This is a genomic window from Streptococcus mitis, assembly GCF_002005545.1.
Lineage (GTDB): Bacteria > Bacillota > Bacilli > Lactobacillales > Streptococcaceae > Streptococcus > Streptococcus mitis_I.
In genome coordinates this window covers 233,265-463,950 of sequence record NZ_LBMT01000001.1, presented here as the reverse complement: position 1 = coordinate 463,950, position 230,686 = coordinate 233,265, and the positions used below count along the sequence as shown (strand labels likewise).

General features: G+C 39.9%; 221 protein-coding genes, 4 tRNA genes, 1 rRNA gene, 3 pseudogenes and 2 riboswitches (2 of these 231 only partly in view). Of the genes and pseudogenes, 170 read left to right on the top strand and 59 right to left on the bottom strand.

Annotation, left to right across the window (positions count from 1 at the left end; translation table 11 throughout):
- The 18 genes from QS39_RS02240 to htrA form a co-directional block, all read right to left on the bottom strand.
- Window positions 1-977: ribosomal RNA gene (locus tag QS39_RS02240) — 16S ribosomal RNA — on the bottom strand; it reaches 569 nt to the left of the window's first position.
- A 242-nt stretch (window positions 978-1,219) separates the two neighbouring features.
- A tRNA-Glu gene (locus QS39_RS02235) sits at window positions 1,220-1,291 on the bottom strand.
- Between the two features lie 93 nt (window positions 1,292-1,384).
- A complete protein-coding gene (locus QS39_RS02230) occupies window positions 1,385-1,864 on the bottom strand; it encodes a sigma-70 RNA polymerase sigma factor region 4 domain-containing protein (protein WP_077804514.1) in 480 nt (159 codons plus the stop codon).
- A gap of 121 nt (window positions 1,865-1,985) precedes the next feature.
- On the bottom strand, window positions 1,986-3,944 hold the full coding sequence (gene ftsH / locus QS39_RS02225; RefSeq protein WP_077804513.1) for an ATP-dependent zinc metalloprotease FtsH: 1,959 nt from the start codon (window positions 3,942-3,944) through the stop codon (window positions 1,986-1,988).
- Window positions 3,945-3,959: 15 nt separating this feature from the next.
- Window positions 3,960-4,502, bottom strand: a complete 543-nt coding sequence (gene hpt / locus QS39_RS02220; protein WP_000892176.1) for a hypoxanthine phosphoribosyltransferase — start codon at window positions 4,500-4,502, stop codon at window positions 3,960-3,962.
- A gap of 4 nt (window positions 4,503-4,506) precedes the next feature.
- The gene (tilS, locus tag QS39_RS02215; RefSeq protein ID WP_077804512.1) at window positions 4,507-5,784 is read right to left on the bottom strand and encodes a tRNA lysidine(34) synthetase TilS; all 1,278 of its coding nucleotides are present in this window, start codon (window positions 5,782-5,784) and stop codon (window positions 4,507-4,509) included.
- Window positions 5,781-7,049 carry a serine hydrolase gene (locus tag QS39_RS02210; RefSeq protein ID WP_077804511.1) on the bottom strand — a complete coding sequence of 423 codons (1,269 nt, stop codon included), beginning with the start codon at window positions 7,047-7,049 and terminating at the stop codon, window positions 5,781-5,783. Before QS39_RS02210 ends, tilS begins: the two co-directional genes overlap by 4 nt.
- The gene (locus tag QS39_RS11235; RefSeq protein ID WP_000429334.1) at window positions 7,042-7,164 is read right to left on the bottom strand and encodes an SP_0009 family protein; all 123 of its coding nucleotides are present in this window, start codon (window positions 7,162-7,164) and stop codon (window positions 7,042-7,044) included. The genes QS39_RS02210 and QS39_RS11235 overlap by 8 nt, the downstream gene beginning before the upstream one ends.
- A 4-nt stretch (window positions 7,165-7,168) precedes the next feature.
- The gene (locus QS39_RS02205) at window positions 7,169-7,537 is read right to left on the bottom strand and encodes a septum formation initiator family protein (RefSeq protein ID WP_000041912.1); all 369 of its coding nucleotides are present in this window, start codon (window positions 7,535-7,537) and stop codon (window positions 7,169-7,171) included.
- Window positions 7,530-7,796, bottom strand: a complete 267-nt coding sequence (locus tag QS39_RS02200) for an RNA-binding S4 domain-containing protein (RefSeq protein WP_001234978.1) — start codon at window positions 7,794-7,796, stop codon at window positions 7,530-7,532. Before QS39_RS02200 ends, QS39_RS02205 begins: the two co-directional genes overlap by 8 nt.
- 57 nt (window positions 7,797-7,853) lie before the next feature.
- Window positions 7,854-11,363, bottom strand: a complete 3,510-nt coding sequence (gene mfd / locus QS39_RS02195) for a transcription-repair coupling factor (protein WP_077804510.1) — start codon at window positions 11,361-11,363, stop codon at window positions 7,854-7,856.
- A complete protein-coding gene (gene pth, locus QS39_RS02190) occupies window positions 11,364-11,933 on the bottom strand; it encodes an aminoacyl-tRNA hydrolase (protein WP_077804509.1) in 570 nt (189 codons plus the stop codon). It lies immediately after the preceding gene.
- A gap of 71 nt (window positions 11,934-12,004) precedes the next feature.
- Window positions 12,005-13,120: a redox-regulated ATPase YchF gene (gene ychF / locus QS39_RS02185; RefSeq protein ID WP_023944970.1), complete on the bottom strand. Its 1,116-nt coding sequence runs from the start codon at window positions 13,118-13,120 to the stop codon at window positions 12,005-12,007.
- A gap of 84 nt (window positions 13,121-13,204) precedes the next feature.
- Window positions 13,205-13,399 (bottom strand): DUF951 domain-containing protein, encoded by a 195-nt coding sequence (locus QS39_RS02180; RefSeq protein ID WP_000285186.1) that lies wholly within the window; start codon window positions 13,397-13,399, stop codon window positions 13,205-13,207.
- A gap of 64 nt (window positions 13,400-13,463) precedes the next feature.
- Window positions 13,464-14,600 (bottom strand): DNA polymerase III subunit beta, encoded by a 1,137-nt coding sequence (dnaN, locus tag QS39_RS02175; RefSeq protein ID WP_077804508.1) that lies wholly within the window; start codon window positions 14,598-14,600, stop codon window positions 13,464-13,466.
- Window positions 14,601-14,758: 158 nt separating this feature from the next.
- Window positions 14,759-16,120 (bottom strand): chromosomal replication initiator protein DnaA, encoded by a 1,362-nt coding sequence (dnaA, locus tag QS39_RS02170; RefSeq protein ID WP_077804507.1) that lies wholly within the window; start codon window positions 16,118-16,120, stop codon window positions 14,759-14,761.
- A gap of 212 nt (window positions 16,121-16,332) precedes the next feature.
- Window positions 16,333-17,091, bottom strand: a complete 759-nt coding sequence (locus QS39_RS02165) for a ParB/RepB/Spo0J family partition protein (RefSeq protein WP_000410368.1) — start codon at window positions 17,089-17,091, stop codon at window positions 16,333-16,335.
- Between the two features lie 57 nt (window positions 17,092-17,148).
- Window positions 17,149-18,330: a serine protease HtrA gene (gene htrA, locus QS39_RS02160; protein ID WP_077804506.1), complete on the bottom strand. Its 1,182-nt coding sequence runs from the start codon at window positions 18,328-18,330 to the stop codon at window positions 17,149-17,151.
- Window positions 18,331-18,513: 183 nt separating this feature from the next.
- On the opposite strand from htrA, the gene rlmH reads away from it, so the two are divergent.
- From rlmH to QS39_RS02125, 7 genes are all read left to right on the top strand, one after another.
- A complete protein-coding gene (gene rlmH, locus QS39_RS02155; RefSeq protein WP_077804505.1) occupies window positions 18,514-18,993 on the top strand; it encodes a 23S rRNA (pseudouridine(1915)-N(3))-methyltransferase RlmH in 480 nt (159 codons plus the stop codon).
- A gap of 43 nt (window positions 18,994-19,036) precedes the next feature.
- Window positions 19,037-19,110: transfer RNA gene (locus QS39_RS02150), tRNA-Arg, on the top strand.
- Between the two features lie 164 nt (window positions 19,111-19,274).
- The gene (comC, locus tag QS39_RS02145) at window positions 19,275-19,400 is read left to right on the top strand and encodes a competence-stimulating peptide ComC (RefSeq protein ID WP_000799683.1); all 126 of its coding nucleotides are present in this window, start codon (window positions 19,275-19,277) and stop codon (window positions 19,398-19,400) included.
- 20 nt (window positions 19,401-19,420) lie between these two features.
- Entirely contained in the window at window positions 19,421-20,746 is a 1,326-nt protein-coding gene (gene comD, locus QS39_RS02140; protein WP_077804504.1) for a competence system sensor histidine kinase ComD, read from the top strand.
- Window positions 20,743-21,495, top strand: coding sequence for a competence system response regulator transcription factor ComE (gene comE / locus QS39_RS02135; RefSeq protein ID WP_000866069.1), 753 nt, complete (start codon window positions 20,743-20,745; stop codon window positions 21,493-21,495). The genes comD and comE overlap by 4 nt, the downstream gene beginning before the upstream one ends.
- A gap of 51 nt (window positions 21,496-21,546) precedes the next feature.
- A tRNA-Glu gene (locus QS39_RS02130) sits at window positions 21,547-21,618 on the top strand.
- A 5-nt stretch (window positions 21,619-21,623) separates the two neighbouring features.
- Window positions 21,624-21,697: transfer RNA gene (locus QS39_RS02125), tRNA-Asn, on the top strand.
- Between the two features lie 40 nt (window positions 21,698-21,737).
- On the opposite strand, the gene QS39_RS02120 is transcribed toward QS39_RS02125, so the two are convergent.
- On the bottom strand, window positions 21,738-22,280 hold the full coding sequence (locus tag QS39_RS02120) for a TetR/AcrR family transcriptional regulator (protein WP_077804503.1): 543 nt from the start codon (window positions 22,278-22,280) through the stop codon (window positions 21,738-21,740).
- A 127-nt stretch (window positions 22,281-22,407) separates the two neighbouring features.
- Between QS39_RS02120 and QS39_RS02115 the strand changes: the two genes are divergently transcribed.
- On the top strand, window positions 22,408-25,050 hold the full coding sequence (locus QS39_RS02115; RefSeq protein WP_077804502.1) for a YhgE/Pip domain-containing protein: 2,643 nt from the start codon (window positions 22,408-22,410) through the stop codon (window positions 25,048-25,050).
- A gap of 26 nt (window positions 25,051-25,076) precedes the next feature.
- Here QS39_RS02115 and QS39_RS02110 read toward each other — a convergent pair whose 3' ends face one another.
- Both QS39_RS02110 and QS39_RS02105 read right to left on the bottom strand, forming a co-directional pair.
- On the bottom strand, window positions 25,077-27,620 hold the full coding sequence (locus tag QS39_RS02110; RefSeq protein WP_077804501.1) for a YfhO family protein: 2,544 nt from the start codon (window positions 27,618-27,620) through the stop codon (window positions 25,077-25,079).
- 59 nt (window positions 27,621-27,679) lie between these two features.
- Entirely contained in the window at window positions 27,680-29,302 is a 1,623-nt protein-coding gene (locus QS39_RS02105; protein ID WP_000958772.1) for an ATP-binding cassette domain-containing protein, read from the bottom strand.
- 205 nt (window positions 29,303-29,507) lie between these two features.
- On the opposite strand from QS39_RS02105, the gene trpS reads away from it, so the two are divergent.
- On the top strand, window positions 29,508-30,533 hold the full coding sequence (trpS, locus tag QS39_RS02100) for a tryptophan--tRNA ligase (RefSeq protein ID WP_077804500.1): 1,026 nt from the start codon (window positions 29,508-29,510) through the stop codon (window positions 30,531-30,533).
- A gap of 151 nt (window positions 30,534-30,684) precedes the next feature.
- Complete coding sequence (gene guaB / locus QS39_RS02095) at window positions 30,685-32,163, top strand: IMP dehydrogenase (RefSeq protein ID WP_000073420.1); 1,479 nt, start codon at window positions 30,685-30,687, stop codon at window positions 32,161-32,163.
- 50 nt (window positions 32,164-32,213) lie between these two features.
- Here the strand turns inward: guaB and recF are convergent, their stop codons facing one another.
- Window positions 32,214-33,311: a DNA replication/repair protein RecF gene (recF, locus tag QS39_RS02090; RefSeq protein ID WP_077804499.1), complete on the bottom strand. Its 1,098-nt coding sequence runs from the start codon at window positions 33,309-33,311 to the stop codon at window positions 32,214-32,216.
- Window positions 33,312-33,313: 2 nt separating this feature from the next.
- On the bottom strand, window positions 33,314-33,682 hold the full coding sequence (gene yaaA, locus QS39_RS02085) for a S4 domain-containing protein YaaA (protein WP_077804498.1): 369 nt from the start codon (window positions 33,680-33,682) through the stop codon (window positions 33,314-33,316).
- Between the two features lie 158 nt (window positions 33,683-33,840).
- On the opposite strand from yaaA, the gene yfmF reads away from it, so the two are divergent.
- The 12 genes from yfmF to tsf all read left to right on the top strand — a co-directional run bounded on the left by yfmF (window position 33,841) and on the right by tsf (window position 45,019).
- Window positions 33,841-35,091, top strand: coding sequence for an EF-P 5-aminopentanol modification-associated protein YfmF (gene yfmF, locus QS39_RS02080; protein WP_077804497.1), 1,251 nt, complete (start codon window positions 33,841-33,843; stop codon window positions 35,089-35,091).
- Complete coding sequence (gene yfmH, locus QS39_RS02075; RefSeq protein WP_077804496.1) at window positions 35,088-36,371, top strand: EF-P 5-aminopentanol modification-associated protein YfmH; 1,284 nt, start codon at window positions 35,088-35,090, stop codon at window positions 36,369-36,371. Before yfmF ends, yfmH begins: the two co-directional genes overlap by 4 nt.
- 41 nt (window positions 36,372-36,412) lie before the next feature.
- Window positions 36,413-37,255 carry a cytoskeleton protein RodZ gene (gene rodZ, locus QS39_RS02070; protein ID WP_180374983.1) on the top strand — a complete coding sequence of 281 codons (843 nt, stop codon included), beginning with the start codon at window positions 36,413-36,415 and terminating at the stop codon, window positions 37,253-37,255.
- Between the two features lie 10 nt (window positions 37,256-37,265).
- Window positions 37,266-37,811 carry a CDP-diacylglycerol--glycerol-3-phosphate 3-phosphatidyltransferase gene (gene pgsA, locus QS39_RS02065; protein ID WP_077804494.1) on the top strand — a complete coding sequence of 182 codons (546 nt, stop codon included), beginning with the start codon at window positions 37,266-37,268 and terminating at the stop codon, window positions 37,809-37,811.
- Entirely contained in the window at window positions 37,808-38,635 is an 828-nt protein-coding gene (locus tag QS39_RS02060; RefSeq protein ID WP_033685654.1) for an energy-coupling factor ABC transporter ATP-binding protein, read from the top strand. Before pgsA ends, QS39_RS02060 begins: the two co-directional genes overlap by 4 nt.
- Window positions 38,620-39,459 carry an energy-coupling factor transporter ATPase gene (locus QS39_RS02055; RefSeq protein WP_077804493.1) on the top strand — a complete coding sequence of 280 codons (840 nt, stop codon included), beginning with the start codon at window positions 38,620-38,622 and terminating at the stop codon, window positions 39,457-39,459. Before QS39_RS02060 ends, QS39_RS02055 begins: the two co-directional genes overlap by 16 nt.
- A complete protein-coding gene (locus tag QS39_RS02050) occupies window positions 39,452-40,246 on the top strand; it encodes an energy-coupling factor transporter transmembrane component T family protein (protein ID WP_050242842.1) in 795 nt (264 codons plus the stop codon). The genes QS39_RS02055 and QS39_RS02050 overlap by 8 nt, the downstream gene beginning before the upstream one ends.
- 58 nt (window positions 40,247-40,304) lie before the next feature.
- Complete coding sequence (mreC, locus tag QS39_RS02045; protein WP_033678775.1) at window positions 40,305-41,123, top strand: rod shape-determining protein MreC; 819 nt, start codon at window positions 40,305-40,307, stop codon at window positions 41,121-41,123.
- Window positions 41,123-41,617 (top strand): rod shape-determining protein MreD, encoded by a 495-nt coding sequence (mreD, locus tag QS39_RS02040; protein WP_077805503.1) that lies wholly within the window; start codon window positions 41,123-41,125, stop codon window positions 41,615-41,617. The genes mreC and mreD overlap by 1 nt, the downstream gene beginning before the upstream one ends.
- 93 nt (window positions 41,618-41,710) lie before the next feature.
- Window positions 41,711-42,898, top strand: coding sequence for a peptidoglycan hydrolase PcsB (pcsB, locus tag QS39_RS02035; protein WP_000727020.1), 1,188 nt, complete (start codon window positions 41,711-41,713; stop codon window positions 42,896-42,898).
- Window positions 42,899-43,120: 222 nt separating this feature from the next.
- Window positions 43,121-43,900: a 30S ribosomal protein S2 gene (gene rpsB, locus QS39_RS02030; RefSeq protein WP_000268459.1), complete on the top strand. Its 780-nt coding sequence runs from the start codon at window positions 43,121-43,123 to the stop codon at window positions 43,898-43,900.
- Between the two features lie 78 nt (window positions 43,901-43,978).
- Entirely contained in the window at window positions 43,979-45,019 is a 1,041-nt protein-coding gene (tsf, locus tag QS39_RS02025) for a translation elongation factor Ts (RefSeq protein WP_077804492.1), read from the top strand.
- Window positions 45,020-45,139: 120 nt separating this feature from the next.
- Here tsf and cysK read toward each other — a convergent pair whose 3' ends face one another.
- The 3 genes and pseudogenes from cysK to QS39_RS02015 form a co-directional block, all read right to left on the bottom strand.
- Window positions 45,140-46,066, bottom strand: a complete 927-nt coding sequence (gene cysK, locus QS39_RS02020; protein ID WP_077804491.1) for a cysteine synthase A — start codon at window positions 46,064-46,066, stop codon at window positions 45,140-45,142.
- A gap of 96 nt (window positions 46,067-46,162) precedes the next feature.
- A pseudogene (locus tag QS39_RS11230) lies at window positions 46,163-46,258 on the bottom strand (PH domain-containing protein); the annotation flags it as partial.
- Window positions 46,259-46,351: 93 nt separating this feature from the next.
- Entirely contained in the window at window positions 46,352-46,987 is a 636-nt protein-coding gene (locus tag QS39_RS02015) for a YigZ family protein (protein WP_077804490.1), read from the bottom strand.
- A gap of 56 nt (window positions 46,988-47,043) precedes the next feature.
- Here QS39_RS02015 and QS39_RS02010 point away from each other — a divergent pair, with 56 nt between their 5' ends.
- From QS39_RS02010 to QS39_RS01945, 14 genes are all read left to right on the top strand, one after another.
- A complete protein-coding gene (locus tag QS39_RS02010) occupies window positions 47,044-48,342 on the top strand; it encodes an ATP-dependent helicase ComFA (RefSeq protein WP_077804489.1) in 1,299 nt (432 codons plus the stop codon).
- Entirely contained in the window at window positions 48,339-49,001 is a 663-nt protein-coding gene (locus tag QS39_RS02005) for a ComF family protein (RefSeq protein ID WP_033678763.1), read from the top strand. Before QS39_RS02010 ends, QS39_RS02005 begins: the two co-directional genes overlap by 4 nt.
- Before the next feature lie 79 nt (window positions 49,002-49,080).
- Window positions 49,081-49,629 carry a ribosome hibernation-promoting factor, HPF/YfiA family gene (hpf, locus tag QS39_RS02000; RefSeq protein WP_000599100.1) on the top strand — a complete coding sequence of 183 codons (549 nt, stop codon included), beginning with the start codon at window positions 49,081-49,083 and terminating at the stop codon, window positions 49,627-49,629.
- A gap of 135 nt (window positions 49,630-49,764) precedes the next feature.
- Complete coding sequence (locus QS39_RS01995) at window positions 49,765-51,738, top strand: DHH family phosphoesterase (protein ID WP_033678760.1); 1,974 nt, start codon at window positions 49,765-49,767, stop codon at window positions 51,736-51,738.
- A complete protein-coding gene (rplI, locus tag QS39_RS01990) occupies window positions 51,735-52,187 on the top strand; it encodes a 50S ribosomal protein L9 (protein WP_000864214.1) in 453 nt (150 codons plus the stop codon). Before QS39_RS01995 ends, rplI begins: the two co-directional genes overlap by 4 nt.
- A gap of 43 nt (window positions 52,188-52,230) precedes the next feature.
- Window positions 52,231-53,589 (top strand): replicative DNA helicase, encoded by a 1,359-nt coding sequence (gene dnaB, locus QS39_RS01985; protein ID WP_077804488.1) that lies wholly within the window; start codon window positions 52,231-52,233, stop codon window positions 53,587-53,589.
- Window positions 53,586-53,852 carry a Veg family protein gene (locus QS39_RS01980; protein ID WP_000128619.1) on the top strand — a complete coding sequence of 89 codons (267 nt, stop codon included), beginning with the start codon at window positions 53,586-53,588 and terminating at the stop codon, window positions 53,850-53,852. The genes dnaB and QS39_RS01980 overlap by 4 nt, the downstream gene beginning before the upstream one ends.
- Before the next feature lie 88 nt (window positions 53,853-53,940).
- Window positions 53,941-55,056 carry a choline binding-anchored murein hydrolase CbpD gene (gene cbpD / locus QS39_RS01975; RefSeq protein WP_077804487.1) on the top strand — a complete coding sequence of 372 codons (1,116 nt, stop codon included), beginning with the start codon at window positions 53,941-53,943 and terminating at the stop codon, window positions 55,054-55,056.
- A gap of 82 nt (window positions 55,057-55,138) precedes the next feature.
- A riboswitch (TPP riboswitch) is annotated at window positions 55,139-55,241 on the top strand.
- Window positions 55,242-55,309: 68 nt separating this feature from the next.
- Window positions 55,310-55,600 (top strand): thiamine-binding protein, encoded by a 291-nt coding sequence (locus QS39_RS01970; RefSeq protein WP_077804486.1) that lies wholly within the window; start codon window positions 55,310-55,312, stop codon window positions 55,598-55,600.
- Window positions 55,563-56,321 (top strand): ABC transporter permease, encoded by a 759-nt coding sequence (locus tag QS39_RS01965; protein WP_180374982.1) that lies wholly within the window; start codon window positions 55,563-55,565, stop codon window positions 56,319-56,321. Before QS39_RS01970 ends, QS39_RS01965 begins: the two co-directional genes overlap by 38 nt.
- Before the next feature lie 37 nt (window positions 56,322-56,358).
- The gene (locus tag QS39_RS01960; RefSeq protein ID WP_061864811.1) at window positions 56,359-57,366 is read left to right on the top strand and encodes an ABC transporter substrate-binding protein; all 1,008 of its coding nucleotides are present in this window, start codon (window positions 56,359-56,361) and stop codon (window positions 57,364-57,366) included.
- On the top strand, window positions 57,366-58,091 hold the full coding sequence (locus QS39_RS01955) for an ABC transporter ATP-binding protein (RefSeq protein WP_077804484.1): 726 nt from the start codon (window positions 57,366-57,368) through the stop codon (window positions 58,089-58,091). The genes QS39_RS01960 and QS39_RS01955 overlap by 1 nt, the downstream gene beginning before the upstream one ends.
- Window positions 58,092-58,213: 122 nt before the next feature.
- Entirely contained in the window at window positions 58,214-58,672 is a 459-nt protein-coding gene (locus QS39_RS01950; protein WP_077804483.1) for a CtsR family transcriptional regulator, read from the top strand.
- Window position 58,673: 1 nt separating this feature from the next.
- Entirely contained in the window at window positions 58,674-61,106 is a 2,433-nt protein-coding gene (locus QS39_RS01945; protein WP_077804482.1) for an ATP-dependent Clp protease ATP-binding subunit, read from the top strand.
- Window positions 61,107-61,177: 71 nt separating this feature from the next.
- Here QS39_RS01945 and QS39_RS01940 read toward each other — a convergent pair whose 3' ends face one another.
- Window positions 61,178-61,408: a hypothetical protein gene (locus tag QS39_RS01940; protein WP_077804481.1), complete on the bottom strand. Its 231-nt coding sequence runs from the start codon at window positions 61,406-61,408 to the stop codon at window positions 61,178-61,180.
- A gap of 277 nt (window positions 61,409-61,685) precedes the next feature.
- On the opposite strand from QS39_RS01940, the gene QS39_RS01935 reads away from it, so the two are divergent.
- Complete coding sequence (locus QS39_RS01935) at window positions 61,686-62,366, top strand: hypothetical protein (RefSeq protein WP_077804480.1); 681 nt, start codon at window positions 61,686-61,688, stop codon at window positions 62,364-62,366.
- A gap of 71 nt (window positions 62,367-62,437) precedes the next feature.
- Here QS39_RS01935 and QS39_RS01930 read toward each other — a convergent pair whose 3' ends face one another.
- Genes QS39_RS01930 through hslO form a run of 3 tightly spaced genes read right to left on the bottom strand, consistent with a single transcriptional unit; the run spans window position 62,438 to window position 64,830 of the window.
- Window positions 62,438-62,989, bottom strand: a complete 552-nt coding sequence (locus QS39_RS01930) for a cysteine hydrolase family protein (protein WP_077804479.1) — start codon at window positions 62,987-62,989, stop codon at window positions 62,438-62,440.
- Window position 62,990: 1 nt separating this feature from the next.
- A complete protein-coding gene (gene dusB / locus QS39_RS01925; RefSeq protein ID WP_180374981.1) occupies window positions 62,991-63,971 on the bottom strand; it encodes a tRNA dihydrouridine synthase DusB in 981 nt (326 codons plus the stop codon).
- The gene (gene hslO, locus QS39_RS01920) at window positions 63,958-64,830 is read right to left on the bottom strand and encodes an Hsp33 family molecular chaperone HslO (RefSeq protein WP_077804477.1); all 873 of its coding nucleotides are present in this window, start codon (window positions 64,828-64,830) and stop codon (window positions 63,958-63,960) included. Before hslO ends, dusB begins: the two co-directional genes overlap by 14 nt.
- Before the next feature lie 164 nt (window positions 64,831-64,994).
- Between hslO and QS39_RS01915 the strand changes: the two genes are divergently transcribed.
- From QS39_RS01915 to adcA, 16 genes are all read left to right on the top strand, one after another.
- Complete coding sequence (locus QS39_RS01915) at window positions 64,995-66,422, top strand: AcpB/EbpR/MafR family transcriptional regulator (protein WP_077804476.1); 1,428 nt, start codon at window positions 64,995-64,997, stop codon at window positions 66,420-66,422.
- A 159-nt stretch (window positions 66,423-66,581) separates the two neighbouring features.
- Window positions 66,582-68,090, top strand: coding sequence for a glycerol kinase GlpK (gene glpK, locus QS39_RS01910; protein ID WP_000076788.1), 1,509 nt, complete (start codon window positions 66,582-66,584; stop codon window positions 68,088-68,090).
- Window positions 68,091-68,131: 41 nt separating this feature from the next.
- Complete coding sequence (gene glpO / locus QS39_RS01905) at window positions 68,132-69,958, top strand: type 1 glycerol-3-phosphate oxidase (protein WP_077804475.1); 1,827 nt, start codon at window positions 68,132-68,134, stop codon at window positions 69,956-69,958.
- Between the two features lie 69 nt (window positions 69,959-70,027).
- The gene (locus QS39_RS01900) at window positions 70,028-70,732 is read left to right on the top strand and encodes an MIP/aquaporin family protein (protein ID WP_077804474.1); all 705 of its coding nucleotides are present in this window, start codon (window positions 70,028-70,030) and stop codon (window positions 70,730-70,732) included.
- 360 nt (window positions 70,733-71,092) lie between these two features.
- A complete protein-coding gene (locus QS39_RS01895) occupies window positions 71,093-71,956 on the top strand; it encodes a helix-turn-helix domain-containing protein (protein WP_077804473.1) in 864 nt (287 codons plus the stop codon).
- A 357-nt stretch (window positions 71,957-72,313) separates the two neighbouring features.
- Window positions 72,314-73,891, top strand: coding sequence for an ATP-binding cassette domain-containing protein (locus QS39_RS01890; RefSeq protein WP_077804472.1), 1,578 nt, complete (start codon window positions 72,314-72,316; stop codon window positions 73,889-73,891).
- 211 nt (window positions 73,892-74,102) lie between these two features.
- Complete coding sequence (locus tag QS39_RS01885) at window positions 74,103-75,281, top strand: ryptide export MFS transporter (RefSeq protein WP_077804471.1); 1,179 nt, start codon at window positions 74,103-74,105, stop codon at window positions 75,279-75,281.
- A 313-nt stretch (window positions 75,282-75,594) separates the two neighbouring features.
- On the top strand, window positions 75,595-75,726 hold the full coding sequence (locus QS39_RS01880) for a teichoic acid D-Ala incorporation-associated protein DltX (RefSeq protein WP_000813667.1): 132 nt from the start codon (window positions 75,595-75,597) through the stop codon (window positions 75,724-75,726).
- Window positions 75,727-75,746: 20 nt separating this feature from the next.
- Complete coding sequence (dltA, locus tag QS39_RS01875) at window positions 75,747-77,297, top strand: D-alanine--poly(phosphoribitol) ligase subunit DltA (protein ID WP_077804470.1); 1,551 nt, start codon at window positions 75,747-75,749, stop codon at window positions 77,295-77,297.
- Window positions 77,294-78,538 (top strand): D-alanyl-lipoteichoic acid biosynthesis protein DltB, encoded by a 1,245-nt coding sequence (gene dltB, locus QS39_RS01870; RefSeq protein ID WP_077804469.1) that lies wholly within the window; start codon window positions 77,294-77,296, stop codon window positions 78,536-78,538. Before dltA ends, dltB begins: the two co-directional genes overlap by 4 nt.
- A gap of 13 nt (window positions 78,539-78,551) precedes the next feature.
- Window positions 78,552-78,791, top strand: a complete 240-nt coding sequence (dltC, locus tag QS39_RS01865; protein ID WP_000351967.1) for a D-alanine--poly(phosphoribitol) ligase subunit DltC — start codon at window positions 78,552-78,554, stop codon at window positions 78,789-78,791.
- On the top strand, window positions 78,784-80,052 hold the full coding sequence (gene dltD / locus QS39_RS01860; RefSeq protein WP_077804468.1) for a D-alanyl-lipoteichoic acid biosynthesis protein DltD: 1,269 nt from the start codon (window positions 78,784-78,786) through the stop codon (window positions 80,050-80,052). The genes dltC and dltD overlap by 8 nt, the downstream gene beginning before the upstream one ends.
- Before the next feature lie 149 nt (window positions 80,053-80,201).
- Window positions 80,202-80,642 carry a zinc-dependent transcriptional regulator AdcR gene (adcR, locus tag QS39_RS01855; RefSeq protein WP_001249314.1) on the top strand — a complete coding sequence of 147 codons (441 nt, stop codon included), beginning with the start codon at window positions 80,202-80,204 and terminating at the stop codon, window positions 80,640-80,642.
- On the top strand, window positions 80,642-81,346 hold the full coding sequence (locus tag QS39_RS01850) for a metal ABC transporter ATP-binding protein (protein ID WP_001269496.1): 705 nt from the start codon (window positions 80,642-80,644) through the stop codon (window positions 81,344-81,346). The genes adcR and QS39_RS01850 overlap by 1 nt, the downstream gene beginning before the upstream one ends.
- Window positions 81,339-82,145, top strand: coding sequence for a metal ABC transporter permease (locus QS39_RS01845; RefSeq protein ID WP_000950030.1), 807 nt, complete (start codon window positions 81,339-81,341; stop codon window positions 82,143-82,145). Before QS39_RS01850 ends, QS39_RS01845 begins: the two co-directional genes overlap by 8 nt.
- Before the next feature lie 9 nt (window positions 82,146-82,154).
- Window positions 82,155-83,660 carry a zinc ABC transporter substrate-binding lipoprotein AdcA gene (gene adcA, locus QS39_RS01840; protein ID WP_077804467.1) on the top strand — a complete coding sequence of 502 codons (1,506 nt, stop codon included), beginning with the start codon at window positions 82,155-82,157 and terminating at the stop codon, window positions 83,658-83,660.
- A gap of 640 nt (window positions 83,661-84,300) precedes the next feature.
- Here the strand turns inward: adcA and QS39_RS01835 are convergent.
- A complete protein-coding gene (locus QS39_RS01835) occupies window positions 84,301-85,158 on the bottom strand; it encodes a 5'-nucleotidase, lipoprotein e(P4) family (RefSeq protein WP_142761231.1) in 858 nt (285 codons plus the stop codon).
- A 258-nt stretch (window positions 85,159-85,416) separates the two neighbouring features.
- Between QS39_RS01835 and QS39_RS01830 the strand changes: the two genes are divergently transcribed.
- The 7 genes and pseudogenes from QS39_RS01830 to QS39_RS01790 all read left to right on the top strand — a co-directional run bounded on the left by QS39_RS01830 (window position 85,417) and on the right by QS39_RS01790 (window position 108,996).
- Window positions 85,417-86,301: an SPFH domain-containing protein gene (locus QS39_RS01830; protein ID WP_004235732.1), complete on the top strand. Its 885-nt coding sequence runs from the start codon at window positions 85,417-85,419 to the stop codon at window positions 86,299-86,301.
- 308 nt (window positions 86,302-86,609) lie between these two features.
- A complete protein-coding gene (locus QS39_RS01820; RefSeq protein WP_077804466.1) occupies window positions 86,610-91,331 on the top strand; it encodes a ZmpA/ZmpB/ZmpC family metallo-endopeptidase in 4,722 nt (1,573 codons plus the stop codon).
- A gap of 236 nt (window positions 91,332-91,567) precedes the next feature.
- Window positions 91,568-95,356, top strand: coding sequence for a glycoside hydrolase family 2 TIM barrel-domain containing protein (locus tag QS39_RS01815; RefSeq protein WP_077804465.1), 3,789 nt, complete (start codon window positions 91,568-91,570; stop codon window positions 95,354-95,356).
- A 1-nt stretch (window position 95,357) separates the two neighbouring features.
- Entirely contained in the window at window positions 95,358-97,046 is a 1,689-nt protein-coding gene (locus tag QS39_RS01810; RefSeq protein ID WP_077804464.1) for an alpha-L-fucosidase, read from the top strand.
- Window positions 97,047-97,146: 100 nt separating this feature from the next.
- Complete coding sequence (locus QS39_RS01805) at window positions 97,147-98,094, top strand: Rpn family recombination-promoting nuclease/putative transposase (RefSeq protein ID WP_077804463.1); 948 nt, start codon at window positions 97,147-97,149, stop codon at window positions 98,092-98,094.
- Window positions 98,095-98,101: 7 nt separating this feature from the next.
- Window positions 98,102-98,518, top strand: a pseudogene (locus QS39_RS01795) (RpnC/YadD family protein); the annotation flags it as partial.
- 416 nt (window positions 98,519-98,934) lie between these two features.
- Window positions 98,935-108,996 (top strand): DUF1542 domain-containing protein, encoded by a 10,062-nt coding sequence (locus QS39_RS01790; protein ID WP_077804461.1) that lies wholly within the window; start codon window positions 98,935-98,937, stop codon window positions 108,994-108,996.
- A 113-nt stretch (window positions 108,997-109,109) separates the two neighbouring features.
- On the opposite strand, the gene QS39_RS01785 is transcribed toward QS39_RS01790, so the two are convergent.
- Window positions 109,110-111,206, bottom strand: coding sequence for a GH92 family glycosyl hydrolase (locus QS39_RS01785; RefSeq protein ID WP_077804460.1), 2,097 nt, complete (start codon window positions 111,204-111,206; stop codon window positions 109,110-109,112).
- A 170-nt stretch (window positions 111,207-111,376) separates the two neighbouring features.
- Here QS39_RS01785 and QS39_RS01780 point away from each other — a divergent pair, with 170 nt between their 5' ends.
- The 11 genes from QS39_RS01780 to QS39_RS01730 all read left to right on the top strand — a co-directional run bounded on the left by QS39_RS01780 (window position 111,377) and on the right by QS39_RS01730 (window position 125,282).
- The gene (locus tag QS39_RS01780) at window positions 111,377-112,657 is read left to right on the top strand and encodes a glycoside hydrolase family 125 protein (protein ID WP_077804459.1); all 1,281 of its coding nucleotides are present in this window, start codon (window positions 111,377-111,379) and stop codon (window positions 112,655-112,657) included.
- Between the two features lie 98 nt (window positions 112,658-112,755).
- Window positions 112,756-115,401 carry an alpha-mannosidase gene (locus tag QS39_RS01775; RefSeq protein WP_077804458.1) on the top strand — a complete coding sequence of 882 codons (2,646 nt, stop codon included), beginning with the start codon at window positions 112,756-112,758 and terminating at the stop codon, window positions 115,399-115,401.
- A gap of 83 nt (window positions 115,402-115,484) precedes the next feature.
- Window positions 115,485-116,354 (top strand): ROK family protein, encoded by an 870-nt coding sequence (locus QS39_RS01770; RefSeq protein WP_180374980.1) that lies wholly within the window; start codon window positions 115,485-115,487, stop codon window positions 116,352-116,354.
- Window positions 116,348-118,228 carry a beta-N-acetylhexosaminidase gene (locus QS39_RS01765; RefSeq protein ID WP_077804456.1) on the top strand — a complete coding sequence of 627 codons (1,881 nt, stop codon included), beginning with the start codon at window positions 116,348-116,350 and terminating at the stop codon, window positions 118,226-118,228. The genes QS39_RS01770 and QS39_RS01765 overlap by 7 nt, the downstream gene beginning before the upstream one ends.
- Window positions 118,229-118,436: 208 nt before the next feature.
- Window positions 118,437-119,366, top strand: a complete 930-nt coding sequence (locus QS39_RS01760; RefSeq protein WP_001032150.1) for an ABC transporter permease — start codon at window positions 118,437-118,439, stop codon at window positions 119,364-119,366.
- A 13-nt stretch (window positions 119,367-119,379) separates the two neighbouring features.
- Window positions 119,380-120,303, top strand: a complete 924-nt coding sequence (locus QS39_RS01755; RefSeq protein WP_023945674.1) for a carbohydrate ABC transporter permease — start codon at window positions 119,380-119,382, stop codon at window positions 120,301-120,303.
- Between the two features lie 103 nt (window positions 120,304-120,406).
- Window positions 120,407-121,888 (top strand): ABC transporter substrate-binding protein, encoded by a 1,482-nt coding sequence (locus QS39_RS01750; RefSeq protein ID WP_077804455.1) that lies wholly within the window; start codon window positions 120,407-120,409, stop codon window positions 121,886-121,888.
- 238 nt (window positions 121,889-122,126) lie between these two features.
- Entirely contained in the window at window positions 122,127-122,816 is a 690-nt protein-coding gene (locus QS39_RS01745) for a CPBP family intramembrane glutamic endopeptidase (protein ID WP_077804454.1), read from the top strand.
- 69 nt (window positions 122,817-122,885) lie between these two features.
- Window positions 122,886-123,182, top strand: a complete 297-nt coding sequence (locus tag QS39_RS01740) for a bacteriocin immunity protein (protein WP_180375045.1) — start codon at window positions 122,886-122,888, stop codon at window positions 123,180-123,182.
- Window positions 123,183-123,313: 131 nt separating this feature from the next.
- On the top strand, window positions 123,314-124,300 hold the full coding sequence (gene trhO / locus QS39_RS01735) for an oxygen-dependent tRNA uridine(34) hydroxylase TrhO (protein ID WP_077804453.1): 987 nt from the start codon (window positions 123,314-123,316) through the stop codon (window positions 124,298-124,300).
- A 121-nt stretch (window positions 124,301-124,421) separates the two neighbouring features.
- Window positions 124,422-125,282 carry a DUF4299 family protein gene (locus QS39_RS01730; RefSeq protein WP_077804452.1) on the top strand — a complete coding sequence of 287 codons (861 nt, stop codon included), beginning with the start codon at window positions 124,422-124,424 and terminating at the stop codon, window positions 125,280-125,282.
- A 212-nt stretch (window positions 125,283-125,494) separates the two neighbouring features.
- Here QS39_RS01730 and QS39_RS01720 read toward each other — a convergent pair whose 3' ends face one another.
- From QS39_RS01720 to QS39_RS01700, 5 genes are all read right to left on the bottom strand, one after another.
- Window positions 125,495-126,559, bottom strand: coding sequence for a DUF6574 domain-containing protein (locus tag QS39_RS01720; protein ID WP_077804451.1), 1,065 nt, complete (start codon window positions 126,557-126,559; stop codon window positions 125,495-125,497).
- Window positions 126,560-126,616: 57 nt separating this feature from the next.
- Window positions 126,617-127,528: a DUF4097 family beta strand repeat-containing protein gene (locus tag QS39_RS01715; RefSeq protein WP_077804450.1), complete on the bottom strand. Its 912-nt coding sequence runs from the start codon at window positions 127,526-127,528 to the stop codon at window positions 126,617-126,619.
- A complete protein-coding gene (locus QS39_RS01710; RefSeq protein ID WP_077804449.1) occupies window positions 127,521-128,114 on the bottom strand; it encodes a DUF1700 domain-containing protein in 594 nt (197 codons plus the stop codon). The genes QS39_RS01715 and QS39_RS01710 overlap by 8 nt, the downstream gene beginning before the upstream one ends.
- On the bottom strand, window positions 128,101-128,427 hold the full coding sequence (locus QS39_RS01705) for a PadR family transcriptional regulator (RefSeq protein ID WP_000273858.1): 327 nt from the start codon (window positions 128,425-128,427) through the stop codon (window positions 128,101-128,103). The genes QS39_RS01710 and QS39_RS01705 overlap by 14 nt, the downstream gene beginning before the upstream one ends.
- Before the next feature lie 138 nt (window positions 128,428-128,565).
- Window positions 128,566-129,732, bottom strand: a complete 1,167-nt coding sequence (locus tag QS39_RS01700) for a CynX/NimT family MFS transporter (protein ID WP_077804448.1) — start codon at window positions 129,730-129,732, stop codon at window positions 128,566-128,568.
- A gap of 154 nt (window positions 129,733-129,886) precedes the next feature.
- On the opposite strand from QS39_RS01700, the gene QS39_RS01695 reads away from it, so the two are divergent.
- Both QS39_RS01695 and QS39_RS01690 read left to right on the top strand, forming a co-directional pair.
- Entirely contained in the window at window positions 129,887-130,717 is an 831-nt protein-coding gene (locus tag QS39_RS01695) for a glycosyltransferase (protein ID WP_077804447.1), read from the top strand.
- Window positions 130,718-130,802: 85 nt separating this feature from the next.
- Window positions 130,803-132,653 (top strand): polysaccharide biosynthesis protein, encoded by a 1,851-nt coding sequence (locus QS39_RS01690; RefSeq protein ID WP_077804446.1) that lies wholly within the window; start codon window positions 130,803-130,805, stop codon window positions 132,651-132,653.
- Window positions 132,654-132,762: 109 nt separating this feature from the next.
- Here QS39_RS01690 and QS39_RS01685 read toward each other — a convergent pair whose 3' ends face one another.
- The 3 genes from QS39_RS01685 to sdaAB are packed head-to-tail and all read right to left on the bottom strand — an operon-like array spanning window position 132,763 to window position 134,969.
- The gene (locus QS39_RS01685) at window positions 132,763-133,395 is read right to left on the bottom strand and encodes an HAD family hydrolase (protein ID WP_077804445.1); all 633 of its coding nucleotides are present in this window, start codon (window positions 133,393-133,395) and stop codon (window positions 132,763-132,765) included.
- A gap of 21 nt (window positions 133,396-133,416) precedes the next feature.
- The gene (gene sdaAA / locus QS39_RS01680) at window positions 133,417-134,289 is read right to left on the bottom strand and encodes an L-serine ammonia-lyase, iron-sulfur-dependent, subunit alpha (RefSeq protein WP_000500043.1); all 873 of its coding nucleotides are present in this window, start codon (window positions 134,287-134,289) and stop codon (window positions 133,417-133,419) included.
- 8 nt (window positions 134,290-134,297) lie between these two features.
- Entirely contained in the window at window positions 134,298-134,969 is a 672-nt protein-coding gene (sdaAB, locus tag QS39_RS01675; protein ID WP_000838912.1) for an L-serine ammonia-lyase, iron-sulfur-dependent subunit beta, read from the bottom strand.
- A 241-nt stretch (window positions 134,970-135,210) separates the two neighbouring features.
- Between sdaAB and apf the strand changes: the two genes are divergently transcribed.
- Complete coding sequence (gene apf / locus QS39_RS01670; protein WP_077804444.1) at window positions 135,211-135,831, top strand: aggregation-promoting factor; 621 nt, start codon at window positions 135,211-135,213, stop codon at window positions 135,829-135,831.
- A gap of 50 nt (window positions 135,832-135,881) precedes the next feature.
- On the opposite strand, the gene QS39_RS01665 is transcribed toward apf, so the two are convergent.
- Complete coding sequence (locus tag QS39_RS01665; protein ID WP_077804443.1) at window positions 135,882-136,745, bottom strand: helix-turn-helix domain-containing protein; 864 nt, start codon at window positions 136,743-136,745, stop codon at window positions 135,882-135,884.
- Between the two features lie 322 nt (window positions 136,746-137,067).
- Here QS39_RS01665 and QS39_RS01660 point away from each other — a divergent pair, with 322 nt between their 5' ends.
- The 7 genes from QS39_RS01660 to argH all read left to right on the top strand — a co-directional run bounded on the left by QS39_RS01660 (window position 137,068) and on the right by argH (window position 144,333).
- Window positions 137,068-137,655, top strand: a complete 588-nt coding sequence (locus tag QS39_RS01660; protein ID WP_077804442.1) for a hypothetical protein — start codon at window positions 137,068-137,070, stop codon at window positions 137,653-137,655.
- An 80-nt stretch (window positions 137,656-137,735) separates the two neighbouring features.
- Complete coding sequence (locus QS39_RS10975; RefSeq protein WP_180374979.1) at window positions 137,736-137,891, top strand: hypothetical protein; 156 nt, start codon at window positions 137,736-137,738, stop codon at window positions 137,889-137,891.
- 49 nt (window positions 137,892-137,940) lie between these two features.
- Complete coding sequence (locus QS39_RS01655; protein ID WP_077804441.1) at window positions 137,941-140,049, top strand: amino acid ABC transporter permease; 2,109 nt, start codon at window positions 137,941-137,943, stop codon at window positions 140,047-140,049.
- On the top strand, window positions 140,046-140,687 hold the full coding sequence (locus tag QS39_RS01650) for an ABC transporter ATP-binding protein (RefSeq protein WP_077804440.1): 642 nt from the start codon (window positions 140,046-140,048) through the stop codon (window positions 140,685-140,687). Before QS39_RS01655 ends, QS39_RS01650 begins: the two co-directional genes overlap by 4 nt.
- Before the next feature lie 206 nt (window positions 140,688-140,893).
- Complete coding sequence (locus QS39_RS01645; protein WP_077804439.1) at window positions 140,894-141,700, top strand: ABC transporter substrate-binding protein; 807 nt, start codon at window positions 140,894-140,896, stop codon at window positions 141,698-141,700.
- A gap of 16 nt (window positions 141,701-141,716) precedes the next feature.
- Entirely contained in the window at window positions 141,717-142,913 is a 1,197-nt protein-coding gene (locus tag QS39_RS01640) for an argininosuccinate synthase (protein ID WP_077805501.1), read from the top strand.
- 28 nt (window positions 142,914-142,941) lie between these two features.
- Window positions 142,942-144,333, top strand: coding sequence for an argininosuccinate lyase (gene argH, locus QS39_RS01635; protein WP_077804438.1), 1,392 nt, complete (start codon window positions 142,942-142,944; stop codon window positions 144,331-144,333).
- 291 nt (window positions 144,334-144,624) lie between these two features.
- Here the strand turns inward: argH and QS39_RS01630 are convergent, their stop codons facing one another.
- Entirely contained in the window at window positions 144,625-145,488 is an 864-nt protein-coding gene (locus QS39_RS01630; protein ID WP_077804437.1) for a helix-turn-helix domain-containing protein, read from the bottom strand.
- Window positions 145,489-145,644: 156 nt separating this feature from the next.
- Here QS39_RS01630 and QS39_RS01625 point away from each other — a divergent pair, with 156 nt between their 5' ends.
- The 6 genes from QS39_RS01625 (at window position 145,645) to mnmG (ending at window position 150,804) form a co-directional block, all read left to right on the top strand.
- Window positions 145,645-146,376, top strand: coding sequence for a hypothetical protein (locus QS39_RS01625; protein ID WP_077804436.1), 732 nt, complete (start codon window positions 145,645-145,647; stop codon window positions 146,374-146,376).
- A 153-nt stretch (window positions 146,377-146,529) separates the two neighbouring features.
- Complete coding sequence (locus tag QS39_RS11225) at window positions 146,530-146,742, top strand: hypothetical protein (protein ID WP_000989848.1); 213 nt, start codon at window positions 146,530-146,532, stop codon at window positions 146,740-146,742.
- Between the two features lie 48 nt (window positions 146,743-146,790).
- Window positions 146,791-147,006, top strand: coding sequence for a hypothetical protein (locus QS39_RS11220; protein WP_050264282.1), 216 nt, complete (start codon window positions 146,791-146,793; stop codon window positions 147,004-147,006).
- 157 nt (window positions 147,007-147,163) lie between these two features.
- Window positions 147,164-148,285, top strand: a complete 1,122-nt coding sequence (gene mnmA / locus QS39_RS01610) for a tRNA 2-thiouridine(34) synthase MnmA (RefSeq protein ID WP_077804435.1) — start codon at window positions 147,164-147,166, stop codon at window positions 148,283-148,285.
- A gap of 140 nt (window positions 148,286-148,425) precedes the next feature.
- The gene (locus tag QS39_RS01605; RefSeq protein WP_180374978.1) at window positions 148,426-148,881 is read left to right on the top strand and encodes an NUDIX hydrolase; all 456 of its coding nucleotides are present in this window, start codon (window positions 148,426-148,428) and stop codon (window positions 148,879-148,881) included.
- Between the two features lie 9 nt (window positions 148,882-148,890).
- Window positions 148,891-150,804 (top strand): tRNA uridine-5-carboxymethylaminomethyl(34) synthesis enzyme MnmG, encoded by a 1,914-nt coding sequence (mnmG, locus tag QS39_RS01600; RefSeq protein ID WP_077804433.1) that lies wholly within the window; start codon window positions 148,891-148,893, stop codon window positions 150,802-150,804.
- Between the two features lie 200 nt (window positions 150,805-151,004).
- On the opposite strand, the gene rnjA is transcribed toward mnmG, so the two are convergent.
- Together rnjA and QS39_RS01590 are read right to left on the bottom strand one after the other, a co-directional pair.
- Complete coding sequence (gene rnjA / locus QS39_RS01595; RefSeq protein WP_000331986.1) at window positions 151,005-152,684, bottom strand: ribonuclease J1; 1,680 nt, start codon at window positions 152,682-152,684, stop codon at window positions 151,005-151,007.
- Window position 152,685: 1 nt separating this feature from the next.
- Window positions 152,686-152,919, bottom strand: a complete 234-nt coding sequence (locus QS39_RS01590) for a DNA-dependent RNA polymerase subunit epsilon (RefSeq protein WP_000639575.1) — start codon at window positions 152,917-152,919, stop codon at window positions 152,686-152,688.
- Window positions 152,920-153,198: 279 nt separating this feature from the next.
- Between QS39_RS01590 and QS39_RS01585 the strand changes: the two genes are divergently transcribed.
- The 13 genes from QS39_RS01585 to QS39_RS01525 all read left to right on the top strand — a co-directional run bounded on the left by QS39_RS01585 (window position 153,199) and on the right by QS39_RS01525 (window position 163,655).
- Window positions 153,199-153,414: a hypothetical protein gene (locus QS39_RS01585; RefSeq protein ID WP_000282494.1), complete on the top strand. Its 216-nt coding sequence runs from the start codon at window positions 153,199-153,201 to the stop codon at window positions 153,412-153,414.
- Between the two features lie 103 nt (window positions 153,415-153,517).
- The gene (tsaB, locus tag QS39_RS01580; protein WP_077804432.1) at window positions 153,518-154,201 is read left to right on the top strand and encodes a tRNA (adenosine(37)-N6)-threonylcarbamoyltransferase complex dimerization subunit type 1 TsaB; all 684 of its coding nucleotides are present in this window, start codon (window positions 153,518-153,520) and stop codon (window positions 154,199-154,201) included.
- The gene (gene rimI, locus QS39_RS01575; protein WP_023945167.1) at window positions 154,198-154,635 is read left to right on the top strand and encodes a ribosomal protein S18-alanine N-acetyltransferase; all 438 of its coding nucleotides are present in this window, start codon (window positions 154,198-154,200) and stop codon (window positions 154,633-154,635) included. Before tsaB ends, rimI begins: the two co-directional genes overlap by 4 nt.
- Window positions 154,625-155,635 (top strand): tRNA (adenosine(37)-N6)-threonylcarbamoyltransferase complex transferase subunit TsaD, encoded by a 1,011-nt coding sequence (gene tsaD / locus QS39_RS01570; protein ID WP_077804431.1) that lies wholly within the window; start codon window positions 154,625-154,627, stop codon window positions 155,633-155,635. Before rimI ends, tsaD begins: the two co-directional genes overlap by 11 nt.
- Window positions 155,636-155,754: 119 nt before the next feature.
- Window positions 155,755-156,450 (top strand): AzlC family ABC transporter permease, encoded by a 696-nt coding sequence (locus QS39_RS01565; RefSeq protein ID WP_077804430.1) that lies wholly within the window; start codon window positions 155,755-155,757, stop codon window positions 156,448-156,450.
- Complete coding sequence (locus QS39_RS01560) at window positions 156,440-156,763, top strand: AzlD domain-containing protein (RefSeq protein WP_000253936.1); 324 nt, start codon at window positions 156,440-156,442, stop codon at window positions 156,761-156,763. Before QS39_RS01565 ends, QS39_RS01560 begins: the two co-directional genes overlap by 11 nt.
- A gap of 103 nt (window positions 156,764-156,866) precedes the next feature.
- On the top strand, window positions 156,867-157,697 hold the full coding sequence (locus tag QS39_RS01555) for an amino acid ABC transporter substrate-binding protein (RefSeq protein ID WP_077804429.1): 831 nt from the start codon (window positions 156,867-156,869) through the stop codon (window positions 157,695-157,697).
- 90 nt (window positions 157,698-157,787) lie between these two features.
- Window positions 157,788-158,825, top strand: coding sequence for an IS1595-like element ISSag10 family transposase (locus QS39_RS01550; protein ID WP_002837184.1), 1,038 nt, complete (start codon window positions 157,788-157,790; stop codon window positions 158,823-158,825).
- A gap of 23 nt (window positions 158,826-158,848) precedes the next feature.
- Window positions 158,849-159,343 carry a lincosamide nucleotidyltransferase Lnu(C) gene (lnu(C), locus tag QS39_RS01545; RefSeq protein ID WP_019543803.1) on the top strand — a complete coding sequence of 165 codons (495 nt, stop codon included), beginning with the start codon at window positions 158,849-158,851 and terminating at the stop codon, window positions 159,341-159,343.
- Window positions 159,344-159,582: 239 nt separating this feature from the next.
- Window positions 159,583-160,437, top strand: coding sequence for a MetQ/NlpA family ABC transporter substrate-binding protein (locus tag QS39_RS01540; protein ID WP_077804428.1), 855 nt, complete (start codon window positions 159,583-159,585; stop codon window positions 160,435-160,437).
- Between the two features lie 96 nt (window positions 160,438-160,533).
- Window positions 160,534-161,907, top strand: coding sequence for a M20 family metallopeptidase (locus QS39_RS01535; protein WP_077804427.1), 1,374 nt, complete (start codon window positions 160,534-160,536; stop codon window positions 161,905-161,907).
- A complete protein-coding gene (locus tag QS39_RS01530) occupies window positions 161,900-162,961 on the top strand; it encodes a methionine ABC transporter ATP-binding protein (protein WP_000085667.1) in 1,062 nt (353 codons plus the stop codon). The genes QS39_RS01535 and QS39_RS01530 overlap by 8 nt, the downstream gene beginning before the upstream one ends.
- 1 nt (window position 162,962) lies before the next feature.
- Entirely contained in the window at window positions 162,963-163,655 is a 693-nt protein-coding gene (locus QS39_RS01525; protein WP_000444647.1) for a methionine ABC transporter permease, read from the top strand.
- An 89-nt stretch (window positions 163,656-163,744) separates the two neighbouring features.
- Here QS39_RS01525 and QS39_RS01520 read toward each other — a convergent pair whose 3' ends face one another.
- Entirely contained in the window at window positions 163,745-164,314 is a 570-nt protein-coding gene (locus QS39_RS01520) for an MptD family putative ECF transporter S component (RefSeq protein WP_077804426.1), read from the bottom strand.
- Between the two features lie 134 nt (window positions 164,315-164,448).
- Here QS39_RS01520 and QS39_RS01515 point away from each other — a divergent pair, with 134 nt between their 5' ends.
- The 5 genes from QS39_RS01515 to nrdI all read left to right on the top strand — a co-directional run bounded on the left by QS39_RS01515 (window position 164,449) and on the right by nrdI (window position 169,145).
- Window positions 164,449-165,063 carry a YesL family protein gene (locus QS39_RS01515; RefSeq protein ID WP_077804425.1) on the top strand — a complete coding sequence of 205 codons (615 nt, stop codon included), beginning with the start codon at window positions 164,449-164,451 and terminating at the stop codon, window positions 165,061-165,063.
- Entirely contained in the window at window positions 165,041-166,711 is a 1,671-nt protein-coding gene (locus tag QS39_RS01510; RefSeq protein WP_307877692.1) for a sensor histidine kinase, read from the top strand. Before QS39_RS01515 ends, QS39_RS01510 begins: the two co-directional genes overlap by 23 nt.
- Before the next feature lie 11 nt (window positions 166,712-166,722).
- A complete protein-coding gene (locus tag QS39_RS01505; protein WP_077804423.1) occupies window positions 166,723-168,009 on the top strand; it encodes a response regulator transcription factor in 1,287 nt (428 codons plus the stop codon).
- Window positions 168,010-168,069: 60 nt separating this feature from the next.
- A complete protein-coding gene (locus QS39_RS01500) occupies window positions 168,070-168,603 on the top strand; it encodes an ABC transporter permease (RefSeq protein WP_077804422.1) in 534 nt (177 codons plus the stop codon).
- 77 nt (window positions 168,604-168,680) lie between these two features.
- Window positions 168,681-169,145, top strand: a complete 465-nt coding sequence (nrdI, locus tag QS39_RS01495; RefSeq protein ID WP_077804421.1) for a class Ib ribonucleoside-diphosphate reductase assembly flavoprotein NrdI — start codon at window positions 168,681-168,683, stop codon at window positions 169,143-169,145.
- 47 nt (window positions 169,146-169,192) lie between these two features.
- On the opposite strand, the gene QS39_RS01490 is transcribed toward nrdI, so the two are convergent.
- Together QS39_RS01490 and QS39_RS01485 are read right to left on the bottom strand one after the other, a co-directional pair.
- Window positions 169,193-169,651 (bottom strand): DUF3021 domain-containing protein, encoded by a 459-nt coding sequence (locus QS39_RS01490; protein ID WP_077804420.1) that lies wholly within the window; start codon window positions 169,649-169,651, stop codon window positions 169,193-169,195.
- Window positions 169,648-170,088: a LytTR family DNA-binding domain-containing protein gene (locus QS39_RS01485; protein WP_077804419.1), complete on the bottom strand. Its 441-nt coding sequence runs from the start codon at window positions 170,086-170,088 to the stop codon at window positions 169,648-169,650. The genes QS39_RS01490 and QS39_RS01485 overlap by 4 nt, the downstream gene beginning before the upstream one ends.
- A 206-nt stretch (window positions 170,089-170,294) precedes the next feature.
- On the opposite strand from QS39_RS01485, the gene mutL reads away from it, so the two are divergent.
- The 3 genes from mutL to QS39_RS01465 are packed head-to-tail and all read left to right on the top strand — an operon-like array spanning window position 170,295 to window position 173,426.
- A complete protein-coding gene (mutL, locus tag QS39_RS01475) occupies window positions 170,295-172,244 on the top strand; it encodes a DNA mismatch repair endonuclease MutL (protein ID WP_077804418.1) in 1,950 nt (649 codons plus the stop codon).
- A gap of 15 nt (window positions 172,245-172,259) precedes the next feature.
- On the top strand, window positions 172,260-172,853 hold the full coding sequence (gene ruvA, locus QS39_RS01470) for a Holliday junction branch migration protein RuvA (RefSeq protein WP_000273417.1): 594 nt from the start codon (window positions 172,260-172,262) through the stop codon (window positions 172,851-172,853).
- A 9-nt stretch (window positions 172,854-172,862) separates the two neighbouring features.
- Window positions 172,863-173,426: a DNA-3-methyladenine glycosylase I gene (locus QS39_RS01465; RefSeq protein ID WP_077804417.1), complete on the top strand. Its 564-nt coding sequence runs from the start codon at window positions 172,863-172,865 to the stop codon at window positions 173,424-173,426.
- A gap of 84 nt (window positions 173,427-173,510) precedes the next feature.
- On the opposite strand, the gene QS39_RS01460 is transcribed toward QS39_RS01465, so the two are convergent.
- From QS39_RS01460 to QS39_RS01425, 8 genes are all read right to left on the bottom strand, one after another.
- Window positions 173,511-173,774: a SemiSWEET family transporter gene (locus QS39_RS01460; RefSeq protein ID WP_000166114.1), complete on the bottom strand. Its 264-nt coding sequence runs from the start codon at window positions 173,772-173,774 to the stop codon at window positions 173,511-173,513.
- 105 nt (window positions 173,775-173,879) lie between these two features.
- The gene (locus tag QS39_RS01455; RefSeq protein ID WP_077804416.1) at window positions 173,880-174,914 is read right to left on the bottom strand and encodes a S66 family peptidase; all 1,035 of its coding nucleotides are present in this window, start codon (window positions 174,912-174,914) and stop codon (window positions 173,880-173,882) included.
- 161 nt (window positions 174,915-175,075) lie between these two features.
- Complete coding sequence (locus QS39_RS01450; RefSeq protein ID WP_000331824.1) at window positions 175,076-175,423, bottom strand: hypothetical protein; 348 nt, start codon at window positions 175,421-175,423, stop codon at window positions 175,076-175,078.
- 15 nt (window positions 175,424-175,438) lie between these two features.
- Window positions 175,439-176,116: a DUF1129 domain-containing protein gene (locus QS39_RS01445; RefSeq protein WP_077804415.1), complete on the bottom strand. Its 678-nt coding sequence runs from the start codon at window positions 176,114-176,116 to the stop codon at window positions 175,439-175,441.
- A gap of 11 nt (window positions 176,117-176,127) precedes the next feature.
- Complete coding sequence (locus QS39_RS01440; protein ID WP_000815623.1) at window positions 176,128-177,072, bottom strand: magnesium transporter CorA family protein; 945 nt, start codon at window positions 177,070-177,072, stop codon at window positions 176,128-176,130.
- Window positions 177,073-177,232: 160 nt separating this feature from the next.
- Window positions 177,233-178,399 (bottom strand): tyrosine-type recombinase/integrase, encoded by a 1,167-nt coding sequence (locus QS39_RS01435; RefSeq protein ID WP_077804414.1) that lies wholly within the window; start codon window positions 178,397-178,399, stop codon window positions 177,233-177,235.
- A gap of 186 nt (window positions 178,400-178,585) precedes the next feature.
- A complete protein-coding gene (locus QS39_RS01430; RefSeq protein ID WP_077804413.1) occupies window positions 178,586-179,581 on the bottom strand; it encodes a virulence RhuM family protein in 996 nt (331 codons plus the stop codon).
- 324 nt (window positions 179,582-179,905) lie between these two features.
- On the bottom strand, window positions 179,906-180,532 hold the full coding sequence (locus tag QS39_RS01425; RefSeq protein WP_049543985.1) for a helix-turn-helix domain-containing protein: 627 nt from the start codon (window positions 180,530-180,532) through the stop codon (window positions 179,906-179,908).
- A 150-nt stretch (window positions 180,533-180,682) separates the two neighbouring features.
- On the opposite strand from QS39_RS01425, the gene QS39_RS01420 reads away from it, so the two are divergent.
- From QS39_RS01420 to QS39_RS01105, 62 genes and pseudogenes are all read left to right on the top strand, one after another.
- Window positions 180,683-180,853 (top strand): helix-turn-helix transcriptional regulator, encoded by a 171-nt coding sequence (locus tag QS39_RS01420; RefSeq protein WP_239682354.1) that lies wholly within the window; start codon window positions 180,683-180,685, stop codon window positions 180,851-180,853.
- A 37-nt stretch (window positions 180,854-180,890) separates the two neighbouring features.
- On the top strand, window positions 180,891-181,517 hold the full coding sequence (locus QS39_RS01415) for a Rha family transcriptional regulator (protein ID WP_077804412.1): 627 nt from the start codon (window positions 180,891-180,893) through the stop codon (window positions 181,515-181,517).
- Window positions 181,518-181,781: 264 nt separating this feature from the next.
- Window positions 181,782-182,291, top strand: coding sequence for a hypothetical protein (locus QS39_RS01410; protein ID WP_077804411.1), 510 nt, complete (start codon window positions 181,782-181,784; stop codon window positions 182,289-182,291).
- Window position 182,292: 1 nt separating this feature from the next.
- The gene (locus tag QS39_RS01405; protein WP_077804410.1) at window positions 182,293-182,508 is read left to right on the top strand and encodes a hypothetical protein; all 216 of its coding nucleotides are present in this window, start codon (window positions 182,293-182,295) and stop codon (window positions 182,506-182,508) included.
- On the top strand, window positions 182,505-182,846 hold the full coding sequence (locus QS39_RS01400) for a hypothetical protein (RefSeq protein WP_000058832.1): 342 nt from the start codon (window positions 182,505-182,507) through the stop codon (window positions 182,844-182,846). Before QS39_RS01405 ends, QS39_RS01400 begins: the two co-directional genes overlap by 4 nt.
- A complete protein-coding gene (locus QS39_RS01395; RefSeq protein WP_077804409.1) occupies window positions 182,839-183,111 on the top strand; it encodes a transcriptional regulator in 273 nt (90 codons plus the stop codon). Before QS39_RS01400 ends, QS39_RS01395 begins: the two co-directional genes overlap by 8 nt.
- Window positions 183,108-183,623, top strand: a complete 516-nt coding sequence (locus QS39_RS01390; RefSeq protein WP_077804408.1) for a hypothetical protein — start codon at window positions 183,108-183,110, stop codon at window positions 183,621-183,623. The genes QS39_RS01395 and QS39_RS01390 overlap by 4 nt, the downstream gene beginning before the upstream one ends.
- Complete coding sequence (locus tag QS39_RS01385; protein WP_077804407.1) at window positions 183,616-185,139, top strand: DNA primase family protein; 1,524 nt, start codon at window positions 183,616-183,618, stop codon at window positions 185,137-185,139. The genes QS39_RS01390 and QS39_RS01385 overlap by 8 nt, the downstream gene beginning before the upstream one ends.
- Window positions 185,140-185,470: 331 nt before the next feature.
- A complete protein-coding gene (locus QS39_RS01380) occupies window positions 185,471-185,995 on the top strand; it encodes a hypothetical protein (protein WP_049543973.1) in 525 nt (174 codons plus the stop codon).
- Between the two features lie 116 nt (window positions 185,996-186,111).
- On the top strand, window positions 186,112-186,426 hold the full coding sequence (locus QS39_RS01375; protein ID WP_077804406.1) for a hypothetical protein: 315 nt from the start codon (window positions 186,112-186,114) through the stop codon (window positions 186,424-186,426).
- 117 nt (window positions 186,427-186,543) lie between these two features.
- Window positions 186,544-186,963: a DUF1492 domain-containing protein gene (locus QS39_RS01370; protein ID WP_077804405.1), complete on the top strand. Its 420-nt coding sequence runs from the start codon at window positions 186,544-186,546 to the stop codon at window positions 186,961-186,963.
- Window positions 186,963-187,355 carry an ArpU family phage packaging/lysis transcriptional regulator gene (locus tag QS39_RS01365; protein ID WP_077804404.1) on the top strand — a complete coding sequence of 131 codons (393 nt, stop codon included), beginning with the start codon at window positions 186,963-186,965 and terminating at the stop codon, window positions 187,353-187,355. Before QS39_RS01370 ends, QS39_RS01365 begins: the two co-directional genes overlap by 1 nt.
- A 53-nt stretch (window positions 187,356-187,408) precedes the next feature.
- On the top strand, window positions 187,409-187,555 hold the full coding sequence (locus QS39_RS10970) for a hypothetical protein (protein ID WP_180374977.1): 147 nt from the start codon (window positions 187,409-187,411) through the stop codon (window positions 187,553-187,555).
- 470 nt (window positions 187,556-188,025) lie between these two features.
- Window positions 188,026-190,857 (top strand): excinuclease ABC subunit UvrA, encoded by a 2,832-nt coding sequence (gene uvrA / locus QS39_RS01360; protein WP_077804403.1) that lies wholly within the window; start codon window positions 188,026-188,028, stop codon window positions 190,855-190,857.
- On the top strand, window positions 190,850-191,911 hold the full coding sequence (locus QS39_RS01355; RefSeq protein WP_033678537.1) for a M24 family metallopeptidase: 1,062 nt from the start codon (window positions 190,850-190,852) through the stop codon (window positions 191,909-191,911). The genes uvrA and QS39_RS01355 overlap by 8 nt, the downstream gene beginning before the upstream one ends.
- Before the next feature lie 57 nt (window positions 191,912-191,968).
- A riboswitch (M-box (ykoK) riboswitch) is annotated at window positions 191,969-192,119 on the top strand.
- 194 nt (window positions 192,120-192,313) lie between these two features.
- Window positions 192,314-194,974: a magnesium-translocating P-type ATPase gene (gene mgtA / locus QS39_RS01350; RefSeq protein WP_077804402.1), complete on the top strand. Its 2,661-nt coding sequence runs from the start codon at window positions 192,314-192,316 to the stop codon at window positions 194,972-194,974.
- Window positions 194,975-195,109: 135 nt separating this feature from the next.
- Entirely contained in the window at window positions 195,110-195,508 is a 399-nt protein-coding gene (spx, locus tag QS39_RS01340; RefSeq protein ID WP_000591165.1) for a transcriptional regulator Spx, read from the top strand.
- A gap of 60 nt (window positions 195,509-195,568) precedes the next feature.
- A complete protein-coding gene (locus tag QS39_RS01335; RefSeq protein ID WP_077804401.1) occupies window positions 195,569-196,138 on the top strand; it encodes an SP0191 family lipoprotein in 570 nt (189 codons plus the stop codon).
- Window positions 196,139-196,224: 86 nt separating this feature from the next.
- Window positions 196,225-196,491, top strand: coding sequence for an IreB family regulatory phosphoprotein (locus tag QS39_RS01330; protein ID WP_000507059.1), 267 nt, complete (start codon window positions 196,225-196,227; stop codon window positions 196,489-196,491).
- A gap of 3 nt (window positions 196,492-196,494) precedes the next feature.
- A complete protein-coding gene (ruvX, locus tag QS39_RS01325) occupies window positions 196,495-196,914 on the top strand; it encodes a Holliday junction resolvase RuvX (protein WP_004239076.1) in 420 nt (139 codons plus the stop codon).
- Between the two features lie 15 nt (window positions 196,915-196,929).
- The gene (locus QS39_RS01320) at window positions 196,930-197,235 is read left to right on the top strand and encodes a DUF1292 domain-containing protein (protein ID WP_000017620.1); all 306 of its coding nucleotides are present in this window, start codon (window positions 196,930-196,932) and stop codon (window positions 197,233-197,235) included.
- Between the two features lie 358 nt (window positions 197,236-197,593).
- Window positions 197,594-198,844 (top strand): folylpolyglutamate synthase/dihydrofolate synthase family protein, encoded by a 1,251-nt coding sequence (locus tag QS39_RS01315; RefSeq protein WP_077804400.1) that lies wholly within the window; start codon window positions 197,594-197,596, stop codon window positions 198,842-198,844.
- A pseudogene (locus tag QS39_RS01310) lies at window positions 198,841-199,269 on the top strand (SP_0198 family lipoprotein). Before QS39_RS01315 ends, QS39_RS01310 begins: the two are co-directional and overlap by 4 nt.
- 139 nt (window positions 199,270-199,408) lie before the next feature.
- On the top strand, window positions 199,409-200,941 hold the full coding sequence (gene cls, locus QS39_RS01305; protein WP_077804399.1) for a cardiolipin synthase: 1,533 nt from the start codon (window positions 199,409-199,411) through the stop codon (window positions 200,939-200,941).
- A gap of 254 nt (window positions 200,942-201,195) precedes the next feature.
- Window positions 201,196-202,734, top strand: coding sequence for a damage-inducible protein CinA (locus QS39_RS01295; protein WP_077804398.1), 1,539 nt, complete (start codon window positions 201,196-201,198; stop codon window positions 202,732-202,734).
- A gap of 119 nt (window positions 202,735-202,853) precedes the next feature.
- Window positions 202,854-205,061 (top strand): anaerobic ribonucleoside-triphosphate reductase, encoded by a 2,208-nt coding sequence (gene nrdD / locus QS39_RS01290; protein ID WP_173253816.1) that lies wholly within the window; start codon window positions 202,854-202,856, stop codon window positions 205,059-205,061.
- Window positions 205,062-205,072: 11 nt separating this feature from the next.
- Window positions 205,073-205,213: a hypothetical protein gene (locus QS39_RS01285; protein ID WP_000521621.1), complete on the top strand. Its 141-nt coding sequence runs from the start codon at window positions 205,073-205,075 to the stop codon at window positions 205,211-205,213.
- A 197-nt stretch (window positions 205,214-205,410) separates the two neighbouring features.
- On the top strand, window positions 205,411-205,917 hold the full coding sequence (locus QS39_RS01275) for a GNAT family N-acetyltransferase (protein WP_077804396.1): 507 nt from the start codon (window positions 205,411-205,413) through the stop codon (window positions 205,915-205,917).
- A complete protein-coding gene (gene nrdG, locus QS39_RS01270; protein WP_060805947.1) occupies window positions 205,910-206,500 on the top strand; it encodes an anaerobic ribonucleoside-triphosphate reductase activating protein in 591 nt (196 codons plus the stop codon). Before QS39_RS01275 ends, nrdG begins: the two co-directional genes overlap by 8 nt.
- A gap of 255 nt (window positions 206,501-206,755) precedes the next feature.
- Window positions 206,756-207,064, top strand: a complete 309-nt coding sequence (gene rpsJ / locus QS39_RS01265) for a 30S ribosomal protein S10 (RefSeq protein ID WP_001284513.1) — start codon at window positions 206,756-206,758, stop codon at window positions 207,062-207,064.
- A gap of 82 nt (window positions 207,065-207,146) precedes the next feature.
- The gene (rplC, locus tag QS39_RS01260; RefSeq protein ID WP_000160197.1) at window positions 207,147-207,773 is read left to right on the top strand and encodes a 50S ribosomal protein L3; all 627 of its coding nucleotides are present in this window, start codon (window positions 207,147-207,149) and stop codon (window positions 207,771-207,773) included.
- A 24-nt stretch (window positions 207,774-207,797) separates the two neighbouring features.
- Window positions 207,798-208,421 carry a 50S ribosomal protein L4 gene (gene rplD / locus QS39_RS01255; RefSeq protein ID WP_000024549.1) on the top strand — a complete coding sequence of 208 codons (624 nt, stop codon included), beginning with the start codon at window positions 207,798-207,800 and terminating at the stop codon, window positions 208,419-208,421.
- Window positions 208,421-208,717 carry a 50S ribosomal protein L23 gene (locus QS39_RS01250; protein WP_001055347.1) on the top strand — a complete coding sequence of 99 codons (297 nt, stop codon included), beginning with the start codon at window positions 208,421-208,423 and terminating at the stop codon, window positions 208,715-208,717. The genes rplD and QS39_RS01250 overlap by 1 nt, the downstream gene beginning before the upstream one ends.
- A gap of 17 nt (window positions 208,718-208,734) precedes the next feature.
- A complete protein-coding gene (rplB, locus tag QS39_RS01245; RefSeq protein WP_000512911.1) occupies window positions 208,735-209,568 on the top strand; it encodes a 50S ribosomal protein L2 in 834 nt (277 codons plus the stop codon).
- A gap of 103 nt (window positions 209,569-209,671) precedes the next feature.
- Complete coding sequence (gene rpsS / locus QS39_RS01240; RefSeq protein WP_000533766.1) at window positions 209,672-209,953, top strand: 30S ribosomal protein S19; 282 nt, start codon at window positions 209,672-209,674, stop codon at window positions 209,951-209,953.
- An 11-nt stretch (window positions 209,954-209,964) separates the two neighbouring features.
- Window positions 209,965-210,309 carry a 50S ribosomal protein L22 gene (gene rplV, locus QS39_RS01235; RefSeq protein ID WP_000818137.1) on the top strand — a complete coding sequence of 115 codons (345 nt, stop codon included), beginning with the start codon at window positions 209,965-209,967 and terminating at the stop codon, window positions 210,307-210,309.
- 12 nt (window positions 210,310-210,321) lie between these two features.
- Window positions 210,322-210,975 (top strand): 30S ribosomal protein S3, encoded by a 654-nt coding sequence (gene rpsC, locus QS39_RS01230; protein WP_000529936.1) that lies wholly within the window; start codon window positions 210,322-210,324, stop codon window positions 210,973-210,975.
- A gap of 3 nt (window positions 210,976-210,978) precedes the next feature.
- Window positions 210,979-211,392 carry a 50S ribosomal protein L16 gene (gene rplP / locus QS39_RS01225; RefSeq protein WP_000960946.1) on the top strand — a complete coding sequence of 138 codons (414 nt, stop codon included), beginning with the start codon at window positions 210,979-210,981 and terminating at the stop codon, window positions 211,390-211,392.
- A gap of 9 nt (window positions 211,393-211,401) precedes the next feature.
- Window positions 211,402-211,608 carry a 50S ribosomal protein L29 gene (gene rpmC, locus QS39_RS01220; protein WP_000772918.1) on the top strand — a complete coding sequence of 69 codons (207 nt, stop codon included), beginning with the start codon at window positions 211,402-211,404 and terminating at the stop codon, window positions 211,606-211,608.
- Window positions 211,609-211,632: 24 nt separating this feature from the next.
- Window positions 211,633-211,893: a 30S ribosomal protein S17 gene (gene rpsQ, locus QS39_RS01215; protein ID WP_000440801.1), complete on the top strand. Its 261-nt coding sequence runs from the start codon at window positions 211,633-211,635 to the stop codon at window positions 211,891-211,893.
- Between the two features lie 25 nt (window positions 211,894-211,918).
- Window positions 211,919-212,287: a 50S ribosomal protein L14 gene (rplN, locus tag QS39_RS01210; protein ID WP_000616545.1), complete on the top strand. Its 369-nt coding sequence runs from the start codon at window positions 211,919-211,921 to the stop codon at window positions 212,285-212,287.
- Between the two features lie 78 nt (window positions 212,288-212,365).
- Window positions 212,366-212,671, top strand: a complete 306-nt coding sequence (gene rplX, locus QS39_RS01205; protein ID WP_000497691.1) for a 50S ribosomal protein L24 — start codon at window positions 212,366-212,368, stop codon at window positions 212,669-212,671.
- A 23-nt stretch (window positions 212,672-212,694) separates the two neighbouring features.
- On the top strand, window positions 212,695-213,237 hold the full coding sequence (gene rplE, locus QS39_RS01200; protein WP_000013542.1) for a 50S ribosomal protein L5: 543 nt from the start codon (window positions 212,695-212,697) through the stop codon (window positions 213,235-213,237).
- Between the two features lie 17 nt (window positions 213,238-213,254).
- Window positions 213,255-213,440 (top strand): type Z 30S ribosomal protein S14, encoded by a 186-nt coding sequence (locus QS39_RS01195; RefSeq protein ID WP_001085697.1) that lies wholly within the window; start codon window positions 213,255-213,257, stop codon window positions 213,438-213,440.
- A 284-nt stretch (window positions 213,441-213,724) separates the two neighbouring features.
- Complete coding sequence (rpsH, locus tag QS39_RS01190; RefSeq protein WP_000245504.1) at window positions 213,725-214,123, top strand: 30S ribosomal protein S8; 399 nt, start codon at window positions 213,725-213,727, stop codon at window positions 214,121-214,123.
- A 186-nt stretch (window positions 214,124-214,309) separates the two neighbouring features.
- Window positions 214,310-214,846, top strand: coding sequence for a 50S ribosomal protein L6 (gene rplF, locus QS39_RS01185; RefSeq protein ID WP_000086626.1), 537 nt, complete (start codon window positions 214,310-214,312; stop codon window positions 214,844-214,846).
- 83 nt (window positions 214,847-214,929) lie between these two features.
- Window positions 214,930-215,286, top strand: coding sequence for a 50S ribosomal protein L18 (gene rplR, locus QS39_RS01180; RefSeq protein WP_000624044.1), 357 nt, complete (start codon window positions 214,930-214,932; stop codon window positions 215,284-215,286).
- A gap of 17 nt (window positions 215,287-215,303) precedes the next feature.
- Window positions 215,304-215,798, top strand: coding sequence for a 30S ribosomal protein S5 (gene rpsE, locus QS39_RS01175; protein ID WP_000874202.1), 495 nt, complete (start codon window positions 215,304-215,306; stop codon window positions 215,796-215,798).
- 13 nt (window positions 215,799-215,811) lie between these two features.
- The gene (gene rpmD / locus QS39_RS01170; protein ID WP_000057241.1) at window positions 215,812-215,994 is read left to right on the top strand and encodes a 50S ribosomal protein L30; all 183 of its coding nucleotides are present in this window, start codon (window positions 215,812-215,814) and stop codon (window positions 215,992-215,994) included.
- Between the two features lie 144 nt (window positions 215,995-216,138).
- Window positions 216,139-216,579 (top strand): 50S ribosomal protein L15, encoded by a 441-nt coding sequence (gene rplO / locus QS39_RS01165; RefSeq protein ID WP_000766088.1) that lies wholly within the window; start codon window positions 216,139-216,141, stop codon window positions 216,577-216,579.
- A 12-nt stretch (window positions 216,580-216,591) separates the two neighbouring features.
- Entirely contained in the window at window positions 216,592-217,902 is a 1,311-nt protein-coding gene (secY, locus tag QS39_RS01160; RefSeq protein WP_000465403.1) for a preprotein translocase subunit SecY, read from the top strand.
- A 149-nt stretch (window positions 217,903-218,051) separates the two neighbouring features.
- A complete protein-coding gene (locus QS39_RS01155; RefSeq protein ID WP_001050436.1) occupies window positions 218,052-218,690 on the top strand; it encodes an adenylate kinase in 639 nt (212 codons plus the stop codon).
- Window positions 218,691-218,806: 116 nt separating this feature from the next.
- Window positions 218,807-219,025 (top strand): translation initiation factor IF-1, encoded by a 219-nt coding sequence (infA, locus tag QS39_RS01150; RefSeq protein ID WP_001029883.1) that lies wholly within the window; start codon window positions 218,807-218,809, stop codon window positions 219,023-219,025.
- A 24-nt stretch (window positions 219,026-219,049) separates the two neighbouring features.
- Entirely contained in the window at window positions 219,050-219,166 is a 117-nt protein-coding gene (gene rpmJ / locus QS39_RS01145; RefSeq protein WP_001808836.1) for a 50S ribosomal protein L36, read from the top strand.
- 17 nt (window positions 219,167-219,183) lie between these two features.
- Window positions 219,184-219,549 (top strand): 30S ribosomal protein S13, encoded by a 366-nt coding sequence (gene rpsM / locus QS39_RS01140; RefSeq protein ID WP_000090781.1) that lies wholly within the window; start codon window positions 219,184-219,186, stop codon window positions 219,547-219,549.
- Between the two features lie 17 nt (window positions 219,550-219,566).
- Window positions 219,567-219,950: a 30S ribosomal protein S11 gene (gene rpsK / locus QS39_RS01135; protein ID WP_001118385.1), complete on the top strand. Its 384-nt coding sequence runs from the start codon at window positions 219,567-219,569 to the stop codon at window positions 219,948-219,950.
- A 42-nt stretch (window positions 219,951-219,992) separates the two neighbouring features.
- On the top strand, window positions 219,993-220,928 hold the full coding sequence (locus QS39_RS01130; protein WP_000568988.1) for a DNA-directed RNA polymerase subunit alpha: 936 nt from the start codon (window positions 219,993-219,995) through the stop codon (window positions 220,926-220,928).
- Between the two features lie 11 nt (window positions 220,929-220,939).
- A complete protein-coding gene (gene rplQ, locus QS39_RS01125) occupies window positions 220,940-221,326 on the top strand; it encodes a 50S ribosomal protein L17 (protein WP_000331493.1) in 387 nt (128 codons plus the stop codon).
- Window positions 221,327-221,590: 264 nt separating this feature from the next.
- Window positions 221,591-221,857, top strand: a complete 267-nt coding sequence (locus QS39_RS01120; protein WP_000644126.1) for an ACT domain-containing protein — start codon at window positions 221,591-221,593, stop codon at window positions 221,855-221,857.
- 9 nt (window positions 221,858-221,866) lie between these two features.
- A complete protein-coding gene (locus QS39_RS01115; protein WP_077804395.1) occupies window positions 221,867-223,204 on the top strand; it encodes a PFL family protein in 1,338 nt (445 codons plus the stop codon).
- Window positions 223,205-223,221: 17 nt separating this feature from the next.
- Window positions 223,222-224,751 (top strand): choline-binding protein C, encoded by a 1,530-nt coding sequence (locus QS39_RS01110; protein WP_077804394.1) that lies wholly within the window; start codon window positions 223,222-223,224, stop codon window positions 224,749-224,751.
- 231 nt (window positions 224,752-224,982) lie between these two features.
- On the top strand, window positions 224,983-225,675 hold the full coding sequence (locus QS39_RS01105; RefSeq protein ID WP_077804393.1) for a histidine phosphatase family protein: 693 nt from the start codon (window positions 224,983-224,985) through the stop codon (window positions 225,673-225,675).
- Between the two features lie 99 nt (window positions 225,676-225,774).
- Here QS39_RS01105 and QS39_RS01100 read toward each other — a convergent pair whose 3' ends face one another.
- From QS39_RS01100 to QS39_RS01085, 4 genes are all read right to left on the bottom strand, one after another.
- Complete coding sequence (locus QS39_RS01100; protein WP_077804392.1) at window positions 225,775-227,433, bottom strand: ABC transporter permease; 1,659 nt, start codon at window positions 227,431-227,433, stop codon at window positions 225,775-225,777.
- Window positions 227,423-228,514: an ABC transporter ATP-binding protein gene (locus QS39_RS01095; protein ID WP_049521551.1), complete on the bottom strand. Its 1,092-nt coding sequence runs from the start codon at window positions 228,512-228,514 to the stop codon at window positions 227,423-227,425. Before QS39_RS01095 ends, QS39_RS01100 begins: the two co-directional genes overlap by 11 nt.
- A gap of 12 nt (window positions 228,515-228,526) precedes the next feature.
- Window positions 228,527-229,573, bottom strand: coding sequence for an ABC transporter substrate-binding protein (locus QS39_RS01090; RefSeq protein WP_000731166.1), 1,047 nt, complete (start codon window positions 229,571-229,573; stop codon window positions 228,527-228,529).
- Between the two features lie 161 nt (window positions 229,574-229,734).
- A protein-coding gene (locus QS39_RS01085; protein WP_077804391.1) for an ABC transporter substrate-binding protein crosses the window boundary here: on the bottom strand, window positions 229,735-230,686 show its 3' portion. It continues 89 nt past the right edge of the window; 952 of the gene's 1,041 nt are visible here — the last part of the coding sequence; its start codon lies beyond the right edge, outside the window; it ends in the stop codon at window positions 229,735-229,737.

Sequence of the window (230,686 nt, the reverse complement as noted above, 5' to 3'; positions counted from 1 at the left end):
GCGTTGCTTCGAATTAAACCACATGCTCCACCGCTTGTGCGGGCCCCCGTCAATTCCTTTGAGTTTCAACCTTGCGGTCGTACTCCCCAGGCGGAGTGCTTAATGCGTTAGCTGCGGCACTAAACCCCGGAAAGGGTCTAACACCTAGCACTCATCGTTTACGGCGTGGACTACCAGGGTATCTAATCCTGTTTGCTCCCCACGCTTTCGAGCCTCAGCGTCAGTTACAAGCCAGAGAGCCGCTTTCGCCACCGGTGTTCCTCCATATATCTACGCATTTCACCGCTACACATGGAATTCCACTCTCCCCTCTTGCACTCAAGTTAAACAGTTTCCAAAGCGTACTATGGTTAAGCCACAGCCTTTAACTTCAGACTTATCTAACCGCCTGCGCTCGCTTTACGCCCAATAAATCCGGACAACGCTCGGGACCTACGTATTACCGCGGCTGCTGGCACGTAGTTAGCCGTCCCTTTCTGGTAAGATACCGTCACAGTGTGAACTTTCCACTCTCACACCCGTTCTTCTCTTACAACAGAGCTTTACGATCCGAAAACCTTCTTCACTCACGCGGCGTTGCTCGGTCAGACTTCCGTCCATTGCCGAAGATTCCCTACTGCTGCCTCCCGTAGGAGTCTGGGCCGTGTCTCAGTCCCAGTGTGGCCGATCACCCTCTCAGGTCGGCTATGTATCGTCGCCTTGGTGAGCCGTTACCCCACCAACTAGCTAATACAACGCAGGTCCATCTGGTAGTGATGCAATTGCACCTTTTAAGCAAATGTCATGCAACATCTACTGTTATGCGGTATTAGCTATCGTTTCCAATAGTTATCCCCCGCTACCAGGCAGGTTACCTACGCGTTACTCACCCGTTCGCAACTCATCCAGAGAAGCAAGCTCCTCCTTCAGCGTTCTACTTGCATGTATTAGGCACGCCGCCAGCGTTCGTCCTGAGCCAGGATCAAACTCTCATTAAAAGTTTGAGTTCTCACTCATTTCTGTCACTGACAGATTTATTGTTTTTTCATTGTTCAGTACTACAACCTTAGTTGTAGTGCCCTGCACATTGGTTCGTCTTGTTCAGTTTTCAAAGGTCTTTGTCACTCGCTTCTCTCAAGCGACAACTATATTAGTATATCACAGTCGCTTTCGCTTGTCAACACTTTTTTGAAACTTTTTTAAACTTTTTTTCATCAAGTGTTCTAACCGCAACATACCATAGTCCGTACGGGATTCGAACCCGTGTTACCGCCGTGAAAAGGCGGTGTCTTAACCCCTTGACCAACGGACCAGAGTTGTTATTTCCAACTCTTACTATTATACCGACTTTTTATTTTTTGTCAACTACTTTTTTAAACTTTTTTTACTTTTTTTGCATGAATTCCTAATGAGCACGGATGTCAAACTCTTTAAACACAATACGTAAGTCTCTTAACACTCTTTGACGCCCTCGGAAGCGTTCATCTCTTAAGACGCGTTCTAACTCTTCTTGTTGCTCTTTATTTTGTTTACTTCTATAATCTCTTAGTGTTTCATGAAAGAGATAATAATCGTCTAGCCAGAGTCCTCCCTCACTTATACGATGACTTATCTCACCCACTTCTTCATAAAGCTCTTTATCATATCTCCGTTTTTGACTTTCTTGTTTACGGAGATAGTCTAAAATTCGATTTCGAAACTTGGTTTTGAAATATTTACGTAAGCGTGGGATATCTTCTACAAGCCCTTCTTCTCTACTAATCAATTCATGTAGGCAAATCATCCCCTCTTGATCCCAGTCCGATAACTCCCACAAATGAAGGTAATATTCATTTCTACACTTGTATACAATTCCTTGGACTTCTTCATACATTTTTTTAAGCATAATCTTCCCCTTTCTGTGTACAGTCTAACAAATTCAAAAACACTTTTGGCACATTTCATCCATTCTGCACCCTTTAGCTCCTAAACTGCACAAAAAAAGAGAGGCCTTGCCTCTCTTTGGGTTATTTCTCGTCATTCATTTTTGACTTTACTTCATCATAGGATAGTGCATGTGATTCCTCTTCTACTGTTTCAGGCATCTTTCCTGTTTCATAAAGAGATTTAATTTGTGTACTATCCAATGTTTCGTATTTCAATAATGCTTCTGCAATCAACTTGTGAGTTTCACGATTTGACTGAATAATTTCAGCAGCTTTATTTCGTGCTTCATTCAATAATGAACGAACCTCTTCGTCAATTTCATAAGCTGTTTGTTCTGAAATTGATTTTTGAGTGCTTTGTGCACCAAACATGGCATGATTACCCTCATATTGTACCGGACCAAGTTTTTCACTCATACCGTACTCTGTAACCATTGCACGCGCCATTTGTGTCGCCTGTTCAAAGTCGTTTGAAGCTCCTGTAGTTTGGACATTAAAGATGATTTCTTCAGCTACACGTCCCCCCATTAAGCCAGCCAATTGCTCTTTCATATCTTCTTTAGATAGAAGCATTTGATCCTCTTTAGGAAGTGCAATCATGTATCCACCTGCACGGCCACGTGGTACAATTGTAACCTTATGGACAACGCGGGCATTCGATAAGACTAGACCAACAATGGTATGTCCTGCCTCATGATAGGCAACCAATTCACGTTCTTTTTGTGAAACTGTCTTATCTTTCTTAGAAGGACCAGCAATCACTCTATCTTCTGCTTCATCAATATCTGAAGCATCAATTATCGATTTATTACGACGAGCGGCAACCAAGGCTGCTTCATTCAATACATTCTCTAAATCAGCACCAACAAAACCTGGAGTTTGTTGAGCCACTAATTTCAAATCAACATCTTCTGCTAAAGGCTTATTCTTAGCATGAACTTTCAAGATTGCTTCACGACCTTTAACATCAGGACGGCCAACCAATACTTTTCTATCAAAACGTCCTGGACGCAAAAGGGCAGGGTCAAGTACATCTGAACGGTTTGTCGCAGCGATAACGATAATCCCTTCATTTCCCTCAAAACCGTCCATCTCAATCAAGAGTTGGTTCAAGGTTTGTTCACGTTCGTCATTACCTCCGCCAAGACCGACTCCACGTTGACGTCCAACAGCATCAATTTCATCAATAAAGATAATAGCTGGTGCTGCTTTTTTGGCATCTTCAAAAAGAGAACGAACACGACTAGCTCCAACTCCGACAAACATTTCTACAAAGTCAGAACCTGAGATACTAAAGAATGGAACACCTGCTTCTCCGGCTACTGCCTTAGCAAGCAAAGTTTTACCTGTTCCCGGAGGTCCCTCCAGAAGGACACCTGCTGGAATACGAGCCCCAAGTTTTGTAAATCGTTTTGGATCTTTTAAAAATTCAACAACTTCAACTAGTTCTTGTTTTTCTTCTTCAGCTCCAGCAACATCTGAAAATCTTACTTTAATATCTTCTTTATTTGCAGCTTTAGCCTTACTACGTCCAAAACTCATCGGGTTACGACTATTATTTCCTCCCATATTTCCCATCATAGAGAATAGGAAGAAGAATAGAATACCGAATGGCACAATGGATACAAGAATATTAATCCACATACCACTTGAACTTTCATGCTTAACAGTTACTTCTGCCTTATGGTCAGAAGCAAGCTTTTGCAATTCTGATACTGTAGTATCTGAAGGAAGAATAATACTTGAAAATTTCTCTACTGTTGTAGCAGAAGGAGAAAAGAACTGAATGCCTGTTTCTTCTTTACTTGTTTTAGGATTTTTATAAACACCTGAAACTTCGATAACACTGCCATTTGGTTGGTAAGTCAATTCTTTAACATTGTCATCGGTAATTTCTTTTACCAATTCTGTATAATTAATTTGCTCACTTTTCCCTGCAACACTACCTGTACTAAAATACTGATAACCTGTAACTAGGAGAAAAATAAGTAATAACCATAGAAAAGGATTTTTAATTAAACCATTATTTTGTTTTTTCATTAAAAATTGTTCTTTCTAATTTGAATACACTTCTTCTTTCAATACTCCAACATAAGGAAGGTTACGATAATTTTCTTTGTAGTCTAAACCATAACCTACTACAAACTCATTTGGGATAGTAAAGCAGGTATAGTCTGCCTCAATTTCTACAACACGTCCTTCTGGTTTGTCCAACAAGGTTGCAATGTTAACAGAAGCTGCTTCTCTTGCAATAAACATATCTCGCAAATTCTTCAAAGTTTGACCTGTATCGATGATATCTTCTACAAATAGAACATGTCTTCCTTTGATATCTTGAGTCACATCTTGTTTAATATTGATAACACCACTACTTGCTGTTCCACCATGGTAGCTAGAAACCATCATAAAGTCCATTTCAATATGTGTATCAATATGTTTAACCAATTCAGCCATAAAAGGAATAGATCCTTTTAAAATCCCAACTAAGATTGGATTTTTCCCTGCATAGTCTTTGGTTAATTGAGCACCTAATTTTTTAGCAGCTTCTGTAATTTCATCGTGTGAAACGAGGATTTTTTTAATATCGTTTTCTAACATTTTTTTACCTATCTATTTTTTCTATATAAAGTACAGTGTTCATTATATCATTTTTCGTGTTTTTACTCAAATTACTGGTCGCAATTCCCAAAATTGAGACAATTTCACCAAATTGCTCAATAATCAGAGCAGATTTTCGCTTTTCCATAGGGATTTTCAAATCAATAAATAGACGTCTGAGTTTTTTTCTATGCCCATTCTGAATCAAAACATCTCCTGTTTTTCGATGACGAATGTGTATGGATGTTTCGCGTGAAACAGGTACCTGCTGAATTAATTCACCTTCTAAAGGAAGTCCAAAGGAAAATAAATAACCTTGGTAAGATACCTGATTTTGATAGTGTAACACAAGTTCATCTTCCTTTTCATCAGACTGAGGACTGATTTTACAAATCCGAAACTGTTGATACTCTTTTACTAATTCATAACCATTTTTAAGCGGATGACGATACTGGCTTTTAGTTTTTAAAATTTGTCTAACTTCTTCAAACTGAGCTTTTGTAAGATTCAAATTTGGAAAACGATTCAGATAAGTTTGAAGTAAAACTCTTTGTGTCGACTCAGAGTAAGACAATAGCTGATCTAAATTTTCTACATCAATATTCTTTGATAATTCAGCTATTGCCAAATCATAATCTAAAATTTCATTGCCGATGCTTAAGATCGCATCTCTAAATCTAGGATTTTCTTTTTCTAATTCTGGTAAGTATGAGTTTCGAATACGATTGCGAAAATAATGATTTTTCTTATTTGATATATCTTCAAAATGAAAAATTGGTGAAAAGTCTTTTTTATGGAAATGCAAGAAGGGTCGAATAAGTTCTATCTCTCCGACTACTTGCTTCTCCTTAATTCCTGATAGATAGCGCAAACGAGTACCTCGAATCAAACGCATCAAAATCGTTTCCACCTGATCATCAGCATGGTGAGCAGTGACTAAAGCTGTCGCACCTGTCTTTTTCATGACCTCTTGAAAAAAATCATAACGAAAATTTCGTGCACGCGCTTCTGAAAATTCTCCTGAAAAATTGCTGATATAAATAGGAAGCTCTGCTTCAGCAGCCAACTTCCTTAATTCCTTTTCTTCCCAATCTGATTCTACTCTCTGCTTATGATTCACATGAGCTAGAATCAATTCAATTTCTAACTCTTTTTGATAAGTAGATAATACCTTAAATAGAAACATAGAATCTAACCCACCGGAAAGAGCTAGCACCACCTTAGTATGCTTTTTGAAATATCCCTTCTTGAGAAAATGATTTAAAAAATCTTGTTCCCTCATTTTAGAACCTCATAAACATCCTTGGATATCTGAGAAATTGTATCATAATCAGAATTCTTAGTGAAAATAGAAAGAATAAATGGAGAATCTGCGTAGACAACACCCGTATCATGCTTAAATTCGTCCGCATCCCCAATTTTATGAGCTACCTTCACAGAAACACCTTTGGCAATTCGCTGATTATCAAAATCTGTTTTAGTCAAAGACTCTAGCACAAATCCATTTTGATTATAAATAGCTTCCATGACCTTCCCGGCCATCTTGGAAGAAATCAATTTTTCTTTTGGATCCCAATCATCTCCCATAATGGCAGACATCTTGGATTTGAATGTGGCATCAGATTGGTTTGAAATGTAATAACCCAATATATTATGAGCTACATTATCAGATTCTTTAGATACTTTTGTGATTAAGTCCTTGAGAGAATACTCTTTATTATCCTCTTTTTTAGGAAGACTACCACTTCCCTCTGGTTTATAAGAACCTGGAAAATCATTGACTTCAGATACGTATTTTACAGTCGTATCTAACTGATAAAGACCCTCATTTATTTTTTCTTGCGCATAATAGAGATAAGGGAGTTTCAAAACACTAGCTGCATACATCTTTTCATCTTGATTGATACCAGCTTCTTTTCCAGTAGTCAGTTGCTTAACATAAATAGAGAATGAATCCTTCTGATATTTTTCCGATAACATTTCTTGGACCTTACTCATCCGATTGTCTTCTTCAGAAGTTGATTCCTTATCTACCCATCCAGCCTGATCAATATGTAAAAATTCTCTTCCTTCTACAAACATGGTCTTGTCGATTGATACTTGCGAATAAGCTGATAAGGATGATTTCACTTCTTTTAAATCATAAGGACTATTATACAGTTTAAAGTCAGATTCTAACCATACTTTTTTTATTGTTGGAGTTACCTCTGATTGATCATATAAAGATCGTTTGTCCGCAGCTATAAATTGATGATTTGATAGCTTAAATACCGGAATTCCTTGTTTATTTAAGCGCCACTCAGTTATTTGGAAACTTGTTTTGGGAGTCAATTTTCCAGATTCCACTACTAAATCTTCATTCGCATAAACAGGAACCTCTCCATAAACCATGGGAAAACTTAGCTTTTCTCTAAAATAAATACCAAAGTCAGATTGTGAAAGGTAATAAATTTCTTTCGAAGTATAGACGACTTCTTTTTCTGTGCTAACGACTTTTGAAATGGTCAAAAAACTTGGTAGCAACAAAATAATTAAGAATTTACGCATTCTTCCTTTCCTTTTCTTCTTGTAAACGCAATAATTGATTTTTATCAGCCAACTCTTCCAGCTTTTCATCTGATAAACTCAAAAATTGCTCAATTACGTCTAGTAAATTTTCCATTTTATCACCTTTGAAGCAAGTCAGGAATCGTATAAACTATTTCCCTCGACTTAGAATAATAGTACTTTGCTCGTGTATATTTGGCAGCATAATCCTCATCTTTCAACTTGGTAGCAAATGCTGTCTCCTTATCCTTTTCATCACTCAAGGTTTGATACTGAGTTTGCAAGTCTGCTAATTGCTGACGTCTTTGGAGTAATTGCTGATAGCTCTGCGCTAAATTAAAAGTTGGCAAGATAAATAATAGCATAATCAAAATCAATACCCACCCCATAAAACGATTCCGTTTTTGCCGTTCTTTCATCAGGTAGCGACGACGTTGATATTCATTTTGAATAAAAGAATTATTCAATTGTACAATATTTTTAGACATTTTCTTCTACCCGTGTTTCACTGATAATTTCATACATGCCTGCTGCATCTTCTTTTTTTGTGCTATCTTTCATCTCTAGTACTTTGACAAGTAGCAACTTATTTCCAAAACGAATTTCAACTTGGTCATTAACTTTCAAATCCGTTGAACTTTTGGCCAAGATTCCATTCACCTTGATTCTGCCTTTATCTGCTACTTCTTTTGCGACTGTACGACGCTTGATAATTCGCGATACTTTTAAATATTTGTCTAATCTCATCCTTATTACCTCAACTTATTATTGTACCATTTTTATCTATTTTATAGAAGAAAAATATCAAATGGAATTTTCTTTCTTAGACTCTTTTATCTCTAATAAACTTTCTCCAAAAATCAGCAGACCTTCTAAAATTTCATAATCTTTCTTATTTTGGACATCAAACACAAGCTCCATTAATCCCTTATTCTCAACGATACCTGCTTTTAAGTTCGTTGCGGATAAAGCTTTAAAATAATCTTGAGCTAAAAACAATCGTTGAGTGACTTTTTCAAATTGAACTGTAATTTTATTATCTTTTCTTTCCACACGTTGAACAAAGACCTTGTCCAAATATGACTTGACTAAACCAATCTCTAAAAGATAGGCTACTACATCTGGGTATTCTCCAAAACGGTCCATCAGCTCTTCTTGTAACTCCTCATAATTGACACGGTTGTCAATTTGACGAATTTTCTTGTAAATTTCAATCTTATGTCGTTGATCAGAAATATAAGTATCAGGAAGATAGGCATCAATTTGCAAAATCAACTCAGCATTCCCTTTGGTTCTTGTGTTAGTGTTAGCATTACCGTTTCGTTTAGCAATAGCTTCCTCTAATAACTGCGAATACAATTCAAAACCAACAGAATCAATGAAACCAGACTGGGATTTTCCTAAAAGATTTCCTGCTCCACGAATCGAAAGATCTCGCATCGCAATCTTAAATCCGGAGCCCAATTCTGTAAATCCTTTAATCGCTTCTAATCTCTTCTCAGATAATTCGCTAATTGATTTTTCTGGACGATACATGAGATAGGCATAAGCAATACGATTACTACGACCAACTCTTCCTCTTAACTGATACAAGGTTGACAAGCCCATATGGTCTGCATTTTCGATAAATAAGGTATTGGCATTTGGAATGTCCACCCCTGTCTCAATGATGGTAGTCGTCACCAAGATATCGTATTGTCCCTCAATAAAGTCTAGTAGAGTATTTTCCAACTGGATTTCACTCATTCGACCATGAACATAACCAATCGAAGCCTCTGGAATCAACTCCTGTAATTCTGAAACCTTCTGGTCAATTGTGTCAACTTTGTTGTAAAGGTAGTAAACTTGACCTCCACGCTCCATTTCACGCAAAACAGCATCACGAATGACACTCTCATTCTTTTCCAAAACATAGGTTTGCACTGGATAACGATTAGTCGGCGGAGTTTCAATAACAGACAAATCTCTGATTCCCAGCATAGACATATGGAGGGTACGAGGGATTGGCGTTGCTGTCAAGGTCAGGACATCCACTTGTTTCTTCAGTTCTTTCAAGGTTTCCTTATGCTTGACACCAAATCGCTGTTCCTCATCAATAATCATCAAGCCCAAATCAGCAAACACAACATCTTTTGACAAAACACGATGTGTTCCAATCAAAATATCAACTTGACCCTTTTTCAATTTTTCAAGTGTTTCAGTCTGCTCTTTTTTACTTCTAAAGCGACTCAATACATTAATATTAACTGCAAAATTTTGGAATCGTTCCTTAAAATTCGTATAGTGCTGTTGCGCTAAAACCGTCGTCGGAACTAAAACGACAACCTGTTTGTGATCATTGACTGCCTTAAAGGCTGCACGCATAGCAACTTCAGTCTTTCCAAAACCAACATCTCCAACTAAAAGTCGATCCATGGGATGAGAATCCTGCATATCCCTCTTGATTTCCTCAATACTACGCAGTTGATCATCCGTTTCAACATAAGGGAAGGCATCATCAAAAGCATGTTGATCCTCATCATCAGCTGAGAAAGCAAAGCCCTTCAACTGGCTGCGTTCAGAATAAAGTTTAATTAAATCGTCAGCTATATCCTCTACCTGGTTCTTAACTTTTTGCTTTGCTTGTTTGAAATGACCATCATTTAATTTATTTAGTTTAGGTGCTTTACCGTCACTTGAAACGTATTTGGAAAGTAGATGAATCTGTTCCACTGGGATAGAAATTTGATCACCATTTTGGTATTGGACGCTAACATAATCGCGGTGAATCCCTTTGATTTCAATGGTTTCAATTCCTAGGTATTGACCAATTCCATGAATGTGGTGAACAACATAGTCCCCTTTTTCAAGTTCATTATAATCTTTTAAGCGCTCTGCATTTGAAACATGTTGTCTTCGAAAACGACGTTTCAATTTCTTTTGAAAAATCTCATGTTCAGTAATCACCAGAATTTTTTCATCTACAAAATGAAAACCATGTCTGAGATTGCCCTCGATTAAGTTTACAGATTCTTTACAAATGCTTGACTTATTTCTGGAATCCAATTTAATCTGATATTCCTCTAACACATCCTCTAATGTTTTACTTCCCATTGAATTGCTAGACTGCAGAATAATGGTGTAATCCATTTTTTTATATCGTTCAATTTCTTCTTTTAGAAAAGAAAACTGATTGAAAAATTCCTGCATAGGATATTGATTGAATTGATAAATTTTGTCAAATTTAAGATTTCCTAAACCTTTTTGAAGATTAGAGAAAAAGGTCACTGGACTTTGTTTTTTATAGATTTGTTCAATATCAGCAAAATACTGCATATCAGAAAATGCTTTACTATTCTGTAATTCTTCTGTAAAGTATTTCGCTAATTCTCTTTCAAAGACTTCATACTGATTCATCAATTTTTGATAATCATCAAAGAATATTGGAGTATCTTTTTCAATATAATCAAAGACAGTCCATGTCTTATCATAGCACAAAGATAAAAACTTCCGAGAATCAGAATGAATTTGTTTTTGGTGAAAAATTGAAAGAATTTCTTCTAAGTATGATTTTAAAATAGGTGATAACGTTTTTGAAATTTGTTTTTCTAAAGCTGACTGACCTCTTTGATAATCCTTTTCTCTCAAAAGTATGTCGCTAGCTGGAAAGATTGTGAGTTCTGTCTGATTTTCTTTCGATAATTGTGTTTCTACTTCAAATGACCTAATACCATCAATTTCATCACCAAAAAACTCAATTCGGCAAGGTTCTAACTGGGATATTTCAAAAATATCTAAAATATCTCCTCGCAAACTAAATTCACCCTGAGTTTGTACTTGAGTAACTTTTCGATAGCCTATTTCCTTTAACTGATGGATAAGCGCGTGTTGGTCATATTCTTCACCAACTGTTATTTTTACAATACTATCTTTGAATATATTGGGAGACGGTAAAATCAATCGACTTGCTGCGATATTACAAACTAAAATCCCTTTCTTAGATGAATCAGTCAAAAAACGCAAGGCTTCAACCCGTGAAATGATTTTTTCTTGTGAAGACATCAAAAACTCTACCATAGGGGAGTCATCTACCAAAAATGGATAGACAAGTTCCTCACCCAAGATAGAGATAAGATCACTAACAAGTCCTTCTGCTTCTCCATAAGTTGACGTCAATAACACAATCTTATCTTCCTGTCTCAAACTACTAGCAATTGCTAAAGCTTTTGTAGAAGTTGACAAACCTAACATTAATTGTCTTTTTTTATCTGTTAAATTTTGATGCCATTTTTCGATCTGATCATTTTCTGAGAATAAATCTAATAAGGTCAACATTTATCCGTTATACCTCTGCATCGTTTTTTCAAAGTTTTTCTCTTGTAAATAGTAGTTTACAGAATCGTCAACTTTGTCAATAGACTGTAAAATACCAATATAATCATCCTTGTCAAAGGTACTCAAAACATGGTTAACAACTGACATGCCATTTTTAGGTCTTCCGATTCCAATTTTAACACGATTAAAGACCTGAGTTCCAATATGTTGAATAATAGACTTGATACCATTATGACCACCTGCGGATCCCTTTGCTCTTAAACGAATCTTTCCAACTTCCATGTCAAGATCATCGTAAATGATGAGTAAATCTTCAATATCCAAACCATAATAAGTCAATAAAGCATGAACCGCTTTTCCACTTTCATTCATAAATGTCGTTGGTTTGACAAGATAAATTTTTTCTCCATTTAGGAAAAAGGATGCTAGGTCAGCTTGAAATATCTTATCATGTGTAAAAGTGACATTCTGTTTCTTCGCTAGTTGGTCAATCAACATAAATCCAACATTGTGTTTTGTTTCAAAATATTTATCCCCTGGATTTCCTAATCCTACAAGTAATTTAGTCATTTATTTTTCCTTTCAAAAGCCAAAAGGGTTGGAATTTTTTTCCAACCTAATTGACACTATTTATTAAATTTTTAGACATTAAAGCGGAATTCCATGATATCGCCGTCTTGGACGATATATTCTTTACCTTCTTCACGCAAACGTCCAGCTTCTTTTACGGCCTTTTCAGATCCATATTTCACCAAATCATCATATGACATGGTTACTGCACGAATAAAGCCTTTTTCAAAGTCTGAGTGGATAATACCAGCTGCTTGAGGAGCCTTCATACCACGTTTGAAGGTCCAAGCGCGAACTTCTTTTTCACCAGCTGTGAAATAAGTTCCCAGTCCAAGCAAGTGGTAAGCTGCACGAGTCAACTTGTCAACGCCTGATTCTGTCAACCCAAGTGCTTCAAGAAACTCTTGCTTATCTTCGTCGTCTAACTCAGAAATTTCTTCCTCAGCACGCGCAGAAATAACGACTACTTCAGCATTTTCTGTCGCTGCAAATTCACGAATTTGTTTGACATAGTCGATAGAGTCAGGTTCTGAAACCACATCCTCGTCCACATTAGCAACATAAAGAACTGGTTTAGTTGTCAAAAGGAAGAGACCTTTGACAACTTTTTGTTCTTCATCTGTAAATTCAATAGTTCGAGCTGATTTTCCATCTTCAAGAACAGGTTTAATCTTTTGAAGAACATTAAATTCTGCTACAGATTCTTTATCTTTTTGCGTACGTGCCATCTTTTCTACACGCGCATATCGTTTGTTCACTGATTCTAAGTCAGCAAGAATCAATTCCAGATTAATTGTATCAATATCTGCAAGTGGATCTACAAAGGCGTCTTCACGTCCTTGCTCACGCATTACATTTTCATCATCAAAAGCACGAACTACATGAACAATCGCATCTACTTCACGGATATTAGCCAAGAATTTATTCCCTAGCCCTTCTCCTTTTGAAGCTCCTTTTACAATTCCTGCGATATCTGTAAATTCAAATGTTGTTGGAACTGTCTTTTTAGGAGTGATCATTTCAGTCAATTTTTGTAGGCGTTCATCTGGAACCTCAACCATTCCAACGTTTGGATCAATCGTCGCAAATGGATAGTTTGCAGCCTCTGCTCCTGCTTTTGTAATTGCATTAAATAGTGTTGATTTACCAACGTTTGGCAAACCAACGATACCTGCTGTTAAAGACATATTTTCTCATTCTCCGTTTTCATTTCAATCCCTAATATTATAACACAAAAAGGGAAAACTTGCTAACCCTCTAACTAAGGGGTCTTAGTCAATAATTTTATTCATTTTTCGATCAAAATCATAGCGCCCCATCATGACAACATGGTCACAATTGCTACATTTGATTTTGATATCTGCTCCTACACGTGTAATTTCCCAACGATTAGCTTTTTTTCCTGTTGACTTGATGGTGCAAGCATGTGGTTTTTTCATCTCAACAAAATTTCCAACTTGATACATACTACTCTCCTTTTCTTTTTCGATTATATCATAAAAGAGGCGAGCTAGGCTCAACCTCTTTCACTTAATTGGTACGAACTGGTGTAATGAGCTGCATGAAGTCTTCGTCAGTATCTGCTGGCACAAGAGTAAATGGACGAACAGCTGAGATAAAGCTAATGGTCACCTTTTCGCTATTTAAAGCTTTAAGAGAATCAATCAAGTAAGTTGGGTTGAAACTAATGGTCAAATCATCCCCAGTAACCTGGTCAGTATCGATTTCTTCGTTTACTTTACCAACTTCTGGAGAGTGAACATGGGCGCTAACAACCCCATCTTTAATTTCAAGTTTCACAGTACCATTTTGAGTCGCACTTGATAAAAGACGAGCACGTTCCATTGACTGGCGTAAGTTTACCACATCAAAAGTAATAGTAGTGTTAAAGTCTGTTGGAATCAAGCGATCTGTATCAGGGTAGTTTCCTTCTAGGAGACGAGTATAGAAGCTAATATTTTCGCTTCTAAAGAGGATTTGGTTATTGGCAAAGAAAATCTCTACAGTTTCGATATCATCTGTAAATACCGCTGAAAATTCGCGTAGAGAACGGCTCGGAATCACGACATCAAAATCATCACTATTTTTCTCAAGAGTTAATTTTTTCTGGCTTAGACGATGAGAGTCTGTTGCCACTGTTTTTAGCTCCTTATGCTGACTCAATACAAAATGAACACCTGTTAAAATTGGACGACTTTCTTGTGTACTTGCAGCAAATGCTGTTTCATTGATAATTTTCTTGAGTAATTTTGTTTCAAGAACCAAAGGAGTGCTTGCTGAAATTTCTTGGATTCGTGGATACTGTTCGCTATCTTTTCCTTTTAATGTAATTTCTGATTTGCCGCTGGTTAAAACAATTTGATTTTGTTCAATTTCTTTAAAATCAAGAGTCACATCAGGTAGGCTAGATACCACATTGATGAAGAAAGAAGCTTCAAGAAGGATCGAACCTAAAGAAGTAATTAATAGACCAGCATCTTCATTTTTTTGAGAAATAAAATTTTCAATTGAAATTTGACCATTTGAACCAATTAAAGTAACACCTTCATTGGTTACGTCAATTTTGACGGTTGATAAAATAGGAATAGCATTTTTAGAACTAATAGCTCTCTTAGTTGTATTCAATGCTTGTAGAAATAAATTTTTATTAATTGAAAAATGAATCATGGATTCTCCTTTATTTATTTTTAGTATTAGAAGGATAATAGTAATAATAGAGTCTGTGAAATCTGTGGAAAACAGACTTTAAACAAGTCATATCAAGTTTTTTGGCTTGTTTAAAAAATGTGGATAAAAAAGATAATAAAGTAAAAGTTTTCTACAAGTTATTTAATTTTCTTTTTGATGGATTCAATTTCTAAACGTAAATTATCGTCTTCATCAATCAAAGATTTAATTTTTGCATGGGCATGAATGACTGTTGTATGATCTTTTCCACCAAATTCCTTCCCAATTTTTGGAAGACTATTATCTGTTAGTTCTCTAGATAAATACATGGCTACTTGACGGGCCAAAACGATATTTTGAAGGCGTCTGCTTCCCTTCATTTCTTTGACGCTGACACCATAAAAGTTACCGACTTCATTTTGGATTTTATCAATTGGGATGACGAGCATTTGGCTAACATCTTGTTTGCGAGCTCTAATAGCTTCTGCAGCAATATCAATAGTGATATCCTTGATTTTTTTTACTCGGGCAATTAAAGTGATGTCGTTGATGGCTCCCTCAAGATCTCGAACATTTGAATCAAATTGCCCAGCTAGGTATTCTAGAGTATCACTTTGGAAATTGTAGCCTAAATGTTCCGTTTTACTTTGCAAAATGGCAATACGTGTTTCAAAGTCAGGGGGGGTGATAGTTTGTGTTAATCCCCAACTAAAGCGCGTGACAAGCCTCTCCTCGAGCCCTTCTAGATGTTTTGGACTACGATCACTGGTTAGGACAATCTGTTTTTGCTTGTCATGAAGGGCGTTAAAGGTATTGAAAAATTCTTCCTGAGTTGCAACTTTTTTTCCGCTGAGTGACTGGATATCATCGATTAACAAAAGATCAAGACTACGATAGGTTTTTTTAAATTTTTCCATTTCCCCAAGCCTTAAGTGATCAAGAAAGTCATTAATAAAGCTTTCAGCAGGTATGTATTTGACACGCGCATTTGGAATATTTTTTAGAATTTCATTTCCAATAGCGTTTAACAGATGAGTCTTACCAAGCCCAGGTCCTCCATAGATAAAAAGAGGATTATAGGTCAAGGCTAAATCTTCAGAGACGGCCAAAGCGGCTGATACTGCCCAAACATTTCCATCCCCTTGAATAAAATTATCAAAGGTATACTTTTCTTTTAACCCAGTATCCGAGTAAGGAATAGATGCTAACTTTGGACTATAATCATAAAGAGTTGAATTTGTAGCTTCTTCAACTTGTGAAATAGTCGTATCTTGAGGCCTGGTGAAAATATAGTGGGGAGTTATCTCAGCATCATAAATTTCAAATCCGGCAACTACAATAATATCTTTTAGTTGTTTTTCCCAGACCATTTCCATTTCAGATCGTGGTAAAAATATAGTGGCAACATTTTCCTCTACCTTGATGAGTTCAGCTTGAATAGCATAGAAATCATACATGGATCGAGTCAGTCTTTCTTGAGCAAATTCTAATATACGATTCCAAAATTGTTTTTCTTTCAATCCTTTCTCCTCCTTTACTATTTAAAAGTTTTATACTAGACCTATTTTACCATAGAGAACAAGAATTTTCCACAAGCTGTGAAAAATAATCCACAATGTTACCAAGTTTTATCCACAGGTTGGGGATAAAAGCAGAAGCTATTGATTTATTAAGCTTTTTATTGAAAAAAATAGTGGATAACCTTGTGAGATAAAAAAATAAAAGAACAGCCTTATTTCAGGCTGTTGATAATTCTACTGTATTCTTCTTGATTTGAAAAAGAAATAATGATTTTTCCACTATCTTTTTTAGACAGCTTAATCTCTACATCTAATCCGAGTAGTTTTTTTAACTGTTCTTCTTCATTTTGTATGAAATGATTCGTTTTTTGAAGTTTCTTTTGTTTTTTCTCTGTCAGAAGAGCTTCTAACTTCCTTACAGAAATGTCTTCTTCTATAATTCGTTGAAAGAAATAGTCTTGTTGTTCCTTATTCAACCCAACTAGAGAACGCGCATGAGCTTGTGATAGTTTGCCATTTTCTACTTCTGAGAGGATAGCATCTGGCAAGGAAAGCAAACGAATGGAGTTGCTGATATAAGGACGAGACTTGCCCATTTTATCTGCAATTTCAGCATGGGTAAATCCTTTCTCTACAAGAGATTCATAGGCGCGTGCTTCTTCTATTGGATTTAAATTTTCCCTCTGTAAATTTTCAATGATGGACTGGACCATCATCTCTTGATCTGAAAGCTGTTTAACAACAGCTGGGATAGACCTTAGACCAGCTAAAAGTGAAGCCCGATAGCGTCTTTCTCCTGCAAGGATTTCATAACCAATAACAGGAGATTGACGAACAATAATCGGTTGAATGAGCCCATTTTCTTTGATAGACTGTGCTAGTTCATGTAGTTTTTCTCCATCAAATTCTTTTCGAGGTTGATAGGGATTTTTTTGTATATCCGTGATAGAAATCATTTCAAATTTTTCCATGATTCTACACTAACACATCTTTTCTCTTATGTAAAGCTTTCTTTACATAGATGTCAATTAAGATTCTAAATCACCTGAACTCTTGTCAAGTTTAATAGATGTAGTTTCTTCTTTACCGTTACGATAGTAAGTTATCTTAATGGTGTCTCCGATAGAATGATTGTAAAGAGCACTTTGTAAGTCTGTTGATGAAGCAATCTCCTTGTCATCTACTTTTGTAATAACATCGTATTTTTCAAGGTGACCATTGGCAGGCATATTACTTTGCACAGAACGAACAACTACACCAGATGTTACATTGCTTGGAATATTCAGTCTTCTAATATCACTTGTATTAATATTTGAGAGATTGACCATTTGGATGCCCAAAGCTGGACGCGTCACTTTTCCGTTCTTTTCCAACTGTTCAATAATATTGATAGCATCATTTGCAGGGATTGCGAAACCAAGGCCTTCTACAGAGGTTCCTCCATTTGTGGCAATTTTACTTGAGGTAATTCCAATAACCTGCCCTTGAATATTGATCAGTGGGCCACCAGAGTTACCTGGATTAATAGCAGTATCAGTTTGGATGGCTTTTGTAGAAATGGCTTGTCCATCTTCAGATTTTAAAGATACATTTCGATTGAGACTAGATACAATACCCTGAGTGACAGTATTAGCATATTCAGAACCTAATGGGCTACCGATGGCAATGGCAGTTTCTCCTACGGTTAACTTGCTAGAATCACCAAACTCAGCTACTGTTGTCACTTTTTCTGAAGATATTTTGACGACAGCAATATCAGAGAAAGTATCAGCTCCGACAATTTCTCCAGGTACTTTAGTTCCATCTGACAAACGAATATCTACTTTGCTGGCGCCATTTATAACGTGATTGTTGGTGACGATGTAAGCTTCTTTATCATTCTTTTTATAAATAACTCCAGATCCTTCACTAGAGATTTGCTGAGAATCTGTGTCAGTATCATCATTACCAAATACGCTATTTTGTCTGTTTGCTGAATAAGTAATAACTGAAACGACAGCATCTTTTACTTTGTTAACAGCCTGTGTTGTTGAATTTTCGTTCTTATAGGCAGTTTGTGTAATAGTACTATTGTTGTTAGAGCTACTTACACCACTTTTTTGAGTTAGTTGAGTTATTGAAAAACTACCCAAGGCTCCACTAATAAAGCTAATGACGATAACGATTAATAATTGAAACCATTTTTTGTAAAATATTTTTAGATGTTTCATATTTGCCTCCATATGTTTGAAATTACTGAAAGTATAAACTGACTAGCTTAATTATAACTTAAATACAAAAGTTTTTCACAGATTGTGGATAACTTTCTAAAATCTGTGGTTTTCTCAGTTAAAATTAACCTTTTATTTTGTGAATAAGATGTGAAAAAATAAAGAATATGCTAGAATAGAGTCATGAAAATTAAAGTTGTAACAGTTGGGAAACTGAAAGAAAAGTATTTAAAAGATGGTATTGCAGAGTATTCAAAACGAATTTCTCGATTTGCTAAGCTTGAAATGATTGAGCTGGCAGATGAAAAAACACCAGATAGGGCTAGTGAGTCAGAAAATCAAAAGATTTTAGAAATAGAAGGTCAGAGAATTTTATCAAAAGTTAGTGATCGTGATTTTGTTATTGTGTTAGCCATTGAGGGGAAAACACTTTCTTCAGAAGAATTTAGTAAGCAGTTAGAAGAAGCTTCTATAAAAGGATTTTCTACTCTTACCTTTATTATTGGAGGGAGTTTAGGATTATCATCAGCTGTAAAAAAGAGAGCTAATCTTTCTGTTAGTTTTGGCCGTCTAACTTTGCCCCATCAGTTAATGAGACTAGTCCTTGTTGAACAAATCTATCGCGCTTTTACGATTCAGCAGGGCTCGCCCTATCATAAATAGAAAATTGACTTTTAATTGAATTTTTGGTAGAATAATTGTATTAGGTCTCATAGCTCAGCTGGATAGAGCATTCGCCTTCTAAGCGAACGGTCGCAGGTTCGAATCCTGCTGGGATCAATATAGTAGCAAAGCTGGGAATTTTCCCGGCTTTTTTCTTAAAAAAGTACACTTGAGGAGAAAAAAATGACAGTTGAGAGAATTTTATCTAAAACGAAATTCCATTTTGTATAATGGTTTTTGTAAGTTAGCTTACAAGAAAAAACATTTTAGGAGATTTTATTATGAAAAACACAGTTAAATTGGAACAGTTTGTAGCCTTGAAGGAAAAAGACTTGCAGGAGATTAAAGGTGGGGAGATGAGACTGCCAAAAATCCTCCGTGATTTTATTTTCCCAAGAAAAAAGTAATAAAATAAGGGGAAAGAGTAATGAATTTATTTGGATTTGGGACAGTTATTGGTCATTTTTTAATTATTAGTCACAGTTACCGTTTAATTTGTAAAGGTCAAATAAAATCAAAGGAACTATATTTTTTTGGTATCTATACATTACTAGTAGAAGCAGTACTTGAACTTTCCTTTTATCTTCTATATTTAGATGAAATAGTGATTGAAAGATTTTTATTTCCTTTGGGCTTATATTCCTATTTTCGATGGATTAAACAGTATGAGAGGGATAGAGGACTATTCCTAAGTTTACTACTATCTCTTTTATATGAGAGCACTCATAACTTTCTGTCCGTAACTTTCTCCTCTATAACAGGAGATAACTTTGTTTCACAATATCATGACCCATTCTTTTTCGTTGTAACGGTGTTGACCTATTTTGTTGTCTTAAAAATCATTCATTATTTCCATTTGGAACTATCCTATTTTGACAAAGACTACCTCTATCCTTTCTTGAAAAAAGTATTTTTTGCTTTACTACTGCTCCATATTGTATCTTTCGTTTCAGATATGGTAAGTACGATTAAACATTTGAATAGTTTTGGAAGTATTTTATCATCTATTGTCTTTATTTCTCTACTTTTGACCTTTTTTGCAATGAATTCGCATAAAGAACAAATGGAGAAAGAGATTGCTTTGAAGCAGAAGAAATTTGAACAGAAACATTTACAGAATTATACAGATGAAATTGTCGGTCTATATAATGAAATTCGTGGTTTTCGACATGATTATGCTGGGATGCTTGTCAGTATGCAGATGGCAATTGACAGTGGTGATTTACAGGAAATTGACAGAATTTACAATGAAGTTTTGGTCAAAGCCAATCATAAACTGCGTTCAGATAAGTACACTTACTTTGATTTGAACAACATAGAAGATTCAGCTTTACGAAGTTTGGTTGCACAGTCAATTGTCTATGCTCGAAATAATGGTGTAGAGTTTACACTGGAAGTAAAAGATATAATTACTAGACTACCAATAGACTTGCTGGATTTAGTTCGTATTATGAGTGTTTTATTGAACAATGCTGTGGAAGGATCGGCTGATAGTTATAAAAAACAGATGGAAGTAGCAGTTATTAAGATGGAAACTGAAACAGTGATTGTGATTCAGAATTCATGTAAAATGACGATGACTCCTTCAGGAGACCTATTTGCTTTAGGATTCTCTACTAAGGGAAGAAATCGTGGAGTCGGATTAAATAATGTGAAAGAACTACTGGATAAGTACAACAATATTATTTTAGAAACAGAGATGGAAGGCAGTACATTTAGACAAATTATTAGATTTAAGAGGGAATTTGAATGAAAGTTTTAATTTTAGAGGATGTTATTGAACATCAAGTGAGACTAGAAAGAATATTGGATGAAATTTCGAAAGAATCGAATATTCCAATATCATACAAGACAACGGGAAAAGTCCGTGAATTTGAAGAATACATTGAAAACGATGAAGTAAATCAGCTTTATTTCCTAGATATCGATATTCATGGGATTGAAAAAAAGGGATTTGAAGTGGCTCAACTCATTCGTCATTACAATCCTTATGCCATTATCGTCTTTATTACCAGTCGATCAGAGTTTGCGACTCTCACCTATAAATACCAGGTATCAGCCTTAGATTTTGTTGATAAGGATATCAATGATGAGATGTTTAAGAAGAGAATTGAGCAAAATATTTTCTACACGAAGAGTATGTTACTTGAAAATGAAGATGTGGTGGATTATTTTGACTACAATTACAAGGGAAATGATTTAAAAATTCCTTACCATGATATTTTGTATATTGAAACGACAGGGGTCTCTCATAAATTACGCATTATTGGTAAGAATTTTGCAAAAGAGTTTTACGGTACCATGACAGATATTCAGGAAAAGGACAAACATACCCAACGATTTTATTCTCCTCATAAGTCATTTTTGGTAAATATAGGCAATATTAGAGAAATTGACCGAAAGAATCTAGAAGTTGTTTTCTATGAAGATCATCGCTGTCCTATTTCAAGGTTAAAAATTAGAAAATTGAAAGATATTTTAGAGAAAAAATCTCAAAAGTGATTGACAATTAGTAAGAAATTGATATAATGGTTATATCTGCTACAGATAGAAGGTCCGTTGGTCAAGGGGTTAAGACACCGCCTTTTCACGGCGGTAACACGGGTTCGAATCCCGTACGGACTATTTTATCCGCCATAGCTCAGTTGGTAGTAGCGCATGACTGTTAATCATGATGTCGTAGGTTCGAGTCCTACTGGCGGAGTATAGATAAAAGGGAACACAGTTGTGTTCCTCTTTTTGTATCAATTTGTATCACCAAGCATCTTCATAAGGAAGTCTGTTATTTCTTGAGGACTTTCTTTTTTTCCATGTGCAATCCAAGTTTGACAGACACCAAAAAGTGCATGAGTTAGATAGATGCTACTATATTCTAATTCAGTGGTATTGAGATTCAGTTGCATAAAGCGTTTTTGTAAATCTGTGCTGAGCATGATATGAAGTTTATTTCTTAAGAAATTTTGGATTTCTTTGGTCCCATTTTCAGAAAGAAGGGCAGCCAGAAGTGGTTCTGACTCTAGATATTCAAATACTTCTAAAATAGCATCTCTTTTGTGATGAGCATGTTTTTGAAAAATATATTCAAATGTATGAAATAGCTTGATTTGATAGTGCTCGATCATATCATACTTATCCTTATAGTGAGTATAGAAGCTGGAACGACTAATTCCGGCTTTTTCTGCTAACTTGACAGTAGAAATTTGATCAAATGGTTGTTCCATGAGTAATTGTACCATAGCATTTTCAATAGTTCGCTTTGTTTTTAAGCGTTTGTTACTTTCTTGCATATTTCCTCCTTGTAAACAAATTAGACTATGTGTCTAAAAATAGATTTTTTATCTTGTAATTTAGATTTTTTATTGTATAATCTATTATATCAAAATTTTAGACAATATGTTTAAGAAAGGAGAAACTATGTTTAAAGAATGGAAAGCAATTTTTAAAAAACCAACCTTTATTATTGTCATGATAGGGATTTCTCTTATTCCAGCTCTGTACAATATCATATTTTTGTCCTCAATGTGGGATCCATATGGGCAATTGTCTGACTTACCTGTGGCAGTTGTTAATAATGATAAAGAGGCTTCCTATAATGGTAATAGCATGTCTATAGGAAAAGACATGGTGTCCAATTTAAAAGAAAATAAAACCTTGGATTTTCATTTCGTGGATGAAGATGAAGGAAAGAAGGGATTGGAAGATGGCGATTACTATATGGTAGTGACTTTACCCAGTGATTTATCTGAAAAAGCAGCTTCTATTTTAACGGATCATCCAGAGCAAATGCAAATTGATTATCAGACTTCAAGTGGTCATAGCTTTATTGCCAGCAAGATGAGCGATTCTGCGATGACACAATTGAAGCAGAATGTTTCTACCAATGTAACTGAGACCTATACTAAAGCTTTATTTAACAAGATGGTCGAATTAAAAGATGGTATGAGTCAAGCAGCTTCTGGTAGTGAAAAATTAACTGATGGAGCGAATCAATTAGTGACAGGAAGTCAAACATTAACTACCAACCTGCACTCTTTAGCAGATTCAAGTTTAACATTTTCAAATGGAACGGAGCAGTTTACTAAAGGATTATCTGCTTATGTTTCTGGTGTCGAACAACTTCATCTTGGCTTAGGAAATTTTAATAGTGGTTTAGTTACATATACTGGTGCAGTGAGTCAATTAGATAGCGGATTAGGTCAATTATCTTCTAAAAGTCCTGAATTAGTAAGGGGAATCAATCAGTTATATACTGGTGTAGAGTCCTATACTGGCGGTGTTTCTCAGCTTAATGCTGGTCTTAATCAATTTTCATCTGGTGTTAGTGCCTACACCAATGGAGTGGGAAGTCTTGCAATAGGTGCTAATCAGCTATCCAATCAATCAGCTACACTTCGAATGGGGGTGGAGCAATTAAGTGAAGGGATTCAACAACTTTCTAGCAAGTTATATGCTTCGTCTGGGAAAAAAGATCAAATTAATCAATTATCTTCTGGTCTGAATCGGTTAAATCAAGTTATTCAAAATATTGATGTTGGAGATACAAAACAATTAGATTCTGTTTTATCAAGTATAGTATCTCTTTCTAATCAAATGTTAGCAAGTGCTCAGTCTGAAAAAGCAACTACATTAGCCAATATTCAATCGACAGCAGCTTATCAATCATTGACAAGTGAGCAACAAGCTGAAATAAGTGCTTCTGTATCTCAAAATTCGACTGATAGTATTCAATCGGCTCAGTCAATTGTAGCTTTAGTACAAGGTTTACAGGGAAGTTTAGAAAACTTACAAAATCAATCTTCTAATCTTTCGATTTTAAAAAATCAAGCTAATCAAGTATTACCGCTTGCTTCTACTTCTTTGACAGGATTGTCAAGTGGATTAACAGAGATACAAGGAGCTGTTACTAGCAAATTAGTTCCTGACAGTCAGTCGATTGCATTAGGTGTAAAGGCATATACTATAGGTGTTGATAAAGTTTCTCAGGGCGCAAGTCAACTAAGTGAAAAAAATGCCACCTTGACAGGTAGTTTGGATCAACTAGTTTCAGGCTCAAACACCTTGACACAAAAATCTTCTAACTTGACAGCAGGAGTTGGTCAATTAGTTGAAAAAACTCCAGAATTAGTGTCTGGTATTGAAAAATTATCAACTGGCTCTAACCAATTGAATCAAAAGAGTCAAGAATTGATAGCAGGAGTTGATAAATTGCAGTCAGGCTCTAGCCAACTAGCTGACAAATCTAGTCAGTTAATTTCAGGTGCTTCTCAATTAGAAAGTGGAGCTAATAAATTGGCAGATGGATCTGGGAAACTTGCAGAAGGTGGAACAAAGTTAACTTCTGGATTGGAAGGTTTACAGACAGGAGTTGTTTCTTTAGGACAAGGACTAAGTAATGCTAGTGATCAACTTAAATCAGCATCAACAGAATCTAAAAATGCAGAGATTTTGTCAAATCCACTCAATCTTTCCAAAACAGACAATGACCAAGTTCCTGTAAATGGAATCGCAATGGCTCCTTATATGATATCAGTTGCTCTCTTTGTTGCAGCAATATCAACGAATATGATCTTTGCGAAGTTGCCTTCAGGACGTCATCCAGAGAGTCGTTGGGCTTGGTTGAAATCTCGAACTGAAATAAATGGTATTATAGCTGTTTTGTCAGGAATTTTGGTATATGGAGGAGTTCATCTTATTGGTCTAACGGCTAATCATGAGATGAGAACATTTATTCTCATTATCCTAACAAGTTTAGTATTCATGTCCATGGTGACCGCTTTAACAACATGGAATAGCCGTATAGGAGCTTTCTTCTCTCTTATCTTGCTTTTATTACAGTTAGCATCAAGTGCAGGTACTTACCCACTTGCTTTGACAAATGATTTCTTTAGAGCCATTAATCCTTGGTTACCAATGAGTTATTCAGTTTCGGGATTACGACAAACAATCTCTATGACAGGAAATATTCATCATCAAGTCATTTTCCTTGCCGTTATATTAGTACTATTTATTTGTTTAGGTATGCTAGCCTATCAACCTAAGAAAATGGAAGAAGATTAAAAAAATCGACCAACTGGTCGATTTTTTTATGTCTTAGATGATTTTCGTTTGTGATTATAGATTCCAAATAGTAAAAGAGAAGTAAAGGAACAGATTGCTCCAGTAATAAAACCATTGGGAATAAAGGAAAGTGTAATAGTTCCTTTTCCCTTAGGAACGTCAACTTTCATAAAGCCAGTTTGAGCTTGTTTCATTTCTATTTTCTTACCATCTTGGTAGGCAGACCAACCTTTGTCATAAGGAATGGTGAAGAAAATCGACGTATCTTGTTTGACATCATATGTAGCAAAGACCTTGTTTTTAGAAGTTGATACTGTGACAGGTTGTTCTTTAATTTTTTGAATTGCCTCGGTAAAAGTTTTGGTATCTAAACGATAGAAGGTAGGAGATTCAAATGATACCTGTGAATTTCCAGGGAAACTAACATTAATATTGAAAGTTTTTTTCTCTTTAGTATAGCCTAGATTAAAGAAGGAGAAGACATTATCAGTTGTAAAAGTTTTCTTTTCCCCATTTACAAGGATGTCAACCTTTTTTTGTTTGTCATTAGAAAAGTGAAGGTTTGTGAAAGAAAGATAAACTTGACTGTTTTCTGGCACTTCAATTTGATACTGGATTTCTGCATCCTCATTTGAAGAACTTGTAACACTAATCAAATCATTAGTATTTTCTGTTTTGTCATAAGGGATTGGAGAAAAATAATCAAAATCGACGTTAGCAAGTTGATTTAAAAACGAGGCTTGATTATCCAAAGTGTGTTCATTGAACTTGACATCATTGTAAACAGATTGACTAGCAAATGCAATCGGAAGAGAGTATTGATTTTCATATAGGGTAAGATTATCTTTTTGATAGATATCTTTAAAACCATACTTATCAATAGGACTGTCTGAGATATTGTACTGGATACCAAATAAACTATCAGCCAAAATACTATTATTTGCATAGCGGAGATTGAGATTAGTCCCAGAGGATTTAAACCCAAGTTTATCCAAAGTAGAGCTTGCTGAACGATTTCGAACAGATGAAAATTGAGATATTCCATTGTAGTTGAATTTCATACTGTCATTTCCTGTCTGAGTCTCTAGTTTCTCAGTACGAGTAAATTTATTTCCAATATATGTTGAGAAAGATTCCATAGCTGGGATATCTCGATTATATGCACTTCGAGAAGCAAAGCCCCATTCTTTAGCAATTCCGTCCATTTGAGATGAAGAATTTAAGCTTATTTCAACTATTATAAATAAAGAGATTAGAATGGTAAACAGATTCACAGAGATAAAATTTTTGATAACTGCAAGGAGTAAAAGAGAATAGACAACCAAAAATTCAAGAGTCAGCAGAATATTCAAATCTGTTAAAAAAGAATAATGTGATTTGAGATAGATGGTAGCTAAAAATCCTGTTACTAGAAGAAAAAGCGAAACTAAAAAATTCCAGACTTTAAGTTCTTTCAGACGCTTTAAGACTTCTGCTGCTGTGTAAATTAACAAGGTAGAGAAAATCCAAGCATAGCGATGTAAAAACATGTTTGGAGTATGCATACCTTGCCAAAATAAATCAAGAGCTTCTATATAAAAGCTGGCAATTAGAAATGTAAAGAAGATTGCATAGATAAGTTTCACGTGAAACTTAATAGATTTCAGCGTAAAAAATAAAATGGTCAAAATAAAGGGAAGTAGTCCAACAAAAATCATTGGGATGGCCCCATACTTTGTTGTGTCAAAGGAACCGATGAATTGCTTAGCAAAGAGATCAAGATACCAGCTACTTTCAGTTTGAAACTTTGTAACTTCAGTTAATTTTTCTCCATGTGTCTGTAAATCAAATAGAGTAGGAAGAGTCAGAATCAAACTAGCCATACCAGCTAAAACGGAGGTGATTATGAAATCAAGAAAAGATGATTTTCGAGTCTTAAAGTCCCAAGAAATTTGACAGAGATACCAGAAAATAACAAACAATGCTGTCATATAGCCAAAATAATAGTTTTGGATAAATAAGATTGACAGACTTGTAAAGTACAATAGGAATTTCTTTTCAGTTATCAGTAGCTGTAAACCAGTTATAATCAAAGGAATCAAGATAAAAACATCTAGCCAGGTTTTTATCTCTAATTGACTGACAGTGAAACTCATCAGAACATAGGAAGTAGATAAAGCTAGTTTTAAAGGCTTAGGAATCGATTGAAATAATTTATTTAAACTAAAGTAAGTTGACAAACCAATCAATCCAAATTTTAAGAGAGTTGTCAGATAGACAGCATCTGGCATATTAGTTAGATCAAAAAAGTAAACTAGTGGTGAAAGGAAACTACCCAAGTAATAACTAGATAGGGCATAGAAATTCAATCCGAGGCCACTTGTAAAGGTGTAGAACAAACTACCATTTCCATGTAGGATATTTCTTAGAGCTATATCAAAAATAACGTATTGATGAAACCCATCTCCTAATAGTGGAGATGTATCGCTATTCCAGTAGATACCTTGAGATAGATATACTCCTATCATAATGATTATGGGAATGATGAAAGAAACAAAATAGGTCCAATATGTTTTAAAAAATAATTTCATGTTACCTCATAAAATGTTAGAAAACTCAGCTGGTTAACCCAACTGAGTTTTGAATTTTTTTAGTCTTTCCAAAGTTCTTTAACTTTTGCTTGTACTTCTGCATTTTCTAGGAATTCATCATAGGTTTCATCGATACGGTCAATGACGCCATTTTTAGACAAGACAATGATATGGTTAGCTAGAGTTTGAATAAACTCGTGGTCATGACTGGCAAAGATGATTGATTCTTTAAAGTTTTTCAATCCATCGTTCAAGCTTGAGATAGATTCTAAGTCCAAGTGATTGGTTGGATCATCGAGGACAAGAACATTTGATTTTAAGAGCATGAGTTTTGAAAGCATGACACGAACTTTTTCCCCCCCTGACAAGACGTTGACAGGTTTGTTAACCTCATCTCCAGAGAAGAGCATACGGCCGAGGAAGCCACGTAGGAAAGTATTGTCATCTTCTTCTTTACTTGCGAATTGACGCAACCAGTCAAGAATTGATTCTCCCCCTGCGAAATCAGCTGAGTTATCTTTTGGCAGGTAAGATTGACTAGTGGTCACTCCCCATTTGACAGTTCCTTCATAGTCAATGTCTCCCATGATTGCACGAATTAATGCAGTCGTTTGGATGTCATTTTGTCCAATAAGCGCTGTCTTATCACCTGGACGCAAGATAAAGCTGATATTATCTAAAATAGTCTCACCATCAATCTTTACAGTTAGATTTTCTACTGTCAAGAGATCATTACCGATTTCACGCTCTGCTTTAAAGTTGATAAATGGATATTTACGACTAGATGGTACAATTTCTTCAAGTTCAATCTTATCAAGCATTTTCTTACGTGATGTTGCTTGCCTTGATTTAGAAGCATTAGCAGAGAAACGAGCAACGAATTCCTGCAATTGTTTAATTTTTTCTTCTGCTTTAGCATTACGGTCTGCTAGCAATTTAGCAGCGAGCTCAGAAGATTCCTTCCAGAAGTCGTAGTTTCCGACATAGAGTTTGATTTTTCCAAAGTCAAGGTCGGCCATGTGAGTACATACTTTGTTTAAGAAGTGACGGTCGTGGGATACTACGATAACGGTGTTATCAAAGTCAATCAAGAAGTCTTCTAACCAAGTAATAGATTGGATGTCTAAACCGTTGGTAGGCTCGTCCAAGAGAAGAACATCTGGTTTACCAAAAAGTGCTTTGGCGAGGAGAACTTTTACTTTTTCACCGTTGGCCAATTCGCTCATGTTTTGATAGTGCAATTCTTCTGGAATGTTTAGGTTTTGAAGTAGTTGAGAGGCTTCGCTTTCTGCTTCCCAGCCTCCAAGCTCGGCAAACTCTCCTTCGAGTTCGGCAGCACGCACTCCATCCTCATCTGAGAAATCTTCCTTCATGTAGATAGCATCTTTCTCTTTCATGATGCTATAAAGTTTTTCATTTCCCATGATAACGACATCAATGGCACGTTCATCTTCATAGTCAAAGTGATTTTGACGAAGAACGGAGAGACGTTCATCTGGACCAAGAGAGATGTGACCAGTAGTAGGTTCGATATCTCCGGCTAAAATTTTTAAAAAGGTTGATTTTCCGGCACCATTAGCACCGATTAATCCGTAAGTATTTCCTTCTGTAAATTTGATATTGACATCATCAAAAAGTTTGCGATCACTAAAACGTAGTGAAACATCAGATACTGTAAGCAATGTTTTTCTCCTATATGTGTAATATATTTATTCTACTAGAAAATACGGAAATATTCAAATTTTTATCTGTCAATTTTATGTAAATTACATTTACAGCATACTTTACACAAATCCGTAAATAGCAAGGCTGATTTATTTTGATAAATTACGGTTATTTCATTAAAAAAATGCTATAATTGAAGGGACTATATCGAAGGAGAATAAAATGACTAAACCCATTATTTTAACAGGAGACCGTCCAACAGGAAAATTGCATATTGGACATTATGTTGGAAGTCTCAAAAATCGAGTATTATTACAGGAAGAGGATAAGTATGATATGTTTGTGTTCTTGGCTGACCAACAAGCCTTGACAGATCATGCCAAAGATCCTCAAACCATTGTAGAGTCTATCGGAAATGTGGCTTTGGATTATCTTGCAGTTGGATTGGATCCAAGTAAATCAACTATCTTTATTCAAAGCCAGATTCCAGAGTTGGCTGAGTTGTCTATGTATTATATGAATCTGGTTTCATTAGCACGTTTGGAGCGCAATCCAACTGTCAAGACAGAAATTGCTCAGAAAGGATTTGGAGAAAGCATTCCGACAGGATTCTTGGTCTATCCAATAGCTCAAGCAGCTGACATCACAGCCTTTAAGGCCAATTATGTTCCTGTTGGGACAGATCAGAAACCAATGATTGAGCAAACTCGTGAGATTGTTCGTTCTTTTAACAATGCATATAATTGTGATGTCTTGGTGGAACCGGAAGGTATTTATCCAGAAAATGAGAGAGCAGGGCGTTTACCTGGTTTAGATGGAAATGCTAAAATGTCTAAATCACTCAATAACGGTATTTATTTAGCTGATGATGCGGATACTTTGCGTAAAAAAGTGATGAGTATGTATACAGATCCAGATCATATCCGCGTTGAGGATCCAGGTAAAATTGAAGGAAATATGGTTTTCCATTATCTAGATGTTTTTGGTCGTCCAGAAGATACTCAAGAAATTGCTGACATGAAAGAACATTATCAACGAGGTGGTCTTGGTGATGTGAAGACCAAGCGTTATCTACTTGAAATATTAGAACGTGAACTTGGTCCTATTCGTGAGCGCCGTATTGAATTTGCTAAGGATATGGGAGAAGTTTATAATATGCTTCAAAAAGGTAGTGAAAGAGCGCGTGAAGTTGCAGGTCAAACCCTATCTGAGGTTAAAGGAGCAATGGGACTTCACTACTTTAACTAGGCTTATTTTACAAGAAACTATCATTTCTATCTCGAAGAAAAGATAGTTTTTTATTTACCCCTGTAACATTTGACAAATTTTTATAGAATGGTATGATAGATACAATATAAAAAGAGTCAAGCTCAAAAAGAAAGAAAAGAGGAAACTTCGAATGTCTAATTGGGACACTAAATTTTTGAAAAAAGGTTTTACCTTTGATGATGTATTGCTTATTCCAGCTGAAAGTCATGTGTTGCCTAACGATGCAGATTTAACAACTAAATTGGCAGATAATCTGACTTTAAATATCCCAATTATTACCGCTGCCATGGACACAGTTACAGAGAGTCAAATGGCCATTGCTATTGCTCGTGCAGGCGGTCTCGGAGTTATCCATAAAAACATGTCAATTGCTCAACAAGCAGACGAGGTTCGTAAGGTAAAACGTTCTGAAAATGGAGTTATTATTGATCCGTTCTTTTTGACACCTGAACATACAATTGCTGAAGCAGATGAGCTTATGGGTCGTTACCGCATTAGTGGTGTTCCAGTTGTTGAAACACTTGAAAATCGTAAATTGGTTGGTATTTTGACAAACCGAGATCTTCGTTTTATTTCAGACTATAACCAACCAATCTCAAACCATATGACTAGTGAAAATCTTGTTACTGCTCCTGTGGGTACAGACCTTGCAACAGCTGAGAGTATTCTTCAAGAACACCGTATTGAAAAACTTCCGTTGGTAGATGAAGAAGGCCGTCTTTCTGGTTTGATTACTATCAAAGATATTGAAAAAGTTATTGAGTTCCCAAATGCTGCTAAAGATGAGTTTGGTCGTCTTCTAGTTGCAGGTGCAGTAGGTGTTACTTCAGATACTTTTGAACGTGCAGAAGCTCTTTTTGAGGCAGGAGCGGATGCGATTGTTATTGATACTGCGCATGGTCATTCTGCAGGTGTCTTGCGTAAAATTGCTGAGATTCGTTCTCATTTCCCAGATCGTACTTTGATTGCTGGAAATATTGCTACTGCTGAAGGTGCACGTGCCCTTTATGAAGCAGGTGTAGATGTTGTCAAGGTTGGGATTGGACCAGGTTCTATCTGTACTACTCGTGTGATTGCTGGTGTTGGTGTTCCACAAGTAACAGCTATCTATGATGCTGCAGCTGTTGCGCGTGAATATGGTAAAACGATCATTGCTGACGGTGGAATCAAGTATTCTGGAGATATTGTAAAAGCCCTTGCTGCAGGTGGAAATGCAGTTATGCTTGGATCAATGTTTGCTGGAACAGACGAAGCACCAGGTGAAACTGAAATCTTCCAAGGACGTAAGTTTAAGACTTACCGTGGTATGGGATCAATTGCTGCTATGAAGAAAGGTTCAAGCGATCGTTACTTCCAAGGTTCTGTTAATGAAGCAAACAAACTTGTTCCAGAAGGAATTGAAGGTCGTGTTGCTTATAAAGGTGCTGCAGCTGATATTGTCTTCCAAATGATTGGAGGTATTCGCTCTGGTATGGGTTACTGTGGTGCAGCTAACCTTAAAGAACTACACGATAATGCTCAATTTATTGAAATGTCTGGTGCTGGTTTGAAAGAAAGCCACCCTCATGATGTACAAATTACTAATGAGGCACCAAATTATTCTATGTAAAAAACAATCAAAAGAACTCCTGCGAAAACAGGAGTTCTTTTACAATGTTGTCAATTGTAATTTACAGAAACTTTACCATCCTGAATAGTGAAGATACTTAGATTTTCTGGCAGATTTTGAAGATGGTCTAAGCTTGTTGTTGTGATAAAGGTTTGGATTGAATGAGAAATCGTTTCTAATAATTTTAGTTGTCTAGTGTTGTCAAGTTCGCTCATAACATCGTCAAGTAATAATATCGGAGATTCTGTAGTAATACTTTCCATTAACTCGATCTCTGCTAATTTTATCGAGAGGACGAGACTACGATGTTGGCCTTGACTTCCGAAACTAGCATCCATCCCATTTATATAAAAAGAAATGTCATCTCGATGAGGACCGACACCAGTATTCTTTTTAAATAAATCTCTGGATCTACTTTTTTCTAAAGCAATTTTGAAAGATTCTGATAAGTCTTCCTTGTCAGTTATCTTTACAGAAGATTGATAGGATATTGACAGCTCTTCAATCTGATTAGAAAGTTCAAAATGTTTCTTACGACCAAAATGCTCTAGTTTTTTTATGAAATCTAAGCGGTGATTCATTACACGACATCCATAATCAACTAGCTGATCATCTAAGACTGAAAGGAAGGTTTCATCTATTTTTTGAGCTGATTTTAGATAAGTGTTTCTTTGCTTAAGAATATGGTTATAATTGGTTAAGTCTGATAGATAGATGGGCTTAATTTGCCCAAGCTCCATATCAATAAATTTTCGTCGAACCGAAGGTGATCCTTTAATTAGTTGTAAATCTTCAGGAGCAAATAAGACAACATTCATGCGTCCCACATAATCTGAAAGGCGTGCCTGTTTTAAGTGATTAACTTTTGTCACACGACCTTTTTGTGTTAGTTCGATTTCGAGAGGAATAGATCCCGTTTTTTTCTGAACAAGACCTGAAAGATGAAGTTGTTCCTCATCAAAATGAATGAGATTTTTATCGGTTCGAGTTCGATGACTACGTGTTAAGGCTAAAAAATAGATAGCCTCTAACATATTTGTTTTACCTTGTGCATTACGCCCTAAAAAGACATTTAATTTAGGATTAAAGTCTATTTTTGTCTCTTTGTAGTTACGAAAAGTTTTGAGAGATAGGTGTTGTAGCCACATGATTATCTACCAGGGAATCGCGGAGCTTGTTTGCTTTTGGGTGATGAAGTAGGTTTTGATTTGTCTTTTTTTACTCCTTTATTCATCTCCTTAACAAGTTTAGCGATTCGTTCTTTTTCAACTTTATCAGCTTGGTATTCATCTTGTTCTTCAGAAGTGGGTTGTGTCAACAAGATGTCAATGTCCATGTCAGGGATGTCAACTTTATCACCAATACGAAGTTTTTTACCGCGACGACTCTCTAATTCCCCATTAAAATAAACAGAATGATCAGAGAGAAATGATTTGATAGCTCCTCCGCTATGTGTAATTCCAAGTTCTTTGAGTAGTGCTTGGAGGGTAATAAATTCTTCAAATAATTTGTATTCCATAATTCACCTCAATCTTTGGTATTATACCATATTTTCCTAAAAATAGTGAGAGAAATAAGGAGAAATGAAAGCGATTTTTATTTCAAAAGTGTTACAGAGAACAAGAAAATTTCAGGTTTTCGTGATATAATAGAAGTCTGTATATAAGGAGGTAAATCATGGAGTTAGTGCATGGAATTTCAACACATTTTATCCAATCAAAGAAGTTTAAAACGAACAAAATCACCGTGCGTTTTACCGCTCCATTATCTCTTGATACGATTGCAGGTCGCATGTTGAGTGCGAGTATGCTAGAGACTGCTAATCAGATGTACCCCACTTCTCAAGATTTGAGAAGACATTTGGCCAGTCTATACGGTACAGATATGTCAACCAATTGTTTCAGAAGAGGGCAAAGTCACATTGTAGAATTGACATTTACCTATGTTCGTGATGAGTTTTTAAGTAGGAAAAATATGCTAACTTCTCAGGTTTTGGAACTAGTAAAAGAGACTCTTTTCTCACCCGTGGTAGTTGATAATGGATTTGATCCGTCCTTATTTGAAATTGAGAAAAAGCAATTGCTAGCAAGTTTAGCAGCTGATATGGATGATTCTTTTTATTTTGCACATAAAGAATTAGACAAATTATTTTTTCATGATCAACGTCTCCAATTGGAATATAGTGGTTTACGAAATCGTATTTTAGCTGAAACTCCACAAAGTTCTTATTCTTGTTTCCAAGAATTTTTGGCCAATGATCGAATAGATTTCTTTTTCCTAGGTGATTTTAATGAGGTTGAAATTCAAAATGTATTAAAATCATTTGGTTTTAAAGGTCGAAAAGGAGATGTGAAGGTTCAGTATTGTCAACCTTATTCCAATATCCTTCAGGAAGGTATGGTTCGGAAAAATGTGGGACAATCCATTTTAGAATTAGGTTATCATTGCCCTTCTGAATATGGCGATGAGCAACATTTACCCATGATTGTAATGAATGGTTTACTTGGTGGATTTGCTCATTCTAAGCTCTTTACAAATGTCCGTGAAAATGCTGGATTAGCTTATACTATTTCAAGTCAGCTTGATTTATTTAGTGGATTCTTGAGGATGTATGCTGGTATTGATCGAGAAAATCGGAATCAGGCTCGAAAAATGATGAATAATCAACTGCTTGATTTAAAAAAAGGATATTTTACAGAGCTTGAGCTAGAGCAGACCAAAGAAATGATTCGTCGGTCTTTGTTACTTTCTCAAGATAATCAATCTTCATTGATTGAACGTGCTTATCAAAATGCCTTACTTGGAAAATCTTCAGCAGACTTTAAAGGTTGGATTGCAAAACTCGAGCAAGTTGACAAAGATGCTATTTGTAGAGCAGCTAATAATGTGAAACTACAGGTGATTTACTTTATGGAAGGAATAGAATGACAAAGGTTGTTTTTGAAGAAAAATACTATCCAGCTGTAAAAGAAATGGTTTATCGAACTCGTTTGGCCAATGGATTGACAGTTGCTCTTTTGCCTAAAAAGGAATTTAAAGAGGTTTACGGGAGTGTCACTGTTCAGTTTGGTTCGGTAGATACGCTTGTCACAGAAGTTGACGGAGATGTAAAAGAATATCCTGGAGGAATTGCTCATTTTCTTGAACATAAATTATTTGAAAGAGAAGATTCTAGTGATTTGATGTCTGCTTTTACGAGTCTAGGTGCAGATAGTAATGCCTTTACAAGCTTTACAAAAACAAGTTATCTTTTTTCAGCAACGGATCATTTTTTAGAAAATTTAGAGTTACTTGATGAATTGGTAACATCAGCACATTTTACTGAAGATTCCATTTTAAGAGAGCAGGATATTATCCAGCAAGAACGAGAAATGTATCAAGATGATCCAGATTCGTGTTTATTCTTTTCAACCTTAGCGAATTTGTATCCTGGTACACCTTTATCAACAGATATAGTTGGAAGCGAGGAGTCTATTTCCCAAATCAATCTAACTAAATTGCAAGAAAATTTTACAAAGTTTTACAAACCTGTAAACATGTCTCTGTTTTTAGTTGGTAATTTTGATGTGGAGCAAGTACAGGACTATTTTGAAAGAAAAGAATTGAAAGATTTAGATGTTCAGGAAGTAGTAAGAGAAAAATTTGTTTTACAGGCTGTAAAGCAAACAGACAGTATGAGAATGGAAGTATCTTCTCCCAAACTAGCGATTGGGATTAGAGGTAAGCGAAAAGTTGCTGAAGCGGATTGCTATCGACATCATATTTTATTAAAATTATTATTTGCAATGATGTTTGGTTGGACTTCGGATCGTTTTCAAAAGTTATATGAATCAGGTAAAATAGATGCTTCCTTATCTCTTGAAATTGAAGTAACAAGTCGTTTTCATTTTGTTATGTTGACAATGGATACGAAAGAGCCAGTTGCTTTATCTCATCAATTTAGGAAGGCCATTCGTAATTTTACAAAGGATTTAGATATTACAGAGGATCATTTAGATATTATCAAAAGAGAGATGTTTGGAGAATTTTTCAGCAGCATGAATTCTCTTGAATTTATTGCAACGCAATATGATGCTTTTGAACATGGTGAGACAATTTTTGATTTACCAAAGATTTTACAGGAAATTACTTTAGAGGATGTCCTTGAAGCAGGGCATCACTTAATAGATGAAGGGGATATAGTTGATTTTACAATATTCCCATCGTAGTAACCTATCATAATAGACACTAGAAAGAAGGGATGACAAGTATGAGGAAAAAAACAATTGGTGAGGTTTTACGATTAGCTAGAATCAATCAGGGATTGAGTTTAGATGAATTGCAGAAAAAGACAGAAATCCAGTTAGATATGTTGGAAGCAATGGAAGCAGACGATTTCGATCAACTTCCAAGTCCTTTTTATACGCGTTCTTTCTTGAAAAAATATGCATGGGCTGTTGAGTTAGATGATCAAATTGTTTTGGATGCTTATGATTCTGGGAGTATGATTACTTATGAGGAAGTAGATGTTGATGAAGATGAGTTGACAGGTCGTAGACGTTCAAGTAAGAAAAAGAAGAAAAAAACATCCTTTTTACCTTTATTTTATTTTATCCTTTTTGCTTTATCGATTTTAATTTTTGTGACCTATTATGTTTGGAACTATATTCAAACTCAACCAGAGGGGCCTTCTCTTTCTAATTACAGTGTGGTTCAATCAACAAGTTCAATAAGTTCAACTAGCTCTGTTCCCCACTCCTCAAGTAGTAGTTCATCTAGCAGTTCTTCTAGTATAGAATCAGCTATAAGTGTATCAGGCGAAGGAAATCATGTAGAAATCGCTTATAAGACAAGTAAGGAAACAGTTAAATTGCAATTGGCAGTTTCAGATGTTACAAGTTGGATCAGCGTTTCAGAAAGCGAACTTGAGGGCGGTGTAACCTTATCGCCAGAGAAGAAAAATGCAGAAGCAACAGTTGCAACTAAAAGTCCTGTAACAATTACGTTAGGTGTTGTAAAAGGTGTTGCTTTGACAGTAGATAATCAGACTGTTGATTTATCGAAATTAACAGCTCAGACTGGACAAATCACTGTAACCTTTACTAAAAATTAAGGAAAAACGAATGAAAAAAGAACAAATTCCCAATCTCTTAACAATAGGTCGAATTCTCTTTATACCTATTTTTATCTTTATTTTAACGATAGGAAATTCGATAGATAGTCATATAGTGGCAGCTATTATCTTTGCTGTTGCCAGTATTACCGACTATTTAGATGGATATTTAGCTCGTAAATGGAATGTGGTCAGTAATTTTGGTAAATTTGCAGATCCTATGGCGGATAAGTTACTAGTTATGTCGGCTTTTATTATGCTGATTGAGTTAGGTATGGCTCCGGCTTGGATTGTTGCAGTGATTATCTGTCGTGAGTTGGCTGTGACAGGTTTAAGGCTTTTATTGGTTGAAACTGGTGGAACGGTTTTAGCAGCGGCAATGCCTGGAAAAATTAAAACTTTTAGTCAGATGTTTGCGATTATTTTCTTGCTATTACATTGGACTTTGCTTGGTCAAGTTCTACTTTATGTAGCCTTGTTTTTCACTATCTACTCTGGCTATGACTATTTCAAGAGTAGTGCCTATGTATTTAAAGGGACATTTGGTTCGAAATGAAATCAGTAATTGATGTAAAAAATCTTTCTTTTCGTTATAAGGAAAGTCAAGAATACTATGATGTGAAGGATATTACGTTTCACGTGAAACGTGGGGAATGGCTTTCGATTGTAGGGCATAATGGTAGTGGTAAATCAACGACGGTTCGTTTAATTGATGGCTTACTGGAAGCAGAATCCGGAGAGATTGTAATTGATGGCCAACGGCTGACTGAGGAAAATGTTTGGAATATACGTCGTCAAATCGGTATGGTTTTTCAAAATCCAGATAATCAATTCGTTGGAGCGACTGTTGAAGATGATGTTGCTTTTGGTTTGGAAAATCAGGGACTTTCTCGTCAAGAAATGAAAAAGAGAGTGGAGGAAGCTCTGGATTTGGTTGGCATGTTGGACTTTAAAAAGAGAGAGCCAGCGCGTCTATCAGGTGGCCAAAAGCAACGTGTAGCCATTGCAGGTGTTGTAGCCCTAAGACCAGCTATTTTAATCTTAGATGAAGCAACGAGTATGTTGGATCCTGAGGGGCGTAGAGAACTGATTGATACAGTAAAAGGAATTCGAAAAGACTATGATATGACCGTCATTTCCATTACACATGATTTGGAAGAAGTTGCCATGAGTGATCGTGTATTGGTCATGAAAAAAGGGTCAATTGAATCAACTAGTAGTCCAAGAGCTCTTTTCTCTCGAAATGATTTAGATCAAATTGGATTAGACAATCCTTTTGCCAATCAATTAAAACATTCTTTGAGCCAGAATGGCTATGATTTGCCTGAAAATTATTTGACAGAAAGTGAGCTAGAGGATAAGCTATGGGAATTGCTCTAGAAAATGTGAGTTTTACATATCAAGAAGGTACTCCCTTAGCTTCAACAGCTTTGACGGATGTTTCTTTGACGATTGAAGATGGTTCTTATACGGCTTTAATTGGGCATACAGGTAGTGGTAAATCAACTATTTTACAACTATTAAATGGTTTATTGGTGCCAAGTCAAGGGAGTGTGCGAGTTTTTGATGCCTTAATCACCTCGACTTCTAAAAATAAAGATATTCGTCAAATTAGAAAACAGGTTGGCTTAGTATTTCAGTTTGCTGAAAATCAGATTTTTGAAGAAACGGTTTTGAAAGATGTTGCTTTTGGACCACAAAATTTTGGAGTTTCTGAAGAAGATGCTGTGAAGATTGCGCGTGAAAAACTGGCTCTGGTTGGAATTGATGAATCACTTTTTGATCGCAGTCCGTTTGAGCTATCAGGTGGACAAATGAGACGTGTCGCCATTGCAGGCATACTTGCCATGGAACCAGCCATATTAGTCTTAGATGAGCCCACAGCAGGCCTAGATCCCCTGGGAAGAAAAGAGCTGATGAATTTGTTCAAAAAACTCCACCAGTCAGGGATGACCATTATCTTGGTAACGCATTTGATGGATGACGTTGCTGAATATGCAAATCAAGTTTATGTGATGGAAAAGGGACGTTTAGTTAAGGGGGGTAAACCAAGTGATGTCTTTCAAGATGTTGTCTTTATGGAAGAAGTGCAGTTGGGAGTACCTAAAATTACGGCCTTTTGTAAACGATTGGCTGATAGAGGCGTGTCATTTAAACGATTACCGATTAAGATAGAGGAGTTCAAGGAGTCGCTAAATGGATAGTATGATTTTGGGGCGTTATATCCCAGGGGATTCGATAGTTCACCGATTGGATCCACGCAGCAAATTACTGGCTATGATGCTACTGATTTTAATCGTTTTTTGGGCTAATAATCCCTTGACGAATCTAATTCTTTTTATAGCGACAGGGATATTTATTGCCTTGTCCGGAGTATCTCTTTCATTTTTTATTCAGGGCTTGAAATCTATGTTTTTCTTGATTGCCTTCACAACTATTTTTCAACTGTTTTTCATTTCTAATGGGAATGTTTTATTTGAGTTTTCGTTTGTGAGAATTACGGATTATGCTTTGCAACAAGCTGGAATTATCTTTTGTCGCTTTGTATTAATTATTTTCTTTTCAACTTTGTTAACCTTAACGACCATGCCCTTAAGTTTGGCCTCAGCTGTCGAAGCTTTGTTAGCGCCTTTAAAGCGTGTGAAAGTTCCAGTTCATGAAATTGGATTGATGCTGTCCATGAGTCTACGTTTTGTTCCGACCTTGATGGATGATACGACGCGGATTATGAATGCGCAGAAAGCACGTGGAGTGGATTTTGGTGAAGGAAGCATCGTTCAAAAAGTAAAGGCGATGATTCCCATTTTGATTCCTCTTTTTGCGACAAGTTTAAAACGTGCAGATTCCTTGGCTATCGCCATGGAAGCGCGTGGTTATCAGGGTGGAAAAGGCAGAAGTCAATACAGACAATTGAAATGGACTCGAAAGGATACGCTGACCATTCTTGTTGTTCTCGTACTTGGTTGTTGTTTATTTTTCTTAAAATCTTAGTAGATTTCAGGAATCGATAAAAAGTTACTGTAACAGTTTTTGATATAAAGGTAGGGATATGAACCGTTTTAAAAAATCAAAATATGTCATTATTGTTTTTGTCACTGTTCTGCTTGTCTCAGCTCTCTTAGCGACGACTTATTCAAGTACAATTGTGACAAAATTAGGAGATGGGATCTCATTGGTTGATAGAGTTGTGCAAAAACCTTTTCAGTGGTTTGATTCTGTTAAATCAGATTTGGCACATTTGACACGAACATATAATGAAAATGAAAGTTTGAAGAAACAGATTTACCAATTAGAAGTTAAATCAAATGAGGCGGAAAGTTTAAAGACGGAAAATGAACAACTGCGGCAATTGCTTGGTATGAAGTCCAAGTTGCAAGCTACAAAGGCTTTGGCAGCAGATGTTATTATGCGTTCTCCGGTATCTTGGAAGCAGGAATTGACCTTAGATGTAGGTAAATCAAAAGGGGCTTCTGAGAACATGTTAGCTATTGCAAATGGTGGCTTGATTGGGAGTGTTTCAAAAGTAGAGGAGAACTCTACTATAGTCAACCTTCTGACAAATACGGAAAATGCTGATAAGATTTCTGTTAAAATTCAACACGGCACTACCACAATTTATGGAATTATTGTTGGCTACGACAAGGAAAATGAAGTTCTTAAAATTAGTCAATTAAATAGCAATAGCGATATTAGTACAGGTGATAAGGTGACAACGGGTGGATTAGGAAACTTTAACGTTGCGGATATTCCTGTTGGTGAAGTGGTTGCCACAACGCATAGTACAGACTATTTGACACGAGAAGTAACTGTTAAATTGAGTGCAGATACTCATAATGTGGATGTGATAGAATTAGTGGGGAATTCATGATGAGACAGTTGAAGCGGGTTGGAGTGTTTTTATTACTTCCTTTCTTTGTTCTAATTGACGCCCATATTAGCCAGCTTCTGGGCTCATTTTTCCCCCATGTACATTTGGCTAGTCATTTTCTTTTTCTATTTCTATTATTTGAGACGATAGAAGTATCAGAGTACCTCTACCTAGTCTATTGTTTTGTGATTGGCTTGGTTTACGATGTTTACTTTTTCCATCTAATAGGGATTGCAACTCTCTTATTTATCTTATTGGGAGCCTTTCTTCATAAATTGAATAGTGTTATTTTATTGAATCGTTGGACAAGAATCTTGGCAATTATTGTCATGACTTTTCTATTTGATATGGGAGCTTATCTCTTTGCATTAGCGGTAGGTTTAACTGTAGATAGTCTGCCGATTTTTATCGTTTATAGCCTAGTACCATCCATGATTTTAAATCTTGTGTGGATGCTTATTTTTCAGTTTATTTTTGAAAGATATTATCTATAAGAAAGAAACAAAAATGTAACAAAGGCGTAATATTCATTAGGCCTTTTTTTGGTATACTAGTATTGTCTTTAAAAGAAGGAGTATCTACGTAATATGAAGAAAAAAATCTTAGCGTCACTTTTATTAAGTACAGTAATGGTTTCTCAAGTAGCTGTTTTAACAACTGCGCATGCAGAAACGACTGATGACAAAATTGCTGCTCAAGATAATAAAATTAGTAACTTAACAGCACAACAACAAGAAGCCCAAAAACAAGTTGACCAAATTCAGGAGCAAGTATCAGCTATTCAAGCTGAGCAATCTAACTTGCAAGCTGAAAATGATAGATTACAAGCAGAATCCAAAAAACTTGAGAGTGAGATTACAGAACTTTCTAAAAACATTGTATCTCGCAATGATTCTTTGGAAAAACAAGCTCGTAGTGCTCAAACAAATGGAGCTGCAACTAGCTACATCAATACGATTGTAAACTCAAAATCAATTACAGAAGCTATTTCACGTGTAGCAGCAATGAATGAAATCGTATCTGCTAACAACAAAATGTTGGAACAACAAAAAGCAGATAAAAAAGCAATTTCTGAGAAGCAAGTGGCAAACAATGACGCAATTAATACAGTAATTGCAAATCAACAGAAATTGTCTGATGATGCGCAAGCTTTAACAACGAAACAAGCTGAGTTGAAGGCTGCAGAATTAAATCTTGCTGCTGAAAAAGCTACAGCAGAAGATGAAAAAGCAAGTTTGCTAGAGAAAAAAGCAGAAGCAGAAGTAGCAGCAAAAGCAGCAGCAGAGGCAGAAGCAGCTTACAAGGCAAAACAAGTAAGTCAACAACAAACAGTTGTTGCTTCTGGAAATACGACTTTTGCAGCACAGGTTCAAGCTGTAGCTTCTTCGGAATCAGCAACATATACTCCTGTGGCAGTCAAACAACGCCCAACATACAGTACAAATGCTTCAAGCTATCCAATTGGAGAATGTACATGGGGAGTTAAAACATTAGCACCTTGGGCTGGAGACTATTGGGGTAATGGAGCGCAGTGGGCTACAAGTGCAGCTGCTGCAGGATTCCGTACAGGTTCAACACCTCAAGTTGGTGCGATTGCATGTTGGAATGATGGTGGCTATGGACACGTAGCGGTAGTCACTGCTGTAGAATCAACAACACGTATCCAAGTTTCAGAATCAAATTATGCTGGTAATCGCACGCTTGGAAATCATCGTGGGTGGTTCAATCCGACAACTACGTCTTCAGGTTTTGTAACATATATTTATGCAGACTAATTACAGAGGGACTCGAATAGAGCCCTCTTTTCAGGTTATACCGTGACAATCCCTATTAAAAATTATATCAAAATAGCTTGAAAATATTGGAAAAGTATGGTAAAATGAAAATTGTCGTGTGAACGATAATACTCATTCTTGATGAATTGTGAAGCAGTTGCCCTTGGGTCGTTTTGCGAGTTGAAGTCAAGAAGAGGAAAAAAACAAAAAGGAGAAATACTCATGGCAGTAATTTCAATGAAACAACTTCTTGAGGCTGGTGTACACTTTGGTCACCAAACTCGTCGCTGGAACCCTAAGATGGCTAAGTACATCTTTACTGAGCGTAACGGAATCCACGTTATCGACTTACAACAAACAGTAAAATACGCTGACCAAGCATACGACTTCATGCGTGATGCAGCAGCTAACGATGCAGTTGTATTGTTCGTTGGTACTAAGAAGCAAGCGGCTGATGCAGTTGCTGAAGAAGCAGTACGTTCAGGTCAATACTTTATTAACCACCGTTGGTTGGGTGGAACTCTTACAAACTGGGGAACAATCCAAAAACGTATCGCTCGTTTGAAAGAAATCAAACGTATGGAAGAAGATGGAACTTTCGAAGTTCTTCCTAAGAAAGAAGTTGCACTTCTTAATAAACAACGTGCACGTCTTGAAAAATTCTTGGGTGGTATCGAAGATATGCCTCGTATCCCAGATGTAATGTATGTAGTTGACCCACATAAAGAGCAAATCGCTGTTAAAGAAGCTAAGAAATTGGGAATCCCAGTTGTAGCGATGGTTGACACAAACACTGATCCAGATGATATCGATGTAATCATCCCAGCTAACGATGATGCTATCCGCGCTGTTAAATTGATCACAGCTAAATTGGCTGACGCCATCATTGAAGGACGTCAAGGTGAAGATGCAGCAGCAGTTGAAGCAGAATTTGCAGCTTCAGAAGCTCAAGCAGATTCAATCGAAGAAATCGTTGAAGTTGTAGAAGGCGACAACGCTTAATTCATATAAATAGTAATTACCTAGGAGGGCGGGGCTTAGCCCGGCTCTCCTATTTTTAAAAAATATAGGAGAATCAAAATGGCAGAAATTACAGCTAAACTTGTAAAAGAGTTACGTGAAAAATCTGGTGCCGGAGTTATGGACGCTAAAAAAGCGCTTGTAGAAACAGACGGTGACATCGAAAAAGCGATTGAATTGCTTCGTGAAAAAGGTATGGCTAAGGCAGCTAAGAAGGCTGACCGTGTTGCTGCAGAAGGTTTGACTGGTGTTTACGTTAACGGTAATGTTGCAGCAGTTATTGAAGTAAATGCTGAAACTGACTTCGTTGCGAAAAACGCTCAATTCGTTGAATTGGTAAATACTACAGCTAAAGTTATTGCTGAAGGAAAACCTGCTAACAATGAAGAAGCTCTTGCTTTGACAATGCCTTCAGGTGAAACTCTTGAAGCAGCTTATGTGTCTGCAACAGCGACTATCGGAGAAAAAATCTCATTCCGTCGCTTTGCTTTGATTGAAAAAACAGATGCACAACACTTCGGAGCATACCAACACAACGGTGGACGTATCGGTGTTATCTCTGTAATCGAAGGTGGAGACGAAGCACTTGCTAAACAAATTTCAATGCACATCGCTGCTATGAAACCAACAGTTCTTTCTTACAAAGAATTGGATGAACAATTCGTTAAAGATGAGTTGGCACAATTGAACCACGTAATCGACCAAGACAACGAAAGCCGTGCAATGGTTAACAAACCAGCTCTTCCACACTTGAAGTATGGATCAAAAGCACAATTGACTGATGAAGTAATCACTCAAGCTGAAGCTGATATCAAAGCTGAGTTAGCTGCAGAAGGAAAACCAGAAAAAATCTGGGACAAAATCATCCCAGGTAAAATGGATCGCTTCATGCTTGATAACACTAAAGTTGACCAAGCTTACACACTTCTTGCACAAGTATACATCATGGATGACAGCAAGACAGTTGAAGCATACCTTGAATCAGTTAACGCCTCAGTAGTTGAGTTCGCTCGCTTTGAAGTTGGTGAAGGTATCGAAAAAGCTGCAAACGACTTCGAAGCTGAAGTTGCAGCTACAATGGCAGCAGCCTTGAATAACTAATAATAAAAAGGAAGCCAAATTGCTTCCTTTTTCTATGCAGTCGATCTTTATAGGGAGATGTTCCTATTTTTAAGCTATAAATAAAAAGCCCTATAATAAGGGCTAAGTGTATTTAGGAGATTACACTTCAAATTCATAGAGTGCTGTAGACAAATAACGTTCGCCGTTATCTGGTGCTAGAGCAAGGACTTTCTTACCTGTACCTAATTTCTTGGCAACTTCAATTGCTCCGTAGATAGCTGCAGCTGAAGAAATCCCTACAAGGAATCCTTCTTTCCCACCAATTTCACGGCCGAGTGCTAGTGCATCGTCTGATGTTACACGAACGATACCATCATAAGCCTTTGTATCCAGTGTATCAGGAATAAATCCAGCTGAGATACCTTGAATTTTGTGTGGTCCAGGTTTTTCACCAGATAGAATAGCAGATTCGTCTGCCTCTACTGCAAAAACTTGAATGTTAGAATTTGCTGTTTTGAGTGCATGAGAAACACCAGAAATCGTTCCACCGGTACCCACTCCAGCAACAAAGGCATCTAGTCCATCTTTACCGAAAGCAGCTAGTATTTCAGCTCCTGTTGTTCTTTCGTGTACTTCTGGATTTGCTGGGTTGTCAAATTGAAGAGGAAGGAAACCATCACGTTCAGCAGCGATTTCTTGAGCCTTAGCAATAGCACCTTTCATTCCTTCGCTACCAGGAGTAAGGACGAGTTCAGCACCATAGGCTTGGATAATCTTACGTCGTTCCACACTCATAGTTTCAGGCATAACGATAACAACTTTATACCCTTTAGCAGCCCCTACCCATGAAAGTCCAATACCAGTGTTTCCACTTGTTGCTTCAACAATAGTAGAACCAGGTTTCAGAATACCGTCTTGTTCAGCTTTTTCAATCATGCTAAGAGCAATACGGTCTTTTACAGAAGAACCAGGGTTAAATGCTTCAAGTTTTACATAGACATCTGCAGCACCTTCTGGCACAATGTTGTTGAGTTTAACAATCGGAGTTTGACCGATTAGTTCAGTAATGTTGTTATAAATAGACATATGAATACCTCTTTGTATAAGATATCTCTAGTATAACGCTATCTATACCATTTGTAAAATATAGAAATCCTATCGAAGTGATAGGATTTTTTTATATCACAGGTCTAAGCCATTAATTTTTAAGCGATTGTGATAGGCTAATTCTAGTAAATAGGTGTAAAGGAGAACGCTATCCGTTTTCTTTTTGAATTGCTTCATTTTCTAGTAGGTTTTGGCAAGCATCTTTTTATGTTGCTAATTAAAGTAGCGGTGAAAATGTCAGTGAAACGCTGCATTATCCATTGTTTACACTAGGTTTACAGGAACCTCAACTTCGCGTAAACCTTGATCAGTTAAAGTGACTTTTCCATTAAAAAATTCCACAAGTGAAGCTTTAATAGTTTCTTTTTCTTCTTTATCAACATAAATCATCGTATCGACTTGATCTGTAAAGTTTGTATCCAGTTCCATGAGATTATGTTCTTTAAGGAAGTTATTATATTCTTGGTACTGAGAGTAAGACATTTGAATAGCAATGCCCGCCTGTTCCTTTATTTCAATGATGCCAATTTCTTTGACAGCTAAGGCAACACTGCCTGCGTAAGCACGAATCAATCCTCCAGCGCCTAACTTAATGCCACCAAAGTAGCGTGTCACGACCACACAGACATTGGTGAGATTGTGATTTTCTAGTACCCCTAGCATGGGAACGCCAGCAGTACCACTGGGCTCACCATCATCACTTGTACGTTTGATTTCACTACGTTCCCCAATAATGAAGGCAGAGCAGTTATGCGTCGCTTTGTAGTGTTCTTTTTTGATGGTGGTAATGAAGTCACGAGCCTCTTCTTCGCTATAAACACGCTTGGCATGACAGATAAAGCGGGATTTTTTGATTTCTTCTTGGACTTGTCCGTCCTCTTTAATTGTTCTAAATTCCATGATTTAATTGTACTAAAAAATCATCTAAAGCGCTAGGTTTTTACGAATAAAGAAGTATGAAAGTAAATCCAAATTATCTCGGTCGTTTGTTTACTGAGAATGAATTAACAGAAGAGGAACGTCAGTTGGCGGAGAAATTTCCAGCAATGAGAAAGGAGAAGGGGAAACTTTTCTGTCAACGTTGTAATAGTATTATTCCAGAGGAATGGTATTTGCCCATCGGTGCTTACTATTGTCGAGAGTGCTTGCTGATGAAGCGAGTCAGGAGTGATCAAGCTTTATACTATTTTCCGCAGGAGGATTTTCTGAAGCAAGATGTTCTTAAATGGAGTGGTAAATTAACTCCTTTTCAAGAGAAGGTATCAGAGGGACTGATTCGAGCAGTAGACAAGCAGGAGCCAACCTTGGTTCACGCTGTAACAGGAGCTGGAAAGACAGAAATGATTTATCAAGTTGTGGCTAAGGTGATTAATAGGGGTGGTGCAGTGTGTTTGGCCAGTCCTCGCATAGATGTTTGTTTGGAGCTGTATAAGCGCCTGCAAAAGGATTTTGCTTGTAAGATAGCCCTCCTACATGGAGAATCGGGACCTTATTTTAGAACACCACTAGTTGTTGCGACAACCCATCAGTTATTAAAATTTTATCAAGCTTTTGATTTACTGATAGTGGATGAAGTAGATGCCTTTCCTTATGTTGACAACCCCACGCTTTACTATGCTGTCAAGAATAGTGTAAAGGAGAATGGGCTGAGAATCTTTTTAACAGCGACTTCGACAGATGAGTTAGATAGGAAAGTCCGTTTAGGAGAATTAAAAAGGTTGAGTTTGCCTATACGATTTCATGGGAATCCATTGATTATTCCAAAACCAGTTTGGTTATCTGATTTTAATCGCTACTTAGATAAGAATCGTTTGTCACCAAAATTAAAGTTTTATATCGAGAAACAGAGAAAGACAGCTTATCCGTTACTCATTTTTGCATCAGAAATTAAGAGAGGGGAACAGTTAAAAGAAATTTTACAGGAGCAATTTCCAAATGAGAAAATTGGATTTGTATCTTCTGTAACAGAGGATAGATTAGAGCAGGTACAAGCATTTCGAGATGGAGAACTGACAATACTTATCAGTACGACGATATTGGAGCGTGGAGTTACCTTTCCTTGCGTGGATGTTTTCGTAGTAGAAGCCAATCATCGTCTGTTTACCAAGTCTAGTTTAATACAGATTGGAGGACGTGTCGGTCGGAGTATGGACAGACCGACAGGAGATTTGCTTTTCTTCCATGATGGGTTAAATGCTTCAATCAAAAAGGCAATTAGGGAAATTCAACAGATGAATAAGGAGGCAGGTCTATGAAGTGTTTGTTATGTGGGCAGGTTATAAAGACTGTTTTAACTTTTAGTAGCCTCTTACTTCTAAGGAATGATGTCTCCTGTCTTTGTTTAGATTGTGATTCTACTTTTGAGAGAATTGAAGAAGAGCACTGTCCAAACTGTATGAAAATAGGATTGTCAACAAAGTGTCAAGATTGTCAATTTTGGTGTAAAGAAGGAGTTGAGGTTAGTCATAGAGCGATTTTTACTTACAATCAAGCTATGAAGGATTTTTTCAGTCGGTATAAGTTTGATGGAGACTTTCTTTTAAGAAAAGTGTTCGCTTCATTTTTAAGTGAGGAGTTAAAAATGTACAAAGAGTATCAATTTGTTGTAATTCCCCTAAGTCCTGATAGATATGCTGATAGAGGATTTAATCAGGTTGAAGGTTTAGTTGAAGCAGCAGACTTTGCGTATCTGGATTTATTAGAAAAGAGAGAAGAGCGAGCTAGTTCTTCTAAAAGTCGCTCAGAGCGTTTGGAGACAGAATCTCCTTTCTTTATTAAAAGTGGAGTCACTATTCCTAAAAAAATCCTACTTATAGATGATATTTATACTACTGGAACAACTATAAATCGTGTGAAGAGATTGCTGGAAGAAGCGGGTGCTGAGGATGTGAAAACATTTTCCCTTGTAAGATGAGGAAAAAATTTGCAAAAATAAAATGAAAGCGTTATAATGAAATCAGAAAAACAAAAATGTTTAGAAAGAAGGTACTCATATGATTAAATATAGTATCCGTGGTGAAAACCTAGAAGTAACAGAAGCAATTCGTGATTATGTAGTTTCTAAACTCGAAAAGATCGAAAAGTATTTTCAAGCTGAACAAGAGTTGGATGCTCGAGTTAACTTGAAGGTGTATCGTGAAAAAACGGCTAAAGTGGAGGTAACGATTCCGCTTGGATCAATTACTCTTCGTGCAGAAGATGTGTCTCAAGATATGTATGGTTCAATTGACCTTGTAACCGATAAAATTGAACGTCAGATTCGTAAAAATAAAACAAAAATCGAGCGTAAAAATAAAAACAAGGTAGCAACTAGTCAATTATTTACAGATGCTTTGGTGGAAGATCCAAATGTTGTCCAGTCTAGAGTTGTTCGTTCAAAACAAATTGATTTAAAACCAATGGATTTGGAAGAAGCTATTCTACAGATGGATTTGTTGGGACATGATTTCTTTATCTATGTGGATGTTGAAGATCAAACAACTAATGTGATTTATCGTCGTGAGGATGGCGAAATTGGTTTGTTAGAAGTTAAAGAATCTTAATTTCAATGTGTGTAAAGGAAGGTTTACTGAATTGTAAACCTCCTTTTTCTTATAATTGATAGAATTACTGATTACACTTTTAAAAAGTCGCTTTTTGGTGGTTATTATGGTATAATGGGTGCCAAGAGGTTTGGAATGAAAAAATTTTATGTAAGTCCTATTTTCCCCTTAATATTAGGAATAGTGGCGTTCGGAGTGCTATCTGTGCAACTTGTTTTTGTAACGAATACACTGGTAACGCTATTTCTTTTGCTACTTATTTTGGGTTCATATATTTTACTATTCATCCATCAGAGAGACTATTACTCAAGGAGTGAAGTAGAACAAATCCAGTATGTAAACCACCAAGCTGAAGAAAGTTTGACAACCTTGTTAGAACAGATGCCTGTCGGAGTTATTAAATTAGACTTATCGTCAGGTGAAGTTGAATGGTTCAATCCTTACGCTGAATTGATTTTAACTAATGAAGTGGGCGAGATTGATGTGGCATTAATTCAAACAATTATCAAGGCATCGGTAGGAAATCCAGGTTCTTATGCTACCTTAGGTGAGACTCGCTATTCGGTTCATATGGACAAGGTGTCTGGAGTTCTTTACTTCTTTGATGTGTCTGGAGAATACGAAGCGACTGTTGAGTTAGTGACGAGTCGACCTGTGATTGGGATTGTTTCTGTTGACAACTATGATGATTTAGAAGATGAAACATCGGAGTCTGATATCAGTCATATCAATAGTTTTGTAGCCAATTTTGTTTCAGAATTTGCTGGTAAACATGCCATGTTCTCCCGTCGAGTAAGTATGGATCGCTTTTATCTATTTACGGACTACACGGTGCTTGAGGGATTGATGAACGATAAATTTTCTGTTATTGATTCTTTCAGAGAAGAGTCGAAACAGAGACAGTTGCCTTTGACCTTAAGTATGGGATTTTCTTATGGTGATGGAAATCATGATGAGATAGGGAAAGTTGCATTGCTCAACTTGAACTTGGCTGAAGTGCGTGGTGGCGACCAGGTGGTTGTCAAGGAGAATGACGAAACGAAAAATCCAGTTTATTTTGGTGGTGGGTCTGCTGCCTCAATCAAACGTACACGGACTCGTACGCGTGCTATGATGACGGCTATTTCAGATAAGATTCGTAGTGTGGATCAGGTTTTTGTAGTTGGTCACAAAAATCTGGATATGGATGCTTTGGGTTCTGCTGTAGGTATGCAGTTATTTGCCAGCAATGTGACTCAAAATAGCTATGCTCTTTACGATGAAGAACAAATGTCGCCGGATATAGAACGAGCTGTTTCATTCTTAGAAAAAGAAGGAGTTACAAAGTTGTTGTCTGTTAAGGATGCAATGGGGATGGTGACCAATCGTTCTTTGTTGATTCTTGTAGACCATTCAAAGACAGCTCTAACTTTATCAAAAGATTTTTATGATTTATTTACCCAAACCATCGTCATTGACCACCATCGAAGGGATCAGGATTTTCCAGATAATGCGGTTATTACTTATATCGAAAGTGGTGCAAGTAGTGCCAGTGAGTTGGTAACGGAATTGATTCAGTTCCAGAATTCTAAGAAAAATCGTTTGAGTCGTATGCAGGCCAGTGTTTTGATGGCTGGTATGATGTTGGATACTAAGAATTTTACCTCACGAGTGACTAGTCGGACATTTGATGTTGCTAGCTATCTCAGAACGAGAGGAAGTGATAGTATTGCTATCCAAGAAATTGCTGCGACAGATTTTGAAGAATATCGTGAGGTCAATGAACTGATTTTACAGGGGCGTAAATTAGGTTCAGATGTATTGATAGCAGAGGCTACGGACTCGAAATGCTATGATACAGTTGTTATTAGTAAGGCAGCAGATGCCATGTTAGCTATGTCAGGTATTGAAGCGAGTTTTGTTCTTGCGAAGAATACACAAGGGTTTATCTCTATCTCAGCTCGCAGTCGTAGTAAACTGAATGTACAACGGATTATGGAAGAGTTAGGCGGTGGAGGCCACTTTAATTTGGCAGCAGCTCAAATTAAGGATTTAACCTTGTCAGAAGCAGGTGAAAAACTGACAGAAATTGTATTAAATGAAATAAAGGAAAAGGAGAAAGAAGAATGAAAGTAATCTTTTTAGCAGATGTTAAAGGGAAAGGTAAAAAAGGCGAAATTAAGGAAGTACCAACAGGGTACGCACAAAACTTTCTTATCAAAAAGAATCTAGCAAAAGAAGCAACTGCTCAAGCTGTAGGTGAACTTCGTGGTAAACAAAAATCAGAAGAGAAAGCTCACGCTGAGATGATTGCAGAAGCAAAAGCAATTAAAGCACAACTTGAAGCAGAAGAAACGGTTGTAGAATTTGTTGAAAAAGTTGGTCCAGATGGCCGTACCTTTGGTTCTATTACCAATAAGAAGATTGCAGAAGAATTGCAAAAGCAATTTGGAATTAAGATTGATAAACGTCATATTCAAGTACAAGCTCCGATTCGAGCAGTTGGTTTGATTGATGTACCAGTGAAAATCTATCAAGATATCACAAGTGTAATCAATCTTCGTGTGAAGGAAGGATAAGTTTACACCTTCTTGACAAGATTGTAAAAGGAAGGGAAGTCTGATGGCAGAAGTAGAAGAGTTACGAGTACAACCTCAAGATATCTTAGCTGAGCAATCCGTTTTAGGGGCTATCTTTATTGACGAGAGTAAGCTTGTTTTTGTGCGAGAATATATTGAGTCTCGGGACTTTTTTAAGTATGCCCATCGTTTGATTTTCCAAGCTATGGTTGACTTATCCGATCGTGGCGATGCTATAGATGCAACAACGGTTCGTACCATTCTTGATAATCAAGGTGATTTACAGAATATTGGTGGCCTGTCTTACTTGGTTGAGATTGTCAATTCTGTGCCAACTTCTGCTAATGCGGAGTATTATGCTAAGATTGTTGCAGAAAAAGCAATGCTACGGCGATTAATCGCCAAGTTGACAGAGTCTGTCAATCAAGCTTACGAGGCTTCGCAACCAGCTGATGAAATTATTGCTCAGGCAGAAAAAGGCCTGATTGATGTCAGTGAAAATGCTAATCGAAGTGGATTTAAGAATATTCGAGATGTGTTGAATATCAACTTTGGAAATCTGGAAGCTCGCTCGCAACAAACGACCGATATTACAGGGATTGCGACAGGCTATCGTGACTTGGATCATATGACGACTGGTCTGCATGAAGAGGAGTTGATTATCTTAGCAGCCCGTCCAGCGGTTGGTAAGACAGCCTTTGCCTTGAATATTGCACAGAATATTGGGACCAAGTTGGACAAAACGGTTGCTATCTTTTCGCTCGAAATGGGTGCGGAAAGTCTAGTGGATCGTATGTTGGCGGCAGAAGGTTTGGTAGAATCGCATTCTATCCGTACGGGTCAATTGACTGATGAGGAGTGGCAAAAATATACCATTGCTCAAGGGAATTTAGCGAATGCAAGTATCTATATCGATGATACACCAGGGATTCGAATCACGGAAATTCGTTCTCGCTCACGCAAACTTGCTCAAGAAACTGGAAATCTTGGTTTGATTTTGATAGACTATTTGCAGCTTATCACGGGAACTGGTCGGGAAAATCGTCAACAAGAGGTTTCAGAAATTTCACGTCAGTTGAAAATCCTAGCCAAGGAACTGAAAGTTCCAGTAATTGCTCTAAGTCAGCTTTCTCGTGGTGTAGAACAACGTCAGGATAAGAGACCGGTCTTGTCTGATATTCGTGAATCTGGGTCTATTGAGCAGGACGCTGATATCGTAGCCTTTCTTTATCGCGACGATTACTATGAGCGTGGTGGTGAAGAAGAGGAAGGCATACCAAATAATAAGGTAGAAGTTATTATCGAGAAAAACCGTAGTGGAGCTCGTGGAACGGTGGAATTAATTTTCCAAAAAGAATACAATAAATTTTCAAGTATCTCAAAGAGGGAGGAAGTAAGATGACAGATGCATTTACAGATGTAGCTAAGATGAAAAAAATTAAAGAGGAGATCAAGGCGCATGAGGGTCATGTAATTGAAATGACTTTGGAAAATGGACGTAAGCGCCAAAAAAATAGATTGGGTAAGCTAATTGAAGTTTATCCATCCCTATTTATCGTGGAATTTGGGAATGTTGAAGGAGATAAACAAGCTAATGTTTACGTTGAATCCTTTACTTACTCAGATATCCTTACGGAAAAGAATTTGATTCATTATTTGGACTAAAGTGAGAAATTTTCTCACTTTTTCTTTTTTCTCCGAATAGTTTAAGTGAAGGTAATCTTCAATTTATATTATTTTTCAAGGAGGAAGAATGAAAGTTTTACCATTCAAAGTAACAGAGACAGGATTTTCTTTGAGAAAATCAGTTAAAAAGGTTGTTCCTTTTTTAGCAGTAGGATTGATGCTAGTAGCGAGTGATAGTGTATATGCCTATTCTGGAGGAAATGGATCGATTGCGCGTGGAGATGATTATCCTGCCTATTATAAAAATGGGAGTCAGGAAATTGATAAGTGGCGCATGTACTCTCGTCAGTGTACTTCATTTGCAGCCTTTCGCTTGAGTAGTGTCAATGGTTTTGAGATTCCAGGAGCTTATGGAAATGCGAATGAATGGGGGCATCGTGCTCGTCGTGAAGGCTATCGTGTAGATAGTGTACCAACGATTGGATCTATTGCTTGGTCTACTGCAGGAGGATATGGTCATGTTGCCTGGGTTTCAAATGTAATGGGGGATAATATAGAAATTGAGGAATACAACTATGGTTATACAGGATCCTACAATAAACGAATTATAAAAGCGAATACAATGGCAGGATTTATTCATTTTAAAGATTTGGATGGAGGGAATGTCGTAAGTAGTAGCAACGTATTCAATAGTCAACCTTTGTCTTCTTCAGGAGGAACACATTATTTTAAGAATAAGGTAGCTATTAAAAATCAACCTTTAGCTAGTGCAACTTCAATTGCCTATTATTCTCCAGGTGAGAGTGTTCATTATGATCAGATACTTGAAAAAGATGGATACAAGTGGTTGAGTTATATATCTTATAGTGGAAGTCGTCGTTATATTCAGTTAGAGGAGGTTGCGTCATCGCAGAATCAAACAGAAGGTAGTTCCAATGATGTTCTGACTGTTGGTTGGAAAAAAATAAATGGTAGTTGGTATCATTTCAAATCAAATGGTTCTAAATCAACGGGATGGTTGAAAGATGGTTCTAGCTGGTATTATTTGAAATCATCTGGTGAAATGCAGACAGGATGGTTAAAGGAAAATGGTCTGTGGTACTATTTGGATAGTTCAGGGGCAATGAAAACAGGCTGGTATCAAGTTTCTGGTAAGTGGTATTATTCTTACTCTTCAGGTGCCTTAGCTGTTAATACGACGGTGGATGGCTACAGAGTAAATAGTGATGGAGAACGAGTATAGAAAATTGGAGTAGGAAGTTTTTCCTGCTCTTTTCTGTAAGCAGTTTCCTTGACATTTTTTTTGTTTTGCGCTATCATATGTCCATATAATATATGGGAGTCTGTGTACAGTCTGAGAGGAAGTGTTAAACTTCGACCGCACCTGATCTGGGTAATGCCAGCGTAGGGAACGATACTTAGTCTATTCTTGACCTTTTCCATATATGGCAAAGGTTTTTCTTTTTGTCAAAGGAAAACGAGAAGAGGAGGTTTTTATGAAAGCAAGCATTGCCTTGCAAGTTTTACCCCTAGCACAGGGGATTGATCGGATTGCTGTTATCGATCAAGTCATTGCTTACCTGCAAGCTCAAGAAGTGATCATGGTGGTGACACCATTTGAAACGGTCTTGGAAGGGGAGTTTGATGAGCTCATGCGTATTCTCAAAGAAGCGCTGGAAGTGGCAGGGCAGGAGGCAGATAATGTCTTTGCCAATGTCAAAATAAATGTAGGAGAGATTTTAAGTATTGATGAGAAGCTTGAAAAGTATACTGAGACGACACATTAGTCTATTGGGTTTTCTGGGAGTCTTGTCAATCTGGCAGTTAGCAGGTTTGTTTAAACTTCTCCCCAAGTTTATCCTGCCGACACCTCTTGAGATCCTCCAGGCCTTTGTGCGTGATAGAGAATTTCTCTGGCACCATAGCTGGGCAACCTTGAGAGTGGCTTTATTGGGTCTAATTTTGGGAGTCTTGATTGCCTGTCTCATGGCTGTGCTCATGGATAGTTTGACTTGGCTCAATGACCTGATTTACCCTATGATGGTGGTCGTTCAGACTATCCCGACTATTGCCATAGCTCCTATCTTGGTCTTGTGGCTAGGTTATGGGATTTTGCCCAAGATTGTCTTGATTATCTTGACGACTACCTTTCCTATCATCGTCAGCATTTTGGACGGTTTTAGGCATTGCGACAAGGATATGCTGACCTTGTTTAGTCTGATGCGGGCCAAGCCTTGGCAAATCCTGTGGCATTTTAAAATTCCAGTCAGCCTGCCTTACTTTTATGCAGGTCTGAGGGTCAGTGTCTCCTACGCCTTTATCACAACAGTGGTATCTGAGTGGTTGGGAGGCTTTGAAGGACTAGGTGTCTACATGATTCAGTCCAAGAAACTGTTTCAGTATGATACCATGTTTGCTATTATTATTCTGGTATCGATTATCAGTCTTCTTGGTATGAAGTTGGTCGATATCAGCGAGAAATATGTGATTAAATGGAAACGTTCGTAGAATTAGAATGTTTCAAAAAAGAAAAGAGGAAATCAAAATGAAGAAAACATGGAAAGTGTTTTTAACGCTTGTGACAGCTCTTGTAGCTGTTGTGCTTGTAGCTTGTGGCCAAGGAACTGCTTCTAAGGATAACAAAGAGGCAGAACTCAAGAAAATTGACTTTATCCTAGACTGGACACCAAATACCAACCACACAGGGCTTTATGTTGCTAAGGAAAAAGGTTATTTCAAAGAAGCTGGAGTGGATGTTGATTTGAAATTGCCACCAGAAGAAAGTTCTTCTGACTTGGTTATTAACGGTAAGGCACCATTTGCAGTCTATTTCCAAGACTACATGGCTAAAAAATTGGAAAAAGGGGCAGGAATTACTGCTGTTGCAGCTATCGTAGAACACAATACATCAGGAATCATTTCTCGTAAATCTGACAATGTAGCTAGTCCAAAGGACTTGGTTGGTAAGAAATACGGAACTTGGAATGACCCAACTGAACTTGCTATGTTGAAAACCTTAGTAGAATCTCAAGGTGGAGACTTTGAAAAAGTTGAAAAAGTACCAAACAACGACTCAAACTCAATCACACCGATTGCCAATGGCGTTTTTGATACTGCTTGGATCTACTACGGTTGGGATGGAATTCTTGCTAAATCTCAAGGTGTAGAGGCTAACTTCATGTATTTGAAAGACTACGTCAAGGAGTTTGACTACTATTCACCAGTTATCATCGCAAACAACGACTATTTGAAAGATAATAAAGAAGAAGCTCGTAAAGTCATCCAAGCTATCAAAAAAGGCTACCAATATGCTATGGAGCATCCGGAAGAAGCAGCTGATATTCTCATCAAGAATGCACCTGAACTCAAGGAAAAACGTGACTTTGTCATCGAATCTCAAAAATACTTGTCAAAAGAATACGCAAGCGACAAGGAAAAATGGGGTCAATTTGATGCAGCTCGCTGGAACGCCTTCTACAAATGGGATAAAGAAAATGGTATCCTTAAAGAAGACTTGACAGACAAAGGCTTTACCAACGAATTTGTGAAATAATGACAGAAATAAGACTAGAACACGTCAGTTATGCCTATGGTCAGGAGAGGATTTTAGAGGACATCAATCTGAAAGTCACTTCAGGTGAAGTGGTTTCCATCCTAGGCCCAAGTGGTGTTGGAAAGACCACCCTCTTTAATCTAATCGCTGGGATTTTAGAAGTTCAGTCAGGGAGAATTGTCCTTGATGGTGAAGAAAATCCCAAGGGGAGCGTGAGTTATATGTTGCAAAAGGATCTGCTCTTGGAGCACAAGACGGTGCTTGGCAATATCATCCTGCCCCTCTTGATTCAAAAAGTGGATAAGGCAGAAGCTATTGCCCGAGCGGATGAAATTCTTGCGACCTTCCAGTTGACAGCTGTACGAGACAAGTATCCTCATGAACTTAGTGGGGGGATGCGTCAGCGTGTGGCCTTGCTTCGTACCTATCTTTTTGGGCACAAGCTCTTTCTCTTGGATGAGGCCTTTAGTGCCTTGGATGAGATGACCAAGATGGAACTCCACGCTTGGTACCTTGAAATTCACAAGCAGTTACAGCTAACAACCTTGATTATTACTCACAGTATCGAGGAGGCCCTTAATCTCAGCGATCGCATCTATATCTTGAAAAATCGCCCTGGGCAGATTGTTTCAGAAATTAAACTAGATTGGTCTGAAGATGAAGACAAGGAAGTTCAAAAGATTGCCTACAAACGTCAAATCTTAGCAGAATTAGGCTTAGAATAAGTAGAAAAATAGGGAGTTGGTGAAGATTATCCTTTACCGGCGCCCTTTTTCTTTTAAAAATGAGAAAATTTCGGTATAATAGTCAAAGATAGTCAAGGTTTAAAGAGAGAGGTGGGTTTGTAATGAGATTTAAAAATACATCGGATCATATTGAGGCCTACATCAAGGCGATTTTAGATCAGTCTGGAATTGTGGAGTTGCAACGGAGTCAGTTGGCAGATACCTTTCAGGTTGTTCCTAGTCAGATTAACTATGTGATCAAGACACGCTTTACGGAAAGTAGAGGCTACTTGGTTGAAAGTAAGCGTGGTGGCGGAGGCTACATTCGTATAGGACGGATTGAGTTTTCTAGTCATCATGAAATGCTCAGGGAGCTACTTTACTCAATTGGTGAGCGGGTCAGTCAAGAAATTTATGAGGATATTCTCCAGCTTTTGGTTGAGCAGGAATTGATGACCAAGCAGGAGATGAATTTGCTGGTAGCAGTAGTTTTGGATCGCGTTCTAGGAGAAGAAGCTCCAGTTGTTCGTGCAAACATGCTACGACAGGTCATACAAGAGGTAGATAGAAAAGGGAAGTAAGATGAACTATTCAAAAGCATTGAATGAATGTATCGAAAGTGCCTACATGGTTGCTGGCCATTTTGGAGCTCGTTACCTAGAGTCTTGGCACTTGTTGCTTGCCATGTCCAATCATAGTTATAGTGTGGCAGGGGCAACTTTAAATGATTATCCATATGAGATGGACCGTTTAGAAGAAGTCGCTTTGGAACTGACTGAAACGGACTATAGCCAGGATGAAACCTTTACGGAATTGCCGTTCTCCCATCGTTTGCAGGTTCTTTTTGACGAAGCAGAGTATGTAGCGTCAGTGGTCCATGCTAAGGTGCTAGGGACGGAGCACGTCCTCTATGCGATTTTGCATGATGGAAATGCCTTGGCGACTCGTATCTTGGAGAGGGCTGGTTTTTCTTATGAAGACAAGAAAGATCAGGTCAAGATTGCTGCTCTACGTCGAAATTTAGAAGAACGAGCAGGCTGGACTCGTGAAGATCTCAAGGCTTTACGTCAACGCCATCGTACAGTAGCTGACAAGCAAAATTCCATGGCCAATATGATGGGCATGCCGCAGACTCCGAGTGGTGGTCTCGAGGACTATACGCATGATTTGACGGAGCAAGCTCGTTCTGGCAAGTTAGAACCAGTCATCGGTCGGGATAAGGAAATCTCGCGTATGATTCAAATCTTGAGCCGTAAGTCCAAGAACAATCCTGTCTTGGTTGGGGATGCTGGTGTCGGGAAAACAGCTCTGGCACTTGGTCTTGCCCAGCGTATTGCTAGTGGGGATGTTCCTACGGAAATGGCTAAGATGCGCGTGTTAGAGCTTGATTTGATGAATGTCGTTGCAGGGACACGCTTCCGTGGTGATTTTGAAGAACGCATGAACAATATCATCAAGGATATTGAAGAAGATGGCCAAGTCATCCTCTTTATCGATGAACTCCACACTATTATGGGTTCTGGTAGCGGGATTGATTCGACTCTGGATGCGGCCAATATCTTGAAACCAGCCTTGGCGCGTGGAACTTTGAGAACGGTTGGTGCGACTACTCAGGAAGAATATCAAAAACATATCGAAAAAGATGCGGCCCTTTCTCGTCGTTTCGCTAAAGTGACGATTGAAGAACCAAGTGTGACAGATAGCATGACCATTTTACAAGGCTTGAAGGCGACTTATGAGAAACATCACCGGGTGCAAATCACAGATGAAGCGGTTGAAACAGCCGTCAAGATGGCTCATCGTTACTTGACTAGTCGTCACTTGCCAGACTCTGCTATCGACCTCTTGGATGAAGCAGCAGCAACAGTGCAAAATAAGGCAAAGCATGTAAAAGCAGACGATTCAGGTTTGAGTCCAGCTGACAAGGCTTTGATGGATGGTAAGTGGAAACAGGCAGCTCAGCTAATCGCAAAAGAAGAGGAAGTGCCTGTCTATAAAGACTTGGTGACAGAGTCTGATATTTTGACCACCTTGAGTCGCTTGTCAGGTATCCCCGTTCAAAAACTGACTCAGACTGATGCTAAGAAATACTTAAACTTGGAAGCTGAACTGCACAAACGTGTCATCGGTCAAGATCAAGCTGTTTCAAGCATTAGTCGTGCGATTCGCCGCAATCAGTCAGGGATTCGCAGTCACAAGCGCCCGATTGGTTCCTTTATGTTCTTAGGGCCTACAGGTGTCGGTAAGACCGAATTGGCCAAGGCTTTGGCAGAAGTTCTTTTTGACGATGAATCAGCCCTTATCCGCTTTGATATGAGTGAGTATATGGAGAAATTCGCAGCCAGTCGTCTCAATGGAGCTCCTCCGGGCTATGTGGGTTATGAAGAAGGTGGAGAGTTGACCGAGAAGGTTCGCAACAAACCATACTCTGTTCTCCTCTTTGACGAGGTAGAGAAGGCCCATCCAGACATCTTTAATGTTCTCTTGCAGGTCTTGGATGACGGTGTCTTGACTGATAGCAAGGGGCGCAAGGTTGACTTTTCAAATACCATTATCATCATGACGTCAAATCTTGGTGCGACAGCTCTTCGTGATGATAAGACTGTCGGATTTGGGGCTAAGGACATTCGTTTTGACCAGGAAAATATGGAAAAACGCATGTTTGAAGAGTTGAAAAAGGCTTATAGACCTGAGTTTATCAACCGTATTGATGAAAAGGTGGTCTTCCATAGCCTTTCTAGCGACCATATGCAGGAAGTGGTGAAGATTATGGTTAAACCTTTAGTGGCAAGTTTGGCTGAAAAAGGCATTGACTTGAAATTACAAGCTTCCGCACTGAAATTGTTGGCAAATCAAGGATATGACCCAGAGATGGGAGCTCGTCCACTTCGCAGAACCCTACAAACAGAAGTGGAAGACAAGTTGGCAGAACTTCTTCTCAAGGGAGAATTAGAGTCAGGCAGCACACTTAAGATTGGTGTTAAAGCAGGCCAGTTAAAATTTGATATTGCATAAAAAACGAGGTCGGGAAAAGTTCCCGACTTCTTTGTTTGCCTTTATTAGTTTGCTTTGCTGTTGCGACTGTTTTAGGGATGGCTATCTCTCTTAGAATTACTCAACATGTGAGTAAAGAAGTCTTTGTATCGATACTTGAGATAGTTCTCATGTAAAACTAACAAAGCGATATAAACAATCAAAAAGATTGCAGTCAGATAAAACACATCAAATGCAGTTCGCGCATAGTGAGTGGCTGACTGATAAGAGCCAATAGCTCCCAAAATCAACCAAGGAAGATACTTGTAATACTTATTGAGCATAAGAGTGCACCTCCTATATTCTATTTCAATGTTATTATATTCCTTTGTCTAAAGCGATGAAAGCGATTATACAAAACAAATTTAAATTTTTAACAGGAAAATCTCCTGTTTTTCTGTTTTATTACGAATAGAAGAGTAGGAGGAGTAAAGGTGTTTAAATTATGTGAGATTTTTAAAATAGTTTAAATAAATCGTTGACATATTTAAAACAAAATGTTACAATTATATTACAAAAAGATTTCATTATATTTCTAAAACATTACAAAGGAGTAGAAAAATGAAAAAGAAAACCTATATCAAATTGATGGCAGCAACTGTATTGGCTTCTACCTTGCTATTGGGAGCTTGTGGAAATAAAAAGGAAACAACTCAAGCAAGCAGTTCTGCTAAGACAAGACAATCATCAAGTTCTAAAGCAGCTTCTGCTAGCAAAGAAAGCAAGACTCAGAAGTCCTCAAGTTCAGTTTCATCTGAAAAGGCCAAGGCGTCTACTGACCAGTCTGCAGCAACTACAACATCATCACCAGCAACACCTGCACCAGAGCAAAGACAAGGTCAAGAGGTGTCTAATCAACAGGCGGCTAGTCAACAAACTCCTGCTCAGACTCCTCAAACCCAGTCTAACCAATCAAGCTATGATCCTACAACTGATCGCAAACTTCAAGACAAACAAGCAGAGCAAAATAAACGCTACAAGGGTGTTTTAGCCATGGTAGATGGTGATTTCTCAGCAGCAGCTGGCAACTGGAAGGGAGCAAATGGGGAAACTATCACAGTTTCATCAGGTGGTCAATTTACAGTAGAATCTGCTGATGGAAAGAAAGAAAATTACTCTATCAGAGGCTACTCTTATACTCTTGATAGTGGCAAGTATAATGCCAAAATTGGTGGAGGAAAAATCATCCAAATTACAACAGGAGCGGATGGTAAGGTTTCCAGTGTTGCTTTGAGTCAATAATAACCCTCAGTATTTGAATTTTTACAAGTATAAAAGAATCCGTCAGCTCAAATAAGAGTTGACGGATTCTTTTATACTTGTACTTGGGTTAAAAATTCTTCTGTAGTAAGAATTTGAGCAAATTCATCTTGTAGAGAAAGGAGATTAATCTCATGGATAGTCTCAGGAGAGATGGCCTGACCGTTTTTGTTAGATAGGGTAAAACTGGCAGTAGCATCTGCTAGTAAAGTGACTTCAAAACCCAGATTTGCTGCCATTCGTGTCGTAGTAGATACACAATGAGGCAGGGTCAAACCAACAACGACTAAATGACAAATCTGATTTTTTCGTAAATATGTTTCAAGATTTGTTCCAATAAAGGCGCTATTAACCGTTTTTTGAAAGACAGGTTCGGAAGCAACTGGTTCAAATCCACTTTTAAACACCTGATTTTGTTTGTTATGAAATTGCGACTGGGGATTGTCAGATATGTGTTGAACATGTAAGACTGAAAGAGCGTGTTTACGAAAGTATGCCAGTACCCTCAACGCTTGTTGTTCAGCTTGAGGGTTGTTCCGTTCTCCCCAGATAGGGTTCTCAAATGCTTTTTGCATATCGATAATCAGTAGAGCAGTATGAACCATTTTAAGTCTTATCCAATTGTAAGAGAGCTTCAATCTCTGCTAGAGTGCTAGCTTGTGAAATAGCTCCACGAAGTTTGGCAGCGCCAGATGTTCCACGGAGGTAGTGAGGAGCGAGTCCTCGGAATTCACGAACTGCGACATTTTCCCCTTTGAGGTTAATCAAACGTTTCAAGTGTTCGTAGGCGATTTTCATCTTGTCTTCAAAGGTCAAATCAGGTAGGATTTCTCCTGTTTCAAAGTAATGGTTGATTTGATTGAAGAGGTAAGGATTTCCCATGGCAGCGCGGCCAATCATGACTGCGTCAGCACCGACTTCTTCGATGCGTTGTTTGGCTTCTTGGACCGTACGGATGTCACCGTTGGCGATGAAGGGAATCTTGGTTAAAGCTTGAGCAACTTTATGGAGAGTCTCAAGGTCTGCGTGACCTGTATACATTTGCTCACGGGTACGGCCGTGCATAGCAAGGGCAGAAACACCTGCTGCTTCAGCAGCGAGGGCATTTTCTACTGCCAGAGATGGGTCGGCCCAGCCAGTACGCATCTTGACAGTAAGGGGGATATCAAGGACAGATTGGACCTTGTTGATGATAGAGTAAATCTTATCTGGATCCTTGAGCCACATAGCGCCAGCTTCGTTCTTCACGATTTTGTTAACTGGGCAGCCCATGTTGATATCCACGATATCGGTTTTGGTGTTTTCTTGGATGAATTCTGCTGCGCGTGCTAGGCTGTCTTCATCACTACCAAAAAGTTGGATAGAAACAGGGTTTTCGCCTTCATCGATATGAAGCATGTGCAGGGTTTTTTCGTTGTTGTATTGGATTCCCTTGTCAGAGACCATCTCCATGACAACGAGTCCAGCCCCAAGCTCTTTTGCGATAGTACGAAAGGCTGAGTTGGTGACACCAGCCATAGGTGCTAAAACAGTACGATTGGGAATCTCAACATTGCCAATCATAAAAGGTGTATTAAGATTTGTCACGAATGAGTTCCTCCAGGTCGTTTTCATCAAAGTTGTAAGTAGTTTGGCAGAATTGACAAGTGATTTCTGCCCCGTGGTCTTCCTCTTTCATTTCCTGTAGGTCTGAGCTTGGAAGGCTAGCAAGAGCGTTCATAAAGCGTTCATGGCTACAGTCACATTGGAAACGGATTTCTTCTTCAGAAAGACGCTTGTAGGCCTCGTCACCGTAGATTGCCTTGAGGAGGGCTTCGATATGGTCTTCACTTTCGAGAAGAGTTGAGATAGCTGGCATTGCTTGGATGCGTTTTTCAAAGCGAGTAATCTCTTTTTCCTTGGCTCCCGGCAAGACTTGGACTAGGAAACCGCCTGCAACCTTGACCTTGTCTTCCTCGTCCAAAAGGACATTGAGACCGACTGCTGAAGGGGTTTGTTGACTTTCAGTCAGGTAAAAGGCAAGGTCTTCACCGATTTCCCCAGAGATAAGGGGAGTCATAGAGTTGTAAGGATTTCCAGTACCGTAGTCTGTGATAACGAGGAATTGACCGTTTCCAACAAAAGGTCCGACTAGGACTTCACCAGTTGCAGTCTTTTTGATATCGACACCAGGATTTTGAACGTAACCTTTGACGTTCCCCTTGGTATCAGCGACGGTGATGATAGCACCTAGTGAGCTAGATCCCAGCACCTTAACTGTTAGTTTAGTATTTCCTTTTTCATTGGCTGCGAGAATCTGGCTAGCGATAAGAGTTCGACCAAGCGCTACAGTTGAGCTAGCTTGGGTTTGGTGTTTTTCTTGAGCAGTGCGGACAGTTTCTGTGCTATCAAGGACAAAAGCACGAAAGGCTCCGCTTTCTGATATTGTTTTAATAATTTTATCCATAGCTACTATTTTAGCATAAAAATGCCCAAAGGGGGAGCCGTGTGTTTGCTGATTTTCAGGATAATGGACCAGGAAATCTGCATAAGAATAAAAAGAGAAACAGATTATTTCAGCATTTGTAAGATTTATGCTATGCTTAAGGTAGAAAATGAAAGGGGTAACAAATGTATTTAGGAGATTTGATGGAAAAGGCCGAATCTGGCCAATTTTCAATCCTTTCCTTTCTATTACAAGAGTCTCAGACGACCGTCAAGGCTGTAATGGAGGAAACAGGATTTTCAAAAGCAACCCTAACCAAATATGTCACCCTGCTCAATGACAAGGCTTTGGACAGTGGCTTAGAGCTGAACATCTCCTTAGAAGATGAAAATCTGCGTCTGTTAATCGGTGCAGCTACCAAGGGGAGAGAGATCCGGAGCTTGTTTTTGGAGAATGCTGTTAAATACCAAATTTTAGTCTATCTTCTCTACCACCAACAGTTTTTAGCCCATCAGCTGGCTCAAGAATTGATGATTAGCGAGGCTACGCTTGGTCGTCACTTAGCTAGCTTAAATCAGATTTTGTCAGAGTTTGACTTATCCATCCAAAATGGTCGTTGGCGAGGTCCAGAGCATCAGATTCGCTATTTCTATTTCTGTCTTTTCCGCAAGGTCTGGTCCAGTCAGGAGTGGGAAAGTCATATGCAGAAAGCGGAGAGAAAGCAGGATATTGCTACTCTAGAAGAAATCTGCGGTGCTAGCTTGTCTTCGGGCCAGAAATTGGACTTGGTTCTCTGGGCTCATATCAGTCAACAGCGTCTCCGGGTCAATGCCTGTCAGTTTCAAGTCATAGAAGAAAAAATGCGAGGGTATTTTGACAATATTTTCTACCTTCGTTTGCTGAGAAAGGCTCCGTCCTTTTTTGCTGGGCAACACCTTCCTCTAGGAACTGAGGATGGTGAGATGATGATATTCTTCTCTTTCCTCTTGTCTCATCGTATTCTTCCCCTTCATACTATGGAGTATATTCTTGGTTTTGGAGGGCAGTTGGCAGATTTGCTGACGCAATTGATTCAAGAAATGAAGAAGGAGGAACTATTGGGGGACTATACAGAGGACCATGTCACCTATGAACTCAGTCAGCTTTGTGCTCAAGTCTATCTCTATAAGGGCTATATCTTACAGGATCGCTACAAGTACCAGTTAGAGAATCGTCATCCATATTTGCTGATGGAACATGATTTTAGGGGAACGGCAGAGGAGATTTTTCATGCTCTACCTGCCTTTCAGCAGGGGACGGATTTGGATAAGAAAATTCTCTGGGAATGGCTCCAGTTGATAGAATATATGGCTGAAAATGGTGGCCAGCATATGCGGATTGGTCTGGATTTGACATCTGGTTTTCTTGTCTTTTCAAGGATGGCTGCTATTTTGAAACGGTATTTGGAATATAATCGTTTTATTACTATTGAAGCCTATGACCGAACTCGGCATTATGATTTGCTGGTTACAAATAACCCGATTCATAAGAAGGAACAGACACCAGTTTATTATTTAAAAAACGACTTGGATATGGAAGATTTGGTAGCGATTCGTCAGTTATTATTTACTTAAAAGGCTTGGTTGTTCCAGGTCTTTTTTGTGAAATTCACACAATCTCCTCACATTTTTTAAAAAATAAAAAAAAGTTGATGAACAAGAAAGCGCTTTATTTTGTATACTAGTTAGTGTAAAGAGGAAACATCCTCAAGATCTTTATCAGGAGGACAGCACATGTCACAAGAAAAATACATTATGGCCATTGACCAGGGAACTACAAGTTCTCGTGCCATCATTTTCAACAAAAAAGGGGAAAAGGTTAGCTCGAGTCAAAAAGAGTTTACTCAGATTTTCCCTCAGGCAGGTTGGGTTGAACACAATGCCAATGAAATTTGGAATTCCGTCCAGTCTGTTATTGCTGGAGCTTTCATCGAAAGTGGTGTCAAGCCAAATCAAATCGAAGCAATAGGGATTACCAACCAGCGTGAAACAACTGTCGTCTGGGATAAGAAAACAGGACTTCCTATCTACAATGCTATCGTTTGGCAGTCACGCCAGACAGCTCCTTTGGCTGAACAACTAAAAAGTCAAGGTTATGTGGAAAAATTCCATGAAAAGACTGGTTTGATCATCGATGCTTACTTCTCTGCTACCAAGGTTCGTTGGATTTTGGACCATGTAGAAGGCGCTCAAGAACGAGCTGAAAAAGGAGAATTGCTCTTTGGTACTATCGATACTTGGCTGGTTTGGAAATTGACTGACGGTGCGGCTCACGTGACCGACTACTCAAACGCAGCTCGTACCATGCTTTATAACATTAAAGAACTCAAATGGGATGATGAGATTTTAGAAATCCTCAACATTCCTAAGGCTATGCTTCCAGAAGTTCGTTCTAACTCTGAAATTTACGGTAAGACAGCGCCATTCCATTTCTATGGTGGACAAGTGCCAATCTCAGGTATGGCTGGTGACCAACAGGCAGCCCTCTTTGGACAGTTAGCCTTTGAACCTGGTATGGTTAAAAATACTTACGGAACAGGTTCTTTCATCATCATGAATACTGGTGAAGAGATGCAGTTGTCTGAAAATAACCTCTTGACAACGATTGGTTACGGAATCAATGGCAAGGTTTACTATGCCTTGGAAGGTTCAATCTTCATCGCAGGAAGTGCCATTCAGTGGCTTCGTGACGGTCTTCGCATGGTAGAAAATTCACCAGAATCTGAAAAATACGCTCGTGATTCTCATAATAATGATGAAGTTTATGTCGTTCCAGCCTTTACAGGTCTAGGTGCTCCATACTGGAACCAAAACGCTCGTGGTTCTGTCTTTGGTTTGACTCGTGGAACAAGTAAAGAAGACTTTATTAAGGCAACTCTTCAATCTATTGCTTATCAAGTACGTGACATCATCGACACCATGCAAGTGGATGCTCAGACAGCTATCCAAGTCTTGAAAGTAGACGGTGGTGCAGCTATGAACAACTTCCTCATGCAGTTCCAAGCTGATATTTTGGGAATCGACATCGCACGCGCCAAAAACTTGGAAACAACAGCTCTAGGGGCAGCCTTCCTAGCAGGTTTGTCAGTGGGCTATTGGAAAGACTTGGATGAGTTGAAACTCTTGAACGAGACAGGAGAACTCTTTGAACCATCTATGAATGAATCTCGTAAGGAACAACTCTATAAGGGCTGGAAGAAAGCTGTAAAAGCAACTCAAGTCTTTGCGGAAGTAGACGACTAATACTGGAAGAATAAAGCGACTCAGTTAGAAAGTGTGTAAATATGGAATTTTCAAAGAAAACACGTGAATTATCAATTCAAAAAATGCAGGAACGTACCTTGGACCTCTTGATTATCGGTGGAGGAATCACTGGTGCTGGTGTAGCCTTGCAGGCGGCAGCTAGTGGTCTAGATACTGGTTTGATTGAAATGCAGGACTTCGCAGAAGGAACATCCAGCCGTTCAACAAAATTGGTTCACGGCGGTCTTCGTTACCTCAAACAATTCGACGTAGAAGTGGTCTCAGATACAGTTTCAGAACGTGCTGTAGTTCAACAAATCGCTCCACACATTCCAAAACCAGATCCAATGCTCTTGCCAGTTTATGAAGAAGATGGAGCAACCTTTAGCCTCTTCCGTCTTAAAGTAGCTATGGATCTTTACGACCTTTTGGCAGGAGTTAACAACACACCAGCTGCTAACAAGGTCTTGAGCAAGGAAGAAGTCTTGGAACGCCAGCCAAACTTGAAGAAAGAAGGCTTGGTAGGAGGTGGGGTTTACCTTGACTTCCGTAACAACGATGCACGTCTCGTGATTGAAAACATCAAACGTGCCAACCAAGACGGTGCCCTCATTGCCAACCACGTTAAAGCAGAAGGTTTCCTATTTGACGAAAGTGGCAAGATTACAGGTGTTGTAGCTCGTGATCTCTTGACAGACCACGTCTTTGAAATCAAGGCCCGTCTGGTTATTAACACAACAGGTCCTTGGAGCGACAAAGTACGCAATTTGTCTAATAAGGGAACCCAATTCTCACAAATGCGTCCAACTAAGGGAGTTCACTTGGTAGTGGATTCAAGCAAGATCAAGGTTTCACAGCCAGTTTACTTTGACACAGGTTTGGGTGATGGCCGTATGGTCTTTGTTCTCCCACGTGAAAATAAGACTTACTTCGGTACAACTGATACAGACTACACAGGTGATTTGGAACATCCAAAAGTGACGCAGGAAGATGTAGATTATCTACTTGGCATTGTCAACAACCGCTTCCCAGAAGCCAATATCACCATTGATGATATCGAAAGTAGCTGGGCAGGTCTTCGTCCATTGATCGCAGGCAATAGCGCTTCTGACTACAATGGAGGAAATAACGGAACCATCAGTGATGAAAGCTTTAACAACTTGATTGCGACTGTTGAATCTTATCTCTCTAAAGAAAAAACGCGTGAAGATGTTGAGTCTGCTGTCAGCAAGCTTGAAAGCAGTACCTCTGAGAAACATTTGGACCCATCTGCAGTTTCTCGTGGTTCGAGCTTGGACCGAGATGATAATGGGCTCTTGACTCTTGCTGGTGGTAAAATCACAGACTACCGTAAGATGGCTGAAGGAGCTATGGAGCGCGTGGTTGACATCCTCAAAGCAGAATTTGACCGTAGCTTTAAACTGATCAACTCTAAGACTTACCCTGTTTCAGGTGGGGAATTGAACCCAGCAAATGTGGACTCAGAAATCGAAGCCTTTGCGCAACTTGGAGTGTCACGTGGCTTGGATAGCAAGGAAGCTCATTACCTAGCAAATCTTTACGGTTCAAATGCACCGAAGGTCTTTGCCCTTGCTCACAGCTTGGAACAAGCACCAGGACTCAGCTTGGCAGATACCTTGTCCCTTCACTATGCAATGCGCAATGAGTTGGCACTTAGCCCAGTTGACTTCCTTCTTCGTCGTACCAACCATATGCTCTTTATGCGTGATAGTTTGGATAGTATCGTTGAGCCAGTTTTGAATGAAATGGGACGATTCTATGATTGGTCAGAAGAAGAAAAAGCAGGCTACCGTGCGGATGTCGAAGCGGCTCTCGCTAACAACGATTTAGCAGAATTAAAAAATTAAGAAAAAATAAAAGAGGTGGAGGGCAGCATTCCTTGCCGCCCGCCCCTTCTTTTTAATGGAGACAGAAAGATGATGAATGAATTATTTGGAGAATTTTTAGGGACTTTAATCCTGATTCTTCTAGGAAATGGTGTTGTTGCTGGTGTGGTTCTTCCTAAAACCAAGAGCAACAGTTCAGGTTGGATTGTGATTACCATGGGTTGGGGGATTGCAGTTGCAGTTGCGGTCTTTGTATCTGGCAAGCTCAGTCCAGCTCATTTAAACCCAGCTGTGACGATTGGTGTGGCCTTGAAAGGTGGTTTGCCTTGGGCTTCCGTTTTGCCTTATATCTTAGCCCAGTTCGCAGGGGCTATGCTCGGTCAGATTTTGGTTTGGTTGCAATTCAAACCGCATTATGAGGCAGAAGAAAATGCAGGCAATATTTTGGCTACTTTCAGCACAGGACCAGCCATCAAAGATACAGTTTCTAACTTGATTAGTGAAATCCTAGGAACTTTTGTATTGGTATTAACAATCTTTGCTTTGGGTCTTTACGATTTTCAGGCAGGTATCGGAACCTTTGCAGTAGGAACTTTGATTGTCGGTATCGGTCTATCACTTGGTGGGACAACAGGCTATGCCTTGAACCCTGCTCGTGACCTTGGTCCTCGTATCATGCACAGCATCTTGCCAATTCCAAACAAAGGAGACGGAGACTGGTCTTACGCTTGGATTCCTGTTGTGGGACCTGTTATTGGTGCAGGCTTGGCTGTTCTTGTATTCTCACTTTTCTAATTTAGAAAGCATTTATTTTGATAGTGATTGGGTAAAAACTCAATTTCAGGAAAAAATGAAGTAAATCTTCTCATAATAAAACGCATCATATCAAGTTTTTCAACACCTGATATGATGCGTTTTTCTGATTTTTAAGACTTTTTCCCAGTCTCTTTTTCGATTGAAGATGTAATTATTCTACTAACTAACTTCTTAGTACTAGCCAACAACTATAATCATAATTCCTCCCAAAATTAGGAATAATAAAGGCAATAATTTTTGTTTTTTCATGTGAAATACCTCACTTTTGTTTTCTTCTATTTTATGCTAAAATATTAAAAATCAAAAACTGTTCCCATATATGCTTGTTGGAGAGATATTATGAAAAAATTTGGAGAAATTTTTAAAAAGTTTCGAGAATCTAGAGGTTTTCGCTTAAAAGATGTCGAAAAAGCTGGTATATCAACATCACAGCTCTCACGTTTTGAAAAGGGAGAGACTGATTTAACCATTTCAAAATTTATGGCTATTTTGGATGAAATTAACATGCCTATTGATGAATTTATGTATGCTGTTCATGATTTTCATCGTGATGAACTGAACGAACTCTTATCAAAGGTTAGGCATTTTGTATCAAATCATGATGTTGATGGGTTGAAAAAACTACTTTATTCTCAGATGGAGTCAGATTCTAAACAAGAGAAATTTCATAAGCTTAACATTATTTTATTAAAAATTCGTTTACAAGATTTATCTGGAGAAGCTTATTATTCTGGTGATGATTTATCTTATCTAACTGACTATCTCTTTAGTGTTGAATATTGGGGATACTATGAATTATTGATTTTTTCAAATACGTTAGATGTCCTAAAACACGATGTCTTTATGGTTTTGGCTAGAGAGATGTCTAGACGTTCTGATTTTTATAAAGAAATTCCTAATAATAGACGACTGATTTCATCTATGCTATTGAACGGATATATCACATGTATTGAAAGAGGAAAATTTCTTGATGCTTTGTATTTTGAAAAGCAACTGAATCAATGCTTTTTCACCGAGATAGAAATTTATGAACGGTTGGTGTTTCAGTATGCACAACATCTGTATCGCTACAAAAAAGAGATGGATTGTAAAGCAATTATTGAAATGAGGAAGTGTATTGGAGCAATGAAATTAGCGGGAAGTAACCATTTGGCAAAGAATTATGAAAGGCACTTAGAAAAAATTTTAGCAAGTAAAAAGTAATACGCAGATATGGGAAAGGAAGTATCTCGAAATAATATTTTGGTAGAATTGTCTTTAGAAATTTCAATTACGGTTGTTTTATCAGTTCATTGTATTTGAGCGATAGGATTTTTCGAATTTATCACCATAATTATGAATTTTGAGGTATTTAATATGTAAGTTCTATCTCCATATATTTTAAGAAAGAAAAGTGAAACAGGAGAATTATTTTTCAATAGTAACAATAATCACTCTTAATAAACAGCATCATATATAGATTAATTAAATTATTGTATAGTCTCAGTTGGAGTTAATTTGTTTATAACTTTTAGACTGAGGCTTTTATATCTATTCGCTTTCTTTTAGATAGGCTTATTTATGAAATTTCTAAAATACATTAAAACTAATATTTTTATCTATTTTTTAATAGGAGTACTTTTGAATAGCGGGATGGCTCTAATAAAGCCATTGTTATTGGATAAGCTATTGAATATTCGTGAAGATCAACTTACAATTGGTACAATTTCATACTTTGTTTTATATGGCCTGTGTCTGCACCTGTTTTTTTATAGCACGATGTTGCTAGCAAATTTTGTCAGTAATAATCTGCAGCGTCATCTGCAAATTCGTTTAAAAGATCAGCTTATTAAGAAACTATTTTTGAAAGAAAATGTTGTATATGATGAAAAAGTTTCAATTGTTACACAAGATATGGAACTGCTCTATAATCGCTTCTTTTTACCCCTGGATATGATAGTTGGAAGAGTTTTTATACTTTGTACAACGATTGTTTTTATTTTGGTGCAAAATTTTTGGCTTGGTCTTGTTTTTATCGTGTTCTCTTTTCTTCGACCATTGCCTCAATGGGTAATGAATAATCGTTTAATGAAAAGTGGTGCAAATTTTTCGGAAATGCAAAAAGCTTTTCATCTATCTGTAGGAGATTTTTTTAAGGGAGCAGATACGATATATTTTTATGGCGCTAGTAAAGAAAACTTTGCTAAGATGAGAAAAAATAACGAGTGTTACGAGAATGCTCGTTGGAAAAATGAATGGACTAGCAATGTCGTTTATTTTTTCAATGGTCCTTTAGAATTCCTTAGTCAGGTACTACCTCTTGCACTTGGTCTTTTATTACAAAAGAGCGGTATAGAGTTAACAACAGCTAGTTTGGTCTCTATGTATATAGCTACAATGAATCTTAGCGGACCTATTCAAAGAATTATGTATAGCATATCTGATATACAGCGATCGCAAACAGTGAAAGAAAAAATATTTTCATTATTGGAAGAATCTTGTTTAGAAACATCATATCCGACAGTCGAATCTTTAGCTGAGCTAGTTTTAGAGGGTGTTTCAAAACAGGTTGGAGAGCAAGTGCTCTTTTATGATTTGTCACTTAGATTAACTAAGCCAAGTAAAGTTTTAATAAAGGGAGCTAGTGGTACCGGAAAGTCAACTCTCCTACAGTTGGTAGCAGGAAAGATAAGTCCGAATAGTGGTAGAATTATCGTACGTGATAAATCAGGTCGAGAATTTACTCATTATCAAGGGAATGTCGCTTATATCTCTCAGAATCCATTTTTCAGACATGGGACAATCCGAGAAAATTTAACACTAGGACAGGAGATTTCAGACAAAGAATTACTCTGTTGCCTAGAACAAGTTGGTTTAACGAATGAAATCACTAATATTTTGGATTATCAACTGATAAATAATGGAGAAAACATTTCAGGTGGACAACGTTTACGACTTGAATTAGTTCGCTGTCTGCTTCGGAAAAAAGACATTGTGTTGGCAGATGAGGTTACATCATCCTTAGACAAGGACAATGCATATCAAGTGCGCCAGTTACTTTTGCAGTTGCCTATCATTTTGATTGAAGTTGCTCATCATATTGATTCAGAAACGGTTTATAATCAAGTAATTGATTTGGGAAAATATAGAATAAAATAAATAGACTTGTTCGGTATCTTGCCATCTATAATATATATTCTGTATTATGTATTGTTTTAGCTGATTTCAAGATGTGAAAACTAAAAACTATGGCTAAGTTGGAATGTTAAAAATTCAATTTCTGACCACCTAATCTTGTGTCAAATAGTTATCAAACAAAGTCTACTATACCATTTATCAGTTAAATATTTTTATGTTATAGGAGCGCTACATGTCTAATTCATTTGTCAAGTTGTTAGTCTCTCAATTGTTTGCAAATTTAGCAGATATTTTCTTTAGAGTAACAATCATTGCTAACATATACATTATTTCAAAATCTGTAATTGCCACATCACTAGTTCCAATTTTAATAGGGATATCCTCTTTTGTTGCGAGTCTTTTAGTTCCTTTAGTTACTAAAAGGTTAGCGCTAAATAGGGTTTTATCTTTATCCCAATTTGGAAAGACTATATTATTGGCGATACTGGTAGGAATGTTTACCGTAATGCAATCCGTAGCGCCTTTGGTAACCTATCTATTTGTTGTTGTAATTTCCATATTAGATGGTTTTGCAGCACCCGTTTCCTATGCTATTGTGCCACGCTATGCGACCGATTTGGGCAAGGCTAACTCAGCCTTATCAATGAGTGGTGAAGCTGTTCAATTGGTGGGTTGGGGATTAGGTGGACTCTTGTTTGCAACAATTGGTCTTTTACCTACCACGTTTATCATTTTAATCTTGTATATCATTTCTAGCTTTCTGATGTTATTTCTTCCTAACGCTGAAGTGGAGGTGTTAGAGTCAGAAACTAATCTTGAAATTTTGCTCAAAGGTTGGAAGTTAGTTGCTAGAGGTCCTAGATTAAGACTTTTTGTATCAGCAAATTTATTTGAAATTTTCTCAAATACGATTTGGGTTTCGTCTATCATACTTGTCTTTGTAACTGAGCTATTAAATGAAACGGAAAGTTACTGGGGATATTCTAATACAGCATACTCTATCGGGATTATAATTAGTGGCTTAATTGCTTTTAGGCTATCTGAAAAGTTTCTTGCTGCTAAATGGGAAAGTATTCTTTTTCCTCTTGTAGTCATGGCAATAGTGACACTGACTATTCTATATTTTCCAAACGCACAGATGTTTTTATTATTTTCAGCTTTAGTTGGTATGTTATCGCAGCTAAAAGAAGTTCCTGAAACTGTATTTCTTCAGGAAACAGTAGAGGAAAATAACTTGGTTAATGTCTATTCCGTTCTTGAAGTGATTTCGACATTAGCATTTTCAGTATTTGTTTTGCTAATGAGCTATATTACTGAGAGTTTTGGTATTAGCATAAGTTTTTGGCTATCAGCCATTTGTCTGATGATAGAAGCTATTTTAATTTATATCAGACGAGATTATTTTAAATAAGAGACTGGTTAAAAAGTCTTGAAAAATTAGAAAAGCGCATAGTATCAGGTGTTGATGAAAAAACTTGATATTGTGCGTTTTATTATGGAAAGATTTACCTCATTTTCTGCTGAAATTGAGTTTTGAAGCAGGATCACTCTATTTGAAATATACATAGAAAAACCGCATAATTCTTAAAATAAACTGAAATCTACTGAAAATCTACGGTAAACAATTGAAAAACTAGTCTATAAAGTGGTACAATAGTAGAAAAATACTATAGTAAGAGTCTATCTTATTTAGCAAAAATTACAGAAATGAATGGTTTTTCTTGATGAAACAGAGAAAAGAATTGTACCTCTTTCTTGGTCGGACAGCCTTGTATTTTCTTATCTTTCTAGGGCTGCTTTACTTCTTTAGCTATCTTGGTCAGGGTCAAGGAAGCTTTATCTATAATGAATTTTAACTTGAAGGAGAATCCCTATTGTGTCAAATAAACCAATAGCAGATATGATTGAAACCATTGAGCATTTTGCTCAGACACAGCCTAACTATCCTGTTTACAATGTTTTGGGGCAGGAACATACTTATGGAGATTTGAAGGCTGATTCGGATAGTTTAGCTACAGCCATTGACCAACTAGGCTTGCCTGAGAAGTCTCCTGTGGTCGTTTTTGGTGGCCAAGAATATGAAATGTTGGCAACTTTTGTAGCCTTGACTAAGTCAGGTCACGCCTACATTCCAATTGATAGCCATTCGGCCTTGGAGCGAGTTTCGGCTATTTTAGAAGTTGCAGAGCCAAGCTTGATTATTGCTATCTCAGACTTTCCATTGGAGCAGGTTTCGACACCTATGATGAATCTAGCTCAGGTTCAAGAAGCCTTTGCCCAAGGGACTAGCTATGAGATCACGCATCCAGTCAAGGGTGATGATAACTACTACATTATCTTTACTTCTGGTACAACTGGTAAGCCAAAGGGAGTGCAGATTTCACATGATAATCTCCTCAGCTTTACTAACTGGATGATTACAGACAAGGAATTTGCGACGCCAAGTCGTCCGCAAATGCTGGCTCAGCCACCTTATTCTTTTGACCTGTCTGTCATGTACTGGGCGCCGACCTTGGCACTGGGTGGTACGCTTTTCGCTCTTCCTTCAGCTATTACTCAGGATTTTAAGCAACTTTTTGCGACCATCTTTTCATTGCCAATCGCTATCTGGACATCAACCCCTTCTTTTGCGGATATGGCCATGTTATCAGAAGACTTTAATAGCGAGAAAATGCCTGGAATCACGCATTTCTACTTTGATGGCGAAGAATTGACGGTTAAAACGGCTCAAAAACTGCGCGAGCGTTTCCCAAATGCCCGTATTATCAATGCTTACGGCCCAACAGAAGCGACAGTGGCCCTGTCAGCAGTTGCCGTGACAGATGAGATGCTAGCGACTCTCAAACGCCTACCAATCGGCTATACCAAGGCTGATTCTCCAACCTTTATCATTGACGAGGAAGGGAATAAACTGCCAAATGGCGAACAGGGAGAAATCATTGTTTCTGGACCAGCCGTTTCAAAAGGTTATATGAACAATCCTGAAAAAACAGCAGAAGCCTTCTTTGAGTTTGAAGGTCTACCAGCCTACCATACAGGAGATGTGGGAACTATGACAGATGAAGGCTTACTTCTCTACGGCGGACGCATGGACTTCCAGATTAAGTTCAACGGTTACCGCATCGAGCTTGAAGATGTCTCTCAAAATCTTAACAAGTCTCGCTTTATCGAGTCTGCTGTTGCTGTTCCACGTTATAACAAGGATCATAAGGTGCAAAATCTGTTGGCCTATGTCATCTTAAAAGATGGTGTGCGTGAGCAGTTTGAGCGAGATATTGATATTACCAAGGCTATCAAGGAAGATTTAACAGATATCATGATGTCCTACATGATGCCATCTAAATTCCTTTACCGAGACAGTTTGCCACTGACTCCAAATGGAAAAATTGACATCAAAGGATTGATTAACGAGGTGAATAAGAGATGATGGAGTTCTTTCAACAGCTTCCTCATTTAGAGCCATACGGCAATCCTCAGTATTTTGTCTATGTGATTGCTGCAACCTTGCCCATCTTTATCGGTCTCTTTTTCAAGAAACGCTTTGCCTGGTATGAAGTGCTGGTAAGTCTCTTCTTTATTGTCACCATGTTAGTAGGTGGGAAGACCAATCAACTAGTTGCCTTGGGTATTTACCTTTGCTGGGAAATATTGCTCCTGCTTTTCTACAAGCATTATCGAAAAAGCAAGGATGGCAAGTGGGTCTTCTACCTAGTTAGTTTTCTGTCCCTACTACCGATTATCTTTGTCAAGGTGCAACCAGCTATCAATGGAACGCAGTCTTTGCTTGGGTTTTTGGGAATTTCTTACCTGACCTTTCGTTCGGTTGGGATTATCATCGAGCTGAGAGATGGAGTGATTAAGGATTTTACCCTCTGGGAATTCCTTCGTTTCCTTCTCTTCATGCCGACTTTTTCAAGTGGTCCAATCGATCGCTTTAAGCGGTTTAATGAAAATTATCAGACCATTCCTGAGCGAGATGAGTTGATGGATATGCTGGATGAATCTGTTCGCTATATCATGTGGGGCTTTTTGTATAAGTTTATCCTAGCTCATGTTTTAGGAGAGACCTTGTTGCCTCCTCTGAAGAATCTAGCCTTGCAGTCAGGTGGCTTCTTTAATCTCTATGCCTTGGCAGTCATGTATACCTTTGGTCTGGAACTTTTCTTTGACTTTGCAGGTTACTCTATGTTTGCCTTAGCCATTTCAAATTTGATGGGAATTCGTAGCCCTATCAACTTTAACAAACCTTTTTTATCAAGGGATTTAAAGGAATTTTGGAATCGTTGGCATATGAGTCTCTCTTTCTGGTTCCGTGACTTTGTCTTTATGCGAATGGTCATGGTATTGACCAGAAAGAAGGTCTTTAAAAATCGCAATGTAACCTCAAGTGTGGCCTACGTTGTCAATATGCTAATCATGGGATTTTGGCATGGAGTGACTTGGTACTACATCGCCTATGGACTCTTTCATGGACTGGGCTTGGTGATCAATGATGCCTGGATTCGCAAGAAAAAAACGCTCAATAAGGAGCGGAAAAAAGCAGGGAAGGCTTCCCTACCTGAGAATCGCTGGATTCAGTTGCTTGGCATGGTTGTCACCTTCCATGTCGTCATGCTGTCATTCTTAATCTTTTCTGGATTTTTGAATGATTTATGGTTTAAAAAATAAAAGGAAATAAAATATGGATATCAAATCAGAAGTTATCGAAATTATTGATGAGTTGTTTATGGAAGATGTTTCTGACATGATGGATGAAGATCTTTTTGATGCAGGTGTCTTGGATAGTATGGGAACGGTTGAATTGATTGTGGAGATTGAGAACCGTTTTGACATTCGTGTCCCTGTAACAGAGTTTGGTCGCGATGACTGGAATACAGCTAATAAAATCATAGCTGGTATTGTGGAGCTACAAAATGCTTAAACGCTTATGGATGATCTTCGGACCGGTCTTGATAGCTGGTTTGTTGGTTTTTCTGCTCATTTTCTTTTATCCTACTAGTAAAAGTTATAATTTATCAGAAGAAAAACGATATGCAGCAGCGATTAGTACACAAAGTTTTAGAGAAAGATTTCAGAAAGTGAGAGCTCTTTCGGACCCAAGTCTACGATTCATTCCCTTTTTTGGTTCTAGTGAGTGGATTCGATTTGATAGTATGCATCCAGCTGTTTTAGCGGAGAAGTACAATCGTTCGTATAGACCCTATTTTTTAGGACAAGCAGGAGCAGCTTCTTTGAATCAGTACTTTGGTATGCAGCAAATATTGCCAGAGCTAGAAAATAAACAAGCTGTTTTTGTTATTTCTCCTCAGTGGTTTACAGAAACGGAGTATGAACCTGCAGTTTTTCGTAGGTATTTTAACACGGATCAATTGGGTGCTTTTTTGGAAAATCAGTCTGGAGATGTGTCAAGTCGTTACGCCGCTACGCGTTTAATGAAAAAGTATCCTAATGTAGTATTGGGAGATATAGTTAAAAAAATAACCGAGGGTGAGCAACTTTCAGAAATAGATAAGACACTTATAGATACATTGGCACGATTCAACCAAAAACAATCATTTCTATTTGGACAATTGTCAGTGAATGATGGAGAAAAATATAGAGATCGCGTGGAGAAGTATTTAAAAGACCTGCCAGATAAATTTTCCTACGACGAATTGAGAGAAATCGCTGTAAAAGATGCTGAAGCAAATACCACGAATAATGATATGGGAATGGAAAATCGTTTCTATGATACGCAAGTAAAGAAAGATTTAAACAAGTGGAAGGATTATCAGAAAAATTATAATTTTCTAAAATCATCCGAATATAATGACTTGCAATTAGTCTTGAATCAATTTGCGAATTCAAAAGTGAATGTATTGTTTGTGATTCAACCTGTTAATAAAAAATGGATGGATTATACAGGATTAAATCAAGATATGTATCAACATGCAGTTGAAAAAATTCGTTACCAGTTAGAAAGCCAAGGTTTTACCAATATAGCAGATTTTTCAAAAAATGGTGCTGAACCTTATTTTGTAAAAGATACAATTCATATTGGTTGGTTGGGCTGGTTGGCTTTTGACAAGGCAGTTGATCCTTTCCTATCCAATCCCACACCATCTCCGACTTACCATCTGAATGAGCGCTTTTTCAGCAAAGATTGGGCGACTTATGATGGAGATGTCAAAGAATTTCAATAGATAATATAGAAGAGTTCAAGAATGAAACTAGTTTTCACGTTTTTTCTTGACTCTTTTTTTGCTTGTGATATAATTAACTGGTAAACAAAATGTCAAATAATAGTATTTTTCTCTTAAAAAAGAGAAGTCTAAAAGGAAAGGAGTCAGATATGAGACAGCTAGCGAAGGATATCGATGGCTTTTTGAATGAGGTGATTTTGCAGGCGGAAAATCAGCATGAAATCCTAATAGGTCATTGTACTAGCGAGGTGGCCCTGACCAATACCCAGGAGCATATCCTCATGCTCTTGTCAGAGGAATCTTTAACAAATTCAGAGTTGGCTCGTCGTCTCAATGTCAGTCAGGCGGCAGTTACCAAGGCCATTAAGTCTTTGGTCAAGGAAGGGATGTTGGAAACATCTAAAGATCCTAAGGATGCGCGTGTGATTTTTTATCAGTTGACTGATTTGGCTCGTCCAATTGCTGAGGAGCACCACCATCACCATGAGCATACACTTTTAACCTATGAGCAAGTGGCAACTCAGTTTACTCCAAATGAACAAAAAGTGATTCAGCGGTTTTTGACTGCTTTAGTAGGAGAAATCAAATAATGAGATATATTACGGTAGAGGATTTATCCTTCTATTATGATAAGGAGCCAGTTCTTGAACATATCAATTATAGTGTTGATAGTGGGGAATTTGTTACCTTGACTGGGGAAAATGGAGCGGCTAAGACGACATTAATCAAGGCCAGTCTTGGAATCCTCCAACCACGCATTGGCAAGGTGACTATTTCAAAGACAAATACGCAGGGTAAGAAATTGAGAATAGCCTATCTTCCTCAACAGATTGCCAGTTTTAATGCGGGTTTTCCAAGTACAGTTTATGAATTTGTCAAGTCGGGTCGCTACCCGCGAAAAGGTTGGTTCCGTCGTTTGAATGCTCATGATGAGGAGCATATCAAGGCTAGTTTGGACTCAGTTGGTATGTGGGAACACCGAGACAAACGCTTGGGGTCTCTATCCGGAGGACAAAAGCAGCGAGCGGTGATTGCGCGCATGTTTGCTTCGGATCCAGATGTGTTTATTCTAGATGAGCCGACAACGGGGATGGATGCAGGAAGTAAAAACGAATTTTACGAACTCATGCACCACAGCGCCCATCATCATGGCAAGGCTGTTTTGATGATTACCCATGACCCTGAAGAAGTTAAGGATTATGCGGACCGTAATATTCATCTAGTCCGTAACCAAGACTCGCCATGGCGTTGTTTCAACGTTCATGAGAATGATCAGGAGGTGGGCCATGCTTAGTTTGTTATCTTATGACTTTATGCAACGTGCCTTTCTGGCCGTTATTGCCATGAGTCTTTTCTCGCCAGTATTAGGAACCTTTCTTATCTTGCGTCGTCAGAGTTTGATGAGTGATACTCTTAGCCACGTCTCGCTGTCGGGTGTAGCTTTTGGTCTGGTTCTGGGGATTTCTCCGACTATTTCAACTATTGCTATTGTCTTGATTGCGGCTGTCTTTCTGGAGTATCTCCGTACGGTTTACAAGAGCTTTATGGAAATCGGGACAGCTATCCTCATGTCAACAGGTCTGGCTGTTTCTCTGATTGTCATGAGCAAGGGTAAAAGCTCTAGCTCAATGAGTTTGGACCAGTATCTTTTTGGTTCAATCGTGACTATCAGCGAAGAGCAGGTTATTTCCCTTTTTGTCATTGCGGCGGTTGTTTTGATTTTGACCTTCCTCTTCCTTCGTCCGATGTACATTTTGACCTTTGATGAGGATACGGCCTTTGTGGATGGCTTGCCAGTTCGTACCATGTCCATTCTTTTTAACATGGTGACGGGGGTGGCCATTGCCCTTATGATTCCTGCTGCGGGAGCTCTTCTGGTATCGACCATTATGGTCTTGCCAGCTAGTATTGCCCTGCGTCTGGGGAAAAACTTTAAATCGGTTATGCTGCTTGCCAGTGCTATTGGATTTTTGGGAATGGTGGCAGGACTTTACATTTCCTACTATGCAGAAACACCTGCAAGTGCAAGTATTACCATTATTTTTGTAACTGTCTTCTTACTGATTAGTTTAGTAAGACGTTTTATCAAATAGGAGACTAATGTGAAAAAAATTAGCTTATTGCTAGCCAGTCTATGTGCCTTGTTTTTAGTGGCTTGTTCCAATCAAAAACAGGTAGATGGTAAACTCAATATCGTGACAACCTTTTACCCTGTCTATGAATTTACCAAGCAAGTCGCAGGAGATACTGCTAATGTAGAACTCCTCATCGGTGCTGGTACAGAACCCCATGAATACGAACCGTCTGCCAAGGCAGTTGCCAAAATCCAAGACGCAGATACCTTCGTTTATGAAAATGAAAACATGGAAACATGGGTACCTAAATTGCTAGATACTTTGGATAAGAAAAAGGTGAAAACCATCAAGGCGACAGGCGATATGTTGCTCTTGCCAGGTGGTGAGGAAGAAGAGGGAGACCATGACCATGGAGAAGAAGGTCATCACCATGAGTACGATCCCCATGTTTGGTTATCACCAGTTCGTGCCATTAAACTTGTAGAGCACATCCGTGATAGCCTATCAGCAGATTATCCTGATAAAAAAGAGACCTTTGAAAAGAACGCATCTGCCTATATCGAAAAATTACAAGCCTTGGATAAGGCTTATGCAGAAGGCTTGTCTCAAGCCAAACAAAAGAGCTTTGTGACTCAGCACGCAGCCTTTAACTATCTCGCCTTGGACTATGGACTCAAACAAGTCGCAATCTCAGGACTTTCTCCAGATGCAGAACCATCAGCTGCTCGTCTGGCAGAATTGACAGAGTACGTCAAGAAAAATAAAATTGCCTATATCTACTTTGAGGAAAATGCTTCACAAGCCCTTGCTAATACACTTTCAAAAGAGGCAGGTGTCAAAACGGATGTCCTCAATCCTTTAGAAAGTCTGACAGAAGAGGATACCAAGGCTGGCGAAAACTACATCTCCGTTATGGAGAAAAACCTCAAGGCTCTGAAACAAACAACGGACCAAGAAGGCCCAGCTATCGAACCTGAAAAGGCAGAGGATACCAAGACAGTCCAAAATGGTTACTTTGAGGATGCAGACGTCAAGGACCGCACCTTGAGTGACTATGCAGGTAACTGGCAATCAGTTTATCCTTTTCTTGAAGATGGCACGTTTGATCAAGTCTTTGACTACAAGGCTAAGTTGACTGGTAAGATGACTCAGGGTGAGTACAAGGCCTACTATACAAAAGGCTATCAGACAGATGTCACTAAGATCAACATTACTGATAATACTATGGAATTTGTTCAAGGTGGACAAAGTAAGAAATACACTTATAAGTATGTTGGAAAGAAAATCTTGACTTATAAGAAAGGAAATCGTGGCGTGCGCTTCCTCTTTGAAGCCACAGATGCGGACGCTGGACAATTCAAGTATGTTCAGTTTAGTGACCACAATATCGCCCCAGTTAAGGCAGAACATTTCCATATCTTCTTTGGAGGTACAAGCCAAGAAGCCCTCTTTGAAGAAATGGATAACTGGCCAACCTACTACCCAGATAACCTATCTGGACAAGAAATCGCCCAAGAAATGTTGGCGCATTGATGAGAAACTGACTAGTTCATAAGAGCTAGTCGGTTTTTGGGTACTAGATAGCTAACTCTATTAGAGACCTTTCAGATACCTAAGGAACTTTAAACAATGAATAAAACTCTTGAAATATCTGGACCTGTATGTTAGAATAATTTTATCGGGCAAGGTTCATTAGAACACCAAATCCCTTAACTATGGCCGTAGTTAAGGGATTTTTTGACGTATCTTAGCGATTTAACGGGTGTTGATAGGCTAGTCATTCGGTCTACTTCTTACCATCTAGCCATTTGCAAACGAAATACAAGATGATTCCTGCTATGACGTCCGCTACAATAGTAAGAACGAGCTCTGGGGCAAAGTTCATTAGTTTCACCTCCTCTCACGAACCGTAAGGAACGTAATCGGTAACCGATGACAAAAATAGTATACCACATTAAATTTAGATCATCAAGATTGCTTAATTCTTGAAGTATAGGGGATAGGCAAAAAGTCTTTAAAATCAAAAAACGTATAGTATCAGATGTATAAAAGCTTGATGTTATATCAATTATAAAAGTGGATAGGAAAGTGTTCTGATTATCAGAATTCCTTCCTATCCACTTTTTGAAGATTGTAAGTTAGCCTAATTTTATGTAGAATCAGCTTATTTGTTTTATTTATCAAAACCTTGCAAGGCTTTTTGGCGTTCTTCTACTTGACCTTTAGCATCTAGTTTATTACCACCGTATACAGCTGATTCCCATGATCCGTACATTGGATTTGGGAAGATGATGAATTTTTCACCGAATTCTTTTTGCAATTCTTCAAGTTGTTTATCACGGTCAGACTCAGAAGTCTTAGAAAAATCTGCAAAGTCTACAAGGTTATCACCAAACAATAAGATAAGATTTGTTTTTTCTTGAACTTTTTGGCGACGCCCCTCTTTGGATTTTACACCACTTTCTAAGAACATGAGATGATCACGTCCTTGAACAGGAATTCCTTCACTTTCAAGATTTTTAATGGTAGCATCTACTTGATTAGCTGAGCGGTCAGAAATGTAGTAGATTTGGACACCGTTTTGATCAGCAAACTGAAGAAAATCCTTGGCGCCTGGGACAGCTTTTGCTGCAGCTTTTTGAACCCAAACATCCCAATTTTCGGGTGTGAATGCTGTACCATCTTTGACATTTTGTACTTGATAAGGGCTATTATCTAGGACAGTTTCATCCAAGTCTAAAACGATAGAGTAAGGTTTGTCTGATTCTGTTTTGAGCAATTCCTTTAGGTGATTTGTTGCAACGTTATAACCCTGTATGTATAAGGCTTTAGTTTCAGCTGATTTTTGATACCAAAGGGTTGACATAGTATTTTCTCTTGACCGTAGTTGGTCATATGTCATTGTAATTTGATTATCAGATGAGCTACTATTGTTTGTCTGTGTTTCTGTAGACTTTGTTGCACAACTAGCCAATAAGACGACAGAAGCAAGTGCAGAAAGGATTGTAACAGTAGTTTTTGCTGTTTTCATGAAATATCTCCTATTCATTCATTTCAATAAATAGTATAGCACGAGAGAAAAGTTAAGGCAAGTTATTCCCTGACCATTGATGTAGATTCTATAGAAGTTAATGTAATGAAAAAAGCGATTACTAACTTGAAATGTAGTTTCACCTCTAATTATTGACATTTCAGGAAAAATCGCAGTAAAAATTGCACAGCCTTCTTTAAATGTGCTATAATACAGGAAAAAATAATAATGGAGGTCACGATAATGGCAACATTTTTGATGATTTTTGTGGTGGTTTGTGTGCTCCTATTGGTGATAGTCACACTGAGTACAGTTTATGTGGTTCGTCAGCAGTCGGTGGCGATTATTGAACGCTTTGGGAAATACCAAAAGGTTGCCAATAGTGGTATTCATATTCGATTGCCTTTTGGAATTGACTCGATTGCAGCTCGGATTCAGTTGCGCTTGTTGCAAAGCGATATTGTAGTTGAGACTAAGACTAAGGATAATGTGTTCGTTATGATGAATGTGGCGACCCAGTACCGTGTCAATGAGCAGAGCGTGACAGATGCTTACTATAAACTCATGCGTCCAGAATCTCAAATTAAATCTTATATCGAAGACGCTCTTCGCTCTTCTGTTCCCAAATTAACCTTGGATGAATTGTTTGAGAAAAAAGATGAGATTGCCCTTGAAGTTCAACATCAAGTAGCAGAAGAAATGACAACTTACGGTTATATTATCGTGAAAACCTTGATTACCAAGGTCGAACCTGATGCAGAAGTTAAGCAATCCATGAATGAAATCAATGCGGCGCAACGTAAGCGGGTCGCAGCGCAAGAATTGGCAGAAGCTGACAAGATTAAAATCGTCACTGCAGCTGAAGCCGAAGCAGAAAAAGACCGCCTTCATGGTGTGGGGATTGCCCAACAACGTAAGGCGATTGTGGATGGATTGGCAGAGTCTATCACCGAACTCAAGGAAGCCAATGTTGGCATGACAGAAGAGCAAATCATGTCCATTCTTTTGACCAACCAGTATTTGGATACCTTGAATACCTTTGCCTCTAAAGGAAACCAGACTATCTTTTTACCAAATACGCCAAATGGTGTTGATGATATCCGTACACAAATCTTGTCAGCCCTCCGTGCTGAGAAGAAATAATAGACTAAAGAGCTTGGCAACAGGCTTTTTTTGCATTGCATTTGTTAAGAAAAGCAAAGAACATTGATATACATTTATACTCAATGAAAATCAAAGAGCAAACTAGGAAGCTAGCCGCAGGCTGTACTTGAGTACGGTAAGGCGACGCTGACGTGGTTTGAATTTGATTTTTGAAGAGTATTAAATAAAAATTATTGTATGTTGTCCCCCTTAATTTGGAATGATAAGGGAATAACTAGAAAGATTTGTGAATACAAATTATTTCTGATATACTAACTATACAGTAATAATGAATGATAGGATATGGGATGAAAGAATTTCAATTTGAGAGAAAGCAGCGTTTTTCTTTGAGAAAATATACAATAGGAGCTTGTTCGGTCTTGCTAGGAACGAGTTTATTTTTTGCTGGTATGGGGGCTCAACCCGTACAGGCTACAGAAACGACTTCAACACTAATTTCAAGTCATTACTTGGATGAGCAGGATTTACCTGAAAAGTTGAAATCTGAGTTGCAATGGTTTGAAGAAAATAAGATTGAGGTAAAAGAGGGAAAAGAATACTATTTTGTCTATCGAAAATTGGCTACAAGATTACCAGCAACAGGTCTGTTTTCTAATGATGAGATGTTTATCTTGGGAGCAGGATTGTTATTGCTTTCCTTCACTTTAATCAAGAGAAAAAAGGGAGCGTCTTACTTCCTTGTGAGCGTCTTTGCTGTTGGTGGTTGGGTAGCATCCATCTCTGCTTTAGAAAATCTGGTAGAATTGCAACCAGCCCTTGTTAAGAGAGTAGAAGGTCAGTTTTTACCAAGTCCTGAAACAGTCCAAGGATATGAATTTACGGGATATTATTTGGTAAGAGATAGTGCTAGCAAGGAACTTTCTGTTGATAAGGTAGAGTCGTCAGTATTATCTCAAAAGGAGGAAAGTTCAGAACCTCAATCTAAGAAGATTGTACCACATACTACATCTCATTTTAGCTCGACTAAAGATCTTGTGCAATCTTCTCAACCATCTTACGCAGTTGAGCCTGTTTTAAATCCAACTCCTGAAAAAAGTATGAGTATTGAGTCTAAAAAAGTACCAGATGAAGGAATGAAAACTGTTATTGAAGACAAGCCAGAACTGGAAGTTAGGGTAGGGGAGATAGAGTTTGAAACTCAATTTCAGTCTGACCCAACTCTGGCTAAGGGAGAAAAAAGAATTTCTATAGAAGGTGCCAAGGGACAAGAACGAATCTTAACAGAAGTAAGGGTTGTCGATGGTATTGTTACGCGAAATGAAGTAGGGAGAGAAGTGCTTCGTGAACCAGTTGCTCAGGTGATTTTGGTCGGGGAAAAAGAGAAGGAACTTCAAGAAAATGGTATAAGCCTAGCCCCGGAAGTCCAACCACCTCTTCCGTCTTATGAGGGCGGTGTTTCCGGCGAATCCTTGGTGGAACCGTCCCTTCCATCTTATGAAGGCGGTGTTTCCGGTGAGTCCTTGGTAGAACCAGCGCTTCCTTCTTATGAAGGCGGTGTTTCCGGTGAGCCTTCGGTAGAGCCGTCTCTTCCATCTTATGAAGGCGGTGTTTCCGGTGAATCCTTGGTGGAGCCGTCCCTTCCATCTTATGAAGGTGGTGTTTCTGGCGAATCCTTGGTGGAACCGTCCCTTCCATCTTATGAAGGTGGTGTTTCCGGCGAATCCTTGGTAGAACCAGCGCTTCCTTCTTATGAAGGCGGTGTTTCCGGTGAGTCCTTGGTAGAACCAGCGCTTCCTTCTTATGAAGGCGGTGTTTCTGGCGAATCCTTGGTGGAACCGTCCCTTCCTTCTTATGAGGGTGGTGTTTCCGGCGATCCTTCGGTAGAGCCATCTCTTCCGTCTTATGAAGGCGGTGTTTCTGGTGAATCCTTGGTGGAACCGTCCCTTCCGTCTTATGAAGGTGGTGTTTCCGGTGAGCCTTCGGTAGAACCGTCTCTTCCGTCTTATGAAGGTGGCGTTTCCGGTGAGCCTGAGATACAGGAGGCTCTCCCAGAGTATAAAGAAGACACTCAACTTCCTCAGACCAAAGTGGAGACCAAAGCTGTTCCTTATGAAACCGTTTATGAAAAGAGTGAGGAACTAGACCACGGCGTTACAAGAGTAAAAATTCCGGGTGTTGAGGGACAAGAACAAGTTACTACTACCTATGCTAAAGATCAAGCAAGTGGAAATATTTCTGAGAATAAAACTGTCAAAATAGTAGTTAACAAAGTTGATCAAGTTGTAGAAGTTGGAACTAAACCGAGTGTTGAAACTACTGTCCTATCTCATAAAACGATTTACCAAGTGAATCCTGCTTTGGAGTTCAGACGACAGGAAGTAGCGGTTGCAGGGCATGATGGTTCGGTGGAAACTAGGACGACTTATCAACTAGACAAGGCAACAGGTCAGGTGACGGTATCTCATACTACTAAACAAGTAAATTCAGCAGTCGATAAAGTGATTCAAGTTGGTAATGTGGAAAAAGTAATACAACCGATTTCCGTTACCGAGGAGCGAAGAGAGGATTCTTCACTTGCTAAAAATATAGAAAAGGTAGCATCTGAAGGAGAAGTTGGTGAGAATACACTTACCAGAACATACGCTATCAATGAACAAACTGGTGAATTGGTTGATCCTCAAGAAGCGAGTCAAATAACAAAACCAATGAAACCGAGAGTTGTTTTAGTTGGTAGTCAGGAGGATAAACCACACTTACTTCCGGCTAATAGTGAGAGAGAAGATGCTGTGGATGTGTCTGCTCTGACCACAAGCGCGAGATCAGTAGACTTCTTACATGACAGTAAACTAAAAGAACAGTTGGAGCCTGTCTATGATCCTCGAGATATTATAACAAAGAGAATTGCGCTCAGAAAAACACACCCAAATATCACTGACCAAGAAGTCAAAGATATGTTGCGCACAGAGTATCTTCAAAAACTATCAATTCAAGAAAGCTTTGATCAGACGAAGACGCAAGCTGAGTCAAGTTTCAAAAAGATAGCCTCGCATACATTGGGAATTATAGGAGATACCCCTGGAAATCGCAGCAAGATCAAACAAGAGCTGGAGCAATACAAAGAGCAGATCTTGTTGGGACTGTCTTATATCAATCGTTTTTATAATATTCAATTTGGGGACACGAATATTCGTGATATTCTGGCCTTTAATCCAAGTTCATTTGGCAATAAGACAATGACCGCCTTGGATAGTTTGAAAAAATTAGGATCCATGTCTTATGAAGAGATGAAATTGACCAATAGTCCTCAAACATTTACAAAATATTTATCTACTATTACAGGTAAGGCTAGTTTGAAGGAATTTTTAGACAGCAATCGCCAACTCTTTACGTCAGATGATGCGGATACCTGGCTTAAAAAATCTAGCCAAGCTATGATTGTTGACAAACCATCTAAAGAAAATCCTTCAGCGCATGTCGGTCTGTATAGCAAGTTGACAGCTGGGGAAAAGGATCCTCGTAAACAAGAGGCTAATATGGCTGCTATTTTGGGACTTTTGAATGTGAAAGAACCAAATGTTTACGTGATTAGTAATATGGCGACGATTACTTATGGTAATATTGGTTCCTATATAGATACTTCTCTTGCCCAGTCTAATCCAACTAAGTATCAGGCTGAGCTTGCTAGAGTCAAGTCTTTAATTGAAAAGGCGGCTGTACAACAAGCCAACTATGTTGATACTCTTTATCGTATAACAAAACCAGAAAATCGCGATAAGTTGCTGACAAATCGCTTGATTATTGATACGATGAAGAAATATACAAGTAATCCGAATGCACAGATTGATAGCACTTGGTCACCAGCTACTGGTAGTGGAGCTGATAAGGGGGTCGACCAGTTTATGACTCCTATGAATTACTATTCTCCAGTAAGTAAGGTGGGAGCTGAGGCTAATGGATTAGGTGTCCGTTACTTTATAGATAGGGTTTTGGATGATAGAGGTTCAGCGACTTATTCTCATGAAATGACGCACTTACTAGATAGAACGGTCTTGTTTAATAATCACGGTCGTCGAGATGGTACAGGAGCAGAGTTTTATGCGCGTGGTATTTTTGAAAACTCCTATAATCCAGAAAAGGATACTTATTTCAATCTCAACTTTGTATATGATGAGAGTGATAAGAATGGATTTTACAATAAAACACCTGATCGATTTAAAACGGCAGAAGATTTGCAATCTTACATGAAGGGAAGTTTTGATGTCCTTTATACTCTAGATTACCTAGAAGCTGAAGCAAGTAAAGGCTTATCTGCAGAAGACAAGATGAGTTATTTCAAAAAAATAACGCCAATCACTTCAACAGGTCCTAGAACTTGGGTAGATTACCGTAATCCAGCAGTTAAACCAACTCATAAGAGTGAGGAGATTCAAGCTCTGACCTTAGAAGATGCCAAAAAATTGACAGATATTGATAGTTTGATTGACAATCATATCCTGGTCAATCGTTATATCATTGCTGGTTTTTCAGATAAAGGAAAAATTACAGCAAATGGTTACTATACTGTTGATATGTTTGATACCATTTATGGTGTTAGTCAAAATGACTCTGGTATGAGTGGGGACATCACCTTTAGAAAACAAGCATTTGAATTGATGGCTGCTTTGGGCTATTATGAAGGATTTGTACCTTATGTGTCAAATCAGTTTAAAAAACAAGCTGAAGAAGAAGGCAAACCGTTATCTGATAAATATATTTTCGATAACATTTTAGGCAAATCTTACGCAGCTTTCAAAAAAGAGCAAATAACTGAGCGTGTTGAGAAATTAGGTAAGTTAAAACCAATTACTATAAATTACAACGGAAAAGAAGAAGTGATTGATAGTAAAGAAAAATTACAAGAGCTTATGAATAAAGCTGTTAAAGAAGAACTTGCTCAGATAACAGCAGGAAATACAACGGCTAAAAAGTTTAAATTTATCGAAACACCAGTTCAAAAACTGAAAAAAGCAATTTATAAAGCTTATCTCAAAGATTCAGATGACTTTAGACAGTCGATTTACAATAGTTAAGACAAAAGGGACATCTCTCTGGAATGAACATTCAGAGAGGTGTTTTTTGGTCTCTTTTGAGGTTTGTATTGTTTATTGCAAATTACAGTTTGATTGAATATGAAGTGATTTTCAGACTTTTCCACAAATTATAGAATCTTTTCTGAGTATTTAGGGAGTGATGTAGGAAGCCTTGAAAGCGTTTGTGTTTTGTGCTATAGTCAAGTAAATCGAGTCGTTTAAAGAGGAATGCTTGTATGAGAAGAGAAGAAGTTTTACGAAATCACTGGTTTTTTAGCCAAGAGGTGGGGAAGGAAGAGGCCTTGGCACCGGATTTGCAGAGGAAAAATTGGCAGGATATTCAAGTGCCACATGACTGGAGTATTTACAATGATTTTGACCAATACTCGCCAGCGCAAAATGAGGGTGGCCAGTTAAACGGGGGTCAGGCCTGGTATCGGACACAGTTTTACTTGGAAGAAGATGCCAGTCTTGTATCGGTGCGTTTGTTGTTTGACGGGGTTTACATGAATGCCCAAGTCTATATCAACGGGCAAGTGCTGGGTTATTATCCCAATGGCTACACACCTTTTTCTTATGATATTACGCCTTATCTAAGAAATGATGGGACGGCCAACCAGCTTGCGGTTTTTGTGGAAAATCAGCAACCTAGCAGTCGTTGGTACTCTGGTAGCGGTATTTACCGAGAAGTAAAATTATTGATTACAGATTCGGTGCATCTGGATTTATATGGGATTAAGATAGAAAGTCCCAAGCTCAAGGAACAAAGAGATGGATGGGTGGAAACCCAGCTTGAAAGCAAGGTTTCAAATGATGGGCCTCAGTCCGTGTCGGTGTATTTGGAGCAGAGTATCTGGTATAACGGGCAGCAGCTGTCAGACTGGCAGGTGACAGACTCTGTAGTGATTGAAGCTGGGGACAAACATCATTTCCAACAAGCCATATCAATTTTTCAACCCTTGCTTTGGGATATTGATCATCCTCATCTCTATCAGTTGAAGACTCGAATCTACAAAAATGGCATTTTGGTTGATGAAGAAGAGGAGACCTTTGGTTACCGCTATACGGATTGGCAAGCGGATAAGGGCTTCTTTCTAAATGGTCGCTGGTTGAAGATTCATGGGGTTTGTCTGCATCATGACTACGGAGCGCTGGGAGCTGTGGGAAATAGGTCAGCTGCCGAGAGACGCTTGCGCCAGATGAAAGAAATGGGGGTCAATGCGATTCGAATCACGCATAATCCAGCCAGTAGTATTTTGCTGGATGTAGCTGCCAAAATGGGCCTACTCATCCAAGAAGAAGCCTTTGATACCTGGTATGGAGGCAAGAAAGAATATGACTATGGTCGCTTTTTTGAGGAAGAAGCGACTCATCCAGAAGCGAAAGCAGGCGATTTCTGGTCAGATTACGATTTGCGCACCATGATTGAGCGTGGTAAGAACAATCCAGCTATTTTTATGTGGTCCTTGGGAAATGAAGTCAGCGAAGCAAATGGAGATGCTCATTCATTGAAGACGATCAAACGCTTGCTAGAAAGGGTCAAGGAGGTTGATGATAGTCGTTTTGTGACCATGGGAATGGATCAATTCCGCTTTGGCGATGGTTCTGGAGGTCATGAAAAGATAGCCAATTTGCTGGATGTGGTGGGCTTGAATTACTCAGAAGACAATATTGATAGGATTCGTAAAAGACATCCCAAGTGGCGTCTTTATGGATCTGAAACCTCATCGGCTACAAGGACGCGTGACAGCTATTTTCGCCCAGATAAGGAATGGGTTGGGGATAATCGCCACGTTCGGAATTTTGAACAGTCAGACTATGGCAATGATCGGGTTCCTTGGGGGAAGACAGCGACGGCTTCTTGGATAGCAGATAGAAATCGGCTAGACTATGCAGGTCAGTTTATCTGGACAGGAGTGGACTATATCGGTGAGCCGACTCCTTGGCACAATCAAAATGACACGCCGGTCAAGAGTTCCTATTTTGGGCTTGTGGACACAGCAGGGATTCCTAAAAATGACTATTATCTCTATCAAAGTCAGTGGTTGGACCTAGATCAACATCCCATGGTTCATATCTTACCTCACTGGAATTGGGAAATTCACAAGAGTTATCAACAAGTTGTGGATAAGTATGGGGATATCCCTGTTCGAGTGTATTCAAATGCTGGTTTTGTAGAGCTATTTCTCAATGGGAAATCTCAAGGTAGGAAGACTTTTCAGGAAAAATGGACTTCAGATGGCAGGAAATACCAAGAGGGACAAGGTTCTGGCCAACTCTATCTCGAATGGCGTTTGCCTTATCAACCAGGAGAATTGCATGCTGTGGCTTATGATCGTCAAGGTCAGCTTGTGGCAGAAGATAGGGCGGTGACTGCAGGTAAGCCAGCCAAAATCGGGTTACATGCCGAGAAAACAAAACTGGAGCCAGATGGGCAAGACCTCCTCTATCTTTATTTTGATGTATTGGACCAAGCTGGAAATTGGGTACCGACTGCTTCCAATCAGCTTCATTTTGAAATTGCAGGCCCTGCTCGCATTGTGGGTGTGGATAACGGCAGACAGGCCAGTCGTGAACGTTACCAGGCTCAGAAAAATGGTCGGTTTAAGCGGAAAGCCTTTCATGGCAGGGGTGTACTTTTGGTTCAGAGCTTGGAGCAGGCAGGCCAAGTAAGAGTAAAGGCCAGTGCCAGAGGACTAGAGCCAGCAAGTTTTGATCTCTTAGTGGGAGATGATTTGGCTACCCAACCAGTGAGAAATAAGCGCTTATTTGAGATTCGAGTGGACAAGCAGGCAGGATTACAAGAAGGGGCTTCCCCAGCTATTGGACTTTATCCACAAACTGTGGATAACCCTGTGAACAAGGTGGGGAATAGTGAAGTGATTTGGGAGACGAGTGGTGGTGCCCAGGCCATTATCAATCAGGGGGTGCTTCATTGCTTGTCTGCAGGTGACTTGGCTATCCGCGCCATTTATCGAGGGAAGACCTATCAAATGCACCTGCAGGTGGCAGAAAATACCTCGCTAGGTAGGGCAGTTTCTGTAAGACCACTTCGCTTGTATACAAATAAGGGAACTTATCCACAGCTGCCATCTTCAGTTTTGGTGGACTATGAGTCTGGTGGTGCAAAACGAGTCAAGGTTGTTTGGGAGGCAATCTCCGAAGAAGATATAGCAAGCTTTCATGAGTTTATGGTATCTGGTCAGCTGGAAGGGCTGGATTTAAAGGCTTCTGCTCAGGTTTGTGTCCAAGGGATTTGCGCTATTGAGCCTGAAAGGGTCTGGACGCTTGTCAAGGAAGTCCCACACTTACCAGACCGAGTCAAGCTAGTCTTATCAGATGGCAGAAGAGATACGGCCAAGGTGACTTGGGATGAACTCGAACCTCAAGTCTATGCTCAGGTAGGAGAAAGTGTGCTCACAGGACAAGTAGCGGGCTGTGAGTTGCCAGCAACAGTCACCATTCATGTGACAGATGTCAGTGTAGATGGGGAAGTTATTTCCAATCAGTGGACAGGGTCTAACCTGCCTCTAGTCTTTGCTTCTCACTCAGAGCCTAATCACCCAGCCTCATATCTCAATGACAAGGTCATTGTTCGGAAGAAATCGACAGCCAATACTTGGATTGCCAAGTCAGAGCAAGCCAGCGTGGGTATTCTGTTTGGAGATGCAGGGATTTTAAAACCGCGATTTGTGGATAACCTGACCTTGTATTATGTTGAAAATCAAGACTATGTGGCGGTAGAGCCGACTTTTATTGATTATTATGTAGGGAATGAGCCTAGCTTACCTCGGACTCCAAATCATTTGGATAAGGATTCACTGCTCAAGCAAGAGGAGAATTGGCGCCCTGTATCAGCTATCCGAAAAGTGTCAAGCGACAAGGATGAGGAGCTTCGTTTTGAATTTGACAAGGTAGAAACCTATGCCCTTCGTCTTCGATTTGAAAATTTGTCCAGTCCCCTAGCCTTAACAGAATTGCAAGTACATGCCAAAAAAGTAAAGAAAAATGTAGATAGGAAGTAGTATGGTAAGAGAAATAAAACCGCATGGGCCCTTGCCTAGTTCGACCCAGCTAGCTTATTTAGAGGATGAACTAGCAGCCTTTATCCATTTTGGGCCCAATACCTTTTATGATCAGGAATGGGGGACAGGTCAGGAGGATCCTGGGCGATTTAACCCGACAAGGTTAGATGCGCGTGAGTGGGTTCGCGTGCTCAAGGAAACGGGCTTTAAGAAGTTGATTTTGGTGGTCAAGCACCACGATGGCTTTGTCCTTTATCCGACAGCTCACACAGATTATTCGGTTAAGGCCAGTCCTTGGAGGAGTGGAGAGGGAGACTTGCTCCTTGAAGTATCCCAAGCTGCTACAGAATTTGATATGGATATGGGGGTCTACCTGTCACCGTGGGATGCCCACAGCCCCCTCTATCATGTGGACCGAGAAGCGGACTATAGTGCCTATTATCTGGCTCAGCTGAAGGAGATTTTATCAAATCCTGCCTATGGTAATGCAGGAAAATTTGCTGAGGTCTGGATGGATGGTGCCAGAGGAGAGGGCGCTCAAAAGATCAATTATGAATTTGAAAAATGGTTTGAAACCATTCGCGAACTGCAGGGCGATTGCTTGATTTTTTCAACAGAAGGCACTAGTATCCGCTGGATTGGCAATGAACGAGGGTATGCAGGTGATCCTCTATGGCAAAAGGTGAATCCTGATAAACTAGGAACAGAAGCAGAGCTGGACTATCTTCAGCACGGAGATCCCTCGGGCACGATTTTTTCAATCGGAGAGGCAGATGTTTCCATCCGGCCAGGCTGGTTCTACCATGAGGATCAGGATCCTAAGTCTCTCGAGGAGTTGGTCGAAATCTACTTTCACTCGGTGGGTCGGGGAACTCCACTATTACTCAATATTCCGCCGAATCAAGATGGGCTATTTGACACAAAGGATATTGAACGACTTTATGAATTTGCGGCCTATCGCAATGAGCTCTATAAAGAAGATTTGGCTCTGGGAGCTAAGGTGTCTGGTCCTGTTCTTTCCGCAGACTTTGCCTGTCACTATTTGACAGATGGCCTTAAGACCAGCTCTTGGGCAAGCGACGTAGGCTTGCCAATCCAGTTAGAACTTGAGTTAGGGTCACCTAAAACTTTTGATGTAATTGAGTTAAGAGAAGATTTGAAGCTGGGCCAACGAATCGCTGCTTTTCATGTGCAAGTAGAGGTGGATGGCGTCTGGCAAGAATTTGGTACAGGCTTTACAGTTGGTCATAAGCGTCTCCTGCAAGGTCCGCTAGTAGAGGCACAGAAGGTGCGCGTGATGATTACAGAGTCACAGGATTTACCTATATTGACCAAGATTTCACTCTATAAAACTCCTAGCTTATCAAAAACAGAAGTTGTTCAGGGGCTAGCATTTGCAGAAAAAAGTCTAGCTGTGACAAAGGGAGAGACTCTTCATTTTAGGATTGAACGTAGCGAAAGTAATACTCCTTTGGAGGCTAAGATTTCGATTCAACCGGGGACAGGTGTCCATGGTGTCGCCTATCAGGACGAAATTCAAGTTCTTCAATTCCAAGCTGGGGAATGCAAAAAAGATTTGTGTCTACCAACCCTGTATTTTGCTGCTGATAAGACCTTGGATTTCTATCTGAATCTGACTATTGATGGACAGCTGATTGATCAAGCTCATATTTTAGTTGAAACGAGATAAAATATCTTCACAATTCATTTCCTTTTCGAATAAATAGATAGAACCATCGAATCTAGCAAAATTAGATTTAAAACTATGGTATAATAGAAGGAGGAAATGGATGACTTTAAGACATCCGGGCATTAGCCCAACCAATGACTTGGTAGCTAAGAAAATCTTTAGCAATCCAGAAATCACTTGTCAATTTATTCGCGATATGTTGGATTTACCAGCCAAAAATGTGACCATTTTGGAGGGAAGCAATATTCATGTCTTGCCTTCCATGCCTTACTCGGCACAGGATTTCTATACCAGTATAGACGTCTTGGCGGAGTTGGATAATGGTACGCAAGTAATTATTGAAATTCAAGTTCATCATCAGAATTTTTTCATCAATCGCCTGTGGGCTTACCTGTGCAGTCAGGTCAATCAAAACCTAGAAAAAATTCGTCAACGAGAAGGTGATACACACCAGAGTTACAAACACATCGCACCAGTTTATGCTATTGCTATTGTGGACAGCAACTACTTCCAAGATGACTTGGCTTTTCACAGCTTTAGTATGCGAGAGGACACGACAGGTGAAGTCTTAACTATCACAAATAATGGTCAAGAAAACCATCTAGTCAAGATGGCATTCTTGGAATTAAAAAAATACAGAGAAACCAGCAAAGACGAGGTTCGCAAGCCGTGGTTGGAGTTTTTCGGTAATAAGCCCTTTACCCAAGAACCCGAGCGAGCCATCAGCCAAGCAGACCAACTGCTGGACTACAAGAGCTGGTCCGAGGAGGACAGGAAAATGTTTAGTCAGCTACGTATGCGAGAAGAACAGGCATTGTTAGCACAGGATTATGCCTTGGAACAAGCTGAAGAAAAAGGCTTAGAACGTGGTCGTGCAGAGGGTCGTGAACAAGGACGAGAAGAAGGCATTGAACAGGGATTAAAAGTAGGTTTAGTAAATCTAGTACGTCAAGGTCTCCTGACTTCTGAAGTTGCCAGCCATCAATTAGGCATGACCGTCGCTGAGTTTGAGGAGCTATTGAAAAACCATCATAAACATCATAAATAAGACCTAAAAGTACAGAGAAACCAGCAAGGATAGTGTTCGCAAGCCGTGGTTGGAGTTTTTCGGTAATAAACCCTTTACCCAGCACCCCGAGCGAGCCATCAGCCAAGCAGACCAACTGCTGGACTACAAGAGCTGGTCCGAGGAGGACAGGAGAATGTTTAGTGAACAACGCAGGCGTGAAGAACAAGCCTTGTTAGCACAGGACTATGCTTTGGAACAAGCTGAAGAAAAAGGTTTAGAGCGTGGTCTTGAACGTGGTCGAGCTGAAGGTATTGAACAAGGTTTAGAGCGTGGACTTGAACGAGGAAAAGTTGAAGGAAGTTTGTCTATGCTAGTAAATCTAGTACGTCAAGGTCTTCTGACTTCCGAGATAGCAAGCCAGCAATTAGACATGACCGTGGCTGAGTTTGAGGCCTTGTTGTAAGTAGAAAACGATGACATGTTGCCGAAATGAGGTAGCATGTTTTATTTTTGGTTCATGTGTTTTACGGATAATTTTTTCTTATGCAGTGCAAAAATAGTTTGTTTCACCCATCAAACTTATTTATTTTACTACCAATCCTATATGAATGCGCTATCTTTATGGATGGAATTAAAACAAAAGCAAATTTGTTATAAAAACATGTGAATTATTTATTTACAAAAACAAGAAAATATACAAAACTAATTTATCTGAAAATTCCTTACTTTCCCAAAACGCTTTTTTTTTTTGCGAAAATTTTAAATCAAATCATTTGCATATATATTGAAAATAAGATAAAATGTAAATTGTAGATCTCTACATACAGGTGTCATGTGGAAATCAAATTAATTAACCTTACAAAAGGAGAAAAGAAAATAATGGAAAACAAACCATCTATGAGTCGTGTTGAACGTCTGCACCGTGAAAAGGTCACTCGTTACTCGATCCGTAAATATAGTTTTGGGGCGGCTAGTGTAGCCGTCGCTGCTCTTTTCATGTTCTTAGGGAATGGAGCTGTATCTGTTCAAGCGGATCAAATCCAACCTGTCCAACCTGGAGACACAGCTACTGCGCCAGCAACTCCAACTTTGGACAAGACCCAACTTGAAAGCTACATTTCAGAAATTGAGACAAAACTTTCTAACGGTTCTTACGATAACAAAACGGAAGAAAGTGTTGCAGTATTAAAAGCTGAACTAGAATCTGCAAAAGCTACATTAGCGAACGCAACTACTCAAGCTGAACTAAAAAAAGCTTACAGCAAACTTGTCACTACAGCAAACTCTAAATTAAAAAACAAACCTGTAGAGAAAAAAGAAACTCCAGCAGTAGATACAACTGAAGGTAAAGAAACTGTAGGTAAAACAGCAGAAAACACAGAACCTAAATCAGAATCTAACTCAATCGAAAACACAGGATCTAATGATGCTCGTAGCGGTAAAGAATTAGACAAAAACAATGCTTTCCGTACTGAAACTGATACAGAAAAGCCAAAAGTATCAATCGATTATGATGATGCAGCATCTCAGACTATTTGGGTAACTCCAACAGAAGAAACAAATATCACTGGACGTATCAAGATTACAGATAACAGTGGTAAGATTGTTAAAGGTTGGATGCAAAAAATGGGTGGTGGAACCGATACTAATATAGGGTATGGATTAAACAACTCTAATATTGATGGTGAAACAACAGCAACAGCTGACCAACCAGCGACACTTAGCATCACTGGAAAATTGCAAGATCGTCATCCTAATGGGAAACCATGGGTGAATGGTTCGACAGTAGTATCACGTAAAGTTCGTGCTAAAGATGCAAGTAACAATGAAATTGACAACGAAGGTTCATCTGACCCAGCATATCAAGTATTCTTCAAAATTCGTTCACAAAACGTAAAATACACAGAAGATTTAGCAAATAAAGCTGCAAACTTTGATAAAGTTGCGGTAGCTGATCCAGCACAACTTCAACAAGCAGAATTAGATAAAATTAAAGCTGGATTACAAGCAGGTGATGGAAACAACCTTAACGGTAAGATTGCTACAGTTACTCAATCAGGAGATAAAGTTGTTATTACTTATAACGATGGAACAACAGCTGAAAGACCAGTAACTGACTTCACACGTGTAAACCAAGCACCAACAGCGGAATTTCCTTTCTCCAATGCAGCAGCTAAAGAAATTTATGTTTACGGTGCAGAAGAAAACTCATTTGATATTAAAATCAAAGATGATAGTAAGAAAATTGTGAGTGCTACTTTAAACCAAGGTGGTAACAGACCTTTTGCTGAAGTTCCAGGTGCAACAAATAAAATTAGTACTCAATATGGATATACAGCGAATACTATTACTGCTGAGACACCAGCAACAGAAGCATCACCAGCAGTTATTACTTACTCAGGTACACCAGCACCAGAAGGGAATTTTACACAAGACAAACTAGATGCGGCGACTAGAGGAGAAACTCCTCCAGGTGTAGTTTTAGGATGGCGTTTCTTACGAGTTACAGACGCTGATGGAGGAGAAATTACAGGGAGAGCAACAGGTGCAGATGATCCAGGTTCTTTCGTTGTCGTACTTAAACCACAAACTCAAAAATATGATGTTACAAAACCTGAAAACGAAGCTGCTAAAGTACCAGTAGTTGATGCTAATCACGTAACAGATGCAGAGTTCGCAAAAATAGTGGGTGCAAATAATGCAAATATTAAACTTCACTATTCTAAAAAGAATGCAGATGCTAACTTAGTTGGGAAACAAGGTCAAAATGTTGACGATAAAGAAGCCAAGATTAAATCTGTTACAAAAGTAGATAACAATATGGTGGTAACGTATAAAGATGGATCTACAGATACATTACCATTAACTGACTTTGCGCTTACAAACCCTGCTCCAGTAGTCAATACAAACGCTAACGCTAGAAATACAGTTCTTTCAACTGATGAGGAATTAACAGGAACAGGTACACCTGGAGCAACCGTTAAAGTGACTGTTAAAGATCCAGAAGGAACAACAGTAATCTCAGAAAAAACAACACAAGTTGGAGAAGACGGTACTTGGAAACTTCCTTTAGATAAAGGATTGAACAGCAATGAAGCCTTACCAGGTGCTAGTGAAGCTGCAAGAGCATTCTATGCTCCTAAAAATAAAGTGGAAGTTACGCAAGTTGTTAATGGAGTATCCAGTGAAGCAACAGCGGTAACAGTATCAGAAGGGCCATCGACTATCCTGCCATCAGCAGCGGCAAAAGACGGTAAGAGCGTTGTAGCAGGAGCTAAAGAAGTTACAGTTACAATTCCGCATGATGCAGGTATTGCATACTTCTGGTATACAAACAAAAATGATAATTCTAAACCACAAATTGATATTAAACGTGAATCTGATGATAACTTTGTGATTTCTGGCAACAATGCTGGAAAAGCGACAGTTAAAAACGTTGTTAAGGGTAACTTCTCTGATACTGTTACACTAACATTAACAGAGCCAGTTAAAGAAGGTGCTAACCTAGAAATCATTCCTCACAACGGACTAGCTACCAAAGGTACATACTTAGGCAGAGCTAGCATTCCAGTAACTAACGAAGCACCGGTAGTATCATCAGCAACAGACTCAGATGTGACGACAGTAAATGCAGGGGGAACTGTAGATCTTTCAACTCTTGCGAAAGTAACAGACCATGAAGATGACCAAAATGCTACATTAGGAACAAAAGGTACACCAACAGTAGTATCTATCAATGGTGATACAAGTAAAACAACTCTTGAAGCAGCAGATTTAGCAACACCAGGAACATATACTGTTAAATATAAAGCAGTAGATAGTCAAGGTAAAGAGTCTGCTGAGTATACACATACTGTTAAAGTAAATCAAGCTCCAACAGTTGAACTTCCATACTCAAATGCTGACAAACGTCAAATCTATGTTTACACTGGTGAAAATACTGACTTAACATTCACAGGTAAGGACGAAACTGAAGTTAAAGACTTATACCTACGTGGACCAGGAGATGTAACTTGGAATAACACTACAGGATTTGGTTTTACAACAGGTAAAGTTGAAAATGGTGTGGTAACTGGCGATGGAACAGTCACTGCTGATAAGAGAACAGCTACTATCAAGATGACTGGAACTACAAACCTTAAAGCTGGCCAACAATGGACAAGTTTCATTGAATCTAAAGATAGCAATGATGCAAAATCAATGACAGGCGCAAACTATAATGCTGAAACTGATGACGCAGCACGTCAACAAAAACCAGGATACGTTCAATTCGTTGTTAAATCTCAAACAGATAAGTACGATATCAAGGCACCGACAGAAAAAGTTGCTGTAACAGATCCAGCTAACGTTACAGAAGCAGAATTAGCTAAAATCAAAGAAAAACTACAACTTGAGCACAATAAGAATAATGACGATGCAAATATCTCAAAAGATGCTCCAGTTACAGATAAAGATGATAAAATTGCTTCAGTAACAAAAGATGACCAAGGAAATCTTGTAGTAACATACGCAGATGGTTCAAAAGACACAAGACCATTATCAGAGTTTGTAACTCTAGACAAACAACCTGCTATCGATGCGGTTAATAAAGCAGCTGACAAACAAATCCAAACTATCAATGATAACGCAGCAGCAACTCAAGAAGAAAAAGATGCAGCAATCGCTAAAGTAAATGCAGATAAAGCTAAAGCTCTTGAAAATATTGCTAACTCTAATGCTACAACTAAACCTGAGTTAGATAAAGTAGAAAAAGCAGGAACTGATGCAATTGCAAAAGATAACCCAGTAGTATCTGCAAAACCAGCAGCTAAGAAAGCAATTGATGATGCGTTAGCAGCTAAAAACAAAGCAATCGATGCTCGTCCAGATTTAACTCCAGAAGAGAAAACTAAAGCTAAAGAAGCAGCAAAAGCAGCAGCTGATAAAGCTAAGGAAGCTGTCGATGCAGCAACAACAGATGCAGAAGTTACTAAAGCTAAAGAAGCTGGAGCTAAAGCAGTTGCAGATGTAACTCCAGTAGCCAAAGCGGAAGCTAAGAAAGCAATTGCAAAAGCATTAGAAGATAAAAATAGCGAAATTGATAAGCGTACAGACTTAACTGATGAAGAAAAAACAGCAGCTAAGAATGAAGCAAAAGATAAAGCTGACGCTCAATTAGCTGAAATTGCTAAACAACCGGATGCAGCAGCTACACCAGCAGCAGCTAAAACAGCTCAAGATGTAGTAGATGCAGCTAAGGAAACAGGTGTAGCTGAAGTTACTGCAGTAAATCCAGTAGCTAAAGCTAAACCAGAAGCTAAAAAAGCAATTGATGATGCGTTAGCAGCTAAAAACAAAGCAATCGATGCTCGCACAGATTTAACTCCAGAAGAGAAAACTAAAGCGAAAGAAGTAGCAAAAGCGCAAGCAGATGTAGCTAAAGATGCTGTTGATGCAGCAACTACAAATGCAGCAGTTGATAAAGCTAAAACAGATGGAACTACAGCAGTTGCAAATGTAACTCCAGTAGTTAAAGAAGCGGCTAAAAAAGCAATCGCAGATGAATTAGCAGAAAAAGAAAAAGCAATCGATGCACGTAAAGACTTAACAGATGCAGAGAAAGCAAAAGCTAAGGAAGAAGCACAAGCGAAAGCAAAAGAAGCAACAGACGCTATTAACAAGCAGCCAGATGTAGCAACTACACCAACAGCAGCTAAAACAGCACAAGATGCAGTAGATGCAGCTAAAGCTAAAGGTGTAGCAGATGTTAAAGCTGTAAACCCAGTAGCGAAAGAAGCAGCTAAGCAAGCAATCGCAGATGAATTGGCTAAGAAAGTTGGAGAAATCGATGCACGTCCTGACTTAACTGACAAAGAAAAAGATGCAGCTAAGAAAGATGCTCAAGCAAAAGCTAAAAAAGCGACAGATGCTATTAACGCACAGCCAGATAACGCAGAAACACCAGAAAAAGCAGCAGAAGCACAAACAGCAGTAGATGGTGCTAAAGATAAAGGTGTAGCAGATGTTAAAGCTGTAAATCCAGTAGCGAAAGAAAAAGCTAAAGAAGAAATTGCAAAAGAGTTAGCTAAGAAAGAAGAAGCAATCGACGGGCGTAAAGACTTAACTGACGAAGAAAAAGCAGCAGCTAAGAAAGATGCGCAAGCGAAAGCAAAAGAAGCAACAGATGCAATCGACGCTCAACCATCTATCGCAGAAACACCAGAAAAAGCAGCAGAAGCTAAAAAAGCAGTAGATGGTGCAAAAGATAAAGGTGTAGCAGATGTTAAAGCTGTAAATCCAGTAGCGGCTAAGAAACCAGAAGCTAAGGAAGCAGTAGATGCAGCTCTTAAAGCTAAAGTAGACGCAATTAACGCACGTGAAGACTTAACTCCAGCAGAAAAAGATGAAGCTAAGAAAGCAGCAGAGAAAGCAGCAGATGATGCTAAGAAAGCAATCGATGCAGCAACAACAGATGCAGCAGTAGATGCAGCGAAAAATGCTGGTACTGGAGAAGTTGCGAAAGTAAATCCAGTAGCGAAAGAAAAAGCTAAAGAAGAAATTGCAAAAGAGTTAGCTAAGAAAGAAGAAGCAATCGACGAGCGTAAAGACTTAACTGACGAAGAAAAAGCAGCAGCTAAGGAAGAAGCTCAAGCTAAAGCGAAAGAAGCAACAGATGCGATCGATGCTCAACCAGCTAATGCAGAGACACCAGAAAAAGCCGCAGAAGCTCAAAAAGCAGTAGATGGTGCAAAAGATAAAGGTGTAGCAGATGTTAAAGCTGTAAATCCAGAAGCAGTAACTAAACCAGCAGCCAAGAAAGCAATCGAAGATAAATTAGCAAAACAATTGGAAGACATTGCTAACACTCCAGATGCTACTGATGAAGAGAAGAAAGTTGCAGCAGATGCAGCTAAAGCTCTAGCAGAAGAAGCTAAGGAAGAAATCGATAAAGCTGGAACAGATGCAGAAGTTAAGCAACTTCAAGAAAAAGCTGAAGGTGAAATTGAAAAATCTGTACCAGTTGTAGAAGATAAACCAAATGCTCGTAAAGCAATTGATGAAGAAGCAACAGCTAAGAAAGCAGAAATCGATGCGCGTAACGATCTAACTCCTGAAGCTAAAGCTAAATTAAAAGCTAAAGTAGATAAAGTTGCGGAAAAATCTAAAGCAGAAATTGATGCAGTAAGTAGTGTAGACGATGTTAATACAATAGAAGAGGCTGATAAGGCGGCTATTAAAGCAATTGGAGAAGTAAACAGACCAATTGATAAAGTATTAGTAAAAGATCCAAGTGCATTAACAGATGAAGAAAAAGCTAAAATCTTAGAAGAAGTTAAGAAAGTTAACCCAACAGCTAAAGAAGTTAAATATGATGAAAATGGAAACATCGAAGTAACAACAGAAGCTGGCGATAAAGGAATTATCAATCCGACAAAATTAGTGAAAACTGAGGACCAGTTAGATAACGGTAAAGGTGGAAATGACATTAACAAACCACTTGATAAAGTTATCGTAAAAGATCCATCGAACTTAACTGACGAAGAGAAAGCTAAGATTGTTGCTAAAGTTGAAGAGGTAAATCCAGATGCTATAGTAACGATAGATGAAAATGGAACTGTTTCTGTTTCTACTCCAGAAGGTAAAACTGCAGCAATTCCAGCATCAGAATTAGTAAGAACTAAAGAAGATACTTCTAACCCAGATGCAGGAAATAGTAAAATTGTTAAACCAGCAGACAAAGTAGCCGGTGAAGCAAATGATCCGGATGATCAAGCTAAAGTAGAAGAAAAATTAAGAGAATTAAACCCAGAAACTAAATCTGTTAAATTTGATGAAGATGGTAATGCGACAGTTACACTGAAAGATGGAACTACTGCGACAATCCCATCAGAAGATTTATTCAAATCAGAAGTAGATGCAACTAAACCAAATGCAGGAAACGACATCGTTAAACCAGCAGATAAGACAGTAGTAGCAAATCCAGAAAAACTTACAGACGCTGAGAAGAAAGCGATCGAAGATAAAGTTAAAGCTGTAAATCCAGATGCAACAGTAGTTGTAGATGATAAAGGAAATGCGACAGTCACAACTCCAGAAGGTAAGACAGCTGTAATTCCAGCAGCAGACTTGACGAAAGATCCAGAAGCTGCAACTAAACCAAATGCAGGTAACGACATCGTTAAACCAGCAGATAAGACAGTAGTAGCAAATCCAGAAAAACTTACAGACGCTGAGAAGAAAGCGATCGAAGATAAAGTTAAAGCTGTAAATCCAGATGCAACAGTAGTTGTAGATGATAAAGGAAATGCGACAGTTACAACTCCAGAAGGTAAGACAGCCGTAATTCCAGCAGCAGACTTGACGAAAGATCCAGCAGCTGCAACTAAACCAAATGCAGGTAACGACATCGTTAAACCAGCAGATAAGACAGTAGTAGCAAATCCAGAAAAACTTACAGACGCTGAGAAGAAAGCGATCGAAGATAAAGTTAAAGCTGTAAATCCAGATGCAACAGTAGTTGTAGATGATAAAGGAAATGCGACAGTTACAACTCCAGAAGGTAAGACAGCCGTAATTCCAGCAGCAGACTTGACGAAAGATCCAGCAGCTGCAACTAAACCAAATGCAGGTAACGACATCGTTAAACCAGCAGATAAGACAGTAGTAGCAAATCCAGAAAAACTTACAGACGCTGAGAAGAAAGCGATCGAAGATAAAGTTAAAGCTGTAAATCCAGATGCAACAGTAGTTGTAGATGATAAAGGAAATGCGACAGTCACAACTCCAGAAGGTAAGACAGCTGTAATTCCAGCAGCAGACTTGACGAAAGATCCAGAAGCTGCAACTAAACCAAATGCAGGTAACGACATCGTTAAACCAGCAGATAAGACAGTAGTAGCAAATCCAGAAAAACTTACAGACGCTGAGAAGAAAGCGATCGAAGATAAAGTTAAGGCTGTAAATCCAGATGCAACAGTAGTTGTAGATGATAAAGGAAATGCGACAGTCACAACACCAGAAGGTAAGACAGCTGTAATTCCAGCAACAGACTTGACGAAAGATCCAGAAGCTGCAACTAAACCAAATGCAGGTAACGACATCGTTAAACCATCAGATAAGACAGTAGTAGCAAATCCAGAAAAACTTACAGACGCTGAGAAGAAAGCGATCGAAGATAAAGTTAAAGCAGTCAACCCAGGATCTAAAGTTGTAGTAGACGATAAAGGAAACGCAACAGTAACAACACCAGAAGGAAATACAGCCGTAATTCCAGCAGCAGACGTAACTAAGTCAGCAGCAGATGCAGGTATAGCAAATGCAGGAAATGCAGTAAACACACCAGCAGCTAAGGTAGAAGTTAAAGATCCAGCCAAATTAACAGATGAAGAAAAAGCAAAAGTTAAGAAAGCAATTGAGGCAGTAAACCCAGGATCTAAAGTTGTAGTAGACGATAAAGGAAACGCAGCAGTAACAACACCAGAAGGAAATACAGCCGTAATTCCAGCAGCAGACGTAACTAAGTCAGCAGCAGATGCAGGTAAAGCAAATGCAGGAAATGCAGTAAACACACCAGCAGCTAAGGTAGAAGTTAAAGATCCAGCTAACTTAACAGACGCTGAGAAGAAAGCGATCGAAGATAAAGTTAAAGCAGTCAACCCAGGATCTAAAGTTGTAGTAGACGATAAAGGAAACGCAACAGTAACAACACCAGAAGGCAAAACAGCAACAATTCCAGCAACAGACTTAACTAAGTCAGCATCAGACGCAGGTAAAGCAAATGCAGGAAATGGAGCAAATACACCAGCAACTAAGACAGTAGTTAAAGATCCAGCTAACTTAACAGATGAAGAAAAAGCAAAAGTTAAGAAAGCAGTAGAGGATGTAAACCCAGGATCAACTGTAGTAGTAAATGATAAAGGTGATGTAATCGTTACTAAAGGTGATGGAACAGTATTAGTAATCCCAGAACTTGACTTAGTAATTCCAGAAGATAAATTAACTGATCCAACTCAACAAAATGGTGTAAATACACCAGCAACTAGAGTGTTAGTTGGAGATAAAGCTAAATTAACAGCTGATGAAATTGAAAAAGTTAAAGAATCAATTAAAGCAGTCAACCCAGGATCAACTGTAGTAGTAGACGAAAACGGAAATGCGACAGTAACAACTCCAGAAGGTAAGACAGCAACAATTCCAGCAGCTCAATTAGTTAAAGATGCTAAAGATGTTGCAGCTAAGAACAATGGTGAAAACATCAACGTTGACTTCGAAAAAGAAACAGTAGCAGACTTCAATAACTTAACAGATGCAGAAAAAGAAGCTGCAAAAGCTAAGATTAAAGGAGCAAATGCTGATGTAGTAGAAGTTATCTTCGACAAAGCAGGAAATGCAACTGTAATTACTAAAGATGGTAAAGTTTACACAATCGTAGCTAAAGATATCTTTAAACAACGTCCATATGTACCATCAAATGGTGGAGGCAATAACGGAGCTACTAACACTGACGCAAAAGTGGATAAAGCTAAGTTAGAAGGTGCTATTCGTCAATTAGATGAATTGATCATCAAAGAATCAACTAAGTTTGATGCAGAAACTGCAAAAGAAGCGAATGCATTATCAGCAGATGCTAAGAAAGTATTTGCTAATGCAGACGCAAGTCAAGCAGAAGTGGATGCAATGGTTAAACGTATCGAAGACTTCATGGCGAAAGTTGCTTCATCAACTGATCATGCAACTCCAGCTAACGACCAAGCTGCTCAAAAACCAGCTGTAGCCCCAGCTACTGCTCAAGCAGCAGCTAATGCTAGCCAAGAAGCAACAACAAACGCGCGTAAAGCAGCTAAAGAATTGCCAAATACAGGTACAGCAGATTCTACTGTAGCTATGGTAGCAGCTGCCGCAAGTGCATTACTTGGTCTTGGTCTTGCAGGCCGTCGTCGTAAAGAAGACGAAGAAGCTTAATTGGTAGATTGTTTGATAAATATCAGATGATAAATCCGATTTTCAAAGCTTAAGCAAGTACCTCTCATAAGAAAATCTCCTAGCAGGAAAGTCTGCTAGGAGATTTTTGCATTTCAGGAAGTGGACGGCTGACTTGGTAACCAGCTGAGGGTGAAAGTTAGTTGTTCAGCTTTTAGGAGGTCTTGGTGTTGAATAGTTGATACTAGAGTTGTGTCCAGTCGGCATTCTTTGACAAAGTTAAAATGGTTGTGGTTTTGCTCAGTATGAATATCTAGCCATTTACCTTCTTTAGCAAGGTAGATACGGAGGTGGTTAAAGAGAGGGATTCCGAGATCATAGCTTGGTTTTCCTGGACAGGTCGGATAAAAACCGAGAGCTGACCAGATGTACCAGGCTGAGAGACTGCCATTGTCTTCATCGCCAGGATAGGCTTGCCAGCTTGGGTGAAAGGCTTTCTGACGTAAGGTCTTGATAAGAAGGGCAGTGTAGTCAGGGTAATCGCTGTAGCGGAATAGATAAGGAATGTGGAAGCTCGGCTGGTTAGAAATGGCGAGTTGTCCAAAAGGAGCAGTAGCCATCTCGCTCATTTCGTGAATCTCGTAACCATAGCCTATTGTCTCAAAGAGGGGAGCATCTTGACAGGTTTTCAAAAGATAGTTGCTGAAGGTTTCTTTTCCACCCATAAGTTGGATTAAGTCTGGGATGTCGTGGAGAACGCCTAAAGTTGCTTGGATAGCTGAACATTCGGCATAATCACGTCCCCAACTATAAGGAGAGAAGTCAGGGCGGAAGTTGCCTTGATTGTCTCGCGCTCGCATGTAACCTGTCTCAACATCAAATAGATGGCGGTAATTTTGTGACGCAGTTCTATAAGTTTCCGCGATGTCATTCTGACCAAGTTTTTCGGCACAGCTGGCGATACAAAAGTCGCTATAGGCATAGTCAAGAGTGTGGCTGACGCTTTCGTGGTGGTCGGTAGAGAGGTAGCCCAGTTCTTGGTATTGGGCTAGTCCGTGGCGGCCATTGATGCCGAGAGGATCGGCCTTGCTGGCTGTTTCGAGCATAGCTTGGAGGAGTTCTTCTTCCAAGTCGGGAGCCATGTCCTTGCAGGCGCTATCTGCGATAATGCCGTCTAAAAGGGTACCTGGCATCATGCCCCGTTCATCTGGGGCTAGCCATTTTGGGAGGAAACCAGTATCGCGGTAGCTATTGAGAAAGCCTTCTAAAAAGCAGTGATAGTGTTCAGGTATGATAAGGGCAAAGAGGGGGAAGGTGGTCCGGAAGGTATCCCAGAAACCATTGTTACTGAAGAGAACACCGGGCTTGACAGTGCCAGTAGCCAGATCTTTGTGGATGGCTTGCCCTGATTCGTCAACCTCATAAAAAGTCTGTGGGAAGAGGAAGAGTCTGTAGAGGCAGTGGTCAAAGAAGGTTCGGTCAGATTCTCCTGTCTCTATAATATCAAAACGATGGAGGAGATTTTCCCAGTTCGCTTGTGCACTTGATTTACAGCTGTCAAAGTCTTGTTGAGGTAGATTAAGCAGTGCTTGAGAAGGAGAGATGAAAGAAGTCGCTAGCTGAATTTCAGCATGACTATCTGACAGGTCGATTCGCCAGTCTCCACCTTCTTGGCTGATAGCAAGAATATCCGTATTCATTTGCAGGACTGTGAACATCGTTAGTGGATTTTTGTTGGTTTCAGTTTTACCTTCTTGTCGCAGGGCAAGAGTTCGCTTATCTACTTGCTCTACTGTCAGTTCACCTGCTACGTGAAGATAGAGGGAGAGGGCTTTACCTTGCTTTTGCTCCAAATGAATAGAAGCACCATAGCAAGTCGGTGTAAGCTGGCTTTCAATCTGATAGCGCAGGGAGAAAATTTTCAGATAATGAGGTTGGAAAGAGGCCTTATCCATATCATAGGAAGACTGATGATGGAAGAGGCTGTCTCCACCTAGCTGGCCTGTGACAGGTGTCAGGAGGAGCCAAGAGTAGTCTCCAATCCAAGGGCTGGGCTGGTGGGTTAATCGAATCCCCTGAAAGATAGGCAGATGCGGATCGAAAAACCAAGAGCCCTCCTGGTCACTGGTCTGGGGTACAAAGTAATTCATCCCAAAAGGCACGCCTGTGTATGGCAGGGTATTTCCCCGAGAAAAGGCATACTTGCTGGCAGTTCCAAATCGGGTATCGATGCTTTCAAGTAGTGGTTTCATAGTCTTTCCTTTAGCTGTTTTTCTACATTATATCAGAAAAAGAGGGCCTTTAGAAAAGGAGTTTCAAAGATAACTATTTTGTAGAAAAATGACTATCATTTGTGTATGTATTTTCTGTCTCAAAAGCTATATACTGAAAATGAAACTTGTTTGAAAGAGGATACTGCACGATGATTTATTCGAAAGAAATTGTTAGAGAATGGCTAGATGAAGTGGCAGAGCGGGCTAAGGACCATCCAGAGTGGGTGGATGTTTTCGAGCGTTGCTACACCGACACCTTGGACAATACGGTTGAAATCTTAGAAGACGGTTCAACTTTTGTCTTGACTGGGGATATTCCTGCTATGTGGCTTCGAGATTCGACAGCCCAACTCAGACCCTATCTGCATGTGGCTAAAAGAGATGCCCTCCTGCGTCAGACCATTGCAGGTTTGGTCAAACGTCAGATGGCCTTGGTACTCAAAGATCCCTATGCCAATTCCTTTAACATCGAGGAAAACTGGAAGGGGCACCACGAAACTGACCACACAGACCTTAATGGCTGGATTTGGGAACGCAAGTATGAGGTGGACTCACTTTGCTATCCTTTGCAGTTGGCTTATCTCCTCTGGAAAGAAACTGGCGAGACTAGTCAATTTGATGAAACTTTTGTCACAGCGACTAAGGAAATTCTCCATCTGTGGACGGTAGAACAAGACCACAAGAACTCTCCTTATCGTTTTGTCCGGGATACGGACCGCAAGGAAGATACCTTGGTAAATGATGGCTTTGGACCTGATTTTGCAGTGACAGGTATGACCTGGTCAGCCTTTCGTCCGAGTGATGACTGCTGTCAGTATAGTTACTTGATTCCGTCAAATATGTTTGCTGTAGTAGTCTTGGGTTATGTGCAAGAAATCTTTGTAGCATTAAACCTAGCTGATAGCCAGAATGTTATCACAGACGCCAAGCGCCTCCAGTCTGAAATCCAAGAAGGAATTGAAAACTACGCCTACACAACCAACAGCAAGGGCGAAAAGATTTATGCTTTTGAAGTGGATGGTCTAGGAAATGCCAGCATCATGGATGATCCAAACGTACCAAGTTTGTTGGCTGCACCTTATCTGGGCTACTGCGATATTGACGACGAAGTCTATCAAGCAACTCGTCGTACCATCCTTAGTCCAGAAAATCCATATTTCTATCAAGGAGAATACGCTAGCGGTCTCGGAAGTTCTCATACCTTCTATCGCTATATCTGGCCAATCGCTCTGTCTATACAAGGTTTGACAACAAGAGATAAGGTAGAGAAGAAATTCTTGCTGGATCAGCTGGTTGCTTGCGATGGGGGTACAGGTGTTATGCATGAAAGCTTCCACGTAGATGACCCAACTCTCTACTCTCGTGAATGGTTCTCTTGGGCCAACATGATGTTCTGTGAGTTGGTCTTGGATTACTTGGATATCCGATAAGAAACACGCTTTAGCGCAACTGATTCTTGGAAAGAATCACAAATTTACATTTAAAACGTTAACAATAAAAATTTAAATTTAGAATGAGGTTTTACTTCATGGAAAATGTTGTTGTACATATTATCTCACATAGTCACTGGGACCGTGAGTGGTACTTGCCTTTTGAAAGCCACCGTATGCAGTTGGTGGAATTATTTGACAATCTCTTTGATCTCTTTGAAAATGACCCTGAGTTCAAGAGCTTCCACTTGGATGGTCAAACCATTGTCCTTGATGACTACTTGGAGATTCGCCCTGAAAATCGCGACAAAGTCCAACGATACATCGACGAAGGCAAACTTAAAATTGGTCCTTTTTACATCTTGCAAGATGACTACTTAATTTCAAGTGAAGCCAATGTCCGTAATACTCTTATCGGTCAGCAGGAGTCTGCAAAATGGGGCAAATCAACTCAGGTTGGTTACTTCCCAGATACCTTTGGAAATATGGGGCAAGCGCCTCAAATCCTTCAAAAATCAGGCATTCATGTGGCAGCCTTTGGTCGTGGTGTGAAACCGATTGGATTTGACAACCAAGTCCTCGAAGATGAGCAGTTTACTTCTCAGTTTTCAGAAATGTACTGGCAGGGTGCGGATGGTAGTCGTGTCCTCGGGATTCTCTTTGCCAACTGGTACAGTAACGGGAATGAAATTCCAGTTGATAAAGACGAGGCCTTGACCTTCTGGAAACAAAAACTGGCAGACGTGCGTGCCTACGCTTCGACCAACCAATGGTTGATGATGAACGGATGTGACCACCAGCCTGTACAGAAAAATCTGAGCGAAGCCATTCGTGTGGCAAATGAACTCTTCCCAGATGTAACCTTTGTTCATAGTTCTTTTGATGAATATGTCCAAGCCGTGGAAGGTGCTCTACCAGAGCAGTTATCAACGGTGACAGGCGAGTTGACCAGTCAGGAAACAGACGGCTGGTACACACTTGCCAACACTTCTTCATCTCGTATTTATCTCAAACAAGCCTTCCAAGAAAATAGCAAGCTCCTAGAGCAAGTTGTAGAACCCTTGACGATTATCACTGGGGGTCATAACCACAAGGATCAGTTGACCTATGCTTGGAAAACTCTTTTGCAGAACGCGCCGCATGATAGTATCTGTGGCTGTAGCGTGGACGAAGTTCACCGTGAGATGGAAACTCGTTTTGCCAAGGTTAACCAAGTCGGAACCTTTGTTAAGACCAATCTTCTCAACGAATGGAAGGGTAAAATCGCTACAGCTAAGGCTCAAAGTGATTATCTCTTTACTGTTATTAACACAGGCTTGCATGATAAGGTCGATACTGTCAGCACAGTGATTGATGTGGCGACTTGTGATTTCAAGGAATTGCACCCAACAGAAGGCTACAAGAAGATGGCTGCTCTTACCTTGCCAAGCTACCGTGTGGAGGACTTGGATGGGCGTCCTGTAGAGGATAAAATCGAAGACCTTGGGGCTAATTTTGAGTACGATTTACCAAAAGACAAGTTCCGCCAAGCTCGTATTGCTCGTCAAGTGCGCGTGACAGTCCCTGTTCATCTAACACCTCTCTCTTGGACAACCTTCCAATTACTGGAAGGAGAACAAGAACACCGCGACGGTATTTACCAAAACGGAGTGATTGATACGCCATTTGTAACGGTGAGTGTGGATGACAACATCACAGTCTATGATAAGACAACTCACGAAGCCTATGAAGATTTTATCCGCTTCGAAGATCGTGGTGACATCGGAAACGAGTATATCTATTTCCAACCAAAAGGAACAGAGCCAATCTATGCAGAGCTTAAGGGCTACGAGGTCTTGGAAAACACAGCTCGCTACGCTAAGATTTTGCTCAAACATGAATTGACCGTGCCTGTCAGTGCAGATGAAAAGCTAGAAGAAGAGCAAAAAGGCATCATCGAGTTTATGAAGCGTGAAGCTGGACGTTCAGAAGAATTGACAAGCATTCCTCTTGAAACTGAGATGACTATCTTCGTTGACAATCCACAAATCCGTTGCAAGACTCGCTTTACCAACACTGCCAAAGATCACCGTATCCGTCTCTTGGTCAAGACTCATAACACGCGTCCAAGCAATGATTCTGAAAGCATCTATGAGGTGGTGACACGACCAAACAAACCAGCAGCTTCATGGGAAAATCCTGAAAATCCTCAACACCAACAAGCCTTTGTTAGTCTGTATGACGATGAAAAAGGGGTGACTGTATCCAACAAGGGATTGAATGAATACGAAATCCTTGGGGACGACACCATTGCAGTGACTATTTTGCGTGCATCAGGTGAGCTAGGTGACTGGGGTTACTTCCCAACACCAGAAGCACAATGCTTGCGTGAGTTTGAAGTCGAGTTTGCGCTTGAATGCCACCAAGCCCAAGAACGCTTCTCAGCCTATCGTCGTGCTAAAGCCTTGCAGACACCATTTACCAGCCTTCAGATTGCTAGACAAGAAGGAAGTGTAGCTGCGACTGGTAGCCTCTTGAGCTATTCCGTTCTCAGCATACCGCAAATCTGTCCAACAGCCTTTAAGGTAGCTGAAAATGAAGAAGGCTATGTGCTTCGTTACTACAATATGTGTAGTGAAAATGTACGTGTACCGGAAAGTCAACATCTCTTCCTTGACCTACTTGAACGACCATACCCAGTTCATAGAGGCCTCATTTCACCACAAGAGATTCGTACAGAATTTATCAAAAAAGAAGAAATTTAATTTCAAAAAGTAAACATAAAAAGAAAGGAGGGGCGAAAAGGTAAGAACTAACTGCTGATTCGCCCCTTTTTATGGTAAAAACAATGACCATTGCAACAATTGATATCGGAGGGACTGGGATTAAGTTTGCCAGTCTGACTCCTGATGGGAAAATACTGAATAAGACAAGTATTCCAACGCCTGAAAACTTGGAGGACTTACTAGCTTGGTTAGACCAACGTTTGTCAGAGCAGGATTATAGCGGGATTGCTATGAGCGTTCCAGGCGCGGTTAATCAAGAAACAGGGGTGATTGATGGCTTCAGTGCTGTCCCTTATATCCACGGCTTTTCTTGGTATGAAGCGCTTAGCTCTTATCAGATTCCTGTCCATCTGGAAAATGATGCCAACTGCGTTGGACTCAGTGAATTACTGGCTCATCCAGAACTTGAAAATGCAGCCTGTGTCGTGATTGGGACAGGGATTGGCGGAGCTATGATTATCAATGGCAGACTTCATCGAGGTCGCCACGGCCTGGGTGGAGAATTTGGCTACATGACAACCCTTGCCCCTGCTGAAAAACTCAATAACTGGTCGCAACTAGCGTCAACTGGGAATATGGTGCGATACGTGATTGAAAAATCTGGTCAGACTGACTGGGACGGTCGCAAGATTTACCAAGAGGCCGAAGCAGGAAATGCCCTTTGTCAAGAAGCCATTGAGCGCATGAACCGTAATCTGGCGCAAGGCTTGCTCAATATTCAGTATCTGATTGATCCAGATGTTATCAGTCTGGGAGGCTCTATCAGCCAAAATCCAGACTTTATCCAAGGTGTCAGGAAGGCTGTTGACGACTTTGTCGATACCTACGAAGAATACACGGTCGCACCAGTTATCCAAGCCTGCACCTATCATGCAGATGCTAATCTCTACGGTGCCCTTGTCAACTGGCTACAGGAGGAAAATCAATGGTAAGATTTACAGGACTTAGTCCCAAACAAACTCAGGCTATCGACTTGCTGACAAAGCATATTTCTTTACCAGATGTTGAAGTGGCTGTCACTCAGTCTGACCAAGCCTCCATCTCTATCAAGGGTGAGGATGGTCACTATCAATTGACCTACAGCAAACCTCACCAACTTTATCGTGCCTTGTCCTTGTTGGTAACAGCTCTAGCAGAAGGTGATAAAGTAGAGATTAAGGAGAAGGCGGCTTATGAAGATTTAGCCTACATGGCTGACTGTTCTCGAAATGCGGTGCTGAATGTGGCTTCTGCCAAGCAGATGATTGAGGTCTTGGCTCTCATGGGCTACTCAACCTTTGAGCTCTACATGGAAGACACCTACCAGATTGAGGGACAACCTTACTTTGGTTATTTCCGCGGGGCTTATTCGGCTAAGGAGTTGCAGGAAATCGAAGCCTACGCCCAACAGTTTGACATGACTTTTGTTCCTTGTATTCAGACCTTGGCCCACTTGTCAGCCTTTGTTAAATGGGGTGTCAAGGAAGTGCAGGAGCTCCGTGATGTAGAGGACATTCTCCTTATCGGCGAAGAAAAGGTTTATAATCTGATTGATGGCATGTTTGCTACTCTATCTAAACTACAAACTCGCAAGGTCAATATCGGGATGGACGAAGCCCACTTGGTTGGTTTGGGACGCTACTTGATATTGAACGGTGTTATGGATCGTAGTCTCCTCATGTGCCAACACTTGGAGCGCGTGCTGGATATTGCCGATAAGTATGGTTTCCACTGCCAGATGTGGAGCGATATGTTCTTCAAGCTCATGTCAGCAGATGGCCAGTATGACCGTGATGTGGAAATTCCAGAGGAAACTCGTGTCTACCTAGACCGTCTCAAAGACCGAGTGACTTTGGTTTACTGGGACTATTATCAGGATAGCGAGGAAAAATACAATCGCAACTTCCGCAACCATCACAAGATTAGCCATGACCTTGCCTTTGCAGGTGGTGCTTGGAAGTGGATTGGTTTCACACCGAATAACCATTTCAGCCGTCTTATCGCTCTTGAAGCCAATAAAGCCTGTCGTGCCAATGACATCAAAGAAGTCATTGTGACGGGTTGGGGGGACAATGGTGGGGAAACAGCCCAGTTTTCTATCCTACCAAGCTTGCAAATCTGGGCAGAACTCTGCTACCGCAATGACCTGGACCGTTTGTCTGCACACTTCAAGACCAATACAGGTTTATCGGTTGAAGATTTTATGCAGATTGACCTTGCCAACCTTTTACCAGACCTGCCAGGCAATCTCAGCGGGATCAATCCTAACCGCTATGTCTTTTATCAGGATATTCTCTGTCCGCTCCTTGACCGACACATGACACCTGAACAGGACAAACCGCACTTCGCTCAGGCTGCTGAGATGCTTGCTGACATTAAAGAAAAAGCTGGCAACTATGCCTACCTCTTTGAAACTCAGGCCCAGTTGAATGCTATTTTAAGTAGCAAAGTGGATGTGGGACGACGCATTCGTCAGGCCTATCAAGTAAACGATAAGGAAAGTCTGCAAGAAATCGCAAGACAAGAATTACCAGAACTCAGAAGCCAAATTGAAGACTTCCATGCCCTCTTTAGTCACCAATGGTTGAAGGAAAACAAGGTCTTTGGCTTGGATACGGTCGATATCCGCATGGGCGGACTCTTGCAACGCATCAAGCGAGCAGAAAGTCGCATCGAGGCTTATCTGGCAGGTCAGCTGGATCGTATCGACGAGCTAGAAGTGGAAATCTTACCATTTACAGACTTCTACGCAGACAAGGACTTCGCAGCCACAACAGCCAACCAGTGGCATACTATTGCGACAGCTTCAACGATTTACACGACCTAAAAACAAGAACATCTTGCCTTACTCAGAGTGTTTCGCGTGAAACATCCCTTTCTTAAAAAGTACTCCACATAAAATAATTTGTGGAGTTTTTTCTATAATTAGTAGTTTAACCTAACCTGCAAATAGGAGTATACTAATAATGTAATCGTTATCAAAAGTCTAAAAAAGAATTTTTAGATGGATATCAAAATAAAAAAGGGAGGAAATTATGAATAAGTTTTCAAAGACCTTGAGAGACAACTGGATCTTTCTCTTGATGGTTTTACCAGGGGCACTCTGGTTGATTCTATTCTTCTACATTCCAGTATTTGGGAACGTGGTTGCCTTTAAAGATTACCACATGACCAGTAATGGTTTCATAGATAGTATCATGAATAGTAAATGGGTCGGACTCGATAATTTCAGATTCTTATTTAGTTCAAAAGACGCCTTTATCATCACTCGAAATACTGTCCTCTACAATCTCGGCTTTATCTTTATCGGTTTGATTGTATCTGTAGGGATTGCCATCATCCTTAGTGAACTCCGTTCTAAGAGAATGGTTAAGATTTTCCAAACTTCTATGTTGTTCCCTTACTTCTTGTCTTGGGTTATCATTAGTTTCTTTACAGATGCTTTCCTAAACATTGATAAAGGTGTGTTCAACCATTTCCTAGAATCTATCGGAATGAAGGAAATCAATTTCTACGCTGACTTGGGTATCTGGCCATACCTTCTCCTTTTCCTAGGTATTTGGAAAGGCTTTGGATATAGCAGTGTCATGTACTATGCGACAATCATGGGAATTGATCCAACCTACTACGAAGCAGCGACAGTGGATGGGGCCAGCAAATGGCAACGAATTCGCAATGTAACCATTCCGCAGTTGACACCATTGGTAACCGTATTGACTATCCTGGCAGTCGGGAATATTTTCCGTGCAGACTTTGGTCTTTTCTACCAAATCCCCCACAATGCTGGTCAGCTTTATAACGTAACCAATGTCTTGGACGTATATGTTTATAACGGTTTGACTCAGACAGCGGATATCGGGATGGCTTCAGCGGCAGGTCTCTACCAATCAGTTGTCGGCTTGATTCTGGTTATCCTATCAAACTTACTGGCAAGACGAGTTGATCCAAACTCAGCCTTGTTCTAGAAAGGAGGAGAATATGGCAGAAAAGAAAATTAAAAAAGAAAAAATTGATAATGTCGGCATTCACTCCTTCAGTAAGAAAGCAGATATCTTCTTCAGTATCATTTCTGGTTTGATCGCCCTATCTTGTATCCTACCCTTTGTATTCGTTATCGTGATTTCGGTGACAGATGAAAAGAGTATCCTGCAAAATGGATATAGCTTCTTCCCATCTCAATTTGGCTTAGACGGTTTTGAGTTCTTGGCACAGTTTAAGGATAAAATCCTACAAGCCCTCTTCATCTCAGTCTTTGTAACAGTGGTGGGGACTATCACAAACGTTTTTATCACAACAACCTATGCCTACGCCATCTCGCGGACAACCTTTAAGTATCGCAGATTCTTTACGATTTTTGCCCTTCTTAGTATGTTGTTCAACGCTGGTTTGGTACCAGGCTATATTGTGGTGACTCGTTTACTTCAACTCGGTGATACAGTTTGGGCCTTGATTGTTCCAATGCTTCTCTCACCATTTAACATCATCTTGATGCGTTCCTTCTTCAAGAAGACTATCCCAGAAGCCATTCTTGAGTCCGCTCGTATCGATGGTGCCAGTGAAGCACGAATCTTCTTCCAAATCTGTTTGCCATTGTCATTACCAGGTATCGCAACCATCACGCTCTTGACAGCTCTTGGTTTCTGGAATGACTGGTTCAACGCCCTTCTTTATATCAAGAGTGACAACTTGTATCCATTACAATATTTGCTCATGCAAATCCAGCAAAATATGGACTACATCGCCAAAGCAGTCGGCCTTTCAGGTCAACTGGGAGTTGCTCTACCGAAAGAAACAGGTCGTATGGCCATGGTTGTGGTCGCAACCCTTCCAATCGCGATCTTGTATCCATTCTTCCAACGCTACTTTGTAAAAGGTTTGACTATCGGTGGTGTGAAAGAATAGTACTTGTCGAGAAAAATCATTTCTCATTTCCAAACTTCTCTTGCGTGAAGTTAAGATCATTACATTGTTTATAAGTTTAAAAATAAAAAAAGGAGTTTTTGTCATGAAAAACTGGAAAAAATATGCTTTTGCATCTGCTAGCGTAGTCGCTTTGGCTGCTGGTCTCGCTGCTTGTGGAAACCTTTCAGGTAACAGCAAAAAAGCTGCTGACTCAGCTTCAGGTGAAAAAACTGTTATCAAAATGTACCAAATCGGTGACAAACCAGATAACTTGGATGAATTGCTAGAAAATGCCAACAAAATCATCGGAGAAAAAGTTGGTGCTAAATTGGATATCCAATACCTTGGATGGGGTGATTATGGTAAGAAAATGTCAGTTATCACATCATCTGGTGAAAACTATGATATCGCCTTTGCAGATAACTATGTTGTAAACGCTCAAAAAGGTGCTTACGCTGACTTGACAGAATTGTACAAAAAAGAAGGTAAAGATCTTTACAAGGCACTTGACCCAGCTTACATCAAAGGTAACAGCATTAACGGTAAAATTTACGCAGTTCCAGTTGCAGCCAACGTTGCATCATCTCAAAACTTCGCCTTCAATGGAACTCTTCTTGCTAAATACGGTATCGATATTTCAGGTGTCACTTCATATGAAACACTTGAACCAGTCTTGAAACAAATCAAAGAAAAAGCTCCAGATGTAGTGCCATTTGCGGTTACTAAGAACTTCATCCCATCTGATAACTTTGACTACCCAGTTCCAAATGGACTCCCATTCGTTATCGACCTTGAAGGAGACACTACTAAGATCGTAAACCGTTACGAAGTACCTCGTTTCAAAGAACACTTGAAGACTCTTCACAAATTCTATGAAGCTGGCTACATTCCAAAAGACGTAGCAACAAGCGATACTTCATTTGACCTTCAACAAGATACTTGGTTCGTTCGTGAAGAGACAGTGGGACCAGCTGACTACGGTAACAGCTTGCTTTCACGTGTTGCAAACAAAGATATCCAAATCAAACCAATCACTAACTTCATCAAGAAAAACCAAACAACACAAGTTGCTAACTTTGTCATCTCAAACAACTCTAAGAACAAAGAAAAATCAATGGAAGTGTTGAACCTCTTGAACACTAACCCAGAACTCTTGAACGGTCTTGTTTACGGTCCAGAAGGCAAGAACTGGGAAAAACTTGCAGGTAAAGAAAACCGTGTTAAAGTCCTTGATGGCTACAAAGGAAACACTCACATGGGTGGATGGAATACTGGTAACAACTGGATTCTTTACATCAATGAAAACGTTACAGACCAACAAATCGAAGATTCTAAGAAACAATTGGCTGAAGCTAAAGAATCTCCAGCACTTGGATTCATCTTTAACACTGACAATGTGAAATCTGAAATCTCAGCAATCTCTAACACAATGCAACAATTCGATACAGCTATCAACACTGGTACTGTAGACCCAGACAAAGCGATTCCAGAATTGATGGAAAAATTGAAATCTGAAGGTGCCTACGAAAAAGTATTGAACGAAATGCAAAAACAATACGATGAATTCTTGAAAAACAAAAAATAATCAGCTAAATTGATTTCGTGTATTCATTCCTAATTCCTAAAAACTGAATCACTGTTTTCCTCAGGCTTATCTGGGGGAGGCAGTGATTTTTTGAAATAAAGACATAGATATTTCTGTTTCTCATTTCCCTTATTTTAACCATTCAGGAAATCTTAAGCACCATTTAGGATTTGGAGTAAGGATTTAAGAAAATATAGCTTATATTAGAGATGTATCGAGTTTACAAAGGAGAGTTCATATGAAAAAGTATCAACTTCTATTCAAAATCAGTGCAGTCTTCTCTTACTTATTTTTCGTATTTGGTCTTTCTCAGCTGACGCTTATTGTTCAAAATTATTGGCAATTTTCTTCCCAGATTGGCAATTTCGTCTGGATTCAAAATCTCTTGAGTTTGCTATTTAGCGGAGTCATGATTTGGATTCTGGTTAAGACAGGGCACGGCTATCTTTTTCGCATTTCGAGAAAAAAATGGCTTTGGTATTCGATTTTGACAGTATTAGTGGTAGTGTTCCAGATCTCTTTTAACGTTCAGACAGCTAAACATGTTCAGTCAACTGCTGAAGGTTGGGCTGTATTGATCGGTTATAGTGGGACCAACTTTGCTGAGCTAGGTATCTATATAACTTTGTTCTTTCTGACTCCACTTATGGAAGAGCTAATCTATAGAGGATTAATGCAACACGCCTTTTTTAAGCATTCGAGATTTGGCCTTGATTTGCTTCTTCCGTCAATTTTATTTGCTCTTCCTCATTTTTCAAGCCTGCCTAGTTTGTTAGATATCTTCGTCTTTGCAACATCTGGCATCATCTTTGCTAGTTTGACCCGCTATACCAAGAGCATTTATCCTTCCTATGCGGTGCATGTGATTAATAATATTTTCGCGACATTACCATTTTTGCTGACTTTTTTACACAGGGTATTTGGGTAAAATATTGGTATGAGAGTTAGGAATGATAGTTTATCAAATTTATAAGTGAGTTTCAGGAGGGAAATAAGAATAACACCATTAAAATGGTTTGCAGGAGGAAGTGAAAGGCGTTGTGAAGCCATGACGATCATAGATAACCTACTGGAAGGTATAAACAATACGCCTCAACTTACTCCCTTGAAAAATCTGTTAGTGAGTTATAAAAGACGATTAGAGGACGATGGGACCTCTACCCCATTTATATTGAGTCAAATGAATGTTGACCTTGCGCGCGTATTGATTGATAACAAGCTAAGTTTGTCAGAAAGTCAATCCGAGCAGATCAAAAAATTGAGAGAATTATCTGCGATTCGCTATGGTTACTGATGAAGTGCAGGGATAAGCACCTTTCTACAATTTCCAGTCAAATAAATTGCATTCGCTTTCTCAAGCAGGTATACTAGTATAGTTAGATGAAAAATTCTGAAAATTTAAGAATAGAAAAGAGAACAAATCTTATGGCAAAAGATATTCGTGTCTTACTTTACTACCTTTACACTCCAATTGAAAATGCAGAGCAATTTGCTGCAGACCACTTGGCTTTCTGTAAATCAATCGGTCTTAAAGGCCGTATCCTAGTCGCTGACGAGGGAATTAACGGAACAGTTTCAGGTGACCATGAAACAACTCAAAAATACATGGACTACGTTCACAGCCTCCCAGGTATGGAAGACCTCTGGTTCAAGATTGACGAAGAAAATGAACAAGCCTTCAAGAAGATGTTTGTTCGCTACAAGAAAGAAATTGTCCACCTTGGTTTGGAAGACAACGACTTTGACAATGACATCAACCCACTTGAAACAACAGGTGCTTACTTGTCTCCAAAAGAGTTCAAAGAAGCTCTTCTTGACGAAGATACAGTTGTCCTTGACACACGTAACGATTATGAGTATGACCTAGGACATTTCCGTGGGGCTATCCGTCCAGATATCCGCAACTTCCGTGAGTTGCCACAGTGGGTTCGTGATAACAAAGAAAAATTCATGGATAAGCGTGTCGTAGTTTACTGTACAGGTGGAGTTCGCTGTGAGAAATTCTCAGGCTGGATGGTGCGTGAAGGCTACAAAGATGTTGGTCAATTGCACGGAGGAATCGCAACTTACGGTAAAGATCCAGAAGTCCAAGGTGAGCTTTGGGATGGGAAAATGTACGTCTTTGACGAGCGTATTGCCGTGGATGTTAACCATGTCAACCCAACCATCGTAGGGAAAGACTGGTTTGATGGAACACCATGTGAACGTTATGTCAACTGTGGAAATCCCTTCTGTAACCGTCGTATCTTGACATCAGAAGAAAATGAAGACAAGTACCTTCGTGGATGCTCACACGAGTGCCGTGTTCACCCACGTAACCGCTATGTTTCAGAAAATGAATTGACACAAGCTGAAGTTGTCGAGCGCCTAGCCGCTATCGGTGAAAGCTTGGATCAAGCAGCTACAGTATAATATCAAACAGTCCTTAGGGGCTGTTTTTCTATGCTTTTTACTCAAAAATCTAAAGTTTGTTTCTGTATCTTTCAGAAAAATAAGGTATACTATATGTAAACGATTTCAAAGGAGTCCAGTTATGACGAAAACATTTTTTATTCTAAATAAACAGAGCATTTTAGGAGAACAGGAAATTTTGACTGCCAAGTCTATCTTGGCCTTGGTAGATGGCTTGGAGTCACATAGCTATGATGCTGTCTATCTCCGTCAGCCTCTTAGCCGTCTTGAGTATATTGAGTGTGCGATAGTGGGACAATCACAATTTCTTTTTAAGGTCAGTTATGCTGATGGTCAAAAGGCTTACCGTGTCGATCTTCCTGACCTACTAACGAAGACAGACTGGGAGCTTATCAAGTCATTTTTAGATGCCCTGCTTGCTTATACAGGAACTGAGATTGAAGGACTAGATGGTTTTGATTTTGAAGCTTATTTCCAAGCAAGTATTCAAGCCTATCTAGCAGATAATGCAGCTCGTTTTACGATTTGCCAAGGAATTTTTAATCCTATTTTCTTTAGTCATGAGGACTTGAAAAGCTTTTTAGAGGAAGATGGCTTGGCTCAGTTTGAAGCGCGTGTGCGTGCGGTTCAAGAGACAGATGCTTACTTTGCAAGAGTTTCCTTCTATCAGGATGGAGAAGGACAAGTTCACGGTGTTTACCATCTGGCTCAAGGAGTCAAGACCGTTTTACCGAGAGAACCATTTGTTCCTGCTGCCTATATGGAGCAATTGGTGGATAAGGAAGTGCAGTGGGAGATTGACTTGGTTCAAATCACAGGAGACGGCTCTAAACCAGAAGACTATGAAGCTATCGCTCGCTTGAACTATGCAAAATTCCTAGAGTCACTACCATCAGCATCTTACCACCAACTAGATGCCAATCAATTAGAAGTGCAACCCATCTTAGACAAAGATTTTAAAGCATTAGCACAAGAAGAGTAAATCAGAAGCAGGTCAATCGACTTGCTTTTTTGACATAGAAAAATCCTGCCATGGAAGACAGGATTGCTACTCAATGAAAATCAAAGAGCAAACTAGGAAGCTAGCCGCAGGCTGCTCAAAACACTGTTTTGAGGTTGTAGATAAGACTGACAAAGTCAGGAACATATATCTACGGTAAGGCGAAGCTATTTGATTTTCGAAGAGTATGAAGTTTAAAGAAAGGCCAAGATACGAAGATAATCTCCAATCAGTGCCACTTCAGCTACAAAGAAGAGGAGGATAATGACTCCGTTCACAAGGACAGACAAGAATAACTGATAGAAGGAGTCGGTTTCACTTGCTTGACTAGGTCTTGTAATGATATGGAGACTGGCAAGTAGAATGATTCCAATGCTAATCACACACAAGAGGGCTGTAAATCGTAGGCTATCAAAGAAGGCAAAGAAACTAGCAATAGCAGTGAGGAAGATTGGAATTGCCAAGAGTTGACTATATTGTTGGAGAACCTTTTCTAGCGTCCAGTCCTTTTCTTGGTAGATAAATCGTCTCACAACGAAACTGCCCAAGAGGAATGAAAAGAAGAAGAGTGTTGTTGCTACTAGGATAGAGATAATCGAAAAGAGATTTAATGAAGCAAATTGTTCAGGGAAGTGATTATGCATAGTTGCTATATGTCCATAGTAAGCATGTTTGATGTGGTAGATACTAAAGAAAAAGGAAGATGCAGAAAACAGAATGAGCAAGAGAAAGGCTGTGTAACTGTGTGTGCTACTTGTTTCAAGATTGCTCGTAGGAGATTTGATTGCTTCCACTAGCCAAGACCAAAAATCAAGCGCTTGCTCTTTCCATTTATCCGTAGATTTTAGAGTTTGGTCGGGGATATAGGGACTTTCTAAGGATTGACTGATAAGAAGGGGCTCTTTCGTGGTTGGTTTTTGCTGAGGAAGTGCTTCTTGACTCTCTTCAGCTATAGTGACTTTTTCTGTTTCTTTAGAAAGGTCTTGCTCTTCCTCAGCAGAATCTAATGCTTTCTTTTCTTCTATTTCTGTTCTCGCTTCACCGTTTTCAGGCGTTTCAATTTTCTCTTCTTGCTGGTTTTCAAGTTCGGCTTCAGCTTGAGAAACTTCCTTCTCTAACTGAGTATTTTTTTCAATTGGCGTATCGAGATCGGCTATCCTTTCTTCAGCCTTGTCTGCAACATCTTGGACTTGTTCATCAGGCTTGTTCTTGCTTGTTGTTTTTACAAAATCATTACTTTCAAACCATTCTTGTTTCATGGTAGAACCTCCTTTTTAGTGGGTTATGTGTCATAGTGGTCGATATAAATAGGTTTATTAAGGTCTGTTAGCTGTAGTTTCAAGACTAATATAATCATCAGCCTTAGCGATGAGTTGACCTTTTGCATCAGTTTTTTCAGTTTTGTAAGGGTTGCTTAATTCGTTGGGGTGGCGTTGACTCTCATCTCTCGATAACTGATAAATAGGACCATGGTGACTCGAGAGGTCTAAGTTAATTTCTTGGCTTTCTTTTTGAGTTAGCATGATACTGAGCACATTTTTAGAAGTTAGTTCTACCTTACCATATACTTTAATATTTTCAGCGTGGAAGTGATTCTCTGTTGACTCTAGCTGACTATCTGTAAGGTCTGTATCAAAGATATTAATGATATTGGGTGTCGTGAATTTGCTGTTTTTGATACGACTTCCTTCAATTCGGAGGATATAGCTGTTTGTATTGAGGGTCGCATTTTCAAGAGTGGCATTAGTGATACTGGTTTGACCGCGATTGGTTGAGACGTTGATTCCTTTTAGACTTCTTCCTTTTGGAACTTGTAGAATAACTTCTTCAAAACGACGAGAGTAGTTACTTGCGACATGGAGAATCCCGCCAATTCCAGAAGAGAGAAACAGACTTTCAGACAGTTTCTTATCAGTGAGGCTCAGCGTTTTATCGTTCTGATTTGTGATAAGATCATGGTGAGCAGAAAGAGATGGATGGTAAGAAATGTGGATTTGATCATCGAAAGAGTCTGTGATGGTCAGTGCGTGTTGATGGAGAGTAATCTCTAGGTTTTCGACTTCCTTGCCAAAGGTCAACTCTTCCATCCGACTATCATAGACAGGCTCCTTGGACATGGCAAGCAAACTCTTAATCCCGTCAGATTGGATGCCTACAAAGAGCAGGATAAAGCCGATAATGGTAGTCACCACACCAAAAATGAGAAATCCTTTTGTAAACTTACGCATGCTGGTCACCTCTCTTTCCTTTTTTGAGAACCAATTGCACCAAGCGAACAATGAGTAGGCCGAAGAAGCGGGCTACATAGGAAATACCTAGTAAGACTAGTGAAGAAGCACCGATAGCCAGTAAACCAGAACCAAAAATCAAGATAAAGGCTGATTTAGCTTGGGCTAAGACAGTGAAACTTTCAACTAAAAATAGGAATCCGCCAATGATACCTAGTATGGAAACCGCAAAGAAAGCAAAGATGACAGTCAAGGCTGCCACAAAGATTGCGAACAGGGACACGAGAATGGCGATTCCCAGAGGAATACCGATGGGTGCTGCAAGGAGAGCTAACAAGGCGATATGCAAAATTTGTCGGTTATTCTTTTGAGCGGGTGCCTCATTGATTTTTTTATCGAGAAGATTGGAGAGGACTTCGTGAGCTGCTTCTTTAGGAGTTCCCAAGCTAGCGATGAGTTCTTCTTCTCCCTCGACTCCAGCATCGTCAAAGAGTTCCCTGAAATAGTCCATGGCTTCCATGCGGTCAACTTCAGGCAGTTTCTTGAGATAGAGTTCTAGCTGAGTCAGGTATTCAGTTCTTGTCATGGCGGATACTCCCTTCTATGATGCCATTGATGGTGTCTGTATAGAGTGCCCATTCATCTTTTAGGGTCACGAGCTGTTCTATACCACCATTTGTCAAGGAGTAGTATTTGCGCATGCGACCTTGGAACTCTCTAGAATAGGTTGTCAGAAAGCTATTGCCTTCCAATTTTTTTAGGATAGGATAGAGTGTAGATTCTTTGATATTAGCGATCAGCTTAATGGTTTGGCTAATCTCATAACCATAAGAATCATCCTGCTCCAGTACAGCCAAGATGAGAAATTCAATCAAGGCAGAGGATGTTGGAAAGTACATGGGGAACCTCCTTTTCTAATGTGTAAGATTTTTATATATAATTTTTCTACACATACATTGTACATCTAAAAGAAAGCCCTGTCAAGAGAAATGTGTAAAATTTTTATATATAAAAAACTTCTAGGCAAAACTAGAAGTTTAAAGGATTTTATCAGCTCTGTCCACTGTAAAGAGGGCCACAGTCATCAGGATATCGACGAGTAAGAGGGCAGCTACAGCTGGCACCCAAGAGTGGAAGAGGTCAAAACTGTAACCAAAGAGGGTCGGCCCAAAGGCTGCTAGGATATAGCCTCCTGTTTGAGATAAACCAGACAATTGGGCAGTCTTTTCAGGGGCGCTTGTCTTGAGTGAAAAGTTGACCATGAGATAAGGGAAGAGGGCGCTTGTTGCGGTTCCGATGAGAAGATGGCTGGCAAGCCAGTAAATGAAATTATTGATTGGGAAAAAGAGCATGGAAATGCCGACAACACCAGCTAGTGAAACCAGAGTAAGCATGAGCTGACGGTTACGAGTAGACAAGCTGGTTGTCAGGCTTGGGATGGTCATTGAAAAAGGAATGCTAATCAGAGAGAAGATAGAAGTTAGTAAACCAGCTTCGTGACTGGATAGACCTGCATGGATAGCCATGGTAGGTAGCCAGGTCATAGCGGTGTAAAAGAGCAAGGATTGAAAACCTGCAAAGACAATCACTGCCCAGACCTGTTTATTGCGCATAACCTTTGTTTTGTTTTTTTGTTTGGTTTGTGGAGCTAGTCTGTGATTATAGCGGTGATTTGGGAGCCAGACCAAAAAAGTTGCTAGGCAGAGCAGGGTGAGGAGGATGATAAGTCCTTTCCAAGAACTGGCTTGTGTAATAGGCACGGCTAGATAGGAAGCCAGAGCCGTCGCAATCCCCATAGAAGTTACATATAAGGTGGTCAGAAAACCAATTTTCTTTGGTTGATTGGCTTGGATGAGACTAGGAAGCAGCACATTGATGACTGCGATACTTGCCCCAACCATCAAGGTTCCTAGATAGAGCAGGGGCAGATTGATTAGTCGAATGAGAGAACCGATGGTCAAGAAGAAAAGGCTATAGGTAAAGAGATGCTCCAAGCCAATTTTCTGAGCTAGTCGGGTAGAAAATAGCGAGAAGAGGGTAAACATGAGGAGAGGAAGGCTGGTCAAGACACCAAGTGAACTAACTTCTACCCCCAGACCTTGCGAAATATCTCCCAATATAATGGGTAAAACAGTAAAAGGAGTCCGCAAGGAAACACCAATCAGGATAATACCTGGAACAAAAAAGAGTGATTGCTTTTTCATAAAATACCTCTTCTAGCTGATTTTAATAACAGCTTATTTTAAGGCTTTTTCACTATAATGTCAAGTAAGGTTTCTGGCTTTCAAGATAAAAATGGGAAAGTCTTGAAAATTATGATAAAATAGTGGAAGGAAATCTATACATTGGAGAAAAACTGTGTCTGAAAAGCAAAAAATCAGCGTATTGATGTCGGTCTATATCAAGGAAAATCCGACATTTTTAAAGGATGCTATTGAGAGTGTTCAAAATCAGACTCTGAAACCGAGCGAATTGGTTCTGGTTGAGGATGGGCCTTTGACACCTGAGCTCTATCAGGTATTAGACCGGCTTGAAGCTGAGTCTGATATTCCAGTGAAACGCTATCCTCTTGAGCAGAATCAAGGTTTGGGTCTGGCTCTTCGTCAGGGTGTTTTGCAGTGTCAGTATGATATTATTGCCCGTATGGATACGGATGATATAGCAGTTCCAGATCGTTTTGAGAAACAGGTTCAGCTAATGGAGAAGGACAACCTCGACCTATTAGGTGGACATATTGCAGAGTTTATTGACAATCCTGATGAGATTGTTTCTTACCGTCGTGTTCCAACCCAGCATGCAGATATTGTAGCTTATCAAAGGATGAGAAGTGCCTTTAACCACATGACTGTTATGTTCAAGAAGAATATGGTTCTCAAGGCAGGCAACTATGAAGATGGCCTTTATATGGAGGATGACCTCCTCTGGCTCAATATGATTGCTGCAGGAGCCAAGACTGGAAATCTGGATCAAATCTTGTGTCAGGTTCGTGTTGGGGCAGGGATGTTTGAACGTCGTGGAGGACTGCGTTATCTCAAACTCTATCGTCAGGCTCGTCAACGAATGCTGAAGAGAGGGCAAATTTCTTACATGGAGTATGCCAAGAGTGTTGCCATTCAGATGGTTGTTGCTCTTTGTCCCGGATTTGTCCGACAGTTTATTTTTATGAAACTGTTAAGAAAAAGCAAGTAAAAGATTGTAGCAAATCGTAAACTGGATAAAAAGTGTTATAATAACAATATAAATATCCAGCTCTTTTAAGGAGGAGTAGATTGACATGAATAAAAAACTAACAGATTATGTGATTGATCTGGTGGAAATTTTAAATAAACAACAAAAACAGGTTTTCTGGGGAATATTTGATATTTTCAGTATGGTGGTTTCCATCATTGTATCTTATATCTTATTCTACGGCTTGATTAATCCAGCACCTGTTGACTACATCATCTATACGAGTTTGGCCTTCCTGTTCTATCAATTGATGATTGGATTTTGGGGATTGAACGCTAGTATCAGTCGTTACAGCAAGATTACGGATTTCATGAAAATCTTTTTTGGTGTGACTGCCAGCAGTGTCTTGTCATATAGTATCTGCTATGCCTTCTTGCCACTCTTTTCAATCCGTTTCATCATTCTCTTTATCTTGTTGAGTACCTTCTTGATTTTGTTGCCACGGATTACTTGGCAGTTAATCTACTCTAGACGCAAAAAAGGAAGTGGTGATGGGGAACACCGTCGAACCTTCTTGATTGGTGCTGGTGATGGCGGAGCCCTCTTTATGGATAGTTACCAACATCCAACCAGTGATTTGGAACTGGTCGGTATTTTGGATAAGGACGCTAAGAAAAAGGGCCAAAAACTTGGTGGGATTCCTGTTTTGGGTTCATATGATGAATTGCCTGAATTAGCCAAACGCCATCAAATCGAGCGTGTTATCGTTGCGATTCCGTCGCTTGACCCGTCAGAATATGAGCGTATCTTGCAGATGTGTAATAAGCTGGGTGTCAAATGTTACAAGATGCCTAAAGTTGAAACTGTTGTTCAAGGACTTCACCAAGCAGGTACTGGGTTCCAAAAAATTGATATTACGGACCTTTTGGGTCGTCAGGAAATTCGTCTTGACGAATCGCGTCTGGGAGCAGAACTGACAGGTAAGACAATCTTGGTTACAGGTGCTGGTGGCTCAATCGGTTCTGAAATCTGTCGCCAAGTTAGCCGTTTCAATCCTGAACGCATCGTCTTGCTCGGTCACGGGGAAAATTCAATCTACCTTGTGTATCATGAATTGATTCGTAAGTTCCAAGGGATTGATTATGTGCCAGTGATTGCAGATATTCAAGACTATGATCGTCTATTGCAAGTCTTTGAGCAGTACAAGCCTGCTATTGTTTATCATGCGGCTGCCCACAAGCACGTTCCTATGATGGAGCGCAATCCCAAAGAAGCCTTCAAAAACAATATCCGTGGAACTTACAATGTTGCTAGAGCCGTTGATGAAGCTAAAGTACCTAAGATGGTTATGATTTCGACAGATAAGGCGGTCAATCCACCCAATGTTATGGGAGCAACCAAGCGCGTGGCGGAGTTGATTGTCACTGGTTTTAACCAACGTAGCCAATCGACCTACTGTGCAGTTCGTTTTGGAAATGTTCTTGGTAGCCGTGGTAGTGTGATTCCAGTCTTTGAGCGTCAGATTGCTGAAGGCGGGCCTGTGACGGTCACAGACTTCCGCATGACCCGTTACTTTATGACCATTCCAGAAGCTAGCCGTTTGGTTATTCACGCTGGTGCTTATGCCAAGGATGGGGAAGTCTTTATCCTTGATATGGGCAAACCAGTCAAGATTTATGACTTGGCCAAGAAAATGGTCCTTCTAAGTGGACACACCGAAAGCGAAATTCCAATCGTTGAAGTTGGAATCCGCCCAGGCGAAAAACTTTACGAAGAACTCTTGGTATCAACCGAACTCGTTGACAATCAGGTTATGGATAAGATTTTCGTTGGTAAGGTTAATGTCATGCCTCTAGAAGCCATCGATCAAAAGATTGAAGAGTTCCGCACTCTTAGTGGAGATGAGTTGAAGCAAGCCATTATCGCCTTTGCCAATCAAACCACCCACGTTGAATAAAAACAGAAAAACGCATATTATCAGGTCTGAAGAACCTTGGTAATATGCGTTTTGTTATGTAGAGACTTACTTCATTTTCTTCTGAAATGGGGTTGTCGCCCAGTCTATGTTATTGAAAATACTCTAAAACATCTGAGGGTTTGTGGGCGATATAATCAGGCTGATAGTTGAGCAAGTCTGCTTGCTCTCCAAATCCCCAAGTGACGGCCAATTTCTGAATGCCTGTTTCTTGAGCACCTAGCATATCAAACTTGGTATCTCCGATGATGATGGCTTGTTCTGGTGCTAGTTGATGTATCTGCAAGGCTTGGCGAATGACATCTGCCTTATGGGGTGCTTCAGGGCTGGAACCATAAATGCCATCAAAGAAATGATGGATTCCCAAGTTTTTAGTCATATCTTGAGCAGTTGGAGTATTTTTTGTCGTGGTGATATAAAGAGGGTAATTGCTCGATAACTTCTCAAGCAAGTCTACAATCTGAGGAAAGAGTTGAGCTTCATGGATGCCTTTTTTCTTGTAGTAGGAACGGTAAATTTGCACAGCCTCAGAAATTTGTTCTTTGGGCAGGCAGGTCGCAAAACTACTTTCGAGAGGCGGTCCCATAAAACCACGAATCGTTTTGGCATCAGGGCTAGGCACCCCCAGCTCCTTAAAGGTATGGGTAAAGGCATTGTGAATCCCGATAGAACTGTCAACGAGGGTTCCATCCAGATCGAAAAAAATCGCTGTGATAGAGGTCATGGTTTCTCCTATTTGATAAGCTTATTCTCCGAAAATTTCTTTTTGGAGGCGACGACCAGTAGGTGTGGCAGCGAGTCCACCTTCAGCTGTTTCACGAAAGGCAGTTGGCATGCTTGCTCCTACTTGATACATGGCATCGATAACCTCATCCACAGGGATTTTAGATTCGATCCCTGCCAAGGCCATGTCTGCTGCGATGAAGGCAAAGCTAGCTCCCATGGCATTGCGTTTGACGCAGGGAACTTCGACCAAGCCGGCAACAGGGTCACAGATGAGGCCTAGCATATTTTTAATGACAAAGGCAATAGCTTGACTGGCTTGGTAGGGTGTTCCACCGGCAGCTAGAGTCAAGGCTGCAGCACTCATAGCAGAGGCCGAACCAACCTCGGCCTGACAACCACCTTCAGCACCTGAGATAGAGGCATTATTTGCGATGACTAGTCCAAAGGCACCGGCAGCAAAGAGGAAATCCAGCTGTTGCTCGTGGCTGAGGTCTAATTTTTCAATAGCAGCAGTGAGAACGGAAGGGAGACAGCCAGCACTTCCAGCGGTCGGAGTGGCACAGACCAAGCCCATTTTGGCATTGTGTTCATTGACTGCGATGGCATTTCGGGCAGCAGAGAGAATCGTGTAATCTGATAGAGTTTTTCCATTTTTTATGTAGTGATCCAGTTTGGCAGCATCTCCACCTGTCAGGCCACTACGAGATTTATTTTCATTGAGGCCAAGTTGGACAGAGGCTTTCATGACTTCCAGATTGCGTTCCATGAGAAGGAGGACTTCTTCTCGTTCGCGACCGGTCAATTCAAACTCTGTTGTAATCATGAGTTCTGCGACATTTCCTTGAAAGTCCAGATCTGCTTGCTCGACCAATTCTTTGATAGAATAAAACATGCTTCCTCCTATTTAAAGAAATTGACATTGTGGAGATGAGGGATTTTTCGAATTTCTTCGATGGCCTCATCACAGTTGCGACTGTCAACTTCGATAATCATAATAGCTTTTTCACCAGCTTTTTCACGAGTAACATTCATCTGGGCGATATTGATACCATAGCGTGAAAGAGCCTCTGTTACGAGGGCAATCATACCTGGAATATCTTGATGAACAATGATGATAGTCGGTGTATTCATATTGAGAGAGACGGCAAAGCCATTGAGTTCGGTTACCTGAATATTTCCTCCACCGATAGAAATACCAGTCACGCTAATGGTTTTATGGGCATTTTTGACGGTAATTTTAGTGGTATTAGGGTGAGGAGCATTGCTGTCTTTCTGAATAGTCCAGACAATCTTAATACCGCGCTTGTGGGCAATCTCCAGACTATTTGGGATTTCAGGATCATCTGTATCCATGCCCAAAATACCTGCAACAAGGGCTAGGTCTGTCCCGTGGCCACGATAGGTCTTGGCAAATGAGTTAAATAGTTGGAATTCGACTTCTGTCGGAGTATCATCAAAAATGGAAGAGACAATCTTCCCAATACGAACAGCACCAGCGGTATGGCTACTAGATGGGCCAATCATAACTGGTCCGATGATATCAAAGACAGATTGAAAACGAAGTGATTTCATCAGTTTCCCCTTATAAAAATTCTTATCTCTATTATATCAAAGAATAAAGGTCTTGGCTTTAATTGCGGATGAAAACCTTTCTAATACCTCAAATAGCATAAAAATAGTATCTTTTATGACAAAAAACACATTATTTAGGGAAATAAAAAATAATTTTGTAATATTTCTACATAAAAGTGTCAAGAAACAGTAATATTTAAAGGGTATGATAGAAGTATAGAAAGAAGGAGAATTTTCAAATATGAAATCAACAACTAAAAAGATTAAAACAACTCTTGCAGGAGTAGCTGCCTTGTTTGCAGTATTTGCTCCATCATTTGTATCTGCTCAAGAATCATCAACTTACACTGTTAAAGAAGGTGATACACTTTCAGAAATTGCTGAAACTCACAACACAACTGTTGAGAAATTGGCAGAAAACAACCACATTGACAACATCCATATGATTTATGTTGGTCAAGAGTTGGTTATCGACGGTCCAGCAGCGCCAGTAGCCCCAGCTTCAACGACTTATGAAGCTCCAGCAGCCCAAGACGAGGCTGTTTCAGCTACAGTGACAGAAACTACAGAAGTAGCAGAAGAAGCTCCAGTAGTAAGCGAAACAGTAGCAGAAGAAACAGTTGCTTCATCTGTAAGCGGATCTGAAGCAGAAGCCAAAGAATGGATCGCTCAAAAAGAATCAGGCGGTAGCTACACAGCTACAAACGGACGTTATATCGGACGTTACCAATTGACAGATTCATACTTGAACGGTGACTACTCAGCTGAAAACCAAGAACGTGTAGCAGATGCCTACGTTGCAGGACGTTACGGTTCATGGACAGCCGCTAAAAACTTCTGGCTTAATAACGGCTGGTATTAAGAAATAACGAACAGAATAATATGAAAAGGTCGAGGAAATCCCTCGACTTTTTATATTTCTTTCGGTTGATAATAGGTCTCCACTTCTTTTTTGAGAAAGGCTAGAATGGAAGTTTCCTCGGTCAGCTCTAGAAGTGTGAAACCTTTTTGGATAGATTTAGCATCATCCCTACAAATTCCGATACGGACATAGCAGATAGCAAGCCTATCGTAGCTTTTCTTGTTCTTAGCGTCCTCTAGTAAAGTATAGCAGATTTGTTGACACATGTTTTTGTCTTGATTGTATAAATAAATAGTGGACAGATTGAATAGGATTGCCATTCGTAAGTCATATAAATGTTGGTAGTTTTTATAGACTTCCAAGCGTTGCAGGATTTTTCCAGTAATGAGATGGAGGTGATCAATGGGAAAGCTGAAAAGGATGGTATTGAGGATTTTTAGGTCATTTTCATACCATGTATCTTGTTTTTCAATTTTTTCCCAAAGTTTTGTGACAGTCTGTTTCACTTGGTTTGACAGTTGCTCTGTACCATGTTGACGGATATGGATGACAATTTCCAGCATATCCCTTATTTCTTCTATAGGCAGGTCGTGGTGGGTCTTGAGATAGTCTTGGCATGTTTCAAAAAAATAAACTAGGCTACTACTACCAATGATGGAAGTCATATTGAGATAACTTTGCATGATTTCTGTCCGTTGGCTCGGTTGATAGAGGTGGCAGATATAGTCAAACTCTTCAAAACTCATATTGATTTGCCGGAGAAGAAACTCCATATTTTCATATTTGGGAGTTGCCTTGCCACTTTCAATCTTTGATAGGCTGGTTCTTGAGAGGACATTTCCACAGACCTCTTCTTGGGTCAAGCCTTTTGACTCACGTATTTCTTTATAGACCTTTCCGAAATCATAACGCATGATTTTCTCCTTTTCGTGAAAAAAGTTAACAAATAATAAAATCCTATTAAAAATATTGTATCATAGTAATATAAAAAGTAAAAAAGAAAGCTAAAATAAGTTTGGTGTAATTTTAATATGGGGTTAATGAGTACTATGATGTAGCTAGAAAAGGGGTGGAAAAATGTTTAAAAATAAGGAACTTTTTCGAGTAGTCATGATATTTGTGATAGGAATTATCCTAATTTTAATGACACCCGTCTTATTTAAAGTTGTTATGGAACTATTTTCAAAATAGATAAGCCTCTGCTTTAGGCGGAGTAGTGAATCAGGAGGTTAAGTGATGAACTACAATTTAAAATATCTTTTATCAGGAATATTTGTCCTAGTCTTTATCGGTTTCCTAGTCTGGATGCGTTATTTTAATCAGAAGAAGGAAGAAGAGCATTCGGATGTGTCTTTTGAAGTGAGATTAGACAGTGAGGTCAAGACCTTATATAAACAACTAGGATTGGGTGAGGAGCCTCATTATTTCTTAGCGTATCGCTACCTACATCCCTGGTTTAATCTAGCGATTTTACCACCAACAGTTGAAATTTTCTTAACTAAAATAGCGCTGGTGATGGTGACCCCGGATGAACTACTGATAAGAAATCTTGGAAATGGGATGACTTTCACAAGTGAGCATCATCATGATTTGAGACAAAGACTTATCCGCATTCCAAAATCAGAGATGAAAGAATTTGAGATTCGCAACTGGAAAAGAGTTTTTGTATTTGGCGATTTTTTGACAATTAAAACAAGCCAACATAGCTATTATTTGCAGGTTAGAGATGATGGACTTCAAAAAGGAAGTCTTTCTACCAAACATTTCTCCGACTTGAAACGACAAGATTTTCTCGGATTATTGACAGATAAAAGAACATTCTGATATACGATTGCCCTAGTTGTTTATTGTAAACTTTACAAATAAGCTCTAAACACTAGAATCCCTTTAGAAAGGCAATTCCTATGAAAAATAAAATTTTAATCATTGTTTATATTTTAGCCTCGCTAATCATCAGTTTTGTAATCTTTTCACTTTTACATATTGATTTTAAATGGTGGACAACTCTGGCTATAAGTGCAGGATTTATTTACACCTATTTAAAATTTAGTAAAAAATAAAAAGTACCTGCACCTATCTCGCTTTCGTCTCTCCACGGGAGGTATCTCTATGAAAAAAATCAGTCATCTTTGTATGCTCCTGCTCTTGCTGTGTACTACATTTTTTGTCCTGAATGTAAATATTACACGAGAAATAGTGCGGATTCAGGAGATGGGCAAGACAACTTATTCATTTGACTTGTACTTGAAAGATGTCACTAAACCGACAGAAACTATTCTCCAGTTTTTTGAAGAGGTTGCAAGCCAAGACAAGGTCTCTATTATCAAAGTAGATAATGGAGATGAGGCAGTCAAGGCTGGTGTTTTTGATAAGGCAACCTTCCCCTATCAGGAGTTCGGTCTGACTTCTCTTGATTTTTCAAAGAATGAGAAGGGAGTCTACAGCAACCAGGACCTTCCCAATAATCTAGGAACCATTCCCACCTTTTTAAAGGTGAAACTCATTCGACTCCAGACCTTCCAATCCTATATTGAGGATAAATCCCATACTGTAAATGGGCGCTACATGATTACCTCCAGCAAAGAGATAGATCGCGATACCATTCTACAAAAGTGGAGTGATTTTTTCCAGATAGATAAGACGATTTTATTAGAACCCACTTACCGAAGTCAGGTTGGAGTGCTAAATCAAGCTTTGTTACTATCTATCATTATCTTTATCTTGGCAATCTTGCTTGTGATTTTAATGACAGTGTATCAGCCGATGATGGAGATGAAACGAGTGGGGGTTCAAAAGTTACTTGGTTTCCAAAGCAGGGCGATTTTAGCTGGTTTTGTAAAGACTAATTTTTATCTTCTCTTGGGTGGAAGTCTTATCATTGACTTGGGACTATTTTTAGTGCTGGACTACAGACCAAAACTTCTGTTCCCAAGTTTACTCTTATCCCAATTTCTGCTTTTACAGTTGTATTTGTTCATCAGTTGGCTGACCTACCTGATGATTCAGAAAATGACAGTCAGCTCCATGTTGAAAGGTTTTTCATCTGTCAAACTTGGTCTTATCTTCAATTATGTGATGAAAATAGGGACAACTATTTTACTGACGGCCTTACTGATTGGGGTGGGCAGAAGTTTAGAACAAGAAAACAAAGAACTTGCTTATCAGCAACAGTGGGTAAGCCAAGGAAATTACCTGACCTTAGAAACCTTCAAACTCAATGATAACCTGTGGCAAGAAGAGCTAGCAGGTTCAGGGAAATCTACAGATTATTTCTACCAATTTTATCAAGACTTGCTAGCAAAAACACAAGTAAACTATGTGCGAAGTACGAGTCTTCCTATCAAACCAGTCATCAAAGCTGAACAAGTACAGAACTACCAACTGCCTGATAAGGTAGATGTTTACTATGCTAATAGCAATTTTCTAAAGAGCAAGGGATTCAAGTTACCAGATACCGGCACTAAAAAGGTGATTTTGTTGCCAGCCAGTGACAAAGGACAAGAAGGCAAGAATCAGTTCTTGGGAAAATCCATCGCCTATCTTTCTCTGAGGTATGAAGATCAGCAAAAGCAAAGGATAGAAGATATGGATGTAGAAATTGCCTACTATGAAGGAGATTGGTCTTTCTTCCCTTATAACAATGAGCGAAAGGAAAATCTCCACAATCCAATCATTAGTCTGGTAAATGATCAAGACATGATGTGGGAAGAAAAGACTCACTTGTCAACGACAGGTTTAAACAACCCGATGAAAATTGAAAATACAGAACAAAATCAAAAAGTGATTACAGAGTTAGTCGATAACTTATCTGATGGTAGCTATTTAAAATTTTCATCGATTCAAGCAATTCAAGAGGGGATGGTTGATACCTATCGGGATTCTGTTCGTAATTTTAACGTTCTTTTTGCCTTATTTGCTCTTCTCAGTATGATTGTCTCCTACTTTTTACTCGTTACTACTTTCTTGTTGAAGCGCAGGGATATCATTACCAAGAAGTTTATGGGGTGGAAACTGGTCGATCGCTACAGAGCTCTCTTAGTTCTGCTCTTGCTGGGCTATAGTCTTCCTCTTCTAGTCTTGATTTTCTTTGCCCATGCGCTCTTGCCACTCCTGCTGTTTGCAGGCTTTACATGTTTGGATATACTATTTGTGCTAGCCTTGGCTTCTAGGATGGAGAAAAGAAGTCTAGTAGAATTATTGAAAGGGGGCATCTTATGATTGAGTTGAAAAATATTACCAAAACCATTGGAGGAAAAGTAATTTTGGATCACTTGTCTCTCAGGATTGATCAGGGGGATTTGGTAGCCATTGTTGGAAAAAGTGGTAGTGGTAAGTCGACCTTGTTAAATTTATTAGGTTTGATAGATGATGATTATAGCGGACGGTATGAGATTTTTGGTCAGATAAATCTAGCTGTCAATTCTGCTAAGTCACAAACAATAATCCGTGAACATATCTCTTATCTGTTTCAAAATTTTGCCCTGATTGATGATGAAACGGTCGAGTACAATCTCATGCTGGCGCTGAAATATGTAAAATTGTCTAAGAAAGACAAGCTCAAAAAGGTGGAAGAGATTTTAGAGAGAGTAGGTTTGTCAGCTACTTTGCATCAAAAGGTTTCCGAGTTGTCTGGTGGGGAGCAACAACGAATTGCAGTTGCTAGAGCCATCTTAAAACCCAGCCAGCTGATTTTAGCCGATGAACCGACAGGTTCGCTGGATCCTGAAAATAGAGATTTGGTCTTGAAGTTTCTCTTAGAGATGAATCGAGAAGGGAAAACAGTCATTATTGTGACCCACGATGCTTATGTAGCCCAACAATGTCATCGGATCATTGAATTGGGCGAGGGGAAATGAGTTCATTCAGCTCCTTTTGACTGACTGAATACTCATGCTTCACAGAGAGAAATGGCATAAATACGCCTAGGGATGACATTTTTATGTAGTATTTCTAGGTTTTTTTGTTTCAAATTGAAAAATTTTTCAATTTAGGCTTGACAAACGATGAGTATAGGAGTATTATTTATACAACCAAAAAGAATAAACATAAAGGAGGCTTTGTTATGAATAAGATGAAGAAGGTGTTGATGACGATGTTTGGTTTAGTGATGCTCCCCCTACTATTTGCTTGTAGTAACAATCAATCGGCTGGAATTGAAGCCATCAAGTCCAAAGGAAAATTGGTTGTAGCCCTCAATCCAGATTTTGCTCCATTTGAATATCAAAAAGTGGTTGATGGGAAAAATCAGATTGTGGGTTCAGACATCGAATTAGCCAAGGCTATCGCAACAGAACTAGGTGTCGAATTGGAACTATCTCCCATGAGTTTTGACAATGTACTGGCTAGTGTTCAATCAGGAAAAGCCGATCTTGCCATATCTGGTGTTTCTAAGACAGATGAACGGAGTAAGGTGTTCGATTTTTCAACTTCCTACTATACTTCAAAAAATAAGCTCATTGTCAAAAAATCTGATTTAGCCACTTATCAGTCTGTCAACGACTTAGCGCAGAAAAAGGTCGGAGCACAGAAAGGTTCGATTCAAGAAACGATGGCGAAAGATTTGCTTAAAAATTCTTCCCTCGTATCTCTGCCTAAAAATGGGAATTTAATTACAGATTTAAAGTCAGGGCAAGTGGATGCCGTTATCTTTGAAGAACCTGTTGCCAAGGGATTTGTGGAAAATAATCCTGATTTAGCAATCGCAGACCTCAATTTTGAAAAAGAGCAAGATGATTCCTACGCGGTCGCCATGAAAAAAGATAGCAAGGAATTGAAAGAGGCAGTCGATAAAACCATTCAAAAGTTGAAGGAGTCTGGGGAATTAGACAAACTCATTGAGGATGCATTTAAAGCGTCCATTGAAAAATAGAAAGAAGGAAAAGAACATGAGTAAAGAAAAAGTAATTTTGGCCTATTCTGGCGGTTTGGACACATCAGTTGCTATTACCTGGTTAAAGAAAGATTATGATGTTGTTGCAGTTTGTATGGATGTGGGTGAAGGGAAAGACTTAGATTTCATCCATGATAAGGCTCTTAAGGTTGGGGCAGTCGAATCTTATGTCATTGATGTTAAGGACGAATTTGCTACAGATTATGTGCTAGTGGCTCTTCAGTCACATGCCTATTATGAACAAAAGTACCCCTTGGTATCTGCCTTGAGCCGCCCTCTTATTTCTAAAAAATTGGTTGAAATAGCGCATCAGACAGGAGCGACTACAATTGCTCATGGTTGTACAGGTAAGGGGAATGACCAAGTGCGTTTTGAAGTATCGATTGCAGCCTTGGATCCCAATTTAAAAGTGATTGCGCCAGTTCGTGAATGGAAATGGTCTAGGGAGGAAGAAATTCATTATGCCAAGGAAAATGGAGTACCTGTTCCTGCTGACCTTGACAATCCCTACTCTGTCGACCAAAATCTTTGGGGACGTGCCAATGAGTGTGGTATTTTGGAAAATCCATGGAATCAGGCTCCAGAAGAAGCCTTTGGCATCACATCTTCTCCAGAGCAAGCTCCAGACACGCCAGAATACATTGATATTGAGTTTAGTGAAGGTGTTCCAGTTTCCCTCAATGGAGAAGGGCTAAAATTGGCAGATTTGATTCAAAAACTCAATGAAATAGCTGGAAAACATGGGGTCGGACGGATTGACCACGTGGAAAATCGTTTAGTTGGAATTAAATCAAGAGAAATCTATGAGTGTCCAGGGGCAGTGACCTTGCTGACAGCTCATAAGGAAATTGAGGACTTGACGCTTGTGAGAGAAGTGGCTCATTTTAAACCAATTATAGAAAATGAATTATCAAATCTCATTTATAATGCTTTGTGGTTTACTCCAGCTACACAAGCCTTGATTGCTTATATTAAAGAGACTCAAAAAGTTGTCAATGGGACTGCAAAAGTCAAACTCTATAAGGGAAGTGCTCAGGTCGTAGCTCGGAAATCACCAAATTCACTTTACGATGAAAATTTGGCGACGTATACTAGTGCAGATACCTTTGACCAAGATGCAGCTGTTGGCTTTATTAAGTTGTGGGGACTTCCAACTAAGGTTCATTCTGAGGTTCAAAAAAGCGTCAAATAGGGCGATTGACTAGAGAGGTGGATGTGATATGGCTAAGAATACAAAATTATGGGGTGGTCGCTTTGAAGGTACTGTCGAAGACTGGGTAGAGCGCTTTGGTGCGAGTATATCTTTTGACCAAAAATTAGCTAAATTTGATGTGATTGGTTCCTTAGCCCACGTTCAGATGTTGGGCCAGACGGGCATTTTGAGTTTGAATGAGTCAGAAAAGATTCAAGCAGGCTTGAAAGAGCTCCTAGAAGAGCTAGAGGCAGGTCAACTTGACTTTGATATCGCAAACGAAGATATTCATATGAATATGGAAGTGTTGCTGACAGAAAAAATCGGTCCCCTTGCAGGGAAGTTACATACAGCTCGTTCTCGAAATGACCAAGTTGCGACAGATATGCACTTATATCTCAAGGAACAACTAGGTCATGTCCTAGATAAACTAGCTCATCTCAAAGGTGTTTTATTAGACTTGGCGGAAAATCATGTGGAGACGATCATGCCGGGCTATACCCATCTGCAACATGCCCAACCTATTAGTTTTGCCCACCACCTGATGGCTTACTACAATATGTTTCAAAGAGACAGTGAACGTTTTGGATTTAACCAGAAGCATACAGACCTATGCCCTCTAGGTGCGGCGGCTTTGGCGGGAACGACTTTCCCCATTGATCGCCAATTGTCTAGCGATTTGCTGGAGTTTAAGCAACCTTATACAAACTCTTTGGATGCTGTTAGTGATCGCGATTTTATCTTAGAATTTCTATCCAACGCCAGCATACTCATGATGCATATGAGCCGTTTTTGCGAAGAAATGATCAATTGGTGTAGTTTTGAGTACCAATTCATTACCTTGTCAGATACGTTTACAACAGGTTCCTCTATTATGCCCCAAAAGAAAAATCCAGATATGGCTGAGTTGATTCGAGGAAAGACTGGTAGAGTTTATGGGAATCTGTTTGGACTATTGACAGTCATGAAGTCCTTGCCCTTAGCTTATAATAAGGATCTGCAAGAGGATAAGGAAGGAATGTTTGATACGGTCGAAACGATTTTAAATTCCCTCGATGTATTGGCAGGTATGTTATCTAGCTTGCAGGTAAACAAGGAAAAAATGCAAGAGTCGACAGAGAAGGACTTTTCAAATGCAACTGAGTTGGCAGATTATTTGGCAGGGAAAGGCTTGCCATTTAGAGAGGCTCATGAGGTTGTGGGAAGATTAGTGTTAGACTCTATCAAGTCTGCTAAAAATATTCAAGATTGGACTTTGGAGGAATTGCAAACCTATCATTCCCTCATTGCTGAGGATATTTATGTCTACTTGCAACCTAAAACTGCTGTTCAAAGACGAAATTCTTTGGGAGGTACAGGGTTTGACCAAGTGAAATACCAGATAGAACAAGCTAAGAAAGAACTTAAAGGGAAAAATTGATTTGTTTGCAAAGTAAGAAAGAGAGGCTGAGATGATTTATCAGCCTCTTTCTTATCGTTAAAAAAGTGAGAGATATTGACTTTTGAAAAAAGATGTCATAATTGAGTTGGGATAAACGTAAAAGTCATACTTTCTCGTTAAATCGTTCGGCGATTCATGGTGACATGGACACATAGTAGTAAGCACACCATGTGGCTTGGCAGAGCTAAAAATTTCTGGCTTAACAACGACTGGTATTAAGAAATAACGAACAGAATAATATGAAAAGGTCGAGGAACCCCCTCGACTTTTTTATAATTTCTTTGGTTGATAATAGGTCTCTACTTCTTTTTTGAGATGAGACAGCATAGAAGTTTCCTCGGTCAGCTCTAGAAGTGAGAAACCTTTTTGGATAAGTTTAGCATCATCCCTACAAATCCCGATGCGGACATAGCAGATAGCAAGCCTATCGTAGCTTTTCTTGTTCTTGGCATCTTCTAGTAAAGTGTAGCAGATTTGCTTACACATGTTTTTGTCTTGATTGTATAAGTAAATGGTGGAAAGGTTGAGTAGGATTGCCATTCGTAAGTCATATAAATGTTGGTAGTTTTTATAGACTTCCAAGCGTTGCAGGATTTTTCCAGTAATGAGATGGAGGTGATCAATGGAAAAACTGAAAAGAATGGTGTTGAGGATTTTCAGATCACTCTCATACCATGTATCTTGTTTTTCAATTTTCCTCCAAAGTTTCTTGACAACCTGTTCTGCGTGATCTGATAGTTCCCCTGTCCCGTGTTGACGGATATAAATGACAACTTCAAGCATGTCTCTGATTTCTTCTACAGGGAGATCGTGGTGGGTCTTGAGGTAGTCTTGGCATTTTTGAATTAAATTGACAAGATCGCTGGTCCCGATAATGGAACGCATATTGAGATAGGTTTGCATAATCTCTGTGCGTTGACTTGGTTGATAAAGTTGACAGATATAGTCAAACTCTTCAAAACTCATATTGATTTGACGGAGAAGAAATTCCATATTTTCATATTTTGGGGTTGTCTTGCCACTTTCGATTTTTGATAAGCTAGTTCTTGAGAGAACACCCCCACAGACCTCTTCTTGGGTCAGCCCCTTTGACTCACGTATTTCTTTATAGACCTTTCCGAAATCATAACGCATGATTTACTCCTTTTCGTGAAAAAAGTTAACAAATAATAAAATCCTATTAAAAATATTGTATCATAGCAATGTAAAAAGTAAAAAAGAAAGTCGAAATAAATTCGTGAAAAAGGTTGACATAGTTTAAAAATGGAACCAAGGATAAGAGGAAGAAGCATGAGTAATCTAGAGTCAATTCGTAAAGCGCATATCATCGTGTGGGGGGCCTATCTATTTTTATCATTAAGGGCGCCGCTAATTAGCAGCACTGAGTATTTCTTGCTTATTTTTTTAGCGTTTCTCTATGCGATAGTATCGCTCCCTATATATTCAGTGAAAAATAAAATAGTATCTATCTGTCTAGCCATAAACTCAATTCTGTTAATGATTTTCCCGATTTTAATCAATAAATATTTCCCAGGAAAGGTTTCTACTTATATCGTATTAATCAGTATTTTTATCCTGGAGTTCTTAATCTTTAATATAATTGGTAAAGATTTTGATACTAGATTAGCTAGCGAGTATAGGAAAATCAGTCAGTTTAAAAGTAAGATGTCTCAATCTCCTTGGATAAAATATTTAGAGATTTCTAGTTTTATATTAACTATATTTCCATTTATTCTTCATGGTACAGTTGATAATCGTGTATTGGCTCTTATCTTTTTGATAAAAATTTGTGTAGATACTACGATAAAGCTTCTATTAAACGGAATTTTTAAGACAAGTAAGGTAATGAAAAGGAGGATATTTTCTCTTTTTGTACTAGATTTGATTGTCTATATATTTTTAGGTTATGTTTTAGTGATACAAAAAGACGAATATCTGTTTTCAATTCTACTAATTTTTTCTAATTTCTCACTTCCCTTTATCAGAGAAAAAGAGTACGAATTATTTAAAAATAAGAAATGAGATAGATATGGTATCTTTATTAAAACTGAGAATAAATTTTGGGAAATACTTTTATTTATATTAGGTGTATTGCTAATTGGAATTGCGTTACTAAGTCCCCCAAAAATGAAATTTTGGAAATAGAGTTAGTGAGAAGGACAGGATAATAGTATTATGATGGTTGTTTTAATTGCAGTGGTTGTGGCATTTCTGTATTATGTAATTACAGAGTATTTTCAGAATAGTTATATTGACTGTATACTATTTCTAACATTGCTGATTTCTCATTTGATATGGGATTACTATTTTTTGCCTATTGAAATTTTAGTGGCATTAAGTGGAGCAAATTTGCTATCAAGATTTTTCAAAAAAAAGAGAAGTCAATAGAGTTGTTAATGGATTATTAAGACGAAAGGTAAAATTGGGATATTTAAAATGAAACATTTTTTTGCAGGAATTGGTGAAATTCATTTTTTGTTATTTTTATTATATCTAAGCATGTCTACTAGTCCAATTATTGGACTAGTGATTGGATATACTAAAATAAATCTAATAAATTCTATTATTATAGCTCTTGGTATGATATTGGCATTAATTTTGGTATTATCAAGAGTGTATAGAAAATATTTTTATAGAGACGATGATGACTAAAGTTTTTATCAATAAAAACCAGTGGTTCGTAGATTATCACCCTCTTTCTTGTCTTCTCTAACCAAGCATGTTATAATGAATACTGCTCAAGCGACCTTCAATCGTGAAGCACACACGACCTTCAATCGTGAATAAACGAATAGATGGGAGACTTACCATGAGTGAGAACTCTAAAACACGTGTTGTCGTGGGGATGAGTGGTGGTGTTGATTCGTCGGTGACGGCTCTTCTTCTCAAGGAGCAGGGCTACGATGTGATCGGTATCTTCATGAAGAACTGGGATGACACAGATGAAAACGGTGTTTGTACGGCGACCGAAGATTACAAGGATGTGGCTGCGGTGGCAGACCAGATCGGCATTCCTTACTACTCTGTCAATTTTGAAAAAGAGTACTGGGACCGCGTTTTCGAGTATTTCCTAGCGGAATACCGTGCAGGGCGCACGCCAAATCCAGATGTTATGTGCAACAAGGAAATCAAATTTAAGGCCTTTTTGGACTATGCCATGACCTTGGGGGCAGACTATGTAGCTACTGGGCATTATGCCCGAGTGGCGCGTGATGAGGCTGGCATCGTTCACATGCTTCGTGGCGTGGACAATGGCAAGGATCAGACCTATTTCCTCAGCCAACTTTCGCAAGAACAACTTCAAAAAACCATGTTCCCGTTGGGACATTTGGAAAAACCTGAAGTGCGAAAACTAGCAGAAGAAGCAGGCCTTGCGACTGCTAAGAAGAAAGACTCGACAGGGATTTGCTTTATCGGAGAAAAGAACTTTAAAAATTTCCTCAGCAACTACCTGCCAGCTCAACCTGGTCGTATGATGACAGTGGATGGACGCGATATGGGCGAGCATGCAGGACTTATGTATTATACAATCGGTCAGCGTGGCGGTCTCGGTATCGGTGGACAACACGGTGGTGACAATGCCCCTTGGTTCGTTGTCGGAAAAGACCTAAGCAAGAATATTCTCTATGTAGGCCAAGGTTTCTACCATGATTCGCTCATGTCAACCAGCCTAGAGGCTAGTCAAGTCCACTTTACTCGTGATATGCCAGAGGAGTTTACGCTAGAATGCACAGCAAAATTCCGCTACCGTCAGCCTGATTCTAAGGTGACCGTCCATGTCAAAGGAGATAAGGCAGAGGTCATCTTTGCAGAACCGCAACGCGCCATCACACCAGGACAGGCAGTTGTCTTTTACGATGGCGAAGAGTGTCTAGGTGGTGGTTTGATTGACAATGCTTACCGCGACGGACAAGTTTGTCAGTACATTTAGATTGACAAATTTTCTCAATTTGCTACAATAATAAAAGCAATAGAAATGATGGTCAAAGCTCATGGATGTTGCAGGCTTTTTTGTCCTGCACTTCTTTGGAGTTTTGACTGTTTTTGTGTCGTTTAAAGGAAAGGATAAAAATGACTCAACAAGACTTTCGGACAAAAGTAGACAATACGGTTTTTGGAGTTCGGGCGACAGCTTTGATTCTTCAAAATCGCAAGCTTCTAGTCACCAGAGATAAGGGCAAGTATTACACTATTGGTGGTGCGATTCAAGTCAATGAAAGCACGGAAGACGCGGTAGTCCGTGAAGTGAGGGAAGAACTGGGTGTCAAAGCTCAAGCTGGGCAACTAGCTTTTGTGGTTGAAAATCGTTTTGAACAGGACGGTGTTTATTATCACAATATCGAGTTTCATTATCTGGTGGATTTGCTTGAGGATGCCCCATTGACCATGCAGGAAGATGAGAAGACGCAGCCCTGTGAATGGATTGACTTGGATAAGCTTGAGGATTTTCAACTAGTTCCAGCCTTTTTAAAAACAGCCTTACCCGATTGGAACGGCCAACTAAGACACATCCATCTTGAGGAATAGGAGAGAAACATGACATATAATTTTACTGAAGAATACGATATTATTGTAATCGGTGCGGGACACGCTGGGGTAGAAGCATCCCTAGCAGCTAGCCGTATGGGCTGTAAGGTCTTGCTTGCGACTATCAACATTGAAATGCTGGCTTTCATGCCTTGTAACCCCTCTATCGGTGGTTCTGCCAAGGGAATTGTCGTGCGTGAAGTTGATGCCCTCGGTGGTGAAATGGCCAAAACCATTGACAAGACTTACATCCAGATGAAGATGCTTAATACAGGGAAGGGGCCAGCTGTCCGTGCCCTTCGTGCGCAGGCTGACAAGGAGCTTTACTCTAAGGAAATGCGCAAGACGGTTGAAAATCAAGAAAATCTGACCCTTCGTCAGACTATGATTGACGAGATTTTGGTGGAAGATGGCAAGGTTGTCGGTGTTCGTACAGCGACCCATCAAGAGTATGCTGCAAAGGCTGTTATCGTGACGACAGGGACGGCTCTCCGTGGGGAAATTATCATCGGAGACCTCAAGTACTCGTCAGGCCCTAACCACAGCCTAGCTTCTATTAACCTTGCTGACAATCTCAAGGAACTGGGCCTCGAAATCGGTCGTTTCAAGACAGGAACCCCTCCACGTGTCAAGGCTTCTTCAATCAACTACGATGTGACCGAGATTCAGCCAGGAGATGAAGCGCCTAATCACTTCTCTTATACTTCACGTGATGAGGATTATGTCAAAGACCAAGTGCCATGCTGGTTGACCTATACCAACGGTACCAGTCATGAGATTATTCAAAACAACCTCCACCGTGCGCCTATGTTTACAGGTGTGGTCAAGGGAGTGGGGCCTCGTTACTGTCCGTCGATTGAAGACAAGATTGTGCGCTTTGCGGACAAGGAACGCCACCAACTCTTCCTTGAGCCAGAGGGACGCAATACAGAGGAAGTCTATGTGCAAGGCCTCTCAACCAGTCTCCCTGAGGATGTGCAACGTGAACTTGTTCATTCTATCAAAGGTTTGGAAAATGCAGAGATGATGCGAACAGGTTATGCCATTGAGTATGATATGGTCTTGCCTCATCAGTTGCGTGCGACTCTGGAAACCAAGAAAATCTCAGGTCTTTTCACTGCTGGACAGACAAATGGAACGTCAGGTTATGAAGAAGCTGCTGGCCAAGGGATTATCGCTGGGATCAATGCAGCTCTGAAAATCCAAGGCAAGCCTGAGTTGATTTTGAAGCGCAGTGACGGTTATATTGGGGTGATGATTGATGACTTGGTGACCAAGGGAACCATTGAACCCTATCGTCTCTTGACCAGTCGTGCTGAATACCGTCTCATTCTCCGCCATGACAATGCTGATATGCGTTTGACTGAGATGGGGCGTGAGATTGGTCTTGTGGATGATGAACGCTGGGCTCGCTTTGAAATCAAGAAAAATCAATTTGAAAATGAGATGAAACGCCTAGACAGCATCAAACTCAAGCCAGTCAAGGAAACCAATGCCAAGGTTGAGGAGATGGGCTTCAAGCCGTTGACAGATGCGGTGACAGCCAAAGAATTCCTTCGCCGTCCAGAAGTTTCTTATCAAGATGTGGTGGCTTTCATCGGGCCAGCAGCAGAGGACTTGGATGACAAGATTATCGAATTGATTGAAACAGAAATCAAGTACGAAGGCTATATTTCAAAAGCTATGGACCAGGTTGCCAAGATGAAACGCATGGAAGAAAAACGCATTCCAGCCAATATTGACTGGGATGACATTGATTCTATTGCAACCGAAGCTCGTCAGAAGTTCAAACTTATCAATCCAGAAACCATCGGCCAAGCCAGTCGTATTTCGGGAGTAAACCCAGCAGATATTTCTATTTTGATGGTCTATCTGGAAGGTAAAAATCGTAGTATTTCTAAAACTCTTCAAAAATCAAAATGATACGTCGTCGGCTTCTTACGAATGAGTTCAAAGCTTGGCTTTGATTCATCTCCAGCCTCCCATAGTTCCCCGAACTATGGGAGCTAACTCAAGTTATGCTTTCGCCTAGCCTTCTAGTCTGATTTCGATTTTTATTGAGTTTCAATCTCAAAAGAAAGCATAGAGAAAAACAGCTCCGTTTTCGGGGCTGTTTTCTTGCTTTATTCTTCATCTGGTGTGAGGATCATAGGGATGATAATCGGTTCACGTTCTGTATTTTCATAAAGGAAGGGGCGAATAGCGTTGACAATGGCACCATTGACAGATTGCACGCTAGCATCCTTGTTTTTCAGTGCGATACGAATTGCATTGAAGAGGATGCGCTGGCTTTGGCGAATCAGGTCGCCAGACTCTCTCATGTAGACAAAGCCTCGGCTGAGGATGTCTGGACCAGACAGAATCATCTGTGATTTGAAGTCAACAGTTGCGACTGCTAGAACGACACCGTCTTCAGATAGATCACGACGATCTTTGAGGACAGCTGCGCCGATTTCACCGATACGATTTCCATCGACATAGATATCTTGGGCGTTGAAATGACCTGCAATACGAGCTGAGTCAGCAGTGAGGGCAAGCACATCACCATTGCTCATGATAAAGATATTGTCCTTCTCAACACCAGTATCCACCGCAAGTCCAGCATGGACTTTTTGCATGCGGTATTCACCGTGGACAGGCATGAAGTATTTTGGCTTAATCAAGCGGAGCATGAGTTTTTGCTCTTGCTGGCCACCGTGTCCAGATGTATGGATATTGTTAACCTTACCGTGGATAACTTCGACACCAGCTTCTGAAATGATGTTAATCAGCTTGTTGACGCTAGTCGTATTTCCAGGGATTGGACTTGAAGAGAAGATAACGGTATCGCCGGGTTGGAGTTGCACCTGACGGTGGGTTCCGTTGGCGATACGAGAGAGGGCCGCCATAGGCTCACCTTGACTACCTGTACAGAGGATGAGAACCTCGCCTGCAGGGTAGTCTTTGATTTCATTTGGCTCGATAAAGGTTCCCTTAGGAGCTTTGATGTAACCAAGCTCAATTCCGTTGACAATGGCCTTTTCCATAGAACGACCAAAGACCGCAATCTTACGTCCAGTCTTAACAGCAGCTTCTGTTGCTTGCTGGAGACGGAAGATATTTGAGGCAAAGGATGCAAAGATGATACGTCCTTCGATGCCTTGTATAATCTTCATAATGGACTGGCCAACGACTTTTTCAGAGTTGGTAAAGGTTGGCACTTCTGCATTTGTCGAGTCCGAGAGAAGACAGAGCACGCCTTCTTCACCAAGAGCCGCCATACGGTGCAAGTCTGCTGGTTCACCAACTGGAGTAAAGTCAAACTTAAAGTCCCCCGTACAGACGATTTTCCCTTGAGGAGTATGAATGACAATTCCCAAAGGCTCTGGAATAGAGTGAGTGGTTCTAAAGAAAGTTGCCTTGAGATTTTTAAAGGTCAACTCAGTATTGTGGTTGATTTCGTAAAGTTTGGCGTTGCGCAAGAGGCCGTGTTCTTCGAGTTTCCCACGAATCAAAGCCAAGGCAAGCGGTCCAGCATAGATAGGGACATTTGCTTGCTTGAGCAGGAATGGAATCCCACCGATGTGGTCCTCGTGTCCGTGGGTAATCAAAACAGCCTTGACGCGGTCGATGTTGTCTACGATGTAAGAGTAGTCAGGAATGACATAGTCGATACCCAGCAAGTCATCTTCTGGGAATTTAATCCCAGCATCGACGATGATAATCTCATCTTGGTATTCAATCCCGTAAGTGTTTTTCCCGATTTCTCCCAGACCACCGATAGCAAAAACGCCGACTTCTTCTGGTTTAAGAGTATAGGCCATATTAGAACTCCGTAATTTCGAAGGCGCCAGTTTCTTTTTCGTAATCTAGCAATTTGTCAGACAAGCGTTCGATATACTCGATATTGTACTCTGGGCGATTTTCTTCGACAAGTTGGCGAGCAGCGATACGACCCTCAAGTTCTGAGCTAGCATCGATGTCTAGATAAAGTGCGCGTGTAGTTTCACGGCGTGGGCTACGTTCTTTTGTTTCTTGATAAAAAACTTTGTAAATCATATAGTTCCTTTCTATTTTACAGGTCAGCTTATTCCAAACTTTTAGCAGAGATTTGCTTGATTTCATTCCATTTTGTGTCTAGATTGACCTTGATTCGTTACAATTATTTCAATTATACCACAAAATGAAAAATTAGTAAAAGACGGAAACGAGAAAGTCATGGGATAATTCCTTTGGTAAGCGCTTGCAAAAATAAAGAAAATGTGTTATATTGATAATGGAAGTGAAATTTATTGCTGGTCATAATTCCATATAGATTTTAAGTCAAGGAGGTTCCCTATGTATAACTTATTTGCTTTTGCTATCGGAGTTCGCGTGGTAGCTTTTATCGTTTTTATTGCTTGTGTTTATGGAGGGAATCTTCTATTTGCCAAACTGGAACGACGACAAACCAAGTTCTTGTGGAAGATTACCTTTGTGACTCTCTATTCGCTTTTTCTCCTCCTCGTAACCTATGTCGTTTGGTTTGTATTTTACTTTGGATTAAATGCTTAGATGCCCTGCTCATGCTGGGGCTTTTTGTTTGGGGATAAAGAAAATTCCCATGTGCCAGCTTTTGTAGTATAATAGTAAGCAGACAAAAAGATAGGAATGTGTTATGAAAGTATTAGCTTTTGATACGTCCAGCAAGGCTCTTTCTCTCGCTATTTTAGAGGACAAGCAGATTCTTGCCGAGATGACGATTGATATTAAGAAAAATCACAGTATTACCCTCATGCCTGCCATCGATTTTTTGATGGCAAGTTTGGACTGGACGCCCAAGGATTTGGACCGAATCGTGGTGGCGGAAGGACCAGGTAGTTACACAGGCTTGCGAATCGCGGTAGCCACTGCTAAGACGCTGGCTCATACTCTGAACATTGAGTTAGTTGGTATGTCTAGCCTCTTGGCTCTGGTGCCCTACCAACAAGAAGGCTTGTTCGTTCCTTTGATGGATGCACGTCGCAACAATGTTTACGCAGGATTTTATGAAAATGCCAAACCTGTCATGCCAGAAGCGCACCTGCCTTTTGAGCGAGTGATTGAGTTAATCAAGGGGGCTAGTCAGGTAACCTTTGTCGGAGAAGTTGGCACCTTTGTGGAGCAGATTCAAGAACACTTGCCAAGGACTAATTTCAAAGAAACCTTGCCAAATGCAGCTAATCTAGCTCTTTTGGCCTGGGACAAGGAAGCAGACTCCTTGCACGACTTTGTGCCTAACTACCTCAAGCGTGTTGAGGCTGAGGAAAACTGGCTCAAGAACCACACAGAGTCTGGCGAGTCTTACATTAAACGCCTATGATAGAAATCAAACGAATCCAACAGCAACCTGACTTGGCTCAAGACATCTACGCTGTCATGGCAGCTGTTTACCCAGTCAGTCCTTGGACTCTGGAACAAATCCAAGCAGACCTGTCCCAAGACCAGACTTGGTATGCTCTGGCTTATGATGGGGCAGAAGTGATTGGATTTCTAGCTGTGCAGGAAAATATCTTTGAGGCAGAAGTCTTGCAAATCGCTGTTAAAGGAGACTATCAGGGTCAGGGAATTGCGTCAGCCTTGTTTGCTCAATTGCCGACAGACAAGGAGATTTTCCTCGAAGTCAGAAAGTCAAATCAACGAGCGCAAGCATTTTACAAGAAAGAAAAAATGGCAGTCATCGCTGAGCGAAAGGCCTACTACCATGACCCGGTCGAGGACGCCATCATCATGAAGAGAGAAATAGATGAAGGATAGATATATTTTAGCATTTGAGACATCCTGTGATGAGACCAGTGTTGCCGTACTGAAAAACGACGATGAACTCTTGTCCAATGTCATTGCCAGTCAAATTGAGAGCCACAAACGTTTTGGGGGCGTAGTGCCAGAAGTAGCCAGTCGTCACCATGTCGAGGTCATTACAGCCTGTATCGAGGAGGCTCTGGCAGAAGCAGGGATTACCGAAGACGATGTGACAGCTGTGGCTGTTACCTATGGACCAGGCTTGGTTGGAGCCTTGCTAGTTGGTTTGTCAGCTGCCAAGGCCTTTGCTTGGGCACATGGACTTCCACTTATCCCTGTTAACCACATGGCTGGTCACCTCATGGCCGCTCAGAGTGTGGAGCCTTTGGAGTTTCCCTTGCTAGCCCTCTTGGTCAGCGGTGGACACACAGAGTTGGTTTATGTTTCGGAGGCTGGTGACTACAAGATTGTTGGGGAAACGCGAGATGACGCGGTTGGCGAGGCCTATGATAAGGTCGGCCGTGTCATGGGCTTGACCTATCCTGCCGGTCGTGAGATTGACGAGCTAGCTCATCAGGGACAGGATATTTATGATTTTCCTCGTGCCATGATTAAGGAAGATAATCTGGAGTTTTCATTCTCAGGTTTGAAATCTGCCTTTATCAATCTTCACCACAATGCTGAGCAAAAGGGAGAAAGCTTGTCCACAGAGGATTTGTGTGCTTCCTTCCAAGCAGCTGTCTTGGATATTCTTATGGCTAAAACTAAGAAGGCTTTGGAGAAATACCCTGTTAAAACCCTTGTCGTGGCAGGTGGTGTGGCAGCCAATAAAGGTCTCAGAGAACGCCTAGCGGCCGAAATCACAGATGTCAAGGTCATCATCCCACCACTGCGTCTTTGTGGAGACAATGCAGGAATGATTGCCTATGCCAGCGTCAGCGAGTGGAACAAAGAAAATTTTGCAAGCTTGGGCCTCAATGCCAAACCAAGTCTCGCTTTTGATACCATGGAATAAAAAGGAGTCTGTCTGATTACAATCAGCAGACTTTTTTCTCTTCTATGAATGTGTTATAATAGTCCATGCTGTGGCTGGAGCTTGTTCAGCCCACCTATTAAGACAATATGAGGAGAAAGATGAAAGAAAAAGGATTTTGGGAGGGGGCGCAGGCAGCCATGCCAACGGCCCTTGGTTATGTCAGTATTGGCCTTGCCTGTGGGATTATCGGTGCGCCCTATGTGACACCTGTTGAGATGGGCTTGATGAGCCTCTTTGTTTATGCTGGGAGTGCCCAGTTTGCCATGCTGGCACTGATTGCGGTTCAAGCTCCTGTGGCAGCTATTGCGATGACGGTCTTTTTGATTAATTTGCGTCTCTTTTTGTTGAGTTTGCATGCGTCGACCTATTTCCGTCATACTAGTCTCTGGCACAATATCGGTATGTCTAGTATCTTGACGGATGAGACTTATGGTGTTTTGATGGGCGAATTGGCTCATGCAGACAAGGTCAATCCGATGTGGATGCACGGAAACAATCTTAACAGCTATGTGGCTTGGTTTGTGGGAACAGTAGTCGGAACGGCTCTGGGTGGCCTGCTGCCAAATCCAGAAATCTTTGGTTTAGATTTTGCCCTGGTTGGGATGTTTATTGGTATTTTTGCTTCGCAATTCCAGATTATGCAAAGACGGATTCCTGTCCGCAATCTGCTCATTATCCTAACAGTTGTTGCGGTGTCCTTCTTTTTACTCTTGACAGTGGTGTCTCAGTCACTCGCTGTTCTGTTTGCGACGCTACTTGGTTGTACAATGGGGGTGGTTTTAGATGGTCAGTAAGTATCTTTTATTAGCAGTTATTTTCTCTGGCTTGGTGACTTGGATTCCCCGTATGATTCCCTTCATCTTGGTCAAGTATAAGGGTTTACCTGCAATCGTTGAGCGTTTTTTGAAGTTCTTGCCCGTTTCTATTATCTTTGCCTTGATTCTTTCAAGTGTAGTGACAGGCAAGGTTGGTAGCCTGCCTCAAATCAAATGGCTGGACTTCTTAGCAGTCTTTCCAACAGCTTGGGTAGCCTTTCGCTACCGAAATCTAGTCGGAACAGTTCTCTTTGGAGTTGTCTTGATTGCAGTCTTGCGTTTGGTCTTTTAAATCGGTCATAAAGAAAACCTATCACAGAGATAGATATCATATAATGGCGTAAATGTTTTTTTTCTGTTAAGATTATAAGGTATTCTATTTTGGAGGAAATGACATGAAAAAAATCGTTAAATACTCATCTCTTGCTGCCCTAGGGCTTGTTGCTACAGGTGTTCTAGCAGCTTGCTCAGGTGGTGCTAAGAAAGAAGGAGAAGCAGCTAGCAAGAAAGAAATTATCGTTGCAACCAATGCTTCACCAAAACCATTCAACTATGAAGAAAATGGCGAATTGACTGGTTACGAAATTGAAGTGGTTCGTGCTATCTTTAAAGACTCTGACAAGTATGATGTCAAGTTTGAGAAGACAGAATGGTCAGGAGTCTTTGCAGGACTTGATGCTGATCGTTACCAAATGGCTGTTAACAACATCAGCTACACTAAAGAACGTGCTGAAAAATATCTTTATGCAGCTCCAACTGCTAAAAACCCTAACGTCCTTGTAGTCAAGAAAGACGACTCTAGCATCAAATCGCTTGATGATATTGGTGGAAAATCAACAGAAGTTGTTCAAGGAACAACATCGGCTAAACAGTTAGAAGACTATAACAAGCAACACGCAGATAATCCAACTGTCCTTAACTACACTAAAGCAGACTTCCAACAAATCATGGGACGCTTGAGCGATGGCCAATTTGACTACAAGATTTTTGATAAAATCGGTGTTGAAACAGTTATCAAAAACCAAGGTTTGGACAACTTGAAAGTTATTGAACTTCCAAGCGACCAACAACCTTACGTTTACCCACTTCTTGCTAAAGGTCAAGATGAGTTGAAAACATTTGTAGACAAACGTATCCAAGAACTCTACAAAGACGGAACTCTTGAAAAATTGTCTAAACAATTCTTTGGAGACAATTACCTACCAGCAGAAGCTGATATTAAATAATTTGGCTCTGTCACAACAAATGGTTGATTTTGACGAGAAATAGCGTATAATAATAGTAAGAAACAGTACCACCGAAGGAGGTAATTGGATATGCCTACTATCAAAGACGCATTAGATATTATCGGTAAGTTGACTGTCGCAGAGCAGGAAAGCCTTAAAACAATGCTTTTAAGTCCTGCCTTTGTAAAGTCTTTGAATATTGAAGATTTCGTAGCAAAGGAACGCTTTGCAAATGGTCGTGTATGCCCTCTTTGTGGCTGTATCCATGTGGTTCGCAATGGTCATCGTAAAGATGGCACACAGCGATATGTATGTAAGGATTGTGGCAAGTCCTTCGTGATTGCTACGAACTCCATTGTGTCTGGTACAAGAAAAGACTTGTCCGTGTGGGAGCAGTACATTGATTGTATGATGAATGGCTTATCCATTCGTAAGACTGCTGTTGCTTGTGGGATTCACAGAAACACCGCATTCCTTTGGAGACACAAGATTTTGGATGCACTTCAGAATATGGCAGACGATGTTACCCTTGACGGCATTATTGAGGCTGACGAAACTTTTTTCGCCATCTCGTACAAGGGCAATCATAGCAAGAGTAAGACATTTGCTATGCCACGCAAGGCTCATAAGCGTGGTCATTCTACACATATCAGAGGCTTGTCCCAAGAAAAGGTATGTGTTCCTTGTGCGGTTAATAGGAATGGCTTGTCTATCTCCAAGATTACGAATACTGGTAGAGTTTCTACAAGAGATTTACATCATATTTATGATGGTAGGATTAAGACCAATTCCACTCTTGTTACGGACAAGATGAACTCCTATGTGAGATTTACAAATGCCAATGGCATTGACCTTGTGCAGTTAAAGACTGGCAAAGCCAAGAAAGGCATTTATAATATCCAACATATCAATAGCTACCATAGCCAGCTAAAGAGGTTTATGCGTGGCTTTAACGGTGTTTCTACCAAGTATCTGAACAACTATCTTGTGTGGAATAACCTTGTAAATTACGCCAAAGAAAGCGACATGGAGAAAAGGAACATCTTCTTAACTTTCGTTTTGGCAACATTGAAAACTGCTAAATGCAGAGATTTATCAAACAGACCAGCAGTTCCTCTGGTCGCCTAATTAGAATTTGTGGAGATGATAAGATGGTCAATATAACAGATGTAAAACAGATTCTTCAATTTGCAATAGATGCGGAGATTAAAGTCTTTCTTGATGGTGGCTGGGGTGTAGATGCTCTTCTTGGATATCAGTCAAGAGCCCATAATGATATTGACATTTTTGTAGAAAAGAACGATTATCAGAACTTTATAGAAATAATGAAAGCTAATGGCTTTTATGAGATTAAGATGGAATATACAACATTGAACCATACTGTATGGGAAGATTTGAAAAACAGAATTATTGATTTGCATTGTTTTGAATATACGGACGAAGGTGAAATTCTTTATGATGGGGATTGTTTTCCGGTAGAAACTTTTTCGGGTAAAGGAAGAATTGAGGAAATAGAGGTTTCCTGTATTGAACCATATAGTCAAGTAATGTTCCATCTGGGATACGAGTTTGATGAAAATGATGCACATGATGTGAAGTTATTGTGTGAGACACTTCATATCGAAATTCCAAATGAGTATAGATAACTGCAAATAACAGTTTGTAGGGGAGTTCTGATACTCCCCTATAAAAATGGCTATTTATCAACTGTTTGTTGTGACATAGCCAATAATTTCTTGAAATCATCCATTCTGAGTAAGGTGGGTGATTTCTCAATTTTTAGGGATATAGTTTTAAACTATATATCTGACTATCTAATAACAATTTGTGAAATCAAACAAATTGTGAGATACTAGTACGGTATTATTTTTAAGGAGAAAGAATCATGAAAATCAAAAAATGGCTTGGTGTAGTAGCTCTTGCTACAGTCGCAGGTTTGACTCTTGCAGCTTGCGGAAACTCAGAAAAGAAAGCAGACAATGCAACAACTATCAAAATCGCAACGGTTAACCGTAGCGGTTCTGAAGAAGCTCGTTGGGATAAGGTTCAAGAATTGGTTAAAAAAGACGGTATCACTTTGGAATTTACAGAGTTCACAGACTACTCACAACCAAACAAGGCAACTGCTGATGGCGAAGTAGATTTGAACGCCTTCCAACACTATAACTTCTTGAACAACTGGAACAAAGAAAATGGGAAAGACCTTGTAGCGATTGCAGATACTTACATCTCTCCAATTCGCCTTTACTCAGGTTTGAATGGAAGTGACAACAAGTACACTAAAGTAGAAGACATCCCAGCAAACGGAGAAATCGCTGTACCGAACGATGCTACAAACGAAAGCCGTGCGCTTTACTTGCTTCAATCAGCTGGCTTGATTAAATTGGATGTTTCTGGAACTGCCCTTGCAACAGTTGCTAACATCAAAGAAAATCCAAAGAACTTGAAAATCACTGAATTGGACGCTAGCCAAACAGCTCGTTCATTGTCATCAGTTGACGCTGCCGTTGTAAACAATACCTTCGTTACAGAAGCAAAATTGGACTACAAGAAAGCACTTTTCAAAGAACAAGCTGATGAAAACTCAAAACAATGGTACAACATCATCGTTGCGAAAAAAGATTGGGAAACATCACCTAAGGCTGATGCTATCAAGAAAGTGATCGCAGCTTACCACACAGATGAAGTGAAAAAAGTTATCGAAGAAACATCAGACGGTTTGGATCAACCAGTTTGGTAATAAGAAACAGGGAGGTGGGAGAGAAAATTCCACCTCTTGCTTTTGTATAGAGCAGGGATTGTCAGGAAGAGTAGTTCATAGAAAGGTAGAGAGAATATGGTTTTTCCTAGTGAACAAGAACAGATTGAAAAATTTGAAAAGGATCATGTAGTTCAGCATTATTTTGAGGTTTTGCGTACCTTGATTTCTAAAAAATCGGTCTTTGCCCAGCAGGTTGGACTTAAGGAAGTCGCAAATTATCTGGGTGAGATTTTCAAGCGTGTTGGGGCTGAAGTGGAGATTGATGAGACTTATACGGCGCCCTTTGTCATGGCGCATTTCAAGAGTTCGCGTCCAGATGCCAAGACCCTAATTTTCTATAACCACTATGACACTGTGCCAGCGGATGGGGATCAGGTCTGGACAGAGGATCCCTTTACGCTTTCGGTCCGCAATGGCTTCATGTATGGGCGTGGGGTTGATGACGACAAGGGTCATATCACAGCTCGTTTGAGTGCTTTGAGAAAATACATGCAGCACCATGATGATTTGCCTGTCAATATTAGTTTTATCATGGAGGGAGCGGAGGAATCTGCATCGACAGACCTAGATAAGTATCTGGAAAAACATGCGGATAAACTTCGTGGGGCAGATTTGTTGGTCTGGGAACAAGGGACCAAAAATGCTTTGGAACAGCTAGAAATTTCTGGTGGAAATAAGGGGATTGTGACCTTTGATGCCAAGGTAAAAAGTGCTGATGTGGATATCCATTCTAGTTACGGAGGGGTTGTGGAGTCAGCTCCTTGGTACCTACTTCAAGCCTTACAGTCTCTTCGAGCTGCAGATGGCCGTATCTTGGTTGAAGGATTGTACGAAGAAGTAAAAGAGCCAAATGAACGAGAATTGGCCTTGGTGAACACTTACGCTCAACGAAATCCAGGGGAAATCAGCCAGATTTATGGTTTGGAATTGCCTCTCTTACAAGAGGACCGTGCAGCCTTTCTAAAACGTTTCTTTTTCGAGCCAGCTCTTAATATCGAAGGGATTCAGTCAGGTTATCAAGGACAAGGAGTTAAAACGATTTTGCCAGCAGAAGCCAGCGCTAAGCTAGAAGTTCGTTTGGTTCCTGGTCTAGAACCGCATGATGTTCTGGAAAAAATTCGGAAACAGCTAGACAAAAATGGCTTTGATAAGGTAGAATTATACTATACCTTGGGAGAGATGAGCTATCGAAGCGATATGAGCGCGCCAGCCATTCTCAATGTAATCGAGTTGGCCAAGAAATTCTATCCACAGGGCGTTTCAGTCTTGCCGACTACAGCTGGAACAGGGCCAATGCATACGGTCTTTGATGCCCTAGAGGTGCCAATGGTGGCCTTTGGTCTAGGAAATGCTAATAGCCGAGACCACGGTGGAGATGAAAATGTGCGAATCGCCGATTACTACACCCATATTGAATTAGTAGAGGAGCTGATTAGAAGCTATGAGTAGAGATATTATCAAGTTAGATCAGATCGATGTGACTTTCCATCAAAAGAAGAGAACCATCACAGCGGTCAAGGATGTGACCATTCACATCCAAGAAGGGGATATCTACGGAATCGTTGGATATTCTGGAGCAGGGAAATCAACCCTTGTACGGGTGATTAACCTCTTGCAAAAACCATCTGCAGGGAAAATTACCATTGACGACGATGTGATTTTTGATGGCAAAGTTACCTTGACGGCCGAGCAGTTGCGTCGTAAACGTCAGGATATCGGAATGATTTTCCAGCATTTCAACCTGATGAGCCAGAAGACAGCAGAGGAGAATGTAGCCTTTGCCCTCAAACACTCTGGACTTAGCAAGGAAGAAAAGAAAGCTAAAGTAGCCAAGTTGTTGGACTTGGTTGGCTTGGCAGACCGTGCTGAAAACTACCCTTCACAACTATCTGGAGGGCAAAAACAGCGTGTGGCTATTGCGCGTGCCTTAGCTAATGATCCAAAAATCTTGATTTCAGATGAGTCAACTTCTGCCCTTGACCCTAAGACAACCAAGCAGATTTTAGCCTTGTTGCAAGATTTGAACCAAAAATTAGGCTTGACTGTTGTCTTAATTACGCATGAAATGCAGATTGTCAAAGACATTGCCAACCGTGTGGCAGTTATGCAGGATGGGCATTTGATTGAAGAGGGTAGCGTCCTTGAAATTTTCTCAGACCCTAAACAACCTTTGACTCAAGACTTTATCTCAACAGCTACAGGTATTGACGAAGCCATGGTCAAGATTGAGAAGCAAGAAATCGTGGAACACTTGTCTGAAAACAGTCTCTTGGTGCAGCTCAAGTATGCGGGGGCTTCAACAGACGAGCCACTTTTGAATGAATTGTACAAGCGTTACCAAGTAACGGCTAATATCCTTTATGGAAATATCGAAATTCTTGACGGTACTCCTGTTGGAGAATTGGTGGTGGTCTTGTCAGGTGAAAAAGCAGCGCTAGCAGGTGCCCAAGAAGCCATTCGTCAAGCAGGCGTACAGCTAAAAGTATTGAAGGGAGGACAGTAAGATGGAATCATTGATTCAAACCTATTTACCAAATGTTTATAAAATGGGCTGGGCTGGTCAAGCAGGCTGGGGAACAGCCATCTACCTAACCCTCTATATGACAGTTCTTTCCTTCATCATCGGAGGTTTCTTGGGGCTAGTGGCAGGTCTCTTCCTTGTCTTGACAGCGCCAGGTGGTGTCTTGGAAAATAAAGTCGTTTTTTGGATTTTGGATAAGATTACCTCTATTTTCCGTGCGGTTCCTTTTATCATCCTCTTGGCAGTCTTGTCACCCTTCTCTCATCTAATCGTAGGAACAAGCATTGGTCCAAATGCGGCTATCGTACCGCTATCTTTTGCAGTCTTTGCCTTCTTTGCCCGTCAGGTGCAGGTTGTATTGGCTGAGCTAGATGGTGGTGTCATTGAGGCGGCTCAAGCGAGCGGAGCGACATTCTGGGATATCGTAGGTGTTTACCTATCAGAAGGTCTTCCAGATTTGATCCGTGTGACGACTGTGACCTTGATTTCCCTTGTTGGGGAAACAGCCATGGCTGGTGCGGTTGGAGCTGGTGGTATCGGTAACGTAGCCATCGCTTATGGATTTAACCGCTACAATCACGATGTGACCATCTTGGCAACCATCATTATCATTTTGATTATCTTTGCAATCCAATTCTTGGGAGATTTCTTGACCAAGAAATTGAGCCATAAATAAAATAAGCTCCATAAGATCTATAGGGGATTTACCCACTACAAATATTATAGAGCTAAATAAAAAAGAGCCGCCTGGCTCTTTTTTATTGACTAGATTTTCTGCGCAAATTTTTTACTCAAGGCTTGTCCAATCAAGGCACCCAATAGGGCTCCGATGACTACACTTGCGACAAATAGAAGGATGGTTCCAGGATTTGGCGCAACCATGATACGGTCGATATATTCTTGGGATTTTCCTCTTGCTAGGAGGGTAGCCATATAGGCTTTGGGAGCAATCCACATAAGCAAGATTGGTCCTGTTGAGCTAAAGGCAAAGAGAATGAAAGAAAGGAAATTCTTTGTTTGGTCCTTGTATTTTCCGAGGCTAGCTACTGCATCTGCTAGCAGACCACAGATAATTCCAGGAAGGAAGGCACCGGCACCGTGTTTAGTTCCCAAGAAAAAGAGGGCAATGACAAGGCCGATAGTGGTAATGGCTCCAAAACGCGGAACTTTTGCGATTAGAATCATATAGACGCTACCGCCGACAAGGGCAGTAAAGGCAGGCGCATAAAACATGTTTCCAGTTTGGTCAAAGAGATTGCCCAAAAGGACACCAATCCCCATGCAGAGGAAGTAAAGAACTGCAAAGAGTAGTGTAGTTAAGATAGATTTCTTCATGAATTGTCTCCTGATAATTTTTTCACAATTCTCATTGTACCACGGTTTGATGGGATTGTAAATGGATAGTAGAAGTTTTTGAAAACGCTTGAAATATGATATAATGGTTTCATAGTTATTTTTAGGGGGATATCATGGGGAGATTTTTAGACTTTGTCTTTAATCGTTTCTTTTTAGGGATGATTGCGACAGCCTTCTTTTGGCTATTAACATTGGCGGGAGGGATTATTCTTGGTCTAGCGCCGGCTAGTACCACCTTGATGAGCCTATATGCAGAACATGGTTATAGTTTTCGGGAATACAGTTTGAAGGAGGCTTGGTCTCTTTATAAGCAAAATTTCGTCTCAAGCAACCTGATTTTTTATAGCTTTTTAGGAGTGGATTTAGTTTTGGTCTATGGCCTGTATCTCTTGGTACAATTGCCTCATCAGACTATTATTCATTTGATTGCGACATTTTTGAATGTCCTAGTAGTTGCCCTGATCTTTTTGGCTTATACAGTATCTTTGAAATTACAAGTTTATTTTGATTTGTCCTATCGAAATAGCCTCAAACTATCCTTGATTGGCATCTTTATGAGTTTAGCAGCTGTGGCCAAGGTTCTCCTTGGGACAGTGCTACTTGTGGCAATTGGTTACTATATGCCTGCCCTGCTATTTTTTGTAGGAATTGGGATGTGGCATTTCTTTATCAGTGATATGTTGGAACCGGTCTATGAAAGTATCCATGAAAAATTGGCGACAAAATAGAATGAAGCAGTTTTGGCTACATACGCTTCTGAGAACCTACAGTTCAGTGATGATCATTATTATTGCGAGTTTTGCAATCTTACTCTCTTACGCCGACTGGGATTCACGGGAAAAGGAAGCCCATAGAGTAGCCCAGCGTGTAACCACTCGAACAGTCGAAGAGGTGGAATATTATTATCGCGAGTCAGCCCAGCTAGCTCAAGATTTAGTAGCCAATCAAGACCGGATACAAGGGGTTTATAAGTACTTTAGCCTGTCAACTTCTGAGTATTTTTATTGGCTGTTGGAGCATCAAGCGGCTTCGTCAACTTCTATTTCTCTGTATGAAAATATCGATGACCTGTATGTTCAGAATGACTATATAACGGGTGTTGCAATCGTCTTGCAGGACTTTAAAGAAGTTTATGTTTCGAGTAGAAATGAGAGAGGGGGTCATTCGGTACTTGCGGAAGGCTTTAAACCAGAGGCCAATAGTTTTGGAGTTCCTATTTTAGATCCAGCGACGGATCAATCTATAGGGGTTGTTTATATTTCCTTGGATCCAGAAATCTTATACCATGCTGTAGACAATACCCGAGGTCATATCCCGATGGCTGTTACTGTGACATCGCCTTTTGATACGGAGATTTTTCATATTGGTGAGAGGGTCAATAGGGAGCATGAGAACTGGTTTGTTGGTGTGACCTCTCATGGCTATCAGGTTCAGGTGGCAGTTCCCAAAAACTTTGTTTTACAAGGAACAGTGACTAGCTCTGCTTTGATTGTGGGCTTGAGCCTTCTCTTTATTGTCATTCTCTATCTGACTTTGAGGCAGACCTTTGCCAACTACCAAAAGCAGGTAGTGGATTTGGTGGATTCCATCCATGCTATTGCCCAAGGGCAAGAAGGTCTTCGCATTGACACGCTTGAAAAGGATCAGGAATTGCTTTTAATCGCAGAGACCACCAATGATATGTTGGATCGCTTGGAAAAGAATATCCATGATATTTATCAGTTAGAGCTTAGTCAAAAAGATGCCAATATGCGGGCCCTGCAGGCGCAAATCAATCCTCATTTTATGTATAATACGCTGGAATTCTTGCGCATGTATGCAGTTATGCAAAGTCAAGATGAGTTGGCAGATATCATTTATGAATTCAGTAGTCTCTTGCGTAACAATATTTCCGACGAAAGAGAAACTCTTCTCAAACAGGAATTAGAATTTTGCCGTAAATACAGCTATCTCTGCATGGTTCGCTATCCCAAGTCCATTGCCTATGGTTTCAAGATAGATCCAGAGTTAGAGAATATGAAGATTCCCAAGTTTACCTTGCAACCGCTGGTAGAAAATTATTTCGCGCATGGTGTTGACCACAGACGGACAGATAATGTGATTAGCATCAAAGCGCTTAAACAGGATGGTTTTGTAGAAATTTTTGTGGTCGATAATGGCCGTGGAATGTCGGTTGAAAAACTGACAAGTATTCGAGAAAAATTAAGTCAGAGACATTTTGAACACCAAGCCAGTTACAGTGATAAAAAGCAATCTATCGGGATTGTCAATGTCCATGAGCGTTTTGTGCTCTATTTTGGGGACCGCTATGCTATTACTATAGATTCTGCAGAGCAAGCAGGTGTTCAGTATCGTATTACAATTCAAGATGAGTAGAAAGGGAGAAAATGTATAAAGTATTATTAGTAGATGATGAGTACATGGTGACAGAAGGTCTGAAACGTTTGATTCCCTTTGATAAGTGGGATATGGAGGTCGTCGCAACAGCCAGTCATGCCGATGAAGCCCTAGAATATGTTCAGGAAAATCCTGTCGATGTGGTCATTTCCGATGTCAATATGCCCGACAAAACAGGGCTTGATATGATTTGGGAGATGAAAGAAATCTTACCAGATGCTGCCTATATCCTGCTCTCAGGTTATCAGGAGTTTGATTATGTAAAAAGAGCTATGAACCTTAGTGTCGTGGACTATCTGGTTAAGCCTGTTGATAAGGTAGAGTTAGGAAATCTGCTGGAGAAGATTGCAGGTCAGCTTGGAGAGAGAAGAAAGAAAAGTCAGACTCTCAGTCAAGATTTAGACGAGGCTGGATTTGTTAGTTATCTAGGAGGTAAGGAGAATTGGTGGATAGGTCTATCCAAGGAAAAACAAGGCTCTTTCACCATTCCCTACTATGTATTGGGTCAAGACTGGCAGATTTTTATTTCTGATCAATCCCTAGATGGTTTAGTCGTTACTCCCTTTGAAGCTCCTTATCAAGAACACTTTGAACGCTGGAAGCTGAATGCTGAGAAAGCCCTCTTTTACGGTTCTGTAAATCTAAAACAGTCTGAGAGTCTCTTTGCCTATTACGAACCGATTTATAGGGTTATCATTCAGGGGAATCTCAATCAAATCGTGGAAGAGTTGAACCTTTTGGAGAAGGTGGTTCTTGAAAATACGCCGCGTGTTCCGATTACCAAACAGCTTTTTATCCAGTTTGTTATGGATGTTTTCCATTTGTTTGAACACCTCAAAGCTGATGATATGACGGACATTGTCAAAACCATTCATGCTATTCAATCCTTCGATGAATTGGTTCCATATATCAAGGGAACTCTGACAAGATTCTTTGGACAATATCGTATGAATGAAAATGTGGTCAGTGTGCTGGAAGTCATTGGGCGTGATTATCAGAAAGAACTTTCTCTCAAGGATATTAGTAAGGATCTTTTTATCAATCCTGTCTATCTGGGGCAGTTGATTAAGCGAGAAACCAATTCGACCTTCGCAGAATTACTAAATAAACAACGCATTAAGGCTGCCCAGCAGCTCTTACTTTCAACTAGTGATAGTATCGAAGATATTTGTTATGCTGTTGGTTACAGTAACGTTGGATATTTCTATAAAGTGTTCCGAAAATTGTGCGGAAAATCACCAAAAGCCTACCGAAAACAGGTAGAAACGATACTATAAAATTTGTATCCCTTTACAAAAAGTGCTATAATATCAATAATAACATCAGGAGGTTCTATCATGAAAAAGAAACCGATTTATCTATGGGTCTTGCTAATCTTGTCTGCCCTTATTTCAGCTATGTCTCTGTTTGGAATGTTGAGTCCTTTACCTAGTAAAGAAGCCCTTCGTGCCGCTCAGAAACAAGTTGCAGGGGTCAGTGCTCAGCAATTAGAAGACCAGCTTAATTACACCTATAGAGTAGCAGAATCAACTCATTCTACTTTTAATATGGCCTTGATTGTGCTATCTGCTATTTTAGTTGTAGTAGCGATTGTCTTCCTTATTCGTAAGAATTTGCAATATGCAAACTATACTTATGTCGGCTATGTTTTGCTAGCCATTATTGGTTCAATTTATGGCTATGTTGGTTTACAGGACGCTGTGCAGTTGGTTCACGATGAGACCATGCGTTTAGGGATAAGTGTTATTTCACAAGCCGTTAGCATTCTCTCTATCGTCATCAATGTTCTCTTCCTAGCTCTTGTCTTCTACAAGATATGGCGTCAACAGAAAGCCTTGGCAGAAGAAGAGGAAACAGAAGATCTTGCCTAAGTATTGACAAAAAAGAACTATCAAGATACAATCTTGGTAGTTCTTTTTCGATTATAGATAAAATCATGGAGGTACATATGAAGATAATTTCTTTAGTTTATATTAGTTTGAGTGGCAATACTGAGAGTTTTGTGACGCGCTTGAAAGACTATCTCTTGTCCCAGTACGAGGGAATTGAGGTTCAAAAGATTCATATCAAGGATTTGGTCAAGGAAGGTCACGATTTCTATGAAATGGACCACCCTTACGTTGCCTTTCTACCGACCTACCTTGAAGGTGGGAATGGCGTGGATAATGGAGATGTAGAGATTTTGACGACACCAGTAGGGGATTTTATCGCCTATGGTGACAATGCTAGTAAGTGTTTTGGCGTGGTTGGCTCAGGAAATCGTAACTTTAATAACCAATACTGCCTGACAGCCAAGCAATACAGTCAACGTTTTGGTTTCCCTGTCTTGGCTGACTTTGAAATGCGAGGCATGCTGGAAGATATCAAACGTGTCGCAGCGATTATCGCAGATTTGTATGAGTTGGAAAGTTAAGCTTAGGCTTAGCTTTTTTATTATCTTAGGCAGTTTTATCAGCACTCTCACTTTCTATGCTCCAAGAGTTGATTGATATGGTCTACTTTTTTTGATGCTCTTTTATAGGAAATAGTCCAAATGATGAGGTAGATAATCGCAAACTCGATAATGAGCTGGAGATAGAAGATCCAGTGGAAGGGGAACCAACCTGCTAGGGTCGCTAGTGGGACAAAGCCAGCCAGCATAAGGAAGAAATGGGTCAGAGTGGCACGGAGCAAGCTCCAGTCACGGCTGAATAATCGCTTGCCAAAGTTGAAGAGAATACCGATGGCTGCCCAGATCAGTGTACAGTAGAGCAAGACCAGGGCACCGTGAACCTGATGTTGAGCCATTACTTGGCCGACGAGAGAGTCGGGACTTAACGGGGAGTAGGTATTTGGTGCATAAATGAGTGAAAAGATGATGGAGAGGATGAGGCCGATGAGGACACCAGTAGCTGCGTCGTGAAATACTTGTTTTTTCATAGTTCTAATTTCTCCTTGATGGTTTTTAGATAACGGCGTGAAGAGTAGGTGAAGCTTTCGTTTTTCAAGAAAATTTCTACCAGACCGTTGGGCGTGAGCTTGAGATGAGAGATGGAGTTGATATTGATGATTTCTGATTGGGAAATTTGGATAAAATTGCTTGGCAGAATTTCAAGGACCTGATAGAGCCGTAAATCAATGTTGTAGGTCTGACTCGCCGTTTCCGCTAGAACCTTCCGATTCTCGATATAGAAGCGTTGAATCTTGCCAATCTTAACGAGATAGACCTGATTATCAATCTTTCCTTTGATTGTTTCTTTTTGGTCAAGATTTTTTGCGAACTCGATGACTTTCTGGATTTTATCTGTCGGCTGAGGTGCTTGAACAATCAGCTTTTCCTCTTCGTAAGTTTCACTAATCTGTAGTTCTACTTTCATAAATTTCTCTCCTTGTTTTTCATACAAAATTGTGATCACTTCTTGTACACCTTTATTAAACACTATTTTTCAACCCCTTGCAAGGGACTTTGTCTATGTGGAGGGATTTGGTTCCTATGTGGTGCTTGTTTTTCTGTCCTTTCTGAAATATGGTATAATAGCACTAATCAATTTCTAGGAAAATAGATACGGAAAGGGGCTGAAAGATGTCTCATATTATTGAATTGCCAGAGGTGCTGGCAAACCAGATTGCAGCTGGAGAGGTTATCGAGCGTCCAGCTAGCGTTGTTAAGGAGTTGGTAGAAAACGCCATTGACGCGGGTTCTAGTCAGATTATCATTGAGATTGAGGAAGCTGGTCTCAAGAAAATCCAAATCACAGATAATGGTCATGGAATTGCCCACGATGAGGTGGAATTGGCCCTGCGTCGTCATGCGACCAGCAAGATAAAAAATCAAGCAGATCTTTTTCGGATTCGGACGCTTGGTTTTCGTGGTGAAGCTCTGCCTTCTATTGCGTCTGTTAGTGTCTTGACTTTGTTGACGGCGGTGGATGGTGCTAGTCATGGAACCAAGTTAGTCGCGCGTGGGGGAGAAGTTGAAGAAGTCATCCCAGCGACCAGTCCAGTGGGAACCAAGGTTTGTGTGGAGGACCTCTTTTTCAACACGCCTGCCCGTCTCAAGTATATGAAGAGCCAGCAGGCGGAGTTGTCTCATATCATTGATATTGTCAATCGTCTGGGTTTGGCCCATCCTGAGATTTCTTTTAGCTTGATTAGTGATGGCAAGGAAATGACGCGAACAGCAGGGACTGGTCAACTGCGCCAAGCTATCGCAGGGATTTACGGTTTGGCGAGTGCAAAGAAGATGATTGAAATTGAGAATTCTGACCTTGATTTCGAAATTTCAGGCTTTGTTTCCCTGCCTGAGTTGACTCGGGCTAATCGCAACTATATCAGCCTCTTCATCAATGGCCGTTATATCAAGAATTTTTTACTCAATCGTGCTATTCTTGACGGTTATGGCAGTAAGCTCATGGTGGGGCGTTTTCCACTGGCTGTCATTCATATCCATATTGACCCTTATCTAGCGGATGTCAATGTGCATCCAACCAAGCAAGAGGTGCGGATTTCCAAGGAAAAAGAACTGATGACCCTAGTTTCAGAAGCTATTGCAAATAGTCTCAAGGAACAAACCTTGATTCCAGATGCCTTGGAAAATCTTGCCAAATCGACTGTGCGCAATCGTGAGAAGGTGGAGCAAACCATTCTTCCACTCAAAGAAAATACGCTCTACTATGAGAAAACTGAGCCGACAAGACCTAGTCAAGCTGAAGTAGCTGATTATCAGGTAGAATTGACTGATGAAGGACAGGATTTAACTTTATTTGCCAAGGAAACCTTGGATCAGCTGACCAAACCAGCAAAACTGCATTTTGCAGAGAGAAAGCCTGCTAACTACGACCAGCTAGATCACCCAGAGCTAGATTTAACCAGTCTGGATAAGGCTTATGACAAGCTGGAGCGAGAAGAATCTTCAAGCTTCCCAGAGTTGGAATTTTTCGGGCAAATGCACGGGACTTATCTCTTTGCCCAAGGGCGAGATGGACTTTACATCATAGACCAGCATGCGGCTCAGGAACGGGTTAAGTACGAGGAGTACCGTGAAAGCATTGGCGATGTTGACCAGAGCCAGCAGCAACTCCTAGTGCCCTATATCTTTGAATTTCCAGCGGATGATGCCCTCCGTCTCAAGGAAAGAATGACACATTTGGAGGAAGTGGGTGTCTTTCTAGCAGAGTACGGGGAAAATCAATTTATCTTACGTGAACATCCTATTTGGATGGCAGAAGAAGAGATTGAGTCAGGCATCTATGAGATGTGTGATATGCTACTCTTGACCAAGGAAGTTTCGATCAAGAAATACCGAGCAGAGTTGGCTATTATGATGTCCTGCAAGCGTTCTATCAAGGCCAATCATCGTATTGATGACCATTCGGCTAGACAACTCCTCTATCAGCTCTCTCAATGTGACAATCCCTATAACTGTCCACATGGCCGTCCTGTTTTGGTGCATTTTACCAAGTCAGATATGGAAAAGATGTTCCGACGCATTCAGGAAAATCACACCAGTCTCCGTGAGTTGGGGAAATATTAAACTAAAAGGAAAATTATGTACGAATATTTAAAAGGAATCATTACCAAAATTACTGCTAAATACATTGTTCTTGAAACCAACGGTATTGGTTATATTTTGCATGTGGCCAATCCTTATGCCTACTCAGGACAAGTCAACCAAGAAGCTCAAATTTATGTGCATCAGGTCGTGCGTGAAGACGCCCATCTACTTTATGGATTTCGCTCAGAAGATGAGAAAAAGCTCTTTCTCAGTCTGATTTCGGTATCTGGGATTGGCCCTGTATCAGCTCTCGCTATTATCGCTGCTGATGACAATGCTGGCTTGGTTCAAGCCATTGAAACCAAGAATATCACCTACTTGACCAAATTCCCTAAAATTGGCAAGAAAACAGCCCAGCAGATGGTGCTGGACTTGGAAGGCAAGGTAGTAGTTGCAGGAGATGACCTTCCTGCTAAGGTGGCAGTGCAAGCCAGCGCTGAAAACCAAGAATTGGAAGAAGCTATGGAGGCCATGTTGGCACTGGGCTACAAGGCAACAGAGCTCAAGAAAATCAAGAAATTCTTTGAAGGAACGACAGATACAGCTGAGAACTATATCAAGTCGGCCCTTAAAATGTTGGTCAAATAGGAGCAGAGCATGACAAAACGTTGTTCGTGGGTCAAGATGACCAATCCGCTCTACATTGCCTATCATGATGAGGAGTGGGGTCATCCCCTCCATGATGATCAAGTATTGTTTGAGTTGTTGTGCATGGAAACCTATCAGGCAGGCCTGTCTTGGGAAACGGTACTCAACAAACGCCAAGCTTTCCGAGAAGCCTTTCATGGCTATCAAATTCAAGCGGTCGCAGAGATGACCGATACCGAATTGGAAGCCTTGCTGGATAATCCAGCTATCATCCGAAATAGAGCCAAGATTTTTGCTACACGCGCTAACGCCCAAGCCTTTCTACGACTACAGGAAGAATATGGCTCTTTTGATGCCTATCTTTGGTCCTTTGTTGAGGGGAAAACTGTCGTTAATGATGTTCCCGATTACCGCCAAGCCCCAGCTAAAACCGCTTTGTCTGAGAAATTAGCCAAAGATCTCAAAAAACGAGGCTTTAAGTTCACAGGCCCAGTCGCTGTCTTGTCTTTTCTACAGGCTGCAGGGCTAGTTGATGACCATGAGAATGATTGTGAGTGGAAAAGCGGTCGTTAGTATGTACAGGTAACTAGCATATCTGAGAATATAGAAAAAAGCTGAGAAATTTTTCCCAGCTTTTTATATATACTATTAGATTTGTTAGAGTGAAGTCAAAAAAGTGATTCCACCTAAAATAACACCAGCTGAATTTGGAATGATTAGTATCCAATCCTTCTTAGGTTCCTTTGTCCATCCATAAATAACCCAGATTAAGCAAGATATAGCAGCTGATAAAGGTTGAAATGGTTGAGCTTTATTTCCCTGTAAATTAGCGATAATTTGAGGTATGTAGGCAATAAATACTATAATTCCAATAAAGGCACCAATAGAACCTACGATTCGATTAATTTTTTGTTTTGTCATATACACCTCCTTCAAAAGGATATCATAGAAATTAGCGAAATGCAATAAATTCAGATACAAATTGTAACGAAAACGAATACAAAAGCACAAAAATAGAGAAACTATTTATTTTTTGTTATAGTCAAAGCGAATGATTTGCTTCTTTGCATCTACATAGGCGTGAACTCCGAAGGGTACAATTGCTCTTGGAGTTGCGTGGCCGACATTTAGATTATAGATAATCGGGATATTGCTGTCAATAATATCCAATAGTGCCTCTTTATAGTCGTCATAGAAAGTTTCATCCATAGGTTTTCCGACCAAGAGTCCACTGATGACCTCGAATATACCAGTGTCTTTTAAAGTCCGCAACATATTTTTGAAGTCTTCCAGCTCAGGCTTTTCTTCGCTTGTTTCTAGCAAGAGGATTTTTCCTTCCCAGTCTGACAAGTCAGGGAAAAGTTTGTATTTTTGGCAGAGCTCCGTGCTATCTGCGTATCGAGAGTTGTCAAAGATATCGTAGAGGGATTCGAGGCAACCACCGAGGATTTTTCCCTCGAACTGGGCATTTCCCCGCAACAGCTCGAAACCAGTATTTGCATGACTGACACGAGGTGTCCCCAGAGCCTTGGGACTGAAGTCAGTCCTTTCATCATACCAAACGTCACTAGGGCGGATTTCTGAGATTCTTCCCGTCTCAATCAATTCTTTAAAGTAGTGGAGGCTATAGGTCAGCACTTCCTTGTCCAATTCACAAATGTCTGCTAGGAAGGATTGACCATAAAAAGTTTTGATTCCTAGTTTATGCAACATGAGATGGTTCATGGTTGTATCCGAGAAGCCAAGAAAAATTTTTTGTTTGATAACCTTTTGTAGTTGGTCATTTTCAAAAAGATAAGGTAGTAAGCGATAGGTATCGTCTCCACCGATGGCGCATAGGATCATGTCGATGCTATCATCAGAAAAGGCATGAATCAAATCCTCTGCACGAGCTTCAGGATGGTCCTTGATAAAGTCTAATCCTTTTAGCGAATGAGGCAAAAAGGTAGGATTGAGTCCCAGGTTCTTGAGACGTTGGACACCCAAGTCCACTTCGTGTTTGACAAAGTCCTCTCCGATAATGCCACTAGATAAACTAACAACACCAATAGTAGAAACCATATTTCTTCCTCCTAGAAATTGATTGAGCCTATTTTATCATAAAAGATGGGAGAAAACTATAGGGAAAAGGGTAGAGGGAAGCTTGTAGGCAAGCAAGTGAAAAAGCAACCGCTGGTGCAGTTGCTTTTCGTTTTCTAATCAGTAATCTCGCTAGATATGAGTTACTTGGTCAACTCTTGATTATAGGAGAGAGCCAAATCAATCCAGTAAGGCAATTCTTTTTGGCCTTCTATATCTAAGTCTATATACCCATGATAAAGGCGCCCCCTCATCAATGTAGTATGAGCTCCTGTTCGGGGTAGAACTTGCTTCTCCATTTCCTTGCCAATTCTGACCATAACCAGTTCATCCTTTCTGGAACTGACAGTAAGGACCATTTTACCACGAATCATAAAGGCCAGGCCACCAAACAGCTTCTTTTCTTCTAGCTCTTCTTCGAAAATTTGGGGAGGAAGTTTGAGCGCTAGAATTTTTCGAATCTGCTGAGCTAAAGATTGACTATATGCCATAGCTCTTTCCTTTTCTTAGTAACGTGTTGGTCCTGCACTTGCGCTGCGGATGTTCAAGCGTTTCTTGAGATAGAAGCGAAGGGCTAGGAGGACTGCTCCCATAATAGCCAGTGGCAATGGAGCGAGTACTGGGTTAAGGCTAGCTGGTAGGAAGCTTGTTGCAAAGAAGACAAGCAACCAAAGGAACATAGAAGCTAGGATAACTAGTACAGATTTCCAGAAAGGTGGACGTTGACTGCGGTCCATATCTGGTCCATAGTATTGGTAAACAAAGTAGTACATCAAGTAGAAGGCAAATCCACCAACCAGTCCAACTAATAGGAGGGTAATCAAACCATAGCCGAGAGCTTGGTCTGCCGCAAAGAAGGTTGTGAGAGCGCTGACGAGGGCAAAGAGGCTAGTGATGAAAAGAGCTGAGTCCATAATCATGAGTTTTGGATCATCATTTTCCTTTGGATGCTCTTTTTCATATTGCTCCTTGACAGTGAAGCTATGAGCCCAGTGGGTTGGTGCGCCATAGAGGGAACGAGCAGTCGTACCTTTGGCTTGCTCTTCAAGGATTTGGGGAATGATTTCCTCAAAAATAGCCTTGATTTCAGCGTCTGTTTTCCCATCTTTGATGAATTGTTGGGTAGCGATGTGGACAAACTCTTGGTTTTTCTTAGTTAATTTTTGTAGATCAATCTGAGACATAGGAACTCCTCTTAGAACCATTTTTTATGGATGAGATAGAGAGTGAGCGAGACACTCATAGCAAAGGCGATAAAGACGATTAACCAGAAGGCATTTGGCTCACCGTTTAGGGGGATTTCATTATCCTTAAAGTTCATCCCGTAGGCAGAAAAGACCATGGTTGGGATGGACATGACGATGGTCACAAGGGCCAAGGTTTTCATGATGTTGTTCTGGTTGTTAGAAATGATAGAGGCGAAGGTCTCTGTCATAGAATGCAAGACGTTTCCATAAATGTCTGCCATCTCGATGGCCTGTTGGGTTTCAATCAGGGTATCTTCAAGCAGGTCTTCATCCTCAAGGTATTTCTTGATATTACTTGTTGAGCTGGTCAATTTCTTAATCACGCGCTCATTTGTTTTGAGGGAAGCCTTGAAATAGACGATGGTTTTTTCTAATTCCATGAGTTCAATCAATTCTTCATTACGAGTTGATTGATGCAGTTGACTTTCGATTTGTTCACTCTTACGATCAATCGAACGAAGGGCCGTTAGGTAAAGCTCTGCATTACGATAAAGAATCTGGAAGATAAAACGTGAACGCATGAAGGTGTAGAAATTACGCAATCGACGGTTGATAAAGACATCGAGGACCGGTAATGGTTCCAAACACGTAGTGATAATGGTTTCCTCGGTGATGATAATACCAAGCGGGATGGTAACGTAGTAGGTGCGGTTATTTCTTTCCTCTGTGACCGGCACGTCTACGATAATCAGAGTGTACTCGTCTTCAATGGTAATACGAGACATTTCTTCCGCATCGAGCGGTGCTCGAAGGTCGGCAATGTCGATATCGAAGGCGTTAGCGATTTCCAGTGATTCATTTTGAGTTGGATTAACGAGATTGATCCAAGTACCCGGTTCAAGCGTATCGATCTCTTTAAATTCAGTTGTTGTAGAGAGAAAAACTTGTTTCATATCCCTTATCCTTTCTCATTTTTCAGATTTTTTCACACCGTACTATTATACTACAAAATCAGCCTTTTTCAAAATAAATCTAACAAAAATCCTGTTGCTATTGGATTTTTACTTTGTCTTGAAATGTTGATTTTTAAATTTGCTCCCCTTTTTGCTCCCCCTATAGTGCTTTTAGTGCAGTTTCGTAGAATGATACTGCTTTTTTTGCGTTCTCTTTTGAGAGGTGGCTGTATATATCCATGGTCATTGATAAAGTGGAATGACCTAGGCGGTACTGGAGTTCTTTGTAAGGAATACCAGAGTTAAGCAATAAACTAGCGTGAGTGTGACGGAATCCGTGAAAGCCAATGTTAGGAACATCAGCACGCTTAAAATGTGTTTGCAATCTTCTTTTAAGCCTTGAACTGCTAGGATACTCATGAATGAAATCCGAAAATACCACGCTTTCACGTTGTCCTATCTTCCAGGCCTCTTTAGTTTGGCGTAGTTTGTACTGCTTTAGCATGCTAACAGTCGCTTGATCTATATCTATATCCCGATAACTAGCCTTAGATTTTGGGCTATTGATTTCTAGATCCCGATTTAGTGTTTTGGTAATATGCACAACGGCATTATCTAAGTCTATATCAGACCAGGAAAGAGCTAAAGCTTCATTGATACGGCAACCAGTAGCCAATAGGAACTTATAGAGCGTTGTCTCATAGTAGTAACGATATCTATCGCTATCTAAATTATCGAGATAACCAAGAAACTTTTTTAGTTCTTGATTTTCAAAGTGTTTTACCTTTTGGCGCTTTGCTTTCTGAGTGTTACGAGGTAAAACAACATCACGCGCAGGATTGGACGGTATAGCTTGCATGGTTACGCCATATTGTAAGATACGTTTGTTTAAAGCATGTATCTTGTCATAGTGTAGAAAAGCCCCTTTTTCCCCTCTATTGGTCTTGTCAGCAAGTTTATTGATAATTGACTGAATAAGTGGAGTAGTGAGCTTATCGAGCTTATACTCCCCGAAAGTAGGCAATATGTGATTATCTATTAGCGCTCTAACGTTTCCTTGAGTGTTTGGCTTAACTGTATTCTTATAGCTTTCCCACCAGAGAGTTGCCAATTCTTGATAGTTTTTTATGGTAATAGCCTTTTGTCTGGTAGATCCTGCTTTTTGAAAAGCTATTTTTTCTTGATTGGCTTTCTGCTTAACTTCCTTTTGTGTCCGACCTGTTACTTTGGTTTTGACTTTCTTTCCTGTTACCTGGTCAACTCCTAGATATACATTAGCACGGTAAACTTTGCTACCGTCTTTTTTTATAACTTCAGTTATTTTCATGATGATAAACCTTTCTAAAATACATCAGCAGGCAAGCCATTATCAAAAAGGTTTTATATCATGCTAGGGCTTCATAGTTTGCCCCACATTCGATTTTAAAGAGTCAGGCGGTAAATAAATACCAGAGTTGGAAACAAGGCGGATATGGGGTTAATATGGGCTTGTTTATAGTAAACAGGCTTGTATTTAAAGTTTTTTATCGTCAGTTAGCTGTTTTAAAGTTCTTTCAAAGTCCGAGTTTATCTTTTGAGTTTTGTTGAATAGTTGGTATTCTGCTTTTGCTTTATCTTTCGCAACCTTGGAAGTGATTTTTCCATGACCTTCTAAAATATCGTATTCTTGGAAAGTCAAAAAGCGGTCAATGCTTTGGGCTAGTTGTTGCATTGTCTGAGCTTTTCGCTGTTCTATCTGTCTTTCCAGGTAATCAAAATAGCTAGATATTCCTCTTTCAAGGGAACGGATTTCTGTTTCTGAAAGGTAATTCTTTGCTATTTGGGTATCTGCTTGCAGTATGCGACCGTTAGGGGAGTTTTTCCATGTTGTAAGTCCCATGTTGTCTTTTGTGTGGTCTGCTTTCGTGTAGATAATTTCCGCAGCAGTTTGGCCAGTGATTGCATAATGAAACTTATTCTGTACATCAGCATAGAATTGCTTAGTCAACGTACTTTGTGGGTCATAGTCGATAGAGATTTCAGCAAAAATATCTGTAATCTGCAACCATATACGACGCTCACTAGCTCGGATAGAACGCACGCGCTCCAAGAGCTCACGGAAATAGTCTTTTTCCAGCAAGTTTTCGCCTTGTTTCAGACGGTTGTCATCCATGGCGAACCCTTTTATCATGTACTCACGAAGTACCGAAGTAGCCCACTGTCTAAATCTCGTAGCTTTTTGAGAATTGACACGGTAACCAACTGAAATGATGGCGTCAAGATTGTAGTAAGTAATTAAGTAATTCTTCCCATCGGTGGCAGTTGTTTCCATTTTGGAAATAACTGAATCTTCTTCTAATTCGCCCTCTTCAAAGATATTTTTTAGGTGTTTACTAATTGCAGGAACACCGACGTCAAAAAGTCTAGCCATTTCTTTCTGACTAGTCCAGATAGTTTCGCCTTTGATGATGACACTAGCTGTTTCGCTATCGTTGTCAGCAGTATAGATTAAGAATTGTAATTCGTTCATGAGATCCTTTCTAAAACATTGTAAGTGGTTGACATTTGTTGACATCAATAAAATTAGTAGATATGGGGCTAATATAGACTTGAAGCTTGAGCGAAGCCCGAGAATCCACGCGCTTCAGGATTGTTTAACATTGTGGCGCGTGGGTATGGTGTAAGTCGCTTTTTAAATGCAAGAGTGGTATAATGATGTTGTAATCATCTTATCGGGAGCGTCCTCTATAGTGTGTAGAGAGTTAACACCAGCTCCATCTGGTTCAATTAGGTTGATTATATTAGGTTGGTTAAAGGTAAGGGTATTGACTTACCTTTTTTTTGTTGCTATTGTTCAATTCTCTTGGCTTTGCTTGAATTTTTCTAACTCTTTTAGATAGTCTTCTGCCCAAATCCCCGTTTTTTGATATCGGTCAATTCTGTCTATATATCTTCGATTAAAGTTAGCTTCAATTTCCAAATCCATGATCATATCCATATTATTCTCTGTATAGTCAAGACTAGAAATATATTCTTCTAAGAAATTGGCCTGTGATTCGTAGAATTTTTTCATACCGTTTAAATCCTTAACAGGAATAGGATTTCGGAGATTATAGTTATATAGATTTATAATATCATTCAAGTCTAATCGGATAAAAAATGCACTATCGATAGCTTGTTTGGTATTTTCAAAAGCTTCTTCATCGAGCTCTTCTCTAGTTTTTTCCATGTAATCTAGGATATAGTCCCAGTTATATCGACTTCTAGCAGAACTGCCATATAATAGTTGCTCAACGCTAAGATTTCCTAGTTTTGCTATTTTTAACAAATTTTCTTTGTTAGGCAAATTACGCCCCTTTTCCCAATTATTAACAGTCCCCTTACTGGTATTAAATGCTTTACCAAATTCCTCCATAGTTGCACCTTGATCAAGCCTAATACTTTTAATTCGGTTTCCTACTTCAATATTATTCACTTCCATTTTTTTACCTCGTATTTAAATTATAACTATTTTTTGTTTTTAAGTAAAGAAAAGTATTGACTTTTTAAAAAATATTGGTTACAATTAAGGTATGCAAAAGTAAAGGAGGTGATGAGATTGCCAAAATATAAAATTAAAGGCTACAGAAATATGTTGGGGCTAACCCAAGCAGAGCTAGGAAAAAAATTAGGTATGACAAAGCAAACATACTACAACAAAGAAACAGGGCGTTGCTCATTTACGGATACTGAGAAAATAGCTTTCAAAAAATTGCTATTACCAATGTTTCCAGATATCACTATTGAAGATATATTTTTTTAAACAAAAAGTATGCAAAAGTAAAGATTGGAGTAAGCCAATGGAACTAGTATATATGGACGGCAAGAAAGAGCCGTATACACTAAGCAGTATCGTTGCAGAATGCGCTGAAATTAAGCACAGACATTTGAAGATTTTGCTGAATAAGCACCGCGAGGACTTTGAGAGCTTCGGAAAGGTGCAATTTAAAATTTCACCTTCAGAGAGTGGGCAAAATGTACGAGATTATATTTTGAACGAGCAACAAGCTACTTTGTTAATCACTTACTTACGAAATACAGAACCCGTAAAAGAGTTTAAGAAGAACCTAGTCAAAGCATTCTTTGAAATGCGTGAGGAGCTTTCTAAGTTTCGTATGCAGAGGGCGCTAGAAAAGCCAAAAAGAAAAACACTGCATGACAGTATAGAAACATGGACTAATGCACCCAAGCGCGCGCATAGCACCATGAACAACCTGCTACTGAAGGCAGTAACTGACAGGAACGCTAAGCAGTTAAGGGAAGAGCGTGGGGGCTACAATGGCATTGATAGCTTGACCAGTGACGAGCTGGAGCAATACCAAGCATTTGAGGATATGGTAATAGCCATGATTGGCTTGAATATGAGTTATCAGGAAATCAAAGCTTTGGCATTCAGAAATAAAAAAACACGCCAAAGAAGCGCGTGAGAGCAACAAAAAAGGCTTAGCAATAACCACACCGCAGAGCCTTTCACACTAACACTAAAACGAATTTAACAAAGCAGGCAAGCTATTATCAAAGAGGTTTTAGTAAAGATTTATACATAGATTATAGCATATTTAGGGCAATTTGACCATACGGAGAGCGCCAACTCTTAAAACTGGTACTTTCTCACGCTTTCAATTTGGCGAGTCTGAGCGTGAGGATATCCTGTATAAGAAACGATAATTAAAAGGTCAACGGAGGAAAATATGATAGCAGATAAATTAGAAGCTATTTCAACAAATTTAGAAGAAATACAAGAAATTCTTGTAGGAAATGGAACTGCATTAGCTAAAAGGGAAATCAGTAAAGTATTGAACGACTTAGACGATATTTATAATGAACTAACTAGCACAGAATACCATGAACAACAGGAAACACTCAAGGAACAGACGGAAAGGATGAAACAGAGAGTAGTATCTGAGGTAATAGGAGAATTAGAGTGGAGAGAATATTCATATTATAAAAATTTTTGGGGGGATATGGATCTTTTAAAATGCCTTTCTAATTTTGATGGATTTCTTTTCATAAGCACTTACCTAGCGGAAATAACCAAAGAGAATGACTATCCTATGGATAAAAACCAAGTATTAAATTACGTCTGGGAACTTTTGGCAATTGATATTGCAAAGAAAAAACGAGATAAAAAGAACCTCTTGGACTTATGGACAAGTTCGATTGAGTACACCCGTGGGATGATGATTTATGAGGAAAACTGACATGAACGAACTAGATTTGACCAATACACAGGCGGTAATCTTCATGGTGGTACTGATTGGCTTACTGCTTTATCTAAACCACCTAGACCGCAAAAAAAGCGCCCAATTTGAGCGAGAAAACCAACAGACGATAGAAACACCTAGCGAGGATTTAAGCCCTGATTATGGGCGTTATATCCAGCTTGCAGGGGTAAGAGTTTACGGAGGAACTGAATGAGTCTATCAGAGAATGACAAACGAGTATTAAGACTAATCAAGGTAGGGGCTGAGAACTCCATAACAGGGGCAGAAATCAGCCTGATCACTAAGCTAGCAGAAAGAACCGTGCAAGATATTATCAGCCGTCTAATCACGCGCCATAGCGTTCCTATTGTTGGGGTTCGACACGGAACATTTAGAGGATATTTTATCCCTGCTAACAAAGAGGAGTTACTGGACGGAGCAAAAGCATTCTATAACCAAGTACAGGAAGAACAGAAACGCCTAACTGTCCTTTTAAATGCTGATTTAGAGAGCTACAAAGAAACCTTGAAGGAGGTGGGCGGATATGTTTAGCCTAAGCCGAGAAAGTGAGCAAGACCTAGTGCATGGAATTCTGGAGGTAGTGGAAAGATACCATGAAGCGCGTGATAGACTCAAACCACGACTGACAGGCTTAATATCAGCCCAGGAAGTCATGGACGAGTTAGATATAAAATACATGACACTCCAAAAGTGGGAAAAAGCAGGGCTAAGACGGTATCAACCACCACTAGAAGATACTAGGAAAATCTATTATAGAATTTCTGACTTGATGAAGTTTATGGGGGTGGATGAATGAGGGTGCTGGAGTTAATTCTATCCGATGACAAATTGCCTTTGTTTGGCTTTCTCAAGTCAAATCCTACTCAAGTATGGAAGAATGGGGAACATTACAAATTTATCTACTTTAAGCCAATAGGCGAGGGCTTGACGGCTTTCCGCTACAAAGGTTTGTATGTGGCAGTTAAAGACGAAAACGAGGAAGCAGAGGGCTGGGAACTGACCAGAGATTTAGAGATAGGTTTGGCCAGTCCTGACTTGCTGATGATTCTGAAAGATTTAGAGGTAAACAAATTGACCGAGCAACGGCAGGGGCTTGGCATGGAGTTGAAAGGCTGGATTTTCGACCTGATTTGTAACGGCATTTATACCAGGTACGAGACTTCTCTATTTGTCCGCTTGCTATTTGTGAATGGCTACAGTTTTAGTCAGCTGGTGGACTTGTTTTCTACAATCGTCAAGCGTAAAGACCTAGCAAGCTATTTCCTAGAAGTAGCGACAAAATTCTATAAGGAGGTGGCTTTTGAATAGTGACGACATTGTAAATAAAATCATTGAAGAGAATCAGCAACGTGAACCCATTAAGGTAATAGAAGAATCAGAAAGCTATCTGACAACCTTTAAAGGGGTACAAGGCTTTTTATTCAACGTATGTAAGAATCTTGGGGAAGATAGACCATCTAAATCTTTGGGGGTTGCTGACTTTCTTAGAAAGTATATCCGATTTGTGAGAATCAGACCAGAAGCGCAGGGACAGAAAGCGCCCTTGTATTTCTATCATCCTGATAAGGGGATTTGGTTAGAAGATAACGAGTTACTTCAAGATTTAATCTCAACCATTCAACCTGATACGACAGAAAAACAAGCCTTTGATACGATTTACAAAATCGCTAGACGTAGCCCGTTGAAGTCTATCCAAAATGATTATACGGTTATCGGAAACCAGCTATATAACGCTAGTAAGGAAACATTTGAACCTTTAACACCTAGCATTATTGTAACTAGAAAAATCCGTACAAGGTACGACCCAGAAGCCTATGAGCCTACTATACACGGTTGGAAGCCCAGCAAGTGGCTTGCTGAATTATTTGACAATGATCAAGAATTATATAACCTAGCTATCCAGATTATTAAAGCAAGTATCACAGGTAGAACCCTAAAAAATATCTTTTGGCTTTATGGCGAGGGTGGGACTGGTAAAGGAACTTTTCAGCAGTTACTTATTAATCTAGTAGGCATGGAGAACGTTGCAAGTCTCAAGATGACTGAGTTCGATAAAAGCCGTTTTTCTACCTCCATTCTGTTAGGTAAGAGTCTGGTTATTGGGGACGACGTACAAAAGGATGCAGTTATTAAAGATACGTCAAATATGTTTAGCCTTGCGACTGGGGACATTATGACTATAGAGGACAAAGGGAAGCGCCCCTATAGTTTACGCTTGAATATGACTATTATCCAGTCATCCAACGGCTTACCAAGAATGAACGGGGACAGGTCAGCGATTGACAGGCGGTTTAAGATTCTACCATTTACCAAGGTCTTTAAAGGGAAACCAAACAAGGCAATTAAAGACGACTACATCAACAGGAAAGAAGTATTAGAGTATCTCACACGCCTAGCCCTTGAAACACCGACAAAGGACATCACACCAGAGAAATCAAAGGAGATTTTGCAAGAATACCATGAGGATAACAACCCAGTTATCGCTTTTGTATCTTCATTCTTTACTGATGAACTATCAAGTGAGTTTTTGCCTAATAGTTTTGTTTTCCATAACTGGAAAGGATTTACGGAATATTATGGGGTGAAACTACACAAGACAGAAATGGGGTTGCATCGAGAGATAAAAAGTAATCTACCAAGTTGGATAACCACAGGCCAGAAAGTAATACCATCAGGGAGACAACTTCATTCTGGTTTCTATCCGCATGAAGATACAGCGCCTTACGCACATCCATATTTTAACGGTAGGGAAAAGCCAGAGCAACGGAGAAAAGCTAGAAATGAACGGGGATACTTTAATGGTAAAGCAAAAAAGAAGCAATAACTTTATACACTTTATACACTTGATAAAAAAGTGTTATACTTGCAACCCTTAGAGCGCCAAGGACTTTATACACTTATACACTTTATACGGCAGGTTTTTTCTTTTACAGTATTAAGCACTATAATTCCTGTAAATTATATAAACTAGTGTATAAAGTGTATAAAGCGTATAAAACAGGGCTTAAACCCTTGATATGACAGGCTTTTAATTTTATACACTTCAAAAATAAAGTGTATAAAACTTTTTCTAAGTGTATAAAAAACATAGATAAAAATGGCAAAAACAAGGTATTTTACATAATTTACCTTAAAACAGAAAGAGGAAAAACAACATGACACTAAAAACATTTTCAGACAAAGCCAAAACATTTACTTTCACTTACGAATTTAAAGACCTAGATACTGCTATGGTAGCAGGTCACGCGCTACTGGGATATATGACTGGAACTTATGAAGTACCATCTATTTCAATAACTCACAAGGATAAAGGGACGCTTGTAGCTGAGTATGTGGAGGATAACAAACTGAACAAGACCTTCAAGCGTATTTGTGACAGTTTTAAAGACTACTACAACCAACCAGTGGACGATGAAGCATTTGAAGAACGTTATAAACGGGAGCGCGTGCTCCAACTCAAGGAGTCAGAGGACTTTGAGAGCTTGCTGAATAAGGTCACAGATTACGAGCTGGAACTATTAGACTATGCTGATCGCTTGCTTTCTGATAAGCCTATCCCTATGGATTCTATGACTGCTTTTGGTACGTTGAAAATGTTGGGTAATGAAAGCATTAACCTACTCCAAAAGTTGGACGTAGAGGGCGAATATAAAGGACTTGCTGATTATTCTGGTCAATAAACACAGGGGAGCAATCCCCTTTTTGTTAACAAGTCAATAGTTTTGGGTTTTTCCATATAGGGGGAGATAGTGAAGTAGTTGCAATTTACCAAACGAACACCGTAGCAGGGGGAAATATGGAACGCGATAGCCGAGGGAGATTTTTGCCGGGCAATCAAGTAGCAAAAGGCAACAAGGGCAATAGAAAGCCCAAATATGGCAATAGCAACGCTTTGAAGCATGGACTACGCAGAGGATATACCGGATTGTTACCAAGCCTAAAAGGTGGGGTGTCTATATATAAAAATGGTGCATACCTTGGAACGCTACCAGACAAGTATTTCCACCATTCTAAAGATGGGGCGCTTTGGGTAGATTACAACGCTTGTCAGTATTTAATTTCAGTTTGTGGCTTGCCTAAAAGTATGTTTAGCGAACCCGAGGAATGGTAAAGGTGCAGATACTTGAACTCCGAGCGAACGCCGAGAAAATGCAAAAAAAGTCAGCACAGGGCTGACTCCTTTGTGATATATCCGATAAAAATATTATATCATAGAGGAGGCCGAGGTATGACACCAGAGCAGGTAAAAGAAAAACTAGAGGGCGTTAAGTGGATAAGCAAGGAAATCAAAGGCTTATATTTGGAATTGGAGGCCCTGGAAGGTAGTATTATCAAAAAGCCAACACTAAGCCATAGCAGGGTACAGGCAAGCAGAGAGAACAAGACAGAGAACAATCTTATAAGTGTTCTAAAACTAAAAGAGGATACGCTTCAGAGGATTGAGCGACTTACTGAAGAGAGAATGGAAATATCTAGGCTGATTGATAAGTTGGTCAATCCGCTTGAGCGTTCTGTTCTAAGACTTTTTTATTTGAATAATCTAGACGCTTGGCAGGTTGCTGAGGAAATAGATAAATCAAAGACTACAGTATATCGAGTAAAGCAGGAAGCTATAGAACACTTGAGCAAGGTGGAAGGAGCGAACTAATGGAGCTGGATAACTTTAAAACGATGATGAACGTTAGAAAGCGGATGACTTACTTTCTACGTTTCCAGAGAATGGCAGGAAGTGAAAACCAAGTTAGTATCGATGAAGAAGCCTGGAAACTTGTCTTACCTGATCAGTGGAATTTGAGTGGTGAACATGAAAAAGCAATCCGTGAGGGATTGGAAATATTCGCCCAAGACATCAACAGTATAGAGAACAAACGAGCCAGAAAATACTTTATTATCCATTATTGCTACATGAGGCAGAAAACAATGAGTGAATGCGTAGAGATGGCAGGTACTAGCTCCACTAGCTACCACCGATACAAACAGATAGCCGTCTTAAACTTTGCGAGAATCCACCAGAACGGAGAGCTAGAGGCATATAAGTAGGCGTCGGTGGTGTTTTGTTGAGAAATGTTGAGATTTAAGTGAGGGGGGATGACATGATTGAAGATTTTTTGATTGATTTGGAGAATATCCAATTAGAAGATATGGAGATAGATTTAAACATGGATATAGACATCGATTTAAACATAGATTTTGACCTTGATGGTTTAGATTTAACCTTACTACAAGAGTTAGAAGCATAAATGTTGGCAATTGTAGGCGTAGGCTTCATATTCGCCCCCTATTTTGCTTTGTTTCGTACTGGACAACTAAAACACCACGGACAAACTACAAGCCCTTAGAAAAGAATCTGGGGGCTTTTGTGAGGTCATAATCTTATAAACCACGCGCTTCATGGTATAATATACCTATCAGCAACCAGCAATAAAAAAAGCACGTTTGACCGTGCTAGTTTCTTGCCTGCTGAACTCGTCAAATCTTAGCCCTTTTGTGGGGCTTTTTTTGCTCCCCTTTTTGCGTACTTTGGGGGAGCAAGTAGTAAAAAGTAATGTTAGTATTTTTTGTTAAAAAGCGCGTGATATAAGGGTCAGGAAGTCCTAAGGAAACCTAAAATAAGAAGTTTTTTATTATACTACAAAATCGGCCTTTTGGGTAATAGAATCTCACTTTTTTTGGTATAATGGTAAGCAATAATGGACTAGAAAGAACAAAGATGCAAGATAAAATTGTCATTCATGGGGCGCGTGCCCATAATTTAAAAAATATTGACGTGGAAATTCCACGAGACAAGTTGGTTGTCGTGACCGGTTTGTCAGGTTCAGGGAAATCCAGTCTGGCCTTTGATACCCTCTATGCGGAGGGACAACGTCGCTATGTGGAGAGTTTGTCAGCCTACGCTCGCCAGTTTTTGGGAAATATGGAGAAGCCTGATGTAGATGCCATTGATGGCCTCAGCCCAGCTATTTCCATCGACCAGAAAACGACTAGTAAAAATCCTCGCTCGACCGTGGGAACCACGACTGAAATCAATGACTATCTGCGTCTCCTCTACGCGCGTGTGGGAACGCCTTACTGTATCAACGGGCATGGAGCTATCAAGGCTTCTTCTGTGGAACAAATCGTGGATAAGGTTTTGGAGTTACCTGAACGCCAGCGCTTGCAGATTTTGGCCCCTGTCATCCGCAAGAAAAAAGGCCAACATAAGAGTGTTATCGAGAAGGTTCAGAAAGATGGGTATGTCCGTGTCCGTGTGGATGGGGAAGTCTATGATGTGACCGAAGTGCCAGAGTTGTCCAAGAGCAAGCAACACAATATAGATGTCGTGGTTGACCGTATCGTTATCAAGGAGGGTATTCGTAGCCGTCTCTTTGATTCCATTGAAGCTGCCCTTCGTATCGCAGAAGGCTATGTCATTATCGACACCATGGACGATTCGGAGTTGCTCTTCTCTGAGCATTATGCCTGTCCAGTTTGTGGTTTTACTGTTCCAGAGTTAGAGCCACGTCTCTTCTCATTTAATGCTCCTTTTGGTTCTTGTAGTGAGTGTGACGGCTTGGGCATCAAGCTGGAGGTGGATACTGATTTGGTGGTGCCAGATGCCAGCAAAACGCTACGCGAGGGAGCCTTGGCTCCTTGGAATCCTATCTCATCCAACTACTATCCAAACATGCTAGAGCAGGCTATGACATCCTTTGGAGTGGATATGGATAAACCTTTTGAAGATTTGTCAGAAGAAGATAAGAACTTGATTCTCTATGGATCTGATGGTAAGGAATTCCATTTCCACTATGAGAATGAATTTGGTGGCGTGCGCGATATCGATATTCCTTTTGAGGGAGTTGTTAATAATATCAAGCGTCGCTATCATGAAACTAATAGTGACTACACCCGCACCCAGATGCGCCTCTACATGAATGAGCTGACTTGCGGAACCTGTCACGGTTATCGTCTCAATGACCAGGCCTTGTCTGTCCGTGTTGGTGGTGAGCAAGGGCCGCATATAGGAGAAATTTCAGACCTATCTATCGCAGACCACTTGGACTTGGTGAGCCAGCTAACCTTGTCTGAAAATGAAGCCATCATTGCTCGGCCCATTCTCAAGGAAATCAAGGATCGTTTGACTTTCCTCAATAACGTGGGTCTTAACTATCTGACCCTGTCTCGTTCGGCAGGAACTCTTTCAGGTGGGGAAAGTCAGCGTATTCGCTTGGCAACCCAGATTGGTTCTAACCTATCAGGTGTCCTCTATATCCTAGATGAGCCGTCAATTGGTCTTCACCAGAGGGACAATGACCGTCTTATTGCCAGTCTCAAAAAGATGCGTGACTTGGGTAATACACTCATTGTGGTGGAACATGATGAAGATACCATGCGCGAAGCGGATTATCTGATTGACGTTGGTCCTGGTGCGGGTGTTTTTGGTGGGGAGATTGTTGCTGCGGGTACGCCCAAGCAGGTTGCTCGCAATAGCAAGTCTATCACAGGTCAGTACTTGTCAGGCAAACGTGCCATTCCAGTACCAGAAGAGCGTCGTGTCGGTAATGGTCGTTTTATAGAAGTGACAGGAGCGCGTGAGAACAACTTGCAAAATATTACTGTTCGATTCCCACTAGGAAAATTCATCGCGGTGACAGGTGTATCAGGTTCAGGAAAATCGACCCTAATCAATAGCATTCTCAAAAAAGCTATTGCCCAGAAGCTCAACCGTAATTCAGACAAGCCTGGTAAATTCAAGACGATTACAGGGATTGAGCATGTCGACCGCTTGATTGATATTGACCAGAGCCCGATTGGACGAACGCCAAGGTCTAACCCGGCTACCTATACAGGAGTTTTTGACGATATACGTGACCTTTTTGCCCAGACAAATGAGGCTAAGATTCGTGGTTACAAAAAGGGACGTTTTAGTTTCAATGTTAAGGGAGGTCGCTGTGAAGCCTGCTCAGGTGACGGGATTATCAAGATTGAGATGCACTTCTTGCCAGATGTTTATGTGGCTTGTGAAGTTTGCCACGGGACCCGTTACAACAGTGAAACCCTAGAAGTCCATTACAAGGAAAAAAATATCTCGCAGGTCTTGGATATGACTGTCAACGATGCGGTGGAATTCTTCCAACACATTCCGAAAATTCAACGCAAACTTCAGACCATCAAGGATGTGGGGCTAGGCTATGTAACGCTAGGGCAACCTGCTACCACCCTTTCTGGGGGAGAAGCCCAGCGTATGAAGCTGGCTAGTGAACTCCACAAACGATCGACAGGAAAATCTTTCTACATTCTGGACGAGCCGACGACAGGGCTTCATACCGAGGATATCGCTCGCTTGCTTAAGGTTTTAGCTCGCTTTGTCGATGATGGCAATACAGTTCTTGTCATTGAGCACAATCTGGATGTTATCAAGACGGCAGACCATATTATTGACTTGGGACCTGAGGGCGGTGTCGGTGGTGGAACCATCATCGCAACAGGAACTCCAGAAGAAGTAGCTGCTAACCAAGCCAGCTACACAGGACAGTATTTGAAAGGAAAATTACATCATGAATAAACGCGTACAAGCATTTCTAGATAAAATGCAAGAAAAAGAACTAGATGGCATCATCATCAATAACCTTAAAAACGTCTATTATTTGACTGGTTTTTGGGGCTCAAACGGAACAGTCTTTATCAGCCGTGACCGTCAGGTCTTGGTGACAGACTCTCGCTATATCATTGCAGCCAAGCAAGAAACCAGTGGTTTTGAGATTGTGGCTGACCGTGATGAATTGGCTGTCATTGCAGGAATTGTCAAGGACATGGGCTTGTCTCGAATCGGTTTTGAAGATGAGATTTCAGTGTCTTATTATCACCGTATGCAGGCAACCTTTGAGGGAATTGATTTGCTTCCACAAACTCAGTTTGTCGAAGGTCTTCGAATGATTAAGGATGAAGTGGAGATTGCAGCTATTCGCAAGGCTTGTTCAATCTCAGACCAAGCTTTCCGCGACGCGCTTGACTTTATTAAGCCAGGAAAGACTGAAATTGAGATTGCCAACTTCCTTGACTTCCGTATGCGTGAGTTGGGAGCTTCAGGCCTATCATTTGATACTATTTTAGCAAGTGGCATCAACTCTTCCAAACCTCATGCCCATCCTATGCACAAACCAGTGGAGCTAGGAGAAGCCATTACAATGGACTTCGGTTGCCTTTATGACCACTATGTCAGTGATATGACACGGACTATCTATCTAGGGCATGTTAGCGACGAGCAGGCAGAAATTTACAATACGGTTTTGAAAGCCAACCAAGCCTTGATTGACCAGGCTAAGGCAGGATTAGGTTTCCGTGACTTTGATAAAATTCCTCGTGATATTATCATCGAAGCAGGCTATGGCGACTACTTTACACACGGTATTGGTCACGGTATTGGACTGGACATCCATGAAGAACCTTACTTTAGCCAGACTTCTACAGAAACTATTAAGGCGGGTATGGCCTTGACCGATGAACCAGGTATCTATATCGAAGGCAAATATGGCGTTCGTATCGAGGATGATATCCTGATTACAGAGACAGGTTGTGAATTGTTGACCTTAGCTCCAAAAGAGTTGATAGTTATTTAAGAGTTAAACAACTCAAATGATTGACTTTTAAATTTTAAAGGTTTATACTGAAAGACGAAAACGGTAGGTGAGGCTACCATAGGGATACGGATGACTACCGCAAAGCAGTGGAGACACTACTCGTTGGTCAACAGTCCTGGTCGCGAAGGCCAAGACTAAGCTCATTACATTGCCCTATGGAGTTAAAGCTTGAACGAAAAACAGATAATTAGTTTTTTAATCCTGCCATTTTATGGTGGGATTTTCTACTGTTTAAATCAAAGAAAGGAGATAAACGATGCAAATTGACGATCATCCGGAACCGCACATACACAGCCAATCGCTGATTTGTGTCGTTCTGCCCTTATAAAGTGATTGGTCTCTGTGTATGAAACACATCATTCATACAGATAGGAGAAACCAATGAAAACTACAAAAGAAAGATTAGCAACAGCTATTCAGACATCTTTAAACGAAACTCTATCTTTTTATAAGACAAGTCTAACAGGCTTGACTGAGGAGCAGGTGGAGAAAAATCGTGACCTATATGGCGAAAATACCATCACAAAGGGTCAAGAAGACAGTATCCTCAAAAAGATTTACGAATCCATTATCAATCCTTTTACAATCATCTTGCTGGTCATCGCCGTGATTTCCTTGGTGACCAATGTCTGGTTGGCAAAACCAGGTCAAGAAGATCCGACGACTTCTATTATCATCGTTGTCCTAGTCCTCATTTCTGGTGGCATACGCTTTGTCCAAGAACTACGTAGTGATAAGGCTGCGACCAATCTATCAAAAATGATTGTCAACACAGCGACTGTCATTCGTCAAGGAGAAATTCAAGAAGTACCTATCGATGATTTGGTAGTGGGTGACGTGGTTAAATTAAGCGCTGGAGACATGATTCCAGCAGATCTTCTTTTATTTGAGTCGCGCGATTTCTTTGTACAACAGTCGGGCTTGACAGGTGAAAGTGAATCGGTTGAAAAATTGGCCTTGACCAAGGCAACAGTTCAACAATCTGATAGTCTGCTAGAAGCAGAAGCGCTCGCCTTTATGGGAACCAATGTCTTGTCTGGTAGTGCCAAGGCCGTGGTTTTAGCAGTTGGTGATGATACCATGATGGGAGCCATTGAGCAGACTTTGAACACCTATGACGAGCCTACTTCGTTTGAACGGGAGATGAATAGTATTTCGTGGCTCTTGATTCGTTTGATGCTGGTCATGGTGCCCATCGTTTTCTTGTCCAATGGTTTAACAGATGGTGACTGGCTGGAAGCTGGCGTATTTGCTTTGAGTGTTGGTGTTGGATTGACACCTGAGATGCTTCCTATGATTATCACAGCCAGTCTAGCAAAAGGCTCCATCATTATGGCCAAGGAAAAAGTGGTTATCAAGAAACTCAATGCCATACAGGACTTAGGGGCGATTGATATTTTGTGTACAGATAAGACAGGAACTCTAACCCAAGACGAAATTGTCCTTGAATATCCCTTGGACATCCATGGACGCTTGGATTTGACCGTCTTGAGACGAGCTTATCTCAATTCTTATTTTCAAACGGGCTTGAAAAATTTGATGGACAGAGCCATCATCAAACGGACTGAAAAGGAAGCCAAAGAACACACCCTCTTGCAAAATCTGGCTCAAACTTTTCAAAAAATAGATGAGCTTCCCTTTGATTTTGAACGTAGACGGATGAGTGTTATCGTTAAGGATGAACACGAAGTTGTTAGTTTGGTAACCAAGGGTGCCCTAGAGGAAATGTTGACGATTTCTAGTCATGCAGAATACCAAGGAGTGATTACTCCCTTGACAGATGCTATCAGAGAAGAGATTTTAGAGGAAGTCCGACAACTAAATCAACAAGGTTTGCGTGTCTTGGGAGTGGCCTATAAGTCAGGTTTGAGGGAAGGTCATGCCTATACAGTTGATGACGAAGGGGATATGATTCTAACTGGTTATTTAGCCTTCCTAGATCCTCCTAAACCATCTGCTGCACCAGCAATTAAGGCTCTGTTAGAACATGGGGTTCAAACAAAGATTTTGACGGGAGACAACGAAAAAGTTACCCAAGCAGTCTGTGAAAAGGTTGGTTTGGATATCAATCAGATGCTGTTGGGATCTGAAATTGATCAGATGAGTGATCAAGAATTGGCCCAAGCCGTAGAGGAGGTAACAGTATTTGCCAAACTTTCTCCTGACCAAAAAGCAAGGATTATTTTGCAATTTAAGGCTAATGGTCATGCTGTAGGCTATATGGGAGATGGGATCAATGATGCTCCTTCTATGAAAGTCGCAGATGTGGGGATTTCTGTTGACACAGCAGTAGATATTGCCAAAGAAACGGCTGATGTTATCCTACTTGATAAGGATCTCATGGTGCTTGAAAAAGGACTTGTTGAAGGTCGTAAGGTCTATGCCAATATGACTAAATATATCAAAATGACAGTGAGTTCTAATTTTGGAAATATCTTATCCCTATTGGTCTCTGGAATCTTTTTGCCATTTTTACCAATGGCACCAGTCCATTTGATTATCCTAAATCTAGTCTATGATTTGTCTTGTATTGCCTTGCCTTTTGACAAGGTGGATAAAGATTTTTTGAGAAATCCGCATACTTGGGAAGCCAAGTCTATCACACGTTTCATGGTTTGGATGGGACCTATCTCTTCTGCCTTTGATATTTTGACCTTCATTTTGCTTTATTTTATCATTGTACCCATGACGACAGGTCATGCCTATGTACATGGAGCGGAGTCTTCTGTAGGCTTTATTGTCTTGTTTCAGACAGGTTGGTTTATCGAGTCCATGTGGTCACAGACCATGGTTATCCATATGCTGCGTTCAGCCAAAATTCCCTTTTTACAAAGTCGTCCAGCTTGGCTAGTCCTTGTGACAACCTTATTGGCTGCAGCCTTTGTGACCTTCCTTCCCTACAGTCCACTCGCAATCCTACTTCATCTAACTCCTTTAAAACCGATTTATTTCATCTTTTTACTTTTCATCATTATTTTGTATATGATTAGCGTGACAATTGTGAAAAAAATCTATATCAAGAAATATCAAGAATGGCTGTAAATTTCATTTTGTCAAGAAAAAAGTACGAAAATGACGAAAAAAGTCAAAAAAATTTAAAAATAGGTCGCAAGTCGGATGTTTTTTATGGTATAATAGACTAAACTGATAGTAACATGTAGCGAAAGGGGTAGGTACATGATTAAAATTTATACAGTCTCAAGTTGTACTAGCTGTAAAAAAGCAAAAACCTGGCTCAATGCCCACCAGTTAAGTTATAAAGAACAAAATCTTGGTAAAGAAGGAATTACGAGAGAAGAATTACTGGATATTCTGACAAAAACAGATAACGGAATAGCCAGCATCGTTTCGTCTAAAAATCGCTATGCCAAAGCCCTTGGAGTGGATATTGAAGATTTGAGTGTCAATGAAGTCCTCAATCTGATTATGGAAACACCGAGAATTTTAAAGAGCCCAATCCTTGTGGATGAAAAACGCCTGCAAGTTGGCTATAAGGAAGACGATATTCGTGCCTTCTTACCACGCTCTGTCCGTAATGTAGAAAATGCAGAAGCACGTTTGCGTGCAGCTCTATAAACATCAAGGCTGGGAGCAATTCCCAGTCTTATTTTAATTTCAAAAAGAAAGAAGAAAGAAATGAAAAAAATAGTTCTTGTTAGTCTAGCTTTCCTTTTTGTCCTAGTTGGTTGCGGACAGAAAAAAGAAACTGGACCAGCTACAAAAACAGAAAAGGATACGCTTCAGTCGGCATTGCCAGTTATTGAAAATGCTGAGAAGAATACAGTTGTAACCAAGACTTTGGTCTTGCCGAAATCAGATGATGGTAGCCAGCAAACCCAAACCATTACTTATAAAGACAAGACTTTTTTGAACCTAACCATTCAACAAAAGCGTCCAGTCTCTGATGAGTTGAAGAACTATATTGACCAACATGGTGTGGAAGAAACTCAAAAAGCTCTCCTTGAGGCAGAGGAGAAGGATGAGGCCATCGTAGAAGCTCGTAAATTAGCAGGATTTAAGCTTGAAACCAAATTATTAAGTGCAACGGAACTTCAAACAACGACTAGTTATGATTTTCAAGTTTTGGATGTCAAGAAGGCTTCTCAATTGGAATATCTGAAGAATATTGGCTTGGAAAATCTCTTGAAGAATGAACCGAGCAAATATATTTCAGACAGGTTGGCAAATGGCGCGACAGAACAATAGAAAATCCAAATAAATAGACTGCCTGAATTGTAGAACGTAAGGAATTATGCTATAATGGTACTATTCTAAGGAAAGAGGGTGTTAGAATGGGATTTACTGAAGAAACAGTACGTTTTAAATTGGACGATTCCAATAAAAAAGAAATTAGCGAAACTTTGACTGATGTCTATGCTTCGTTGAACGATAAGGGCTACAACCCAATTAACCAAATTGTAGGCTACGTATTGAGTGGAGACCCTGCCTACGTTCCTCGTTATAATAATGCACGAAATCAAATCCGTAAGTATGAGCGTGATGAAATCGTTGAGGAATTGGTCCGCTACTACCTTAAAGGACAAGGAGTCGATCTATAACCTATGAGAATTATGGGATTGGACGTCGGTTCAAAAACGGTAGGGGTGGCGATTAGCGATCCGCTCGGTTTTACAGCTCAAGGGCTTGAAATCATCCAAATCAATGAGGAGCAAGGCCAATTTGGTTTTGACCGCGTTAAGGAGTTGGTTGATACTTACAAGGTGGAACGATTTGTAGTAGGCTTGCCTAAAAACATGAACAATACAAGCGGACCGCGCGTGGAAGCTAGTCAAGCATACGGAGCAAAGCTAGAAGAGCTTTTTGGTTTACCAGTAGACTATCAGGATGAACGCTTGACAACAGTTGCCGCTGAGCGCATGTTGATTGAACAAGCAGATATCAGTCGCAATAAGCGCAAGAAAGTCATTGATAAGTTAGCAGCTCAGCTGATTTTACAAAATTATTTAGATAGAAAATTTTAATATAAAGGAGAGGCTATGTCACACGATCATAACCACGATCACGAAGAACGTGAATTAATTACATTAGTAGATGAGCAAGGAAATGAAACCTTGTTTGAAATCCTTTTGACCATTGACGGAAAAGAAGAATTTGGTAAAAACTATGTTCTTCTAGTACCAGTTAACGCAGAAGAAGACGAAGACGGACAAGTTGAAATCCAAGCTTACTCATTCATCGAAAACGAAGATGGAACAGAAGGCGAATTGCAACCAATCCCAGAAGACTCAGAAGACGAATGGAACATGATTGAAGAAGTCTTCAACAGTTTTATGGAGGAGTGATACAGTCTGGGAGACTGTATCACCCCAACTCCCAGAAATTGGGAAGAGTTGGAACATCCAGTGGACGTTTTTAGCCTGACGCTAAAAATAAAAACCGTCAGTAAGTTTGGGGGATGTTTTTAGCCCAGCTCTTTGAAATAAAAAAGAGCTGGTAAGTCTGGGAGACTGTATCACTCCAACTCCTAGAAATTGGAAGAGTTGGAACATCCAGTGGATGTTTTTAGCCCAAGTTAATATTCATAGTTGCTAGTGATTAGCTAACCAGGTAAGAGGTCGGGACGAAAATCCTGGCCTCGTTTTTGTTAGTTATGAGACTTTATTGAGGCAGTTGATTGAACCTGTAATTAAGGAGATGTATATGTTTGAAGTAGAAGAATGGCTTCATAGTCGGATTGGTTTGAATTTTCGATCAGGTTTGGGCCGAATACAGCAAGCGGTGGATTTGTTGGGGAATCCCGAGAAGTCTTATCCTATTATCCACGTAACAGGAACTAATGGAAAAGGATCTACCATTGCTTTTATGAGGGAGTTATTTATGGGACATGGCAAAAAAGTTGCGACCTTTACCTCCCCTCATATCATTTCCATTAATGACCGAATCTGCATTAATGGGCGACCTATAGCAGACACAGACTTCATCCGTTTGGCTGAGCAGGTCAAGGAGATGGAGAAAACGCTTCTGCAAACCCATGATCAGTTGTCCTTTTTTGAATTGCTGACCTTGATTGCTTTTCTCTACTTTAGGGAGCGAGCGGTGGATTTGGTTTTACTAGAAGTGGGAATTGGTGGCTTACTTGATACGACCAATGTGGTAACCGGAGAGATTGCTATCATCACCTCCATCGGACTTGATCATCAGGAGACTCTGGGTGACAGTATAGCAGCAATTGCAGAGCAGAAAGCTGGCATTTTCAAAGCTGGTAAAAAGGCAGTGATTGCTAAGTTGCCTTCAGAAACTAGGCTTGTTTGTCAGAAAAAAGCCGAATCTTTAGCTGTTTCCCTTTATCAGGCAGGCCAGGAATTTTCAATGCTGAATGGGGATTTTTCAAGCTCTTTGGCTAACCTTTCACAGTTGAAAATAGGCTTAGAAGGAGCTTATCAGCAGGAAAATGCGGCCTTGGCGCTACAAACGTTTCTTCTCTTTATGAGAGAAGGAAAGGAAGTTGTTGATGAGCAGGTTGTAAGACAGGCTTTGGAGAAGACCCATTGGGCTGGGCGTTTGGAGCGTATTCGTCCTCAGATTTACTTGGATGGTGCTCATAACCTCCCTGCCTTGACTCGCTTGGTTGAGTTTATTAAAGAAAAAGAGCAGGAAGGATATCATCCTCAAATCCTATTTGGAGCCTTGAAACGGAAGGATTATCAAGGGATGTTGGCTTATCTGACTGAAAAATTGCCTCAGGTGGAACTCAAGGTGACCGGCTTTGACTATCAAGGTTCTCTGGACGAGACAGATGTAACAGGTTACGATGTAATTCCCTCTTACCGAGAATTTATCAGCAGTTTTGAAGAAAGAGCCGATACCAAGGACTTGTTATTCATTACAGGATCTCTCTATTTTATCTCAGAAGTACGGGGCTATCTACTGGGGCATGAGCAGATAAATTGACCTCTCTAGCAAGTCTTAGTCTCTTAGTAGCTTGTTCGCCAAGGACTCAACAGTTTCAACAGCCAGTAGCTCAACCGTAAACACAACAATCACAAGCAACAGCTTCATCTTCTACAGAAAATACAAATCAGGCAGCGACAAGTTCTTCACAAAATGCGCCCGAGGCTCAACCAACTAATATTGATGGAACTTATACTGGTCAGGACGAAGGAGACCGCATCACTTTAGTGGTAACTGAAACAACTGGTACTTGGACTCAGGTAGAAACTGACGGGGAACAAGAAATCAAGCAGGTTAGCTTCGACGCCGCTAATCAACGCATGATTATTGGTGATGATGTCAAGATTTATACAATCAATGGCAATCAGATGATTATCGACGATATGGATAGAGAAGCGTCTGATCGCATCGTTTTATCAAAATAGACTAGAAGGAGACTGGATTTTTCGGTCTCTTTTGCTTTTGCTCAGAAAAATGATTATAAATACTTGCCTTCTACCGAATACCTGAGTTATACTAGTTTTAATTACCTGTTTTTATCATTCAAAATATCAAGGAGGGGATATGAAATATAGAAAATTTCAATTATTGATGTCCAAGTATGGCTTTAGTCTTTCGATTATGCTGCTTGAACTGTGTCTTGTTTTTGGTCTCTTTCTTTATTTAGGGCGTATGGCCCCTATTCTATGGGTTATTCTCTTAATCTTTATGAGTATGGCGACCATTGTCGCTATTGTCAATCGCTCCATGGCGCCTGAAAGCAAAGTGATGTGGTTAGTGGTAACTTTTGTTCCTGTCATTGGCCCCTTGCTCTATCTGATGTTTGGTGAAAGGCGATTGTCCAAAAAAGAAATCAAGCAGTTGGATAAACTTGGTTCTATGCATTTTCGGGAGGATAACAGTAAAGCTCTCCGCCAGAAATTGAAGGAAGATGATAAGGCAGCTTACGGAGTTATCAAATCTTTGTTAAGTATGGATAGCAATGCCGATGTCTATAATCGAACAGACTCACAATTCTTTTCTTCGGGCGAAAGCATGTGGCAATATATGTTGGAAGATCTCAAGAAAGCTGAGAAATTTATCTTTCTGGAGTACTATATTGTCGAAGAAGGTTTGATGTGGAATAGCATACTAGACATACTAGAGCACAAGGCAGCTCAGGGTGTAGAGGTCAAGATGCTCTATGATGATATCGGCTGTATGGCGACTTTACCTGGAGACTATACTATTCAGCTTCGTAGTCGAGGAATTGAAGCCCATAAGTTTAACAAGGTGATTCCTCGCTTGACGGTGGCTTACAACAATCGGGACCATCGTAAAATCCTTGTCATAGATGGTCAGGTAGCCTATACAGGAGGCATTAACTTAGCCGATGAGTACATCAATCATGTAGAACGCTTTGGCTATTGGAAGGACAGTGGGATTCGCTTAGATGGCCCTGGTGTCAAGGCTCTCACCCGTCTCTTTTTGATGACTTGGTATATCAATCGTGGGGAAATCAGCGATTTTGACCAGTATCACTTGGAAAATCAGCCTTGTTCTGGCCAAGGGCTCTGCATTCCTTACGGTAGTGGACCCAAGCCCATCTTCCGTACTCAGGTAGGGAAAAAAGTCTATCAAAGTTTGATTAATCAGGCTACTGATTCAGTCTATATCACAACGCCCTATTTGATTATTGACTATGATTTAACAGAGAGTATTAAAAATGCGGCCATGAGGGGTGTTGATGTCCGCATTGTGACCCCTTTCATTCCGGATAAAAAATTAATCCAACTCATCACAAGAGGGGCCTATCCGGATTTGTTGTCAGCAGGAGTAAGGATTTTTGAGTATAGTCCAGGCTTTATCCACAGTAAACAAATCTTAGTGGATAAGGACTTTGCTGCAGTTGGAACCATTAACTTAGATTATAGAAGTTTGCTTCACCACTATGAAAATGCAGTCTTGCTATATAAAACAGAATCGATCACTGAGATTCAAAAAGATTTTCAAGAGATTTTTTCGGTATCGCAAGAAATTTTCCCTCATACGATAAAAAATAGCTGGTATCAAAAATTGATTAAGGAAATTGCCCAGTTATTCGCCCCTATCTTATAAGAAATCTAGGACTGAGGATACAAACCAGTCCTCTTTTTCTTGTCTTTTACGAATAAGAAGATGTAGGAGGGAAGATGCTGACTCAGAACGAATTAAACTATATCACGACATTTAAACAGACACATTTACACCGATTTCGGGAAATTGAAACCTTTGTGAAACTATGCAAAAAATCACTCAAACACCCATCGCAAGCTGACAATCCTAGGACTTTTTGATATACTAAGACAGATAAATTGAATAGGAGAAACGATATGAGTGTGTATGGTAGAGTAGAAGAAGTTCATCAGGAGAATAGTGAACCTCTAGAATACCAAATCGAACAAGAATCGCATCATCGTGAATCAAGTCGTCTTCCTTTGGTAAAAATCTTACTATGGAGTACGCTTGTAACAGGGATAACTCTAGGAGTACCGCTATTACTCGATTTAATGAGTGCACAGGAAGTGCAGGATTTTTATGCAGGTTGGGCCCTTCATCAGACAGGGAAGATTTACAGCGACTATTATGGAAGTCAAGGTTTGCTTTATTATTTGCTGACTTACGTGACTCAGGGCGGATTTTTCTTTGCCATTTTTGAGTGGTTAGCCTTGGTAGCAGGAGGATTTTTCCTCTTTCGATCGGCGGACACCTTGACAGAGCAAGGAGACCAAGCTGGACAACTGGTGACTATTTTTTACATGCTGGTTACAGGTCTTGCTTTTGGTGGAGGATATGCGACTCTTTTAGCGCTTCCTTTCTTATTCGCGGCCTTTAGTTTAGTTGCGGCTTACCTAAGTAATCCAAGCCATGATAAGGGATTTGTACGGATTGGGTTAGCTTTGGCAGGAGGATTTTTCTTTGCTCCCTTGGCCTCGCTCCTGTTTATTGCTGTAGTGAGTTTAGGCTTGTTGGTCTTTAACCTTGGGCATAGACGTTTTGCACATGGATTTTATCAGTTTCTTGCAGTGGCTTTAGGTTTCTCACTGGTCTTTTATCCAACTGCCTACTATAGTGTTGCAACAGGAAGTTTTGAGGATGCGATTAGTGGAATTTTGTATCCAATTCATTCCATTCGTTTGGTTTCTGTTTCGGCATTGATAGAAAATGTTTTGTTTTATGGGTTGTTGGCTCTTGGCATGGGAGTTTTGGTTTTTGTCTTTTTAGGTCTCTTTCAATCTAAATCCTCTAAACTATATGTCATCTCAGTGCCTGCGAGTTTGTTCCTAATTTTAGGTTTGGTAGTGATTTTCTTTACACAGGATCCTCTACATGCATCCCGTTTGATGCTCATTTTCCCTGTCTTTCTTCTGCTTTTAGTATCCAATATCAAGGGGCAACAGAGTGGTCGTAGCGTTAGAAGAAGACGCAGAGAAGAGCCTGTTAGTCTCTGGCATCGCTATACTAAGGGGAATCTTTACTTACCGATTTTAACTTTGTTATATCTTTTGGCTGTTCCTTTTTTGATGAGGTTTGTCCTTTATCCAGTACCTTATCAAGAACGTGAGCGTCTTGCTGATTTGGTGAAAGAGGAGACAAGTACGGAAGATGCTATCTATGCATGGGATGATACTGCAACTCTTTATCGTAAGAGTGAGCGCTTGTCGCCATCGGCTATTTTGTCCCCGATGCACTATACAGCAACTGAGGAAAACCGGAATAAGCTACTCAATGACTTGAAAGAAAAACAACCCAAGGTGATTGTGGTGAATGATAAGGTAGCAGTCTGGTCTGAAGTGGAAACAATCTTGAAAGAAAATTACCAACTAGTAAAGACTGATTACTCAGAATTCAAAGTCTATAAAATCAAATAACTAAATCAATATCTTGTGTATTTTTAAAAATTTTAGGATTTTTAACACAAGATATTGATTTTTCTTTTTAGAGTGGTATAATACTTTTTAGAAAGAACATTTTAGAAAAGAGCATGCATATGATTGCACTAGAAGAAAAAATTACAATTTTGCCAACTCTCTTCGTCGAGAAACGAGATGGGAGACGTGTTGTATTTGATGTGGACAAGATTGACAAAGCTCTCCACAAGGCGGCTGACAAGGTTATGGATGTGACACCCTTGGTTGAAAAGCGCCTCAATGCTCTGACCGAGCGAATTGTCACAGAAATTCATAGTCGCTTTCCACAGGGGGTTAAGATTTACGAAATTCAAAATATCGTAGAACATGAACTCCTTGAAGCAAAAGAATATGCCCTAGCTGAGGAGTATATTACTTATCGGACACAGAGGGATTTTGAGCGCTCAAAAGCGACGGATATCAACTTTAGTATCCATAAGCTTCTCAACAAAGACCAGGCAGTTGTCAATGAAAATGCTAATAAAGACAGCGATGTCTTTAATACCCAGCGTGATTTGACAGCAGGGATTGTTGGGAAATCAATCGGACTGCAAATGCTTCCTAAGCACGTAGCCAATGCCCACCAAAAGGGGGATATCCACTATCATGATTTGGACTACAGTCCCTATACACCTATGACCAACTGCTGTTTGATTGATTTCAAGGGTATGTTGGAAAATGGTTTTAAGATTGGAAATGCAGAGGTAGAAAGTCCCAAGTCTATCCAGACTGCGACAGCTCAGATTTCCCAAATTATCGCCAATGTTGCTTCTAGCCAGTACGGTGGCTGTTCAGCTGACCGTATTGATGAAGTTTTGGCGCCTTATGCAGAGAAGAATTACCAAAAACATCTCAAGGATGCAGAAGAATGGGTCTTGCCTGAAAAGCGGGAAGATTATGCCTGGAAGAAAACGCAAAAAGACATCTATGATGCCATGCAATCTCTTGAGTATGAAATCAACACCCTCTTCACTTCAAATGGGCAAACACCTTTCACTTCGCTAGGTTTTGGCCTGGGAACCAATCGTTTTGAGCGGGAAATTCAAAAAGCTATCTTGAACATCCGAATCAAGGGACTTGGTTCAGAACACCGCACAGCTATCTTCCCTAAACTTATCTTCACGCTAAAAAGAGGACTCAACTTAGAGGAAGGGACACCCAACTACGACATAAAGCAGTTGGCTCTAGAGTGTGCAACAAAACGGATGTACCCAGATGTTTTGTCCTATGATAAGATTGTTGAGTTGACAGGTTCTTTCAAAGTTCCTATGGGCTGCCGTTCGTTCCTCCAAGGATGGAAGGATGAGAATGGTGTTGAGGTTAATTCAGGTCGCATGAATCTGGGTGTTGTGACGGTTAACCTGCCTCGTATTGCTCTCGAGTCTGAGGGCGACATGAATAAGTTCTGGGAAATCTTCAACGAACGTATGAACATCGCTGAAGATGCTCTTGTTTATCGTGTCGAACGCACGAAAGAGGCGACGCCAGCCAATGCTCCTATCCTTTATCAATACGGTGCTTTTGGTCATCGTCTAGGTAAAGAAGAAAGTGTTGACCAGCTCTTTAAGAATCGTCGCGCAACTGTTTCGCTGGGTTACATCGGTTTGTACGAAGTAGCGACAGTCTTCTTTGGAAATAGCTGGGAACACAATCCAGAAGCCAAAGAATTCACGCTGGATATCATTCGTGATATGAAACGTCGTGTAGAAGAGTGGTCTGACCAATATGGCTATCATTTCTCTATCTACTCAACACCATCTGAAAGTTTGACAGATCGTTTCTGCCGACTAGATACAGACAAGTTTGGCTCTATTCCTGATATTACAGACAAGGAATACTACACCAATTCTTTCCACTACGATGTTCGTAAAAATCCAACACCGTTTGAAAAATTAGACTTTGAGAAAGTCTATCCAGAAGCAGGTGCATCAGGTGGTTTCATCCATTATTGTGAGTATCCAGTCCTTCAACAAAATCCAAAGGCCTTGGAAGCTGTCTGGGATTATGCCTATGACCGTGTGGGTTATCTGGGGACTAATACTCCAATTGACCGTTGCTACAAGTGTGACTTTGAAGGGGATTTTGAACCAACTGAGAGAGGATTTGCTTGTCCAAACTGTGGCAATAGCGACCCTAAAACAGTAGATGTGGTCAAACGAACTTGCGGCTATCTAGGCAATCCTCAAGCGCGTCCGATGGTTAATGGACGTCACAAGGAAATCGCTGCGCGTGTCAAACACATGAATGGCTCAACGATTAAAATGGCTGGTCATCAAGTAACCAATTAGAAAGAACTGAAATGGGAAAATATCAATTAGACGATAAGGGTCGAGCACAAGTGACCCGTTATCACGAGAAACACTCTAAAGGTGGAGCTGGTAAAAAAGAACGCTTGCTCAGCCTCAGAGAACAATTTTTAAATAAGAACAAGAAAAAATAAAAGTGATACTCAATGAAAATCAAAGAGCAAACTAGGAAGCTAGCCGCAGGTTGCTCAAAGCACTGCTTTGAGGTTGTAGATAAGACTGACGAAGTCAGTAACATATATCTACGGTAAGGTGACGCTGACGTGGTTTGAATTTGACTTTCGAAGAGTATGAGAGTCAGCTCTCGCTTTTCTCATAGTGGGAGGTAAGGATGGAATTACGCAGACCGACAATAGTAGATAGAGAAGCTGTTTTAGACATGATGGCAGAGTTTGAAAAGAGCCAATCAGCCCATGATGGTGGATTTTGGGATACAGAGAACTTTGTGTATGAAGGGTGGTTGGAAACAAATATGCAAAAAGAGATGGGAATAAACTTGCCTGAAAATCGTGTTCCTTCTATTCAATTTGTATCATTTGATGATGTAGGTCGTGCTCTAGGATTTTTGAATCTGCGATTGAGACTGAATGAGGGTTTACTGAATTATGCTGGCCACATTGGCTACTCCATTCGTCCATCAGAAAGAGGCAAAGGTTATGCTAAGGAAATTCTCCGTCAGGGCTTGAAAGTCGCTAAGGAAAAGAACATCAAGAAAGCTCTGGTGACCTGTAGTGTGAATAATCCTGCTAGTAGAGCAGTCATTCTAGCAAATGGTGGAATATGTGATGATGCTCGTAATGGAGTCGAGCGTTATTGGATAGAGGTAGCGAATGAATAATCCAAAACCACAAGAATGGAAAAGCGAGGAACTCAGTCAAGGGCGTATCATCGACTACAAGGCCTTTAACTTTGTAGATGGAGAAGGTGTGCGTAACTCTCTCTATGTATCAGGTTGCATGTTTCACTGTGAGGGTTGCTATAATGTTGCCACTTGGTCTTTTAATGCTGGCATTCCCTATACAGCAGAGCTAGAAGAACAAATCATGGCAGACCTTGCCCAGCCCTATGTTCAAGGCTTGACCTTGCTAGGAGGGGAACCCTTCCTCAATACGGGCATTCTCTTACCTCTCGTTAAACGCATTCGAAAGGAATTGCCAGAAAAAGATATCTGGTCCTGGACGGGCTACACTTGGGAAGAAATGATGTTGGAAACTCCAGATAAATTGGAACTCTTGTCGCTGATTGACATTCTTGTTGATGGACGATACGATCGAACTAAGAGAAATCTTATGCTTCAGTTCCGCGGATCTTCAAACCAAAGAATTATCGATGTGCAAAAATCTCTCAAAAGTGGGCAAGTAGTGATTTGGGATAAGCTTAATGACGGAAAAGAAAGCTATGAACAGGTGAAGAGAGAGTAACTTTCTTCTATAGAGAATAGTTAAATAAATGACCTATAAAAAAAGAAAACAGTTTCATTGTAAAAAAACGAAAAAACAGCAACAAATCCCTTGCAATCGCAGGGGCTTTGTGTTATTCTATTATGGTGCTGTAAATTACAGTCTTAGCTTTGATGCAAGAGGTTGCGACACGCTCGGTTGCATTGCCACGCAACTCCGCGTCGGTTTTCTTGTGGAGCTAGCCTATTATCTTAAATAGACGAAAAGGAGAAAAAGATGGCAAACAAAAAAATCCGTATCCGTTTGAAAGCTTACGAACACCGTACGCTTGATACAGCGGCTGCAAAAATCGTAGAATCAGCTACTCGTACAGGTGCACAAGTTGCGGGTCCAATCCCACTTCCAACTGAACGTAGCCTCTACACAATTATTCGTGCGACTCACAAATACAAAGACTCTCGCGAACAATTTGAAATGCGTACACACAAACGTTTGATCGATATCGTTAACCCAACTCAAAAAACAGTTGATGCGTTGATGAAATTGGATCTTCCAAGTGGTGTAAACGTAGAAATCAAACTTTAATCTAAAGCTTGATACCTTGAGCATAAAAAACGCTCGTTAAAAACTTTTTGAATAAAAAATATAGAAAAGGAACTATTTTCTCATGACAAAAGGAATCTTAGGGAAAAAAGTGGGAATGACTCAAATCTTCACTGAAGCTGGCGAATTGATCCCTGTAACAGTTATTGAAGCAACTCCAAACGTTGTTCTTCAAGTTAAAACTGTTGAAACAGACGGATACAACGCTATCCAAGTTGGTTTCGATGACAAACGCGAAGTATTGAGCAACAAACCTGCTAAAGGACATGTAGCGAAAGCTAACACGGCTCCTAAGCGCTTCATTCGTGAATTCAAAAACGTTGAAGGCTTGGAAGTTGGTGCTGAAATCACAGTTGAAACATTCGCAGCTGGAGACGTTGTTGACGTAACTGGTACTTCTAAAGGTAAAGGTTTCCAAGGTGTTATCAAACGCCACGGACAATCACGTGGACCAATGGCTCACGGTTCTCGTTACCACCGTCGTCCAGGTTCTATGGGACCTGTTGCACCTAACCGCGTATTCAAAGGTAAAAACCTTGCAGGACGTATGGGTGGCGACCGTGTAACAATTCAAAACCTTGAAGTTGTACAAGTTGTTCCAGAAAAGAACGTTATCCTTATCAAAGGTAACGTACCAGGTGCTAAGAAATCTCTTATCACTATCAAATCAGCAGTTAAAGCTGGTAAATAATAAGGAAAGGGGAATACAGTCAAAATGGCAAATGTAACATTATTCGACCAAACTGGTAAACAAGCTGGCGAAGTTGTTCTTAACGATGCAATCTTTGGTATCGAACCAAACCAATCTGTTGTGTTTGATGTGATCATCAGCCAACGTGCTAGCCTTCGTCAAGGAACTCACGCAGTTAAAAACCGCTCAGCTGTTTCAGGTGGCGGACGCAAACCATGGCGTCAAAAAGGAACTGGACGTGCTCGTCAAGGTTCTATCCGCTCTCCACAATGGCGTGGTGGTGGAATCGTCTTCGGACCAACTCCACGTAGCTATGCGTACAAACTTCCTCAAAAAGTTCGTCGCCTTGCGCTTAAATCTGTTTACTCAGAAAAAGTTGCTGAAAATAAATTTGTAGCCGTTGATTCTCTTGAATTTACAGCTCCAAAAACTGCTGAATTTGCAAAAGTTCTTGCAGCTTTGAGCATCGATTCTAAAGTCCTTGTTATTCTTGAAGAAGGAAACGAATTCGCAGCTCTCTCAGCTCGTAACCTTCCAAACGTGAAAGTTGCGACTGCTACAACTGCAAGTGTTCTTGACATCGCAAATAGTGACAAACTTCTTGTTACTCAAGCAGCTATCTCTAAAATCGAGGAGGTTCTTGCATAATGAATTTGTATGATGTTATCAAAAAACCTGTCATCACTGAAAGCTCAATGGCTCAACTTGAAGCAGGAAAATATGTATTTGAAGTTGACACTCGTGCACACAAACTTTTGATCAAGCAAGCTGTTGAAGCTGCTTTCGAAGGTGTTAAAGTTGCCAACGTTAACACAATCAACGTAAAACCAAAAGCTAAACGTGTTGGACGTTACACTGGTTTTACTAACAAAACTAAAAAAGCTATCATCACACTTACAGCTGATTCTAAAGCAATCGAGTTGTTTGCTGCTGAAGCTGAATAATCTAAGGAGGAAATATCGTGGGAATTCGTGTTTATAAACCAACAACAAACGGTCGCCGTAATATGACTTCTTTGGATTTCGCTGAAATCACAACAAGCACTCCTGAAAAATCATTGCTTGTTGCATTGAAGAGCAAGGCTGGTCGTAACAACAACGGTCGTATCACAGTTCGTCACCAAGGTGGTGGACACAAACGTTTCTACCGTTTGGTTGACTTCAAACGTAACAAAGACAACGTTGAAGCAGTTGTTAAAACAATCGAGTACGATCCAAACCGTTCTGCAAACATCGCTCTTGTACACTACACTGACGGTGTGAAAGCATACATCATCGCTCCAAAAGGTCTTGAAGTTGGTCAACGTATCGTTTCAGGTCCAGAAGCAGATATCAAAGTCGGAAACGCTCTTCCACTTGCTAACATCCCAGTTGGTACTTTGATCCACAACATCGAGTTGAAACCAGGTCGTGGTGGTGAATTGGTACGTGCTGCTGGTGCATCTGCTCAAGTATTGGGTTCTGAAGGTAAATACGTTCTTGTTCGTCTTCAATCAGGTGAAGTTCGTATGATTCTTGGAACTTGCCGTGCTACAGTTGGTGTTGTCGGAAACGAACAACATGGACTTGTAAACCTTGGTAAAGCAGGACGTAGCCGTTGGAAAGGTATCCGCCCAACAGTTCGTGGTTCTGTAATGAACCCTAACGATCACCCACACGGTGGTGGTGAAGGTAAAGCACCAGTTGGTCGTAAAGCACCATCTACTCCATGGGGCAAACCTGCTCTTGGTCTTAAAACTCGTAACAAGAAAGCGAAATCTGACAAACTTATCGTTCGTCGTCGCAACGAGAAATAATATTAAACTAGTCGCTTAAGCAACTAGTAAATCCGCCAGCTCGGTAGCGCTCCATGTGAGCGCAAGCCGCTGTGGTACAACATTTAAAGGAGAAAATATAAAAATGGGACGCAGTCTTAAAAAAGGACCTTTCGTCGATGAGCATTTGATGAAAAAAGTTGAAGCTCAAGCTAACGACGAAAAGAAAAAAGTTATTAAAACTTGGTCACGTCGTTCAACGATCTTCCCAAGTTTCATTGGTTACACTATCGCAGTTTATGACGGACGTAAACACGTACCTGTTTACATCCAAGAAGACATGGTAGGTCACAAACTTGGTGAATTTGCACCAACTCGTACTTACAAAGGTCACGCTGCAGACGACAAGAAAACACGTAGAAAATAAGGAGAACATAAATGGCAGAAATTACTTCAGCTAAAGCAATGGCTCGTACAGTACGTGTTTCACCTCGTAAATCACGTCTTGTTCTTGATAACATCCGTGGTAAAAGCGTAGCCGATGCAATCGCAATCTTGACATTCACTCCAAACAAAGCTGCTGAAATCATCTTGAAAGTTTTGAACTCAGCTGTAGCTAACGCTGAAAACAACTTTGGTTTGGATAAAGCTAACTTGGTAGTATCTGAAGCATTCGCAAACGAAGGACCAACTATGAAACGTTTCCGTCCACGTGCGAAAGGTTCAGCTTCACCAATCAACAAACGTACAGCTCACATCACTGTAGCTGTTGCAGAAAAATAAGGAGGTAAAATCGTGGGTCAAAAAGTACATCCAATTGGTATGCGTGTCGGCATCATCCGTGATTGGGATGCCAAATGGTATGCTGAAAAAGAATACGCGGATTACCTTCATGAAGATCTTGCAATCCGTAAATTCGTTCAAAAAGAACTTGCTGACGCAGCAGTTTCAACTATCGAAATCGAACGCGCAGTAAACAAAGTTAACGTTTCACTTCACACTGCTAAACCAGGTATGGTAATCGGTAAAGGTGGTGCTAACGTTGATGCACTCCGTGCAAAACTTAACAAATTGACTGGAAAACAAGTACACATCAACATCATCGAAATCAAACAACCTGATTTGGATGCTCACCTTGTAGGTGAAGGTATTGCTCGTCAATTGGAGCAACGTGTTGCTTTCCGTCGTGCACAAAAACAAGCAATCCAACGTGCAATGCGTGCTGGAGCTAAAGGAATCAAAACTCAAGTATCAGGTCGTTTGAACGGTGCAGATATCGCCCGTGCTGAAGGATACTCTGAAGGAACTGTTCCACTTCACACACTTCGTGCAGATATCGATTACGCTTGGGAAGAAGCAGATACTACATACGGTAAACTTGGTGTTAAAGTATGGATCTACCGTGGTGAAGTTCTTCCAGCTCGCAAAAACACTAAAGGAGGTAAATAACCAATGTTAGTACCTAAACGTGTTAAACACCGTCGTGAATTCCGTGGAAAAATGCGCGGTGAAGCAAAAGGTGGAAAAGAAGTAGCATTCGGTGAATACGGTCTTCAAGCTACAACTAGCCACTGGATCACTAACCGCCAAATCGAAGCTGCTCGTATCGCCATGACTCGTTACATGAAACGTGGTGGTAAAGTTTGGATTAAAATCTTCCCACACAAATCATACACTGCTAAAGCTATCGGTGTGCGTATGGGATCTGGTAAAGGGGCACCTGAAGGTTGGGTAGCACCAGTTAAACGTGGTAAAGTGATGTTCGAAATCGCTGGTGTATCTGAAGAGATCGCTCGCGAAGCACTTCGTCTTGCTAGCCACAAATTGCCAGTTAAATGTAAATTCGTAAAACGTGAAGCAGAATAAGGAGAAGGCATGAAACTTAATGAAGTAAAAGAATTTGTTAAAGAACTTCGTGGTCTTTCTCAAGAAGAACTCGCGAAGCGCGAAAACGAATTGAAAAAAGAATTGTTTGAACTTCGTTTCCAAGCTGCTACTGGTCAATTGGAACAAACAGCTCGCTTGAAAGAAGTTAAAAAACAAATCGCTCGTATCAAAACAGTTCAATCTGAAGCGAAATAATAGACTAGGGAAGGAGAAATTTCAATGGAACGCAATAATCGTAAAGTTCTTGTTGGACGTGTTGTATCTGACAAAATGGACAAGACAATCACAGTTGTAGTTGAAACAAAACGTAACCACCCAGTCTATGGTAAACGTATTAACTACTCTAAAAAATACAAAGCTCATGATGAAAACAATGTTGCCAAAGAAGGCGATATCGTACGTATCATGGAAACTCGCCCGCTTTCAGCTACAAAACGTTTCCGTCTTGTAGAAGTTGTTGAAGAAGCGGTCATCATCTAATCAAACCTGAAAGGAGAAAACTGAAATGATTCAAACAGAAACTCGTTTGAAAGTCGCAGACAACAGCGGTGCTCGCGAAATCTTGACTATCAAAGTTCTTGGTGGTTCAGGACGTAAATTTGCAAACATCGGTGATGTTATCGTGGCATCTGTAAAACAAGCTACTCCTGGTGGTGCGGTTAAAAAAGGTGACGTTGTTAAAGCAGTTATCGTTCGTACTAAATCAGGTGCTCGTCGTGCTGATGGTTCATACATCAAATTTGACGAAAACGCAGCAGTTATCATCCGTGAAGACAAAACTCCTCGCGGAACACGTATCTTTGGCCCAGTTGCACGTGAATTGCGTGAAGGTGGCTTCATGAAGATCGTGTCACTTGCTCCAGAAGTACTTTAATTTTTAGAAACAAACTAGTCCCCTGGATTTACCTCCAGGGTGCCCTTATGGGCGTAAGAAAAATCAAGGAGAAACCTAATGTTTGTAAAAAAAGGCGACAAAGTTCGCGTAATCGCTGGTAAAGATAAGGGAACAGAAGCTGTTGTCCTTACTGCCCTTCCAAAAGTAAACAAAGTTATCGTTGAAGGTGTTAACATCGTTAAGAAACACCAACGTCCAACTAACGAACTTCCTCAAGGTGGTATCATCGAGAAAGAAGCAGCTATCCACGTATCAAACGTTCAAGTTTTGGACAAAAATGGTGTAGCTGGTCGTGTTGGTTACAAATTTGTAGACGGTAAAAAAGTTCGCTACAACAAAAAATCAGGCGAAGTGCTTGATTAATCACGAAGGAAAGGAGAAGTATAATGGCAAATCGTTTAAAAGAAAAATATCTTAATGAAGTAGTTCCTGCTTTGACAGAACAATTCAACTACTCATCAGTGATGGCTGTGCCTAAAGTAGATAAGATCGTTTTGAACATGGGTGTTGGTGAAGCTGTATCAAACGCTAAAAGCCTTGAAAAAGCTGCTGAAGAATTGGCGCTTATCTCAGGTCAAAAACCACTTATCACTAAAGCTAAAAAATCAATCGCCGGCTTCCGTCTTCGTGAAGGTGTTGCGATCGGTGCAAAAGTTACCCTTCGTGGTGAACGTATGTACGAATTCTTGGATAAATTGGTTTCAGTTTCACTTCCACGTGTACGTGACTTCCACGGTGTTCCAACAAAATCATTTGATGGACGCGGAAACTACACACTTGGTGTGAAAGAACAATTGATCTTCCCAGAAATCAACTTCGATGACGTTGACAAAACTCGTGGTCTTGACATCGTTATCGTAACAACTGCTAACACTGACGAAGAGTCACGTGCATTGCTTACAGGCCTTGGAATGCCTTTTGCAAAATAATATAGGAGGTAAATCTAATGGCTAAAAAATCAATGATTGCTAAGAACAAACGTCCAGCGAAGTTCTCTACTCAAGCTTATACTCGTTGTGAAAAATGTGGTCGTCCACATTCAGTTTACCGCAAATTTAAACTTTGCCGTGTTTGCTTCCGTGAATTAGCTTACAAAGGACAAATCCCTGGTGTAACAAAAGCATCTTGGTAATTTAAGATATCAAGGACGTCAAAACTCTAAGTGAAAATAGGAAATTTGACGAAGAAACTGAAGTTTCTTGGATAGTTTATCTTTTTCACACAGAGTTTAGCCCGGGTTCAGTTGGACTTGCCAATTTGAACACGAGCTACAGCTTTGGCAAAAAAGACCAATTTTCTTTGGAGCATCGCTCCTGCATCAAATTGCCTATTTTTGCTCTTGCTGTTACGCTCTTTGTATCATGTATTAACTAGCAAGTGCAACTTGCAAACTACTAGTAAGAGGAGAAAAACAAAATGGTTATGACTGACCCAATCGCAGACTTCCTAACTCGTATTCGTAACGCTAACCAAGCTAAACACGAAGTACTTGAAGTACCTGCATCAAACATCAAAAAAGGGATTGCTGAAATCCTTAAACGCGAAGGTTTTGTAAAAAACGTTGAAATCATCGAAGATGACAAACAAGGCATCATCCGTGTATTCCTTAAATACGGACCAAACGGTGAAAAAGTTATCACTAACTTGAAACGTGTTTCTAAACCAGGACTTCGTGTCTACAAAAAACGTGAAGATCTTCCAAAAGTTCTTAACGGACTTGGAATTGCTATCCTTTCAACTTCTGAAGGTTTGCTTACTGATAAAGAAGCACGCCAAAAGAATGTTGGTGGAGAAGTTATCGCTTACGTTTGGTAATGTTTAGCTCCCAATTTCTTTGTGACTCTTCGTTATCGTCTCTTGCCTAACCCAAAGTTATGCCTGCGAGACGATGCCTAGATTCACTTTGAAATTGAAACTAAATGTTCCTTTAAATCGAGAAATCGATTTAACCCCGTGAAAACTGGCCGTTCTGGCCTGACAATTTAACAGGAGAAAATAAACATGTCACGTATTGGTAATAAAGTTATCGTGTTGCCTGCTGGTGTTGAAATCACTAACAATGACAACGTTGTAACTGTAAAAGGACCTAAAGGAGAACTTACTCGTGAGTTCTCAAAAGATATTGAAATCCGTGTGGAAGGTACTGAAGTAACTCTTCACCGTCCAAACGATTCAAAAGAAATGAAAACTATCCACGGAACTACTCGTGCCCTTTTGAACAACATGGTTGTTGGTGTATCAGAAGGATTCAAGAAAGAACTTGAAATGCGCGGGGTTGGTTACCGTGCACAACTTCAAGGATCTAAACTTGTTTTGGCTGTTGGTAAATCTCATCCAGACGAAGTTGAAGCTCCAGAAGGAATTACTTTTGAACTTCCAAACCCAACAACAATTGTTGTTAGCGGAATTTCAAAAGAAGTAGTTGGTCAAACAGCTGCTTACGTACGTAGCCTTCGTTCACCAGAACCATATAAAGGTAAAGGTATCCGTTACGTTGGTGAATTCGTTCGCCGTAAAGAAGGTAAAACAGGTAAATAATGTTGAGTGGTTGATTCTCAACCACCAACCTATTTTCCAACTTTGTGCATAGCACACGATTTAAAACTAAAGAGGTGAAAACTGTGATTTCAAAACCAGATAAAAACAAACTCCGCCAAAAACGCCACCGTCGCGTTCGCGGAAAACTCTCTGGAACTGCTGATCGCCCACGTTTGAACGTATTCCGTTCTAATACAGGCATCTACGCTCAAGTGATTGATGACGTAGCGGGTGTAACGCTCGCAAGTGCTTCAACTCTTGACAAAGAAGTTTCAAAAGGAACTAAAACTGAACAAGCCGTTGCTGTCGGTAAACTCGTTGCAGAACGTGCAAACGCTAAAGGTATTTCAGAAGTGGTGTTCGACCGCGGTGGATATCTATATCACGGACGTGTGAAAGCTTTGGCTGATGCAGCTCGTGAAAACGGATTGAAATTCTAATAGGAGGACACTAGAAAATGGCATTTAAAGACAATGCAGTTGAATTAGAAGAACGCGTAGTTGCTGTCAACCGTGTTACAAAAGTTGTTAAAGGTGGACGTCGTCTTCGTTTCGCAGCTCTTGTTGTTGTTGGTGACCACAACGGTCGCGTAGGATTTGGTACTGGTAAAGCTCAAGAAGTTCCAGAAGCAATCCGTAAAGCAGTAGATGATGCTAAGAAAAACTTGATCGAAGTTCCTATGGTTGGAACAACAATTCCACACGAAGTTCTTTCAGAATTCGGTGGAGCTAAAGTATTGTTGAAACCTGCTGTAGAAGGTTCTGGAGTTGCCGCTGGTGGTGCAGTTCGTGCCGTTGTGGAATTGGCAGGTGTGGCAGATATTACATCTAAATCACTTGGTTCTAACACTCCAATCAACATTGTTCGTGCAACTGTTGAAGGTTTGAAACAATTGAAACGCGCTGAAGAAGTTGCTGCCCTTCGTGGTATTTCAGTTTCTGATTTGGCATAAGAAAGGGGATAAAATGGCTCAAATTAAAATTACTTTGACTAAGTCTCCAATCGGACGCATTCCATCACAACGTAAAACTGTTGTAGCACTTGGACTTGGCAAATTGAACAGCTCTGTTATTAAAGAAGATAACGCTGCTATCCGTGGTATGATCACAGCAGTATCTCACTTGGTAACAGTTGAAGAAGTAAACTAATGAATTTTTAGGGGATGTGCACTATACCATCCCCTAAAACTAGATATAGTCATCTATGATGACGTCGTATAGGCGAGTTGATGGGGGAGACAACCTTTTCTCCCTTATCGGCGCTAGCATTTTACAAAAGAGGAGAAAATAAAAATGAAACTTCATGAATTGAAACCTGCAGAAGGTTCTCGTAAAGTACGTAACCGCGTTGGTCGTGGTACTTCATCAGGTAACGGTAAAACATCTGGTCGTGGTCAAAAAGGTCAAAAAGCTCGTAGCGGTGGCGGAGTTCGCCTTGGTTTTGAAGGTGGACAAACTCCATTGTTCCGTCGTCTTCCAAAACGTGGATTTACTAACATCAACGCTAAAGAATACGCAATTGTGAACCTTGACCAATTGAACGTCTTTGAAGATGGTGCTGAAGTTACTCCAGTTGTTCTTATCGAAGCAGGAATTGTTAAAGCTGAAAAATCAGGTATTAAAGTTCTTGGTAACGGTGAGTTGACTAAGAAATTGACTGTGAAAGCAGCTAAATTCTCTAAATCAGCTGAAGAAGCTATCACTGCTAAAGGTGGTTCAGTAGAAGTCATCTAAGAGAGGTGACCTATGTTTTTTAAATTATTAAGAGAAGCTCTTAAAGTCAAGCAAGTTCGATCAAAAATTTTATTCACAATTTTTATCGTTTTGGTCTTTCGTATCGGAACTAGCATTACAGTTCCTGGTGTGAATGCCAATAGCTTGAATGCTTTAAGTGGATTATCCTTCTTAAACATGTTGAGCTTGGTCTCAGGGAATGCCATGAAAAACTTCTCAGTTTTTGCTCTTGGTGTTAGTCCCTACATTACGGCCTCTATCGTTGTCCAACTCTTGCAAATGGATATTTTACCCAAATTTGTAGAGTGGGGTAAACAAGGGGAAGTAGGTCGAAGAAAATTAAATCAAGCTACTCGTTATATTGCTCTTGTTCTAGCCTTTGTGCAATCTATCGGGATTACAGCTGGTTTTAATACTTTGGCTGGAGCTCAATTGTTGAAAACAGCTCTTACTCCACAAGTCTTTATCATGATTGGTATCATCTTAACAGCTGGTAGTATGATTGTGACTTGGTTGGGAGAGCAAATTACAGATAAGGGATACGGAAATGGTGTTTCTATGATTATCTTTGCCGGGATTGTTGCCTCAATTCCAGAGATGATTCAGGGCATCTATGTGGACTACTTTGTGAACGTCCCAAGTAGCCGTATCAACTCATCTATCATTTTCGTAATCATTTTGATTATTACTGTATTGTTGATTATTTATTTTACAACTTATGTTCAACAAGCAGAATACAAAATTCCAATCCAATATACTAAGGTTGCACAAGGTGCTCCATCTAGCTCTTACCTTCCTTTGAAGGTAAACCCTGCTGGAGTTATCCCTGTTATCTTTGCAAGTTCGATTACTGCAGCGCCTGCGGCTATTCTTCAGTTTTTGAGCGCCACAGGTCATGATTGGGCTTGGGTAAGAACAGCACAAGAAATGCTGGCAACAACTTCACCAACTGGTATTGCCATGTATGCTTTGTTGATTATTCTCTTTACATTCTTCTATACGTTTGTACAGATTAATCCTGAAAAAGCGGCAGAAAACTTACAAAAGAGCGGTGCTTATATCCACGGAGTTCGTCCTGGTAAAGGTACAGAAGAATATATGTCTAAACTTCTTCGTCGTCTTGCAACTGTTGGTTCTCTCTTCCTAGGTGTGATTTCTATTTTACCGATCGTAGCAAAAGATGTTTTCGGACTTTCAGAGGCAGTTGCTTTTGGAGGAACCAGTCTTTTGATCATTATCTCTACAGGTATTGAAGGAATCAAACAATTGGAAGGTTACCTATTGAAACGTAAGTATGTTGGTTTCATGGACAGAACAGAATAAAAGCATTTACTGAGTCAGTAAATGCTGAGGGAGTGGAGGTTTAACTCTAACATTAGTGAGAGTTTGGTCTCCCCTCTTCTATTTTGTTTTTAAATAGGGGTGAAAAGACTTTTTGCTTCTATTTAAAAATAAAATAAGGAGATCAAATCATGAATCTTTTGATTATGGGCTTACCTGGTGCAGGTAAGGGAACTCAAGCAGCAAAAATCGTAGAACAATTCCATGTTGCACATATCTCAACAGGTGATATGTTCCGCGCTGCAATGGCAAATCAAACTGAAATGGGTGTTCTTGCTAAGTCATACATTGACAAGGGTGAATTAGTTCCTGATGAAGTTACAAATGGAATCGTAAAAGAACGTCTTTCACAAGATGATATTAAAGAAACAGGATTCTTATTGGATGGTTACCCACGAACAATTGAACAAGCTCATGCCTTGGACAAAACATTGGCTGAACTTGGCATTGAACTAGAAGGTGTCATCAACATTGAAGTGAATCCAGATAGCCTCTTGGAACGTTTGAGTGGTCGTATCATCCACCGCGTAACTGGAGAAACTTTCCACAAGGTCTTTAACCCACCAGTTGACTATAAAGAAGAAGATTACTACCAACGTGAAGATGATAAGCCTGAGACAGTAAAACGTCGTTTGGATGTGAATATTGCTCAAGGAGAACCAATCATTGCTCACTACCGTGCCAAAGGTTTGGTTCATGACATCGAAGGTAATCAAGATATCAATGATGTCTTCTCAGATATCGAAAAAGTATTGACAAATTTGAAATAAAGCGTTTTTCACACTTGCAAAAATCCGCTACAAATGTTATACTAAGATAGTCTGACTTATAATTGTTGTCTCTGTGTCTAGAGGCATCGAATCGAAATTTATGGAGGTGCTTTTGCGTGGCAAAAGACGATGTGATTGAAGTTGAAGGCAAAGTAGTTGATACAATGCCGAATGCAATGTTTACGGTTGAACTTGAAAATGGACATCAGATTTTAGCAACAGTTTCTGGTAAAATTCGTAAAAACTATATTCGTATTTTAGCGGGAGATCGTGTTACTGTCGAAATGAGTCCATATGACTTGACACGTGGACGTATCACTTACCGCTTTAAATAATCGAAAAACTTGGAGGGATAAGAAATGAAAGTAAGACCATCGGTCAAACCAATTTGCGAATACTGTAAAGTTATTCGTCGTAATGGTCGTGTTATGGTAATTTGCCCAGCAAATCCAAAACACAAACAACGTCAAGGATAAGATAGAAAGGAGAAAACATGGCTCGTATTGCTGGAGTTGACATTCCAAATGACAAACGCGTAGTAATCTCATTGACTTATGTTTATGGTATCGGACTTGCAACATCTAAGAAAATTTTGGCTGCTGCTGGAATCTCAGAAGATGTTCGTGTACGTGATCTTACATCAGATCAAGAAGATGCTATCCGTCGTGAAGTGGATGCAATCAAAGTTGAAGGTGACCTTCGTCGTGAAGTAAACTTGAACATCAAACGTTTGATGGAAATCGGTTCATACCGTGGTATCCGTCACCGTCGTGGACTTCCTGTCCGTGGACAAAACACTAAAAACAACGCTCGCACTCGTAAAGGTAAAGCTGTTGCGATTGCTGGTAAGAAAAAATAATATAGGAGGTAAAAGTCTTGGCTAAACCAACACGTAAACGTCGTGTGAAAAAGAATATCGAATCTGGTATTGCTCATATTCACGCTACATTTAATAACACTATTGTTATGATTACTGATGTGCATGGTAATGCAATTGCTTGGTCATCAGCTGGTGCTCTTGGTTTCAAAGGTTCTCGTAAATCTACACCATTCGCTGCTCAAATGGCTTCTGAAGCTGCTGCTAAATCTGCACAAGAACACGGTCTTAAATCAGTTGAAGTTACTGTAAAAGGTCCAGGTTCTGGTCGTGAGTCAGCTATTCGTGCGCTTGCTGCCGCTGGTCTTGAAGTAACAGCAATTCGTGATGTGACTCCAGTGCCACACAATGGTGCTCGTCCTCCAAAACGTCGCCGTGTATAATCATCGCATTACACTGCTTTTCGTTTAAGAGGGAGTAACTAAATGATCGAGTTTGAAAAACCAAATATAACAAAAATTGATGAAAATAAAGATTATGGCAAGTTTGTAATCGAACCACTTGAACGTGGCTACGGTACAACTCTTGGTAACTCTCTTCGTCGTGTACTTCTAGCTTCTCTACCAGGAGCAGCTGTGACATCTATCAATATTGATGGTGTGTTACATGAGTTTGACACAGTTCCAGGTGTTCGTGAAGACGTGATGCAAATCATTCTGAACATTAAAGGAATTGCAGTGAAATCGTACGTTGAAGACGAAAAAATCATCGAACTGGATGTTGAAGGTCCTGCTGAAGTAACAGCTGGTGACATTTTGACAGATAGCGATATTGAAATTGTAAATCCAGATCATTATCTCTTTACAATCGGTGAAGGTTCTTCTTTAAAAGCGACTATGACTGTTAACAGTGGTCGTGGATATGTACCTGCTGATGAAAATAAAAAGGATAATGCACCAGTTGGAACACTTGCTGTAGATTCTATTTATACACCAGTTACAAAAGTCAACTATCAAGTGGAACCTGCTCGTGTAGGTAGCAATGATGGATTTGACAAATTAACCCTTGAAATCTTGACAAATGGAACAATTATTCCAGAAGATGCTTTAGGGCTTTCAGCACGTATTTTGACAGAACATCTTGATTTGTTTACAAATCTTACTGAGATTGCTAAGTCAACTGAAGTGATGAAAGAAGCTGACACTGAATCTGACGATCGTATTTTGGATCGTACGATTGAGGAACTGGACTTGTCTGTGCGTTCATACAACTGTTTGAAACGTGCCGGTATCAATACTGTGCATGATTTGACAGAAAAATCTGAAGCAGAGATGATGAAAGTACGAAATCTTGGACGCAAGAGTTTGGAAGAAGTGAAACTCAAACTCATTGATTTGGGTCTTGGATTAAAAGATAAATAAAGGAGGAATAAATGGCTTACCGTAAACTAGGACGCACTAGCTCACAACGTAAAGCAATGCTTCGCGATTTGACAACTGACCTTTTGATCAACGAATCAATCGTGACAACTGAAGCTCGTGCTAAAGAAATCCGTAAAACTGTTGAAAAAATGATTACTCTAGGTAAACGTGGTGATTTGCATGCACGTCGTCAAGCAGCTGCTTTCGTACGTAATGAAATCGCATCTGAAAACTATGATGAAGCAACTGACAAGTACACTTCTACTACAGCACTTCAAAAATTGTTCTCAGAAATCGCACCTCGTTATGCTGAACGTAACGGTGGATACACTCGTATCCTTAAAACTGAACCACGTCGTGGTGATGCAGCGCCAATGGCGATCATCGAATTAGTATAAAATCATCAATTTTGTTGAGTGTTATGATGATGGAGTCTTGTGCTCTTAGTCTAGCTCTGGTCTACCGCTAGGATTTCGGTCCTAGCGGGAACACTCATCATAAGTTGGGATAGTAGACGCTTGTTTACGAAATTGTTTTTTTCTTAAGAACAACTTCGTAAGCAGGCGTTTTTGAGTATTTTAGTTGGAATTATGCTATACTATTTGAAAAGAATCCTGTTTAATGTTCAGGTTTCTTATTTTAAGAAGAATTGGAGTTTGCTTATGAAAGCGATTATAACTGTTGTTGGTAAAGATAAATCTGGAATTGTTGCAGGTGTTTCTGGTAAAATTGCAGAATTGGGTTTGAATATTGATGATATCTCTCAAACTGTCTTGGATGAATATTTCACGATGATGGCTGTCGTCTCTAGTGATGAAAAGCAGGATTTTACTTATCTGCGAAATGAGTTTGAAACTTTTGGGCAAACTTTGAATGTGAAAATCAATATTCAGAGTGCAGCGATTTTCGAAGCTATGTATAATATCTAGGAGGTTATCATGGATATTAGACAAGTTACTGAAACCATCTCCATGATTGAGGAGCAAAACTTCGATATCAGAACTATTACCATGGGGATTTCCCTTTTGGACTGTGTCGATCCGGATATCAATCGTGCTGCGGAGAAAATTTATCAAAAGATTACGACCAAGGCAGCTAATTTAGTGGCTGTTGGTGACGAAATTGCTGCTGAGTTGGGAATTCCTATCGTTAATAAGCGTGTATCGGTGACACCTATTTCTCTAATTGGAGCAGCGACAGATGCGACGGACTACGTGGTTCTGGCAAAAGCGCTTGATAAGGCTGCGAAAGAAATCGGTGTGGATTTTATTGGTGGTTTCTCTGCCTTGGTACAAAAGGGGTACCAAAAGGGAGATGAGATTCTCATCAATACTATTCCTCGTGCTTTGGCTGAAACGGACAAGGTCTGCTCGTCAGTCAATATCGGCTCAACCAAGTCTGGTATCAATATGACGGCTGTCGCTGATATGGGACGTATTATCAAGGAAACGGCTAATCTATCAGATATGGGAGCGGCCAAGTTGGTTGTATTCGCTAATGCTGTTGAGGACAATCCATTTATGGCGGGTGCCTTCCATGGTGTTGGGGAGGCAGATGTTATCATAAATGTCGGAGTTTCCGGTCCTGGTGTGGTAAAACGTGCCTTGGAAAAAGTTCGTGGACAGAGCTTTGATGTAGTAGCCGAAACAGTTAAGAAAACTGCCTTTAAAATCACTCGTATCGGTCAATTAGTTGGTCAAATGGCCAGTGAGAGACTGGGTGTGGAGTTTGGTATTGTAGACTTGAGTTTGGCGCCAACTCCTGCGGTTGGAGATTCTGTTGCACGTGTCCTTGAAGAAATGGGACTAGAAACAGTTGGAACGCATGGAACGACGGCTGCCTTGGCTCTCTTGAACGACCAAGTTAAGAAGGGCGGAGTGATGGCCTGCAATCAAGTTGGTGGTTTGTCTGGTGCCTTTATCCCTGTTTCAGAGGATGAGGGGATGATTGCTGCAGTGCAAAATGGCTCTCTTAATTTGGAAAAACTAGAAGCTATGACGGCTATCTGTTCCGTTGGTTTAGATATGATTGCCATCCCAGAAGATACACCTGCTGAAACCATTGCGGCTATGATTGCAGATGAAGCTGCAATTGGTGTCATTAACATGAAAACAACAGCTGTTCGTATCATTCCAAAAGGAAAAGAAGGCGATATGATTGAGTTTGGAGGCCTATTAGGAACTGCACCTGTTATGAAAGTCAATGGAGCTTCGTCTGTTGATTTCATCTCTCGTGGAGGACAAATCCCAGCACCAATTCATAGTTTTAAAAATTAAGAGATTAGGAGAAAATGATGAAAAAAGAAATGAAACATGCTTTAGTAGCTTTAGGACTGTCGACTTTACTAGTCCCAACTTTTGCTAGTCAAGTAGTTTATGCACAGGAAGAAAGCCATGAAACTACCACTAGTGTGAGTCCAGAAGAGATTAATAAAATGATTGAGGAAACGAAAAATGATTTACAAAATTTTAAAGAGAAAGTAAAACATCGTCTCTTTGAACAGATTGACAAAGGAGAATGGGATAAAGTTTTTATTTCCAAAAGCGATGTAAGCTCTATCAGAGATAAATTGGTAGAAGAACTTGATAATATGTTAAAAGATTCCGTGGGACAGTTAGAGAACATAAGAAAGTATAGTTTAGAAATTAATACGCCTTTGAAAGAGTTATCAAAGATTTTATCAGATTTTAAAAAATCGCAATTAAGCTACATTAATGGTGATGGAGAAAAAGGTAATTTTTTTGATTATAGAATAAAGTATGGTGTTGCTAAACTTGCTATATTAAAGAAAATGAATCTTGTAATTTCTCAAGTAAATAATGATTTGCATTATACAGAATTAGAGAAAAAAGAAATGTTAGCTAGCGTTTCAAGCTACTATGCACCTGGTTTTCATCAATCTGGTTTCAATGTTGATAGTGATAAGTATTTATCATTAGATAATAATAAAGATGATATAAACACTTATATTAAGAAAGTTTCTCTATTTTTATCTAACAGTCATTATCCGATTTCTACAGTACCTAAAGAAAAGAATATCCGAGAAATTAATGCTGTTGCCTTTATGGAGAAGACGGCCATTAGTAATGATGATTCACTTTCGAAAGCAGATAAAGTTTCTATGTTTAGTAAGATTGATGACATAGTAGAAGAAGCTGTTAAAAAGATCAAAACAGAAGCGGATATACATGAGGATGGTAATTACAAAAATAGTCGAATGCTATCCCCTGAAGAGTTATCTGTCTTTACTAAGCGTATCGAAGATGTTTACCAAGGCAAAGCTAAGCCTAAGGTGACAAAAGAAGAGGCTATTCAAGCAGTTTCTACTGGAACTTCATCCTCAGTTTCAACTTCAACTCAATCTACCGTTACCTCTAATGGAGAGACTAAGAAAGATCATCAAGCAAGTAAGTGGTTTAAAGAGTCTGGGAAATGGTACTACAATGACCTCTCTGGCAATCTTGTAAGAAATCGTTGGGTAGGCCGTTATTATCTAAAAGCAGATGCTTCAATGGCTGCAAGCGAATGGATTTATGATGAAGATTATAAGAGCTGGTTTTATGTAGATTCAACTGGTAGTTATGTGGAGAAAGCTTGGCAGGGCGAATACTACCTAAAACGTGGCGGTTACATGGTTAAGAGTGAGTGGGTATTTGATTCTCAGTATGATAGTTGGTATTATCTGAACCAAGATGGTAAGTACGCTCGTAACCAATGGATTAAGGATGGGGATAAGTGGTATTACTTGTTAGCTGATGGGAAATTGGCAAAAAATATGACCATTAACGGCTATAAAGTAAATGAAAAAGGTGAATGGGTATAATTTTTTAAGTTCTATTTAAGGTTAGGTGTGTATACTATAGTCATTAAATAAAGACCTCCTAATATTATTTGAAACAGATAACACTGATTTAGTTTGAATTTGATTTTCATCTAATATCTTTATTTAATGAACTCCTAAACTTTTTCATAATAATCTCCTGCAAAAGTCGCCTGTATGGGTGGCTTTTGTTTTATCATCCATGATATAATAGAAACAAACGGAGGACGGAAAATGGTAAAAGTACGATTGTATTTGGTACGTCATGGTAAGACCATGTTTAACACGATTGGTCGCGCGCAAGGTTGGAGCGATACTCCTTTAACAACTGAAGGTGAACGAGGGATTCAAGAATTAGGGATCGGTTTGTGCGAATCTGGTCTACAGTTTGAGCGTGCTTATTCGAGTGATTCTGGTCGCACCATTCAGACAATGGGAATTATCCTTGATGAACTTGGCTTGCAGGGAAAAATCCCTTATCGCATGGACAAGCGTATCAGAGAATGGTGTTTTGGTAGCTTTGACGGAGCCTACGACGGTGATCTTTTCATGGGTATTATTCCTCGTATCTTTAATGTGGACCACGTTCACCAATTGTCTTATGCTGAACTGGCTGAGGGTTTGGTAGAGGTCGATACAGCTGGTTGGGCTGAAGGATGGGAAAAACTCAGTGGCCGCATCAAAGAAGGTTTTGAAGCGATTGCCAAAGAAATGGAAGAACAAGGTGGGGGCAACGCTCTCGTTGTCAGCCATGGAATGACCATTGGAACCATTGTTTATCTGATTAATGGTATGCATCCGCATGGTCTCGATAATGGTAGCGTGACAATCCTTGAATATGAGGACGGCCAGTTTAGCGTTGAAGTCGTCGGCGATCGTAGTTACCGAGAACTAGGACGTGAGAAGATGGAGGAAGTCTCTATTTAATCAGTCTAGACTTGCTTGCCATGAGCTAGGAATTTGATAAGAATATCAAGATAAGAAAAAACAGCCGAGAATTCTTTCGGCTGTTTTTGATGGGGAAAACTAAAGTGTAATGCTATTGCTTTTAGATATTTTCATAAACAAGAGCAAGGAACCTACTGTTAGAACAGTTAGGATAGTTGACAAGGCTGCCGCAACACCGTAATTTCCTCTGAGAACCTCTGTATAAATGGCTACAGTCATTGTTCTTGTTTTGACATTGTAGAGGAGGATAGAAGTAGAGAGTTCTGAAATCATTGTGACCCAAGATAGGATGGCTCCAGAAATAATACCAGATAGCATCATTGGAGTTGTAATCTTGGCAAAGGTATTGAGACGGCTACTTCCTAAGCTTTCAGCAGCTTCTTCAATACTTGGTGCTATTTGTTGCAAGCTAGCAACAGATGAGCGAATAGTATACGGCAATCTTCTGACAGATAGGGACATAATTAAGATGAAAGCTGTCCCTGTAATCATAAGAAATCCACTTCCAAATAGACCGGTATTGAAGGAAGAAATGAAGGCAATCCCTAGAACGGTTCCTGGTACAATATAAGGGACCATACTGAGGCTGTCAATCAAGTTTGTAAACAAATTCCGTTTTCTAACGGCTAGGTAGGAGATAAATGTTGCGAATAGGACAACTAGAACTAAGGCAATCAAAGGGATACGAATGGTATTGAAAATAGCAGATCCCATACGATTGAAAGCTACCTTGTAACTGTTTAGAGAATAGCCTTTGACAAATACCATACCTGATGTTTTTAGGAAAGAAGTATAAATCAAGTAGACTTGAGGTAGAACAGAGAACAAGATAATTCCGTAGACTGTTGCATAAATGGCAACCATTTTTCCTTTTGTAGTTTTTTTAGGCTCAATTGGATGGAGCGAATTCATGCTGAAACTGTAGCGGTTTGAAATGTATTTTTGGATAAGGAAGATTGCCAAGGCAATGATAATCGCCATAATTGCTAAAGCAGATGCAAAAGCAGAATTTCCTCCAACCTCGCTAATGAATTGGGTATAAATCAAGACGGGGAAAGTCCGATATCCTTCACCAATCAACATAGGCGTTCCAAAGTCTGAGAATGCTCTCATAAATACAAGTAGGGCAGCAGCTAGTAAGGTTGGAACTAGGAGAGGTAAAACAACCGTTACGATACGCTTAAATCCGAAGGACCCCATACTTTCAGCTGCTTCAAGTAGAGAATTGTCAATACTTTTCATTGTCCCAGCAACGTATAGAAATACCAGTGGGAATAGTTGCAGTGTAAAGACAAGTACAATTCCTTTGAATCCATAAATATCAATAGCTGGAAGATGAAGAGCATTTGTCATGAATTTTGTGATGACCCCATTTCGTCCCAGCAAGAGAATCCAGGAGTAGGCTCCCACGAACGGAGCTGACATAGAAGCAATGATAATCAATATTTGTAAAAATTTCTTTCCCTTGAAGTCATACATGGAAAAGAGATAAGCTAATAAGGTTCCTACGACTAAGGAAGTGACAGTAGCGGTAATGGAAACCTTGAAACTGTTGACAAGTGTCTCAGAGTAGTAGGCTTTACTAAAGAAAGTGACAAAATTAGCTAGTGAGAATTGTCCTTCATGTATGAGTGCTTGCTTGAGCACGGTAACGATAGGATAAACGAGAAAGACAAGATAGGTAAGAAAGATGAAGAAAGAGGAGGCTGTCCAAATATTTAGTTTTTTACGTTCCATGGTTGACTCCTTTTATCAGGTTTTGGGAACCATCTGCAGAAAAGACGTTTAATTTTTGAGTATTGATTCGTAGACGAATACGATCGCCTTTTTGTAGATCTTCTTCAAAAGTTGATTCTTCGCTAACTTGAATTTTTGAGGCAAAACCTGTCTCAATGAAATACTCCGTATTTAGTCCAAGATAGACGCTATCGCTAATAGTTCCTTCAATATCTCCAGATTCATCTTTGATAAACTCTTCAGGACGAATACTTACATGAATAGCTTGTGCTTCAGCCTGATCAAGAGCTGGCATTCGAAGGGCATAGCCATCTGAAAAGACGATATAAGCGCCATCGCTCCGTTTTTCAAGAGTGGCAGGGATAATATTTGTGCGTCCGATAAAGGTTGCTACAAACTCATTAGCTGGTTTATGATAGAGTTCTTTTGGTCGACCGATTTGTTGAATGACCCCATCTTTCATAACAGCAATTTGGTCTGAAATAGCCATAGCTTCTTCTTGGTCGTGGGTCACATAAACGGTTGTAATTCCCACTTCGTGTTGGATTTCTCGAATGGCTTGACGCATATCCAAGCGAAGTTTGGCATCTAGGTTACTGAGTGGCTCGTCCATGAGGAGAACACTTGGATTAACAGCTAAGGCGCGTGCCAAGGCGACACGTTGTTGTTGTCCACCACTAAGTTTATCGGGCTTTCGATCCGCATATTGAGCAATTTGCATGAGTTCAAGATACTTGTTGGTCTGTTGGACCAATTCTTCTTTTGGAACTTTCTTTTGCTTGAGACCAAAAGCAACATTATCTCGAACAGTCAAATGTGGGAAAATAGCGTAGTTTTGGAAAACCATGCCGATATTGCGTTTGCTGGGTTCCATATTATTGATTTTTGTATCATCAAAGTAAAATTCTCCGCCTTCGATACTGTTGAAACCTGCAATCATACGAAGAAGAGTCGTTTTCCCACAACCTGAAGGCCCAAGAAGGGTAAAGAGACTTCCTTTTGGAATTGTAATGTTCAAATTCTCAATAACAGGGACATCGTGGTAGATTTTTTTGGCGTTAATAATTTTGATCTCACTCATAGTGAACCTCTTTTACTGTTTAGATTGGATATCTGTAAAGACTTCGTTGTATTTCTTAACGATATCTGATTTATTCTTGATGACATAATCATAATCTTCAGTGAGTGTTTTGATTTTGTCAATTGGTTTCATGTTTTCGCTTGTTTTGGCATTTTTACGAACAGGACGGTTAGTAGTGGTTGTACCAAGTGTATCTTGTACTTCTTGAGAGATAATAAAATCGATAAATTTCTTGGCATTTTCCATATTTTTCGCTTTTTTAACGATAGCAGCACTAGCAGGTAGGAAGACGGTTCCTTCTTTTGGATAGACTACCTTGATATTAGCTCCGTCATTTAAGAGTTTAACTGCTGGATCTTCATAAGAGAGACCAACAGCCATTTCTCCGTCAGCGACTGCTTTATAGACACCAGATGAGCTTGAACCGATTTTACCATCAATAAGTGTGAAGAGATCTTTTACATAAGACCAAGCTTTATCGTCTTTGTAACCACCTTGAGCTTGTAGCATATTTGTTAATTGAGCAAAGGCGCTAGAAGAGTTTGCTGGGTCAGCAGTTGCGATTTTTCCTTTTAGTTCAGGTTTGAGAAGGTCGCTATATCCTTCGATGTTCATGCCTTTCGTTAAATCAGGATTGACGATTAAAACACTACCATCTAGTGTATAAGGTGTAGAGTAGCCAGTTGTGTTTTGATATTCTTTGATAACATTATCATTTTCTTTTGAAGTATAGTTTTCAAAGAGTTCTCCGTGGGTAGCATATTGTGTATAAGAACCACCAAAGATGACATCGGCTACAGGAGCTTCTTTTTCTGACTCTAGTTTTTTGAAAAGTTCTCCAGTACCAGCTTGAATCAGTTCTACTTTGATACCATATTTCTCTTCAAAGGCAGGAATAGTTGCTCCGATTAAGCCCTCTGAGTTTGGTGAATAAACGACTAGCGAACCGCCGTCTCCTTTATCAGATGAACCGCCATCGGCAGATTCATTAGAAGAACAAGCAGCAAGACCAAAAAGAGCTAGTCCGCAAGCAGCATAATACATCCATTTCTTTTTCATGATGGATACCTCCGTTGTGTTATTTAAGTTTATTTTAAAATAATGTAAGCGTTCTTAAAACCGATAATTCTATTCTATTAGAGTAAAATTCTCTACAACACGGAAGTAATCTTTTTGATTTTATAGCAGGGTTTGACAGTTAATCATTGGAAAGTCAAATTTTATTTTTTAGATTGGATATCTGTAAAAATGTCATTGTACTTTTTAAGAATGGCAGATTTGTTTTTAATGACATAATCGGAATCTTCAGTGGCAATATTGATTTCTGTCATAGCCTTCATATTTTTATTGGTTCTAGCATTTTTACGAATGGGTCTGATTGTTGTTTCAGTTCCTAGCTTATCTTGGATTTCTTGAGAAAGGAGGAAATCGATAAATTTCTTAGCGTTGTCCATGTGTTTGGCGTTTTTGACGATAGCTGCGTTACCAGGTAAAAAGACGGTTCCTTCTTTTGGATAAATGACTTTTACATCAACTCCGTCGTTTAAAAGTTTTAAGGCAGGATCTTCATAGGTGAGTCCTACAGCCATTTCTCCATCGGCGACAGCTTTGTAAACATTTGAAGAACTAGATGCAATCTTTCCATCTACTAGGGTAAATAGATTTTTCACATAGGTCCAAGCTTGTTCATTTTCGTATCCCCCTTGATCGACAAGCATGTTTGTTAATTGTGCAAAAGCGCTAGATGCGTTACTTGGATCAGCAGTAGTGATTTTTCCTTTTAATTTAGGATTGAGTAGATCATTGTAGCCTTCAATTTTTATATCTTTTGTAAGGGCTGAATTGGCAATAATGACACTGACATCAAGTGTATAAGGCGTGTAGAATCCTGTTTTATTTTGATATTCAGGGATTATCTGGTCGTTCTCTTGGGAAATATAAGGTTCAAAAAGTTTTTCGTTAGTAGAGAAGAGAGCGTAGGAGCCTCCGAAAATGACATCGGCTACAGGGGATTCTTTTTCGGCCTCAGCTTTTTTGAACAATTCACCAGTGCTGGCTTGTACTAAGTCAACCTTAATACCATATTTTTCTTCGAAGGCTGGGACTGTTTCTTCGATAAGGTCTTCAGGGTTAGGCGAGTAGACAACCAAAGTGCTATCTGAATCTTTTTCA

Bases quoted from the DNA above. Each gene is read 5' to 3' on its own strand.
- rpsQ (WP_000440801.1), top strand. From the start codon at position 211,633: ATGGAACGCAATAATCGTAAAGTTCTTGTTGGACGTGTTGTATCTGAC.
- QS39_RS01330 (WP_000507059.1), top strand. From the start codon at position 196,225: ATGGGATTTACTGAAGAAACAGTACGTTTTAAATTGGACGATTCCAAT.
- QS39_RS01830 (WP_004235732.1), top strand. From the start codon at position 85,417: ATGATTTTTGTGGTGGTTTGTGTGCTCCTATTGGTGATAGTCACACTG.
- recF (WP_077804499.1), bottom strand. From the start codon at position 33,311: ATGTGGCTACAACACCTATCTCTCAAAACTTTTCGTAACTACAAAGAG.
- QS39_RS01750 (WP_077804455.1), top strand. From the start codon at position 120,407: ATGAAAAACTGGAAAAAATATGCTTTTGCATCTGCTAGCGTAGTCGCT.
- QS39_RS01565 (WP_077804430.1), top strand. From the start codon at position 155,755: ATGAAAGAAAAAGGATTTTGGGAGGGGGCGCAGGCAGCCATGCCAACG.
- QS39_RS01510 (WP_307877692.1), top strand. From the start codon at position 165,041: ATGAAAAATTGGCGACAAAATAGAATGAAGCAGTTTTGGCTACATACG.
- ftsH (WP_077804513.1), bottom strand. From the start codon at position 3,944: ATGAAAAAACAAAATAATGGTTTAATTAAAAATCCTTTTCTATGGTTA.
- QS39_RS01940 (WP_077804481.1), bottom strand. From the start codon at position 61,408: ATGCTCAATAAGTATTACAAGTATCTTCCTTGGTTGATTTTGGGAGCT.
- rplV (WP_000818137.1), top strand. From the start codon at position 209,965: ATGGCAGAAATTACTTCAGCTAAAGCAATGGCTCGTACAGTACGTGTT.
- rplE (WP_000013542.1), top strand. From the start codon at position 212,695: ATGGCAAATCGTTTAAAAGAAAAATATCTTAATGAAGTAGTTCCTGCT.
- QS39_RS01155 (WP_001050436.1), top strand. From the start codon at position 218,052: ATGAATCTTTTGATTATGGGCTTACCTGGTGCAGGTAAGGGAACTCAA.
- tsaD (WP_077804431.1), top strand. From the start codon at position 154,625: ATGAAGGATAGATATATTTTAGCATTTGAGACATCCTGTGATGAGACC.
- mreC (WP_033678775.1), top strand. From the start codon at position 40,305: ATGAACCGTTTTAAAAAATCAAAATATGTCATTATTGTTTTTGTCACT.
- spx (WP_000591165.1), top strand. From the start codon at position 195,110: ATGATTAAAATTTATACAGTCTCAAGTTGTACTAGCTGTAAAAAAGCA.
- QS39_RS01250 (WP_001055347.1), top strand. From the start codon at position 208,421: ATGAATTTGTATGATGTTATCAAAAAACCTGTCATCACTGAAAGCTCA.
- QS39_RS02120 (WP_077804503.1), bottom strand. From the start codon at position 22,280: ATGCAAGAAAGTAACAAACGCTTAAAAACAAAGCGAACTATTGAAAAT.
- rpmJ (WP_001808836.1), top strand. From the start codon at position 219,050: ATGAAAGTAAGACCATCGGTCAAACCAATTTGCGAATACTGTAAAGTT.
- cls (WP_077804399.1), top strand. From the start codon at position 199,409: ATGAAATATAGAAAATTTCAATTATTGATGTCCAAGTATGGCTTTAGT.
- yfmH (WP_077804496.1), top strand. From the start codon at position 35,088: ATGACAAAGGTTGTTTTTGAAGAAAAATACTATCCAGCTGTAAAAGAA.
- QS39_RS11235 (WP_000429334.1), bottom strand. From the start codon at position 7,164: ATGGAAAATTTACTAGACGTAATTGAGCAATTTTTGAGTTTATCAGAT.
- QS39_RS01980 (WP_000128619.1), top strand. From the start codon at position 53,586: ATGACAGATGCATTTACAGATGTAGCTAAGATGAAAAAAATTAAAGAG.
- dltD (WP_077804468.1), top strand. From the start codon at position 78,784: ATGCTTAAACGCTTATGGATGATCTTCGGACCGGTCTTGATAGCTGGT.
- QS39_RS01780 (WP_077804459.1), top strand. From the start codon at position 111,377: ATGATTTATTCGAAAGAAATTGTTAGAGAATGGCTAGATGAAGTGGCA.
- QS39_RS01835 (WP_142761231.1), bottom strand. From the start codon at position 85,158: ATGAAAACAGCAAAAACTACTGTTACAATCCTTTCTGCACTTGCTTCT.
- QS39_RS01590 (WP_000639575.1), bottom strand. From the start codon at position 152,919: ATGATTTACAAAGTTTTTTATCAAGAAACAAAAGAACGTAGCCCACGC.
- QS39_RS01440 (WP_000815623.1), bottom strand. From the start codon at position 177,072: ATGAAACAAGTTTTTCTCTCTACAACAACTGAATTTAAAGAGATCGAT.
- QS39_RS01935 (WP_077804480.1), top strand. From the start codon at position 61,686: ATGAAAAAGAAAACCTATATCAAATTGATGGCAGCAACTGTATTGGCT.
- QS39_RS01995 (WP_033678760.1), top strand. From the start codon at position 49,765: ATGAAAAAATTTTATGTAAGTCCTATTTTCCCCTTAATATTAGGAATA.
- tilS (WP_077804512.1), bottom strand. From the start codon at position 5,784: ATGAGGGAACAAGATTTTTTAAATCATTTTCTCAAGAAGGGATATTTC.
- QS39_RS01945 (WP_077804482.1), top strand. From the start codon at position 58,674: ATGAACTATTCAAAAGCATTGAATGAATGTATCGAAAGTGCCTACATG.
- QS39_RS01765 (WP_077804456.1), top strand. From the start codon at position 116,348: ATGGTAAGATTTACAGGACTTAGTCCCAAACAAACTCAGGCTATCGAC.
- QS39_RS02230 (WP_077804514.1), bottom strand. From the start codon at position 1,864: ATGCTTAAAAAAATGTATGAAGAAGTCCAAGGAATTGTATACAAGTGT.
- rplI (WP_000864214.1), top strand. From the start codon at position 51,735: ATGAAAGTAATCTTTTTAGCAGATGTTAAAGGGAAAGGTAAAAAAGGC.
- QS39_RS02210 (WP_077804511.1), bottom strand. From the start codon at position 7,049: ATGCGTAAATTCTTAATTATTTTGTTGCTACCAAGTTTTTTGACCATT.
- QS39_RS01285 (WP_000521621.1), top strand. From the start codon at position 205,073: ATGGGAAAATATCAATTAGACGATAAGGGTCGAGCACAAGTGACCCGT.
- QS39_RS01515 (WP_077804425.1), top strand. From the start codon at position 164,449: ATGGGGAGATTTTTAGACTTTGTCTTTAATCGTTTCTTTTTAGGGATG.
- QS39_RS01655 (WP_077804441.1), top strand. From the start codon at position 137,941: ATGAAAAAAATCAGTCATCTTTGTATGCTCCTGCTCTTGCTGTGTACT.
- glpK (WP_000076788.1), top strand. From the start codon at position 66,582: ATGTCACAAGAAAAATACATTATGGCCATTGACCAGGGAACTACAAGT.
- adcR (WP_001249314.1), top strand. From the start codon at position 80,202: ATGAGACAGCTAGCGAAGGATATCGATGGCTTTTTGAATGAGGTGATT.
- QS39_RS01785 (WP_077804460.1), bottom strand. From the start codon at position 111,206: ATGAAACCACTACTTGAAAGCATCGATACCCGATTTGGAACTGCCAGC.
- rpsJ (WP_001284513.1), top strand. From the start codon at position 206,756: ATGGCAAACAAAAAAATCCGTATCCGTTTGAAAGCTTACGAACACCGT.
- sdaAA (WP_000500043.1), bottom strand. From the start codon at position 134,289: ATGTTTTATTCTATCAAAGAATTGGTCGAGCAAGCAGATCTGGACTTT.
- pgsA (WP_077804494.1), top strand. From the start codon at position 37,266: ATGAAAAAAGAACAAATTCCCAATCTCTTAACAATAGGTCGAATTCTC.
- QS39_RS01105 (WP_077804393.1), top strand. From the start codon at position 224,983: ATGGTAAAAGTACGATTGTATTTGGTACGTCATGGTAAGACCATGTTT.
- QS39_RS01295 (WP_077804398.1), top strand. From the start codon at position 201,196: ATGAGTGTGTATGGTAGAGTAGAAGAAGTTCATCAGGAGAATAGTGAA.
- ruvA (WP_000273417.1), top strand. From the start codon at position 172,260: ATGTACGAATATTTAAAAGGAATCATTACCAAAATTACTGCTAAATAC.
- QS39_RS01880 (WP_000813667.1), top strand. From the start codon at position 75,595: ATGAAACAGAGAAAAGAATTGTACCTCTTTCTTGGTCGGACAGCCTTG.
- QS39_RS01465 (WP_077804417.1), top strand. From the start codon at position 172,863: ATGACAAAACGTTGTTCGTGGGTCAAGATGACCAATCCGCTCTACATT.
- QS39_RS01490 (WP_077804420.1), bottom strand. From the start codon at position 169,651: ATGAAAAAACAAGTATTTCACGACGCAGCTACTGGTGTCCTCATCGGC.
- QS39_RS01560 (WP_000253936.1), top strand. From the start codon at position 156,440: ATGGTCAGTAAGTATCTTTTATTAGCAGTTATTTTCTCTGGCTTGGTG.
- QS39_RS01100 (WP_077804392.1), bottom strand. From the start codon at position 227,433: ATGGAACGTAAAAAACTAAATATTTGGACAGCCTCCTCTTTCTTCATC.
- QS39_RS01370 (WP_077804405.1), top strand. From the start codon at position 186,544: ATGACACCAGAGCAGGTAAAAGAAAAACTAGAGGGCGTTAAGTGGATA.
- QS39_RS01430 (WP_077804413.1), bottom strand. From the start codon at position 179,581: ATGAACGAATTACAATTCTTAATCTATACTGCTGACAACGATAGCGAA.
- hpt (WP_000892176.1), bottom strand. From the start codon at position 4,502: ATGTTAGAAAACGATATTAAAAAAATCCTCGTTTCACACGATGAAATT.
- QS39_RS01690 (WP_077804446.1), top strand. From the start codon at position 130,803: ATGAATAAAAAACTAACAGATTATGTGATTGATCTGGTGGAAATTTTA.
- QS39_RS01335 (WP_077804401.1), top strand. From the start codon at position 195,569: ATGAAAAAAATAGTTCTTGTTAGTCTAGCTTTCCTTTTTGTCCTAGTT.
- QS39_RS02165 (WP_000410368.1), bottom strand. From the start codon at position 17,091: ATGGAAAAATTTGAAATGATTTCTATCACGGATATACAAAAAAATCCC.
- QS39_RS01320 (WP_000017620.1), top strand. From the start codon at position 196,930: ATGTCACACGATCATAACCACGATCACGAAGAACGTGAATTAATTACA.
- QS39_RS01420 (WP_239682354.1), top strand. From the start codon at position 180,683: ATGTTGGGGCTAACCCAAGCAGAGCTAGGAAAAAAATTAGGTATGACA.
- QS39_RS01685 (WP_077804445.1), bottom strand. From the start codon at position 133,395: ATGACCTCTATCACAGCGATTTTTTTCGATCTGGATGGAACCCTCGTT.
- QS39_RS11225 (WP_000989848.1), top strand. From the start codon at position 146,530: ATGATGGTTGTTTTAATTGCAGTGGTTGTGGCATTTCTGTATTATGTA.
- QS39_RS01380 (WP_049543973.1), top strand. From the start codon at position 185,471: ATGACACTAAAAACATTTTCAGACAAAGCCAAAACATTTACTTTCACT.
- sdaAB (WP_000838912.1), bottom strand. From the start codon at position 134,969: ATGAAATCACTTCGTTTTCAATCTGTCTTTGATATCATCGGACCAGTT.
- mutL (WP_077804418.1), top strand. From the start codon at position 170,295: ATGTCTCATATTATTGAATTGCCAGAGGTGCTGGCAAACCAGATTGCA.
- dltB (WP_077804469.1), top strand. From the start codon at position 77,294: ATGATGGAGTTCTTTCAACAGCTTCCTCATTTAGAGCCATACGGCAAT.
- QS39_RS01625 (WP_077804436.1), top strand. From the start codon at position 145,645: ATGAGTAATCTAGAGTCAATTCGTAAAGCGCATATCATCGTGTGGGGG.
- QS39_RS01355 (WP_033678537.1), top strand. From the start codon at position 190,850: ATGAATAAACGCGTACAAGCATTTCTAGATAAAATGCAAGAAAAAGAA.
- QS39_RS02015 (WP_077804490.1), bottom strand. From the start codon at position 46,987: ATGGAATTTAGAACAATTAAAGAGGACGGACAAGTCCAAGAAGAAATC.
- QS39_RS01390 (WP_077804408.1), top strand. From the start codon at position 183,108: ATGAGGGTGCTGGAGTTAATTCTATCCGATGACAAATTGCCTTTGTTT.
- QS39_RS01710 (WP_077804449.1), bottom strand. From the start codon at position 128,114: ATGACAAGAACTGAATACCTGACTCAGCTAGAACTCTATCTCAAGAAA.
- mreD (WP_077805503.1), top strand. From the start codon at position 41,123: ATGAGACAGTTGAAGCGGGTTGGAGTGTTTTTATTACTTCCTTTCTTT.
- rpsS (WP_000533766.1), top strand. From the start codon at position 209,672: ATGGGACGCAGTCTTAAAAAAGGACCTTTCGTCGATGAGCATTTGATG.
- comE (WP_000866069.1), top strand. From the start codon at position 20,743: ATGAAAGTTTTAATTTTAGAGGATGTTATTGAACATCAAGTGAGACTA.
- cbpD (WP_077804487.1), top strand. From the start codon at position 53,941: ATGAAAGTTTTACCATTCAAAGTAACAGAGACAGGATTTTCTTTGAGA.
- QS39_RS11220 (WP_050264282.1), top strand. From the start codon at position 146,791: ATGAAACATTTTTTTGCAGGAATTGGTGAAATTCATTTTTTGTTATTT.
- QS39_RS02180 (WP_000285186.1), bottom strand. From the start codon at position 13,399: ATGTATCAAGTTGGAAATTTTGTTGAGATGAAAAAACCACATGCTTGC.
- QS39_RS01425 (WP_049543985.1), bottom strand. From the start codon at position 180,532: ATGGAAGTGAATAATATTGAAGTAGGAAACCGAATTAAAAGTATTAGG.
- QS39_RS01455 (WP_077804416.1), bottom strand. From the start codon at position 174,914: ATGGTTTCTACTATTGGTGTTGTTAGTTTATCTAGTGGCATTATCGGA.
- htrA (WP_077804506.1), bottom strand. From the start codon at position 18,330: ATGAAACATCTAAAAATATTTTACAAAAAATGGTTTCAATTATTAATC.
- QS39_RS01770 (WP_180374980.1), top strand. From the start codon at position 115,485: ATGACCATTGCAACAATTGATATCGGAGGGACTGGGATTAAGTTTGCC.
- QS39_RS01550 (WP_002837184.1), top strand. From the start codon at position 157,788: ATGCCTACTATCAAAGACGCATTAGATATTATCGGTAAGTTGACTGTC.
- QS39_RS01885 (WP_077804471.1), top strand. From the start codon at position 74,103: ATGTCTAATTCATTTGTCAAGTTGTTAGTCTCTCAATTGTTTGCAAAT.
- QS39_RS01435 (WP_077804414.1), bottom strand. From the start codon at position 178,399: ATGAAAATAACTGAAGTTATAAAAAAAGACGGTAGCAAAGTTTACCGT.
- QS39_RS01505 (WP_077804423.1), top strand. From the start codon at position 166,723: ATGTATAAAGTATTATTAGTAGATGATGAGTACATGGTGACAGAAGGT.
- QS39_RS01415 (WP_077804412.1), top strand. From the start codon at position 180,891: ATGGAACTAGTATATATGGACGGCAAGAAAGAGCCGTATACACTAAGC.
- tsf (WP_077804492.1), top strand. From the start codon at position 43,979: ATGGCAGAAATTACAGCTAAACTTGTAAAAGAGTTACGTGAAAAATCT.
- QS39_RS01775 (WP_077804458.1), top strand. From the start codon at position 112,756: ATGGAAAATGTTGTTGTACATATTATCTCACATAGTCACTGGGACCGT.
- rpsH (WP_000245504.1), top strand. From the start codon at position 213,725: ATGGTTATGACTGACCCAATCGCAGACTTCCTAACTCGTATTCGTAAC.
- rpmC (WP_000772918.1), top strand. From the start codon at position 211,402: ATGAAACTTAATGAAGTAAAAGAATTTGTTAAAGAACTTCGTGGTCTT.
- QS39_RS01890 (WP_077804472.1), top strand. From the start codon at position 72,314: ATGAAATTTCTAAAATACATTAAAACTAATATTTTTATCTATTTTTTA.
- QS39_RS01485 (WP_077804419.1), bottom strand. From the start codon at position 170,088: ATGAAAGTAGAACTACAGATTAGTGAAACTTACGAAGAGGAAAAGCTG.
- QS39_RS02005 (WP_033678763.1), top strand. From the start codon at position 48,339: ATGAAGTGTTTGTTATGTGGGCAGGTTATAAAGACTGTTTTAACTTTT.
- QS39_RS01585 (WP_000282494.1), top strand. From the start codon at position 153,199: ATGTATAACTTATTTGCTTTTGCTATCGGAGTTCGCGTGGTAGCTTTT.
- QS39_RS01110 (WP_077804394.1), top strand. From the start codon at position 223,222: ATGAAAAAAGAAATGAAACATGCTTTAGTAGCTTTAGGACTGTCGACT.
- apf (WP_077804444.1), top strand. From the start codon at position 135,211: ATGAAATCAACAACTAAAAAGATTAAAACAACTCTTGCAGGAGTAGCT.
- QS39_RS01720 (WP_077804451.1), bottom strand. From the start codon at position 126,559: ATGAAACAAGAATGGTTTGAAAGTAATGATTTTGTAAAAACAACAAGC.
- QS39_RS01970 (WP_077804486.1), top strand. From the start codon at position 55,310: ATGAAAGCAAGCATTGCCTTGCAAGTTTTACCCCTAGCACAGGGGATT.
- guaB (WP_000073420.1), top strand. From the start codon at position 30,685: ATGTCTAATTGGGACACTAAATTTTTGAAAAAAGGTTTTACCTTTGAT.
- QS39_RS02010 (WP_077804489.1), top strand. From the start codon at position 47,044: ATGAAAGTAAATCCAAATTATCTCGGTCGTTTGTTTACTGAGAATGAA.
- QS39_RS01805 (WP_077804463.1), top strand. From the start codon at position 97,147: ATGACTTTAAGACATCCGGGCATTAGCCCAACCAATGACTTGGTAGCT.
- dnaN (WP_077804508.1), bottom strand. From the start codon at position 14,600: ATGATTCATTTTTCAATTAATAAAAATTTATTTCTACAAGCATTGAAT.
- QS39_RS02055 (WP_077804493.1), top strand. From the start codon at position 38,620: ATGGGAATTGCTCTAGAAAATGTGAGTTTTACATATCAAGAAGGTACT.
- QS39_RS01405 (WP_077804410.1), top strand. From the start codon at position 182,293: ATGAACGAACTAGATTTGACCAATACACAGGCGGTAATCTTCATGGTG.
- QS39_RS01665 (WP_077804443.1), bottom strand. From the start codon at position 136,745: ATGCGTTATGATTTCGGAAAGGTCTATAAAGAAATACGTGAGTCAAAA.
- rimI (WP_023945167.1), top strand. From the start codon at position 154,198: ATGATAGAAATCAAACGAATCCAACAGCAACCTGACTTGGCTCAAGAC.
- QS39_RS01525 (WP_000444647.1), top strand. From the start codon at position 162,963: ATGGAATCATTGATTCAAACCTATTTACCAAATGTTTATAAAATGGGC.
- nrdG (WP_060805947.1), top strand. From the start codon at position 205,910: ATGAATAATCCAAAACCACAAGAATGGAAAAGCGAGGAACTCAGTCAA.
- argH (WP_077804438.1), top strand. From the start codon at position 142,942: ATGGCTAAGAATACAAAATTATGGGGTGGTCGCTTTGAAGGTACTGTC.
- QS39_RS01900 (WP_077804474.1), top strand. From the start codon at position 70,028: ATGATGAATGAATTATTTGGAGAATTTTTAGGGACTTTAATCCTGATT.
- dltC (WP_000351967.1), top strand. From the start codon at position 78,552: ATGGATATCAAATCAGAAGTTATCGAAATTATTGATGAGTTGTTTATG.
- QS39_RS01460 (WP_000166114.1), bottom strand. From the start codon at position 173,774: ATGACAAAACAAAAAATTAATCGAATCGTAGGTTCTATTGGTGCCTTT.
- rpsB (WP_000268459.1), top strand. From the start codon at position 43,121: ATGGCAGTAATTTCAATGAAACAACTTCTTGAGGCTGGTGTACACTTT.
- QS39_RS01400 (WP_000058832.1), top strand. From the start codon at position 182,505: ATGAGTCTATCAGAGAATGACAAACGAGTATTAAGACTAATCAAGGTA.
- QS39_RS01650 (WP_077804440.1), top strand. From the start codon at position 140,046: ATGATTGAGTTGAAAAATATTACCAAAACCATTGGAGGAAAAGTAATT.
- QS39_RS01845 (WP_000950030.1), top strand. From the start codon at position 81,339: ATGCTTAGTTTGTTATCTTATGACTTTATGCAACGTGCCTTTCTGGCC.
- QS39_RS01715 (WP_077804450.1), bottom strand. From the start codon at position 127,528: ATGCGTAAGTTTACAAAAGGATTTCTCATTTTTGGTGTGGTGACTACC.
- QS39_RS01130 (WP_000568988.1), top strand. From the start codon at position 219,993: ATGATCGAGTTTGAAAAACCAAATATAACAAAAATTGATGAAAATAAA.
- QS39_RS02060 (WP_033685654.1), top strand. From the start codon at position 37,808: ATGAAATCAGTAATTGATGTAAAAAATCTTTCTTTTCGTTATAAGGAA.
- trpS (WP_077804500.1), top strand. From the start codon at position 29,508: ATGACTAAACCCATTATTTTAACAGGAGACCGTCCAACAGGAAAATTG.
- QS39_RS01640 (WP_077805501.1), top strand. From the start codon at position 141,717: ATGAGTAAAGAAAAAGTAATTTTGGCCTATTCTGGCGGTTTGGACACA.
- QS39_RS02115 (WP_077804502.1), top strand. From the start codon at position 22,408: ATGTTTAAAGAATGGAAAGCAATTTTTAAAAAACCAACCTTTATTATT.
- QS39_RS01445 (WP_077804415.1), bottom strand. From the start codon at position 176,116: ATGTCTCAGATTGATCTACAAAAATTAACTAAGAAAAACCAAGAGTTT.
- QS39_RS01195 (WP_001085697.1), top strand. From the start codon at position 213,255: ATGGCTAAAAAATCAATGATTGCTAAGAACAAACGTCCAGCGAAGTTC.
- QS39_RS01500 (WP_077804422.1), top strand. From the start codon at position 168,070: ATGAAAAAGAAACCGATTTATCTATGGGTCTTGCTAATCTTGTCTGCC.
- rplN (WP_000616545.1), top strand. From the start codon at position 211,919: ATGATTCAAACAGAAACTCGTTTGAAAGTCGCAGACAACAGCGGTGCT.
- nrdI (WP_077804421.1), top strand. From the start codon at position 168,681: ATGAAGATAATTTCTTTAGTTTATATTAGTTTGAGTGGCAATACTGAG.
- QS39_RS01965 (WP_180374982.1), top strand. From the start codon at position 55,563: ATGAGAAGCTTGAAAAGTATACTGAGACGACACATTAGTCTATTGGGT.
- QS39_RS01930 (WP_077804479.1), bottom strand. From the start codon at position 62,989: ATGGTTCATACTGCTCTACTGATTATCGATATGCAAAAAGCATTTGAG.
- QS39_RS01895 (WP_077804473.1), top strand. From the start codon at position 71,093: ATGAAAAAATTTGGAGAAATTTTTAAAAAGTTTCGAGAATCTAGAGGT.
- rpsM (WP_000090781.1), top strand. From the start codon at position 219,184: ATGGCTCGTATTGCTGGAGTTGACATTCCAAATGACAAACGCGTAGTA.
- tsaB (WP_077804432.1), top strand. From the start codon at position 153,518: ATGAAAGTATTAGCTTTTGATACGTCCAGCAAGGCTCTTTCTCTCGCT.
- QS39_RS02050 (WP_050242842.1), top strand. From the start codon at position 39,452: ATGGATAGTATGATTTTGGGGCGTTATATCCCAGGGGATTCGATAGTT.
- QS39_RS01605 (WP_180374978.1), top strand. From the start codon at position 148,426: ATGACTCAACAAGACTTTCGGACAAAAGTAGACAATACGGTTTTTGGA.
- nrdD (WP_173253816.1), top strand. From the start codon at position 202,854: ATGATTGCACTAGAAGAAAAAATTACAATTTTGCCAACTCTCTTCGTC.
- QS39_RS01755 (WP_023945674.1), top strand. From the start codon at position 119,380: ATGGCAGAAAAGAAAATTAAAAAAGAAAAAATTGATAATGTCGGCATT.
- rodZ (WP_180374983.1), top strand. From the start codon at position 36,413: ATGAGGAAAAAAACAATTGGTGAGGTTTTACGATTAGCTAGAATCAAT.
- pth (WP_077804509.1), bottom strand. From the start codon at position 11,933: ATGACTAAATTACTTGTAGGATTAGGAAATCCAGGGGATAAATATTTT.
- QS39_RS01410 (WP_077804411.1), top strand. From the start codon at position 181,782: ATGATAGCAGATAAATTAGAAGCTATTTCAACAAATTTAGAAGAAATA.
- QS39_RS01850 (WP_001269496.1), top strand. From the start codon at position 80,642: ATGAGATATATTACGGTAGAGGATTTATCCTTCTATTATGATAAGGAG.
- rplF (WP_000086626.1), top strand. From the start codon at position 214,310: ATGTCACGTATTGGTAATAAAGTTATCGTGTTGCCTGCTGGTGTTGAA.
- glpO (WP_077804475.1), top strand. From the start codon at position 68,132: ATGGAATTTTCAAAGAAAACACGTGAATTATCAATTCAAAAAATGCAG.
- QS39_RS01745 (WP_077804454.1), top strand. From the start codon at position 122,127: ATGAAAAAGTATCAACTTCTATTCAAAATCAGTGCAGTCTTCTCTTAC.
- QS39_RS01120 (WP_000644126.1), top strand. From the start codon at position 221,591: ATGAAAGCGATTATAACTGTTGTTGGTAAAGATAAATCTGGAATTGTT.
- rlmH (WP_077804505.1), top strand. From the start codon at position 18,514: ATGAAAATTAAAGTTGTAACAGTTGGGAAACTGAAAGAAAAGTATTTA.
- yfmF (WP_077804497.1), top strand. From the start codon at position 33,841: ATGGAGTTAGTGCATGGAATTTCAACACATTTTATCCAATCAAAGAAG.
- QS39_RS01820 (WP_077804466.1), top strand. From the start codon at position 86,610: ATGAAAGAATTTCAATTTGAGAGAAAGCAGCGTTTTTCTTTGAGAAAA.
- QS39_RS01555 (WP_077804429.1), top strand. From the start codon at position 156,867: ATGAAAAAAATCGTTAAATACTCATCTCTTGCTGCCCTAGGGCTTGTT.
- QS39_RS01375 (WP_077804406.1), top strand. From the start codon at position 186,112: ATGGAACGCGATAGCCGAGGGAGATTTTTGCCGGGCAATCAAGTAGCA.
- QS39_RS01530 (WP_000085667.1), top strand. From the start codon at position 161,900: ATGAGTAGAGATATTATCAAGTTAGATCAGATCGATGTGACTTTCCAT.
- comD (WP_077804504.1), top strand. From the start codon at position 19,421: ATGAATTTATTTGGATTTGGGACAGTTATTGGTCATTTTTTAATTATT.
- trhO (WP_077804453.1), top strand. From the start codon at position 123,314: ATGGCAAAAGATATTCGTGTCTTACTTTACTACCTTTACACTCCAATT.
- QS39_RS01705 (WP_000273858.1), bottom strand. From the start codon at position 128,427: ATGTACTTTCCAACATCCTCTGCCTTGATTGAATTTCTCATCTTGGCT.
- uvrA (WP_077804403.1), top strand. From the start codon at position 188,026: ATGCAAGATAAAATTGTCATTCATGGGGCGCGTGCCCATAATTTAAAA.
- QS39_RS10975 (WP_180374979.1), top strand. From the start codon at position 137,736: ATGAAAAATAAAATTTTAATCATTGTTTATATTTTAGCCTCGCTAATC.
- QS39_RS01960 (WP_061864811.1), top strand. From the start codon at position 56,359: ATGAAGAAAACATGGAAAGTGTTTTTAACGCTTGTGACAGCTCTTGTA.
- mnmG (WP_077804433.1), top strand. From the start codon at position 148,891: ATGACATATAATTTTACTGAAGAATACGATATTATTGTAATCGGTGCG.
- rplP (WP_000960946.1), top strand. From the start codon at position 210,979: ATGTTAGTACCTAAACGTGTTAAACACCGTCGTGAATTCCGTGGAAAA.
- QS39_RS01760 (WP_001032150.1), top strand. From the start codon at position 118,437: ATGAATAAGTTTTCAAAGACCTTGAGAGACAACTGGATCTTTCTCTTG.
- yaaA (WP_077804498.1), bottom strand. From the start codon at position 33,682: ATGGAATACAAATTATTTGAAGAATTTATTACCCTCCAAGCACTACTC.
- QS39_RS01790 (WP_077804461.1), top strand. From the start codon at position 98,935: ATGGAAAACAAACCATCTATGAGTCGTGTTGAACGTCTGCACCGTGAA.
- rplD (WP_000024549.1), top strand. From the start codon at position 207,798: ATGGCAAATGTAACATTATTCGACCAAACTGGTAAACAAGCTGGCGAA.
- QS39_RS10970 (WP_180374977.1), top strand. From the start codon at position 187,409: ATGATTGAAGATTTTTTGATTGATTTGGAGAATATCCAATTAGAAGAT.
- rplQ (WP_000331493.1), top strand. From the start codon at position 220,940: ATGGCTTACCGTAAACTAGGACGCACTAGCTCACAACGTAAAGCAATG.
- QS39_RS01645 (WP_077804439.1), top strand. From the start codon at position 140,894: ATGAATAAGATGAAGAAGGTGTTGATGACGATGTTTGGTTTAGTGATG.
- ruvX (WP_004239076.1), top strand. From the start codon at position 196,495: ATGAGAATTATGGGATTGGACGTCGGTTCAAAAACGGTAGGGGTGGCG.
- rnjA (WP_000331986.1), bottom strand. From the start codon at position 152,684: ATGGCCTATACTCTTAAACCAGAAGAAGTCGGCGTTTTTGCTATCGGT.
- rplC (WP_000160197.1), top strand. From the start codon at position 207,147: ATGACAAAAGGAATCTTAGGGAAAAAAGTGGGAATGACTCAAATCTTC.
- rplX (WP_000497691.1), top strand. From the start codon at position 212,366: ATGTTTGTAAAAAAAGGCGACAAAGTTCGCGTAATCGCTGGTAAAGAT.
- QS39_RS01095 (WP_049521551.1), bottom strand. From the start codon at position 228,514: ATGAGTGAGATCAAAATTATTAACGCCAAAAAAATCTACCACGATGTC.
- mfd (WP_077804510.1), bottom strand. From the start codon at position 11,363: ATGTTGACCTTATTAGATTTATTCTCAGAAAATGATCAGATCGAAAAA.
- QS39_RS01950 (WP_077804483.1), top strand. From the start codon at position 58,214: ATGAGATTTAAAAATACATCGGATCATATTGAGGCCTACATCAAGGCG.
- dnaB (WP_077804488.1), top strand. From the start codon at position 52,231: ATGGCAGAAGTAGAAGAGTTACGAGTACAACCTCAAGATATCTTAGCT.
- QS39_RS01090 (WP_000731166.1), bottom strand. From the start codon at position 229,573: ATGAAAAAGAAATGGATGTATTATGCTGCTTGCGGACTAGCTCTTTTT.
- QS39_RS01700 (WP_077804448.1), bottom strand. From the start codon at position 129,732: ATGAAAAAGCAATCACTCTTTTTTGTTCCAGGTATTATCCTGATTGGT.
- QS39_RS01275 (WP_077804396.1), top strand. From the start codon at position 205,411: ATGGAATTACGCAGACCGACAATAGTAGATAGAGAAGCTGTTTTAGAC.
- QS39_RS01315 (WP_077804400.1), top strand. From the start codon at position 197,594: ATGTTTGAAGTAGAAGAATGGCTTCATAGTCGGATTGGTTTGAATTTT.
- QS39_RS02200 (WP_001234978.1), bottom strand. From the start codon at position 7,796: ATGAGATTAGACAAATATTTAAAAGTATCGCGAATTATCAAGCGTCGT.
- QS39_RS02110 (WP_077804501.1), bottom strand. From the start codon at position 27,620: ATGAAATTATTTTTTAAAACATATTGGACCTATTTTGTTTCTTTCATC.
- mgtA (WP_077804402.1), top strand. From the start codon at position 192,314: ATGAAAACTACAAAAGAAAGATTAGCAACAGCTATTCAGACATCTTTA.
- QS39_RS01815 (WP_077804465.1), top strand. From the start codon at position 91,568: ATGAGAAGAGAAGAAGTTTTACGAAATCACTGGTTTTTTAGCCAAGAG.
- QS39_RS01450 (WP_000331824.1), bottom strand. From the start codon at position 175,423: ATGGCATATAGTCAATCTTTAGCTCAGCAGATTCGAAAAATTCTAGCG.
- QS39_RS01915 (WP_077804476.1), top strand. From the start codon at position 64,995: ATGTATTTAGGAGATTTGATGGAAAAGGCCGAATCTGGCCAATTTTCA.
- QS39_RS01365 (WP_077804404.1), top strand. From the start codon at position 186,963: ATGGAGCTGGATAACTTTAAAACGATGATGAACGTTAGAAAGCGGATG.
- hpf (WP_000599100.1), top strand. From the start codon at position 49,081: ATGATTAAATATAGTATCCGTGGTGAAAACCTAGAAGTAACAGAAGCA.
- QS39_RS01810 (WP_077804464.1), top strand. From the start codon at position 95,358: ATGGTAAGAGAAATAAAACCGCATGGGCCCTTGCCTAGTTCGACCCAG.
- rpmD (WP_000057241.1), top strand. From the start codon at position 215,812: ATGGCTCAAATTAAAATTACTTTGACTAAGTCTCCAATCGGACGCATT.
- QS39_RS01955 (WP_077804484.1), top strand. From the start codon at position 57,366: ATGACAGAAATAAGACTAGAACACGTCAGTTATGCCTATGGTCAGGAG.
- rpsE (WP_000874202.1), top strand. From the start codon at position 215,304: ATGGCATTTAAAGACAATGCAGTTGAATTAGAAGAACGCGTAGTTGCT.
- QS39_RS01520 (WP_077804426.1), bottom strand. From the start codon at position 164,314: ATGAAGAAATCTATCTTAACTACACTACTCTTTGCAGTTCTTTACTTC.
- pcsB (WP_000727020.1), top strand. From the start codon at position 41,711: ATGAAGAAAAAAATCTTAGCGTCACTTTTATTAAGTACAGTAATGGTT.
- QS39_RS01630 (WP_077804437.1), bottom strand. From the start codon at position 145,488: ATGCGTTATGATTTCGGAAAGGTCTATAAAGAAATACGTGAGTCAAAG.
- secY (WP_000465403.1), top strand. From the start codon at position 216,592: ATGTTTTTTAAATTATTAAGAGAAGCTCTTAAAGTCAAGCAAGTTCGA.
- cysK (WP_077804491.1), bottom strand. From the start codon at position 46,066: ATGTCTATTTATAACAACATTACTGAACTAATCGGTCAAACTCCGATT.
- QS39_RS01540 (WP_077804428.1), top strand. From the start codon at position 159,583: ATGAAAATCAAAAAATGGCTTGGTGTAGTAGCTCTTGCTACAGTCGCA.
- QS39_RS01395 (WP_077804409.1), top strand. From the start codon at position 182,839: ATGTTTAGCCTAAGCCGAGAAAGTGAGCAAGACCTAGTGCATGGAATT.
- comC (WP_000799683.1), top strand. From the start codon at position 19,275: ATGAAAAACACAGTTAAATTGGAACAGTTTGTAGCCTTGAAGGAAAAA.
- QS39_RS01660 (WP_077804442.1), top strand. From the start codon at position 137,068: ATGAACTACAATTTAAAATATCTTTTATCAGGAATATTTGTCCTAGTC.
- hslO (WP_077804477.1), bottom strand. From the start codon at position 64,830: ATGGATAAAATTATTAAAACAATATCAGAAAGCGGAGCCTTTCGTGCT.
- QS39_RS02205 (WP_000041912.1), bottom strand. From the start codon at position 7,537: ATGTCTAAAAATATTGTACAATTGAATAATTCTTTTATTCAAAATGAA.
- rplO (WP_000766088.1), top strand. From the start codon at position 216,139: ATGAAACTTCATGAATTGAAACCTGCAGAAGGTTCTCGTAAAGTACGT.
- ychF (WP_023944970.1), bottom strand. From the start codon at position 13,120: ATGTCTTTAACAGCAGGTATCGTTGGTTTGCCAAACGTTGGTAAATCA.
- QS39_RS01115 (WP_077804395.1), top strand. From the start codon at position 221,867: ATGGATATTAGACAAGTTACTGAAACCATCTCCATGATTGAGGAGCAA.
- QS39_RS01730 (WP_077804452.1), top strand. From the start codon at position 124,422: ATGACGAAAACATTTTTTATTCTAAATAAACAGAGCATTTTAGGAGAA.
- QS39_RS01535 (WP_077804427.1), top strand. From the start codon at position 160,534: ATGGTTTTTCCTAGTGAACAAGAACAGATTGAAAAATTTGAAAAGGAT.
- mnmA (WP_077804435.1), top strand. From the start codon at position 147,164: ATGAGTGAGAACTCTAAAACACGTGTTGTCGTGGGGATGAGTGGTGGT.